211 protein-coding genes, 3 tRNA genes and 1 riboswitch (1 of these 215 running past the window's edge) are annotated in these 230,686 nt (G+C 49.6%); of the genes, 130 read left to right on the top strand and 84 right to left on the bottom strand.

Annotation, left to right across the window (positions count from 1 at the left end; genetic code table 11):
• The 4 genes from ACTS9Y_RS03375 to ACTS9Y_RS03360 form a co-directional block, all read right to left on the bottom strand.
• Window positions 1-309, bottom strand: partial view of a methyltransferase gene (locus tag ACTS9Y_RS03375; RefSeq protein WP_442584602.1) — the beginning only. 414 nt of this gene lie to the left of the window's left edge; only the first 309 of its 723 coding nucleotides appear in the window; its start codon is at window positions 307-309; the stop codon falls past the left edge of the window.
• 121 nt (window positions 310-430) lie between these two features.
• Window positions 431-1,798, bottom strand: coding sequence for a caspase family protein (locus tag ACTS9Y_RS03370; protein WP_442584601.1), 1,368 nt, complete (start codon window positions 1,796-1,798; stop codon window positions 431-433).
• The gene (locus ACTS9Y_RS03365) at window positions 1,795-2,424 is read right to left on the bottom strand and encodes a hypothetical protein (protein WP_442584600.1); all 630 of its coding nucleotides are present in this window, start codon (window positions 2,422-2,424) and stop codon (window positions 1,795-1,797) included. Before ACTS9Y_RS03365 ends, ACTS9Y_RS03370 begins: the two co-directional genes overlap by 4 nt.
• On the bottom strand, window positions 2,421-3,002 hold the full coding sequence (locus ACTS9Y_RS03360) for an RNA polymerase sigma factor (protein ID WP_442584599.1): 582 nt from the start codon (window positions 3,000-3,002) through the stop codon (window positions 2,421-2,423). Before ACTS9Y_RS03360 ends, ACTS9Y_RS03365 begins: the two co-directional genes overlap by 4 nt.
• Window positions 3,003-3,426: 424 nt before the next feature.
• Between ACTS9Y_RS03360 and ACTS9Y_RS03355 the strand changes: the two genes are divergently transcribed.
• The 3 genes from ACTS9Y_RS03355 to ACTS9Y_RS03345 are packed head-to-tail and all read left to right on the top strand — an operon-like array spanning window position 3,427 to window position 7,521.
• Entirely contained in the window at window positions 3,427-5,160 is a 1,734-nt protein-coding gene (locus tag ACTS9Y_RS03355; protein WP_442584598.1) for an OmpA family protein, read from the top strand.
• Between the two features lie 17 nt (window positions 5,161-5,177).
• Window positions 5,178-6,647 (top strand): hypothetical protein, encoded by a 1,470-nt coding sequence (locus ACTS9Y_RS03350; protein ID WP_442584597.1) that lies wholly within the window; start codon window positions 5,178-5,180, stop codon window positions 6,645-6,647.
• A gap of 34 nt (window positions 6,648-6,681) precedes the next feature.
• Window positions 6,682-7,521: a hypothetical protein gene (locus tag ACTS9Y_RS03345; protein WP_442584596.1), complete on the top strand. Its 840-nt coding sequence runs from the start codon at window positions 6,682-6,684 to the stop codon at window positions 7,519-7,521.
• A gap of 459 nt (window positions 7,522-7,980) precedes the next feature.
• On the opposite strand, the gene ACTS9Y_RS03340 is transcribed toward ACTS9Y_RS03345, so the two are convergent.
• The 12 genes from ACTS9Y_RS03340 to tgt form a co-directional block, all read right to left on the bottom strand.
• The gene (locus ACTS9Y_RS03340; protein ID WP_442584595.1) at window positions 7,981-8,313 is read right to left on the bottom strand and encodes a P-II family nitrogen regulator; all 333 of its coding nucleotides are present in this window, start codon (window positions 8,311-8,313) and stop codon (window positions 7,981-7,983) included.
• Window positions 8,314-8,348: 35 nt separating this feature from the next.
• Entirely contained in the window at window positions 8,349-11,450 is a 3,102-nt protein-coding gene (locus ACTS9Y_RS03335) for an efflux RND transporter permease subunit (RefSeq protein WP_442584594.1), read from the bottom strand.
• Between the two features lie 4 nt (window positions 11,451-11,454).
• Window positions 11,455-12,606 (bottom strand): efflux RND transporter periplasmic adaptor subunit, encoded by a 1,152-nt coding sequence (locus ACTS9Y_RS03330; protein ID WP_442584593.1) that lies wholly within the window; start codon window positions 12,604-12,606, stop codon window positions 11,455-11,457.
• Between the two features lie 10 nt (window positions 12,607-12,616).
• Window positions 12,617-13,822: a TolC family protein gene (locus ACTS9Y_RS03325; protein WP_442584592.1), complete on the bottom strand. Its 1,206-nt coding sequence runs from the start codon at window positions 13,820-13,822 to the stop codon at window positions 12,617-12,619.
• A gap of 145 nt (window positions 13,823-13,967) precedes the next feature.
• Complete coding sequence (locus ACTS9Y_RS03320; RefSeq protein WP_442584591.1) at window positions 13,968-14,303, bottom strand: hypothetical protein; 336 nt, start codon at window positions 14,301-14,303, stop codon at window positions 13,968-13,970.
• A 228-nt stretch (window positions 14,304-14,531) separates the two neighbouring features.
• Entirely contained in the window at window positions 14,532-16,787 is a 2,256-nt protein-coding gene (clpA, locus tag ACTS9Y_RS03315; protein ID WP_442584590.1) for an ATP-dependent Clp protease ATP-binding subunit ClpA, read from the bottom strand.
• A 323-nt stretch (window positions 16,788-17,110) separates the two neighbouring features.
• Complete coding sequence (gene clpS / locus ACTS9Y_RS03310) at window positions 17,111-17,422, bottom strand: ATP-dependent Clp protease adapter ClpS (protein ID WP_442584589.1); 312 nt, start codon at window positions 17,420-17,422, stop codon at window positions 17,111-17,113.
• A 74-nt stretch (window positions 17,423-17,496) separates the two neighbouring features.
• Entirely contained in the window at window positions 17,497-18,765 is a 1,269-nt protein-coding gene (locus tag ACTS9Y_RS03305; protein ID WP_442584588.1) for an HlyC/CorC family transporter, read from the bottom strand.
• A 214-nt stretch (window positions 18,766-18,979) separates the two neighbouring features.
• Complete coding sequence (secF, locus tag ACTS9Y_RS03300) at window positions 18,980-19,924, bottom strand: protein translocase subunit SecF (RefSeq protein WP_442584587.1); 945 nt, start codon at window positions 19,922-19,924, stop codon at window positions 18,980-18,982.
• A 45-nt stretch (window positions 19,925-19,969) separates the two neighbouring features.
• Window positions 19,970-21,799: a protein translocase subunit SecD gene (gene secD / locus ACTS9Y_RS03295; RefSeq protein WP_442584586.1), complete on the bottom strand. Its 1,830-nt coding sequence runs from the start codon at window positions 21,797-21,799 to the stop codon at window positions 19,970-19,972.
• Between the two features lie 47 nt (window positions 21,800-21,846).
• The gene (yajC, locus tag ACTS9Y_RS03290; protein WP_379032141.1) at window positions 21,847-22,161 is read right to left on the bottom strand and encodes a preprotein translocase subunit YajC; all 315 of its coding nucleotides are present in this window, start codon (window positions 22,159-22,161) and stop codon (window positions 21,847-21,849) included.
• A gap of 1,221 nt (window positions 22,162-23,382) precedes the next feature.
• Window positions 23,383-24,597: a tRNA guanosine(34) transglycosylase Tgt gene (tgt, locus tag ACTS9Y_RS03285; protein WP_442584585.1), complete on the bottom strand. Its 1,215-nt coding sequence runs from the start codon at window positions 24,595-24,597 to the stop codon at window positions 23,383-23,385.
• Window positions 24,598-24,751: 154 nt separating this feature from the next.
• On the opposite strand from tgt, the gene pssA reads away from it, so the two are divergent.
• From pssA to ACTS9Y_RS03265, 4 genes are all read left to right on the top strand, one after another.
• On the top strand, window positions 24,752-25,540 hold the full coding sequence (pssA, locus tag ACTS9Y_RS03280) for a CDP-diacylglycerol--serine O-phosphatidyltransferase (protein ID WP_442584584.1): 789 nt from the start codon (window positions 24,752-24,754) through the stop codon (window positions 25,538-25,540).
• Between the two features lie 173 nt (window positions 25,541-25,713).
• Complete coding sequence (locus ACTS9Y_RS03275; protein ID WP_442584583.1) at window positions 25,714-27,249, top strand: 2-isopropylmalate synthase; 1,536 nt, start codon at window positions 25,714-25,716, stop codon at window positions 27,247-27,249.
• Between the two features lie 181 nt (window positions 27,250-27,430).
• On the top strand, window positions 27,431-28,324 hold the full coding sequence (yedA, locus tag ACTS9Y_RS03270) for a drug/metabolite exporter YedA (protein ID WP_442584582.1): 894 nt from the start codon (window positions 27,431-27,433) through the stop codon (window positions 28,322-28,324).
• Between the two features lie 25 nt (window positions 28,325-28,349).
• Window positions 28,350-29,021: an HAD family hydrolase gene (locus ACTS9Y_RS03265; RefSeq protein ID WP_442584581.1), complete on the top strand. Its 672-nt coding sequence runs from the start codon at window positions 28,350-28,352 to the stop codon at window positions 29,019-29,021.
• Window positions 29,022-29,134: 113 nt separating this feature from the next.
• Here ACTS9Y_RS03265 and ACTS9Y_RS03260 read toward each other — a convergent pair whose 3' ends face one another.
• Window positions 29,135-29,959 (bottom strand): cytochrome C assembly family protein, encoded by an 825-nt coding sequence (locus tag ACTS9Y_RS03260; RefSeq protein ID WP_442584580.1) that lies wholly within the window; start codon window positions 29,957-29,959, stop codon window positions 29,135-29,137.
• Between the two features lie 91 nt (window positions 29,960-30,050).
• Between ACTS9Y_RS03260 and ffh the strand changes: the two genes are divergently transcribed.
• The 8 genes from ffh to ACTS9Y_RS03220 all read left to right on the top strand — a co-directional run bounded on the left by ffh (window position 30,051) and on the right by ACTS9Y_RS03220 (window position 38,815).
• Entirely contained in the window at window positions 30,051-31,412 is a 1,362-nt protein-coding gene (ffh, locus tag ACTS9Y_RS03255) for a signal recognition particle protein (protein WP_442584579.1), read from the top strand.
• A 138-nt stretch (window positions 31,413-31,550) separates the two neighbouring features.
• A tRNA-Lys gene (locus ACTS9Y_RS03250) sits at window positions 31,551-31,626 on the top strand.
• Window positions 31,627-31,861: 235 nt separating this feature from the next.
• Window positions 31,862-32,092: riboswitch (cobalamin riboswitch) on the top strand.
• 194 nt (window positions 32,093-32,286) lie between these two features.
• Window positions 32,287-34,380: a TonB-dependent receptor gene (locus ACTS9Y_RS03245; RefSeq protein ID WP_442584578.1), complete on the top strand. Its 2,094-nt coding sequence runs from the start codon at window positions 32,287-32,289 to the stop codon at window positions 34,378-34,380.
• A gap of 12 nt (window positions 34,381-34,392) precedes the next feature.
• Window positions 34,393-35,826, top strand: coding sequence for a PepSY domain-containing protein (locus ACTS9Y_RS03240; protein ID WP_442584577.1), 1,434 nt, complete (start codon window positions 34,393-34,395; stop codon window positions 35,824-35,826).
• A 207-nt stretch (window positions 35,827-36,033) separates the two neighbouring features.
• On the top strand, window positions 36,034-36,663 hold the full coding sequence (locus ACTS9Y_RS03235; RefSeq protein ID WP_442584576.1) for a PEP-CTERM sorting domain-containing protein: 630 nt from the start codon (window positions 36,034-36,036) through the stop codon (window positions 36,661-36,663).
• A gap of 436 nt (window positions 36,664-37,099) precedes the next feature.
• Window positions 37,100-37,612 carry an OmpA family protein gene (locus ACTS9Y_RS03230; protein WP_442584575.1) on the top strand — a complete coding sequence of 171 codons (513 nt, stop codon included), beginning with the start codon at window positions 37,100-37,102 and terminating at the stop codon, window positions 37,610-37,612.
• A gap of 320 nt (window positions 37,613-37,932) precedes the next feature.
• Window positions 37,933-38,217, top strand: coding sequence for a hypothetical protein (locus tag ACTS9Y_RS03225; RefSeq protein ID WP_442584574.1), 285 nt, complete (start codon window positions 37,933-37,935; stop codon window positions 38,215-38,217).
• A gap of 190 nt (window positions 38,218-38,407) precedes the next feature.
• Complete coding sequence (locus ACTS9Y_RS03220) at window positions 38,408-38,815, top strand: hypothetical protein (RefSeq protein WP_442584573.1); 408 nt, start codon at window positions 38,408-38,410, stop codon at window positions 38,813-38,815.
• A 6-nt stretch (window positions 38,816-38,821) separates the two neighbouring features.
• Here ACTS9Y_RS03220 and ACTS9Y_RS03215 read toward each other — a convergent pair whose 3' ends face one another.
• A complete protein-coding gene (locus tag ACTS9Y_RS03215; protein WP_442584572.1) occupies window positions 38,822-39,187 on the bottom strand; it encodes a hypothetical protein in 366 nt (121 codons plus the stop codon).
• Between the two features lie 139 nt (window positions 39,188-39,326).
• Between ACTS9Y_RS03215 and ACTS9Y_RS03210 the strand changes: the two genes are divergently transcribed.
• Together ACTS9Y_RS03210 and rnk are read left to right on the top strand one after the other, a co-directional pair.
• Window positions 39,327-40,232: a LysR family transcriptional regulator gene (locus ACTS9Y_RS03210; RefSeq protein WP_442584571.1), complete on the top strand. Its 906-nt coding sequence runs from the start codon at window positions 39,327-39,329 to the stop codon at window positions 40,230-40,232.
• 240 nt (window positions 40,233-40,472) lie between these two features.
• Complete coding sequence (rnk, locus tag ACTS9Y_RS03205; protein ID WP_442584570.1) at window positions 40,473-40,832, top strand: nucleoside diphosphate kinase regulator; 360 nt, start codon at window positions 40,473-40,475, stop codon at window positions 40,830-40,832.
• A gap of 100 nt (window positions 40,833-40,932) precedes the next feature.
• Here the strand turns inward: rnk and ACTS9Y_RS03200 are convergent, their stop codons facing one another.
• The 3 genes from ACTS9Y_RS03200 to ACTS9Y_RS03190 form a co-directional block, all read right to left on the bottom strand.
• A complete protein-coding gene (locus tag ACTS9Y_RS03200) occupies window positions 40,933-41,922 on the bottom strand; it encodes an SdiA-regulated domain-containing protein (protein ID WP_442584569.1) in 990 nt (329 codons plus the stop codon).
• A gap of 12 nt (window positions 41,923-41,934) precedes the next feature.
• On the bottom strand, window positions 41,935-42,618 hold the full coding sequence (locus tag ACTS9Y_RS03195) for a lamin tail domain-containing protein (RefSeq protein WP_442584568.1): 684 nt from the start codon (window positions 42,616-42,618) through the stop codon (window positions 41,935-41,937).
• Between the two features lie 339 nt (window positions 42,619-42,957).
• Window positions 42,958-43,956 carry an LLM class flavin-dependent oxidoreductase gene (locus tag ACTS9Y_RS03190; protein WP_442584567.1) on the bottom strand — a complete coding sequence of 333 codons (999 nt, stop codon included), beginning with the start codon at window positions 43,954-43,956 and terminating at the stop codon, window positions 42,958-42,960.
• A 118-nt stretch (window positions 43,957-44,074) separates the two neighbouring features.
• Between ACTS9Y_RS03190 and rlmF the strand changes: the two genes are divergently transcribed.
• The 27 genes from rlmF to ACTS9Y_RS03055 all read left to right on the top strand — a co-directional run bounded on the left by rlmF (window position 44,075) and on the right by ACTS9Y_RS03055 (window position 67,302).
• Entirely contained in the window at window positions 44,075-44,968 is an 894-nt protein-coding gene (gene rlmF / locus ACTS9Y_RS03185) for a 23S rRNA (adenine(1618)-N(6))-methyltransferase RlmF (protein ID WP_442584566.1), read from the top strand.
• On the top strand, window positions 44,940-45,632 hold the full coding sequence (locus ACTS9Y_RS03180) for a 4'-phosphopantetheinyl transferase family protein (RefSeq protein ID WP_442584565.1): 693 nt from the start codon (window positions 44,940-44,942) through the stop codon (window positions 45,630-45,632). The genes rlmF and ACTS9Y_RS03180 overlap by 29 nt, the downstream gene beginning before the upstream one ends.
• Window positions 45,633-45,658: 26 nt before the next feature.
• Window positions 45,659-46,396, top strand: a complete 738-nt coding sequence (locus ACTS9Y_RS03175; protein ID WP_442584564.1) for a beta-ketoacyl synthase chain length factor — start codon at window positions 45,659-45,661, stop codon at window positions 46,394-46,396.
• Window positions 46,383-47,156, top strand: coding sequence for a lysophospholipid acyltransferase family protein (locus ACTS9Y_RS03170; protein ID WP_442584563.1), 774 nt, complete (start codon window positions 46,383-46,385; stop codon window positions 47,154-47,156). The genes ACTS9Y_RS03175 and ACTS9Y_RS03170 overlap by 14 nt, the downstream gene beginning before the upstream one ends.
• Before the next feature lie 45 nt (window positions 47,157-47,201).
• Window positions 47,202-47,492 carry a phosphopantetheine-binding protein gene (locus ACTS9Y_RS03165; protein WP_442584562.1) on the top strand — a complete coding sequence of 97 codons (291 nt, stop codon included), beginning with the start codon at window positions 47,202-47,204 and terminating at the stop codon, window positions 47,490-47,492.
• Window positions 47,493-47,536: 44 nt separating this feature from the next.
• Entirely contained in the window at window positions 47,537-47,794 is a 258-nt protein-coding gene (locus ACTS9Y_RS03160; protein WP_442584561.1) for an acyl carrier protein, read from the top strand.
• A 7-nt stretch (window positions 47,795-47,801) separates the two neighbouring features.
• Window positions 47,802-48,386, top strand: a complete 585-nt coding sequence (locus ACTS9Y_RS03155) for a hypothetical protein (protein WP_442584560.1) — start codon at window positions 47,802-47,804, stop codon at window positions 48,384-48,386.
• A gap of 1 nt (window position 48,387) precedes the next feature.
• The gene (locus ACTS9Y_RS03150) at window positions 48,388-49,734 is read left to right on the top strand and encodes an AMP-binding protein (protein ID WP_442584559.1); all 1,347 of its coding nucleotides are present in this window, start codon (window positions 48,388-48,390) and stop codon (window positions 49,732-49,734) included.
• A gap of 4 nt (window positions 49,735-49,738) precedes the next feature.
• The gene (locus tag ACTS9Y_RS03145; RefSeq protein WP_442584558.1) at window positions 49,739-50,086 is read left to right on the top strand and encodes a 3-hydroxyacyl-ACP dehydratase FabZ family protein; all 348 of its coding nucleotides are present in this window, start codon (window positions 49,739-49,741) and stop codon (window positions 50,084-50,086) included.
• Window positions 50,086-51,798 (top strand): glycosyltransferase family 2 protein, encoded by a 1,713-nt coding sequence (locus ACTS9Y_RS03140; protein ID WP_442584557.1) that lies wholly within the window; start codon window positions 50,086-50,088, stop codon window positions 51,796-51,798. The genes ACTS9Y_RS03145 and ACTS9Y_RS03140 overlap by 1 nt, the downstream gene beginning before the upstream one ends.
• Before the next feature lie 3 nt (window positions 51,799-51,801).
• Window positions 51,802-52,302 carry an acyl-CoA thioesterase gene (locus ACTS9Y_RS03135; protein ID WP_442584556.1) on the top strand — a complete coding sequence of 167 codons (501 nt, stop codon included), beginning with the start codon at window positions 51,802-51,804 and terminating at the stop codon, window positions 52,300-52,302.
• The gene (locus ACTS9Y_RS03130) at window positions 52,302-52,916 is read left to right on the top strand and encodes a LolA family protein (protein ID WP_442584555.1); all 615 of its coding nucleotides are present in this window, start codon (window positions 52,302-52,304) and stop codon (window positions 52,914-52,916) included. Before ACTS9Y_RS03135 ends, ACTS9Y_RS03130 begins: the two co-directional genes overlap by 1 nt.
• Window positions 52,917-52,945: 29 nt before the next feature.
• The gene (locus ACTS9Y_RS03125) at window positions 52,946-55,369 is read left to right on the top strand and encodes an MMPL family transporter (RefSeq protein WP_442584554.1); all 2,424 of its coding nucleotides are present in this window, start codon (window positions 52,946-52,948) and stop codon (window positions 55,367-55,369) included.
• Window positions 55,362-55,910: a DUF3261 domain-containing protein gene (locus ACTS9Y_RS03120; protein ID WP_442584553.1), complete on the top strand. Its 549-nt coding sequence runs from the start codon at window positions 55,362-55,364 to the stop codon at window positions 55,908-55,910. The genes ACTS9Y_RS03125 and ACTS9Y_RS03120 overlap by 8 nt, the downstream gene beginning before the upstream one ends.
• Window positions 55,911-55,935: 25 nt before the next feature.
• Complete coding sequence (locus ACTS9Y_RS03115; RefSeq protein WP_442584552.1) at window positions 55,936-57,120, top strand: beta-ketoacyl-[acyl-carrier-protein] synthase family protein; 1,185 nt, start codon at window positions 55,936-55,938, stop codon at window positions 57,118-57,120.
• Window positions 57,117-57,656 carry an ApeP family dehydratase gene (locus ACTS9Y_RS03110; protein ID WP_442584551.1) on the top strand — a complete coding sequence of 180 codons (540 nt, stop codon included), beginning with the start codon at window positions 57,117-57,119 and terminating at the stop codon, window positions 57,654-57,656. The genes ACTS9Y_RS03115 and ACTS9Y_RS03110 overlap by 4 nt, the downstream gene beginning before the upstream one ends.
• The gene (locus ACTS9Y_RS03105) at window positions 57,653-58,399 is read left to right on the top strand and encodes a 3-ketoacyl-ACP reductase FabG2 (protein WP_442584550.1); all 747 of its coding nucleotides are present in this window, start codon (window positions 57,653-57,655) and stop codon (window positions 58,397-58,399) included. Before ACTS9Y_RS03110 ends, ACTS9Y_RS03105 begins: the two co-directional genes overlap by 4 nt.
• On the top strand, window positions 58,399-59,628 hold the full coding sequence (locus tag ACTS9Y_RS03100; RefSeq protein WP_442584549.1) for a beta-ketoacyl-ACP synthase: 1,230 nt from the start codon (window positions 58,399-58,401) through the stop codon (window positions 59,626-59,628). Before ACTS9Y_RS03105 ends, ACTS9Y_RS03100 begins: the two co-directional genes overlap by 1 nt.
• A 23-nt stretch (window positions 59,629-59,651) precedes the next feature.
• Window positions 59,652-60,071, top strand: a complete 420-nt coding sequence (locus ACTS9Y_RS03095) for a hypothetical protein (protein ID WP_442584548.1) — start codon at window positions 59,652-59,654, stop codon at window positions 60,069-60,071.
• Window positions 60,072-60,073: 2 nt separating this feature from the next.
• Window positions 60,074-61,303, top strand: coding sequence for a beta-ketoacyl synthase N-terminal-like domain-containing protein (locus tag ACTS9Y_RS03090; protein WP_442584547.1), 1,230 nt, complete (start codon window positions 60,074-60,076; stop codon window positions 61,301-61,303).
• A 32-nt stretch (window positions 61,304-61,335) separates the two neighbouring features.
• On the top strand, window positions 61,336-61,779 hold the full coding sequence (locus tag ACTS9Y_RS03085; RefSeq protein ID WP_442584546.1) for an excinuclease ABC subunit A: 444 nt from the start codon (window positions 61,336-61,338) through the stop codon (window positions 61,777-61,779).
• Complete coding sequence (locus tag ACTS9Y_RS03080; RefSeq protein WP_442584545.1) at window positions 61,776-62,480, top strand: class I SAM-dependent methyltransferase; 705 nt, start codon at window positions 61,776-61,778, stop codon at window positions 62,478-62,480. The genes ACTS9Y_RS03085 and ACTS9Y_RS03080 overlap by 4 nt, the downstream gene beginning before the upstream one ends.
• Before the next feature lie 198 nt (window positions 62,481-62,678).
• Window positions 62,679-63,845, top strand: a complete 1,167-nt coding sequence (locus tag ACTS9Y_RS03075; RefSeq protein WP_442584544.1) for a diguanylate cyclase domain-containing protein — start codon at window positions 62,679-62,681, stop codon at window positions 63,843-63,845.
• Window positions 63,846-64,124: 279 nt separating this feature from the next.
• Window positions 64,125-66,377, top strand: a complete 2,253-nt coding sequence (locus ACTS9Y_RS03070) for a putative bifunctional diguanylate cyclase/phosphodiesterase (protein ID WP_442584543.1) — start codon at window positions 64,125-64,127, stop codon at window positions 66,375-66,377.
• Between the two features lie 160 nt (window positions 66,378-66,537).
• Entirely contained in the window at window positions 66,538-66,747 is a 210-nt protein-coding gene (locus tag ACTS9Y_RS03065; protein WP_442584542.1) for a hypothetical protein, read from the top strand.
• A 10-nt stretch (window positions 66,748-66,757) separates the two neighbouring features.
• A complete protein-coding gene (locus ACTS9Y_RS03060; protein WP_442584541.1) occupies window positions 66,758-67,066 on the top strand; it encodes a hypothetical protein in 309 nt (102 codons plus the stop codon).
• Between the two features lie 11 nt (window positions 67,067-67,077).
• Window positions 67,078-67,302, top strand: a complete 225-nt coding sequence (locus ACTS9Y_RS03055; protein ID WP_442584540.1) for a hypothetical protein — start codon at window positions 67,078-67,080, stop codon at window positions 67,300-67,302.
• A gap of 97 nt (window positions 67,303-67,399) precedes the next feature.
• Here ACTS9Y_RS03055 and ACTS9Y_RS03050 read toward each other — a convergent pair whose 3' ends face one another.
• Window positions 67,400-67,837, bottom strand: coding sequence for a MarR family winged helix-turn-helix transcriptional regulator (locus ACTS9Y_RS03050; protein ID WP_442584539.1), 438 nt, complete (start codon window positions 67,835-67,837; stop codon window positions 67,400-67,402).
• 259 nt (window positions 67,838-68,096) lie between these two features.
• On the opposite strand from ACTS9Y_RS03050, the gene ACTS9Y_RS03045 reads away from it, so the two are divergent.
• Window positions 68,097-69,488 carry an exonuclease domain-containing protein gene (locus ACTS9Y_RS03045; RefSeq protein WP_442584538.1) on the top strand — a complete coding sequence of 464 codons (1,392 nt, stop codon included), beginning with the start codon at window positions 68,097-68,099 and terminating at the stop codon, window positions 69,486-69,488.
• An 83-nt stretch (window positions 69,489-69,571) separates the two neighbouring features.
• Here ACTS9Y_RS03045 and ccoG read toward each other — a convergent pair whose 3' ends face one another.
• Window positions 69,572-70,984 carry a cytochrome c oxidase accessory protein CcoG gene (gene ccoG / locus ACTS9Y_RS03040; RefSeq protein WP_442584537.1) on the bottom strand — a complete coding sequence of 471 codons (1,413 nt, stop codon included), beginning with the start codon at window positions 70,982-70,984 and terminating at the stop codon, window positions 69,572-69,574.
• A 94-nt stretch (window positions 70,985-71,078) separates the two neighbouring features.
• Window positions 71,079-72,497, bottom strand: coding sequence for an aminotransferase-like domain-containing protein (locus tag ACTS9Y_RS03035; protein ID WP_442584536.1), 1,419 nt, complete (start codon window positions 72,495-72,497; stop codon window positions 71,079-71,081).
• A gap of 120 nt (window positions 72,498-72,617) precedes the next feature.
• Between ACTS9Y_RS03035 and ACTS9Y_RS03030 the strand changes: the two genes are divergently transcribed.
• The 7 genes from ACTS9Y_RS03030 (at window position 72,618) to ACTS9Y_RS03000 (ending at window position 77,994) form a co-directional block, all read left to right on the top strand.
• Window positions 72,618-72,965: a hypothetical protein gene (locus tag ACTS9Y_RS03030; protein ID WP_442584535.1), complete on the top strand. Its 348-nt coding sequence runs from the start codon at window positions 72,618-72,620 to the stop codon at window positions 72,963-72,965.
• 115 nt (window positions 72,966-73,080) lie between these two features.
• Window positions 73,081-73,392, top strand: a complete 312-nt coding sequence (rplU, locus tag ACTS9Y_RS03025; RefSeq protein WP_442584534.1) for a 50S ribosomal protein L21 — start codon at window positions 73,081-73,083, stop codon at window positions 73,390-73,392.
• A gap of 30 nt (window positions 73,393-73,422) precedes the next feature.
• Complete coding sequence (gene rpmA / locus ACTS9Y_RS03020; RefSeq protein ID WP_049637894.1) at window positions 73,423-73,680, top strand: 50S ribosomal protein L27; 258 nt, start codon at window positions 73,423-73,425, stop codon at window positions 73,678-73,680.
• 228 nt (window positions 73,681-73,908) lie between these two features.
• Window positions 73,909-74,976, top strand: a complete 1,068-nt coding sequence (gene cgtA, locus ACTS9Y_RS03015) for an Obg family GTPase CgtA (protein WP_442584533.1) — start codon at window positions 73,909-73,911, stop codon at window positions 74,974-74,976.
• A 23-nt stretch (window positions 74,977-74,999) separates the two neighbouring features.
• Window positions 75,000-76,121, top strand: a complete 1,122-nt coding sequence (gene proB / locus ACTS9Y_RS03010) for a glutamate 5-kinase (RefSeq protein WP_442584532.1) — start codon at window positions 75,000-75,002, stop codon at window positions 76,119-76,121.
• An 85-nt stretch (window positions 76,122-76,206) separates the two neighbouring features.
• Window positions 76,207-76,701: a 5-(carboxyamino)imidazole ribonucleotide mutase gene (gene purE, locus ACTS9Y_RS03005; RefSeq protein WP_442584531.1), complete on the top strand. Its 495-nt coding sequence runs from the start codon at window positions 76,207-76,209 to the stop codon at window positions 76,699-76,701.
• 99 nt (window positions 76,702-76,800) lie between these two features.
• A complete protein-coding gene (locus tag ACTS9Y_RS03000; protein ID WP_442584530.1) occupies window positions 76,801-77,994 on the top strand; it encodes a 5-(carboxyamino)imidazole ribonucleotide synthase in 1,194 nt (397 codons plus the stop codon).
• Window positions 77,995-78,240: 246 nt separating this feature from the next.
• On the opposite strand, the gene rpsT is transcribed toward ACTS9Y_RS03000, so the two are convergent.
• Entirely contained in the window at window positions 78,241-78,642 is a 402-nt protein-coding gene (gene rpsT / locus ACTS9Y_RS02995; RefSeq protein ID WP_082487973.1) for a 30S ribosomal protein S20, read from the bottom strand.
• Window positions 78,643-78,897: 255 nt separating this feature from the next.
• Here rpsT and murJ point away from each other — a divergent pair, with 255 nt between their 5' ends.
• From murJ to ACTS9Y_RS02970, 5 genes are all read left to right on the top strand, one after another.
• Window positions 78,898-80,442 (top strand): murein biosynthesis integral membrane protein MurJ, encoded by a 1,545-nt coding sequence (gene murJ / locus ACTS9Y_RS02990; protein ID WP_442584529.1) that lies wholly within the window; start codon window positions 78,898-78,900, stop codon window positions 80,440-80,442.
• Window positions 80,442-81,344, top strand: a complete 903-nt coding sequence (locus tag ACTS9Y_RS02985) for a bifunctional riboflavin kinase/FAD synthetase (protein WP_442584528.1) — start codon at window positions 80,442-80,444, stop codon at window positions 81,342-81,344. The genes murJ and ACTS9Y_RS02985 overlap by 1 nt, the downstream gene beginning before the upstream one ends.
• Before the next feature lie 67 nt (window positions 81,345-81,411).
• Window positions 81,412-84,273, top strand: a complete 2,862-nt coding sequence (ileS, locus tag ACTS9Y_RS02980) for an isoleucine--tRNA ligase (protein WP_442584527.1) — start codon at window positions 81,412-81,414, stop codon at window positions 84,271-84,273.
• Complete coding sequence (gene lspA, locus ACTS9Y_RS02975) at window positions 84,266-84,754, top strand: signal peptidase II (RefSeq protein ID WP_442584526.1); 489 nt, start codon at window positions 84,266-84,268, stop codon at window positions 84,752-84,754. The genes ileS and lspA overlap by 8 nt, the downstream gene beginning before the upstream one ends.
• Window positions 84,755-84,780: 26 nt before the next feature.
• Window positions 84,781-85,095, top strand: a complete 315-nt coding sequence (locus tag ACTS9Y_RS02970; protein ID WP_442584525.1) for a DUF1905 domain-containing protein — start codon at window positions 84,781-84,783, stop codon at window positions 85,093-85,095.
• On the opposite strand, the gene ACTS9Y_RS02965 is transcribed toward ACTS9Y_RS02970, so the two are convergent.
• Both ACTS9Y_RS02965 and ACTS9Y_RS02960 read right to left on the bottom strand, forming a co-directional pair.
• Window positions 85,092-87,395 (bottom strand): putative bifunctional diguanylate cyclase/phosphodiesterase, encoded by a 2,304-nt coding sequence (locus ACTS9Y_RS02965; protein ID WP_442584524.1) that lies wholly within the window; start codon window positions 87,393-87,395, stop codon window positions 85,092-85,094. The two genes, ACTS9Y_RS02970 and ACTS9Y_RS02965, sit on opposite strands and share 4 nt — an antisense overlap.
• Before the next feature lie 45 nt (window positions 87,396-87,440).
• A complete protein-coding gene (locus tag ACTS9Y_RS02960; RefSeq protein ID WP_442584523.1) occupies window positions 87,441-88,334 on the bottom strand; it encodes a DUF808 domain-containing protein in 894 nt (297 codons plus the stop codon).
• Between the two features lie 62 nt (window positions 88,335-88,396).
• Between ACTS9Y_RS02960 and ACTS9Y_RS02955 the strand changes: the two genes are divergently transcribed.
• From ACTS9Y_RS02955 to ACTS9Y_RS02935, 5 genes are all read left to right on the top strand, one after another.
• Window positions 88,397-88,831, top strand: a complete 435-nt coding sequence (locus ACTS9Y_RS02955) for a DUF2946 domain-containing protein (protein ID WP_442584522.1) — start codon at window positions 88,397-88,399, stop codon at window positions 88,829-88,831.
• A gap of 65 nt (window positions 88,832-88,896) precedes the next feature.
• Window positions 88,897-89,145, top strand: coding sequence for a helix-turn-helix domain-containing protein (locus tag ACTS9Y_RS02950; protein WP_442584521.1), 249 nt, complete (start codon window positions 88,897-88,899; stop codon window positions 89,143-89,145).
• 80 nt (window positions 89,146-89,225) lie between these two features.
• Complete coding sequence (locus tag ACTS9Y_RS02945) at window positions 89,226-91,286, top strand: TonB-dependent receptor family protein (RefSeq protein WP_442584520.1); 2,061 nt, start codon at window positions 89,226-89,228, stop codon at window positions 91,284-91,286.
• Window positions 91,287-91,480: 194 nt separating this feature from the next.
• Complete coding sequence (locus tag ACTS9Y_RS02940; protein WP_442584519.1) at window positions 91,481-92,848, top strand: PepSY-associated TM helix domain-containing protein; 1,368 nt, start codon at window positions 91,481-91,483, stop codon at window positions 92,846-92,848.
• Complete coding sequence (locus tag ACTS9Y_RS02935; RefSeq protein ID WP_442584518.1) at window positions 92,845-93,333, top strand: copper chaperone PCu(A)C; 489 nt, start codon at window positions 92,845-92,847, stop codon at window positions 93,331-93,333. The genes ACTS9Y_RS02940 and ACTS9Y_RS02935 overlap by 4 nt, the downstream gene beginning before the upstream one ends.
• A 109-nt stretch (window positions 93,334-93,442) precedes the next feature.
• Here the strand turns inward: ACTS9Y_RS02935 and ACTS9Y_RS02930 are convergent, their stop codons facing one another.
• Both ACTS9Y_RS02930 and ACTS9Y_RS02925 read right to left on the bottom strand, forming a co-directional pair.
• Entirely contained in the window at window positions 93,443-94,729 is a 1,287-nt protein-coding gene (locus tag ACTS9Y_RS02930) for an HD-GYP domain-containing protein (protein ID WP_442584517.1), read from the bottom strand.
• On the bottom strand, window positions 94,722-97,664 hold the full coding sequence (locus ACTS9Y_RS02925; RefSeq protein ID WP_442584516.1) for an EAL domain-containing protein: 2,943 nt from the start codon (window positions 97,662-97,664) through the stop codon (window positions 94,722-94,724). Before ACTS9Y_RS02925 ends, ACTS9Y_RS02930 begins: the two co-directional genes overlap by 8 nt.
• Before the next feature lie 152 nt (window positions 97,665-97,816).
• On the opposite strand from ACTS9Y_RS02925, the gene ACTS9Y_RS02920 reads away from it, so the two are divergent.
• From ACTS9Y_RS02920 to ACTS9Y_RS02900, 5 genes are all read left to right on the top strand, one after another.
• Complete coding sequence (locus ACTS9Y_RS02920; RefSeq protein ID WP_442584515.1) at window positions 97,817-99,004, top strand: sialidase family protein; 1,188 nt, start codon at window positions 97,817-97,819, stop codon at window positions 99,002-99,004.
• 104 nt (window positions 99,005-99,108) lie between these two features.
• Entirely contained in the window at window positions 99,109-101,691 is a 2,583-nt protein-coding gene (gene clpB, locus ACTS9Y_RS02915; RefSeq protein WP_442584514.1) for an ATP-dependent chaperone ClpB, read from the top strand.
• Between the two features lie 83 nt (window positions 101,692-101,774).
• The gene (locus ACTS9Y_RS02910; RefSeq protein ID WP_442584513.1) at window positions 101,775-102,296 is read left to right on the top strand and encodes a hypothetical protein; all 522 of its coding nucleotides are present in this window, start codon (window positions 101,775-101,777) and stop codon (window positions 102,294-102,296) included.
• 76 nt (window positions 102,297-102,372) lie between these two features.
• Window positions 102,373-102,792, top strand: a complete 420-nt coding sequence (locus ACTS9Y_RS02905) for a secondary thiamine-phosphate synthase enzyme YjbQ (protein ID WP_442584512.1) — start codon at window positions 102,373-102,375, stop codon at window positions 102,790-102,792.
• Between the two features lie 63 nt (window positions 102,793-102,855).
• Complete coding sequence (locus tag ACTS9Y_RS02900) at window positions 102,856-103,146, top strand: hypothetical protein (protein ID WP_442584511.1); 291 nt, start codon at window positions 102,856-102,858, stop codon at window positions 103,144-103,146.
• Window positions 103,147-103,255: 109 nt separating this feature from the next.
• Here the strand turns inward: ACTS9Y_RS02900 and ACTS9Y_RS02895 are convergent, their stop codons facing one another.
• The gene (locus ACTS9Y_RS02895) at window positions 103,256-104,641 is read right to left on the bottom strand and encodes a peptidoglycan DD-metalloendopeptidase family protein (RefSeq protein WP_442584510.1); all 1,386 of its coding nucleotides are present in this window, start codon (window positions 104,639-104,641) and stop codon (window positions 103,256-103,258) included.
• An 11-nt stretch (window positions 104,642-104,652) separates the two neighbouring features.
• A complete protein-coding gene (gene gpmI / locus ACTS9Y_RS02890) occupies window positions 104,653-106,203 on the bottom strand; it encodes a 2,3-bisphosphoglycerate-independent phosphoglycerate mutase (RefSeq protein ID WP_442584509.1) in 1,551 nt (516 codons plus the stop codon).
• Between the two features lie 133 nt (window positions 106,204-106,336).
• On the opposite strand from gpmI, the gene ACTS9Y_RS02885 reads away from it, so the two are divergent.
• The 5 genes from ACTS9Y_RS02885 to ACTS9Y_RS02865 all read left to right on the top strand — a co-directional run bounded on the left by ACTS9Y_RS02885 (window position 106,337) and on the right by ACTS9Y_RS02865 (window position 109,899).
• Complete coding sequence (locus tag ACTS9Y_RS02885; RefSeq protein WP_442584508.1) at window positions 106,337-106,747, top strand: rhodanese-like domain-containing protein; 411 nt, start codon at window positions 106,337-106,339, stop codon at window positions 106,745-106,747.
• A 57-nt stretch (window positions 106,748-106,804) separates the two neighbouring features.
• Entirely contained in the window at window positions 106,805-107,062 is a 258-nt protein-coding gene (gene grxC / locus ACTS9Y_RS02880; RefSeq protein WP_442584507.1) for a glutaredoxin 3, read from the top strand.
• A gap of 109 nt (window positions 107,063-107,171) precedes the next feature.
• On the top strand, window positions 107,172-107,648 hold the full coding sequence (gene secB / locus ACTS9Y_RS02875) for a protein-export chaperone SecB (RefSeq protein WP_442584506.1): 477 nt from the start codon (window positions 107,172-107,174) through the stop codon (window positions 107,646-107,648).
• A gap of 58 nt (window positions 107,649-107,706) precedes the next feature.
• Window positions 107,707-108,699: an NAD(P)H-dependent glycerol-3-phosphate dehydrogenase gene (locus ACTS9Y_RS02870; RefSeq protein ID WP_442584505.1), complete on the top strand. Its 993-nt coding sequence runs from the start codon at window positions 107,707-107,709 to the stop codon at window positions 108,697-108,699.
• Between the two features lie 258 nt (window positions 108,700-108,957).
• A complete protein-coding gene (locus tag ACTS9Y_RS02865; protein WP_442584504.1) occupies window positions 108,958-109,899 on the top strand; it encodes an SdiA-regulated domain-containing protein in 942 nt (313 codons plus the stop codon).
• Window positions 109,900-109,963: 64 nt separating this feature from the next.
• Here ACTS9Y_RS02865 and ACTS9Y_RS02860 read toward each other — a convergent pair whose 3' ends face one another.
• The 4 genes from ACTS9Y_RS02860 to ACTS9Y_RS02845 all read right to left on the bottom strand — a co-directional run bounded on the left by ACTS9Y_RS02860 (window position 109,964) and on the right by ACTS9Y_RS02845 (window position 113,326).
• On the bottom strand, window positions 109,964-110,578 hold the full coding sequence (locus ACTS9Y_RS02860; protein ID WP_442584503.1) for an FKBP-type peptidyl-prolyl cis-trans isomerase: 615 nt from the start codon (window positions 110,576-110,578) through the stop codon (window positions 109,964-109,966).
• A 225-nt stretch (window positions 110,579-110,803) separates the two neighbouring features.
• On the bottom strand, window positions 110,804-112,441 hold the full coding sequence (gene groL / locus ACTS9Y_RS02855; RefSeq protein ID WP_442584502.1) for a chaperonin GroEL: 1,638 nt from the start codon (window positions 112,439-112,441) through the stop codon (window positions 110,804-110,806).
• Window positions 112,442-112,493: 52 nt separating this feature from the next.
• Window positions 112,494-112,781: a co-chaperone GroES gene (locus ACTS9Y_RS02850; protein ID WP_442584501.1), complete on the bottom strand. Its 288-nt coding sequence runs from the start codon at window positions 112,779-112,781 to the stop codon at window positions 112,494-112,496.
• A 275-nt stretch (window positions 112,782-113,056) separates the two neighbouring features.
• Window positions 113,057-113,326, bottom strand: coding sequence for a DUF2798 domain-containing protein (locus ACTS9Y_RS02845; RefSeq protein WP_442584500.1), 270 nt, complete (start codon window positions 113,324-113,326; stop codon window positions 113,057-113,059).
• A 104-nt stretch (window positions 113,327-113,430) separates the two neighbouring features.
• On the opposite strand from ACTS9Y_RS02845, the gene ACTS9Y_RS02840 reads away from it, so the two are divergent.
• A complete protein-coding gene (locus ACTS9Y_RS02840) occupies window positions 113,431-114,354 on the top strand; it encodes a LysR family transcriptional regulator (protein ID WP_442584499.1) in 924 nt (307 codons plus the stop codon).
• A 20-nt stretch (window positions 114,355-114,374) separates the two neighbouring features.
• Here the strand turns inward: ACTS9Y_RS02840 and ACTS9Y_RS02835 are convergent, their stop codons facing one another.
• Window positions 114,375-117,341, bottom strand: coding sequence for a DUF6701 domain-containing protein (locus ACTS9Y_RS02835; RefSeq protein WP_442584498.1), 2,967 nt, complete (start codon window positions 117,339-117,341; stop codon window positions 114,375-114,377).
• Window positions 117,342-117,842: 501 nt separating this feature from the next.
• On the opposite strand from ACTS9Y_RS02835, the gene ada reads away from it, so the two are divergent.
• The 12 genes from ada to ACTS9Y_RS02775 all read left to right on the top strand — a co-directional run bounded on the left by ada (window position 117,843) and on the right by ACTS9Y_RS02775 (window position 133,236).
• A complete protein-coding gene (gene ada / locus ACTS9Y_RS02830; RefSeq protein ID WP_442584497.1) occupies window positions 117,843-118,931 on the top strand; it encodes a bifunctional DNA-binding transcriptional regulator/O6-methylguanine-DNA methyltransferase Ada in 1,089 nt (362 codons plus the stop codon).
• A gap of 184 nt (window positions 118,932-119,115) precedes the next feature.
• Window positions 119,116-119,625: a sigma-70 family RNA polymerase sigma factor gene (locus tag ACTS9Y_RS02825; RefSeq protein WP_442584496.1), complete on the top strand. Its 510-nt coding sequence runs from the start codon at window positions 119,116-119,118 to the stop codon at window positions 119,623-119,625.
• A 14-nt stretch (window positions 119,626-119,639) separates the two neighbouring features.
• On the top strand, window positions 119,640-120,632 hold the full coding sequence (locus ACTS9Y_RS02820; protein ID WP_442584495.1) for a FecR domain-containing protein: 993 nt from the start codon (window positions 119,640-119,642) through the stop codon (window positions 120,630-120,632).
• 198 nt (window positions 120,633-120,830) lie between these two features.
• Window positions 120,831-124,289 carry a TonB-dependent receptor domain-containing protein gene (locus ACTS9Y_RS02815; RefSeq protein WP_442586893.1) on the top strand — a complete coding sequence of 1,153 codons (3,459 nt, stop codon included), beginning with the start codon at window positions 120,831-120,833 and terminating at the stop codon, window positions 124,287-124,289.
• A 201-nt stretch (window positions 124,290-124,490) separates the two neighbouring features.
• The gene (locus ACTS9Y_RS02810) at window positions 124,491-125,129 is read left to right on the top strand and encodes a MotA/TolQ/ExbB proton channel family protein (RefSeq protein WP_442584494.1); all 639 of its coding nucleotides are present in this window, start codon (window positions 124,491-124,493) and stop codon (window positions 125,127-125,129) included.
• 10 nt (window positions 125,130-125,139) lie between these two features.
• Entirely contained in the window at window positions 125,140-125,553 is a 414-nt protein-coding gene (locus tag ACTS9Y_RS02805) for an ExbD/TolR family protein (protein ID WP_442584493.1), read from the top strand.
• 42 nt (window positions 125,554-125,595) lie between these two features.
• Window positions 125,596-126,408: an energy transducer TonB gene (locus tag ACTS9Y_RS02800; protein WP_442584492.1), complete on the top strand. Its 813-nt coding sequence runs from the start codon at window positions 125,596-125,598 to the stop codon at window positions 126,406-126,408.
• 161 nt (window positions 126,409-126,569) lie between these two features.
• Window positions 126,570-127,262 (top strand): hypothetical protein, encoded by a 693-nt coding sequence (locus tag ACTS9Y_RS02795; protein WP_442584491.1) that lies wholly within the window; start codon window positions 126,570-126,572, stop codon window positions 127,260-127,262.
• A gap of 2 nt (window positions 127,263-127,264) precedes the next feature.
• Window positions 127,265-127,858 (top strand): hypothetical protein, encoded by a 594-nt coding sequence (locus ACTS9Y_RS02790; protein WP_442584490.1) that lies wholly within the window; start codon window positions 127,265-127,267, stop codon window positions 127,856-127,858.
• Window positions 127,859-127,981: 123 nt separating this feature from the next.
• The gene (locus ACTS9Y_RS02785) at window positions 127,982-128,500 is read left to right on the top strand and encodes an RNA polymerase sigma factor (RefSeq protein WP_442584489.1); all 519 of its coding nucleotides are present in this window, start codon (window positions 127,982-127,984) and stop codon (window positions 128,498-128,500) included.
• A 12-nt stretch (window positions 128,501-128,512) separates the two neighbouring features.
• Entirely contained in the window at window positions 128,513-129,502 is a 990-nt protein-coding gene (locus tag ACTS9Y_RS02780) for a FecR family protein (RefSeq protein WP_442584488.1), read from the top strand.
• A 92-nt stretch (window positions 129,503-129,594) separates the two neighbouring features.
• A complete protein-coding gene (locus ACTS9Y_RS02775) occupies window positions 129,595-133,236 on the top strand; it encodes a TonB-dependent receptor domain-containing protein (protein WP_442584487.1) in 3,642 nt (1,213 codons plus the stop codon).
• 2 nt (window positions 133,237-133,238) lie between these two features.
• On the opposite strand, the gene ACTS9Y_RS02770 is transcribed toward ACTS9Y_RS02775, so the two are convergent.
• Window positions 133,239-134,135 carry a LysR family transcriptional regulator gene (locus ACTS9Y_RS02770; protein ID WP_442584486.1) on the bottom strand — a complete coding sequence of 299 codons (897 nt, stop codon included), beginning with the start codon at window positions 134,133-134,135 and terminating at the stop codon, window positions 133,239-133,241.
• 112 nt (window positions 134,136-134,247) lie between these two features.
• Between ACTS9Y_RS02770 and ACTS9Y_RS02765 the strand changes: the two genes are divergently transcribed.
• On the top strand, window positions 134,248-135,006 hold the full coding sequence (locus ACTS9Y_RS02765) for an SDR family NAD(P)-dependent oxidoreductase (RefSeq protein ID WP_442584485.1): 759 nt from the start codon (window positions 134,248-134,250) through the stop codon (window positions 135,004-135,006).
• A 131-nt stretch (window positions 135,007-135,137) separates the two neighbouring features.
• On the opposite strand, the gene ACTS9Y_RS02760 is transcribed toward ACTS9Y_RS02765, so the two are convergent.
• From ACTS9Y_RS02760 to ACTS9Y_RS02750, 3 genes are all read right to left on the bottom strand, one after another.
• Window positions 135,138-135,992, bottom strand: coding sequence for a DUF6279 family lipoprotein (locus tag ACTS9Y_RS02760; RefSeq protein WP_442584484.1), 855 nt, complete (start codon window positions 135,990-135,992; stop codon window positions 135,138-135,140).
• 220 nt (window positions 135,993-136,212) lie between these two features.
• The gene (locus tag ACTS9Y_RS02755; protein ID WP_442584483.1) at window positions 136,213-136,770 is read right to left on the bottom strand and encodes a YMGG-like glycine zipper-containing protein; all 558 of its coding nucleotides are present in this window, start codon (window positions 136,768-136,770) and stop codon (window positions 136,213-136,215) included.
• Window positions 136,771-136,781: 11 nt separating this feature from the next.
• Window positions 136,782-137,240 carry a hypothetical protein gene (locus ACTS9Y_RS02750; RefSeq protein WP_442584482.1) on the bottom strand — a complete coding sequence of 153 codons (459 nt, stop codon included), beginning with the start codon at window positions 137,238-137,240 and terminating at the stop codon, window positions 136,782-136,784.
• 279 nt (window positions 137,241-137,519) lie between these two features.
• Here ACTS9Y_RS02750 and ACTS9Y_RS02745 point away from each other — a divergent pair, with 279 nt between their 5' ends.
• From ACTS9Y_RS02745 to pqqA, 5 genes are all read left to right on the top strand, one after another.
• Window positions 137,520-138,095: a hypothetical protein gene (locus ACTS9Y_RS02745; RefSeq protein ID WP_442584481.1), complete on the top strand. Its 576-nt coding sequence runs from the start codon at window positions 137,520-137,522 to the stop codon at window positions 138,093-138,095.
• On the top strand, window positions 138,095-139,153 hold the full coding sequence (locus ACTS9Y_RS02740) for an aldo/keto reductase (RefSeq protein WP_442584480.1): 1,059 nt from the start codon (window positions 138,095-138,097) through the stop codon (window positions 139,151-139,153). Before ACTS9Y_RS02745 ends, ACTS9Y_RS02740 begins: the two co-directional genes overlap by 1 nt.
• Window positions 139,154-139,267: 114 nt before the next feature.
• Window positions 139,268-140,350: a phospholipase A gene (locus tag ACTS9Y_RS02735; RefSeq protein WP_442584479.1), complete on the top strand. Its 1,083-nt coding sequence runs from the start codon at window positions 139,268-139,270 to the stop codon at window positions 140,348-140,350.
• Between the two features lie 91 nt (window positions 140,351-140,441).
• Window positions 140,442-141,587 (top strand): Na+/H+ antiporter NhaA, encoded by a 1,146-nt coding sequence (nhaA, locus tag ACTS9Y_RS02730; RefSeq protein ID WP_442584478.1) that lies wholly within the window; start codon window positions 140,442-140,444, stop codon window positions 141,585-141,587.
• A gap of 115 nt (window positions 141,588-141,702) precedes the next feature.
• On the top strand, window positions 141,703-141,774 hold the full coding sequence (gene pqqA / locus ACTS9Y_RS02725; protein ID WP_081624291.1) for a pyrroloquinoline quinone precursor peptide PqqA: 72 nt from the start codon (window positions 141,703-141,705) through the stop codon (window positions 141,772-141,774).
• 118 nt (window positions 141,775-141,892) lie between these two features.
• Here pqqA and ACTS9Y_RS02720 read toward each other — a convergent pair whose 3' ends face one another.
• Together ACTS9Y_RS02720 and ACTS9Y_RS02715 are read right to left on the bottom strand one after the other, a co-directional pair.
• Window positions 141,893-142,387, bottom strand: coding sequence for a pyridoxamine 5'-phosphate oxidase family protein (locus ACTS9Y_RS02720; RefSeq protein WP_442584477.1), 495 nt, complete (start codon window positions 142,385-142,387; stop codon window positions 141,893-141,895).
• A 39-nt stretch (window positions 142,388-142,426) separates the two neighbouring features.
• Window positions 142,427-142,624, bottom strand: coding sequence for a hypothetical protein (locus tag ACTS9Y_RS02715; protein ID WP_442584476.1), 198 nt, complete (start codon window positions 142,622-142,624; stop codon window positions 142,427-142,429).
• A 281-nt stretch (window positions 142,625-142,905) separates the two neighbouring features.
• On the opposite strand from ACTS9Y_RS02715, the gene ACTS9Y_RS02710 reads away from it, so the two are divergent.
• Complete coding sequence (locus ACTS9Y_RS02710) at window positions 142,906-143,139, top strand: DUF2171 domain-containing protein (RefSeq protein ID WP_442584475.1); 234 nt, start codon at window positions 142,906-142,908, stop codon at window positions 143,137-143,139.
• A gap of 60 nt (window positions 143,140-143,199) precedes the next feature.
• On the opposite strand, the gene ACTS9Y_RS02705 is transcribed toward ACTS9Y_RS02710, so the two are convergent.
• Window positions 143,200-143,664 carry a PA2169 family four-helix-bundle protein gene (locus tag ACTS9Y_RS02705; RefSeq protein ID WP_442584474.1) on the bottom strand — a complete coding sequence of 155 codons (465 nt, stop codon included), beginning with the start codon at window positions 143,662-143,664 and terminating at the stop codon, window positions 143,200-143,202.
• 376 nt (window positions 143,665-144,040) lie between these two features.
• Here ACTS9Y_RS02705 and ACTS9Y_RS02700 point away from each other — a divergent pair, with 376 nt between their 5' ends.
• Complete coding sequence (locus tag ACTS9Y_RS02700) at window positions 144,041-144,643, top strand: Yip1 family protein (RefSeq protein WP_442584473.1); 603 nt, start codon at window positions 144,041-144,043, stop codon at window positions 144,641-144,643.
• 139 nt (window positions 144,644-144,782) lie between these two features.
• On the opposite strand, the gene ACTS9Y_RS02695 is transcribed toward ACTS9Y_RS02700, so the two are convergent.
• The 4 genes from ACTS9Y_RS02695 to ACTS9Y_RS02680 form a co-directional block, all read right to left on the bottom strand.
• Window positions 144,783-145,400: a response regulator gene (locus tag ACTS9Y_RS02695; protein WP_442584472.1), complete on the bottom strand. Its 618-nt coding sequence runs from the start codon at window positions 145,398-145,400 to the stop codon at window positions 144,783-144,785.
• A 100-nt stretch (window positions 145,401-145,500) separates the two neighbouring features.
• Window positions 145,501-146,574 (bottom strand): DNA topoisomerase IB, encoded by a 1,074-nt coding sequence (locus tag ACTS9Y_RS02690; protein ID WP_442584471.1) that lies wholly within the window; start codon window positions 146,572-146,574, stop codon window positions 145,501-145,503.
• A gap of 72 nt (window positions 146,575-146,646) precedes the next feature.
• A complete protein-coding gene (locus ACTS9Y_RS02685) occupies window positions 146,647-147,978 on the bottom strand; it encodes a PQQ-dependent sugar dehydrogenase (protein WP_442584470.1) in 1,332 nt (443 codons plus the stop codon).
• Between the two features lie 36 nt (window positions 147,979-148,014).
• Entirely contained in the window at window positions 148,015-149,313 is a 1,299-nt protein-coding gene (locus tag ACTS9Y_RS02680) for a class I SAM-dependent methyltransferase (protein ID WP_442584469.1), read from the bottom strand.
• Window positions 149,314-149,779: 466 nt separating this feature from the next.
• Here ACTS9Y_RS02680 and ACTS9Y_RS02675 point away from each other — a divergent pair, with 466 nt between their 5' ends.
• From ACTS9Y_RS02675 to ACTS9Y_RS02660, 4 genes are all read left to right on the top strand, one after another.
• On the top strand, window positions 149,780-150,103 hold the full coding sequence (locus ACTS9Y_RS02675; RefSeq protein WP_442584468.1) for a hypothetical protein: 324 nt from the start codon (window positions 149,780-149,782) through the stop codon (window positions 150,101-150,103).
• Between the two features lie 135 nt (window positions 150,104-150,238).
• The gene (locus ACTS9Y_RS02670) at window positions 150,239-151,102 is read left to right on the top strand and encodes an SDR family oxidoreductase (RefSeq protein ID WP_442584467.1); all 864 of its coding nucleotides are present in this window, start codon (window positions 150,239-150,241) and stop codon (window positions 151,100-151,102) included.
• 201 nt (window positions 151,103-151,303) lie between these two features.
• Window positions 151,304-151,759 carry a hypothetical protein gene (locus ACTS9Y_RS02665; RefSeq protein WP_442584466.1) on the top strand — a complete coding sequence of 152 codons (456 nt, stop codon included), beginning with the start codon at window positions 151,304-151,306 and terminating at the stop codon, window positions 151,757-151,759.
• A gap of 251 nt (window positions 151,760-152,010) precedes the next feature.
• Complete coding sequence (locus ACTS9Y_RS02660; RefSeq protein ID WP_442584465.1) at window positions 152,011-152,169, top strand: hypothetical protein; 159 nt, start codon at window positions 152,011-152,013, stop codon at window positions 152,167-152,169.
• Here ACTS9Y_RS02660 and ACTS9Y_RS02655 read toward each other — a convergent pair.
• Entirely contained in the window at window positions 152,166-152,327 is a 162-nt protein-coding gene (locus ACTS9Y_RS02655; protein ID WP_442584464.1) for a hypothetical protein, read from the bottom strand. The two genes, ACTS9Y_RS02660 and ACTS9Y_RS02655, sit on opposite strands and share 4 nt — an antisense overlap.
• Window positions 152,328-152,408: 81 nt before the next feature.
• Between ACTS9Y_RS02655 and ACTS9Y_RS02650 the strand changes: the two genes are divergently transcribed.
• The 3 genes from ACTS9Y_RS02650 (at window position 152,409) to ACTS9Y_RS02640 (ending at window position 153,877) form a co-directional block, all read left to right on the top strand.
• A complete protein-coding gene (locus ACTS9Y_RS02650; RefSeq protein WP_442584463.1) occupies window positions 152,409-152,942 on the top strand; it encodes a c-type cytochrome in 534 nt (177 codons plus the stop codon).
• Between the two features lie 202 nt (window positions 152,943-153,144).
• Window positions 153,145-153,435, top strand: a complete 291-nt coding sequence (locus ACTS9Y_RS02645) for a hypothetical protein (protein ID WP_442584462.1) — start codon at window positions 153,145-153,147, stop codon at window positions 153,433-153,435.
• Window positions 153,436-153,538: 103 nt separating this feature from the next.
• Window positions 153,539-153,877: a four-helix bundle copper-binding protein gene (locus ACTS9Y_RS02640; protein WP_442584461.1), complete on the top strand. Its 339-nt coding sequence runs from the start codon at window positions 153,539-153,541 to the stop codon at window positions 153,875-153,877.
• A gap of 106 nt (window positions 153,878-153,983) precedes the next feature.
• On the opposite strand, the gene ACTS9Y_RS02635 is transcribed toward ACTS9Y_RS02640, so the two are convergent.
• From ACTS9Y_RS02635 to ACTS9Y_RS02625, 3 genes are all read right to left on the bottom strand, one after another.
• On the bottom strand, window positions 153,984-155,975 hold the full coding sequence (locus tag ACTS9Y_RS02635; RefSeq protein WP_442584460.1) for a phage tail sheath family protein: 1,992 nt from the start codon (window positions 155,973-155,975) through the stop codon (window positions 153,984-153,986).
• Between the two features lie 3 nt (window positions 155,976-155,978).
• On the bottom strand, window positions 155,979-156,611 hold the full coding sequence (locus ACTS9Y_RS02630; RefSeq protein ID WP_442584459.1) for a DUF4255 domain-containing protein: 633 nt from the start codon (window positions 156,609-156,611) through the stop codon (window positions 155,979-155,981).
• A 223-nt stretch (window positions 156,612-156,834) separates the two neighbouring features.
• Window positions 156,835-157,143 (bottom strand): BON domain-containing protein, encoded by a 309-nt coding sequence (locus tag ACTS9Y_RS02625; RefSeq protein ID WP_442584458.1) that lies wholly within the window; start codon window positions 157,141-157,143, stop codon window positions 156,835-156,837.
• Window positions 157,144-157,339: 196 nt separating this feature from the next.
• Here ACTS9Y_RS02625 and ACTS9Y_RS02620 point away from each other — a divergent pair, with 196 nt between their 5' ends.
• The 5 genes from ACTS9Y_RS02620 (at window position 157,340) to ACTS9Y_RS02600 (ending at window position 160,663) form a co-directional block, all read left to right on the top strand.
• Window positions 157,340-157,912, top strand: a complete 573-nt coding sequence (locus ACTS9Y_RS02620; RefSeq protein ID WP_442584457.1) for a hypothetical protein — start codon at window positions 157,340-157,342, stop codon at window positions 157,910-157,912.
• Entirely contained in the window at window positions 157,909-158,844 is a 936-nt protein-coding gene (locus tag ACTS9Y_RS02615; RefSeq protein WP_442584456.1) for a Kiwa anti-phage protein KwaB-like domain-containing protein, read from the top strand. The genes ACTS9Y_RS02620 and ACTS9Y_RS02615 overlap by 4 nt, the downstream gene beginning before the upstream one ends.
• Window positions 158,845-158,870: 26 nt before the next feature.
• Entirely contained in the window at window positions 158,871-159,620 is a 750-nt protein-coding gene (locus ACTS9Y_RS02610) for an alpha/beta fold hydrolase (protein WP_442584455.1), read from the top strand.
• Window positions 159,621-159,797: 177 nt separating this feature from the next.
• On the top strand, window positions 159,798-160,325 hold the full coding sequence (locus ACTS9Y_RS02605) for an RNA polymerase sigma factor (protein ID WP_442584454.1): 528 nt from the start codon (window positions 159,798-159,800) through the stop codon (window positions 160,323-160,325).
• A 32-nt stretch (window positions 160,326-160,357) separates the two neighbouring features.
• Window positions 160,358-160,663 carry a hypothetical protein gene (locus tag ACTS9Y_RS02600; RefSeq protein WP_442584453.1) on the top strand — a complete coding sequence of 102 codons (306 nt, stop codon included), beginning with the start codon at window positions 160,358-160,360 and terminating at the stop codon, window positions 160,661-160,663.
• A 234-nt stretch (window positions 160,664-160,897) separates the two neighbouring features.
• Here ACTS9Y_RS02600 and ACTS9Y_RS02595 read toward each other — a convergent pair whose 3' ends face one another.
• From ACTS9Y_RS02595 to ychF, 9 genes are all read right to left on the bottom strand, one after another.
• Complete coding sequence (locus tag ACTS9Y_RS02595; RefSeq protein WP_442584452.1) at window positions 160,898-162,718, bottom strand: hypothetical protein; 1,821 nt, start codon at window positions 162,716-162,718, stop codon at window positions 160,898-160,900.
• Window positions 162,719-163,270 carry a YfbU family protein gene (locus ACTS9Y_RS02590; protein WP_442584451.1) on the bottom strand — a complete coding sequence of 184 codons (552 nt, stop codon included), beginning with the start codon at window positions 163,268-163,270 and terminating at the stop codon, window positions 162,719-162,721.
• A gap of 225 nt (window positions 163,271-163,495) precedes the next feature.
• Complete coding sequence (locus ACTS9Y_RS02585) at window positions 163,496-164,698, bottom strand: MFS transporter (RefSeq protein WP_442584450.1); 1,203 nt, start codon at window positions 164,696-164,698, stop codon at window positions 163,496-163,498.
• 299 nt (window positions 164,699-164,997) lie between these two features.
• The gene (locus ACTS9Y_RS02580) at window positions 164,998-165,504 is read right to left on the bottom strand and encodes a hypothetical protein (RefSeq protein ID WP_442584449.1); all 507 of its coding nucleotides are present in this window, start codon (window positions 165,502-165,504) and stop codon (window positions 164,998-165,000) included.
• 226 nt (window positions 165,505-165,730) lie between these two features.
• The gene (locus ACTS9Y_RS02575; RefSeq protein ID WP_442584448.1) at window positions 165,731-166,021 is read right to left on the bottom strand and encodes a nucleotidyltransferase; all 291 of its coding nucleotides are present in this window, start codon (window positions 166,019-166,021) and stop codon (window positions 165,731-165,733) included.
• A 135-nt stretch (window positions 166,022-166,156) separates the two neighbouring features.
• The gene (locus ACTS9Y_RS02570; protein ID WP_442584447.1) at window positions 166,157-168,406 is read right to left on the bottom strand and encodes an ATP-dependent DNA helicase; all 2,250 of its coding nucleotides are present in this window, start codon (window positions 168,404-168,406) and stop codon (window positions 166,157-166,159) included.
• A gap of 95 nt (window positions 168,407-168,501) precedes the next feature.
• Window positions 168,502-168,798 (bottom strand): hypothetical protein, encoded by a 297-nt coding sequence (locus tag ACTS9Y_RS02565; protein ID WP_442584446.1) that lies wholly within the window; start codon window positions 168,796-168,798, stop codon window positions 168,502-168,504.
• A 171-nt stretch (window positions 168,799-168,969) separates the two neighbouring features.
• Window positions 168,970-169,046 (bottom strand) — tRNA-Met (locus tag ACTS9Y_RS02560).
• Window positions 169,047-169,127: 81 nt separating this feature from the next.
• Window positions 169,128-170,213: a redox-regulated ATPase YchF gene (gene ychF / locus ACTS9Y_RS02555; RefSeq protein ID WP_442584445.1), complete on the bottom strand. Its 1,086-nt coding sequence runs from the start codon at window positions 170,211-170,213 to the stop codon at window positions 169,128-169,130.
• 184 nt (window positions 170,214-170,397) lie between these two features.
• On the opposite strand from ychF, the gene ACTS9Y_RS02550 reads away from it, so the two are divergent.
• Window positions 170,398-173,169, top strand: a complete 2,772-nt coding sequence (locus tag ACTS9Y_RS02550) for a bifunctional diguanylate cyclase/phosphodiesterase (protein ID WP_442584444.1) — start codon at window positions 170,398-170,400, stop codon at window positions 173,167-173,169.
• A 9-nt stretch (window positions 173,170-173,178) separates the two neighbouring features.
• Here ACTS9Y_RS02550 and ACTS9Y_RS02545 read toward each other — a convergent pair whose 3' ends face one another.
• Window positions 173,179-174,114 (bottom strand): LysR substrate-binding domain-containing protein, encoded by a 936-nt coding sequence (locus tag ACTS9Y_RS02545; RefSeq protein WP_442584443.1) that lies wholly within the window; start codon window positions 174,112-174,114, stop codon window positions 173,179-173,181.
• 222 nt (window positions 174,115-174,336) lie between these two features.
• On the opposite strand from ACTS9Y_RS02545, the gene ACTS9Y_RS02540 reads away from it, so the two are divergent.
• Both ACTS9Y_RS02540 and katG read left to right on the top strand, forming a co-directional pair.
• Window positions 174,337-174,690 (top strand): hypothetical protein, encoded by a 354-nt coding sequence (locus ACTS9Y_RS02540; RefSeq protein WP_442584442.1) that lies wholly within the window; start codon window positions 174,337-174,339, stop codon window positions 174,688-174,690.
• 212 nt (window positions 174,691-174,902) lie between these two features.
• Window positions 174,903-177,110 carry a catalase/peroxidase HPI gene (gene katG, locus ACTS9Y_RS02535; RefSeq protein WP_442584441.1) on the top strand — a complete coding sequence of 736 codons (2,208 nt, stop codon included), beginning with the start codon at window positions 174,903-174,905 and terminating at the stop codon, window positions 177,108-177,110.
• 39 nt (window positions 177,111-177,149) lie between these two features.
• Here the strand turns inward: katG and pth are convergent, their stop codons facing one another.
• From pth to ACTS9Y_RS02495, 8 genes are all read right to left on the bottom strand, one after another.
• A complete protein-coding gene (pth, locus tag ACTS9Y_RS02530) occupies window positions 177,150-177,722 on the bottom strand; it encodes an aminoacyl-tRNA hydrolase (protein ID WP_442586892.1) in 573 nt (190 codons plus the stop codon).
• 129 nt (window positions 177,723-177,851) lie between these two features.
• Window positions 177,852-178,469: a 50S ribosomal protein L25/general stress protein Ctc gene (locus ACTS9Y_RS02525; RefSeq protein ID WP_442584440.1), complete on the bottom strand. Its 618-nt coding sequence runs from the start codon at window positions 178,467-178,469 to the stop codon at window positions 177,852-177,854.
• A gap of 177 nt (window positions 178,470-178,646) precedes the next feature.
• A complete protein-coding gene (locus ACTS9Y_RS02520; protein ID WP_442586891.1) occupies window positions 178,647-179,582 on the bottom strand; it encodes a ribose-phosphate pyrophosphokinase in 936 nt (311 codons plus the stop codon).
• Window positions 179,583-179,708: 126 nt separating this feature from the next.
• Window positions 179,709-179,785, bottom strand: a tRNA-Gln gene (locus ACTS9Y_RS02515).
• 37 nt (window positions 179,786-179,822) lie between these two features.
• Window positions 179,823-180,698, bottom strand: coding sequence for a 4-(cytidine 5'-diphospho)-2-C-methyl-D-erythritol kinase (gene ispE / locus ACTS9Y_RS02510; protein ID WP_442584439.1), 876 nt, complete (start codon window positions 180,696-180,698; stop codon window positions 179,823-179,825).
• Between the two features lie 97 nt (window positions 180,699-180,795).
• Window positions 180,796-182,265, bottom strand: coding sequence for a surface-adhesin E family protein (locus ACTS9Y_RS02505; RefSeq protein ID WP_442584438.1), 1,470 nt, complete (start codon window positions 182,263-182,265; stop codon window positions 180,796-180,798).
• A 46-nt stretch (window positions 182,266-182,311) separates the two neighbouring features.
• On the bottom strand, window positions 182,312-182,944 hold the full coding sequence (gene lolB, locus ACTS9Y_RS02500) for a lipoprotein insertase outer membrane protein LolB (protein ID WP_442584437.1): 633 nt from the start codon (window positions 182,942-182,944) through the stop codon (window positions 182,312-182,314).
• On the bottom strand, window positions 182,944-184,650 hold the full coding sequence (locus ACTS9Y_RS02495; RefSeq protein WP_442584436.1) for a tetratricopeptide repeat protein: 1,707 nt from the start codon (window positions 184,648-184,650) through the stop codon (window positions 182,944-182,946). The genes lolB and ACTS9Y_RS02495 overlap by 1 nt, the downstream gene beginning before the upstream one ends.
• Window positions 184,651-184,955: 305 nt before the next feature.
• On the opposite strand from ACTS9Y_RS02495, the gene ACTS9Y_RS02490 reads away from it, so the two are divergent.
• From ACTS9Y_RS02490 to mutM, 5 genes are read left to right on the top strand one after another with little or no spacing between them, the layout of a single operon-like run.
• On the top strand, window positions 184,956-185,909 hold the full coding sequence (locus tag ACTS9Y_RS02490) for an ATP-binding cassette domain-containing protein (RefSeq protein ID WP_442584435.1): 954 nt from the start codon (window positions 184,956-184,958) through the stop codon (window positions 185,907-185,909).
• 43 nt (window positions 185,910-185,952) lie between these two features.
• On the top strand, window positions 185,953-186,696 hold the full coding sequence (locus tag ACTS9Y_RS02485; RefSeq protein ID WP_442584434.1) for an ABC transporter permease: 744 nt from the start codon (window positions 185,953-185,955) through the stop codon (window positions 186,694-186,696).
• Between the two features lie 29 nt (window positions 186,697-186,725).
• Entirely contained in the window at window positions 186,726-188,111 is a 1,386-nt protein-coding gene (locus ACTS9Y_RS02480) for a GldG family protein (protein ID WP_442584433.1), read from the top strand.
• A 42-nt stretch (window positions 188,112-188,153) separates the two neighbouring features.
• Window positions 188,154-189,062 (top strand): DUF4340 domain-containing protein, encoded by a 909-nt coding sequence (locus tag ACTS9Y_RS02475; RefSeq protein WP_442584432.1) that lies wholly within the window; start codon window positions 188,154-188,156, stop codon window positions 189,060-189,062.
• 5 nt (window positions 189,063-189,067) lie between these two features.
• Window positions 189,068-189,904 (top strand): bifunctional DNA-formamidopyrimidine glycosylase/DNA-(apurinic or apyrimidinic site) lyase, encoded by an 837-nt coding sequence (gene mutM, locus ACTS9Y_RS02470; protein ID WP_442584431.1) that lies wholly within the window; start codon window positions 189,068-189,070, stop codon window positions 189,902-189,904.
• Window positions 189,905-189,916: 12 nt separating this feature from the next.
• Here the strand turns inward: mutM and ACTS9Y_RS02465 are convergent, their stop codons facing one another.
• The 6 genes from ACTS9Y_RS02465 to ACTS9Y_RS02440 form a co-directional block, all read right to left on the bottom strand.
• On the bottom strand, window positions 189,917-191,395 hold the full coding sequence (locus ACTS9Y_RS02465; protein ID WP_442584430.1) for a sensor domain-containing diguanylate cyclase: 1,479 nt from the start codon (window positions 191,393-191,395) through the stop codon (window positions 189,917-189,919).
• 149 nt (window positions 191,396-191,544) lie between these two features.
• Window positions 191,545-193,014, bottom strand: a complete 1,470-nt coding sequence (locus tag ACTS9Y_RS02460; RefSeq protein ID WP_442584429.1) for a sodium:solute symporter family protein — start codon at window positions 193,012-193,014, stop codon at window positions 191,545-191,547.
• A 145-nt stretch (window positions 193,015-193,159) separates the two neighbouring features.
• Entirely contained in the window at window positions 193,160-194,707 is a 1,548-nt protein-coding gene (ubiB, locus tag ACTS9Y_RS02455; protein WP_442584428.1) for a ubiquinone biosynthesis regulatory protein kinase UbiB, read from the bottom strand.
• Window positions 194,708-194,709: 2 nt separating this feature from the next.
• A complete protein-coding gene (locus ACTS9Y_RS02450; protein ID WP_442584427.1) occupies window positions 194,710-195,303 on the bottom strand; it encodes a ubiquinone biosynthesis accessory factor UbiJ in 594 nt (197 codons plus the stop codon).
• Window positions 195,304-195,307: 4 nt separating this feature from the next.
• Window positions 195,308-196,075, bottom strand: a complete 768-nt coding sequence (ubiE, locus tag ACTS9Y_RS02445; protein WP_442584426.1) for a bifunctional demethylmenaquinone methyltransferase/2-methoxy-6-polyprenyl-1,4-benzoquinol methylase UbiE — start codon at window positions 196,073-196,075, stop codon at window positions 195,308-195,310.
• A 2-nt stretch (window positions 196,076-196,077) separates the two neighbouring features.
• On the bottom strand, window positions 196,078-196,455 hold the full coding sequence (locus tag ACTS9Y_RS02440; RefSeq protein ID WP_442584425.1) for a gamma-butyrobetaine hydroxylase-like domain-containing protein: 378 nt from the start codon (window positions 196,453-196,455) through the stop codon (window positions 196,078-196,080).
• A 232-nt stretch (window positions 196,456-196,687) separates the two neighbouring features.
• On the opposite strand from ACTS9Y_RS02440, the gene ACTS9Y_RS02435 reads away from it, so the two are divergent.
• Window positions 196,688-198,643: a dynamin family protein gene (locus tag ACTS9Y_RS02435; protein WP_442584424.1), complete on the top strand. Its 1,956-nt coding sequence runs from the start codon at window positions 196,688-196,690 to the stop codon at window positions 198,641-198,643.
• 58 nt (window positions 198,644-198,701) lie between these two features.
• On the opposite strand, the gene rpoH is transcribed toward ACTS9Y_RS02435, so the two are convergent.
• Together rpoH and ACTS9Y_RS02425 are read right to left on the bottom strand one after the other, a co-directional pair.
• On the bottom strand, window positions 198,702-199,547 hold the full coding sequence (gene rpoH, locus ACTS9Y_RS02430; RefSeq protein WP_442584423.1) for an RNA polymerase sigma factor RpoH: 846 nt from the start codon (window positions 199,545-199,547) through the stop codon (window positions 198,702-198,704).
• A 296-nt stretch (window positions 199,548-199,843) separates the two neighbouring features.
• Complete coding sequence (locus ACTS9Y_RS02425) at window positions 199,844-200,857, bottom strand: helix-turn-helix domain-containing protein (RefSeq protein ID WP_442584422.1); 1,014 nt, start codon at window positions 200,855-200,857, stop codon at window positions 199,844-199,846.
• 545 nt (window positions 200,858-201,402) lie between these two features.
• Here ACTS9Y_RS02425 and ACTS9Y_RS02420 point away from each other — a divergent pair.
• From ACTS9Y_RS02420 to ACTS9Y_RS02360, 13 genes are all read left to right on the top strand, one after another.
• Window positions 201,403-202,242: a TorF family putative porin gene (locus ACTS9Y_RS02420; protein WP_442584421.1), complete on the top strand. Its 840-nt coding sequence runs from the start codon at window positions 201,403-201,405 to the stop codon at window positions 202,240-202,242.
• A 333-nt stretch (window positions 202,243-202,575) separates the two neighbouring features.
• Window positions 202,576-202,926 (top strand): cupin domain-containing protein, encoded by a 351-nt coding sequence (locus tag ACTS9Y_RS02415; RefSeq protein WP_442584420.1) that lies wholly within the window; start codon window positions 202,576-202,578, stop codon window positions 202,924-202,926.
• Between the two features lie 356 nt (window positions 202,927-203,282).
• Window positions 203,283-204,080 (top strand): GTP cyclohydrolase FolE2, encoded by a 798-nt coding sequence (gene folE2, locus ACTS9Y_RS02410; protein ID WP_442584419.1) that lies wholly within the window; start codon window positions 203,283-203,285, stop codon window positions 204,078-204,080.
• A 9-nt stretch (window positions 204,081-204,089) separates the two neighbouring features.
• A complete protein-coding gene (gene ribBA, locus ACTS9Y_RS02405; RefSeq protein ID WP_442584418.1) occupies window positions 204,090-205,259 on the top strand; it encodes a bifunctional 3,4-dihydroxy-2-butanone-4-phosphate synthase/GTP cyclohydrolase II in 1,170 nt (389 codons plus the stop codon).
• A 118-nt stretch (window positions 205,260-205,377) separates the two neighbouring features.
• Window positions 205,378-207,075 carry an APC family permease gene (locus ACTS9Y_RS02400; protein WP_442584417.1) on the top strand — a complete coding sequence of 566 codons (1,698 nt, stop codon included), beginning with the start codon at window positions 205,378-205,380 and terminating at the stop codon, window positions 207,073-207,075.
• A 175-nt stretch (window positions 207,076-207,250) separates the two neighbouring features.
• The gene (locus ACTS9Y_RS02395) at window positions 207,251-209,443 is read left to right on the top strand and encodes an oxidoreductase (RefSeq protein WP_442584416.1); all 2,193 of its coding nucleotides are present in this window, start codon (window positions 207,251-207,253) and stop codon (window positions 209,441-209,443) included.
• 126 nt (window positions 209,444-209,569) lie between these two features.
• The gene (locus ACTS9Y_RS02390; protein ID WP_442584415.1) at window positions 209,570-211,705 is read left to right on the top strand and encodes a heterodisulfide reductase-related iron-sulfur binding cluster; all 2,136 of its coding nucleotides are present in this window, start codon (window positions 209,570-209,572) and stop codon (window positions 211,703-211,705) included.
• A gap of 11 nt (window positions 211,706-211,716) precedes the next feature.
• Window positions 211,717-213,132, top strand: coding sequence for a hypothetical protein (locus tag ACTS9Y_RS02385; protein ID WP_442584414.1), 1,416 nt, complete (start codon window positions 211,717-211,719; stop codon window positions 213,130-213,132).
• 16 nt (window positions 213,133-213,148) lie between these two features.
• Window positions 213,149-213,943 carry an electron transfer flavoprotein subunit beta/FixA family protein gene (locus tag ACTS9Y_RS02380; RefSeq protein ID WP_442584413.1) on the top strand — a complete coding sequence of 265 codons (795 nt, stop codon included), beginning with the start codon at window positions 213,149-213,151 and terminating at the stop codon, window positions 213,941-213,943.
• Window positions 213,944-213,945: 2 nt separating this feature from the next.
• The gene (locus tag ACTS9Y_RS02375) at window positions 213,946-214,911 is read left to right on the top strand and encodes an electron transfer flavoprotein subunit alpha/FixB family protein (RefSeq protein ID WP_442584412.1); all 966 of its coding nucleotides are present in this window, start codon (window positions 213,946-213,948) and stop codon (window positions 214,909-214,911) included.
• Window positions 214,912-215,321: 410 nt separating this feature from the next.
• Window positions 215,322-215,924 (top strand): dimethylamine monooxygenase subunit DmmA family protein, encoded by a 603-nt coding sequence (locus ACTS9Y_RS02370; protein ID WP_442584411.1) that lies wholly within the window; start codon window positions 215,322-215,324, stop codon window positions 215,922-215,924.
• Window positions 215,921-216,874, top strand: coding sequence for a PDR/VanB family oxidoreductase (locus tag ACTS9Y_RS02365; RefSeq protein ID WP_442584410.1), 954 nt, complete (start codon window positions 215,921-215,923; stop codon window positions 216,872-216,874). The genes ACTS9Y_RS02370 and ACTS9Y_RS02365 overlap by 4 nt, the downstream gene beginning before the upstream one ends.
• A gap of 57 nt (window positions 216,875-216,931) precedes the next feature.
• Window positions 216,932-217,972: a heme-dependent oxidative N-demethylase family protein gene (locus ACTS9Y_RS02360; RefSeq protein ID WP_442584409.1), complete on the top strand. Its 1,041-nt coding sequence runs from the start codon at window positions 216,932-216,934 to the stop codon at window positions 217,970-217,972.
• Between the two features lie 224 nt (window positions 217,973-218,196).
• Here the strand turns inward: ACTS9Y_RS02360 and ACTS9Y_RS02355 are convergent, their stop codons facing one another.
• Window positions 218,197-219,555, bottom strand: a complete 1,359-nt coding sequence (locus ACTS9Y_RS02355; RefSeq protein ID WP_442584408.1) for a PAS domain-containing protein — start codon at window positions 219,553-219,555, stop codon at window positions 218,197-218,199.
• Window positions 219,556-219,608: 53 nt separating this feature from the next.
• On the opposite strand from ACTS9Y_RS02355, the gene ACTS9Y_RS02350 reads away from it, so the two are divergent.
• Complete coding sequence (locus tag ACTS9Y_RS02350) at window positions 219,609-221,456, top strand: histidine kinase (RefSeq protein WP_442584407.1); 1,848 nt, start codon at window positions 219,609-219,611, stop codon at window positions 221,454-221,456.
• Between the two features lie 21 nt (window positions 221,457-221,477).
• On the top strand, window positions 221,478-222,116 hold the full coding sequence (gene narL, locus ACTS9Y_RS02345; RefSeq protein WP_442584406.1) for a two-component system response regulator NarL: 639 nt from the start codon (window positions 221,478-221,480) through the stop codon (window positions 222,114-222,116).
• 31 nt (window positions 222,117-222,147) lie between these two features.
• Here the strand turns inward: narL and ribH are convergent, their stop codons facing one another.
• The gene (gene ribH, locus ACTS9Y_RS02340; RefSeq protein ID WP_442584405.1) at window positions 222,148-222,606 is read right to left on the bottom strand and encodes a 6,7-dimethyl-8-ribityllumazine synthase; all 459 of its coding nucleotides are present in this window, start codon (window positions 222,604-222,606) and stop codon (window positions 222,148-222,150) included.
• Window positions 222,607-222,925: 319 nt separating this feature from the next.
• Between ribH and ACTS9Y_RS02335 the strand changes: the two genes are divergently transcribed.
• Window positions 222,926-224,626, top strand: a complete 1,701-nt coding sequence (locus ACTS9Y_RS02335) for an APC family permease (RefSeq protein WP_442584404.1) — start codon at window positions 222,926-222,928, stop codon at window positions 224,624-224,626.
• Between the two features lie 211 nt (window positions 224,627-224,837).
• On the opposite strand, the gene ACTS9Y_RS02330 is transcribed toward ACTS9Y_RS02335, so the two are convergent.
• The 5 genes from ACTS9Y_RS02330 to ACTS9Y_RS02310 form a co-directional block, all read right to left on the bottom strand.
• Window positions 224,838-227,279, bottom strand: a complete 2,442-nt coding sequence (locus ACTS9Y_RS02330; RefSeq protein WP_442584403.1) for a TonB-dependent siderophore receptor — start codon at window positions 227,277-227,279, stop codon at window positions 224,838-224,840.
• A 76-nt stretch (window positions 227,280-227,355) separates the two neighbouring features.
• Window positions 227,356-228,354, bottom strand: coding sequence for a FecR family protein (locus tag ACTS9Y_RS02325; protein WP_442584402.1), 999 nt, complete (start codon window positions 228,352-228,354; stop codon window positions 227,356-227,358).
• Window positions 228,354-228,920, bottom strand: coding sequence for a sigma-70 family RNA polymerase sigma factor (locus ACTS9Y_RS02320; RefSeq protein WP_442584401.1), 567 nt, complete (start codon window positions 228,918-228,920; stop codon window positions 228,354-228,356). Before ACTS9Y_RS02320 ends, ACTS9Y_RS02325 begins: the two co-directional genes overlap by 1 nt.
• 217 nt (window positions 228,921-229,137) lie before the next feature.
• Window positions 229,138-229,614: a hypothetical protein gene (locus ACTS9Y_RS02315; protein ID WP_442584400.1), complete on the bottom strand. Its 477-nt coding sequence runs from the start codon at window positions 229,612-229,614 to the stop codon at window positions 229,138-229,140.
• Window positions 229,615-229,894: 280 nt separating this feature from the next.
• Window positions 229,895-230,593, bottom strand: a complete 699-nt coding sequence (locus ACTS9Y_RS02310) for a hypothetical protein (RefSeq protein WP_442584399.1) — start codon at window positions 230,591-230,593, stop codon at window positions 229,895-229,897.
• Between the last annotated feature and the right edge of the window lie 93 nt (window positions 230,594-230,686).

Below are 230,686 nucleotides of genomic sequence, written 5' to 3'. Positions count from 1 at the left end.
AATGTCGGTAGCGATGATTCGTGATGCACCTAATTTAGCTGCGACGCATGATATTGCGCCTGTTCCACACCCAATTTCCAGCAAACTTGTGTGCGGCTGAAGCACGCTAAAAAGAGCGTCTCCAATAAAGTGTGTAGATGAACCCTCTATAGGATGATAAACACCATCAATAGATTTAATATCTAAGCCGTAGAAATTAGAGGTCTCCTCCTTTTTTTGTTTTTGAATGAACTCAAGATGAGACATCATCACGCTGTCCATATTTGCCAACCAGAACTGATCTTCTAACCACCACCAATTTTTATTCAAACGATATTCTTCTTTCTTATGTTTTATAAATGCAATTTAATTTTATGGATGTCATTCCCAGTGTTTCTTGAAAAATGAGGCGCCACGAAAGTCCGTTTTTAGTAAAGCTAAAGGCCTATTTCTAAAAAAGATTTAATGATCTGGGATCACCCGGATTGCTCATGAAATTCAGTTGTAGTAAATCAATTTGCGCGCGCTTGAAATTAGAATGACTCGCAAGTTCAAGCCATTTTCTTGCGGCAATAACATCTTTTTCTATAAACTTTCCCAGATATAACATCTCACCAAGTTCGGTTTGTGCTATGGGGAAGCCTGATTCCGCAGCCTTTGTTAGCATGTGAATGCTTTTTTTATTACTGCTATTTGTTCTAAAAACCTTGCCCGTATCGACATCCACTATTTTCTTTAAACCATCGCGGTAAGCAATGCCTAACGTGGTTTGTGCAACCAGATTCCCTTTGTTTGCACGGCTTAAAAGTAAAGGGATCTCATCTTCTGATAAATGCTTAACACGTTGCTGTATTTCAGCATCAAGCTGCGACAATTCTGATTCACTAAGTTGCGCATACCAGCTGGGACTAGCTTGTTTATCTTGAAGTTTCACGCCTCGAGAAGCCTGAATATGTTGATCTTGAGCGTGAAGTTTGGCAGTTTTGGGCGATACCATTTGAACACCGTCTGGAGGCACAAAATAAAAGTCATCCACAAGGGATGACTCATACCATGGCTGTTGGTCATCAAAGGTCTTTTTGCGCACTGCATCAGCCACTTTTTTCAGAACAGTTTCAATTGTCACTCCAGGTTTTTTTATTTCATCAGAAAGCATGGCTGTATAAAGACTATGCTTATTACCCAAGCCATCTTCTGCAAGCTGCCCTGGCGCAGTAGAGTAAGCAATAATAGAACCCTTTGGTGTATTTACTTTTGCAAGCCCAATATTTTCTAAACTTCGGAATTTTGAAGGGTTGCTGGGTTGAAACGGATTGTTTCGACAAGCGTCCAGAATGACTATGTTCACAACTGAGTTAGCATGGTGAAGACTATCCAGCATCGCTTTGAGCGGATAGGCATTGACCTCAACGCCACGTTCGCTGGTAAGGCGCATGTCAATTGGAATCAAATAGTTTGCGCCGCTAATCTGCACTCCATGACCAGCGTAGTAAACCAAAGCAACCGAACCTTTCGGTAACCCATTGTAAAACTCTCTCACTTTGGTAAAAAAAGCCTTGCGATCTAAATCTGCGACTAGCGTTACATTAAAGCCAACCTCCTTCAAGGTATCCGCTATCAGTTGCGCATCTTGCACGGGGTTAATGAGTGGCTTATTTATATAATTACTATTACCAATCACTAGCGCTTGCATAGTCACTGGCGCTAATTCAACAGCATACGCATCCAGAATAAACAATGACAATCCTGTCGCTATCGATAGACATATGGAGGTATAAACGCGCTTTAATACTTTTACATAAGCTTGATGCAGACTCATTGGGATGTACCCGGAAAAATTGACAAAGCTTCATCTACCAAGCCCGAATTGAGCAGGTCTGCTTTAATGGTATTTAGCTTTTCTGGCGCTTCTAATTGAAGCCATAACTCTCCAGTCTCAGAGGGCCCTGCGACAACGCGACAGCCATTTTTTCTTAGCAGATCCACCAGTTGTGCATAATCTGTTTGGGGATTAACGGTTACTTTTAAATGCGCTTCAACCTGGGCCGGACTGCTTAATCCTCTGTAAGCTGAACTACTTGAAAGGATGCCAAGCTGTAAAATTGCTGCTGATTGCGCGATAAATAAACTTAAAACCACGGCGAAGGCTGGTGTTAGTCCCAGATAAATACATATGTTTTTAAAACGCTCTGTTAACGTCAACTTTTTATGTAATGTTTGATACTGTTTTAATAGTTTTTGCCATGAAACAGCGGAGGCAAGTTGCGTAGTGTCCTGTTCTAATGCAGATCTTATTCTGTTAGATAAGTCTATGTGTGCTTTAAGCGTTGGAAACTTCATTAAGTAGTTCTGCATAAACTGCTTATCTTCAGGGCTTAGCGTCCCATTGACATAAAATGGAATCAACTCTTCAAATGCTCTACGGTCTGGGTCCATTTCAATCATGATAATTTCCCATTACCTAAAGCTTTTTTTACGCATTCTGTGATTTTTAATCTGGCATGCATTAATCTTGTTTTCACGGTTCCTATCGGACAGTCCTGCATCAGAGCAATCGCCTCTAACTTTTCGTCATTGAAAAACACCAGACTAATCGCTTCTCGCTGCTTAGGTGGAAGCTGCTTCACACATTCTCTTAGAACCTCATCTATCTCCTGATGCTCCAGTATTTCAAGGATGGATTTACTGTCATCTGGAATGGTATTGATGATTGCTTCATCAATTTCCTGAGTGGGTGGCTGACGATTTTGCTTTCGCCCCCAATCTTTAGCTTTGTAGCTTGCAATCGCACACAGCCAAGTAAAAAACTTGCATGATCCATCATAGCCATGCGGTTTTTTACAAAGCACCATAAACGTATCATTCATAATCTCCTCTACAGAAGAATCATCATTCACTTGATAGCGGATAAATTTTGATAGATTTGGCTGATAGTGAAAATATATCTTCTTAAATGCTTTATCGTTGCCATGGGCAATAAGGTTCAATAGTTGATATATTTCTTCGCGAGGGAGATCATTCATAAGACTAGATTGGTTAGAGTTTATGGATATCTTGATACTGTTTCAGCAAGCATTACCTTAATCGTAATTTTTTGACTTCACCAATTCCTCGGTTTTTTTAGATTGCATACCTTGCACTGGCAGAAATGGATTATCCAGAATCCCTTTTCCTGCACCTAACTTATCAAGCTCAGTCATCTTTTTGCAGCCCTTTTAAAACTGACGCCAGTCTAATTTGTAAATAATTTTTACTCAATTGAACCATATTCCAAATCCCGACGATTAATGGAGTGAGTGCTCGGATGGCGTTAATGAAGTTAACCTGTTCACTTGCCATCGTTGCTGTTTAATACTAAATAATAGTGATTCAACTAATAATTAATCAACATAATTTTAGAGATAATATAAGATAATATAAAAAACATTAAGAATGTAAGGGAAGAACATGATACATAAAATGCGGCCAATTGCTGTCGCTTTGATTTCCACACTGACATTACAAGGGTGCGCTCATATAGAAACGGCTAAGCAAAAAGCAAAAGAAACCTTTGCCAGCGATGATCCATGCTCGAATAATGCACGCAATATGGGGATTCTTTTGGGATCTGTGGCTGGCGCTATCATTGGCAACAAGGTGGGTGGCGATAAAACTGCAGGAACTTTAATCGGGTTGGGTTTAGGTGGTGCTTTGGGCGCATATATTGGCGTTGAAATCGATAAGCGAGAGTGCGAGCTCTCTAAGATCGGAAAAAAATACGATCTTGATATGCAGGTGACACCTCTTGCCATCAGCGCAACACCTACAGACAAAGACAGTAGCAATGCAAACGCTAACGTTCAAAATGTAGGTCTTTCAGTATCTATCACCGATATAGATGGCAAATCTCAATTCAATAGCGGTTCTGGCGAGTTGTTAACGGATGCAAAAATTCATTTTAGTGAAATTGCTAAGCAATATTCACCTATTGAGCAAGCCAAACTTTTGTCAGCCGACAAAACTGAACAAGAGAAAAAAACGGTTGTTAATGAGCTAAGTAAAAAGCGCATTTTGTTGATCGGACATACTGATGACACTGGGGATACTAAGCTGAATGCCGAGTTGTCCGAGAAGCGGGCCAAAGCTGTCGCCAAGGTCTTCAAAGAGAGTGGAGTAAGCGAAAATCAGCTCTTCTATCAAGGCTCAGGTGAGACTATGCCAATCGCGGACAATAATACTCCTGAGGGCCGAGCTAAGAATCGTAGAGTAGAGATCGTTGACTTATCTTCTGAAGAGGCATTTAAATTATATTTGCAAAACAAACGTGCAAATACTGAATATTACCGCCCTGTTGATAACACCAGTAACGTTGAGCAGGCGGCTGCTACAGGCTCAATTGAGATTAAGCCTAACCAAAAACAGGTGAATAGTGCGAAAAAAACAAAAAACAAAAAAACACCATCAACGCAAGCTGACAAAAACGAAAATATTGAGACCATAGCGCAGCCTGAGGTTTCAGTTGCTGAAAACAGAACTATCCAAAGCAGTAAAAAAACAAATGTAGCGAAATCGAATACGAATAGCAAAACTCAAGAAGACTCGAATAAGCAAGTCAATCTAGCCACGGCATCAACTATCGATTTTGGTGGGCTCCCAATGTCTAAACAAAACAATATCGTTAACATTGGGAATGTAGAACAGAAAAAATCAAGTTTTTCTTTGATTAGCCAGGCGCAAGCGACTGATTTAAAAGCAATCAGTACTTGCAATCTGGATCGACCAAGAGTCAGCGGTACGGTGAAATCGTTAAAAGACGGGAAAAGCTATTCCACATCAGATTATCTGCCAGGCGTTTACGACAGCTCATGGGCTGGGGAGGTCAATGGTCATCTGGTTGCTTTGACACATGTTGCAGTATTAAGAGATGGTGGCGTTCCTGCAGGCCAGCCAAATCTTCTTATTTACCAAGATTACAATCCAAAAAGCAAAAAAACACCTATTTATAACAGTCCAGCCAATGTGAACACCTATCAGGGAGATAAAGCACTTTTATATAGGGTTTTCGTTGCTGGCCCTGTTCAATGTATAGACATCGTGATACCAAATGCTAACCCAAGAGAAGCACCAAACTCATCAGTAGTATACAAAAAGAATAACGAATTCTATTCTTCAGAATTCAATCCAAAATTAGCGAAGAATTAACAGTAAAGGGGAATTAAATGTGGGAATCTATCAATAACTTTATGCTTCAAAATGCACTATTTTTTAAAGTATTAGTGCCTATTATTATCAGTATTTGCCTATACCAGATTCAAAGTGTGAGATTTTGGGTGACTGATTTTTTAGTGAGTGTTAAATGGGTAGGCAAGATTGCCAGATGGTCTAAAGATGAAGCACAGGGTGCGCCAGGCTGGACAGCTGCAGAAGAGAGTTTATGTGCGACGTATAAACCGTTCGTGTCGTTTCTGACACAAAAGCAATTCAATAATAATATTGAGTACATCAAGGCTGCGGGAGATTTGGGCAATAAACCAACCCCTGCTTGGGTTTGGTTTTTGCTGTTTCCTTTAGTGGTCGCTGAAGGCCTGGGGTTTTCTTTTTTACTGGCAAGTTGGATGGCAAGAGAGGGTAGTGCGAACACGCTTAATCTACTCATGTTTGCAATCGTATTCGTTATAGCGATTGTTTTAGTAGCAATTATGCATCAAGCGGGGCATCAGTTGCATCGTACGTTACTACTGCGTGCGCAATATAAAGAATATAAAGGAAACAGCAGTGCTTACTCAGACAGCTCTGTAGCACTTAATGATAATCAGGACGACGATAAAGATAAGCCTAACCATACTCGTTGTGTGAACCGTGTCGCAAAAAATCCGCGTGATAAAGGTAGCTTTTTTGTGGTGTACCTTGCAATAGTGTCTATCGCTATTATTGCGATCACTTCAACTGTCATGAGATATGAAAATTTGCAAGCGGATCATGCTCGTAGTGCATCAGTACAAGAGTCAGCCTCCGGCAATCCTTTTGATAATACTGAGTTGCCAAGTGAAGTGATGGAGCCTCAGCAAGCAGCAGATGCGAAGGCGCGATCTGATATCAATTCAAATGAAAATACTGAGGGTATGTTTGCATTTATTATGCTTGGTTTCATTTTTGTGATCACTCAGTTTGTAGGTATTGGTGCAGGGTACAAATATGGTTTTGTGGGAAAAGAGTCTGCAGAAGCTTATAAATCAACATTTGGATTTTCTACTTATGATGCGTATCGTAAATCGATGACGCCACTTGTTGATCTAATCAATAGACGATTAAAAGATTTGCAACAAAAGCTTAAAGATTTGCATGCAAATACTAATCCACTGAACAAAAAGTTTTTAGATTACATTGCAGAGCAAATCAAAGTGGACGAGGTTGCAGAAGAGACTATTAATCAAACCTCTACGAGTTCTGCTAAGTCAGTTGCAGCGTCGTCTTCTCCATTACCCTCCGAAGTCGACGTTGCGAAAGCTGAGATTCTCAAGCGTGATGAGGTTGCGCAAAAAGAATATTATTTAACGCTGAGTCCTCAAACCCAAGATGCACTCAAGCCTTGGTTAAAGCAGCGAAAAGAAGAGAAATTAGCCAAAATACAGCAGGAAGAATTACTGAAACAACAGCAAGCCAAAGCTGACGTTGAAGATTTGTTTTAAGTAATATGCGCAGATTCAGGACTGGATAATAATTATGAATAGAAATAAATTAATCATTGCTTTGGGATTGTTGCTAAATGCAACTAGCTTATTAGCCGGCATAAGTAACGACATTCCCAGTTGCTACGAGGCTAATAAAATAACCAATACAATGACACCCGAAAAAGAAGTGTTTGTCTTAATCGATCAGACAACGAAATTTGATGCCAATCTTCAAAAATCAATCAAAGAAAATACAGGAAGTCAGTTAAAACCAGGTACATCATACGTAGTCAGTCAGTTTTCATCATTTTCACAAGGGCATTACATGGATGTTTTGTCTGCCGGCACTTTTGAGCAGCAGATTCCAGATGATCTGAGGAATGATATTAGCGTCAGGTTATTGAAAAAGTTTGATTCCTGTATGCAAGGCCAAAAAAAATATGGTTTAAAAGTTGCCGCGACAGCACTGAATAAAGCTTTAGCTGGCAGCAGTTCTGATCTGGCGAAATCTGATGTACTGGCTGGTCTGAAAGACTTATCCAATCGCGTCAAGAAATCACAAGCTAAAATCAAAATCGTTATTTTAGCCTCTGATATGCTTGAGAACTCTTCGATTAGTAGCTTTTATGCAAAACAAGCTGTGCGGCTGATTGATCCAAAAAAAGAACTCAAACTAGTGACCGATAATAATATGGTTGGTGATTTTGGCGGCGCTAAAGTTTATATCATTGGCGCTGGCTTGCTTGCAGAAGATGTCAATAATGCGAAGGGTGTTTACCGCTCACCGCAAATTATGCAGGCGCTTAGTACTTTTTGGAAAGAGTGGTTTAAGCTATCAAATGCAGAGGTGGTCGAGCTTGGTCAGCCTGCGTTACTTAATCCTATTAATTGATTCCATATAAAATAATTTATTTGACCTGATTCAGACGAATAAAGAAGTAGATAGACAAGGCACTTTTGAGTGCCTTGTTTTTTATGTGAGTCATTTTTACCAGTTTTTTATAATAATTGTTTTGATACCCCAAACATTATTTTAAGCACTTGCCCTCAGCCCCTATGATTGATTCAGCGCAACTAATTAACACTCATGATGCTGCCACGTTTGCTAGGAAAGACCGTGCTCTCTCCGTTAAGTAGATGAGGTTCAGCAAAATATACATTGATCGTTTTTTAATAATCTGAACTCGCGATTGATTGTTTCCACATTTACGAAAATATACCAACTGGATATCTAAATGATGCGTGACAAGGCCAGATAAAAGCAGTAAAAATTTTAGACAAGAAAAAGCGGTTCATATTTCTATGAACCGCTTTTTAATTGGCAGGGAGCTAACCCATACCAAGTGGACTTCTAATCCAGCACATGAATCTGCTCAGATAACCGTATCATGCGTTCTACCGGGGTGACCCAGACAATACCGTCGCCGATATTGCCAGTGTGTCCCACCTCGACGATGGTTTGCAGGATGCCTTCTACCAGCTCATCCGGCACCACCATATACAAATACACTTTAGGGCTGTAATCCGTCAGTTCTTCACGCACACCTATGCTCGGTTTTTGCAGATGGTGTCCGCAGCCTTCGACCTTGTTCACCGACATGCCGGGGAAGCCTTTGATGTTACGCAGTGCCGAGCGGATCTTTGGTAATCTGGCTGGTTGTATAACTGCTTTGATTTCTTTCATAAACTGTCCTTTCGAGCGCTGACTAACTGGCGGCGTTATGCCTCGATTTTGCTTTCTTCAAACTTGCGATATAGCGTAGGTACCACGATCAGTGTCAGCAGGGTGGATGTGATCAGCCCCCCGATGACGACAATGGCGAGCGGGCGCTGGACTTCAGCGCCAGGGCCAGTTGCAAACAGGAAAGGTACCAAGCCTAGCATGGCGACGGTGGCCGTCATCATCACTGGCCTGAAGCGTTGGGCACATCCCTGTAAAATCGCATCCAGCTGGCTTTTGCCTTCATCGCGCAGGGTGCGGATATACGATACCAGCACCACCGCATTCAGCACGGCGATCCCCCACAGCGCGATAAATCCAACTGAAGCGGGCACTGACAGATATTCACCTGTGATAAACAAGGCAATCACACCACCAATCGAAGCAAACGGCAATACCAGGATGATCATGGTGGCAAAACGCATGGACTGGAACAGCAAGAACAGCAGGAAGAAGATCGCAGCAATCGTCACCGGGATAATAATCATCAGGTGACCCATGGCACGTTCCATATTCTGGAACTGGCCGCCATATTCCAGATAATAGCCATCCGGTAATTGCAACTTCTGATCCAGTACTTGCTGCATTTCGGCCACAAAACCACCGAGGTCGCGGTCTTTGACGTTCACGCCAATCACGATCCGGCGTTTGGCCAGTTCACGGCTGATCTGCGCAGGGCCGTCCTTGATTTCAATATCTGCCAGATCATCCAGTGCTACGCGTGAGCCATTGGGTGAAGTCAGCATGATATTGCGTATCGCTTCCTCATCATTACGGAAAGATTCCGGGTAGCGGACGGCTGCAGAGAAACGACGTTGGCCTTCAAAGATCTCGGTGGCGATTTTGCCGCCAACCGCGGTTTCGATCACGTCATGCACATCTGCAGCATTAATGCCGTGGCGGGCAATGGCCTGACGATCAATGGTGATATTCAGGTATTGCTGCCCGGACACTTTTTCCACCTTGATTTCAGTGGCGCCTTGCACGGTGCCGGCAATCCTGGCGATCTCGTCTGCTTTCTGTTTCAGCATATCCAGATCTTCACCAAAAATCTTCACCGCTACATCCGCCCGTACGCCGGTCAGTAACTCATCGACACGGTCAGAAATCGGTTGTGCCATGATGATTTGCACGCCAGGAATGTATTTTTCCAGCACTTCGCGCATTTTTTCGGCGATGTCATCCTGTGTCCAGCCTGCTGGCCATTCTTCACGCGGTTTCAGGCTGATGATAGGCGTAGATTCGTTTTGTGCCTGCGCATCCGCCGGGCTTTCACCGCGACCCAGGCCAGAAATGGCAGATTTAACGCCTGGCACCTGCTCCATGATCAGCTTCATGCCTTTGTTTTCCATCTTGATGGACTCTTCAAGCGAGATATTAGGCACGCGGTTGATACCAGGTACGATAGAGCCTTCTTTCATTTCGGGGATAAACGATGTCCCTAATAATGGAAACAGGGCAATCGTGCCGATAAAAAGCAAGCCGGACGCGATGATGGTTTTTCTCTCATTGTTGAGCACCCAGTTCAGGGCTTTCAGGTAGGGGCGTTTAATCGCCTGGATAAACTTGGTGTCTTCACCGCTACCGCCTTTCAGCAGGTAGGAGCACAAGGCTGGCGTCATGGTCAGCGATAAAACCAGCGACACAAACAGGGCGATCGCAATCGTGTAAGCCAGCGGGGCAAACATCTTGCCTTCCATGCCTTCCAGCGTCATCAATGGCAAAAACACCAGGATGATAATGCCTACCCCAAACAGCACCGGTGTGGCAACTTCAGTTGCCGCCTCTAGCACGACGCGGATCTTGCTTTCGTCTTTGCGATGACCCAAGTGGTGAAAGGCGTTTTCTACCACCACGACTGAGCCATCTACCATTAAGCCAATGGCGATCGCCAGGCCACCCAGTGACATCAGGTTGGCAGAAATACCGTAATGGTTCATGACCATGAAGGTGATCAACGGCGTTAAAATCAAAGTGCCCACCACGATGACGCTTGAGCGAATATCGCCGAGGAACAGGAACAACACCACGACCACCAGGATAATGCCTTCAATCAGCACTTTGGTGACGGTGTGCAGCGCTGCATCTACCAGCTCGCTTCGGTCGTAATAGGGCACGATTTGCAGGCCGTGTGGCAACATGCCTTTGCTATTGATCTCTTCAACACGCGCTTTGATACGGCTGACCACTTCTTTGGCGTTACCGCCACGCATCATGATAACAATGCCACCTACCGATTCGGTATCGCCGTTTTTGAGCACGACACCCACCCGCACTTCATGCCCTATGGTCACTTCGGCGACATCTCGGATATAGACCGGGATACCGTTTTCTTCCTTGAGCACCATGTTGCGGATATCGTCCAGGTTCTGCACCAGGCCGACGCCGCGGATCAGGTATTGTTCGGCATGGTGTTGCAGAATGCCGCCACCGCTGTTGGCGTTGTTACGTGCCAAAGCGTCATAGACATCCTTTAGCTTGATCGAAAAGTGCGTCATGCGGTCAGGGTTGACCAACACCTGGTATTGCTTGACGTAACCACCTTGCGAATTGATCTCAGCCACGCCGGGAATACCACGCAGCAAAGGACGAACCACCCAATCCTGAATGGCGCGGCGTTCGGTCAGGTCTGCCTGCGTCAATGGTTTCTTGCCGTCGTCGGGTTTGTCCAGCGTAAATTGATAGACTTCGCCAAGGCCAGTGGATACCGGCCCCAGAATCGGCATGACGCCATCCGGCATGCGTTCCATGACTTCCATCAGCCGTTCCATCACCAGCTGCCGTGCAAAATACACATCGGTGCTATCGGTAAATACCAGCGTGATCAGCGATAACGCATTTTTATTTACCGAGCGCATTTCCACCAGGCCAGGCAGGCCTGTCATGGCGATTTCGAGCGGTACTGTGATAAAACGTTCTACTTCTTCCGGTGATTTTCCGGTGGCTTGGGTGGCAATGAGTACTTGAACATTGGTCACGTCCGGGAAGGCATCCACTGACAGGTTTTTCACGGCAAACAAGCCGGCAAACACCAGTGCGACGGCAAGTACCAATACAATTAGGCGCTGCTTGAGCGCCCCTCGAATCATTGATTCAATCATGCTTTTACTCCATTTCCTTGCGCTTACGTTCGTTGTTTACATGAAAAGCGCCGTCCAGCACGATTTGGTCACCAGGTTGCAAGCCTTGTAATACCTCTTTTTGTCCGTCATAAGTACGGCCCAATGTCACAGGTAATAACTTGAATTGTTTGGATTTAAGCGTTTGCGCAAATACGTGGTCGGCATTGTTTTCACGCACCACCGCTGTGGAGGGAATCGCAATGACCTTCTCTGGCTTGGCTTCCAGCAAAATAGTAATCAGCATGTCAGGCTTTAACAGCATTTTTTCATTGCTGATATTGGCACGTGCCATCACCGTCCGCGTCGCCGGGTTGACGATATCACCAACAAACGCCAGTGTGCCCGTCAGCTCTGCATCATCCAGCGCCGGGACTTCGATATTGAGCGATTGCCCTTCTTTGATATGCGCAATTTGCTGTTCGGGGATTTCAGCCACAGCCCACACATGCGACAGGTCAGCGATCACAAACAACTCTTCCGCCGGGGCGACGACTTGCCCCAGCCTGGCTTTACGCGCAATCACAGTACCGGTGATTTTTGAATTGACCTGGCTGGTCGACATGCCACTGTTTTGCAAACCCAGCTTAGCGATATTGTCAGGCGCCATACCGAGTACCAGTAACTGGTCACGCGCAGCATTCACCTCTGCGTTGGCAGCATGCAGTTCACCTTCACGACGTTGCAGTTCAGCCTGGCTGATGACATCGGCTTCAAGCAATTGCTTGGCACGGTCAACCGCTTTGGTCTGCAGTTGCACCTGCTGACTGGCTTTGATGTAATTCAACTGGAATTGTGCGAGCTCGGTGCTCTTGATGGTAGCCAGGCGTTGCCCTGCCTTGACTTCATCGCCGAGGTTGACATCCAGTGTGCTGATACGGCCGGTAATCGAAGCACCTGCCCTGGATTCATATTGCTCATCGACCTGAATGCGGCCGGGGATACGCAGGGTATCGATAAACTGTATCTCGGTGACGGCGCCAGTTTTGATGTTGGCTTCCAGTTCCGGGGTGAGTGTCACCAGGTTTGGGTCTACCACTGCTTTGGTTTCTGCGACGGGTGCCGGTTTTTCGGAGCACGCAGTGGACATCATTGCCAGTGCGACAGTAAACAAAGTTGAAAATAAAATACGAGACATGACCATTCCCTTATGGTTGAACCAAATCCGAACCGATGAAACGTTCGATTTGCAATACACTGAAAAAATAATCGAATTTGGCAATCAGATAGTCACGCTTGACATCACGATTGACACGTTGCGCATCGAGGAATTCCAGGATGCCGCGTTCTCCGAATTTATAGGCTGCTTCTGCACGGCTCAATGTGGCTTCAGATTGTTGCAGCAAGCCATTCTCAAATACCTTAAGCTGGTTACTGGCAATGACGTTGCGCTGGTAGGCACTATCAATTTCCTTGCGTAGTACCTGCTTTTGCAACCTGATGTTGGCATCTGCCTCATCTATGCCAGCCGCGGCTTGGGCAATCTGGCCATCACGCAGGTTCCAAACCGGCAATGGCACTACCACACCCACCCTGAACGTATTCAGGTCAGGGTCCTGGGTGAAGTCAGACTTTAATGTCAGCCCGGGGAAGCGCAAATCCTTCTCAAGTTTTAACTTGGCTTCTGCGCCATCTTTGGCGGTGATCAGTTGCTGTAAATAAGGGTTGTTCTCAGCAGACTGGCGTAAGGTAGTGATGTCTGGCAAGGGGTTAATGACGGGTGGTTGAGATTTGATCTCAAAGTCATCCGGCATATTCCCTATCATGCCGCGCAAAATGGCTTTGGCCTCATCAATGCGTGTTTGTGCACTGGCATAATCCCGTTCGGCGACCAGTAATTCGGTATCGGCCTTGATCAGTTCATATCTGGCCGCTTCACCGACATCTACTTTGCGTTTGATTTTGCTTTGAATCTCCCGCAATACTTTCAGGTTGGCACCAAACATTTCCAGCACTTGCTGGCGAAGCTGCACCGTGAAATACGCCTGCTTGATCAGGTTACGTAAATCGAAGCTGGTTGTTTTTATGCCTTTTTCGGCATAGGTAAGTTGCTGTTCAGCCAGTTCGCGGCGTGACGCCCGTGTGCCGGGAAATTCCAGTGGTTGTGAAACGGTGACGCCATAGTTTCTTTCGTTGGCTCCCGGTGTTGGAACACCGCGGTATCTGGCCGGCCCTGCCATGAGTTCTAAATCAGGGTTAGCAAAAGATCTGGCAATGGTAATGCCAGCCATGGCAGCTTCAATCTGCGCTTGGCTGACGGCCATCGTCGGGTTTTCGGCGACGGCCTTATCCAGCAGGGTTTTCAGGTCAAACGTAGGTTCAGCAAACGCTAGTGGCGATATCAGGCAAGACAAGTACAGTAGTCTGCACGCTGTTCGCCAGCGGATATGACTTAACATAACAATCCTTCTCAAATGACTATGCCTATCATGACATAGCCACCTTAATTAATAATTAAAATTACACTCTGACAGCCGAGCTGAAAGAGGGAGGATATTGCTAAGCGAGTTGGGGCGGCCGGTCTAGCCAGAAGGGGAAGATAATATGATAAGCAGGTAAGTGGTGTTCAGGTGCGTGGTGGCTGGTCCGGCGTAATGGATAACTAAACGCAGGCAAAGTGATTTTATCGACATCGACCTCAGGCACTTCAAGCATGTCGACAAAGCCTATCACCTCTACAAAGTCTGCAGACAAGGAGTCATCAATCGCGTTGGAAAGAATCACCCCTAAGGCACCGGTTTGTAGAATTGTCGTTGTGGCAGCCGGTTCAGCAGCAGTTGTCTGCAATGCGAACACTAAACACAACAAATGTAGTAAATAAAAAATTTTTTGCATGTACAAAATCAAGACTGGATGTGATTGCGCGTTATAACTACAAAGTTAGCAATTACCGTACCAGTGATGAATGTGTGTGTAACCTATTGATTTAAATGCTTTAATGGAGCCAGCCAATAATGCCTGCTCCGGATGAAGCGATGAATGCACCTTTAAAGTGCAAAACCACAGCAACATTATAGTGGATGTCGCTGTGGTCGCATAGTTTCAATCGGCCTAATCCGGGAATCAGGCTGAAATGGTTTCTTCTTTAAAGATCAGTTTGATCTGGTCATTTTCATCAATATCAATGTGGACCTGACCACCTTCATTCAGGCGACCAAACAATAATTCGTCGGCCAGTGCCTTGCGGATCGTATCCTGAATCAGGCGTGCCATCGGGCGTGCACCCATCAATGGGTCAAAGCCTTTTTTGCCCAGATAGTCTTTGAGCTCATCACTGAAGGTGACATCGACTTTTTTCTCGTGCAGCTGATCTTCCAGTTGCATGAGGAATTTATCGACCACGCGCAAGATGATTTCCTGATCAAGCGCACCGAATGACACAGTCGCATCCAGGCGGTTACGGAACTCAGGGCTAAACAAGCGCTTGAGATCAGCTGCCTCGTCAGTCACGTCTTTACTGTTGGTAAAGCCAATACTGGCTTTGGACAAGTTTTCAGCGCCCGCATTGGTGGTCATGATAATGGTGACGTTGCGGAAATCTGCTTTGCGACCATTGTTGTCAGTCAGGGTGCCATGATCCATCACTTGCAGCAGGATATTGAAAATATCCGGATGCGCTTTTTCAATCTCATCTAACAACAACACGCAATAAGGCTGCTTGGTCACGGCTTCAGTCAGCAAGCCGCCCTGGTCAAACCCGACATAGCCCGGAGGCGCGCCGATCAAGCGTGATACGGCGTGGCGTTCCATGTATTCAGACATATCAAAGCGCAGCAACTCAATGCCCAGCACATAAGCCAGTTGTTTGGCGACTTCAGTTTTACCGACACCAGTAGGGCCTGCAAACAGGAAACTACCAATCGGTTTATTACCGTTGCCTAAACCACTGCGCGCCATTTTGACGGCTGAAGCCAGCACATCAATCGCTTTATCCTGACCAAATACCACTGCTTTCAAATCGCGTTCCAGCGTTTTTAAGGCGTTGCGGTCGTCGGTAGAAATATTTTTTGGCGGAATACGCGCAATCTTGGCAATGATCTCTTCAATCTCTTTATTGCCTATGATTTTCTTCTGCTTGCTTTTTGGCAGAATACGTTGCGCCGCACCTGCTTCATCAATCACGTCAATCGCCTTGTCTGGCAAATGGCGGTCATTGATATATTTCGCAGATAATTCCGCAGCCACAGTTAACGCACTGGCGCTGTATTTCACGCTGTGATGTTCTTCAAAACGCGTTTTCAGGCCTTTAAGAATCTCAATCGTTTCAGCCACGCTAGGTTCCGCCACATCGATTTTCTGGAAGCGGCGGGACAGGGCGTGGTCTTTCTCAAAAATACCACGGTATTCCTGATAAGTGGTGGCGCCTATGCATTTGAGTGAACCATTGGATAACGCCGGTTTCAGCAGGTTGCTGGCATCTAAAGTGCCGCCGCTGGCCGAGCCCGCGCCTATCAGGGTATGGATCTCATCAATGAACAGAATCGCTTCAGGCTTTTCTGCCAGTTGCTTCATCACGGCTTTGAGGCGTTGCTCAAAGTCACCACGGTATTTAGTGCCAGCCAGCAGCGCGCCCATGTCTAATGAATAGACTGTGGCATCTTTCAACACTTCAGGGATCTCGTGATTGACAATGCGTGAAGCCAGGCCTTCGGCAATCGCGGTTTTACCCACGCCAGCTTCGCCCACTAATAGCGGGTTGTTTTTACGGCGGCGGCATAAAGTCTGGATGACGCGTTCCAGTTCCAGGCTGCGTCCGATCAGTGGATCGATTTTGCCGGCAACGACTTGTGCATTCAGGTTGAGCGTAAAGCTTTCCAGTGCGCCGGTAGAAACACTTTCACCTTCGGTTTCCTGTTCGGTATTGCTGGCTTTGGGTTCGCTTTCCTGAATCTTGGCCACGCCATGTGAAATGAAGTTCACCACATCAAGGCGGGTCACGCCTTGCTGATGCAGGAAAAACACCGCGTGTGAATCTTTTTCACCGTAAATGGCGACCAGCACGTTAGCGCCGGTCACTTCTTTTTTGCCGGAGGATTGTACGTGCAACATGGCACGCTGGATCACACGCTGGAAGCCAAGCGTCGGTTGCGTATCAACCTCGTCAGTGCCAGCTACGGTGGGGGTGTGTTCTTCAATATATTGGGTCAGTTCGCCGCGTAGCGTATCGAATTTTGCCCCGCAAGCGCGTAGGACTTCTGCGGCTGTCGGATTGTCCAACATAGCCAGTAACAGATGCTCAACTGTGATCAATTCGTGACGCTTTTGTCTCGCGTCCATAAAAGCCATGTGCAGGCTAACTTCAAGTTCTTGAGCAATCATGATGACTTTCCTTAATACACTACACTACAAAAATACACTAGGAAAAACGCTTTATTCACAGATGCTATTAATGTACACCAGCGCGTCTGTGTCTGTTGATTAATATCGTGCTTAACTGTAAAAATTTCAATGGCACATTTGAGCTATTCAGTGATTATTTACGACATATGATTTAGCCGCCCCTGATGAATAGTGAATCTGCCAGGTGAGAGAACAATCAGTCCATCAATCACCACTGCTTATGCTACCACTGCCAGAGTCAGCTTTAAGCGCTGGAATGTCATGCTATTCCGTCGATATTCTCGTCATGCCCCTTTTGCTGCTCAGGCCGCTTCAATCACACATTGCAAAGGATGCTGTGCTTCCTGTGCGGATTCAAGCACCTGATGCATTTTTGTTTCTGCGATGTCTTGGGGGTAAACCCCGCACACACCAGCGCCCTCAGTATGTACTTTGAGCATGATTTGCGTGGCTTGTTCGCGAGATTTGTAAAAAAAACGCTCAATCACGGCCACCACAAACTCCATAGGGGTGTAGTCGTCGTTCAATAACAACACTTTATATAGTTCTGGAGGTTTTGGTTTGGCAATTTGTGGATCCAGTGCCAAATCACCCTCACGCTTGGGTCGTACCATAATTTTGCATACCTGATCTTAAGTTTATTTTGCGCTTTGTATGAAAAAATTCAAGTGCCAGATGGGGTGGCGATTTAAAGATAAATTTTGACCAGCTTGACGATGCGATCCTGAGCATCGACGATTTCTAGTCTATGCTCACCGAGCTTGAAGCTGGTGTCAGGTTCCGGGATATCTTCAAAATGCTCAAGAATCAACCCATTCAAGGTACGTGGACCGTCAATCGGCAGGGAGAGTTTCAATTTACGGTTAATGTCGCGTAACTGGCTGCTGCCATCTACCAGCCAGCTGCCATCTTCATTTTGCTGGAATTCCTTGGTCCGCTCAGGCGATTGGGTGGTGAATTCGCCTACCACTTCTTCCAGGATGTCTTCCAGCGTCAGCAGGCCCCTGAACTCGCCATATTCGTCCACAACCAGCGCAATACGCTCATGGTGCTTCTGGAATTGCTGTAACTGGGTATACAGCGGGGTGCCTGAGGGAATGTAATAGGGTGGGCTGATCGCAGCCTGCAATAAATCTTTGCTTGGCACTTTGCCGATATGGAAATCACGCAGTAATGGCAGTACTTTGCGGACGTGGACGATGCCGACAATATCCTCATGGTCGCCTTGCCTGACCGGCAGCCTGGAGTGGCGGCTATTGGCCAGCAGTTCCATGATCTGGTCTATGGGGTGATCAAGGTCAATAAACTCTACTTGTGTATGTGCCGTCATGACGTGGTCGACGATGATGTCTTCCAGATCCAGCAGGTTGAGCAGAATCGTGCGGTTTTGCGAGGGAATATACTGCCCGGCGTCGCTGACGATACTGCGTAACTCATCCGTGGTGACAGATTGCGCCTGATCAAAATTGACGCGCACGCCCAGGAGTTTGACAAATGCTTTGACGAACAGATTGACAAACCAGACTACCGGGTTGAATAGCCAGATCAGCGGGTAGAGCAAATAACTGGTCGCGTAGGCGAGTTTTTCTGCATGCGCAGCGGCAATGACTTTAGGTGAGATTTCACTGAATACCAGAATGGCAAAGGTAATCGCCAGCGAGCCCCACATCAGCACGTAGTCACCTTCGCCAAACAGTCGCTCGGAAATAATCACTTCCAGCGTTGAGGAGCCTACGATGCAAAAAGTGTTGCCTAGTAAGATCGCGCCCAGGGTTTTATCGGTTTGTGCCAGCAGGCGGCTGGCAAGTTTGGCGCCGCGATGGCCTTCTTTCGCCATGTGTCGCATGCGGTAACGATTGAGCGACATCAGGCTGGTTTCGGCGATAGAGAAAAACGCCGTGAGTGACAGTAGCAGCAGTAATAAGCCTATCTGCCAGCTTAAGGGAATATTGTCCAAGGGAGTGGGGCTGAAAACAAGAAGCCACTAGTGTACCCACCAGTGGCTAAAAATCAAGGGAAACCCGTACTAAGTGGCTGCGCGGGTGAATTGCTGTGTTGCGCGGTACTTTAAATCCTCATGTACTCTCTGTACATTGCGGTTTATGCGTTCCGGGCGCCTTGCACCTCAACCGCTCGCTTACTTATTATGAGCTTCCGTGCATTTTGAGTGCTTAAGGTGCCAGCGCTGCTTCGTCTTCTTTGGGCTTTTTCTCAGAGTCGCCAATCAGGTTGGCGCGGCTCACACCCAGCCACATGGCGATTGGGCAGGCGACCAGTACTGAAGAATAAATACCAAACAAAATACCAATAGTCAGCGCCAGTGAAAAGTTATGCAAGGTTTCACCGCCAAAAAACAGCATGGAGCAGACCATGGTTTGTGTCATTAAGTGGGTGATGATGGTGCGTGACATGGTGCGGGTGATCGCGTTATCAATGACCTGCACGGCAGAAGCCTTGCGCATTTTCTTGAAGTTTTCACGCACGCGGTCAAACACCACCACGGATTCATTCACCGAGTAACCGAGTACCGCCAGAATCGCCGCGAGTACCGTCAGGTTGAATTCCCACTGGAAAAAGGCAAAGAAGCCAAGAATGATGATAACGTCATGCATGTTGGCGATGATTGCTGCCACCGCAAAGCGCCACTCAAAGCGCAATGCCAGGTAACCCATAATGCCTGCACATACCAGCAGCAAAGCCAGCGCGCCATTTTCATACAGCTCTTCACCGACTTGTGAACCGACAGATTCCACTCGACGAATCTCAGCGCCGCCATCTGCATTTTTCAATGAGGTGGAAATTTTTTCTGACAATTGCGCAATGGATAATTCTTTTTTGACCGGCAGGCGGATCAGCACGTCCTGGCTGGAGCCAAAGTTTTGCACCGTGACATCTTTCAAGCCGGTTTCATCAATCACTTCGCGGATTTTGCTGATGTCGGCCGTGGTCGGGTAGTGTACTTCCATCACTGTGCCGCCAGTAAAATCCACCCCGTAATGCAGGCCTCTGTGCATCAGGAAGAAGATCGCCAATATAAAAGTGATCAGCGAAATCGAGGTGGTCAGACGCCCGTAACTCATAAACGGGATATCTTTTTTAATTCTGAATAATTCCATAATCTGTTCTCAAATAGGTTGTGACAGCAATCACTCGGGGACCGGTTAACCGATCGGCAGGCGCTCAATCTTGCGGCGATAGCCGTACAAGAGATTGACGATGGCACGAGAGACCAGTACAGCGCTAAACATCGAAGTCATAATGCCCAGTACGTGTACCACTGCAAAGCCTTTGATCGGGCCAGTACCAAACATGAACAGCGCCAGGCCAGCAATCAGCGTAGTGACGTTAGAGTCGAGAATCGTATCAAACGCACGGTCGTAACCTGCGTGGATGCTTGCTTGCGGCGTATTGCCATTGCGCAACTCTTCGCGGATACGCTCGTTGATCAGCACGTTGGCATCAATTGCCATACCTAAGGCCAGCGCAATCGCCGCCAGGCCAGGCAAAGTCAGTGTCGCTTGCAGCATGGAAAGGATAGCCACCAGCAACAGCAGGTTGACGCCCAGTGCCATGACGGAAACACCACCAAACACCATGTAATAAATAATCATCATCACGGCAATCGCGGCAAAACCCCACAGTGTTGAGTGCACGCCACGCTTGATGTTTTCTTCACCCATGCTAGGGCCAACGGTACGTTCTTCAATGATTTCCATCGGAGCGGCCAGTGCACCGGCACGCAGCAACAATGAGATATCTGTTGCTTCCTGCGCGTTGGCCATGCCAGAAATCTGCACGCGGCCGCCGCCGATTTCTTCATTAATCACCGGCGCGGTGATCACTTCGGTACTGCCTTTTTCAATCAGTAAAATCGCCATGCGCTTACCGACATTCTCGCGCGTCACGTTTTTAAAGATACCAGCGCCACGGCCATCCAGGGTCACGTTGACCACTGAAGAACCGTTCTGGCCATTCACACCAGGGCCGGCATCGGTGATACGGTCACCCGTCAGCACTACGCTTTTCTTGACCAGTACCGGACGGCCGTCACGGTCAAAATACAATTCGTCACCAAACGGTACCTGGCCGCTCTGCGCTTTCTGCAAAGTCGCCATATCGGCTTTTTCTTCGTCTATCATGCGGATTTCCAGCGTCGCCGTGCGACCCAGGATCTCCTTGGCTTTTGCCGTATCCTGCACGCCCGGCAATTGCACCACGATCCGGTCTACGCCTTGCTGTTGCACGATAGGCTCAGCCACGCCAAGTTCATTGATCCGGTTATGCAGTGTTTGCAGGTTTTGCTTGAGCGCAAACTCCTGGATCCGCTTTTGCGCCATGGCGCTCATGCTGGCAGTCACACTGAATTCTTTATCGCCGCCAGAGATCTTATAGGTCAGATCTGAGAACTCTTTTGCCAGTAAATTGCGGGCTTTGGTCGCCTCCGCCTCAGATTCAAACTTCACGATCACGACCTGGCCTTGACGCTCGATACCGTAATAGTTGATTTTCTCCTTACGCAAAGACATACGGAAATCACCAACAGTGCTTTCAGCCGCTTTATCCAGCGCCGCCTTCATATCCACTTGCAGCAGGAAATGCACACCACCACGCAGATCCAGGCCCAGATACATCGGCTTGGCGCCTATGCTTTGCAGCCAGTTCGGCGTTTGCGGCACCAGATTAAGCGCCACGGTATAGTCTTTACCCAGGGTAGACACCAGTTTGTCTTTTGCCAACAACTGCGTATCCGTACTGGCCAGGCGTACTTTCACGCCGCTGGTATCCAGAAACAGGCCATCAAAAGGGATTTTTGCCTGCGTTAAAGTGGTTTCCACTTTTTGCAGCAGGCTCTCGTCTACCTTGAGAGAGCTTTTCGCCGGACTGATCTGCACCGCTGGCGATTCCCCGAAAAAGTTGGGGATGGTGTACAGCAAACCAATGACGATGACTGTGCCAATCAGCACGTATTTCCATAATGGATAACGGTTCATAAAAAACTCTTATACGGAATAAAGGACTGGAAAATGGTCACTTGTAATTAAATGGACTTGATTGTGCCAGGTGGCAGCAACGTTTGTACGGTGTGTTTTTGCACATTGACAACCGTATTGGCTGCGATTTCAATGCTGATAAAGCTCTCACCCACCTTGGTTACTTTGCCAACGATACCGCCGGTAGTCGCGACTTCATCACCGGCTTTCAATGTTTCCAGCATGGATTTATGTTGTTTTGCCTGTTTGACTTGCGGACGGATCAGCATGAAATAAAACAACACAAAAATGACGATCATAGGCACAAAGCTCATGATATCGCTGGTTGTTGCAGTGGCTGCATAGGCATTGCTAATCAACATATTTTTTCTTCCTGAATCTATCTACGAAATAACACGCGATTTTAGCACACGCAGGAGAAGAATGAACGAGCGCGGACAAGAGGGGGCAGGATGCTAATTGAATTGATTATTTAGACGAGTGGTTTTGGAGGTGGGTTTGGTATTTTTGAACGTGTGTTTTTGCTATGGCATTTCTCAGATTGAAAGTGTGGTTTTTTGACTCGCCATTCCGGTAGAAGGTGTAGCAGGGGTTGTCCGAGCATGTTCTGTGTCTGTATAACGGCAGGCTTATGAGGAGCAGTGATGCGCCCTGCAATAAGGATATATGCCCACTCGTCATTCTGGCGAAGGTCAGAATCCAGGCAAGGTCCATGCTTAGCACGGTTACAATGAGGAGCAATCCTTCCACTTGCTGGAAGTTCTAATCGGTATTTCTTTGGGTAGTTCAGCATTCGACTTTGCAGCTTGATTGCAGCATTCCTTTTCGCCCCTAGGCGAGTGACTTTTCTTTGCTTGCCCAAAGAATAAGTCACCAAAAGAAAAGGCACCCTAGCTTCCGCTTGTTTCCTGCGTTGCTCGTCAACGTGGGCGTCCAACGAAACTCGCCCTGACAAGCCACACAGAACGTGGCTTGTTGCGGAACTCGAACAGCCGCTGGCCGAAAACTCCCACGCTGACTGCGCTACTCGGCGCGTCAGATAGGGGCCCGTTTAAACCCACCACGATGAAATGTTGGTTAAACGTTTTGTATTCCGGGCGCTAAGGAACTTCTTTAACTTCTAAAGCTGAAAGCCCAACAAACCAATTCAATTGTTTTGTTGGGCTTTCTTGTTTTGTTTTATTGCTCTGCTTTCATTTCAATGCTTAGGCGGGAATGAATGTGACGAGTTTCACTTAAATGAAAGCGTGTGGTTTTCACGGGCCCCTATCTGACGCGCCGAGTAGCGCAGTCAAAATAAGGAGTAAGGGAGCGACTGTCTGAGTTCCGCGGTGGCTTGCGTCTTTTGCAAGCCGCTAGGGCGAGTTTCGTGACCGCTTATGCCTAAGTCCGGCAAAGCAACGGACGAAAGTCCTAATTCGAGCAACGCAGGAAAAAAGCGGAAGCTAGGGTGCATTTCTTTTGGTTACTTATTCTTTGGGCAAGCAAAGAAAAGTCACTCGTCTAGAGGCGAAAAGGGGCGTAGCGAAGAACTACTGATCAAGACAATTTTCAAGCCATGGGGCGAGTCGCCCTTTGTATCATCAGCGCTTCTCAGCACGCTTACTGGCAAACTCCACCTTAAATGCCTCAAACCTGTTTTCTTCAATCGCCGCCCGCATCCCCTGCATCAAAAACTGATAATAATGCAGGTTATGAATCGTGTTCAAACGCGCCCCTAAAATCTCGCCAATACGATACAAGTGGTGCAAATAGCTGCGGCTGAAGTTGCGGCAGGTATAGCATTCACACTCATCGTCCAAAGGCCGGGTATCCGTTTTATAAGTGGCATTCTTGATTTTCACATCGCCATATTGTGTGAAAAGCCAGCCGTTACGCGCATTCCGAGTAGGCATCACGCAATCAAACATATCGATGCCATAGCTGACAGCATCCACCAGGTCTTCCGGCGTGCCTACGCCCATCAGGTAACGGGGCTTGTCTTTCGGCATTTGCGGTGCGGTATGCGCCAGAATGCGTAGCATGTCTTCTTTGGGTTCGCCGACAGACAGGCCGCCAATCGCGTAACCGTCAAATCCGATTTTTTCCAGGCCCTGGCGGGAAACATCGCGCAGGTCTTCAAACATACCGCCCTGGATAATGCCGAACAAGGCGTTTTTCTGCTGGCTTGCCTGTGTAGTGCTTTCAGCTTCACTCGCTTGCCCTAGCAGTTGTTTCACTTCTTCCTCACCGCCTTGCAAGGCCATCGCTTGGGGGATGGTCTGATTTTGGTACACATTAAATGCATCACGGCTACGTTGCGCCCAGCGCAGGCTGAGTTCCATAGACTGGCGTGCTTCGTGATGGGTGGCGGGGTAGGGCGTACATTCGTCAAAAATCATGACGATATCGCTATTGAGTACGCGCTGGATGCGCATGGATTCTTCAGGTGTTAGAAAACAGCTGTCACCGTTAATTGGTGATTTGAATTTGACGCCGGCTTCGCTGATTTTGCGCAAATCACCCAGGCTCCAGACCTGGAAACCGCCGGAGTCGGTAAGTATCGGTTTTTCCCAGCCCATGAATTTATGCAGGCCGTCGTGTGCAGCGACCACCTCCAAACCGGGGCGCAACCATAAGTGGAAGGTATTGCCGAGGACAATATGGGCCTGGATCTCGTTGAGCTCTAATGGTGACATCGCTTTGACGGTGCCGTAAGTACCCACTGGCATAAATGCCGGGGTTTGGACTTCGCCATGGGGTAAGTGAACGGTGCCGCGTCTGGCGAGGCCATCGGAATTGTGTAGGGAAAACTGCATGAAATCGCGATAAATAGCTGAAATAAATGCGCATTTTATCACAGCACGATGATGCGTCCGGTGCATATGTCTGGGCGGTTGTATTGCCCGGCTTTGCTTGCATTTTTTGTGATTGCCCGCAACAATGCACGTATTCCTTTATCAAAGCTTTTCTATGGCTGAACCACAGACCCGCCTGTCACGACGTGAAGAACATACTAGTTTGCGTCAGCGTGGCATTTATTTGCTGCCTAATTTATTCACTTCTGCTTCGCTGTTCGGTGGCTTTTACGCCATTGTGCAAGCGATGAACCAGCATTTTGAGCAGTCTGCGATTGCGATTTTTATCGCCATGGTGCTGGATGGGCTGGATGGCCGTGTGGCGCGTATGACTAATACCCAGAGCGCTTTCGGCGCTGAGTATGACAGCTTGGCGGATATGGTGTCATTTGGCGTGGCGCCCGCGCTGATCGTGTATGTGTGGGCCTTGCAGCCGATGAATAAACTGGGCTGGATCGCCGCATTTATTTACTGTGCCTGTGCTGCTTTGCGCCTGGCGCGTTTTAATACCAAGATCGATGACCCTTTCCAGGATAAACGTTATTTCCAGGGTTTGCCTAGCCCGGCGGCGGCGGCTTTGCTGGCGGGGTTTGTCTGGGTGTCTTATGAATACAATATCGATGGGCGCGAAATCTTTTTCGGTGCCGTGCAGGTGAAATGGATCGCCTGGTGCCTGACCGTGTTTGCGGCAGGGTCTATGGTGTCTGACCTTAAGTTTTATAGCGGCAAGGATATCAATCTGCGCCACTCAGTGCCTTTCGTCGCGATTCTGGCGGTGATGCTGGCATTCGTGCTGATTTCCTACAGTCCGCCGGAAGTGTTATTCAGCGTGGTGTTTGTGTATACCTTATCGGGATATTACTTATGGACGCGCGATAGAATGGCTGCAAAAAAGAAAACGTAATGCATTCAAAAACAAAAAACGCGTCAATCTGGCGCGTTTTTTGTTTTTGGCGCACTTTATTATCAAGGCAGGATTATGAGGGCAGTATTGTTGGGGTGGGAATCCTGCCGCACAGTTATAGTCAATTGTGGGGCAAGCAGGTAAAATTCAGGCTACCAGGTTAGGATAAATTCATGGAACAAATTATTATTTTTGACACCACGCTGCGTGACGGGGAGCAAAGCCCGGGCGCTGCAATGACCAAAGAAGAAAAAATCCGCATTGCACGCCAGCTGGAAAAGCTGGGTGTGGATGTGATTGAAGCCGGGTTTGCTGCGGCCAGCCCGGGTGACTTTGATGCGATCTCCGAAATCGCAAAAGTGATTAAAACTTCCACCGTGTGTTCATTGGCACGCGCCAGTGAAAATGATGTGCGTCGTGCCGGTGAAGCGATCAGACATGCGACCAAAGGCCGTATCCACACATTTATCGCCACCAGCAAGATCCATATGGTCAACAAGCTGAGGATGACTGAGGATCAGGTGGTCGAACGTGCAGTGCAGGCGGTGAAGTGGGCGCTTGAGTATACGAACGACGTTGAGTTCTCTGCTGAAGATGCCGTGCGCTCCGAAATCGATTTCCTGGTGCGTGTGTTTGAAGCGGTGATTGATGCCGGTGCCAAGACCATCAATGTGCCGGACACGGTCGGCTACAGTATTCCCTCAGTATGGGGTGAGCGGATGGCCGAACTGATCAAACGTGTAAAAGGCGCTGACAAAGTCGTCTGGTCTACCCATTGCCACAATGATTTGGGCATGGCGGTGGCAAACTCTCTCTCGGCGGTAATGAACGGCGCGCGCCAGGTGGAGTGCACGATCAATGGCCTGGGTGAGCGTGCCGGTAACGCCAGCCTGGAAGAGATCGTCATGGCGATTAAAACCCGTAGCGATATTTTCAACCTGACCACTCGCATTGATACCACGCAGATCGTGCCTGCATCCAAGCTGGTTTCCACAATTACTGGTTACCCGGTGCAGCCCAACAAAGCCATTGTTGGTGCCAACGCTTTTGCACATGAATCCGGTATCCACCAGGACGGGGTACTCAAGCACCGCGAAACCTATGAAATCATGCGTGCCGAAGATGTGGGCTGGGGCGCGAATAAACTGACTTTGGGCAAATTGTCTGGCCGTAACGCCTTCCGCACCCGCTTGAAAGAATTGGGGATAGAGCTGGAAAGTGATGACGCACTCAATGCCGCCTTTGCCCGTTTTAAAGAGCTGGCCGATAAAAAGTCAGAAATCTTTGATGAAGATTTGCACGCGCTGGTGAATGATGAAGTGGTGCAGGATACGGCTGAGTTGTTCAAGCTGACTTACCTGCAAGTGGCCTCGCAAACCGGAGAAATCCCGCATGCGGTGCTGACACTCAACCGTGACGGCACTGAGCAGCGCACGGAAGCGAGCGGCGGCGGGCCGGTGGATGCAACGTTTAAAGCGATTGAAAACGTGGTGAAGAGTGAAACGGAGTTGCTGCTTTACTCAGTGAACAATATCACCAGCGGTACCGATGCTCAGGGCGAAGTGACTGTGCGCCTGGCCAAAGGTGGCCGGGTGGTCAACGGGCAGGGCGCAGATACGGATATCGTGGTGGCTTCAGCCAAGGCCTACCTGAATGCGCTCAACAAACTCTACGCCAAAGTAGAAAAACTGAATCCGCAAGTAGAGTAATCGCAAGTAGAGTAATGCAGATGCATTAAGGCGCAGTGGTTAGGCTGCGCCTTCATGTTTGAAGATAAGCGCGTTGATTGCGTTCAATCTCTTGTTCTTTACGGTGGTCTTATCACATCTGTGAAGTCTCCCAAGATAAAGTATTAGTGCGATCTCACTGAAATGAATATAAGGATGTTGAATGTCGGCTAAGCATCAGTGGCTGTTAATCGTGAGTGCGCTGACTTGTACTTACCTTATCTGGGGTTCTACCTACCTCGCAATCAAATACGCCATTGAGAGTTTTCCACCCTTTGTCATGGTCGGTCTGCGTTTTACCGTAGCTGGGTCCTTGCTGTATGTGACGTTGCGCAGTATGGGTCATGCGGCACCCACGCTGATTCAATGGCGCGGCGCGGCCCTGGTCGGGCTGTTGCTGCCGGTGTTGGGCAATGGCACAGTTTCTTATGTGCAACTACATGTGTCATCCAGCGTGGCGGCGCTGGCCATTGCCACAGCACCGATCTGGATGGCGATTTTTTCCAGCCTGTGGGGACACAAGATCAGTCGTCGTGAATGGCTGGGCATCGCTATAGGCCTGGTCGGGATTTTGTTATTGAATACCCGCGGCAGTTTGCAGGGTGATTGGCTGAGTGCGTTTTTGCTGATGTTTGCCGCCGCTTCGTGGTCACTGGGCTCGGTGTGGAGCAAACATATGGCGATGCCAACCGGCCTGATGGGTGCCGCCAGCCAGATGCTCTGTGGCGGCTTGATCGCGCTGATATTCAGTGCGGCATTTGGTGAGCAATGGCCTGCCGACATCACAGCGCGATCCTGGGCGGCGATCGCCTTCCTGATCGTGCTGGGCTCTATCGTCGCCTTTTCTGCTTACCATTGGTTGCTGCACAATGTGCGGCCCATGGTGGCGAGCAGTAATACCTTTGTGAATCCGGTGGTCGCATTTGTGGTCGGCGTATTGTTTGCCGGTGAGCAGATACATGTTATGGAATATATCGCGCTGGCGGTGATCCTGGTCGGCGTGTTTCTGGTGTTGACCGCGACGACAGAAGCGGTGCCCGATGAGCAGATTGTTTAATTAATAGGATTAAAGAAGTGATTGTATGAAACAGAACCTGGCATTATTTGATTTGGACAACACCCTGCTGGCGGGGGATAGTGACTATAACTGGAGCGTTTTCCTGATTGGCGAAGGCTTGCTCGACGAGCAAACGCACAAAGCGCGCAACGAGCAGTTCTACCTGGATTATAAAAATGGCAACCTGGATATTTATGCCTTCCTCAAGTTCCAGCTGCAGCCATTGTCGCAACATCCCAAAGCTTTTCTGGACGAGCTGCACAAAAAATACATGGCGAATGTGATCCGCCCGATGATGACGCAAAAAGCACAGGCACTGGTGGATCAGCACAAAGCCAATGGCGACTTGTGCATGGTGATCACTGCTACGAACAGTTTCGTCACCAAGCCGATTGCGACCGCCTATGGCATTGAACACCTGATAGGTACTGACCCTGAGGTTGTAAATGGCGAATTTACCGGCGGTGTGAGCGGAACACCGAGCTTTCAGCAAGGCAAAGTGACACGATTGAATGAATGGCTGGCAGCCAAAGGGCAAACCCTGGCTGATTTTGAAACCAGTTATTTTTATAGTGACTCACACAACGATTTACCGCTGATGAAACTGGTGACAAACCCGGTAGCGGTAGATGCAGACCCGACTTTGACGAGCTATGCCAATGAACACAGCTGGCCTATCATCAGCCTGCGTGATTAAAACGCTATTAGAAACGCAGTATCAGCGAGGTGAGGGTTGGTAGCTAGTTGTCGCTTACGCCATAGTAAAAAAAGCAGCGGTATCGCTGCTTTTTTATTTAGTCCTGTTACCTGTTAGCGGTTTAACACCACATGCAACACAAAACGGCTACCTATGTAAGCCAGCAGCAACAGCACAAAGCCGATCAGCGTCCAGCGCGTGGCAGTCTTGCCGCGCCAGCCATATTTAAAACGTCCAAACAGCAGCCAGGCATAAATCAGCCATGAAGCAATCGAAAAAACGGTTTTATGGTTGAGCTGTAAAGGCTTGTCAAAAATCTCTTCACTAAACAGCATGCCGCTCACTAGCGTGATGGTCAGTAACACAAAGCCGATATGCAACACCCTGAATAGCAACGCATCCATCACCATCAGCGGCGGGAAGCCAGGCAAAGCCAGCCAGCTGTTTTTCTGGTGCAAGGAGCGCTCAGCCATGCGCATCAGGCAGGCATGTAGTGCCGCAAAGGTAAACAGGCTATAAGCAAGAATCGCAATCACAATATGCAGGCTGAACAGCGTCAGCCCTGCAGTGTTCACGTAATAGTCTTTAATAGCAAAGGCAGGCATCAGCACAAACAGGGCCGCTGGCGGCAGCACAAACGCCTGCAAGCTGTGCAAGGCATGCTTGAGGTCGGCAATCCAGTAAATCAGCACCGTGAGCCACAAAATGGCAGACAGCGCGTAATAGACGCCCAGGTTGAAGCCGCCCACCGCAAACATATCTCTATAGAGCAGCCAGCCATGCAGAATCACGCCCAGTGCCACCATGGCGCTATGTAACCGGAATGATGCTTGTGTTTCACTGGCAGGCTTGTTTTGTCTGGCGATACGCCAGTAATCCATCGCAACGGCGGTATAGATAAATGCGACTACCAGATAGGGAATAAGATGTTGAATCATGCGCCACATTATGGCAAAACTCGGCGTATTCGCCTAGCATGATGTAAAATCCCTAGCTTATTCAAAGACCTGTTTTAAAGAGAGTTTACCCATGCTGGAAAACCTGACCGGCCGCCTGCAAGGCGTGATTAAAAACCTGCGCGGCCAAGCACGTTTAACCGAAGACAATATTGCCGATGCCATGCGCGAAGTGCGGATGGCACTGCTGGAAGCCGACGTCGCCTTGCCGGTGGTGAAAGACTTTATCGCCCGCGTCAAAGAACGCGCCAATGGCCGTGAAGTGCTGCAAAGCCTGACACCCGGGCAAGCCGTGATCGAAGTCGTCAATGACGAACTCACCGAGCTCATGGGCAAAGCCAATGTCGGCCTCAACCTCGCAGCCGTCCCGCCCGTGGTTATTTTAATGGCAGGCTTGCAGGGCGCGGGTAAAACCACTACTTCCGGCAAACTGGCCAAATTACTCAAAGAACAAAAGAAAAAAGTATTGCTGGCCAGTGCTGACGTTTACAGGCCCGCCGCGATCACCCAGTTGCAGACCCTGGCAAAACAGCTGGATATCGATTGCTTCGATAGTAATCCGCAGCAAAAGCCATTGGAAATTGCCGCCCAGGTCATGGAGCAAGCCAAAAAGAGCTACTACGATGTGGTGATCTTCGATACCGCAGGCCGACTGGCGATAGATGAAGCCATGATGGCCGAGATCAAAGACCTGCATGCCTTATTAAAGCCGACTGAAACTCTGTTCGTGGTCGATGCCATGCAAGGCCAGGATGCCGTCAATACCGCCAAAGCCTTCGGTGAGGCTCTGCCGCTTACCGGCGTCATCGTCACCAAGCTGGATGGTGATTCACGCGGTGGTGCCGCCCTGTCTGTACGCCACGTCACTGGCCAGCCAATCAAATTTATCGGCGTCAGTGAAAAAGTGGATGGCCTGGAGCCTTTCCATCCTGATCGGATGGCAGGGCGTATCCTCGGTATGGGTGATGTACTCAGTCTGATTGAAGAAGCGCATAAGAAAGTCGATCTCGACGAAGCCAAAAAAGTCGCCGACAAACTCAAATCCGGTGCCAAGTTTGACCTCAACGATTTCAAATCGCAAATGCTGCAAATGCGCAAAATGGGCGGCATGGCCTCGCTGATGGATAAAATGCCCTCGCAAATCGCTGGCATGGCGCAAAAGATCAATACTGATGACGTAGATAAATCCCTGCGCCGCATTGAAGGCATTATTAATAGCATGACGCCAGATGAACGCAGTAAGCCAGAACTCATCAAGGCTACGCGCAAAAAGCGCATAGCGGCCGGTAGCGGCGTGCAAGTGCAAGACGTCAACCGCCTGCTGAACCAGTTTGAAGAAACGCAAAAAATGATGAAGATGTTCAGCAAAGGCGGCATGGCCAAGATGATGCGCGGCATGGGCGGCATGATGGGCGGTAAATTCCCGGGCATGTAACTACATGAAAACAGGATTCTGTCAAAATAAACTTTTTATACAAAAAAGCAAAAACAGCATTGACCAATCCTCGTAAATCCCCCATAATCGCGTTCTTTCAAATTTGACGCAAAACAGCGCAGCAGACAAGAAAACATTGGGGTGTTAGCTCAGCTGGTAGAGCAGCGGACTTTTAATCCGTTTGTCGTGGGTTCGATCCCCGCACACCCTACCAAGATATAAGAGACGGCTTGCAGAAATGTGAGCCGTTTTTCTTTTTACGATTCCTAGGTAATTAATTAGAGCGCCGGACTGTTCATCCGTGGGTGCTGTGTTCGACTCACAGAGGCGCTATCATTTACAGAAATACTTGGCTTCACGCCTTAAGTTAAAGCAGGTCATCCATGCAGCCCGTTTAGCATCCATGATGTAAGTTTTTGTTTATGCATTGACACCAAAGCACGACAAACTTACACTCGCCCCACCATGGTTCAGCTTGGCTGATGCTTAATTAAAGCCAAGCAGATTAATAGGGAATCCGGTGCCGTCTCAAAATGACTTCGAGACCATTCCGGAACTGCCCCCGCAACTGTAATCGGATAGCCTGTTCGCACATCTAGCCACTGAGTTCATCACTTGGGAAGGCCGCGAATAAGCAGTGACCCGAGAGTCAGGAGACCTGCCCTGGTGTAGTCGTAGAGTTCGAATTAGGGCGGGGTGCTCCTGAATAGAAGTGAATGTCAATTCACCGTTTACATATCTATAACACCGCATACTCCAGCTGTGTCGTGTCGCTTATCGGCAAGATCCAGGCTATCTATTTGAACCCTGCTACTACCAACGTACGTGACGGTTTGGTCGCGTTAATTTGAATGGTATTCAGGGAGCAACAATCATGTTCAAACAAAAAGTATTGAGTGTGGCCATATTGGCGGCGCTATCCGGCATGGCCTCTGCCGCAGAGGATTTGCTGGACGAAGTGGTAGTCAAAGGGCGGGCAGAACCCAAGGCAGCAATCAATCTTAATAAACCCAATAGTACGGCGTCGCGATTGGGGTTGACCGCAAAAGAGACGCCAGCCAGTGTCGAAGCCGTCGATAGCGACACCATCCGCCAACGTGGCGATATCAGTATTAAAGAAGCGGTTACCCGTACAACTGGCATCACTGATATCAGCACGCCTGGCAATGGGCAATCTTTTTCATCCCGTGGTTTCACAGGCAACAACTCTGTCGCTCAAGCAGAGGACGGCGTGCGCCTGGTCACAGGCGCTGGCACGCTGACTTATCCATCAGATACCTGGGGTTACGAGCGCATTGAAGTATTACGCGGGCCTGCTTCTGTCATCTTCGGCGATGGCTCTGCCGGAGGCGTGATTAACAGTGTCAGAAAAAAAGCCACTAGCGAGACCTCTCTTGAGGCTTTGTTCGGATGGGGCACGCGTGGCAACTACCGTACTGGTGTCGGCGGCTCAGGGGCCATCGGTGAAGTAGGTGCTTTTCGTATTGATGCTTCTGCATTAGGCGGTAATGGCTACATTGACAGGGGCGATTATAAAAGTAAAAAAATCATGTCGTCGTTTCTATTCACGCCTACAGAAAACCTAAGCATCGGTTTTACACTTGACCATGCCGAAGAGTCACCGACAGCCATTTATGGTTCTCCCTTAGTGAATGGCAACATTTCGCGCGCATTACGCAAAGCCAATTTCAATGTCGACAATGACAAGATGGATTTCGTTGATACACGTGCCCGCGCCAAGGTTGAATGGGATATCAGCCCTTCATTGAAATTCAAGAATGAGACTTACTGGTTCAAATCAGACCGGGAATGGCGTAACGCGGAAAACTATGCACTGAATACGACGACCAATCGTGTCACACGCAGCAGTTTTTTAGCGATCGAACATGAGCAGACCCAGTATGGCAACCGTATGGAGCTGGCTTCAATGGATACTCTGTTAGGGCATCAGAACCGCATCGCCGCAGGTTGGGAGATATCGCATACCGATTTCCTGCATAGCAGCAATGCCGGCAACACCGCTTCAGACAGTGTCCCCGTCTATAACTTCTCCCCTGGCCTGTTTAGAAGCACCACGGCCGTATTGAAAAACTATGATGCTGATCTCAAGCAACAGGCTTTCTTTGTGGAAGATGCGTTCAATGCAACAGATAAATTGAAGTTGATTGTTGGTCTGCGCAAGGATCTGATCGATACCTACCGTAAGGATTATCGGGGCGCCGCCAATGTTGACCAGGATTTCTCGCCACTGACCTGGCGCGCCGGTGCCGTATTTGATTTGACGCCAGAGACTGCCTTGTATGGGCAGATGAGCCGGGGCACAGACCCGGTGACTAACTTGTTAGGCTTGAATCTGGCAAACGCCCAGTTCGATCTGACCAAGTCCCGTCAGCATGAGGTAGGTATCAAGCACCTGTTGCCTGATGCCAAAGGTCAAATGACACTGGCCCTGTATCACATCGCTAAAGATGACATCATCACGCGTGACCCGATCACGCCATCCCTCTCTATCCAGGGCGGTAAGCAATCTTCACGCGGCATTGAGTTCGCTACTACGCTGTTCCCGATTGAACATTGGCGCACAGACTTCAATATCGCCATCCTCGATGCGCGTTTTGACGAATTAAAAGAAGGCAATGCCGGTATTTCACGTGCCGGAAACACGCCTTCCAATGTGCCGGAACGTGTGGCTAATGCCTGGTTATATTACCAGCAGCCTAAGTGGGAAGCTGGCGTAGGAGCCAGATACGTGGGTAAGCGTTATGCCGATAATGCCAACGCGATTACCATGGATAGCTACACCGTTTACGATGCGAGCGCCGCCTGGAATATCAACAGGCAGATCACGGTACGGGCAAATCTGCGTAACCTGACAGATAAGTTCTACGCGGCATTGGCTTACGGCAATACGCAGCAAATCATAGGCGCGCCCAGACAACTGGAGTTGACTGCCGAGTTCAAGTACTAAAGTAGGCATACGATGCGATTATTGACGTTGCGCAATCTGCATCTATGGCATCGTTGGCTGGGGATAGGCCTGGGGTTGTTGGTACTGCTCTGGTTTATCTCTGGCCTGGTGATGCTCTACGTCGCTTACCCTAAACTGACTCAGGCAGAACGCCTGTCTACACTGCAGGTGGTGGATTTAAGCAAGATTCAATTCAGCGCTGAAAAAGCATGGCGTATGGCCGGCAATCCGCATGCGCCCGAAAAAGTCAGGCTGAATATGCATCACGACAGGCCCGCTTATCATTTTTTAGAGGGCGGCACATGGCTAGCCATCTGGGCAGATACGGGCCAACGCCTGGCAATCGATCATGACCATATTCGGGACAGTATCAGCACGTTTGCACCACAAGCTGGTATCCAAAGCAGCGAACTGATTACCCGTGATCAATGGTCAATTGCATCTGGTTTAGATGCGCATCGGCCTTTGCATCGCATCGCAATGGATGATGCAATGGGCACTGCACTTTACGTTTCCAGCCATACCGGTGAAATCGTGCTCGACACACAGCGCAATGAACGCGCCTGGAACTGGCTGGGGTCTGTCATTCATTGGATATATTTCACGCCTTTGCGGTTGGAACGTGAATTGTGGCGCCAAGTGATCATGTGGAGCTCAGGTGCTGCTTTGCTGTTGATCGCAATCGGCATGTGGCTGGGCATACAGCGGCTTCGCATCAAACGCAGGTATCGCAATAACCGAATGTCGCCATATCGCGGCTGGGCACGCTGGCATCATCTCTCCGGGTTGATAGCGGGTATATTCTGCATCACATGGCTGTTTAGTGGCTGGCTGTCGGTCAAGCCGTTTGACTGGATATCCGCTCGTAAAATGAGCGAGCAGGAAACGCTGGCGTGGACAGGGGGCAAGGTAAGCCTGCATGAAATGCAGTTGCCGGGTCGGTTGGATACCCAAGAAATCAAGGAAATCGAATGGACCAGGTTCGATGGCAAGGTGAGATTGTTGGGGTCTACGCCAGCGACTAAACACCAGATAGACATTTCAAATGGTGCGGCAGTAGCTCCTTTTGATCAGGCAACGCTTGTCCGTTGGGCACAAGCCATGCAGCCTGGGGTGACTCTAATCTCTGCCGAATGGCTCAATGATGGTGACTTGTACTATCGCTCCAGCGCTGAGCACAAAGTCTCAAAAGTGCTGAAAGTGGAGTTCGCCGATGACGTAAACACGACATACTACCTGGACCCCGAAACAGGGCAAGTCGTGTCGTCCCACAACAATGGCAGTCGGCTCTACAGATGGTTATTCAATGCGCTGCATTGTCTGGATTTCCCTCCGCTCGGAAGGCAAGAGATCGGTCGTCAAGTCATGATCATTGCGCTTTCAATCGGCGGCATACTTATCAGTATTGCAGGTGTCGTGCTTGGCTGGCGCAGGTTACGCCGTTAATCAGCCCCTGCACTTTATGAGCGCTTCAATCATGGGCGGATGATTAAGTTGTTGCTAATACCACATCAGCATTTTTATGTTTATATCCCATAGCTCATATACCCGAACAGACTAATGACAGCCGTAATATTTTTATCATAATATGATTGTTGTAATATTGATTGTTTATTGAACGTCGTAGATATTAAATATTAAAAGGGGAAGAAGATGAAAAAACTAGCTTTAGTAATGGCAATAGGTTTGGCTTCTGTAAATGCATACGCGGTTGATATTGTTGGCTTGAAAAACACCGGTGCTGGCTTGTCTGCAGGCGCACAAGACTTAAAATATACAGTATCACCTGGTTCATATGGTTATGTCACAGCAAATGGTTCATTTCCGCTGGCAGGCAACTGGCTTGCGAATGATACAACCTCATCATGGTTAACACCGACTGCTAACCAGGGTGACTCATTCGATCCTATCAGTGATGGTACCTACACATGGACGACCACATTTGATCTGACAGGGTATTCCGCAGCCACTGCCAGCTTTGATGGCCGCTTTGCTGCTGATAACTCTGTAGTCGCTTACCTGAACGGTTTTGAGATCGGCACTGCAAATAGTTTTACAGCATGGAGCACTTTTAGCGCCACTGCAGGTAGCTTTGTCTCAGGTTTAAACACCTTGACCTTTGTGCTGACCAACACAGCACTCAGTTCTGGCAACCCAACTGGCTTGCGCGTCGAGTTCACTTCTTCAAACGTCGCTGCGGTACCAGAAGCTGACACATCAGCATTGATGTTAGCTGGCCTGGGCTTGATGGGTTTTGTTGCACGTCGCAAAAACGTAGTTTAAGCACTACACTGGTTAGACCAAAAGCCACGCTGAGATTTCAGCGTGGCTTTTTTATTGGCTGTCTCCTGCCTGATGCCAAGCCTCATTGGCGCAATTTTTACTACACAATTAAGGTTTTATTTCAGGCGAGCCTGCCTTCACATTCCTTTTGCTGCCCCTGGCCCGCCTCTTCCAAGGTGACTTTAAAGTGAGTGCTGCGTTGCAAGTTTTTTGCGCAATTGAATCAGCCAGGCAAGAGAATTCCTACACGGTTTATAGAAATCTTCCGATAAATATTTATGCAAACTCTGGTTAGTCTGACAGGGTTGATGCCAAGAAGGACTCTCTCCTAGTGAGCACATTCACTGGTTATTAACAAGACAGTGGTTTAAGCGTAAACACTGCACCCTCAGAAATGTGATGGTTCTATCAATTTGTAGAAAGTTAAGGAGAAGTTATGAACTCAAATACTTGGAAGATATTAGGACTTGCATTGGTCTTATCTGCTTGTAAAAGCACGCCTACGGATTTATCGCATACGGGTAATCCGACCTCAAAGCAGGAAATTGCCGCAGAGCATGCTGTGTCTGACGCAGATGATTCAGGCCGCGCATATAAAATATATGGCGCTTACCTTTCAAACCGCCAGGTTTATTTTGATTACGACAGTGATACGCTGAATCCAAAATATAAAAACCTGATCGCCGTGCATGCCAAATATTTATTGAATCATCCGCAAAGCAAAATCTCACTGCAAGGCCATTCTGATGAAAGAGGCAAGGGCGATTACAACAAAGACCTTGGTTTACGCCGCGCTGTGGCTGTGAGAAATGCATTCAATGCGCAAGGTGTCAAAAATGCGCAACTTGAGGCTATCAGTTACGGCAATGAATTCGCAAGCCGCGATTGCCCTGACGAGCATTGCCATAAAATTGATCGTCGCGTAGATATCAATTATGGTGTGAAGTAAGCCTGAAATAACCAAGGCATCGGTTGGAAGGCTTTGTTAATACCAACGTGTAAACAACGGCTTGCAGATAATGTGAGCCGTTTTTTATTTCAGAAATTCTGGCGTTTTATGGTGTAACACGGAAATTGATAATAACCACATCGGCATTCGTGAAGCCAGACAGTGGCTAAGTGTAGAAAAGATGACGCTTCAGTCAGCCGCTTCCTACAGTTGAATGGGAGGGGCGCGGATAACCTTAATACGCGATAAATCATCTAATTCACAGGCAGTCCAAAAAAGCTATCCAGTCATAAAACTTCAATTTTTTTAGGGACACCACCATGAGCAAACTATTCATCACCTTATTATTCTCGGCATTTGCAATCACAGCATTCGCTGCAGACACCGATAAACAAACAGATGGCGCCGAATTAGGCACCAATGAAACACCGCAAGCACAAGAGCAAAGCAAGAATAACCGTGATACCACAGCAGCCAAGCCAGCTAAAAAACATAATCAGGCGAACAAAAAATCTAAACATAATCATCAGAAAGCTGGCAGCGCAGAGGCTAACCCGATACAGCCTACAGATACAGAACCGGCACCAGGCGCTGCAACCCGCTAAGAAAAAAAAGAGATCGCATTTAGCGATCTCTTTTTTTGTCACATCATTCTCAGGTATAAGTGTTTAATATGCCTCCAGTGGTTATGCCAGCGAAAACCCAGAGTTCAGGTATGCACCTGAGACCATCGCCCAGCCGCTTTTATTCGTGGTTTAATAGATGCTAAACCCGTGAGTCAATGGCTTTGATACGATGAACCATGCCACTACGCCTACCCCACATCTGATTGATAGACTGCACAAAGTCAGGCTGCGACTTTTAAAAGCCTATGTGATCCACGTAGGGTTCTTTTTCTCTACTTGTGCATTCGCTGCAACGGATGTGGTACAGATTGGCGTAACCACGGCGATGCTGGTCACGCTACTCACCATTCCGCCTGTGCTCATCTACACGGTGCTGGTGCATAAAGCCTGCCGGGAGATTGATCCCAAGGCGCGTACCGCGGGTGTGGTACAGATCATTTTTTTCACTGTTTTCCTCACTCCGCTTGAATCCGGGCTGGTGTTGCCCGCAAGAAATCTATGGGTCTCAAAGAAAATTCTGTTGGCCTGCCAGCCTGTATCATTGCCCATCAGAGCGAGGAACATGCCAGATGCATAGCCTGGTTTATCTCATTTCATAAGCATCGGTATTGATCAACGCTCCAGGGTATGAAGCGACCGCGAGCAAAATTGCCAATAAGTGATAGGCATAAGGCACGATTGGGATCGCAGTCAGGGCAGGCGTTAAATTGAATACAAAGGCGACGGTAGGGATCAGCACCAGCCAGTTTTTGCCGATGACAGCACCTCTGATCAAACAGATCGCCCATATCGCCAGCATAGACAAAAGATAGAGTATTGAAGGCAAGCTAAAAGTGCTCGATAGTGTGGTGTTTTCTACCATGCCTAAGTATGCTGAAAAATAAGTCGGCAACACACAGATCAGATAAGTCATGGTAAATAAGCTGGTATTGGCAAATGCTCTATTCATGCTTATGCTCCTTGTTTATGCTGCATTAGATTGATGTTCTTTTGGGGAATGCATCTACTGCATATATTAATCATTTCCATACATAAAATTAGTCCTGCAAAGCGCATATAACTGTTTCCATTTGGGATACAATCCCGGCATGTATGATTTAAACCTGATGATCATTTTTGCCAATGTGGTGAGCGAGCAAAGCTTTTCGGCTGCCGCCAGAAAGCTGGGCATGACCAAATCTTCAGTGAGCAAGTCAGTCGCCAAGCTGGAGCTTGCCTTGGGCGCCAGCTTGCTGAATCGCAGTACCCGGCATTTGAGCCTGACTGAGATCGGCGCCAGCTTTTATGACTATTGCACCCGCATCAGCAATGAGGCCGATGAAGCACATCACATGATCGAGAGCCTGAATGCGCAACCGCGAGGGGTGCTCAAAGTGGCTGCTTCAGTGGCTTTTGGCACCTTGCACATCGCGCCTGCCATCGCTGAGTTTATGCACCGGTACCCGCAATTGGAAATCGACATGACGATTACGGATAGACTGGTCGATCTGACGGAAGAGGGCTACGATGTGGTGATCACCATCACCCGCGATCTGCCACTGAGTCTGGTGGCCAGGCGTCTGGCGCCTATCCGGCGCAATCTGTGCGCAACGCCCAAATACTTTGAGCAGCATGGCATTCCTGTCATTCCGCAAGATCTGGTGCACCATAACTGCCTGGATTACATACACTCCGGCGATAAAGGCCAGTGGCGCTTTAATGGTCCCAATGGCGAGGTGACGGTGAATGTCTCTGGCAGGCTGCGCATTAATGACGATGAAGCATTATCGCAAGTGGTCCTGGGCGGCTTTGGTTTGGCGCTTTTGCCTACATTCATTATCGGTAAAGACCTGCAAGCCAGGCGTCTGAAGTCCGTGTTATCTGAATACCTGCCGATTGAGCAACACGTGTATGCACTGTATCTGCCCAAGCGCAATTTGCCGCTGAAAACCCGCGTATTCATTGACTATTTGTCCGAGCGGTTTGGCGCAGAACCTTACTGGGATAAAGAGTAACCGACCCCGCCAGGGTGAAGATCGCCCTGAAGCATAGGCAGTTTCACTGTTAATAGTATCTTCAGTGTTCGCATATCTAAATACAAGTTTTGCTCGTAACCCGGCGCAATCTATCAGCGAATTGTAGCTGTTCAGGAAACAGTAAATTTCAATTACGCAGGCTTATTTTTTCTACCTATCCCGATTACGCTGTCGGCTTGTCCTCAGGGATGGCTCGAATTTATATAGATGGTTGAAAAAATGGAATCTGAACACTTAATATTGTCGGATAGCGACTATGCGCGCTTATCTACGTTGATTGATGATGAACTGTTGCGGGATGAGCTGGGCAGGGCGATAGTCGTGTCTACCGATCAGGTCCCTGACGATGTCGTCAGAATGAACGCACGCGTGACCTATCTGGATAAAAGTAGCGGGTTAGAGCGGGAGATCGAATTGTGCTTTCCTGAAGAGGCAGATTTTAAACTTGGCAGGGTGTCCGTTATTTCGCCAGTGGGTTCTGCGTTGCTTGGTTTAAAAGTCGGCCAGGAAATCGATTGGCCATTTCCTAACGGGGAATCGCGGCGGTTGAAGGTGATGCATGTGGTGCATGCGGCCTGAGCAAGTCCAGATTAAATCGGTTACGTAAGTCAGTGATATCACTTAAAAAAAGCCCTGACCATCACAGATGGCCAGGGCTTTTTATATCATCACTGAGCGATTATTTTGCGCGACGACGCACGAAAATACTCATTACCCCTAACCCTGCTAACAACATGGCGTAGCTGTCCGCTTCTGGTACTGCGGCGACATTAGAAGTCAGAATAATCAGCCTGGAGCGCGCATCTGCAATAGAGACGCTGCCATCTTGCTCTTGCTCGGCCACCAGGTAGATCGTGCCGTTTTCATCGATCGTGACGCCTTCGATCCCGTTATGCGGTACAACGTTTGAGAGATCAAAAGCGCTGATCAATTGACCAGTACGGCTGACTTCAACCAGCATTCTTGAACCCAGGCTCAATAACAGCAGATTATCTTCACCTGAAGTGCCATACAGCGAGTTGACTGAAGACAGGGTTTGCACGTCCGAAAGCGTGGCTAAACCCAGGCTGGCTGGATTAAACAGCTGCGACATATTGGCGATGCTGCTACCATTCGCGCCAAATGTAAGGGTGCCACCCAGAATGTCTTCCGGAGACTCTTGCTTGACGGTGACAAAACTGCCGCCGTTACGCGCATCGTAGCTGATACCTTCCAGGCCGCTATTGCCTACATTCGCATTGCTGATGGAGACCGAACTATTCGCCAGGTTGGCCGTGCCACCAGCAACATAGTTAAAGCGATAAGCGTCATATAAACGCTCTTCGCCCACCACTAACACGCCGTTTCCCAAATAAGTGAGACCCTCGGTGTCATGCTTGCTGCTGCCGGTATTGGACCAGTTGAAATTCATATAACCCAGTGTTTGGCCGGTCAATGAGATTTCGACAACGCCTGTGCCTTCGTCGCCCACAAAAAACAATGAGCCACGATCTTTGGCATAAGTGATGGCTGAAGCTTCAAGGCCTGAGATGCCACCATTGGTGCCATTCAGGGCATCAAGTGCATAACTGCCAGTCACTGCGTAATTAGCCAGGTTCAGCGTGCTTGCGGCATAGGCTGGCGTCGCTACGATTGCAGCCAGTGCGATCATCAGATGTGAAAGCTTCATGGGTGGCTATCCTTAGCTGGATTGGCGTTTGCGGCGGATAGCACCGATGGCGGCGATACCTGCCAACAGCATGGCATAGCTTTCTGGTTCAGGAACCGCTGCAGTCGCGATCGAGCCTGGTGAGCCGATTTCGTTCGGCGAATTGGCTGCTTTAAATGCACCATTCACACCAACCACGCTCAGTTGGGAGATGGTGGCATTGTTTAAACCCGCTGCGTTATCAAATGTTTGAAATGGAACAGTCGAGTCAGAGGCACCGAAAGTGACTTTCGCCTGCAACGCACCGGATGCATTGAAAATATTCACGGCATCACCGCCTGTGCTCAAGCCAATAGCAGAGCCACTGTAATAACCGATGGCAAAGCCTGCTGGCACGTTAGAGCCGAACCAGGTAGAAACGAATGTCGCTGCAGTTGCTGCATTGCCTTCGATAAAGACCACGGATTGGCCAGCGTTGATGCTGCTAATGCCTGTGAGTGCCAAAGCAGCAGAGAAAGAATTGGTGTTGTCATCTACTTTCCAGCCCGTGATATTCACAGCTGAGCTACCTGTGTTTGTCAGTTCAAACCAGTCTGCACCTACCACAGAATCACCGCTACTCCAGGGTGCAACCTCTGAAATGATGATCGCTGCCTGCGCCTGGCTGACGGCAGTTGCTAAAATTAAAGCGACAAGGCCTGCTAAGGATTTCTTCATTATTATCTTCTCCACTATTTATGTTGTGTAAATACTTCTGATTTAAGAAGTCCAGGAGATAGAAAATGTAGTATCCCCAACCATCTCAGCTAAGACTTGGGGCATCGTAACCAGCGGTTGTGAACTAATTATTAAGGGCGGCGGATAGGGGGCATGATTTTTTATCCCCACATGCCTGGTCTAGTGGGCGGGAGTTGCTCTGGTAAACGCTCTCTTAGTTAAAAAATATATAAAAGAGATTTAAGTGTGAATTGGTATTGATCAAAAAGGCCCAAGGTTGATGCCTGGGCCTCTGCAGTTTAAGCATATTTGTACTTAATAATACATTCTCCAAGTGCTTCAATCTTGCAAGGAGACGTTGTAGGCATCAGCAGTGATTTCATACGATCTCAGACGTTTCTGGTGGTCGAAGATCTGTGAGGTGATCATGAGTTCATCCGCCCCTGTTTTGGCAATAAACGCCTGGATTTCACTGAGCACCTTGGGCCCGGACCCAGTTGCAGAGCATGATAATACCTGATTCAAGATCGCCCTTTCTGCGCCGCCTAACTGATTCCAAAGGTCAAACACCGGCGGTGGTAGTTTGCTTGGGCTGCCACTGCGCAAGTTGATAAATGCCTGTTGCATGGAAGAAGCTAAAAAGACCGCTTCTTCCTCTGTGTCTGCCGCAAACACGTTGAACCCAAGCATCAGATAAGGTTGCTCCAGATATTGCGATGGTCTGAAAGTCTCTCGGTATATTTCTATCGCCTGCATCAGATAAGCCGGTGCAAAATGCGAGGCAAAGGCAAAAGGTAAACCGAGGGCGGCAGCCAGTTGGGCGCCAAATAAGCTGGAGCCCAGGATCCAGACCGGCACCTGCAAGCCAGTGCCAGGCACCGCTTTCACCGGGCGTTGGGGCTCTGCGGAGAAGTAATCCAGCAACTCCACCACATCCTGCGGAAACGCATCCGCGTCCGAATCCAGATTGCGGCGCAAGGCACGCGCGGTGACCTGGTCAGAACCAGGGGCGCGGCCGACGCCGAGGTCTATCCGTTTGGGAAACAAAGATTCCAGCGTGCCGAATTGTTCGGCAATCACCAGCGGCGAATGGTTGGGTAACATAATGCCGCCAGCGCCTACGCGTATGGTTGTGGTGCCGGCCGCTACGTGGCCAATCAATATAGAAGTCGCCGCACTGGCGATGCCTGGCATGCCATGGTGTTCTGCCAGCCAGTAGCGATGGTAGCCCCACTTTTCGGCATGCTGCGCAAGCGCGAGTGTGTGCTTGAAAGACTGCGCTGCTTCACTCCCTTGCGGAATGGGTGAAAGATCAAGCACGGAAAGTCTGGGTTTCATGGTGTTCTGCATGGATGAGTTGATAGGTTTGATTGCGTTGCTGCGATTGGTTCACGCGACAGGTGAATTTTAAAAAATATCTGCTACTCTAGCCGACATTCTTGCTATCCAGTGTTTGATGAAACCTGACCAATCTTCTTCCAGCTTGCATCCGCGTAATCTGCATCGTGCAGGATACGATTTCTCTACGCTGGTGAAAACGCACCCGCCGCTTGCGCAATATGTGCGTGCAAATGCCTATGGTGATGCTTCCATAGACTTTGCCAATCCGCAGGCGGTCAAGGCGCTGAATCAGGCGTTGCTCAGGCAGCATTACGGCGTGTCAGTCTGGGATATCCCCACACAATACTTGTGCCCGCCTATCCCGGGGCGGGCAGATTATGTGCATTATCTGGCAGACCTGCTGACAGAGAGCAGTAAGCCACCTGCGCCAGTACGGATGCTGGATATAGGCACGGGTGCGAATCTGGTCTATCCATTAATTGCCAGCCAGGTATATGGCTGGCAGTGCGTGGGCGTCGATATCGACCGGCAGGCGCTAAGCAATGCGCAACAGATCATTGACGGTAATGGCTTGCAACAGCAGATTTCGCTGCGTCACCAGCCAAACCCGGCGGCTATTTTTAAAGGCGTCATCTTGCCGGGGGAGCAGTTTACGCTCACTTTGTGCAACCCGCCTTTTCATGCCTCGGCAGAAGCGGCGCAGGCGGGCACGCAGCGTAAATGGCGTGGCCTGGGCAAGCCGCCTGCGCAGGCACTGAATTTTGGAGGCCAGGCCAATGAGCTGGTCTACGCTGGTGGTGAAGCGGCATTTTTAACGACGATGATCAATGAGAGCAAACTGTTTGCACGGCAATGCGTGTGGTTCACCACGCTGGTGTCAAAGGCTAGCAACTTGCCTTTAATCTACCGCACCTTGAATAAAGTGCAGGCCGTGACGGTGAACACCATCCCCATGTCGCAAGGGCAAAAGCAAAGCCGATTTGTTGCGTGGACGTTTCAGCCCGGATGACGTGATGCTCGAGTTTTTAGATGCCGCTTTAGCGAAACAGCTTCACCCGGTTCATACACTGGATATGGGTGACGGAGACGACGCTGTGCATATTCGCATTGCCCGCATGCTGGATGTAGAAAATGACAGGCAAGCACAACGGTTACGGCAGTCGGCGCTGGCTAGGTATTTGTTGGCGCATGGGTTAGATATTGAATTTGGACGCGAGCAGTTGCAGCATTGGCAGTTAAGCAAGCTGGATAATGGTAAACCGCTACTTGTGTCTGCCCGCCAGGCGGAGTTGCCTGCGATCAGCTTTTCGCATAGCGGCGATATTGTCGCCTGTGCCTGGGCTGGCAAACCGCACGTGGGGATCGATGTAGAGTATTTGCGCCCCCGCGACTGGGAGGCAGTCAAGGATTTATACCTGCACACCGAAGAACGGGCGTGGGTGGCTGAATTGCCGCTTGAGGATCAGGCTTTCAACTATTATTGTTTGTGGTGCCTGAAAGAAGCTTTTTATAAGTGTGCACCAGCCGATACACAAGTAGCCATGACAGAATTATGTTTTTCAGCGGCACATGTTTTAACGCAAGCCCCGGCAGTTTTTTTGCCGCTAGAACAATGGAAAACCCAGGTGGATTTTTTGCCACTTGAGGGTGTAATCGTGGCAGTGGTCTGGTAAATTTTTTTGATAATCAATGTTGATGAATGATGACTTTTTCTAAACATAACAACAATAGCGAGCAAGTTGTCCCTGGCGATAACATTGTCCTGCCTGTCGCAAAATGGGCGAGCTGGCAGCAGGGGGCGCAGGCGGCCAGCCCGGATGTGAGCTTTATGGAGCTTTCCATCAGGCGCAAACTGGGTTTGCTGACCAAGATGTGCCTGCATGTCGCCAACGAGTGTGCGGGCTATGATGCGCAGGTACGGGTGGTATTTGCCTCGCGGCATGGTGATCTGACAAGAACAACCGCCATGTTGCAGGAGATCGTCTCGGCGGAACCCTTGTCACCGACGGCATTCAGTATGGCAGTGCTGAATGCCAGTACTGGCGTGTATTCCATGCAGGCAAAAAATATCTGGCCATCCACGGCCATCTCTGCCGGCGCGCATACGTTTGCCATGGGCCTGCTCGAGGCCGCCTTGCAATGGCAAAGCCAGCCAGAACAGCCGGTACTCTATCTATACGCTGAAGACGCGCCGCCAGATTTTTATCACACAGACGATGCCGGCACTTTTGTGCCACATGCAGTGGGGATATTGCTGTCGGGTGCATCCCCGGCATGTACGCTCAAACTCGCTACACAAGCAGCCGCATCTTCCGATGTGCCGCCCACATTGCCGATGTCCTTGGCCTGGGTAGAAAGCATGCAACAAGGGCAGGCCGCCACCTGGCAAGGTGACGGACGCGCATGGCAATGGGAGTTTGCACATGCAGCGCATTGATTATGCCTGGCGATTATTTGCCACCGCATTGTGCTTTTTCCTGTTTGGATTTGGGGCGCTGGTGATGACGGTCGTCATCTTTCCCCTGTACTTCGTGTTTGCGGGCAAATATCGCACCCAGCTGGCGCGAAAAACCATCCAGACCGCATTTGCCATGTTTCTGTGGGTGATGCAGTTCACCGGCGTGCTCAAGTTTGAGATCAGATCGGCCCAACGCCTGACACAGAGCCGTGGGCAACTGATCCTGGCCAATCATCCTACCTTGATTGATGTGATCGCCATCATTGCCTATATGCCGAATGTCAATTGCATTGTGAAGCAGGAACTATGGAACAATCCCTTTGTGGGCATGGTGGTGCGGTCGGCAGATTACATACGTAACTCTGACTCTGATAGCCTGATAGATCAGTGCGAGCAGGCATTACAAGCGGGCAATAACCTGATTATTTTCCCGGAAGGCACACGCAGCCGCCCTGGTGAAGCGCTGAAGTTCAAGCGCGGTACCGCGCATATATTGTTAAGAAGCAAAGCCATGCTGACCCCTGTCATCATTCAGTGCCGTCCCAGCACATTAACAAAAGGGGAGAAGTGGTATAAAATCCCGCGCACCAAGGCGAATTTATTTGTCGAGGTGCAGCCAGCCATCAGCATTGAGAAAGTGATGACGGGGGCTGAGAGTGATGTTGACGGTTTTTCTGCACGACAACTCACCAAAAAACTGGAAGATTATTTTGCGGATCAGATTGCACTTAATCGCTAGTGTATTTAATCAATAACATAATAAAATCAATAGAATAGTAAATGCATGCCTTCTACTTTAGAAATTAAACAGCTAGTCATTGACGCCCTGGATCTTGAAGAGGTGACGACTGGCGATATCGACGATGATATGCTGTTATTTGACGCTAGCGGGCTGGGCCTGGACTCGATTGATGCGCTGGAAATTGGCGTGGCCTTACGTAAAAAATATCAGATCCAGATTGAAGCTACCAATAGCGACAACCGTAACAATTTTCAGTCAGTCAAAAACCTGGCCGAATTTGTGACGCGACAACTGGAAGTGCAATCACAGAATGCGCAACAACCGGAAGCTTAATCAGGGCTTCCCATAAATAAAACAGGGATAGGACTCAGAGGGTGATGCTACAAGAATTATCTGATCAGGAAATTTTGGGGCGGTTAAAAACAGTATTCAAGGACACGTTTGATGTCGATGCCGAGAGTATCAAGCCTGAAACACATTTGTTTCAGGACCTGGATCTCGACAGTATCGACGCGGTGGACCTCGCCATTAAATTGCAAACCATGACTGGCAAACGGATCAAGCCGGAAGATTTCAAATCGGTGCGCACGGTGAATGACGTGGTCGGTGCCGTACGCAAGCTGATTTCAAGCTGAGGCCCTGATGAAGCTCCACGAGGCCAGGTTCTCATGGATGCAGGTAGTGGCCGCGATTTCCATACTGGCTTATCCCTTTATCATTTTGTTCGGCCTGGTGTATTTTGAGCCGCGCTATGTAGGGTTAGGCCTGCTCGTCGTCTTGCTGGTTAGAATGCGGGCGAATATCCGGCATCTCTTTTCTGCATTTCCGCGCCCTTATTTAATCATCATGCTGGGGTTGGGCCTGCTGCTGTGCAGCGTGCTGATCTCCAATGATCCACTACTGCTGCGTCTGTACCCTGCTGCGGTGAATGCAGGTGTCTGGCTGTTGTTCACGTTGTCCCTGATCTATCCACCTTCCATGATCGAAATATTCGCGCGCATACAGCAGCCTGACCTGCCGCCGCGGGCGATTAGCTATACCCGCAATGTGACCCGCATATGGAGTGTGTTCCTGTTGTTGAATACCAGTTTTTCCCTCTACACCGCACTGTATAGCAGCAAAGCGTTTTGGGCCTGGTATAACGGGTTTTTCACCTACCTGGCCATGGGCGCTTTGTTTGCCGGTGAGTGGCTGTTCAGGCATTACTGGTTAAAACGGGCAGGTTGAGATGCAGCCCCTGATCTCTTTAAGCCAGTTGAACGCGCAGACGTTTCCCGCAGACCATATCGTCTGCATAGACGGCACCCGTGCGTTGACATGGGCAGAGTGCCATCAGCGCATCGCTGAGGCTACTCAATACTTTACTGCACACCCAGCCCGGCGATGGATGTTGTCACTGACGCAGCCACTGGATTTCCTGATTGCCATGCTGGCGTTGCTATATGCCAATAAAACAGTCATTGTGCCGCCGAACACATTGCCAGGCACCATGCAGTTGCTCAGTGACAGTTGCGATACGACGCTGGACGCGTTGCCGGAGCTTGAATCCGGGTTTACAGGATTTGAGTTGCCAGTACTTGCCCCGGAACAGGCAAAGATTGTGTTTTATACCTCAGGCTCCTCAGGGCAACCTAAGCCGGTAGAGAAAACCCTGCTGCAAGTACAATTGGAGTTAACCACACTGGAGCAGGTGCTGGGCGACCGCTTCCGGCATGTGGCGGTGGTGAGCACCGTGCCACACCAGCATTTTTACGGATTTACTTTCCGCCTGATGTTGCCTTTTGTATTGGGTAGCACCTTTGACAACCACTTGTGCGCTACGCCGGATATGCTGATGGAGCGTTTGCGGGTGCTGCCTAAAGTGGTGCTGGTCTCCAGCCCTGCGCATCTGTTGCGGTTGCCGGACTTGCTGGATTTATCACTGTGCCAGCAGCAGATCAGTATGATGCTTTCCTCCGGCGGGGTGTTGCCTGTGGATATCGCCATGCGTTTGAGTGGTTTGCTCCACCATGCGCCAGCAGAGATTTATGGCAGCACCGAAACTGGCGCCATCGCCTGGCGCGTGCGGCAGGGTGATGATGCCTGGCGCGCATTGCCAGGTTTGCAGGTGCGCGCTGATGCTGATGGTGCTTTATTGTTACAGTCGCCGTTTGCAGCTGATCGCCATGAAGTGCGCATGGAAGACCAGATCGAGCCTGTCTCAGCGCAGCAATTCAGGTTGATCGGGCGCTTGGACCGTATCCTGAAAGTGGAAGGCAAGCGCCTATCCTTGCCTGAAATGGAGCAGCGCTTGACTGAGCATCCCTGGATCAGCCATGCGGTGATCTCTGAAGTATCGCGGCGCAGGCAATCGGTAGGCGCAGTCATTGTGCTGAGTGCCGAGGGGACACAAGCACATGCAGGCTTAAGTCAGCGCGCGAGTTCGCAGCTGATCAAGCAATACCTCGCCCAGTTTTATGATGCCGTGTTATTGCCACGCTACTGGCGCTTCGTCAAAGAATTACCGGTCAATGACCGTGGCAAGGTACAATTTTCTGCCGTACAGGCATTATTTATGTCGACGACACCACATTGATGCCATGAATGTTCCCGAGATTTTAGCGATCCATACCGAGAGTGCTAGCCGTTGCCGCATAGACATGCGCATACAGCCTGAGCTGGCTTTTTTTGCCGGACATTTCCCCGGCTTGCCGATCCTGCCCGGCGTGGTGCAATTGCACTGGGCCATGCTGTATGGACGTGAATATACTCCTGCTACTGGGGTGTTTTTATCTATGGAAAACATCAAGTTTTTAGCGGTGGTGCTGCCGGAAATGCAGCTAAGCCTGTCACTCGACTGGCAGGCAGAAAAGCAGGTGCTCAGTTTTGAATATGCGTACGCTGAGAAAAAGTACTCGGCAGGCCGGATTTTGTTGGGTGGCGTGTGATGGTGTTTACCCCTTGCATCATCATCCCGATTTATAACCATGGCCGCACCATTACAGCGACTGTGAATCAACTCGCCTCTTATCAGTATCCGATATTGATTGTGGATGATGGCAGTGATGAAGATACCCAGGCTGTGCTTGCTGACCTGGCGGCCAGTTGTGCGCTGGTGACCCTCTACCGCTTGCCGCAAAACCGCGGTAAAGGCGCTGCAGTCGTGCATGGCTTGACGCAGGCGGAATCACTGGGCTTTACCCATGGCTTGCAAATCGATGCCGATGGCCAGCATGCGGTGCAGGATGTCGCCCGTTTTATGCAGGCAGGCAGTCAGGCGCCACAGGCTGTCATTCTGGGCAAGCCTGTTTATGATGACAGTGTGCCTAAAAGCCGCTTGTATGGTCGCTATGTCACGCATGTGTTTGTCTGGCTGGAGACGCTTTCGTTTGAAATAAAAGACTCTATGTGCGGCTTCAGGCTTTATCCGTTAGCGGCAGTCAAGCGCTTGCTGGCGCATACTCATTTACCTGAACGCATGGATTTTGATACGGCCATTGCCGTGCGGCTGGCCTGGCAGGGTGTCAGGTTTGTCAATGTAGCGACCAGGGTGGTTTACCCGGCAGATGGCCTCTCTCATTTTGATTTATTGCATGACAATGTACGCATCACGAAAATGCATACCCGATTGTGCCTGGGCATGCTGTGGCGTGCGCCGCTATTGCTGGCGCGCAAACTCGTACCAGCTCCGGCTAAGCCTGCTGCAGCCGTGCCTGCGTCATCTGCGGCCTCGGCTTCTGCGCCACACTGGTCCAGTTACCCCGAGCGCGGCAGCAGCTTAGGCATGACAGTGCTATTGGCCAGTTACCGCTGGCTGGGCAAACCGATTGCCAGGCTGATGCTGTACCCGATCGTGTTTTATTTTTTGCTGACGAATACAGCGGCCAGACAGTCCTCACAGCTATATTTGCAGCGCTTATCACAAAGCACTTCTCAGCCAACGCCACAGGGTACATGGGCGATATTCCAACATATGCTGATGTTTGCTCGCTCTGCGCTGGATAAATTCTCTGCCTGGATAGGCGATATCCCCAACAGCCAGGTCACTGTACATGGCCTTGAGCACCTCTCAGTCTCGGGGCAGTCTTCATCCGGGCAAGCCCAACAAGGTGCGCTGATCGTCAGTGCGCATCTGGGCAATATAGAGATGGCCAGGGCGCTGGCGGTACAGCGCAAGTTAACGATCAATGCGGTGGTTTACACTGAGCACGCGCAACGCTTTAATACGCTGCTGGCCAAATCCAGTGCAGATTTTGGCGTGAATCTATTACAGGTCAGCCAGTTTGGCCCTGACACGGCTGTGATGCTGAAAGAGAAGATAGAGCAGGGCGAGCTGGTGGTGATTATGGGCGATAGAACACCCCCTGCCGAAAATGGCCGTGTGGTCACGGCTGATTTTTTAGGCTACCCGGCCCAGTTCGCGCAAGGGCCGTGGATATTGGCCAGCTTGCTGGAATGCCCGGTTTTCCTGATGTTCTGTTTATCAGACGCACAGGCGCACAACATTTTTCTGGAGCCGTTTGCCGAGCAGGTGGTACTGCCCAGAAAAGAGCGGCAGCAGTATGTTGCCGGGTATGCGCAACGTTACGCACAGCGGCTGGAAGCCTATTGCAGGCAATATCCGCTGCAATGGTTCAATTTCTTTAATTTCTGGAAATAATCCGTGCATTCAGCAAACGCCATTCCTGTCATTAGCGCAACGGTAGAAATAGAAGTTGCTTTTCATGATGTCGATCAAATGCATGTGGTCTGGCACGGGCATTATGTGAAATATCTCGAAATCGCGCGTTGTGCCTTGTTCCGCAGGTTTGGCTATGACTACCCGGACATGACCGCATCAGGTTACTTGTGGCCGGTGGTGGATTGCCAGTTGAAGTATATTAAACCGGTATTTTATGGCGATGTGTTACAGGTGCAAGCCACACTGGTCGAATATGAGAACCGCTTGAAAGTGGCTTACCAGATCAGTCACCTGCATACAGGCGAAAAACTCACCAAGGCCAGCACCACGCAAGTCGCGCTGGAGGCAACCACCCTGGAACTGCAATTTGTTTCGCCGCCCGTGCTATTAGAAAAAATAGACCTGCTGTGCCAGCAAATTAAAGCCAGTGGCGATCCAAATACTGAAGAACCAAACATTGAGAAACCAGGGAATAAAAGTTAATGCGTTATTTAAGCATGATGTTATGGGTGGCGATGTGGGTGATGCCTGCCATGGCCGCAGACAAATCAGAGGCCTTGTTGCAGGAGATCAGCCAGCAACTTGCAAAACAGGGCAACTTGCAGGTGGATTTTGTCCAGACCAAACAAATGGCCGCGCTGAAAAAACCGCTGGTGATGAAGGGCGCGCTGCTATATAACCAAGCTGACGGCATAGTCTGGCAGTTGACGTCGCCTTACCGGGTGCGCTATGAATTTAACGGGCAGGCCATGATTGAAACCAACGCAGCGGGCGAGCGCCGCGAGCGCAAAGCAGAAGATTCGCCTGCCATTGCGCAGATCAGCAATATCTTTAAAGCCATTTTAAGCGCCGACCAGGCACTGCTGGCACAGCACTTTCAAATGACGGCGCTTGGCTCTATCCAGAAGTGGGAGATGCATTTGACGCCCAAAGCCGCATACCTGCGTAAGGCGATGACGGAAATCGTCATGACCGGCAACCAGACCGTAGAAACGGTGCAGATCGACGAAGCCAATGGCGACCGCACTGATATCCGTTTCCTGAACCGAGCAGGTGCAGGCGTGCCCACTCAAAACACCTCAGGCTCCGGCCAGTAATGTTTAACCCATGCATTGCGTGATTGAACATGGATAAGTCATTAAAACAGCGCTTGTGGCTGTGGATACTCCTGGCTGCGCTGGTGCTGGCAGGCGCGTTGCGCGTTTGCAGTGTGCACGATTTCAGGCAAGGGCTGCCGATAGAGACCAACCTGCTCGATCTGCTGCCCAAAACCGAGCGTAATGCAGTGGCTGAAACGGCTGTCCAGCATTTGTCCGCATTGATAGGTAACAGGGTATTTCTGCTGATAGGTGCGCCAATTGAACAAGTGGAAGAAGGCCTAACCTCAGGAAGTGACACTCAGCTGATGGCTGCTTCGCGTGCATTCGCCCATCAACTGCAGCAGTCCGGCGTTTTTCAGCGCGTGGATATTGAGGTGCCAGCGTTTGATATCCGGCAGATTCAGCAGAATTATCTTGCCCATCGCACCACACTGCTGGCCGATGACGATGCGCAAGCCTTACAGCAAAGCCAGATGGATTGGCAAGCGCAGCTACAGCAGAAACTGATGAGCCCTATGTCATTCGGCATGACAGTGCCGCTCGCCGAGGATCCGTTTGGCCTGGGTGACCGCTGGCTGGCGCAAACCATGGTTAACCCTGGCAAGCTGACGGTGAATGACGGCATATTGACCACGCAGGAGCACATGGCAAACGGCAAATCCCGCACTTGGGTGCTGGTGAGTATCCTGCTCAGGGGCTCCTCTTATGATGCCACCATTCAGGAAAAGACACTGGCGGCCTTGCAGCAGGCCGAGCAGGGATTGCATCAGCAATTACCAGGCGCCGGTTTGCTCAAAGCCGGGGCGGTGTTTTATGCCAGCGACGCGCAAGCCAGTACCCGCGCGGAAGTGGATATGATAGGGCTGGTGTCCCTCACCGGCATCCTGTTGCTGATGCTGTTAGTGTATCGCAGCGTGCGGCCACTGCTGCTGGGTCTGGCCAGTGTGGCATGGGGGATACTGACGGCACTGGTGGTGATTTTACTGGTCTACGGCAAGATCCATTTGATCACGCTGGTGTTTGGCGCCAGCCTGATTGGCGAGGCGTTTGATTACAGTATCCAGTTCTTTTCTGCCAGGATGGCCGCCGGAGTGCAGTGGCAGGCCCGTTCAGGCATACGCAACATCACTTCGGCACTCACTATGGCGTTGCTGACCAGTCTGCTTGGTTACGCAGCGCTTGCCGGTGCGCCTTTCCCCGCCTTATCGCAAATCGCCATGTTTGCCATGGTCGGCTTGCTGGTAACCTGGGCTACAGTGTTGCTGCTATTGCCGATATTTTTATCCCGGCCACATAAGATCACGACACCTGCTTATTTTGTGCGCCTGCAACAGGCCTTGCCACGTTTTTTGCACTGGCTGAGCGCTAAAAAGATGCTGGGTGCACTCATCATTCTCGCCGTGGTGATGATCCCCGGCTGGCGGATGATAGAGGCAAATGATGATATCCGCATCCTGGTCCATCGCTCGCAGGTTTTGCAGCAACAGGAACAAAAAGTGCGGCAACTGGTAGGGCTGGAGACTGAAACTGCTTTCTTCCTGGTGCAAGGCAATACGCCGGAGCAGGTGTTACAACATGAGGAGCAACTGGATTCGGTACTGAAGCAATTCGTCAGCAGGCGGCAGCTGTCTGGTTACCAGAGCATCTCCACCATGGTGCCGTCTACGCGTACACAGCTGGAAAATCACCAGTTATTGCAATCGCGCTTGAGCGGGCAGCAGACTCAGCTCGCCCACATCATGTCCGAAGCGGGCTTACGTGAGGAAGTTATCGCGGAATGGTTACAGGCAATGACGGCATCTGCTCAGCCGGTGACGATTGAAGACTGGTTGCAATCACCGGTTTCAATGCCTGTGCGGCATCTGTGGTTAGGCCAGCAAGGTGCAGGCTATGCGTCTATTGTGCAATTGCAGCGTAGCCAGGATATGCCCGCCTTGCAACAAGCAACCAGCCATCTGCCCGGTGTGGTATTTGTAGATAAACCGTCCAGTGTCAGCCAACTGCTCGCCCAGTACCGGCAATGGAGCGCGTTCTGGCTGGCGGGTGCGTTTGCCCTGATCCTGGTGCTGCTCGGCATCCGCTACCGCTGGCGCCGTGCCTTGTTGATGTTGTTGCCACCATTATTGGCCATTTTCGTGACCATAGGTGTGCTGGGCTATGCCGGGATCACCTTCACCCTGTTTAATATGATGGCTTTGATGCTGGTGCTGGGTGTGGGTGTCAATTATGCGATATTTTTGTATGAAGGCGGCTGGAGCCAGCCCTCGGCACTGGTGGGGGTGCTGCTTTCTGCCGCTACCACCCTGCTTTCTTTCGGTTTGCTATCGTTAAGCCATATGCCGGCACTTTCCGGGTTTGGCGCCACCTTGCTGATCGGAATAGGCGTGAGCGTGATATGTGCACCGTTAAGTTTATTGGGGACTGTGTTGCCGGAGTCACAACGTGTTTAAGCATGTAGCGATATTAGCCATAGCTATACTGGTGGCTGCCTGCAGCAGTACCTCTTCCCCGCGCTGCACCGCATTGCCAGGCAATGTGCAATATTGCTTGCAACCGACAACACAGATACCTGCGTTTGCCGAGCAGCAAAAAGTCACGGTAACGCTGAAACAAACGCAGGAAACCCTGCTGACCAGTGTCGAGGTGGATGCTTCCGGGGTGCGCATGGCGATGTTGTCGCCACTGGGGCAAACGCTGGCTAATATCGATATGCCGAATGCAGGCGTTATCCAGGTGGAGCAACTGGGTACTCACTGGGATGCCAAATGGTTGCTGGCATTGTTGCAGGTAACGCGCTGGCCAGCCAGCCAGGTGCGCGAAGGATTAAGTCGTAATGCCGAAATGCACGAGAGTACATTGCAGCGCGATATAATATTAAATGGTAAAGTGATAATGGATGTTAAGTTCCATTCGATTGAACATCCATATCAGAAATTACTGGTCCGTTTTCCTGCACTGGATATGCAGATGGACATTGAAACGCTTGAATAACTAACCATTAAAATAAAAAACGCTGATGCAGCAAGCTTCCATTTATTTATCACATCCGGGGATCATCAACGCGCTGGGCTCTGGCCGCGAGTCAATCGCTGCTGCATTGTGGCAGGCTGATACCTCCGGCATGGTGGACGAAACTGGCTGGATCCCGCAGCGAACCATCCCGGTCGGGCGCGCGCAAGGCCAGTTGCCTGACATCCCGCCGCATCTACGCAAGTTTGATAGCCGCAATAACCAGCTATTGCTTGCGGCTACATTGCAGATTCAGGCTGAAATCGAAGCCGCCATTGCGCAGTTTGGCCCGCACAGGGTAGGGGTGGTGCTGGGTACCAGTACCTCTGGCATTGCCGAGACTGAAGCCGCCTTGCGCGTCATGCGCACGACAGGCGAGCTGCCTGAAACCTATGATTATGCGCAGCATGAGTTTGGTTCACCCTCGCGTTTCCTGTCTGAGTATTTCGGTCTGACTGCGCTGGCCTACACTGTATCCACCGCATGCACTTCCAGTGCTAAAGCCTTCCAGTCGGCACGCAACCTGATACGGCACCGGTTATGTGATGCAGTCATTGTCGGTGGCGTAGATTCACTCTGCAACCTGACCTTTAATGGCTTCCATGCGCTGGAATCCATCTCCTCTACCTTGTGTAACCCGATGAGTGTTAACCGGTCCGGCATTAATATTGGCGAAGGCGCCGCCCTGTTTGTCATGCGCCGCGACGCATCGCCTTTCCAGCTGTTGGGCATAGGTGAAAGCAGTGATGCCTGGCATATTTCTTCCCCGCATCCGGAAGGGACAGGCGCAAAACAGGCCATGCAATATGCCTTGCAGGACGCAGCATTGTCGGCCAGCGATATCTGGTACCTGAACCTGCATGCTACCGCCACCCCTAAAAATGACGCGATGGAAAGCTTGGCGGTAGCCGAGATTTTCAGTGCGGGCGTGCCATGCAGTGGCACCAAGCCATACACCGGGCATACGCTAGGCGCCGCCGGTGCCACCGAAATCGCCATTTGTGCGTTAGCCATCCAGGACGGGAAAATGCCCGCCCATCATTGGGACGGCTGTGCCGATACAGAGATGCCAGCGTTAAACCTGGTCACGGCAGAGACTGCCACCGATGCAGTCGCACCACGTATCTGCATGAGTAACTCGTTTGCTTTTGGCGGCAGCAATGCCAGCGTGATCCTGGGGGCCGGCCTGTGAATCCATCTGACATACAAGTATTACCCGATGTCTCTGAATTGCTGATGCACAGGCCGCCTATGCTGCTGCTGGACCAGGCGGATAGCTTTGATGCCGAATCCGTGACCATGCTGTATACCCCGGACACACAAGCCTGGTACGCCGATGCAGAGGGCAATATGCCTGCGTGGATAGGCATTGAACTGATGGCACAAGCGATAGGCTGTCATGTGGCATTGAATAAACGCCTGCAACAGCAGCCACCCAAACAAGGTGTGTTGCTGGGGTCGCGACGCTACCTGGCAAGCGTGCCAGTCTTCATCGGCAACCGGCAATTGCGCATACAGGCAGTGATGATTTTCCGCGATGAAAGTGGCCTGGCTGCTTATGATTGCACGATTTGTGAGCAAGTAATGGCGGGCGATAACGAGCAGGGTCAGCAAAATGAACGTGCTGAAAAGCAGCCTGGCGAGACTGCAAACGTACTCGCCAGTGCCACACTAAAAGTATTTGAACCAGACAATTTCCAACAATTTTTACAAGGGGCCGGGTCATGAGTGGCAGAAGGGTATTGGTGACAGGCTCTAGCCGGGGCATAGGTCGGGAAATCGCGTTAAGACTTGCGCGCGAAGGGTTTGCAGTGACCTTGCATGGCAGAAGTGAGTCTGATGCACTTGCTGCGGTAGCTGCTGAAATCGAAGCGATTGAAGTCAATGCGCATACAGGCAAAGCGCACACACTCACGTTCGATATCTGCGACCGGGCGCATGTGAAAGAAGTGCTGGAAAATGATGTCGCCGCCAATGGCGCCTTTTATGGTGTGGTCTGCAATGCGGGCATTACACGCGATGGCGCATTCCCCGCCCTGACCGAAGAGGACTGGGATCAGGTGATCGATACCGGATTGAACGGCTTTTTCAATGTGGTGCAACCACTGGTGATGCCTATGGTGAGAATGAAACAGGGCGGGCGTATCGTCACGCTGGCTTCTGTTTCCGGCATTATGGGTAATCGCGGCCAGGTCAATTACAGCGCCGCAAAATCGGGTTTGATCGGTGCCACAAAAGCCTTGGCGGTTGAACTCGCCAGCCGGAAAATCACCGTGAATTGTGTCGCCCCGGGCTTGATCGAGACGGATATGACAGGGCAGCTGGAGCATCTGCCAGAAATGCTCAAAATGATCCCGGTCGGCCGCATGGGCCATACCCGCGAAGTCGCTGCTGCGGTGGCGTTTTTGATGTCGGATGATGCGGCATATATGACCCGGCAAGTGCTGAGCGTGAATGGCGGGATGGTGTGATGAAACGCGTTGTTATCACCGGCATGGGCGGTGTCACTGCATTGGGCTCGCAATGGTCAGACATTGAGCAACGGTTGCGTGCCGGGCAGAATGCCGTCAGGTACATGCCGGAGTGGGATTATATAGGCGCACTGAATACCCGTATTGCTGCGCCGATCGATGATTTCAGCGTGCCTGGTCATTTCTCGCGCAAGATGACGCGTTCTATGGGGCGGGTGGCGCAGCTATCCGTAGTGGCGACAGAAATGGCACTGGCCCAGGCCGGGCTGCTCAATAGTGAAGAGATACAGAATGGCAGTATGGGCATTGCCTATGGCTCATCCTCAGGCAGTGTAGAACCCGTGAAAGTATTTGCTGCCATGCTTGAGAAAGGCGACATGCAGAATGTGACTTCTACCAGTTACATCCATATGATGCCGCATACCGCGGCCGTGAATATCGGCCTGTTTTTTGGCTTGAAAGGCCGCGTGATCCCCACCTCCAGCGCCTGCACTTCAGGTAGTCAGGGCATAGGCTATGCCTATGAATCGATTAAATACGGTCGTCAGGCCATGATGTTGGCCGGTGGCGCTGAAGAAATCTCGGCGCCCGGTTCCGCGGTGTTTGATACGCTATTTGCCACCAGTACCCGCAACGATACACCCGCGCTCACCCCGCGCCCGTTTGACCGTGAACGCGATGGCCTGGTGGTGGGCGAAGGTGCGGCGACCCTGGTGCTGGAAGAGCTGGAACACGCACAACAACGCGGCGCTACCATCTATGCCGAAATTGTCGGTTTTGGCTGCAACGCCGATGGCACACATATCACCCAGCCTGAAATGGAAACCATGGCGGTGGCCATGCAGCAGGCGCTGGATGACGCTGCTTTACCCGCCAGTGCCATTGGTTATGTCAGTGCGCACGGCACGGCCACCGATCGCGGCGATGTGGCCGAAAGCCACGCCACAGAAAAAGTATTGGGTCGCCAGGTGCCCATCAGCTCCATGAAGAGTTTTCTCGGGCACACCCTGGGCGCTTGTGGTGCCATCGAGGCCTGGTGGGGGATCGAAATGCTCAGGCGCCAGTGGTTTGCGCCAACCATCAACCTGGCGCAGCCTGACCCGGCCTGCGCCATGCTGGATTATGTGACAGGTGCCGGGAGAGCGTTAGATATCGAGTATTTCATGAGTAATAATTTTGCGTTCGGGGGGATTAACACCTCGCTTATTTTCAAGAAGTTTACCGGCTGATTATTTAAAAAAAGGAGAAAAAAATGAAAAGATTTTTGCCAATAGTAATGTCCTTGTTGCTGATTGCCGTGTTGCCTTTGCAGGCCAATGCCCGCACAACTGTGCCCGTAGGCGGTGCCGAACAGGTCACCGTTCACCCTGCGAGTGGCAAGGCTCTGACCGCGGCACAAGTAAAGCAGGCAATCACCACTGCCGCCGAAAAAAATGACTGGAAAGTGACTGCTGCCACTGACGGCAAGATTGAAGCTACTCTGGTCGTGCGCTACAAACACACGGTGCGTATCGAGATCACCTATGATGCTACCGCTTACGCGATCCATTACAAAGACAGTGTGAACATGAAGTTTGAAACCAAAGAAGGTCAATCTTTTATCCATCCTTTTTATCATAAATGGGTAGGCGTCCTGAAAGAGGGGATTGATCAGGAAATCAGCAAGCTGTAAGCATGCGTCGCGTTGTCATCACCGGCGTGGGGATCACCTCCTGCCTGGGAAACAGTCTGGTCGAAGTCACGGATGCCTTGCGCGCTGGCCGCTCAGGCATTCGTTATGACGCCGAGTATGCAGCACATGGCATGCGCAGTGTCGTCTCCGGCAAGCCGGATATCAGCACTTTGCCACCCGTCCCGCGCAAACTACGCCGCTTTATGGGCGATGCTTCACTGTATGCCTACCATGCGGCGCGGCAGGCGATAGAAACGAGTGGTCTGACTTCTGCGCAGTTAACTTCCGAGCGTACCGGCCTGGTAACGGGCTCCGGTGTCGGCTCGCCGTTTGAGCATCATCTTGCAACGCAATTGCTAGAGCAGCACGGTTTGCACAAAGTGCTGCCTTATGTGGTGCCACGCGTGATGGGCAGTACCGTCTCTGCCAACCTGGCGACGGCATTCGGCATACAAGGGCTGAGTTGCGGCATGACCTCGGCCTGCGCTACCTCTGCACATTGCATCGGTTATGGCAGCCAGCTGATACAGTTTGGCAAGCAGGATGTCATGATTGTAGGCGGCGCCGAAGAGGCCAACTGGACCAGCGCGGCCATGTTTGATGCCATGGGTGCATTGACCACGCATTTCCCCGATGAGACTGCTTCACGCCCTTATGACGAGAGCCGCGATGGCTTTGTGTTCGCGGGCGGCGCCGGCATGCTTGTCCTCGAATCCCTGGAGCATGCGCAGGCCAGAGGCGCACACATTTATGCCGAGCTGACCGGGTTTGGTGCTTCATCCGATGGCTTGGCGGATATGGTGATGCCTTCGCCGGAAGGTGCCGCCAGGGCTATGAAGCTGGCGCTGGCCGAACATCAGGCAGACAGGCCTGAAGCCGCAGCCGTGGATTATATCAATGCGCATGCCACCTCGACCCCGGTGGGTGATGTCAGTGAACTCGAAGCGATCAAGCAGGTGTTTGAGTCGCGTATTCCCATGATTTCTTCCACCAAAGGGCTTTCCGGGCATCCTATCGGTGCTTCGGCAGCCCACGAATTGATTTATGTGATCGCCATGATGCAAGACGGATTTGTGGCCGGGTGCCCGCATCTTTATAAGCTGGATGCCAAAGCGGCTCGCCTGCCTATCGTTGAGCACAATATGGATTATTCGATAGAATGCGCCATGTCCAACAGCTTTGGATTCGGCGGTACCAACGTCAGCATTATCCTCCAGCGATACCATGCTTGATTTCTCACTGTTATTCATTAAAGGCTATAAAAATGAAAAAACCTAATGTTGCAATGTTGTTAGTCATCACTTCATTCGTCTTCGCCTCCCACGCACACGCCAGGGATGACCGCAAAATGTATCCGGTGGCCGATGCGCTGGCCAACGCTGAAGTCAAAAGCAAACTGGACCCGGCGATCACGCTGCAATTCGGCAATCAAAAAGCCGGTGCCGTTGAAAAAGAGTTTGGCGAATGGAAAACCAATAAAAAAACCAACGGTTTCAACAAGTCCGACCAGGTCGCCTGTGAGTGGGCTTTTTTAAGTGCGGTGCTCGAGTTGCAGGAGCGGGCCAGGAAAGAAGGCGGCAACGCAGTCATTCATATCAAGAGCAACTATAAAGATATTGAAACAGTGAGCGATACGGAATACATGTGCGGTAGCGGTGCATTGATGTCAGGTGTCGCCCTGAAAGGGACAGTGGTTAAATTAAAATGACAACGCAACGTTTTCCCTTCGTCAAAGAGTCCCGTTTTGGCGACTGGTTTCTCAACACGGATATGTGGAAGATCCGCGTACTGGAACGGGCCCTCAATGACGTGCAACGCTTTATCCCGCCAGAAAAATCCCAGGTTGAGACCATACTCGACATCGGTTGTGGTTTTGGTCATGCGTTTGATAGCCTGAGCCGACGCTTCTCACCTGCATTATTGATAGGGGTGGATGCCGACCCTGATATCCAGGCCCGGGCCGGAGCGGCTGCAGCGCGTTGCAAAACGCCGGTGCGGCTATGTCATGCCAATGCAGCCAATATGTACGAGATCGCAGATAACCAGGTCGATATGATCTTCTGCCACCAGACCTTCCACCATATCGTCGAGCAGCAAGCCGCCATGCAGGAGTTCTTCCGTATCCTCAAACCGAATGGTTTGCTGCTGTTTGCTGAATCCACCAAGCATTACATTGAAACTCTGCAGATCCGCTTGCTGTTTCGCCATCCTATGGAAGTACAGCGCACGGCCGATGAATATGCAGACATGATACGCAGCGCTGGTTTTTCACTGCCGCAAACGCATATTTCCCTGCCATTTTTATGGTGGAGCCGTCCCGATTGCGGATTGATGGAGTGGCTAGGGTTCGCTGTACCTCAAGAGCGCAAGGAAACACTGATCAATGCGGTCGCCGTCAAACCTGCTTAAGTACGTTATAAGCCTGAAGGGGTGGGTAGCGGGCTCCCCCTGAACATTACACAAAAAAACAGGCAGTGCTGCGCGATTGTAATGAATTGAAAACCCCTGAGGACAATCTGGTTATTTTTGCAAGCTTGTATTAGCATGAGCTCATAGTTTTGTATCATTTATGTAGCTTGAGCAGGCATTTTAGGGTGAGTAGATTCGATGAGCTTAGAAGGGCGTATTGACGAAGCGTTGTTTCATCGGCTGATGGCTAGCGCCCATATCCCATTGATCGGCAGTGCCCTGGGTGGCTTGCTGATCAGCATTTCACAACTAGATTCTCATAATCGCGATTCTTTTTTTGTCTGGACTTTACTGGTCTATATAGTGATTGCTTTTCGCTGGTGGCTGACACGCCGCTGTAAAAGCAAGCTTGCCAAACACGGGTTCAACGCTAGGTTGGCCTACCAGTACTGCCTGACCATCGCCTTATCCGGGCTGGCCTGGGGCGCATTGGGCTTTTTGATCACGGATGCCTCGCCGATGACGGTCATTATCGTCATCACCGCCATTCAGGCCATGGTGATGGGCGGCGTGGTGACCATGGCTTCGTGTATCCCGGCTTTTTTTGCCTTTAGCCTGCCTGCCATGCTGCCTACCGTGGTGATCTTTGCTACTGGTAATAGCGTGCCGAATGCCGTGATGGCGGTGTTCAGTGTGATCTTCTATCTATTGATGATAGGCGTCACCTTTCGATTCAATCAGTCTTTACGGCAAGCCCAGCGCATCAGTTTTGAGAACGAAGACCTGATCGGTTCCCTGAAAGAGGCTTACCAGAAGATCTCTGCGCAGAACCTGGAGCTGAATCATGTCGCGCACCATGACCTTTTAACCGGGCTGCCTAACCGCAAGCTGCTGGCAGTGCGCATGCGCCAGGCGATGGAGATTGCCGCAGTCAAGCACACCAGTACCGCCATCCTCTACCTTGACCTGGATGGTTTTAAAGCGATTAATGACCAGCTGGGGCATGAAGCGGGTGACCAGGCGCTGATCGAAGTCTCACGCCGCCTGGGCAAGGTGATTCGCGGTAGCGATACCCTTGCCAGGGTGGGTGGTGATGAGTTTGTGATTGTGTTGTCTGACTTGCAGGGGCAACCGAATGCTTCAGTAGAAATGGTCGCCAATAAATGCCTGATGGTGTTTGAACCGGCGTTTATGATCCATGCGTCCGAGTGCCAGTTAGGTGCATCTATCGGGCTGGCCATCTGCAAAGAGGGTGACAGCATAGAACAATTACTTTCAACGGCTGATAAGGCCATGTATCAAGCCAAGCTATTAGGCTGCGGACAGATTTACTGGGCCGAAGCACCCGCACTGGCAACTGCCTGACCAGGCAATTGTTCACCGACCTGTCTGTTTCTGGCAGCCTCGCTAAATTACCGGACATTTGTCTACTTTTTCCACGCTTTGATTTTGATGCTGTCTCATACAGTAGTGGGGTGGTAAATAATATTTACACTCATTTTGTAAGTCATTTAATATGACAGGGAAAGCGGCACCTGAAAGGGTAAGCGCCAGCCGCTTACATACGCTGACTTTTGCCGACAGGGAAAAATCGTCAGCACCTTGCGGGGTCTGTGTTTAATGATCATGTAGCGGAGTGATGTCATGAGTACGTCGCAGACTGTCAAGCATCATCAGCAATTGACGCAGCTCTATCTGGCGCTCAGTCAATGCAACCAGGCGATCGTGCAAAGCCATGATCGGCAGACCCTGTTTGAAAAAATCTGCCGCATCATCGTTGATTTTGGACACGCCAAACTGGTTTGGGTCGGTGAAGTGCAGCCGGAGACTAAACAGATCAGTATCGCCGCCGCATTTGGCACCGGGCTGGAATACCTCAATAAAATATCCATCTCGGCAGACCCGCAGGCGCCTAACGGCAGGGGCCCGTGTGGCCTGGCCATCGCCAATGATCAACCCTATTGGCTGCAAGATTTTCAGACTAATCCGGTGGCCGCATTATGGCATGCTTCGGCTTCGGAGTTCTCCTGGAAGGCGGCGGCGTTTTTGCCGCTGCACAGCGAAGGTAAAGTGGTGGCTTGCCTGTCGCTTTATACCTCTGAAGAGCAGGCGTTTGCGCCTGACATCCAGCGCTTATTGATTGATATGGTCGCCAATATCGATTTTGCGTTAGACCGTTTTGCGGTGCAGCAAGAACGTACCCAGTATCAGCAAAGTTTGCTCGCCAGTGAACAAAGAGCACAACTGGTGATGGAAAATGCGCTCGATGCGATCATCAATATGGATACTGGCGGTTTTATTATTGAATGGAACCTGGCAGCAGAGCGTATTTTCGGGCACCAGCGCGTGGATGTGGTGGGCAGGAGCCTGGGTGAGGTGATTGTACCGCCTGCTTATCGCGATGCGCACAACAAGGGCTTACAGCGATTGCAGCGCTCAGGCGAATCCAGGCTGCTAGGCCGCTCTATCGAAATCGCTGCCATGCGCAATGATGGCGCTGAGTTTCCGGTGGAGTTGACCATTATCGAAATCGAGCGCAACGGCGAACGCTATTACAGTGCGTTTTTGCGCGATATCACGGTGCGCAAAGAGGCGGAGCAGCGCATACAGTTCCTGGCTAATTATGACGCGCTGACTGGCCTGCCTAATCGCAACCTGCTCAATGAGCGCGTCACCGTGGAAATTGAGCGTGCCTGGGCGCAGGACGGCCAGTTCGCCCTGATGTTCCTCGACCTCGATCATTTCAAAGATGTGAATGACAGTCTGGGGCATCGCTATGGCGATAGCCTGTTGATCGAGCTGACCAAGCGCTTTCAAAACCTTGTGCGGCCTGAAGACACCATTTGCCGTCTGGGTGGCGATGAGTTCGTGTTCCTGCTGGCAGGCTCCGGGCATGACATTGCCCAGGAGGTCGTAGAGCGCTTACTCAAAGCGATCGAACAACCGCTGGTGATAGACCAATATCAACTGACGATCACGGCCTCTGTCGGCATCGCCATTTATCCCGATGATGGCCTGGATATCGAAAGCCTGCAACGTAATGCGGATGTCGCCATGTACCGCACCAAGAAGGAGAGTCGCAATGGCTACCGCTTCTTCAGCAACCAGATGCAGATCCAGACGGCCCGGCATCTGCAACTGGTGAATGCTTTACGGCAAGCGATCGCACTGGGGCAGCTGGCGGTGTATTACCAGCCACAAATGGACCTGACCACGCAGAAACTGGTGGGCCTGGAGGCCTTGTTGCGATGGCAGCATCCAAAATTGGGTGCGGTTTCTCCGGCTGAATTTATCCCGCTGGCAGAGTCCAGTGGCCTGATTATTTCTATCGGCAGCTGGGTGCTGGAGCAGGCGGTGCAGCAGATCCGGCAATGGCAACAGGCAGGCATTGCCGATATGTGCGTGTCAGTCAACTTATCCAGTGTCCAGTTCCGCAACCCCGGCTTGCCTGTGTTGATACAGGAAATCCTGCAGCGTTATGATGTCGAACCAAAATTTCTGGAGCTGGAGCTGACCGAAGGTGTTGCGCTGGAGAACCCTGAAGGCGCAGTCAGTATGATGGATACGCTGGATAAACTGGGCATACGCATGTCTATTGATGATTTTGGCACCGGGTATTCCTCTCTCAGTTACCTCAAGAAATTCAAGGTATGCAAACTTAAGATAGACCAGTCGTTTGTGCGCGATATTTCTACTGATGACGAAGATAAAGCCATCGTCATCGCCATCATTCACCTGGCGCGCAGCCTGGGGTTAAAAACCATCGCCGAAGGCGTGGAAACCGCCGAGCAGAAAGCCTTTTTGTTGTCGCATGGCTGCGATGAGATCCAGGGTTACCTGCTGAGTAAACCGATGAGCAGTCAACACGCGACCGCTTTTCTGCTAAAACATCAATAGGCATTGAGCCACTTCAAAACCTGCATTCTTTAAAGAAACAGGCGGGTATTACTTCATCCGTTTGTTCCCAGGCAGCCGAGCGTTACGCAAATAAAATGGTTGACTTAGTAAATGATAATAATTATCATTTACCTGTAGTTTAACGAAAAGGAGATTCATGATGAAGCGTCAAACTGTAGTAGGCAAGACCATGCTGGCAGGAAAAACGGCTTGTAAAGTGCTTTATCATAAATCATCGGACACGGTAGAAGTCGAAGTCGGTGGCACAACACTCAAATTCGAGGCAGACAGTTTTATCGTCATTAACGAAATGTTGCGCAAAGCGGCCGCCCGCATCGTCATGCAAACTGAAATAGAAATGAGCGTTTGAAAGGGTAATCATGCAGGCAGCCAGTATCAATCCCATGCGCTATGACCCGGCATTGCCTGATGCTGAGTCTGTCATGGCTTCTTTGCTTTATATCGCTACTTTATATATTAAAAAGCCAACCTACGAGCTGGCCAAGCAGGCGCTGCGGCTGGCTGAAACCTTAACCGCACCTGAGTATGCAGATTCGGACCTGATCTGCCGCGTTTCCCGCCGCATGTGTGTGCAATGGACGCTGCTGGTCAATGAACACGAGCAATCTGCGCCGCAGCCAGGTAACGCCGGCCACTCATTAACCCAGTTGAATGAAAATCCATCATGAGCGAGCATTCCATGTGTAAGAAAATTTTGTTATCAGGCCAAGCGGGTTTCCGTGTGCATTATTGCGAAACCCACGGCACCGTAGAGCTGGAGATCGGCGCCATGAGTCTGCGCCTCGATGAAGATGCGCTGGAAATGATGAGTGATTCCCTTGCAGAGTCAGTCAGCAAGTTGCAGGCACTGCAAGCAACCAAAGGTTCATTCGAGGCGTTTATGCGCCAATTGAAAAACGCCTGATTCAGGCACTGAACCTAACGCGCATTAAAAAAGGCAAGGACGGTCAAGTCATTGCCTTTTTAAGCTTGCAGCGGACATATTTATCCGCAACGAATAATCAGTCTGCCAGCTTGGCGCTAACGTTTTTAGTGAGCTCGCTCAATGTACTGTTCAGGGTCTGGAATGCGACATCTGAAAGACCGGTGTCACAGGCAACCCGTTTTTGAATATCTGACAGTTTGCTGCGCAGGTTTTTACCTTCTTCCGTCAGCGTCACAATCACCACACGCTCGTCATCTTTCTGGCGGGTGCGGGTAGTCAGTTTTTTCACTTCCAGGCGTTTAACAACCGGCGTGATCGTGGCCGGTTCCAGCAATAGTTTCTCAGCGATCTCTTTGATCGAAAGCTGCTTGAATTGCCACAAAGCGACCAGCACCAGATACTGCGGATAAGTTAAATTCAGTTTATCCAGATCCGGTTTGTAAGAACGGAGCAGGGCGTGGGTGGCGGAATAAAGTGAGAAACAAAGCTGATTTTCTAGGTATAAATTCGGCATGTTATTTAGTTATAATTGTCATCAATATAATCCAATGATTACAGCATCAATTTAAACTGATGTCTATAGTAGTTTTACGTAGAAATGTATGCATTTTGATACAACCTTCTTTACCAGATTAAATACAGGTTAAACTACGCTAAGACTGCCGTTTTTCTTAACAAATCCAGCCTGAATTCAATCAGGAAATACAGATTAAGTACGATAGAATGGGGTTACGCATATCGCTGGATATGCTGCAAATCTAGCCTCCATATTTATGCTGCCATCCATCACTTTTCTTGATCTTGAAACCACTGGCGCTACGCCGCTCAAAGACCGCATTACTGAAATTGCGCTGGTCCGTTTTGATGACGGTGTAGAAACTGCCCGCTGGCAGACGCTGGTCAATCCGCAAATGGACATTCCGCCATTTATTCAGTCATTGACCGGTATTAATAATGCCATGGTCGAACATGCCCCGCTGTTTTCCGAAGTGGCCAGCCAATTGTTGGCTTTTCTTGAAGGCACGGTGCTGGCCGCGCATAACGTACGCTTTGATCATGGCTTCCTCAAAACTGAGTTCAAGCGCCTGGGGATATCCCTGCAGCAAAAAGTGTTGTGTACTGTCAAACTCTCACGCCTGTTATATCCGCAACATTTCAGTCATGGCATTGATGCCATCGTTGCCAGGCACAACATGGTGGGCATCGCCCGTCACCGCGCCATGGGCGATGTTGAAGCGATATTGCGCATGCTGGCAGACGCCCGGCAGGAGCTGGGCGAAGCGGCCGTGCAATCTGCCGCGCAAAAGCTGATGGCAGCGCCGGTATTACCCGCTCATATTGATGCGAGTGTGATCGGCGAGTTGCCGGAAACGCCAGGCGTCTACCTGTTTTATGGCGAGAATGATGTGCCACTTTACATAGGCAAAGGCGTCAATGTACGCGCCCGCGTGCTGGCGCATTTTAGTGGCAATAAAGCTTCCAGCCGCGAGCAACGCCTGACAGAGGAGATCAGGCGCTTTGAGTGGATTCCCACCGCAGGTGAGCTCAGCGCCTTGCTGCTGGAAACACGGTTACTCAAAATGCAGAGGCCTTTGTATAACCGCCAGTTAACGCATGAGCAGTCCTTGTATAGCTGGCAACTGGATCCATTGTCACAACCGGTGGTCAGGCTGGTTGAGGCTGCTGACATAGACCCCAGTCAAATGGGCGGCCTGTTCGGCACTTTCAAGAGTAAAAAACAGGCGACTGAAGCACTGCGAAAAATAGCCGAGCGCAATGGCTTATGCCTCAAGGTACTGGGCCTGGAAGGTGATCGCAGTGGCCCTTGCGTCGCTTTTCAGCTCAAGCGCTGCAAAGGCGCGTGTTGCGGCCAGGAGTTAGCCGAGCTACATGGCTTGCGCCTGCAACAGGCGCTTATTGCGCACAAACTAAGTCTGTGGCCTTATGCCGGAAAAATCGGCATCGAGGAATACAATCACGAAAATGACCTGCGACAGATCCATGTGTTTGAGCATTGGGTCTATCTGGGCGTTGCTGCCAGCGATGAAGCGTTGCAAGCGCTGCGCACGCAAACAACGCCCCGCAGATTTGAGCTGGAAACCTACAAGCTGCTGCTCAAAGTATTGTCGCAAAAAAAGACCCGTGTACTGAACCTGGCGTCTTGAGAACGCCAGGCTAGCTTGCACGGGTTAAGGGGTAGTCGAAAGGCCTTGGCTGGTCAACTTCAGCCAGGCGTTTAGGCAGTTCGCTATTTTGGCAGGTAGAAAGTGCTGCCAGTGGTGACCGTCTCGCCGGAAGGCTGGGCGGTGACCTCAATGGTGATACGCTGGCTACCGGTTTTGTCTGAATGCGGCACCGCAAGGCTCAGCGGGATTAAAGCTTCTTCAGTGGCTCCCACCGTGAGTGACCGTTCACTTTCTATAGTGATATCTGCCATACCACTTGCCCGGATGCGATAGTGCTGAGGCTGTTCTGTAGCGTTCAGCAGATGAAGCTGGTACAGGTTCTCTACGCCTTGGGTCGTCTCGCGATACATGATATTACGGTCACGCATGATGTCGACTTTGAAGGCTGGTTTATGCAGCATGCTATAGGCCATCCAGCCGAAGATCAGCGCAAACAGCGCGCTATAGATCAGCACCCGCGGGCGCAGCATATGGCTTAACAAACCATGTTCACTAGTATTGCCACCGGCTGAAAAACGGATCAGCCCACGCGGATATTGCATTTTATCCATCACCTCATTGCAGGCATCAATGCACAGCCCGCAACTGATGCATTCATATTGCAGGCCCTGGCGGATATCGATCCCGACCGGGCACACTTGCACGCAGATGTTGCAATCTATGCAAGAGCCCAAACCCTCGGCCTTGAAATCCTGGCCTTTGCTGCGGCCACCACGCGGTTCGCCACGCGCACTATCGTACGCCACGATCAGGGTGTGATTATCAAACATGGCACTCTGGAAGCGGGCATAAGGACACATATGCTTGCAGACCTGCTCACGTAGAAACCCGGCATTGCCATAAGTGGCGATACTATAAAAGCCGAACCAGAACCATTCCCAGCCACTCAGCTGGAATTGCAGCAGCGCAGGCGAGAGTTCGCGGATAGGCGTGAAATAGCCGACAAACGACAGCCCAGTCAGCATGGCAAACCCCAGCCAGACACTATGCTTGCCTAGCTTGATGCCGGTTTTCCGTAATCCCCACGGTTGCGCATCCAGCTTCTGTCTGGCCATGCGGTCGCCTTCAATACGACGTTCCATCCATAAGAATATTTCTGTGTATACCGATTGCGGGCACGAGAAACCACACCACAAGCGGCCAGCGACAGCGGTAAACAAAAACAATCCCAGCGCGCACACGATCAGTAGCAGCGCCAGGTAAAACAGGTCCTGCGGAAAAATCACCATGCCGAACAGGTAAAAACGCTGTGCGTTTATATCCATTAAAAATGCCTGGCGTTCGCCATATTGCAACCACGGCAAGCCATAAAACACGATCTGCGTGAGCCAGATCATCAGCCAGCGCCAGTTTTTAAAATAGCCGCTGACGGTACGCGGATAAACCTTTGCGGTTTTCTGGTACAAAGAAATAGTTTTTTCAGTGACCGGAGCGGACACGATAGGAATCACGGTTTTGCTACGCGAGGCTTGCATGATGACACTCGAAAACGACTGGAGACGAGCGCACTATAGGCTGTTTACGCCTGTTAAAACAGATTCAGTTTTTAATTAAAAAACCATATCAGTTTTAACTGCTCGCTTGTGAAATCAGCTTGCCCAATGTCTGGATGGCCTGCAGGCTGGGTGTATTCAGTGGGTGGCCGTAATTGAGCCGGATGAAGTTGGCGTATTGCTGTTGCGATGAAAACATATGTCCGGGTGCCAGGCTGATGTTTTGGGCAATGGCCTGCTGAAAAAGCTGCAGGCTATCGCACTGTTCAGGCAATTGCATCCAGAAAAAATAGCCGCCTTGCGGCAGGTTAAAACGTACCTGCTCAGGAAAATACTGATGGATAGCCTGTGAGCATTGCAGTTGCTGCAACATGAGCTGGTGCCTGAGCTGGCGCAGGTATTTGTCATAACCGCCTTTGGCCAGATAGCTCGCCAGCGCATGTTGCGCCGGGATGGAGGTTGCCAGTGTGGTAGAGATTTTCAGGCGTGTGATCCGGTCAGTAAACCGGCCTGCCGATACCCAGCCCACGCGATAGCCCGGCGCCAGCGATTTTGAAAAAGAGCTGCAATGCATGACCCAGCCTTCGGTATCCCAGGCCTTGGCCGGCAGCGGGCGCTGCTTGCCAAAATACAATTCGCGATACACATCATCTTCGATCAGTGGCAGTTGATGGCGCGTGATCAATGCCACCAGTGCCTGTTTTTTATCTGCCGGCATCAGGCTGCCGGTGGGGTTTTGAAAATTGGTCATCAGCCAGCAGGCTTTGGGCTGATGCTGGAGAATGGCTTGTTCCAGCGCAACCAGATCTATGCCATGCTCAGGATGACTGGCCACTTCAATCGCGCGTAAGCCCATTCTTTCGATCGCTTGCAGGGCGGCATAAAAACTGGGTGATTCTATGATCACGCTATCGCCGGGTTGCGTGACTGCCGCCAGGCTGAGGTTGAGCGCCTCAAGCGCACCATTGGTTACCACAATATCTGCGGCGTCTGTTGGCGTACCATCCAGCTGGTAACGCAAGGCGATCTGGCGCCGCAGCTCAGAATCCCCTTGCCCGATATCACTGACCGTATCGGACGCTTGCATGCGGCGTACTGAAGCGACCATATGGTCAGCCAGTTTTGACAGCGGAAAATGCAGCGGGCTGGGAAATGCCGAGCCAAACGGCACGTGTTGCGGGTCTTTGATGCGGTCCAGCAGGGTAAATACCAGGTCGCTGACTTGCAAGGTAGTGGGCAGGCCGGTTTGCGCGGGGCTTGCCGGTGTGAGTGACCGTTCGCTACGCAATGGTCCGGCCACGTAATACCCCGAGCGCGGCCGGGTGACCAGCAGCCCGCGCGCCTCGAGTAAATAATAAGCCTGGAAAACGGTAGAGGCATTTACCTGCTTCAGCGCTTGTATCTGGCGTATGGAGGGCAGTTTATCGCCGCGCTTGAGCAGACCTTGCTGTATGGTGCTGGCGATTTCTTCAGCAATGATTTCGTATTTCTTCATGTGGCGACCTTGCGGTATCGTTGCCGGGCAACTGATATGGTAAATTAAATCCAAACTGAAGCTGTTTGGCAAGCGCGATTCTGTTTACGATGCTACTTTTTAAAAATGATCGTTTCTATCATGTCCCAGCTCATCATCAGCCATATTGAACGTTTGAACAAAAGGCATTACCTGCTCTGGCTCAGTGACGGGCAATCCATGCAGCTATCGATTACGGATATGTTCAATGTCAAAGTCATGCTGGCCGACCGGGAAGTCGCCTCTGCGCATTTCCAGCCATTAAGCTCCTTGAATAATATTGAAATGCCACCGCTGTACCGTATCAATGATTATCAGGCGCCCGGCGGTGTTTTTGCATTGATGGCAGATAGTTTTCTCAATGCCATATTAAGTGTGTATGCGTTCTACACACACGGTATAATCAAGCCCTGGCGCGCAGGACAGTCACCGAAATCGCTGACGACCTGATGGCCGACAATCTACCATCCGCATACGCTTGCGAATATCCGCAAATGTATTTGCATTATTGAATTAATTGCGTATAATTGCGGGTTCTTTAAAAGGCGACGTTTAAGGCATTTTTATGTACGCAGTGATCAAAACAGGTGGCAAACAGTACAAAGTTACCGCTGGTGAAAAATTAAAAGTTGAAAAATTAGTGGGTGACGTGGGCTCTACTGTTGTGATCGACAAAGTATTGTTGATTGCAAACGGTGAATCAACCACGATTGGTGCACCTTTGGTAGCCGGTGCTAAAGTCAGTGCCACTGTGGTATCACATGGCCGTGGCGACAAAGTGATGATCTTTAAAATGCGTCGTCGTAAGCACTATCGCAAGACTCAAGGTCATCGTCAGAGCTATACTGAAATTCAAATCGATACTATTTCTGCTTAATCGGCAGATTGCTAGAGTAAGGAATCAAACATGGCACACAAAAAAGCAGGCGGTAGTTCACGTAACGGTCGCGACTCACAAGCCAAACGCCTGGGCGTAAAAGCCTTTGGTGAAACAGTAGTTAACGCTGGCAGCATCATTGTTCGCCAACGTGGTACAAAAATGCATGCTGGCGAAAACGTTGGCATGGGTAAAGACCACACACTGTATGCACTGGTTGAAGGCAAAGTGAAATTTGCTGTTAAAGGCGCGTTGAAGCGTCACACAGTGAGCATCGAAGCGGTTTAATCGCAGATGTATGAAAAAAGCCCTGTCGCTTGACGGGGCTTTTTACTTTATAGTTATTAGATTGTGCCTTGTATGATTGCCTGTTACGGAGCTTCCATAACAGGCAATTTGAGATTTTAAGATGCAGTGCAAGGCGCACGGCGCAAACAAAACTGCAATGTACAATGTGTGCATGCGCATGTTGAGCATCGTGTCACGCAACAGTGCGCTTAAAAGGCAAATTGAATTATGAAGTTTATTGACGAAGCAACAATCAAAGTCTACGCCGGTGACGGCGGTAATGGCGTAGCCACATTCCGCCGTGAAAAATACGAGCCCATGGGCGGCCCCAACGGCGGTGATGGCGGCCGTGGCGGCTCGGTACTGGTGCTTGCAGACCGCAATATCAATACCCTGGTTGATTACCGCTACACGCGTACTTTCAAAGCGCAGCGCGGTGAAAATGGGAGTGGCTCCGATTGCTACGGCAAAGGCGGCGATGATATGGTGCTGCGTGTGCCTGTCGGCACGACCATCAGTGATAAAGCTACCGGCCATGCCATGGTGGACCTCAATGTCGACGGCCAACAGGTGATGATCGCCAGTGGCGGTAAGGGTGGCCTGGGCAATATCCACTTCAAAACCAGTACCAACCGCTCACCGCGCCAATGTACCAAGGGCGATCCTGGTGAAGCTTTCGAGCTGTATCTTGAGCTGAAAGTGCTGGCAGATGTCGGTTTGCTGGGCATGCCAAATGCCGGTAAATCTACATTTATCCGTTCTGTGTCTGCCGCCAAGCCTAAAGTGGCTGATTACCCGTTTACCACACTGCACCCTAATTTAGGCGTGGTGCGTGTGGATAGCAACCGCAGTTTCGTGATTGCCGATGTGCCTGGCCTGATTGAAGGCGCGGCGGAAGGTGCCGGATTGGGTCACCAGTTCTTGCGCCATCTGCAGCGGACCTCGTTATTGCTGCATCTGGTGGATATCGCACCGTTTGATGAGGTGGTGGATCCGGTAAAAGAAGCCAAAGCGATCGTGAATGAACTCAAGAAATACGATCAGGAACTGTATGACAAACCACGCTGGCTGGTGTTGAATAAAATCGACATGCTGCCTGACAGCGCAGAAAAAGTCGCAGAGTTTGTCAAAGCCTATGGCTGGGAAGGCCCCGTGTTCGCCATTTCTGCGATTAGCGGCATTGGTTGTAAAGAGCTGACCTACGCCATCATGGACCATATCGACCAGGCACGCGTACAGCGCCATGCTGAAGCTGACCTGGCACAGGCTGCGCCAGCGCCGCAAGTCATAGAATAAATAACCAATCATAAAAAATCAGCATGGGTGTCTCCCTCATTCAAGATAGCAAAACCCTGATTGTGAAGGTCGGGTCCAGCCTGGTGACCAATAATGGGCAGGGCCTGGACAGGGCGGCGATAGCTGCTTGGGCGGAGCAGATCAGCGCGCTGGTCAAACAGGGCAAGCAGGTGGTGCTGGTATCCAGTGGCGCAGTGGCTGAAGGCATGCAGCGCCTGGGCTGGAAAAAGCGCCCGGTGGAAATCAACGAGTTGCAAGCCGCCGCCGCCGTAGGGCAGATGGGACTGGTGCAAATGTATGAGCAATGTTTTGCACAACATGGGCTGCACACCGCACAATTGCTGTTGACGCATGATGATCTGGCTGACCGCAAGCGCTATCTCAATGCGCGTACCACGCTACGTACCTTGCTTGATTTGAATGTCATTCCTATCATTAATGAAAATGATACGGTGGTCACTGAAGAAATCCGCTTTGGCGACAATGACACGTTGGGTGCGCTGGTCGCCAACCTGATTGAAGCGGATGCACTGATCATCCTCACTGACCAGCAGGGGCTGTATTCAGCTGATCCGCGCAAAGATCCTTTAGCTATATTCGTACATGCCGAAATGGCAGGTAACCCGGCACTGGAAGCCATGGCAGGCGGTGCCGGCAGTGCCGTCGGTACTGGCGGCATGCTGACCAAGATACTCGCTGCCAAACGGGCTGCTAACAGTGGCGCACATACCGTCATTGCTTCAGGCCGCGAGCCAGAAGTGCTGCTTAGATTAAGCCAGGGCGAAGCGATAGGCACGCATCTGCAAGCCGGTAAAATGAAGATCATCGCCAAAAAGCAATGGCTGGCAGATCATTTGCGCCTGGGTGGAAAACTGGTGCTCGATGCGGGCGCGGTGAATGTCTTATGCAAAGATGGCAAAAGCCTGCTGCCGATAGGCGTGGTGGAAGTGCTGGGCCAGTTTGAGCGTGGTGATGTGGTGGCCTGTGTCGATGCCGAAGGCAAGGAATGGGCGCGCGGCATCGTCAACTATCATGCCAACGAAGTGCGCCGCATCATGCGCAAGCCGAGTAGCGAGATTAAAAACATACTTGGTTATGTAGAAGAAAAAGAATTGATCCACAGGGACAACCTTGTGCTGTTATAAACACAACGGTCGGGCATGCGCTTGCTGAATAAGCTGCATGGCCTGAAGTTTTGCATTAAAAAATTAACTAAAAAGGTTATGTGATATGAGTAAACCTCTGGTAGCCATCATTATGGGTTCTGACAGCGATTGGCCGGTGATGAGAAACGCCGCGCAGATGCTGGCCGATTTTGGCGTGGCTTATGAAGCGCGTGTGGTCTCTGCGCATCGTACGCCAGACCTGATGTTCGAGTTTGCGGAATCTGCTTCTGCTAACGGTTTCCAGGTCATTATCGCTGGTGCCGGTGGCGCCGCGCATTTGCCAGGCATGGTTGCAGCAAAAACCACCTTGCCGGTGCTGGGTGTGCCTGTGCCATCCAAGCATTTGCAAGGCCAGGATTCACTCCTTTCTATCGTGCAAATGCCAAAAGGCATTCCGGTCGCTACCTTTGCCATTGGTGATGCAGGCGCTGCGAATGCTGGTTTGTTTGCTGTCTCGGTATTAGCCAATCAGGATGCTGCCCTCGCTCAGAAGCTGGCAGATTTCCGCCAGAAGCAAGCCGAGAAAGTGCATGCCATGACGTTGCCTGAGCAGCCTTAATTTATATATATTCAATAAAACACGTACCCGGCGCAGAGTTTGATCACAATAAGAATAGCGGTATAAAGTAATTCTGTCAGGGCGTGATGGGGATGGTTGATGAGTTCGCAAGCAAGTATTCAGAATCAAGGTTTACATAATCAACATGGGGCAGGCGTGATCCAGCCACCAGCCATGCTAGGCATGCTGGGTGGTGGCCAGCTAGGCCGTTTTTTTGTGATTGCAGCCCATGAAATGGGTTACAAGGTCACCGTGCTGGACCCGGACAAAAGTAGCCCGGCCGCCAAGATCGCCGATGTGCATCTATGTGCTGCCTATGACGATGCCGCTGCTTTGCAAACCATGGCGCAGACCTGCCAGGCCATCTCAACTGAATTTGAAAACGTGCCTGCCGAAACACTGGCGACACTGGCACAGTCAACCGTGGTTCATCCTAGCGCCGCAGCCGTGGCCATTGCCCAGCACAGGATCAAGGAAAAAACATTTTTCAAGGAAGCCGGTTTGCCCATAGGCCCGTTTGTCGCGGTCAATAGCGAAAGCGATTTGCCAGCAGATGGCGACATGTATCCTGCCGTGCTGAAAGTGGCACGTTTTGGCTACGATGGTAAAGGTCAGGCGCGCGTAGCAAACCAGGCCGAAGCCAAAGCGGCCTTCCAGGGTTTCAAGCAGGAAGTCTGTGTGCTGGAGAAAATGCTGTCACTGGACCTGGAAGTGTCTGTGGTATTGGCGCGCGACGCACATGGCAATATTGCGGCCTTCCCGACTGCTGAAAACAGCCATTTAAATGGCATCCTCGATGTCAGCATCGCGCCGGCCCGTTGCTCTGAAGTGATTAAAGCCAATGCGCAGGAACTGGCTAAAAAGCTGGCCAATCAACTCAACTATGTCGGTGTACTGGGCGTAGAGTTTTTTGTGGTGGGCAACCAGTTACTGATTAACGAAATTGCGCCACGCCCGCATAATTCCGGCCACTACACAGTGGATGCCTGCATCACCAACCAGTTTGAACAGCAGGTGCGCGTGATCACCGGCCAGGCTTTGGGTAATCCAGGGTTACATAGCAATGCCGTGATGGTGAATATTCTGGGTGACAGCTGGCTGTATAGTGGCCAGCAGCAAGACCCCGCCTGGGATAAGGCGTTTGCGCATGCCAACCTCAAAATGCATTTTTATGGCAAACAAGAGCCGCGCAAAGGCCGCAAGATGGGCCACTTCACCGTGATTGGTGACGATGCGCAAGCGGTATTGAATACCGCCAAAGTGGCACGCAGCGAATTGCATATAGGCGAATAACTTTTTCAGCATATGAAAATGCCCGGGTATCCGGGCATTTTTTTGAACCGATTCCTGAATTGCAGGGCGCGTTACTCCGGAAGAATACTTCTTTGTTACCGTCGATACACGACACAAGGAGTGTGCTGAATGTTACTGTTTAATCACGTCACTTATTTAATACGCTAACGGTTTAATCAGGAGATGTCAGGCCATAAAAAAAGCCGGACATCTGTCCGGCTTTTTTAGTAAGCACCCCTACTGAAATTATTCAGCAGCTTTTTTCGCGCGAGGCTTGGCAGCAGCTTTTTTGGCTGGCGCGGCTTCGGCTTTAGCAGCAGCTTTTTTCGGAGCTGCTTTAGGAGCAACTGCTTTTTTCACAGAAGTCAAAGTTGCAGGTGCGTCACCTGACAATGCTTTGATCGCAGCTGTCAAACGGCTCTTGTGACGGGCAGCTTTGTTTTTGTGAATGATTTTTTTGTCAGCGATACGGTCGATCACGCTCACGTTTTCCTGGTATGACGCGACTGCAGCAGCTTTGTCACCAGTTTGAATTGCCTTGATTACTTTTTTAATCGCAGTGCGCAAAGTTGAACGTAACGCAGCGTTGTGCGCGTTCACTTTTACGGATTGGCGCGCGCGTTTGCGTGCTTGTGCGGTATTTGCCATATTCGTTTATCCTGTAACTTTTCAAAAGGGGTGTAATACGAAACCGTGCATAATACTGTTTTTGCTTCGTTTTTGCAAGGCGAAAATCATATTTCTGCGGATTCTAATGCTGCTTATAAATAGTCGCGTGGTAAAATCGCCCGACTCTAAAAACAATTGTTCTGGACGTTTTAAAACATGCGGGTCGAATGATAAAGCAATTGCCATTCGCACGGACTGTTTTTTACCAGACTGCCGGAAGCCTGAACACCCCATATGAACTTGCTTAAAGCTTTGGCCACCGTGGGTGGCATGACGTTTATCTCGCGCCTGCTGGGGTTTTTGCGGGATACGCTGATTGCCCGTATTTTTGGCGCAGGTATGGCGACCGATGCTTTCTTTGTCGCGTTCAAAATCCCTAATTTGTTGCGACGCATCTCGGGCGAGGGCGCGTTCAGCCAGGCGTTCGTGCCTATCCTTTCCGAGTACCGCAAGCAGCGCACACCAGAAGCCACCAAAGCGTTGATCAACCATGTCTCCAGCTTGCTGGGTTTGTTTCTGGTTGGTATCACCATTGTCGGCATGCTGGCGGCACCACTGATCGTGCGGCTGACGTCACCAGGCTTTGTCAGTGATCCGGCCAAGTTTGCGCTGACCATCGATTTGTTGCGCATCACCTTTCCTTATATATTGTTTATTTCGCTGGTGTCTATGGCCGGGGGTGTGCTCAACGCGCACAGCAAGTTCCAGGTGCCAGCCTTTACCCCGGTGTGGCTGAACCTGAGCTTTATCACAGCGGCTTTGTTTGTCGCGCCATACTTTAATAATTCAGTATATGTGCTGGCGTGGGCGGTGTTTGTCGGTGGCATCATCCAGTTGCTGTATCAACTGCCATATCTGCAAAAAATCGGCATGTTGCCGCGTTACGCGTTAAACACGCAGGATGAAGGGGTGCGCCGTATACTCAAGTTGATGGGGCCAGCGATTTTCGGCGTGTCTGTGGCACAGATTTCAATCGTGCTGAATAACATATTCGCCTCATTTATGCCGACTGGCAGCGTGTCGTGGCTCTATTATGCGGACCGTTTGATGGAGTTCCCCACCGGTGTACTGGGTGTGGCTTTAGGCACGATTTTATTGCCGAGCTTATCCAAGGCGCATGTGGATAAATCGTCCGCCGAGTTTTCACAATTGCTGGACTGGGGCTTGCGCCTGACCTTTATGCTGGCGATCCCGGCTGCTGTCGCCATGGCGGTACTTTCCAAGCCGCTGGTCGCCAGCCTGTTCTATTACGGTAAATTTACCGCGATTGATGTGGCACAAACCGAGCGCGCGTTGATCGCTTATAGTCTGAGTTTACTGGGTCTGATCATGGTAAAAGTCCTGGCACCCGGCTTTTACGCACGGCAGAATGTCAAAACGCCGGTCAAGATCGCTATCTTTACCCTGGTCATCACACAAGTGCTCAATGTGTTATTCCTTTATTTTACGCCTCTGCGCCATGCCGGATTGGCCTTGGCGGTGGGGCTGGGCGCCTGTTTGAATGCCAGTTTATTATGGGTGACGCTACAGCGTAGCGGCTCGTTCGTGCCGAATAAGGGCTGGTTTTTGTTCCTCGCCAAATTGTTAGTGGCTGTTACTGTGATGGCCATCGCGCTGCAACTGGTGGCAAACTGGTCGGGCGACTGGCTGGCCATGCCAGCCTTGCCGCGCCTGTTGCACCTGGCTGGCATCGTAGTCATGGGCATGCTGGTTTATTTCTCCATGCTGGGATTGCTGGGTTTCCGTCCCCGCGACTTTATGAAACGAGTGGCTAAATAATGCAAATCTTCCGCCATATCCCGCTATCTTCTGCACCGGCAGCGATCGCGATTGGTAACTTTGATGGCATGCACCTGGGCCATCAGGCCTTGTTGCGCCAGTTGATAGCCTATGCACAAACCTACCGTATCGTGCCTGCAGTGATGACGTTTGAGCCACACCCGCGCGAATTTTTTGTGCCGCAAAACGCGCCTGCACGGCTGGCTTCCATGCGCGAGAAGCTGGAGTATTTTGCCGAGTCTGGTGTGCAACGTGTCTATGTGCAACGATTTAGCCATGCTTTTGCCGCGCAAAGCCCGGCCACTTTTATGCAGGTATTGCGCCAGCAGTTAAACGCCAATGTGGTCATGGTCGGTGAAGATTTCTGTTTTGGGGCCAAACGCGCAGGCAGTGTGCAAACCCTGATCGAACATGGTTTTAACGTGATCCCCCTGCCAGAAGTGCAGCTAAACGGTGAGCGTGTTTCCAGCACGCTGGTGCGTGATGCGCTGGCAGCAGGCGAGTTTGCAAAAGCGCATACCTTGCTCGGGCGCTCTTACAGCATCAGCGGCACAGTGGTACATGGCGCCAAGCTGGGGCGGCAACTGGGTTTCCCCACCGCCAATGTACATATGCGTCACGAGCGGCCTGCACTGACCGGGGTTTATGCGGTAAAATTGAACGGTTTACCGGCAGTGGCCAATTTGGGCGTACGGCCTACCCTGGAAGGCATCCCAAAACTGAAACTCGAAGTGCATGTGTTTGATTTTTCTGGTGATTTATATGGCCAGCATGTTCATGTGCAGTTTCTGCACAAGTTACGGGATGAAATGAAGTTTAACGGGCTGGATGCGCTCAAGGCGCAAATCGCCGCAGATGTAGAGCAGGCGAAATATTACTTCCTGTCTGGCACCCCTGAATAACATAAGTAGCTGTGACATGGTGCCCTGCCTGAACTAGGTGCAGGGCATACAATATTGAGATTTTTAAATGACTGACCAAAGCAAAGATTCCAAATACCCGCTGAATTTACCTGAGACCAGCTTCCCCATGCGTGGCGACCTCGCCAAGCGCGAACCTGCCTGGCTCAGCAGCTGGCAGCAACGCAAGGTGTATGAGCGTATCCGTAGCAAGCGCCAGGGGGCGAAGAAATTCATCCTGCATGATGGCCCGCCGTATGCCAACGGCGACATTCATATTGGTCATGCGGTCAATAAGATCCTCAAAGATATCATCGTCAAATCCAAAACCATGAGTGGTTTTGACGCCCCCTATGTGCCGGGCTGGGATTGTCACGGCCTGCCGATCGAGCTGGTGGTTGAAAAAGCACATGGCAAGAATATAGCTCCGGCCAAGTTCCGCGAGCTGTGCCGCGCCTATGCGGCCGAGCAGGTAGAGAAACAGAAAAAAGATTTTATCCGTCTGGGCGTCTTTGGCGACTGGGATCATCCTTACCTGACCATGGCCTTTGATACCGAAGCGGACATCATGCGTGCGTTGGGCGATATCTATAAAAATGGTTACCTGTATCAGGGTAGCAAGCCGGTGCACTGGTGTGTGGACTGCGGTTCAGCCCTGGCGGAAGCGGAAGTGGAATACGAAGATGTAAACTCGCCAGCGATTGATGTCGGGTTTAAAGTGGTGGATAACGCGGCTTTGGCTAAAGCGTTTGGTTTGGATAAAGTTGAAGGCGATGTTTTTGCCATCATCTGGACCACGACGCCATGGACGCTACCTGCCAACCAGGCTGTGAGCGTGAATGCCGAGCTGGAGTATGACCTGATTCAAACCAGCAAGGGCTTGCTCATCCTTGCGCGCGAGCTGGCTGAAAAAACGCTGGTGCGCTATGCCGAAGAAAATACCTCTGTGCTTGCCAGCGCAAAAGGTGACGCCTTGCGTGGATTGCAATTACAACACCCGTTCGATAACCGGCAGGTGCCTGTCATCACTGGCGACCACGTCACCACCGAAGCCGGTACCGGCCTGGTGCATACCGCGGCTGCACACGGTAACGATGACTGGCTGGTCATGCGTGCTAATTTCCCGAACGAAAAGCCGCGCGTACTCATTGGTGGCGATGGCAAGTTCTTTAACAGTGAACTGGTAGAACTGGCTGAGATCCGTGACCTCAGCCGTCAGGATGCCAACAAAATCATCCTGGCCAAGTTGCAGGAAAACGGTGTGCTGTTTGCTTCTGCGCGTTTGAATCACAGTTTTCCGCATTGCTGGCGCCATAAAACGCCGTTGATGCAACTGGCGACACATCAATGGTTCATTGGCATGAACGCGGTCGGCACTGATGGCAAGGCTTTGCGTGCGCAAGCCAATACGGCGGTGGATGCTACCGCGTTTTACCCCAGCTGGGGCCGTGCTCGCCTGGAAGCGATGATCAAGAATCGCCCCGACTGGTGTGTGTCGCGTCAGCGTAACTGGGGCGTGCCTATGCCGTTTTTTGTGCATAAGGAAACCGGCGCTCCGCATCCTGAGACCTTGAATCTGCTGGAGATCGTCTGCAAACAGGTCGAGCAACAAGGCGTAGAAGCCTGGTTCAGCCTGGATGGCGATGCTTTCCTGAATCAGCACGCGCCTGCCAATGCCGCGCAATACAAGAAAGTCACTGATACCCTAGATGTCTGGTTTGACTCCGGCGCCACGCATTACGCGGTGATCCGTTCCGCGCAACATCCCTCACTGGCGGCAGAAGCCAAACTGCGTGCTGCGGCAGGCAAGCCGGTGGCGGATTTATACCTGGAAGGTTCTGACCAGCACAGAGGCTGGTTCCAGTCCAGCCTGCTGACCGGCTGCGCGATTGACGGCCATGCGCCATACAACGCCTTGCTGACCCACGGTTTTGTGGTGGATGGTGCTGGCCACAAAATGAGTAAATCCAAAGGCAACGTGGTCGCGCCGCAAAAGGTGATGGATACCTACGGCGCCGATATCCTGCGCTTATGGGTCGCTTCAACGGATTATTCCGGTGAGCTGACCATCAGTGATGAGATCCTGAAACGGGTCGCCGATGGCTACCGCCGTATCCGCAATACTTTGCGCTTTTTGCTTTCTAACCTGGCGGATTTCGATGCGAACAAAGATCTACTGCCAGTAGAGCAATGGCTGGAAATCGACCGTTACGCCTTGCATCTGACACATGAATTGCAGGCAGGGATTCTGGCCGATTACGACCAATACGAATTCCACCTGGCTGTGCAGAAATTTGTCGGTTTCTGTTCTGAAGACCTAGGCGGTTTCTACCTGGATATCCTCAAAGACCGCCTGTATACCAGCGGTGAGACCTCGCATGCGCGCCGTGCGGCGCAAAGTGCGTTGTACCATATCACACATACTTTAATGCGTTTGATGGCGCCGATTTTGAGCTTTACCGCAGATGAGATTTGGCAGACCTTAGGCCTGGATGCACAAGCAACCGTATTTGAAGAAGACTGGTACGCTTTGCCTGCGCATGGTTTGAGCGACACGCAATTGCAGCACTGGCAGGCCCTGATCGATTGGCGCGGCCAGGCCGCCAAGGAAATCGAACTGCTGCGCGGTGAAGGCAAGGTTGGCTCATCGCTGCAAGCAGAACTGGAGTTTCATGTAGCGGGTGAAGTATTTGAGGCGCTGAGCAGTCTGCAAGATGACTTGCGCTTTGTCACCATTACTTCTGCCGCGACGACTTTTAAAGTGGCGGATGCGGCGGCGCAGAAAATCCTGGTGAAACCAAGTGCTTACCAAAAATGCGACCGTTGCTGGCATTACCGTGCCGATGTGGGCAGTGATGCGGCACACCCGACTATTTGCGGCCGCTGCGTGAGCAACCTGTTTGGTAGCGGTGAAGTGCGCACCTATGCCTAAATTCAATACCCTGAATGTGCGTTCGGCGCTGCCGTGGCTGGTGTTGAGCGCAGTGGTGATCGTGCTCGATTTGTATACCAAACATCTGGTTCAACAGGCTTTTGTGTATGGCGAGCATGTGCCGGTCACGGGGTTCTTTGACCTGGTGCGCTATCACAACACCGGCGCGGCTTTCAGTTTTCTCGCCAATGCCGGTGGCTGGCAGCACGGATTTTTTACCGCAGTATCTACCTTGGCATCGGTAGTGATGTTGTATTTGCTGGTCAAGCAGCCACACAAAACACTGTTCTGTTTTGGCATCGCCCTGGTGTTGGGTGGCGCGCTGGGTAATTTATACGATAGACTGACATTGGGCTATGTGGTCGATTTCCTGCTGTTTTACTACCAGCAATGGGCGTGGCCCGCATTCAATGTGGCCGACAGTGCGATTTGTGTAGGAGTGGGCGTGCTGGTACTGGATAGTTTTAAAAATCCGACCTGATCACCGCCAGGTGAAAAGGAGTGCGTATGGAAGGGCTGGAATACACGTTTTCGGAGACGATCAAAATCTGGCAGGGCAGCAAAAGCACCTGGCATTATGTGAGTTTGCCCATGGCCATCTGTGAAGAAATTCATACGCTCAATCAATACCATCAAACCAAACGACGGGGGTGGGGCGCAGTGAAAGTAGATGCCGTGTTAAATGATCAGCATTGGCAGACTTCGATTTTTCCGGCGTTTGGTGATGGGCGTTATGCCTTGTTCCTAAAGGCAGACGTGCGTAAAAAAGCCGCTGTCGTTGTCGGCGACCAGGTCAGCGTAGAACTCAAGGTTCGCTATTAAGCGGAGGATGCAGCTTGTGCTTGCTTAAGCAGCGCCTGAATATTTTCTACAGGCATCGGCCTGCCTAGCAAAAATCCCTGTATACAATCGCACTCGGTAGTACGCAAAAAATCCAGCTGTGCTTGGGTTTCTATGCCTTCCACAACCACCGAAATACCCAGAATCCTGGCGGTTTTTACAATGGTGCTGACGATCTCGCTATCGGCACTGCTCTCCGGCACATCCAGCATAAATGCACGGTCTATCTTGAGTTCATCGAGCGGCAAATGTTTCAGTTTAAACAGCGAAGAATTACCGACGCCAAAATCGTCCAGTGAGATACGCACGCCAGTGGCTTTCAATTGTTGCAGGATTTCAAGTGCTTGCTCTTCATGATCAAACACGGCACTTTCGGTGATTTCCAGCGTCACCAATGCCGGAGACAAAGCATTTCTTTTCAATTGCTCTGCAATGTGCAAGGGTAAGTGGTGGTCGCGGAACTGGCGCGGAGAAATGTTGATAGATAGGCCGATGGGCGTTTTGTTTGACTGCACCAGTATCGATAAATGCCGGAAAGCTTCGGTAATCACCCACTCACCGATAGGCACAATCAGCCCAGACTGTTCAGCATAGGGAATAAAATCCGCCGGGCAAATGGTTTCACCCTTGGCGGTTTTCCAGCGGATCAAAGCTTCTACCGAAGCGATGCGTGGCGGATCATCTTGTTCCAGGCTGAATATGGGCTGGAATAATAAAAAGAATTCCTGCTTTTTGATGGCCTTGCGTAGCTGGATATCCAGCGTGAAACGGTTTTGGGCCTGCCGCGTCTGTTCTTTGCGGTAGAAGAAAAAGGAATGCTGACCAGAGCGCTTGGCATGTGTCAGTGCCGTATTGGCATTGCGCGTGAGTTGTTCGGCATTATCGGCATCACGCGGATATATGCTGATGCCTATGCAAGCATCCAGTATCAGCTCGTGATCATTGATCAATACGGGTTTATGCACAATGCTGCAAAGATTATTCGCCAGTTGCATTAACTGGCTATCGGTTTTGTGATGGGGGATGATCAAGGCGAATTTATCGCCATGCACACGCCCCAGCTCGCCGCATTCATGGTTGATATATTGCAGACGCTGGGAAATCTCACGCAAAAAAGCATCGCCGGTTTTGTGGTCAAAACTGTCGTTAATACTTTGGAAATGCCTTAGATCCAGGATAAGCAAGGTCACCATGCCACTGTCACTGGCCGCATTGATCACGGCATGCTCCAGCATATTCAGCATGGCAATGCGGTTATGCAGACCTGTGAGCGGGTCAGTACGTGAGAGCTGCAAGTATTCTTTGTCTTTTTCTGCCAGCCGCTTTTCTGCGCGTAACAGTTTCTCGCTTTCACCCAACAAAATGCTTTGCCGGATGGCGGAAAACACCAGGATGGCAACGACTGAGGCGATCGCCACATGGTAAGCGTAAGGATGTGGGCCGCTTTGCCACCAGACCATTAACAGCGAGCTGAGGCCGAATACAAACGCGATCATGGGGATCCAGTTGCGTAGTCTGCGGCACTGCTGGAGGTAAGCGCCTTGTGTCGCAATACGCACCTGCCAGCCATAAAGCCCCCCGCCTATGAGCAGGTCAGCCACAGAAAAGCCGGCATTAATCAAAAGGCTGGTTTGCGGGAGATGGTTGAGGGCGTTCAGGTTCCATTGCATCCAGCATAAGCCTTCCAGCGTCAGCCCGGCACTTAGCAACAGCCAGGGCATCATCCATGTCGGTCTTAAATAGGGGATCAATAGTAGAGAGACCAGTGCCGCGCTCAGCATGCTGACCGGGTAAGCGGTGAGCACTGCCAGTTGCACAGGGGTCACATCGGCTGATTTCGGTAGATAGGAGATGAGGATATACCCCAGGATAGCCATGCTGAATGACAGTGCATCAATGATAAATGCCCAGCTTTTGGAGTGTGACAGTTGGCTACGTAACGCAATAATGAAACCAATGATCAGGCATGGCCCCATCATTGGATAAAAGATGTCAGACTGTTCGGGGAAGTCGGCATGGCGGGTAAACACCTCGAATACCCATAAGATGCCCCCCGTGAAATAGGCTAGGGTGGCGATGACAAACCAGCGCTTGAACGGACGATGTGCAGGACTGGCACCGAGATACCCCAGCACGGCCAGCACCAGGCAAGCCGTGTTGGTCGTGAGCCAGTGCATATTGTTCAGCCACAGGGTGGTTAGCGGTGCCGTGTAGAAAGTGGCGGCAGTACAGATGACTAAAACCGATAACGCAACAACAATAACTTTACTTGAAAGTGTCATGAAGCCCCCCGTTTTTTCTAATTCTAACAAGGGGTTAGAAAAAAACTAGTCTTTCCTGATAAATAACTTCACACTATTGACCAACACAAAACACAGTGCGCCAGTGACTATGCCAATTGCTGCATTGACCAGCAAAGACCATGGTAATGCCAGTTCAGCCAGCGTATGCAGCGCCGGGATGCCGTGTGCAATAATGCCGCCTCCGACCAGGAACATGGCGGCAGTACCAAGTATGCTGAGCAAACGCATCAGGTAAGGCACGACCCAGACCATACTCCAGCCGATTTTGCGGTTAAGCTGTGGCAGCAAACCCTGGCCCTGGCGCTGCATCAGCCATAAACCGATGTCATCCATTTTGACGATAAACGCGACCAGGCCATACACACCCACGGTCATCAGCACGGCGATCACGGAAAGCACCAGAATACGCTGGGTCAATGCGGCTTCAGCCACCACTCCCAGTGATATGACGATAATCTCGGCCGATAAAATAAAATCGGTACGCACAGCGCCTTTCACTTTTTCCTTTTCCAGCGCGACCAGGTCAGTCTGCGGGTCCTGTATGGCTTCAGGCACGGCTTTTTTAGCGGCGGTATCTGGTTTGGCATGCAATGTGTGCCAGACTTTTTCAAAGCCTTCGTAGCATAAAAATGCGCCGCCAAGCATCAGCAAGGGTACGATCAGCCACGGTATAAAAGCACTGATGATCAGGGCGGTTGGCACCAGGATCAGTTTATTCAGGAAAGAACCGCGCGCCACCGCCCACACCACCGGCAGCTCCCGTTTTGCCGCAATACCGGTGACTTGCTGTGCGTTCAATGCCAGGTCGTCGCCTAATACGCCGGCTGTTTTTTTGGCTGCCAGCTGGCTCATGACAGAAACGTCATCCAGCATGGTGGTGATATCGTCTAATAAAGCAAGCAGGCTGGAAGCGGCCATGAAACATTCCTGAGCAATGACAAAGATTGCTTATTCTACGTGATTCCCGCTAGAATGGACGGATGCAGAACTCAGGGACTCAGCGTTGGATAGCACGGTTGGCCATTATGGCCATGCTGCTGGCCAGCCTTGTGCCTAGCCTGAGCCTGGCTTTCCCCATGCAGCAAGGCAATAGTTTTATCGGGCAGATCTGTTCTACGCAAGGCAGCAAGTTGCTGGTGCAGGTGATGACCACCCAGGGCAAACAGCTGTCGACTTTGATTGATTACAAGCCTTCGCAAAAACCGGTTTCTATCAGCCACCATCTCGATCATTGCCCTTTCTGTCATATGGCACTCGATCACGTGACATTACCACCGTACAGCCCTGCTTATATCCTGTTCCAGCAAGCCCAGGCCGAGATCGCACTCAGCGATTATCAGCCACCCGTCGTTTCAAGTGTTTACCCGACTGCGCATCCCTCGCGCGCACCACCCCTGACCCTCCACTCAATCTAGTACCAGCCAGATGATGGCTGGATTCTGAGTAATGCCTGCGTTGCAGGCATGGATGGAGTCATCTCGTGATTATTATCAATCTTCAGGCAATGATATTTGCCAAACAGGTGGAGTGGAAACGCCACGTCACTCTCAAAGAAATCGCCGAATCTACTGGCATCAGCCGCATGACCTTGCACCGCATCGTCAAAAATCCCGCTTACAACGCTTGCACCGAACACCTGGATAAGCTTTGCGCTTATTTCCAGTGTGATATTGGCGCGTTGATTTGCTGGCAGCCGGACGACACGCCCCGGCAGATGTTTGCTGCCTGAGCCTGGATGTTGCCTACCGCTTGCCCTGATGGGCAAGCGCCCAGGCATCCTCTCCTCTTGAATTTTTAGGGAATGAATAAATGAAAAAAACAAATATAAGCTTAGCCATTTTGGCAGCTTTGCCATTGCTTGCACACGCAGAACACGAAGGCACCGTGCATCTGGATGAGGTGCAAGTCACTGCAGAAAAACCTAAGGCTTCATTGACACAACCTGGCATTGAAGTGGCCAAGGAAAACCTGTCTAAAACCGCTGGCGGGACCACCGTTGTTGATATGGCAACAGTCAGGGAAGGCCGTACCAGCAATATCCAGGATACTTTGGGCATGGCCACCGGCGTGCTGGCGCAGTCACGATTTGGCGCAGAAGAGACGCGCCTGTCTATTCGTGGCTCCGGCTTGCAGCGGACGTTTCATGGTCGCGGCCTGAAACTGATGCAGGATGGCATCGCGGTCAATCTGGCTGATGGCGGCTTTGATTTTCCGGCCATAGACCCGATGGCCACCGATTATATTGAAGTCTATCGCGGGGCGAATGCCTTGCAATATGGCTCTACCAACCTGGGCGGTAGCATCAACTTTATCTCGCGCACCGGTTATACCGCCCCGGCGTTGGAGATCCGCTCTGAAGGCGGTAGTTATGGCTATTACCGGCTGGGCATCAGTACCGGCGGTGTGAAAGACGATGTCGATTATTTTGTCACTGCGAGCAAATATCACACGGATAGCTTCAGGGATAACGCACAGCAAAGTGCAGATCGCCTGACCGGTAATGTGGGTATCAAAATCAATGACCAGGTGGAGACCCGCTTTTACTTTGGCTATGTGAACAATGACTCACAGCTTTCCAGCAGCCTGACCAAAGCGCAATTAAAAGACAACCCCAGGCAGGCAACGGTGATCCCCGGGCAGGGCATCAACCAGCGCGACATCAACCTGACCAGGCTGGCCAATAAAACCACGATTCAGTTTGACCACAGCAAACTGGAGTTGGGTGCGTTTTATTCACGCAAGAGTTTGTATCACCCGATTGGCAACTTTGGCGATACCACGGGCGTGATAGACCAGGAATCTGATGATATCGGCCTGACTGCGCGCTGGGCACATCTGGGTGAATTATTCGGCTTGAAGAATGAATTTGTCGCTGGCCTGGCGCCAACAAAAGGGCGCACGGATGCCAAAAATTTCGTCAACGTGAATGCCAGACGAGGTGCGTTACTGAATAATTTTGACCAGAAAGCCACCAACTTTGAAGCCTACCTGGAAGACCGCCTGAGTCTGGATGAGCAATGGACAGTGATTGCCGGTGTGCAATATGCCAGATCCAAACGCGACTCGCAGGACCAGCTGATCACCGCCAGCGGTAACCAGAGCGTGGATAAAACGTACAGCCAGACCAGCCCTAAACTGGGTGTGCTGTACCAATTGCAACCGCAAGTGCAATTGTTTGCCAATGCCTCGCGCAGTTTTGAGCCGCCAAGTTTTGGTGAATTGAATAGTCTGGTTGTGACCAGTTTGAATGCACAGAAAGGCACGACTTTTGAGATAGGTTCACGTGGCAACAGTGAGTTCATCGATTGGGATGTAGCGCTTTACCATGCGCGTTTACAAGACGAACTGCTGGCAGTGGCTGCTGCCGGCTCACCAGTGGCCACGCAAACCATTAATGCGGGTAAAACCATTCACCGTGGTGCGGAATTTGGCCTGACAGCCAGATTGCCGTACAGCCTGCAATGGCGTTCCAGCCTGTTGATCAACGATTTCAAACTGGATAATGACGCGACTTACGGCAGCAACCGCTTACCTGGCATGCAGCGCTCATTGCTACGTGCCGAGCTGGTCTACCGTGGCAGTGATGTACTGGAAAACTTTTATATCGGCCCGACGATAGAGTGGTCACCGCAGCGCTATAACGTTGATTTTGCAGAAACCGTGTATGCCGACAGTTATTTCCTGTGGGGTGTAAAAGCGGGGCAGAAAGTCAACCAGCACTGGTCGTGGTTTGTGGAAGGCCGCAATCTGGCTAACCAGAAATATGCAGCGACTACCGGTGTCGCCAGAAACCAGAATGGCGCAGACGGCGCATTGTTTCTGCCTGGGGATGGCCGCACCGCTTATCTTGGTGTGACCTGGAACTATTAACAGCCTGGCCCGGCAATGAGCTGCCGGGCTTTTCTTTCATGTCTGTATAAAACGCATGAAAGTCATTCATAGCAAGGGGAATCCTCAATGAAGCTATCTTATCAACCCCTCATTCAGGCTGGGGCCATATGTCGGAAGGTCATTGTAACAGCAGGTATGGATCATCTGGCTGACGCAGGGAATGTGGTGATGCAATGACACTCAAACAGACAACGCCTATGCCAGCGTCAACAAGTCGCGTTGTGCTCTATGGACGGGTGTGGCGCTGGCATTTTTTTGCTGGCTTGTTGTGCCTGCCGATATTGCTCAGCCTGGCGATTACCGGCAGCCTTTATCTTTTCCGTGGTGAAATCAATGACTGGATTTATCACGATGAACGATTGATAGCACCTTCCACACAACCAGCGATGGCACTTCAGCGCCTGACACAGCAAGTGCTCATGGAGTATCCCGGCGAGTTGAAGCTGATACAAACCCCGGCCACGAGTGATCGTAGCCTGGGCCTGCTGATCAAGCAGCCGCATGGTGAGACAGTGCAAGTGTTGGTCAACCCCTATAGCGGTCAGATTTTGGGCGCGCACGCCGAAAGCCAGCAATGGGAGTTGATAGTCAAACAACTGCATTCGCTGACCCTGGTGGGAACCTGGGCGAACTGGCTGGTAGAGATCGTGGCAGGCTGGACCATGGTGTTAGTCATTAGCGGCTTCTACTTGTGGTGGCCGCGTGGTCAAAACGCAAATGTCATCAAGGTGCGCGGCTCGCCACAGAAGCGGGTCTGGTGGCGTGATGTGCATGCCGTCACTGGCCTGGCGGGTGGCGGTATCGTCCTGTTTCTGGCCTTGACCGGTATGCCCTGGTCTGCATTCTGGGGACAACAGTTCGGCAAAATCAGCACTGCCTATGGCCTGGGGTTTCCTGCCTATCTTTGGGCAAAAGTCCCGCAATCCGATATCCCGCTTGAAACGCAGGGGGACGTGCCATGGACGCTGGAAAAAACGACTTTGCCCATTTCTGGCCAGCAAGGGGTGAGTGGCGCCGTCATGCCTATAGGCCTGGATAACGCACAACATCTTTTCACGCTGGCTGGCTTGAAAGCCGGTTATTCGATCCGCCTGCCCATGGGGCCTGGCGGCGTGTATACCGCGTTGCAGTTTCCCGCCGATGCCACACAAGAGCGAGTAGTGCATATAGACCAGTATTCGGGAAAAGTGCTGATTGATACCGGTTATGCAGAATACGGCGCGGTCGCCAAAGTCACCGAATGGGGCACCTCGGTGCATCAAGGCAAACAATATGGTCTTGTCAGTCAGCTGGTGATGCTGGTGGGGTGTGTTGCACTCATTCTGCTGGTGATCTCTTCGGTCACCATGTGGGGCAAACGTCGTGCATCTGGTCAACGGATGGCGCCACCGCCAAAGCGGCAGGACCACAAGCTCACGCGTAATATCGCTATCATTACCGTGGCATTGGGCGTTCTATTCCCATTACTTGGGGCATCGATCATGGCAGCACTTATTTTCGATACCATTTGGCAATTTACTCATAGAGAGGTCAGACAATGAAATCTTATTTAAAACATGCATTAGTCACCGTTACCATGACCTGTTTTACCATGACCTGTTTCGTCACGTTCGCCCATGCAGAATTAAAGATATCCGATGCCTGGGTAAAACCGACCGTCCCCGGGCAGCCTGTGGCAGCGGCGTATATGAAACTCAGCGCTGATCAAAATGTAGACCTGATAGAGGCGATTTCACCCGTGGCGGAAAAAACCGAAATTCACTCCATGTCCATGGATGGCAATATCATGCGCATGAAAAGGCTGGACCGTTTGCAGCTGAAAGCAGGGCAGGTTGTCGAACTGAAACCGGGCGGCTTCCACCTGATGCTGATCACATTGGCTCACCAGATTAAAGAGGGGGAAGTCGTGCCTATCAGCCTGGTGACTCAGGATGCGCATGGCAAAAAGATGACTATCACAATCAAGGCAGTTGCCGCCGCGCCCAAAACAACTGAGCCTGCATCAGAAGGTCATATGCATCATTGATGATTCAAAGGTGTAAGCGGGCACGTTATTCAAAGCGATGATTGCGCTTTAGCAGGCGTGTTGCAGATACCCGTACAGTAAATGTACGGGCAATATAGGTGATGAACGCTTAAGCGCTGGTGACTTTATCGATAAAGTAGCTGGTGCGTTGTTTCTGGCGCATCATTCTCTGCAGGATATTCGGTAGCTGTTCCGGTTTCAGGCATTGAATAATGTTGAGGTCCAGGGTTTCGCGCAAATCGATGATTTCGCCATCTTCCTCAGTGCTATCGTTGAGCAACTGGATAAATGGGCGCAGCGGTTGTTGCGGATTGGTCGACAACACCGTTGCCAGTTTCTGGTCTGACAGGCGGATCACGCTGCCGGGTGGGTAGATGCCCAGGCACTTGATAAAGCGGCGCAGAATCGTTTGGTCAAACTGGTGGCGCTGCTGGGCAAACATCACACTCAGCGCTTCATACGGCGTTTTCGCCAGCGCTGGGTTAGATGGGTTGCACAGGTTATCGTACATATTCGCAATGATCAGGATGTGCGACAACGGGTCGATCTCATCGCAGTGCAAGCCTTTGGGGTAGCCGCTGCCGTCTGCAAATTCATGATGCTGGCCGATGATGGACAGGATCTTTTTCGGCACTGAGACTTCTTTCAGCATATTCAGGCCCAGCAAGACATGGGTCTGGTAAATCGCGGTTTCACGCACACTGAGCGGGTCTTTTTTCAATAGAATCTTGTCGCTGATCTGCCGTTTGCCGATGTCATGCAGAATCGCAGCCATGCCGAGTATGACGGCATCTTCATCACTGACATTCAGGTTTTTGGCCAGCAGCATGGAAAGCACCAGGATATTCAGCTCATGCTGGTAGTGCTGGTCGCCAATGCGGTGGCCATTCATGGCATGAATCGCAATATCACCTTCTGTCAGGGTGCTGGCCACCAGGTCGAGCACCACGCTGGAAGCCATGCCATAGGCCTGGTCAGGATGCTCGGTCGACATTTTCTGGATGTTCCAGACGTCTGAACTGGCCTTGAGGAATTTTTGTTCGCTTTCGGTGATCGCTTGTTTGAGTGCCAGTTGCTGTCTTTGCGCCGCGCTTAGCTCCGGGCTATCGTCTATCACATCCAGTTTGGCTGAATAAGCCTTTCTCATGGGGAATTCAACCACATTATCAATTTTGCCGCTGCTGCTACGCAATGGCGTGCTGGAACTGCGGCGCGGGTCGTAGCGCAGTTGCGTCAGCCCCAGTGATTTAATGGTTTCAATCTGCGATTCATCAGTGACTTTAAAGTTGCTGATGGAGAAAGGATGGTCCATCCATCCCAAATCCAGATGGATGTACAGTCCGATCTGGAGTTGTTCTATGTCGATATAAAAAGTATCGGAGGCGTGATTAGGCATGGCGTTTTATTTTTCTTTGATTGTTTAACACTAATAACTGCAAAAAGTCGTCGGAGTTGACCGGGTAAGCATATAAATAGCCTTGCGCAGTCTGGCAACCCAAACGTTGTAAAAATTTTTCCTGTTCTTCTGTTTCTACTCCTTCGGCTACGACGGTGAATCCTAACTGGGTGGCCATCGCGTAAATGGCGCTGGTAATGGCCGCATCATCTTTGTCATCCGGCAAATCCTTGACAAAGCTGCGGTCGATCTTGATCTGGTCAAGCGGCAAGCGCTTGAGGTGCGACAATGATGAGTAGCCAGTGCCAAAGTCATCAATCGCAATGCTGATGCCCAGTTTCTTCAACTGGTTAAACGTATCCACCACATGTTGCGTATGCTGCATCAACGTGCTTTCGGTGATTTCAAGCTCGATAATGGATGGGTCGCAATCGCTTTCCATCAAAATGCCATACACGGTATCGGCAAACTTGCTTTTCATGATCTGCACGGCAGATACATTGATAGCGATCTTCTTGAATTCCGGGTGCCGTTTGTGCCAGGCATGCGCCTGACGCACAGACTCACGCAAAGCCCATTCGCCTATGCTTAAAATCAGGCCGGTTTCTTCAGCCAGCGGGATAAACTTGGCAGGCGGGATCAAGCCCTGCGTCGGGTGCTGCCAGCGGATCAGCGCTTCCGCCCCGATGATCATGCCGGTATTCAGATTGATCTGCGCCTGGTAGAACATTTTGAGCTGTTTTCTGGACAGTGCCTGGCGCAATTCGGTTTCCAGCTGGAAGTGTTCCACCGCATTGCGGCTCAGTGCAGCATCGTAAAATGACACATGGTTTTTACCATTGTTCTTTACCTGATACATGGCGAGGTCGGCGGCCTTGATCAGGCCTTCTACATCGCTGGCATCATGCGGATACATGGAAATACCAATGCTGGCGCCAATAAATATTTCATGATGATCGATCATGAACTGGCGCTTGAGTGCTTCGAGGATGTCTTGTGCTTTTTGAGCAGCATCTGCCTTGCTGTGCAGGTTTTCCAGCAAGACAATAAACTCATCCCCACCCAGGCGGCCAACGATATCAGACTCACGCAATGAGTCCTGGATACGCTCTGTCACGCCCAGTAATAGCTGATCGCCGGAGTAATGGCCCAGGCTATCGTTGATATTCTTGAATCTATCCAGGTCAATAAATAATACCGCCGCTTGCTGCTCATTACGGTTTGCGCGTTGAATCGCATGCGTGAACAAATGATTAATCAACCTGCGGTTAGGCAGGCCGGTCAACGGATCATGGTTGACCAGGGAGTTGAGTTGCACTTGTGAGCGCTTCATCTCGGTGATATCAGCAAACACACCCACGTAATTGGTAATCGCGTTGGCATGGTTGCGTACGGCGGTAATCGTCATCCATTCGGTATAGCTTTCGCCATTTTTGCGCATATTCTCGATTTCGCCAGACCATTTGCCATGACGTTTGAGCGCGCCGAACAGGCCGCGTGGGCGCTGGCGGAAAATCTGCGGTTTAAACCCCAGCACTTCGGATTCATTAAAACCGGTGATCAGGGTAAAGCCCTGGTTGATGCCCACCAGTTCACCGGAAGGATTCACGATCATGATGCCTTCAGTAGTGCTGTCAAAAGCGATTTTCGCCAGTTTCAGGCTTTTGCCGGTTTGTTCGCGGTCTATCGCCACACTTAAGGTGCGGCCTATCGCCATCAGTGAACCTAATTCCTGTGAGCTGGTGCTTTCGGCATCGAAACAACGCTCGATGACCATAGAGCCCCACCACTCGTGGTCTATCATCAATGGCACGATCACCAGATTAACGCTGTCATGTGATTTCAACAGAAAGCGTTCATCTTCCGGCAGCGTATGTGCATCGCACATCACCGGTTGCCCTTTAGAGAGCAGGTCATGCCAGCGCTTTAGTTCGGGTGCGAGAAATGAGATCTTTTCCCAATGCTCATAAGTCGAGTGGAAGCCATTGGTGGCCCAGTGGAACAGCGCCTGGGAGCGTATTTCGGTTTTTTTGCGCACAGTGGTCGTGTGATGTTGCAGCAACACCGCACGGCTAAAGCGGAAAGACAGGCAGCATTGCTGCAATACATTCTCGGCCACGGTTTGCCAGCGTTCGGCCGAATGCAACATCCAGTCACACGAGATCAGGGTATCCAGCACTGCACTGCGATTAAGCAATTGGCTTTGGATGAACTTCTGCTCGCTGACATCACGCGCTACCGTGATCAGGTGGCTGGGCTGCTCGCTGTGGTCGAAATAAGCGGTTTTATTCACTTCCAGCGTTTTATAACCGCCCTGTGGCAAGTGCACCAGCTCTTCATTATGGTAAGACTGGCGTGTCTGCCAGACGGTCTGGTCAGATTTCTCATGATGCTCGAAACTGTTGCGGAATACCGGATGCAGGGTATCGGCAATCTGCAGATTGTTCAGGAACTCGTAATCAAAGTTATCGATCTGGAAGGTGTTCAGCATGCGCTGGTTAGCCATCATCCAGCGATTATCATGGTCTTTGATGGAGATCAGGTCAGGGCTCATCTCGATCAGTGAATGCACGATGGATTGCATATGCACTAATTGCTGCACCAGGGCACTCTCTTGCTCTTCCAGCAGCAGGCCGATGGCACGCCTGCCATGCTCGGCATAGAACAAGCGGCATTTGAAATCACGGTTCAGGTCATTGATGCGGGTGTGCAGTGTCAGTTCTGTCTGGTTGTCGCGGATGGCCTGCACCAGCGCCTGGCGCATGTCTTTAGGCAGAGCGTCGGCACTTTCGCCCAGCAGTTTTTTTGCCATGTCGTTGGCAGCCACGCACTGTGCCCGGCGATTGATCGCCAGCATGGGCATATCGGGCATGCTGGCCGCCAAAGGCCGCAGCCACGCTGTGCTATGATGTTCAAAGGTTGCTTGCATATACATAAGAGTTTTGTTGCTATTCGACAGGTTGTCGTCATCCGTCCAGTTATTTGAGTTAACGGCTTTTGACACCTTAACTTTAGCAGCTTTGTTGTTTGTAAAGAATTATTTATTTAAATATATTTAAGTAAGGGTTTTGAGCGGTGAAATGGCTGATGAACGGGTTGGTTGCTGTCTGTTGTATGGGCTTGCTTCAGGTAAATGCGCATGAAGGACATGTTGAGCAAGGGGGCGCCAGTCTGGCAATCAGCCTGGCAGCTGATGCCGATGGCCGGATATGGCAAGCGCGTGCCAGTAAAGGGCAGGTCTGGGTATCTTTCAGCGAGGATACAGGGCAGCATTTCAGCCCTGAAATCGCCGTCAACCCTACGCCGATGAAGGTTGCCGCAGATGCCGAGGCAAGACCTAAAATTGCGCTTGCCAGCAATGGCAACATCTACCTGAGCTGGACTGAATCGCTAAAAAAGCCTTTTGCTGGTTATATCTGGTTTGCGCGCTCGGTGGATGGTGGTAAAAGTTTTGAAACACCTTACATCGTGCATCAAGATCGGGCAGAAATCACCCACAGATTCGATGCATTGCAGGTATCGCCTGATGGTTCAATCACCGTTGCCTGGGTCGATAAGCGCGACCTACTGGCGGCCAAAGCGGCGGGGAAACCTTATGAGGGGGCGGCTATCTACTACGCGGTTTCCACCGATCAGGGCAAAAACTTTGCCAGTGAGAAAAAACTGGCCGACAGTAGTTGTGAGTGCTGCCGCATCGCCATGACCAGTAAGGCTGATGGCACGGTTGCCGTCTTGTGGCGACACGTGTTTGCCGGAAGTGAGCGTGACCATGCCATGGCCGAAATCAACCGGCCAGGTGCTGGTAAATCGGCCAAGCCAGCCATCGTGCGTGCCAGTCATGGCCGCTGGAAGATCGATGGTTGTCCACACCATGGTGCCGCACTGGCAGTGGGCGAGGGCTTTGGCTACCATCTCTCTTATTTTGACGGCGCCGGTGACAAGCCGGGCCTGCGCCTGGTGCGCATGGATGGGCAGGCTTGGGTGACGACCCCGCCCAGACGTATTGGCGACCCTAAGAAGAGTGCCGGGCATCCTGCCTTGTTGAGCGTGGGTGACAAGGTGTGGCTGGCCTGGCAGGAGCGCAGCAGCGATGGCATGGATATCGTGACCATGGCTTCACTGGATGGCGGCAAAACCTGGGGTTTGCCAACCGTTGCTTTGCATAGCGCAGGCAAGCTCGATTATCCGCAATGGTTAAATCTGCGCGGGCAAGCGCTGCTGGCGGTAAACAGTGCTGAAAAAGGGTTGCTGGTGGTGCCATTTTCAGCACAATAATGCAGCAAGTTTGATCTGGCGCTATTGAAAACGTAAAAACCCGCCGCATTATAGGGTTATCCCGCCGCAGTCTGCGGCATGACTTTAGTGTGAAAGGGTTTACCGTGCGTTTTGATAAGCTCACTACCAGATTCCAGCAGGCACTCGCTGATGCGCAAAGCATGGCGGTGGGTGCCGACCAACCAACCATAGAGGCGCCCCATTTGCTATTGTCCATGTTGAACCAGGACGATAGTGGCGTGGCTGCTTTGCTGTCGCGCGCCGGTGCGCAAGTGCCTGCATTGAAAACCAGCCTGCAACAGGCGGTGGATGCGCTGCCTAAAGTCAGTGAAAACAGTGGCGAAGTGACCATTTCGCGCGACCTCAATAATCTGCTCAATATCACCGATAAATTCGCCCAGAAAAATGGCGATACCTACATTGCCAGCGAAATGTTTTTGCTGGCACTGGCGGAAGACAAAGGCGAAACCGGCAGGTTGCTGAAACAGCATGGCGTCAATAAAACTGTGCTGGAGCAGGCCATCAAAGCCGTGCGCGGTAATGATTCAGTGAATAGCCAGGAAGCAGAAGGCCAGCGCGAAGCCCTGAAAAAATTCACCCTGGACCTGACCGAACGCGCCCGCGCCGGCAAGCTGGATCCGGTGATCGGCCGTGATGATGAGATCCGTCGCGCCATCCAGGTATTGCAACGCCGGACTAAAAATAACCCGGTCTTGATCGGCGAGCCCGGTGTCGGTAAAACCGCTATTGTCGAAGGGCTGGCGCAGCGTATCGTCAATGGCGAAGTGCCGGATTCCCTCAAAAACAAAAAGGTGCTCAGCCTTGATATGGCTGCCTTGCTGGCGGGCGCCAAATACCGTGGCGAATTTGAAGAACGCCTGAAATCGGTGTTGAAAGAACTGGCGCAGGATGAAGGGCAGACCATCGTCTTTATCGATGAGATCCATACCATGGTCGGTGCCGGTAAGTCGGAAGGTGCGATGGACGCAGGCAATATGCTGAAACCAGCCCTGGCCCGCGGCGAGCTGCACTGTGTAGGCGCGACGACGCTGGATGAGTACCGCAAATATATAGAGAAAGATGCCGCGCTGGAGCGCCGCTTCCAGAAAGTACTGGTCGATGAGCCTTCCGTGGAAGCGACCATCGCCATTTTGCGTGGCTTGCAGGAAAAATATGAGCTGCATCACGGTGTGGAAATCACTGACCCGGCGATTGTCGCTGCGGCAGAATTATCCAATCGTTATATCACAGACCGCTTTCTGCCGGACAAAGCCATAGACCTGATTGACGAAGCGGCTTCGCGCATCAAGATGGAGATAGACTCCAAGCCGGAAGTCATGGACAAACTGGACCGCCGTCTGATTCAGCTCAAGATTGAGCGCGAAGCCGTGCGCCGTGAAAAAGATGAGGCCAGCCAAAAACGCTTTACCTTGATTGAAGACGAGATAGACAGGCTGGAGAAAGAGTATGCCGACCTGGAGGAGATCTGGAAAGCAGAAAAAGCTGCGGTGCATGGCTCCGCTGGCGTCAAAGAGGCGATAGAAAAAGTCAAACTGGATATGGAAGCCGCTACCCGCAAGGGTGACTGGCAGCGCGTGTCAGAACTACAGTATGGAAAATTGCCGCAATTGGAAGCGCAACTGAAACACGATTCAGGCAATGAAGCCCTGCCAGCCGTGAAGCATAAAATGTTGCGGACCGAAGTCGGCGCTGACGAAATCGCTGAAGTGGTCAGTCGTGCCACCGGTATCCCGGTCAGCAAAATGATGACTGGCGAGCGCGAAAAACTGCTGCGCATGGAAGATAAGCTGCATGACCGTGTGGTTGGTCAGGATGAAGCTGTGCGTCTGGTGTCGGATGCGATCCGCCGTTCACGCAGTGGCTTGAGCGACCCTAACCGGCCGTATGGCAGCTTTTTGTTCCTGGGCCCGACTGGCGTGGGTAAAACCGAGCTGTGCAAGGCGCTGGCAGGCTTTTTGTTCGATAGCGAAGAGCATTTGATCCGCATCGATATGAGCGAGTTTATGGAGAAGCATTCTGTCTCCCGCCTGATTGGTGCGCCACCCGGCTATGTTGGCTATGAAGAAGGCGGCACGTTGACCGAAGCCGTACGCCGCAAACCTTATTCAGTGATCTTGCTGGATGAAGTCGAAAAAGCGCATCCTGATGTGTTTAATGTGCTGTTGCAAGTGCTGGATGATGGTCGGCTCACCGATGGCCAGGGCCGTACAGTAGACTTTAAAAATACCGTGATCATCATGACCTCCAACCTGGGTAGCCAGATGATACAAAGCATGGCCGACCAGGATTACCAGGTGGTTAAACTGGCCGTGATGGGGGAGGTGAAAGCACACTTCCGGCCGGAGTTTATCAACCGTATCGACGAAGTGATCGTCTTCCATTCGCTGGGTGAGGCGCATGTGAGGTCCATCGCCAACATCCAGTTGCAATTGCTGGCTAAACGCGTGGCCGCGATGGAAATGCAGCTCGAGATCAGTGATGCCGCGCTGTCTGAGATCGCCAATGCCGGATTTGACCCTGTCTACGGTGCGCGACCATTGAAACGGGCGATACAGAGCGAGATAGAGAACCCGTTGGCGAAAGAGATCCTTGCCGGGCATTTTGCAGCCAAAGATACGATACGCGTAGGTTTCGAGTCTGGCAGAATGGTGTTTAATAAGGCCTGATGGTTGCCAGTCGGCGAACCATCGTCATTCAATAGGGTCATAATCATTATGGCCCTATTCTTTTTGCGGGTTAGAATGGAAATATGATGAATCAATTTAAATACTTGCGTTTATTACTGGCTTTTACTTTGCTGGGTGCGCTTGCAGGCTGCGCTACACAACCGCCGCAGCCCGTGCAGATTGAAAGGATCTCGCCGGAGCAATTGGCTGCTTTGCTGCCACCGGCACAATCCACGCTGAGCCTGGATGAGATTGTCAGCTTGAGCAAAAAAGGCAAGTCAGATGCCGAGATTATCGAAGCCATTAAACTGTCGCAGTCCCGCTACTCACTGACGCCTTCAGAGGTATTGAGCTGGCATCAAAAAGGTATTTCAAAAGGAGTGCTGGATTATATGCAGCAGGCCAATGCACTGGCACAGCAAAATGCCATTGCTGATGAGATCAACAAGCGTGAAAAAGCGCGGGTAGAAGCAGAAACCCGCTTGAAACGTGAGCGTGATTCTGCCCGCCTGCGTAGTATGGACCCGTGGTTCTATGGCCCTGGCTATTATGGTGGCCCATGGGGTTATCGCCCGTACTGGGGCGGTGGATGGCGTTATTGGTAGGATTGCGATTTGAACCAGCGTCTACGCCTGATTTGAACACTGATCTATCATCAAGCTTTTGCAGCGGAAAACAGGCATGAGACAAAGCCACGAAACACTGAACATCAATGCACAAGGGCGACGCCTGTACGACATTACCCCGCAAGTAGCGCAGTGGGTAGAACAGTCGGGTATCCAGAGCGGGTTGCTGACTTTATACATACAGCATACCTCTGCCAGCCTGCTGATCAATGAAAACTATGATCGCGATGTGCTGGTGGATATGGAAGCTTTTTTTAACCGGATCGCCCCGGATGGCGACGAGTTGTTTATACATACAGTGGAAGGGCCGGATGATATGCCGGCACATGTGAGAACCGCCTTAACGCAAACCAGCCTGTCTATCCCTGTGATAAACAGCAAGGTCGCGCTGGGGCAATGGCAGGGTATTTTCCTGTTTGAACATAGACATCAACCAGCCCGTCGGCGGGTGTTGATGCATGTGATTGGCGAATAGGCCAGTTGTTTTACCATACCAATGTTGTTTAATTATAATCAGAAGTAATAAAAGGAGAAATGTATGAGATGGAATACTTACTTGCTAACACTTTTTTTAGCTTTGGGTTTAGTGGCTTGCGGTAAAGAAGAGGCCCCTGCACCAGAAACCACAGCCCCGGCGGCAGAGTCTGCTGCAACAGATGCACCTGCCGCAGCTAAGCCTGCTGCAGGTGGCGGCTATGAGCCAGCAGCCGATGAGCGTGTGCCTGGTATTACTGTATCCAAAGAAGAATTGGAAAAGCAGTTAGAAGCCGCGCACGCCAATACGCCACAGCCGGAGATTCCTGCTGAAGAGGGTGCAAAAGCAGAGTAGGTTTATCCTTTCTGCATCAACCTGTAAGCTAGCCTTGCGCTAGCCTGCAACGTAAAAAAAAGCGCAGTTCACTGCGCTTTTTTGCATGATGGGCTTATCAAAAGAATCGTTATTTGACCGAACTCCATTGCAGTGGATCAAACGGGATGCTGTTGCGGCGTAATTCATAATACACGCCATTCTCGGCGTTGCCGCCACTGTTGCCCACTGCCGCGATGGTATCGCCGCTTTTTACCGGCTGGCCGGATGATTTGTACAGCGCTTCGTTATTGCCATACAGGCTCATATAGCCGTTGCCGTGATCGACCACGATCAGATTGCCAAAGCCACGCATCCAGTCCGCAAACACCACCTGGCCACCAGCGACAGACTTCACTTCGCTGCCTTCTTTGGCGCGGATAAACAGGCCTTTCCAGCTGACGCCGGTTTCTGCACGTGCGCTGCCAAAACGATTGATGACTTCGCCACGCACCGGCAGGCGTAACCTGCCACGCAGTTGGGCAAAGTTTTCTTTCAAGGCGTTGTATTCAGGCAGCGTGTCATTTTTGGCGACAACTGAACTGCTTTGAGCGTCGGTCTCGGTGTCGTCTTTACCTTGCCCGTCTACCCTGGTTTGTGCTGAATGCTCAGAGGTGCGGCCGCTGGATTTTTTCTTGCGTGCCTGCTCGGCCAGGCGTTTGGCAGCCGCTTCTTTTTCACGTTTGGCTCTGGCGATGGCTTCCTGCTCACGCTTTTTAGCTTCGGCGGCTAGTCTCTGGAACAACTTGGATAACGCCTCTTCATCCTTTTTCAGGCGCACCAGTTGCTGTTCCTGGGTTTCTATCTGTTTGGAAAGCTGGGTCAGCACTTCGGCGCGTTTTGATTTCTCGTTGACCAGCTTATGTGTGGTGTCGCTGTATTGCGTCGCCAGCCGGTCGGTTTCATGCAACTGTTCGGTGGTCGCCGTGCGCACGCGCTCTATGGCGTCACGGTTATCCTGCAAGGATTGGATCTGTTCCTGATGTGCGGCCGTCAGGTAGCCCAAATACTTGAGATTGCGCGTGGTATTCGCAGGATCCTGCTGCTGCAACAGCATCTGCAACGGGCTGTTATTGCCGTGCCGGTATTGTTGGTTAAGCTGTTGGCTGAGTGATTGGCGCTGCTGGTTCACCTGTCGCTGTAGCAGTGACATCTGCTTCTGCAAATCCTGCAGCTTGCCACGGTTTTCCTGCTGCGCATCCTGGATATCGCGTAACTTTTTACGCGAGGCACTGATAGCGGTTTCCGACGCTTTCAGCGCTTCATTGGCATCTTGCCTGGCCAGTTGGGAAGCCTTGATCGCATTCGCCAGTTGCTGTATTTTTTCTTTGACCTGTTCGAGGTCGCCTTTGGCGGCATCTGCCTTGTCGTTAGCTGCTGCCATCGTCGTAGGTGACCCGGCCGCGAGCAAGGCGCAAAGCCCTGCCGCTATCAAACGTCTGCGCAAAATAAGGTTTAGCAATGTGGTATCAGGCATGCACCAATGGGTTAAGCCGCTTCATTGAGTGTGACCAGGCTCTCGCCCGTCATTTCAACCGGTTTAGGCACGCCCATCAAGGTCAGTAAGGTAGGGGCGATGTCAGAAAGCGCACCGTCAGCATTCACCGTGCCGGCACGGCCAACATAAATGAATGGCACCAGGTTGGTGGTATGTTGCGTATGCGCCTGCGCGCTGTCATGGTCAAACATGCTTTCTGCATTGCCATGGTCCGCCGTGATAATCACCTCAGCGCCGCTTTTTTGTGCAGCAGCGACCACCCGACCTACGCAGGTGTCCAGGGTTTCCACGGCTTTAATTGCCGCTTGCAGGTTGCCGGTGTGGCCCACCATATCGCCATTGGCGTAGTTACAAATCACGGCCTGGTACTGCTGGGATTCAATGGCGGCCACTAGTTTGTCGGTCAGCTCATAAGCGCTCATTTCCGGTTGCAGGTCATAAGTCGCGACTTTAGGCGATGGCACCAGGATGCGGTCTTCGCCGGTAAATACGGTTTCTTCGCCGCCATTGAAGAAGAACGTCACATGCGGATATTTTTCTGTTTCCGCAATCCGCAACTGCTTAAGCCCCAGGTTGGCAACGTATTCGCCAAAAGTGTTGGGCACCGTGAAAGGCGCAAAAATCGGCTGAGCCAGGCGCTGGTTCTTGTCGTATTGCGTGAGGGTCAGGTAGTGGCTAAATACGGGCACACGGCTACGCGCAAACCCGTCAAACGCCGGGTTGAGCAGGGCATCGGTGAGCTGGCGGGCGCGGTCACTCCTGAAGTTCATGAAGACCAGTGCGTCGCCATCTTCCATACGCACAGGCGTAGCACCCACTGCATGTATCGCTGTGCATTTCACAAACTCATCGCTTTCATCACGCGCATAAGCCTGTTGCAAAGCGGTCAGGCTATCAGGCGCCACATACTCGGCAGTGCCATTCACCAGTAGCTCATAGGCAACGGCAACGCGCTCCCAGCGCTTGTCTCTATCCATGCCGTAAAAACGGCCGCCGACAGTGGCGACCTTGCCAACACCAATCGCTTGCAGCTGCTTTTCCAGCGCTTCAAGGTAAGGTTGCGCACTTTTGGGTGGCGTGTCACGCCCATCGAGGAAAGCATGGATATACACTTTACTTAAGCCTTGCTGTTTGGCCATCTCGACCAGTGCATGGATATGCGGCTGGTAACTGTGCACCCCGCCATCGGACAGCAGGCCCAGGATATGCAGGGCCTTGTCATGCGCTTTCAGCGTTTGCATGGCATTGACCAGCGCTGGCAGTTTAAAAAACTCGCCACTGCTGATGCTATTGTTAATGCGTTCAAAGTCTTGAAAAACGATACGTCCCGCCCCAATATTCAGGTGGCCCACTTCAGAATTACCCATTTGCCCATCAGGCAGGCCGACATAATGCTCAGAGGCGTTAATCAGGCCATGCGGGTAATGGGTTTTCAGGTGGTCCAGATTGGGTGTGCTGGCTTGGAATACAGCATTGTGTTCGGGGGTTTCGCTATGACCAAAACCATCCAAAATCAGCAAAATAACAGGTTTGATTGACATGGCTGACAACTTTAAAAGTGGTGACGGGACGTCGGATTCATGAATTAGGCTATTATAATCGCAACCGCAGGCCGCGCATACCTAAGGCTGATGCTGACTGCGGGTTCGACAACATAGACAGGTAAAAGATCAAGTGGAATTCTTTAAAGAAAACGTATTATTAATCGGGCTGGCAGTCGGCTCTGGCCTGGCATTACTGGTGCCTATGCTGAGCCGCTCTGCGGCAGGCAGCACCTTGGTATCCGCGACTGAAGCGGTGATGCTTATGAGCCGCAAGCAATTGCTGGTGCTGGATGTACGGGAAGCCGACGAATTCAAGCAAGGCCACTTGCAAGGCGCGCGTAATGTGCCGTTAGCTGAACTGGCGACACGCATGAAAGAGCTGGAAAAATTCAAGGATAAACCGGTATTGCTGGTATGCGAACGTGGCAACCGTACCCGCTCCGCCGCAAAAATACTCAAAGCACAGCAATTTACCGCATTGCACCAGTTAAAAGGCGGCATGCAGGCCTGGTTAGAGGCCAAATTGCCGCTGGGTAAATAACAGCAAACTTAAAGTGGTGGCTTTAGTTTAAGTAAAAAAGAAGTGAGAAAGGTAATCATGGCAAAAGTAGTGATGTATACCTCGGCAGTCTGCCCTTATTGCATCAATGCCGAGCGCTTGTTGCGCAATAAAGGCGTGACCGAGATTGAAAAGATCCGCATAGATATACAGCCTGAGTTGCGCGCAGAAATGATGGAGAAGACCGGCCGCCGTACCGTGCCACAAATCTATATAGACGAACGCCATATCGGCGGCTTTGATGATTTGCATGCGCTGGATATGCAGGGCGGATTAGATCCGCTGCTGGCGGCTTAAAGCCTGGATCAAAACCCGGCTGCAACCCGTCACAAAAAACACATAGTCAGGCCGTGGATGACCAGTTAGAATAGCGGCTTTTGCGTATTGATATTACAAGGATAGATTCATGGCTCAGGAACCACAAAACCAAGCAGAACAGAACGCAGGCCCAGTTTTCAGTATTGAAAAACTGTACGTGCATGATGCGTCGATCGAAGTGCCGAATGCACCTGCCATTTTTACAGAGCGTACAACCCCGCAAATCAATGTAGAGTTGGGTAATGCGGTTGAGCAAGTGCAAGACGGTATTTTCAATGTGTCTATCAAAGTCACTGTGACGGCGACGATTCAGGATAAAACTGCATTCCTGGTAGAAGTGAATCAATCCGGTATTTTTGCGATCCGCAATGTGCCACAAGAAAATATCGAGCCTATCCTATCCGTGGCTTGCCCTAACATCTTGTTCCCGTATGCGCGTGAAGCGATTTCCGATATGGTGACACGTGCTGGTTTCATGCCAGTATTGTTGAACCCGATCAACTTTGAAGCGTTGTATCTGCAGCAGCAACAGCAGGCTGCACAAGCAGCTGGCGCGCCTAACTAATTTTTATTTGCGTGAAGAGTTAAGTAACTGGTTACTTACTTTTTCTGGATAAATATCAATGAGTAAAGTCGCCGTTTTGGGTGCAGGTGCCTGGGGCACCGCACTTGCCATGCATATCGCTCTCCGCCACGATGTCGTGCTGTGGGCGCGTAACAGTGGTCATGTCTCCGGCATGCGTAAAGCGCGTGCCAACCCGCTATATCTGGGCGAATTCCGTTTCCCTGAAAAACTCACGGTTGAAGATGACCTGGCGACTGCGGTTGCCGGTGCAGACTTGATCCTGTCCGTGGTGCCAACAGCAGGTTTTCGTCCGATTCTGCAGCAGCTGAAAGCGTTAGGCATGAGCCAGCCTTTCATCTGGGCCAATAAAGGGCTGGAGCCGCAGACGGCAAAACTGCCATTTGAAGTCGCGCAGGAAGAACTCGGCAGCGAATATCCATGGGGTGTGTTAAGCGGCCCCAGTTTTGCGGCTGAACTGGTGCGCGGCTTGCCCACTGCGATCACGCTGGCGGCCAATCATAAAGAATTAGCACAGCAGGCGGCACAATTGATACATGGCAGCTGTTTGCGTGTGTATAACAGCACTGATGTTATCGGTGCTTCAGTCGGTGGTGCGGTAAAAAATGTGATGGCGATTGCCGCCGGGATCTCTGACGGCATGGGTTTTGGCAACAATGCGCGCGCGGCCATGATCACGCGTGGCCTGGCGGAAATCACCCGCTTTGGCATGGCATTGGGCGCCAAAGCAGAAACCTTTATGGGGCTGGCAGGGGCGGGGGATTTGATCCTCACTTGTACCGGCCAATATTCGCGTAACCGCGAAGTAGGCCTGCAACTGGCTTCCGGCAAGTCGCTGGAAAGCATACTGGCTGGCCTCGGCCATGTGGCCGAAGGCGTGAATACTGCGCGCGAAGTCATGCGCCGCGCCGAGGTGATCCAGGTGGAAATGCCCATTACCTACGAAGTGAATCAATTGCTGACCAATCAGAAAACGGCACAGGATGCAGTCAGTGCCTTGCTGGGACGTGGTCAGCGTCAAGAGTCTGTTTAGCAGAATGCGTCTCTGGCCTGATCTTAATCAGGCTGGGGTGTGAGATTGCTAATAGCAGAAGTGAAATGTCACGCGACAAGAATCACTTTTTAATACCATCCCTCCGAAGTAAGCTATTCGGCCTTTAACGCTGCGTTCCGCTATTGATTCTAAAGCGGCCAGCTGCGCCTGATGCACTAGTCGCTGTCGTACGCATGTCATGAATTGCCTATAGAGTTGGAACTATGCTGGTCTAGCGTAGTCAGGTGGTTAGCCGTAATGAAAGAGAAGAGTGTAGTGCAGGTGAGTAAAAACAGGTTTTTAAAGGCAGGTGCCGCCGTGGTTGTGCTGGTGACCATGGTCTCCACGCTGTATGTGCTGAAAGCCGAGGCGCTGGCCTGGCATCTCTGGCATCAGTTCAAGCATCATGACCATCAGGGCCTGGACCTTGCGGATTATGAGGTCGCCATTGAGGGTAAGCCACTAGCGAATTACAAAAATACTTCTGGCCTGGCATTTAATCATGAAACCGGCACATTGTTCACCGTGCTCAATGACAAAGGCCTGATCGTTGAATTTAGCCTCGATGGTGAGCCTATCCGTGAAATACAGGTGCATGGTACGGATGACCTTGAAGGCATCTCGCATCTGGAAAAGGATTTTTACGTGGTGGCCGATGAGCGCGAAAGCAAATTGTGGCTGCTGCAAATCAAACCGGAAACACGTGACATTTCCGTCAAAGACGCCAAATTATTACGCTTTGGCCTGAATGAACGCGGCAACAAGAATTTTGAAGGGGTGACCTACGACAGCGTGCATCACCGGCTGATCGTGGTGAAAGAGCGTGACCCTAAGTATGTGATGTCGGTGACTGGCTTATATGAGCCAGATGCAAGCAAGCAAAGCCAGATCGAAGTGCAGCGGCTGCGGCAATTCGACCCGGCATTAAAGTGGGCACTCAGGGATTTGTCCTCCGTCACTTATCATGAGCATACCGGCCATTTCTTTTTGCTTAGTGATGAATCCAAATTGCTCAAGCAGTTTAACGAAGCCGGCCAAACCCTGGGGTCACTCGCCTTATGGAAAGGGTTTCATGGCTTGCATGAAAGTGTGCCTCAAGCCGAGGGTGTTTCGATTGATGATGAAGGCAATGTGTATATCGTCAGTGAGCCCAATCTGTTCTATGTATTTAAGCCAAAAATGCATGCCAGCCATACCTGAACGTGCTTCAGGCATTAAAAAACCCGCTGAAGCGGGTTTTTTAATGTGCTGCTTTTATTGAAGATTATTCAATATCCAGTAACTCAACTTCAAATACCAGCGTGGCATCCGGGCCAATCACCGGGCCGCTACCGTTCGCACCGTAAGCCAGCTCAGAAGGGATGGTCAGCTCAAACTTGCTACCCACCTGCATCAGCTGCAAGCCTTCTACCCAGCCGGAGATCACACCGGTCACCGGGAAAACAATAGGCTCACCACGGTCATATGAACTATCAAATACAGTGCCATCGATCAGCGTGCCTTTGTAATGCACTTTGACTCTATCACTAGGCACCGGCTTTGCGCCGTCGCCAGTCACCAGCGCCTTATATTGCAGGCCGCTATCAGTCGTCTTCACGCCTTCTTTGTTAGCGTTTTCAGCCAGGTAAGCAACGCCAGCGGCTTTATTCTTCTCTTGTGCTGCTGCTTGCTTAGCCTGTGCTTCTTTCTGCACCTGCTCAACTGCACTCTGCTTTTCTTCATTGGATAAACGTGATGGCTGGTCTGTCATCACGTCGCGCACAGCCAGAGCTACCACGTCTGCATCCAGTTCCAGATTATCGTTTCTAAGCTGGTGGGCCAGGTTTTCACCGACGATATAGCTCAGGCGTTGGGTCAGGGTTTTTAATTCAATGGTCATTAAAGTTCTTTCGTCATTTGAGGATGTTGCCTGTTCGACAACATAATGTGTGATTATGTCCGACAAAATCTATAAAACAAAACCCGCCAAAGCGGGTTTTGCTAAATGCTGCTTAGTGCATTTTTGCAAGTTAAAGCGGTTAGTGCAAGGCGCTTATCCGCAGGCAGTACATTGAGTACGACAAGGATAAGCAACGCAGCAATAGCCGCTTTGACGCCGCAAAAATTACATCATTCCGCCCATGCCGCCCATACCACCCATATCCGGCATCGCTGGCGCATCTTCTTTAGGCAACTCAGCAACCATGCAATCAGTCGTCAGCATCAAGCCAGCCACTGAAGCCGCATTCTGCAATGCAGAACGGGTCACTTTAGTTGGGTCCAGAATACCCATTTCAATCATGTCGCCGTAAGTTTCGTTAGCAGCGTTATAACCGTAGTTGCCTTTACCTGCCGCTACATTGTTCACTACGACAGATGGCTCAACACCAGCGTTTTGCGTGATCTGACGCAATGGCTCTTCAACCGCGCGCAGAACGATTTTAACGCCAGCTTCCTGGTCCAGGTTCTCACCTTTTACTTTAGCGATCGCATCACGGGCACGGATCAGCGCTACGCCACCACCAGCCACGATACCTTCTTCAACCGCAGCACGTGTTGCGTGTAATGCATCTTCCACGCGGGCTTTTTTCTCTTTCATTTCGATTTCAGTCGTCGCGCCAACCTTGATCACTGCAACACCACCAGCCAGTTTGGCTACGCGCTCTTGCAATTTTTCACGGTCGTAGTCGCTAGAAGCTTCTTCGATTTGCGTTTTGATCTGGCCGATACGTGCTTTGATGGTTTCTTCGTTGCCAGCGCCGTCGATGATGATGGTGTTTTCTTTGCCCACTTCGATGCGTTTCGCTTGGCCCAGGTCAGTCAGTTGCACACTTTCCAGTTTCAGGCCAACTTCTTCAGAAATCACAGTACCACCGGTCAGCACAGCAATGTCTTCCAGCATGGCTTTACGACGGTCACCAAAACCAGGTGCTTTCACAGCAGTGGTTTTCAGGATGCCGCGGATGTTGTTCACAACCAGGGTTGCCAATGCTTCGCCATCTACATCTTCAGAAATAATCAGCAATGGACGGCCAGCTTTAGCCACTTGCTCCAGTGTAGGCAGCAGATCACGGATGTTGGAGATTTTTTTGTCGTGCAATAACACGAAAGGATTGTCCAGCAACGAAATTTGACGCTCTGGATTGTTGATGAAGTAAGGAGACAGGTAACCACGATCAAACTGCATACCTTCAACAACATCTAATTCATTAGTCAGGCCTGAACCATCTTCAACGGTGATCACGCCTTCTTTGCCCACTTTGTCCATGGCATCAGCAATGATCTGGCCAACGGAGCTGTCAGAGTTAGCAGAAATAGCGCCAACCTGGGCGATTTCCTTACTGGTAGTACAGGGTTTTGATTGCTCTGCCAGATTGGCAACAGCTGCTTCAACCGCTTTATCGATACCGCGCTTCAGGTCCATCGGGTTCATGCCGGCAGCAACAGATTTCATGCCTTCACGGATAATCGCTTGTGCCAATACTGTTGCAGTGGTTGTGCCGTCACCAGCGATGTCATTGGTTTTAGAAGCGACTTCTTTCACCATCTGTGCGCCCATGTTTTCGAATTTGTCTTTCAATTCGATTTCTTTGGCAACAGAAACACCATCCTTAGTGATAGTAGGCGCGCCGAAAGAACGCTCCAACACCACGTTGCGGCCTTTAGGGCCCAAAGTCACGCGTACTGCATTAGCCAATACGTTGACACCATTTACCATTTTTTGGCGAACGTCATCACCAAATCTTACGTCTTTAGCTGCCATTTAAATTCTCCTAACTATTTCGGTTTGCTGGGGGATTGTCTAGGTGAGTGGATTACTCAACAATCGCCATGATGTCTTCTTCGCGCATCACCAACAGCTCTTCGCCGTCGACTTTAACCGCTTGACCAGAGTATTTGCCGAACAACACTTTGTCGCCGACTTTAACGTCCAACGGAATCGTTTTGCCGTTGTCATCTTTTTTACCGTTACCAACGGCTTGCACAATGCCTTGATCAGGTTTTTCAGTAGCGCTATCCGGAATCACGATGCCAGAAGCGGTTGTGCGCTCTTCAGCGGCGCGTTTAACGATCACTCGATCGTGCAATGGACGAATACTCATGAATATCTCCTTGTATTCCTAAAGGTTTATTTGGGAAGAGTTTAAATAAAAATAACAAAATAGAGTTACAGCGCGCATTTTAGCACTCGCGCACCCTGATTGCTAATTTGGGACGCTAAACCTTATTTTCAAGAGGGAAATGAAAAAATGTTGCTGTTGTGATTGCACTCTATATGTTGAGGTTGATTGCAAACGATGCGGCGCAGCTCAAGCTGGTACAGTCCTGTGTGGACTGTAGTCTTGCAGACAATCGCTTTGAAATTTTTACGATGCGATTAACGCATGTCGACCACAGCCGAGACCAGATACATGACGAGTGGCCTGACGATCAATACGCAAAAAAATGCCACTGGCATGGCCAGCGCATAGGCATGCACGACGCGCAGTAAATAGCCGCTGTGGACCCCGCTATTCGCAGCGACGATGACCATGGACATTAAAAAAGCCATGATGCCAGCCATGAAAAACGCAAACACATAGGGGGTGAACTTTTTGGGGATCCTGCGTGCATTGGGTTGTGGTTTGATCACTTTTTTAGCCTCCATATTGAAGCGACACTTTATGCGTATCACCATGGGTCGGGTAGAGGATTGATTCTTGAATCATCTTAAAGTTAAACTATCGAATGGATTAACTAATCGATAGTGATATGGATACACTGCGTAGTATTGAGAGTTTCGTCAAGGCGGTACAGGCCGGCAGTATTGCGGCGGGTGCGCGCTTGCAGGGGATTACGGCAGCGGCGGCCAGCCAGAATATCCAGCGCCTGGAAAAGTCACTCGGCACCCGCTTGCTGATCCGCACCACGCGCAATCTGGCGATGACAGAAAGTGGTGAGCTTTATTACGCAGAAGTGGCGCAGTTGATCGCGGGGCTCGCACGGGCGCAATCGGTGGTGACGGAGTTTCACGGGCAGCCGCAGGGGCGATTAAGGGTAGGCGTTTCGGTTGCGTTTGGGCGGCATATCCTGATGCCGCTGATCCCGATGTTTGCACGCAACTTTCCCAAGCTGTCGATTGAAGTAGTGCTATCGGACAGGAGCCTGGACCATATCACCGAAGATATCGATGTGAGTATCCGCTTTAAAGAGCAGCTGGAACCTGGCCTGGTCGCCAGAAAGATCGCTACCGCCCCTGTTGTCTATTGCGCTTCTCCTGACTATCTACAACGCAAGGGCATACCAAAAAACCCTGAGGATCTATCTGCCCATGATTGCCTGATGTTCCGTGTACCGGTAGATGGCCGTCTGTTTAGCTGGGCATTTGTGCGTGACGGCATCCGTTATGAACCTGAGATCACACCCGGCATTATCTGTAATGACATCGATTCGTTGCATAGGCTGGTGGTGGAGGGCGCGGGCATTACGCGGCTGGCAACTTTTATTGCTCACCAAGATATCCAGCGCGGTGCGTTGATCGCGTTATTTCAGCCATCCTCCGCCAGCGAAAATGCCGTTCGCTCAGACACGGTGCCGCTGGAGTTCTATGCCTGTTTTCGTGATAAGCATGCAATCACCAATAAAGTCAGGGCATTTGTGGATTACCTGGTCAGCGCAATCCCGCAGGCTTTGTGAATGCATGGCAGCTGCAGCGGTTAAAAGCTTTCGCGCATGTAAATTACCTGTGTTTTATAAACGCCAAAAGTGGCGCGCGCACTGGGGGCCGTGAGGCCAAACCAGGGCGAGAGGATACCGGCGGTAGCCGAGGTCGCTGAGCTGCTTAGGCAGGTTTGATCACCAGGCGTGAGTGTGCCCAGGTTCACCGCGATATCAACGCTGCCGGTGTTGGGCAGGCTATCCGTACCGATGCCAGGCGCGGTTAACTTGATCGCCAGTTTGCCATTACTCATGCTGGCGTTGCCAGACAGATAGGTTTCACAGGCAGACAGGTGGCCTTTGTAGTTTTTCAGCGCGATGCTGGACAAAGGGATTGCGGTGCAATTATCACCGGCACTTCTGACATAGGCGCTGCCGTTCCAGTATTGCGCTTCAACCTGGAGAGGCAGTGTCAGTAATTCTGAACCGTGCGCATTTTGCACATTCAGGCGGCCATATAAATAAGTCACATTGGACGATAAGGTGGTTTGGGTCGAGGAAATGGTCACGCCAGCATCCACGTATTGTGGTTGCGCCGACAAGGTGATGATTTGCGGACTCACCGGCGAGGCCGGGCGCGAGAGAGTATGCGCGGCGACAATATTGGCTACCCCTTTGACCCAGTTGCCTGTCACTGCCGGAACTGCCAGGCCGCTACTTAAAGTGGCGCCATTGAGTGGCGTGGCAGTGAACTGGTATTTACTCCAGTCTGTCAGCAGAAAAGCGGCTGAGCCGATATAGTTTTGCGTGGTGTTGCCTGCGGCATTTTTGGCAGTCAGGATAAACGGGGTAGTTAGCCCGGGCGCTGTTGCCGTGCCTTGACCATAATAGGCAAACGCCCCGCAAGCTTGCGTGACACTGGCGCCGGGCGTGACTAGAAAATGGTCAGGCACAAACCTGCCGTAGTAATAAGGGCTTAAGGGCACATGGCCAAAAGCACATGCATTCATGGTGCCCATGGGTAAAAAACCTGCCGCGCAATCACCGGCACTGGCATCCACCTGGGTGAAGGTATCGTCATACACGGCATAGGGGTCAAAGCGGAAATAACCGACTTCACTGTAGGTGAAATTGCTGCCGCTAGCGCTGCCGTTGGCCGCAGTGGTAAATGCCCCTGACAGCAGGCCGGTATTGACTGCCCCGGCGTGTGCGACCAGCCTGGTGATGTCGATTTTTGGCGTGCCGGTGTAGTTTGAAAGCCCGGTACCGGCGGTTAAAGTAAAAGCGCTTCCCGCTTTAATTGCCGGGCTCGCGGTGACATTCAGGCCGAGCAGCGGGTCTGCATTGGCGTTGGAGGTGACGCTGGTAAACGCATTCGGCCTGACTGCGAAGTTATCGGTAGAACGCGAAGTCGGGTTGGTGGCATTGCTATCGGTGACCTGGCAACGAATGTTTTTGTAAGCATTGGCAATGGTGGTTGAAATAGTTTTCCTGCCATTGTCTGTGCTGGTAAAGGTCACCGTTTGCGAAGTGATTTCCGCCATGCTGCCGGCGCAGGTCTGGTTAGCTAATATGGCGGGGTCGCCACAATCCATAAACTTCAGGGTCACCGTTTTATTATTGTCACCCTTGGAAACGTAAGTGGTATTCACGCTGCTGTCGGCTGCCAATGCCACCACATCTGCATTAAATGCCACATTGGCCACCTGGGTAAATAAATGCCCGCTGGCCGCGTTCGAGTTAGCAATCGAAGGGTCTATGCAGGTGAAATTATTGGCGGGTGTCGAGCAGCCATTGACTTTATAGCCCCACAGGTTTGAAACGCACGAGGTGGTTGAGCATTTAGTGCCATTGAAACAACACACTCCGGTGGTGGTGGAGTTATATTCCATCACGATCGCCCAGATGTAACTGGAGGTCGTCCTGGCGCAACCGGCGATCTTGCCCCAGTTATCGATGACGCCGGTGACAGTGACCGCGTTGTTGATCGCGGATGAACCATCCACAAACACATTGGTAGTCACGGCCGCCAGCAAGGCACCGTTGTTGGACATATCAACGGCCCCGTTCACAACCGACCCCGCATACAAAAACAATTGCGAAGATACTTGCGAGGTGGCCGTGACTGTTCCGTTGATCACACTTTGATAGGCAGAGATATACGAAACGCCTAACCCGGAAGAGGAGGCCGTGATATTGCCAGCCACCGTCGAGCCACTACCCAATACGATGGATGACAGGTTGGCGATGATCGCACCGTTGTAATTTGTATTGCTTGAAAGCGCCCCGACCACATTGCCGACACTGACATCTGCGCCGAATACATTGTTAGGTCCGTTCACGATCAGCGAGCAGCCGCTGCAGTTCACGGTGGATGAAATATGATTGCCGCCGGAAAGGGTGACCGCGCCAACAGTGGTGGAGATATTGCCGTTGACCACCGCATTGCTATTCAGCGTCACCAGGCCAGTCGCGCCAATAATATTGCCATTGACGACCGAGTTGGATAATAAAATCACCGCCCCCAAACTGCTTGCTGTGACATGGCCAGTCACCGTGCCCGACACGGTGATGCTGCCATTCGAGGTGCTCAGGTTACCCTTCACAAATGCTGCTGCGGTGGTCAAGATGCTGTTGTTGCCCGCGCTGATGCTGGCATACACCGTGGGGAAAGACATGGTCACCAGGCCTTTAGCCACCAGGGTGACATTAGCCAGTTGCGTCGCACTCCCAATGTTAAAGCCGCCTATCGTCAGGAAATTGTTAAACGTGACCGTGACATTGCCAGCATCCAGAAACTGCACATGGTCCTGGATATTCAGATTGTTAGCGCAGGTGTAAACGCCTGCACTGCCGGTGCAGCCTGGTGGCATAGGCGCGCCAGCCGCGGCCGGGAAAGAATAAAGCGCATGGGCAGTCATGCTGGTGAGCACCAGTATGAACAACAGGCTCAGGGAAATAATCCAGCTAAAAGTTGGGCTTTTAGATGCTTTTTTGCAACGCAATGAAGTAACGAGATATTGCATATCCGATCTCCAATGGCAACTAAACCCATGTGCCGATCAATCTTTAAATGATCTGGGAAAAATCATTTATATCGTATTTTATTTACATAAATATATTTACATGTATTTATAAAGTTGGCAATAACTTAAATAATTATGGTGGTTTGTTTACATTTAAGGCGAGGGCAAACGATGCGAAATAGGTAGTGGGGTTAGCGCTCCCGGCTACTTTTGAAACCATGAAATGATTGAATACGAACGCTGACGACAAAGCCTCAAAATCGAATGTTATCCAACAACCCTGTCGTCCATGCGAATGGGTAAATAGATTGACTGCGTTTTTTGTGAAAAGTTGAATGTATATGATTTTATAGCCAGTCAGCAGGCTAAGGTTTATTGTTAACGCCATAAGTGTTTAAAACCGTGATGGTTTTCTGCGGTAATTCAAAAGCAAGAGTCAGAGTGTAAAGAACAGCATTCTTCGGTATCTTGGTTTTATTCCAAACAGGTAAAGAGTGGATGATGATACAAACCCAAAATGAAACAAACCAAAGTGGCAGCGCTCAAGCCGTGATGCGCGACCCTCGCTGGCAGCAGGTATTGGACCGCAATGGGCAAGCCGATGGGCAGTTTTTTTATGCAGTGAAAACAACTGGTGTTTACTGCCGTCCTTCTTGTGGCGCCAGGCAGCCCAGGCCGGAGAATGTCGCCTTTTATGCCACCGCAGCCGAGGCGGCAAGCGCCGGGTTTCGTCCATGCAAACGCTGCAAGCCTGAGCAATTGCCGTTATCTAAAGTGCATGCAGACAAGGTTGCTTTGGCCTGTCGTTTATTAGAAACGGCAGAAGTGATGCCTACACTCACGCAATTAGCCGCACACGCCGGGCTGAGCACCTACCATTTTCACCGCGTGTTTAAATCTATCACCGGATTAACGCCCAAAGCCTATGCGAGTGCCCACAGGGCGCAAGCCATTCGTGAAAAACTGGCGCATAGTCCCAGCGTGACACAGGCCATTTATGCCGCTGGCTATGCATCGAATAGCCGCTTTTATGAGACGGCTAACCATACATTGGGCATGCAAGCCAGGCAATATCTCAAGGGTGGTATCCACACGACGATACGCTTTGCGCTGGCAGAATGCTCCCTGGGGAGCATTCTGGTGGCCAGCAGTGACAAAGGCATATGCGCGATTTCAATCGGCGATGATGCAGAACACTTGCTAAGCGAGTTGCAGGACAGATTTCCAAACGCCAACCTGATCGGCGGCGATGCAGCATTTGAATCACTGGTCGCCAGCGTGATTGCTTTTGTTGAGTCGCCCCGGTTAGGGCTGGACCTGCCACTGGATATCCAGGGCACCGCTTTCCAGCAACGCGTCTGGCTGGCGCTGCGTGAGATCCCTGCTGGCTCCACTGTGACTTATACCGAGCTCGCTCAACGCATAGGCATGCCTAACGCAGTGCGTGCAGTGGCCAGTGCTTGTGCCGCGAATACCTTGGCGGTGATGATACCCTGTCATCGGGTGGTGCGGCTTAATGGCGCGCTATCAGGTTATCGTTGGGGTGTGCAACGTAAACAGGCACTGATCGAACGGGAATCTGAAACATAAATTGTTTCAAAGAATTAAGTTTAAACATAATCCCAAATGAAAAATGGTTGTGAATTGGTTGTTATTTGGCTGTAAACAGCCATTGTGTCGACCATGAATTTTTGAAAATTGTTGTTGATTCAAATGTTTAGCTAACTGGCATTGATATTGCGCATAAAAACACAGTTGTTATCCAGAGTGCAAAATGTCCAGTCAATTGTCTGATTCACAGGGTTTGATACGGTTGCTTTATCAAGAGCATCACGTCTGGTTGCGCGCCTGGATCAACAAAAGGCTAGGCTGCAAAAACGGCGCAGCGGATCTGGCTCAGGATACTTTCCTTAACCTTTTGTTAAAAGCTGAACTGCCGGTTTTAAATGAGCCCAGAGCCTATCTTAGCCGTATCGCTCATGGCCTGCTGGTCGACCACGTCCGCCGCCGCGATCTTGAGCGCGCCTACCTGGAAGCGCTGGCATATATGATGCCAGATGAAGTAGGCTCGCCAGAAGCACGCGCGCTGATGCTGGAACTACTGGTGCGCCTGGATTGCATGCTGGATGGTTTGCCCGCCAAGGTACGCAGTGCTTTCCTGCTGGCGCAACTCGAAGGCGCAAGCTACCAGGAGATCGCCACCCGCCTGGGCGTTTCAACCCGCACCGTGGGCACCTATGTGGCAACGGCCATGCTGCAATGCATGGCGTTGTTGCAGGAATAGGTGGTGTATTAACAATGCGTTCTGACCTCAGCGCTCACATCACCCCAGCCATGCAGGAAGCCAGCGCCTGGTATGCCCGCTGGCTGTCTGGCGAAATGGATGAACAGGCAAAATCTGCCTGGCAATCGTGGCTGGACGCAGATGAAGAACATACGCGTGCCTGGCAGCAAATCGAGCGCGTACAGCAATATTTTGGCAAGGTACCAGGCGCGCTGGCAGTCGCCACCTTGCAAGCACCGCCTTCTGCTGAGCGCCGCCGTATCCTCAAACAACTGATGCTGGTGCTCTCTGTCAGCGGGGCGGGGTATTACAGCTATCGCAAGCAGCCATGGCGTGGCGTCATGGCCGATGCCAGCACCCGCGTCGGTGAGCAGCGGCAAATCAAACTGGTGGATGGCACCATCGTGCACCTCAATACCGATTCCGCCATTAATATTGTCTACAGCGAGACTGCCAGATTGGTCGAGCTGGTGCGTGGCGAAATATTGATTGAAACCGCGCATGAGCCATACCGCGCTTATCGTCCTTTCAGCGTCATCACCCAACAAGGCAGCGTCACGGCGTTGGGCACCCGGTTCAGTGTGCGTGAATGGCAGCATCAGCAACCTGGCCTTGCAAAAGTGGATATGGTGAAAGTAAGCGTGTTTGAAAGCATGGTCGATGTGCGCACGGCGCATAAACCTGATTCTCCGGTAAGAGTGAACGCGGGTGAATCGCTGGTGTTTACCCAAACACAAGTGTTTGCCAAAACCAGGTTAAAAGCCACAGACAAAGCCTGGGTGAATGGCCTCATCGTCGTCTACGCCATGCGTCTAAAAGACTTTGCCGATGAGCTTTCCCGCTATCAATCCGGCGTATTGCGTTGCGACCCGGCCGTGGCCGATTTGCAGATTTCCGGCTCATTCCCCATCGGCGATATCGAAGCCATACTCAATACCGTAGAACAAACCTTACCTGTACGCGTCAAGCGATTCACACGCTTCTGGACCACGCTCACGCCAGCGTGATACTGGCTGCCCTAGTCAGATCTCAAATTTTTTTCAAAAAATTTCCAATTTCACTTCCGGTTTTTATTTTTCATTCGGCATAGCAGTAATTACATAGATTTTTGCTGGCAGAAGGTGTCGAGAGTGAATCATAAAAAACGTAAAAGCGTTAACCGGGGTGAGATTTATATACTAAGTGCCAGCTTATTGCTTTTCACGATGGTGGGAGAAGCAACGGCCGAAGCGCTCAATATCAGCCTGCCCAAAAAAACCTACCAGATCCCGGCAGGTGACCTGAGCGACACATTGCCTGATTACGCCGCCGAATCAGGCATCCTGCTGGGGTTTGACCCCATCCTCACCCAAGGTAAACGCAGCGCTACCCTCAAAGGACAATATGGGGTTCTGGAAGGATTCGATACTTTGCTTAAAGATAGCGGGCTGGAAGTCATCCAGGGTAGCGATGGACGCTACCAGTTACGCCGCGCTGCGCCCAAACCAAAGCCAATTCCAGGGGCACCGGAAAAGGAAGATAAAGCGCTAAAGCTTGAGGGTATTGAGGTCAGGGCTAAACGTTTTTATGAGGTGGGCCCCTTACCAGGCTTAGGTTTAACGAAAGAAGAAATTCCAGGAAACGTACAAAGCATCTCTGCGAAAGAAATCAAAGAGGCACATGCACTTAGCCTCACAGATTTAATGAATCGCAAATTACAATCAGTGACGGTAAATGACTATCAGGGCAATCCATTTCAGATGGATGTGCAATACCGTGGTTTCACCGCAGGGCCTCAGATTGGCACCCCACAAGGTTTATCCGTATTTATTGATGGTATCCGAGTCAACGAACCCTTCGGGGATGTAGTCAACTGGGACATGATTCCCATGAATGCATTATCCAGTGTTGATGTCTTTCCAGGTTCAAACCCTATTTTTGGGTTAAATACTCTAGGAGGCGCTTTTTCCCTTAAAACTAAAGATGGTTTTAATAATGCCGGTGCTGATGTTGATATTCTGACTGGCTCCTTTGGCCGCAAACAATTGCAACTTGAAGGTGGTTGGAATAACGGTACTGTGGGTATATTTGCCGCTGGTAATTTATTCTTGGAAGATGGTTGGCGAAAAAACTCTCCCAGTAGAGTTAATCAATTGTTTAGTAAAGCAAGTTACCGTGGAGATAATTTAGACCTGAATCTGAGCACACTGTTGGTGCAAACAGACCTAACGGGTAATGGCCTGCTACCAACAAATGAATATGAGCAAAATCGTAATGGCGTTTACACAAGTCCAGATACTACTAAAAATAATTTAGCTCAGTTTCAGCTATCTGGCAGCTACTTTGTAAACGATAAGTTTAGTGTCACAGGTCAAGTTTACCGTCGAAATAGTAAAAGAAAACAGCGGAGTGGAGATGTTTTTACGGATTATGCCGATGGCCTTTTAGCGAGAAGAAGACCAGGGATCAATCCACTTACCAATACGCCCGAGGAATATACCTGTTTGTTTAATAGCACAAATCCTTATGGCATTCCAGATTACTACTTAGTACCAGTGCCGGTTAATCCAGTAGACGGTAGTGCCGACTTAATGGCTTCATCTTTCTTTAATGATTTACTTTCTGATGGCGTATTAGATCAGGATCACTCCGGATTAAAAAATGCAACGCTAAGTGACGAGTATGTTAGGACTTATCAATCGGTCATAAATTACTATAAGAATTTTTACGAAAGCGCAATTTATAATCGTACGAATGGGACCTTAACTGGGCCAACTGGTTTGGGACCAGATGTATCTTATAGTTATGGCACTGACTCTCAATATGTAGCTGGGGTAACGACTTGGCAAGCTTTTTATAGTCAGTCTTTTGGGGGAGTGGTTTTAACTCTTGATAGTTATATAAACGAGGTAAATGCTGGGGTTATTACCCGGTATTATGTAGTGCCACTGGGCCCAACAAACGAAGCTAACTGTGCATCAACCCAATTAACTAATGTTGCAGGCGGACCAATTCTCGGAGGGGGCGCCTACACTTATCAAGACCCCAACGGCCCGTTTCCTGCTAGGGTGGATGGCATAGATGTTGGGCAACCAGGAGTAGTAGACGGAACACCAACAGGTATTATCACCAACAATCAGATTGATCAAATCGTAGATGGTTTTTCGCTCCAGCTGAACTGGAACCTAGATAAACATAAGTTTATGGTTGGTGCTTCTTTAGATTCCGCACGAGCCGATTACACCAATGATCAACAACTTGCATTTATTAATTCAGCTCGCGAGGTTTATCTTGACCCATCGCAGGCGCATCCACAGTTTGCCGGCGCATTTGCACCAATCAGTAATAATAATTTTGATGGTACGAGTATTACTAAAAGCCTATATTTTAGCGATACTTGGACGCCTGTTGAAACACTGCACTTTACCGCAGCTGGTCGCTACAACCAAACCCGAGTTAAGAATACTATTGCAGCCCGCTACGGAGTCGGGGCATATCAAATTGGTGATTTAATAGCAATTCCCGATAACTATAATATTTGTCCAAACGGTAATTGTGCTGGAGTAGATGTCAATTATCGCTTGCCAGAAATTTTGAATGCGCTTGATGCCGCTGAAACGGAAAAGTTTACCTACTATTCCTTCAACCCATCCTTAGGTATGACTTGGCAAGCTAAAGAAAATCTGAATTTCTTTGCCAATATCGCACAAGGTACCAGAACACCTAGTGTGATTGAGCTCGGATGTGCATATGACGATACTCCTGTTCCAGGTCTTGGTGGCGCTCTTGGGCCGCGTAGTATTGTAGAAAATCGGTTCTGCTCACTACCCACAACACTCTCTGGCGACCCATTCCTTAAGCAAATAAGAGCCACTACTTACGATATCGGTTTACGCGGCATGATCGGTGACAATATGCAATGGAACTTGGGCGCTTATCAAACTGATTTGAGAAATGATATTTACTTTATTGCAGTAGGCTCCCCAGGGCAGGGTTTCTTTGACAACGTTGGTAGAACACGTCGTCGGGGTCTGGAAGCAGGGTTATCCGGTCGAAAAGATGAGTGGCGTTTTAGTCTTAACTATGCACTTACCGAGGCCACTTTTCAGGATACCTTCGATATTCCTAGCGATGCAAACAGTAGTTCTAATAACGTTAATGGACTTGGCACCATCCGGGTAACGCCCGGTAGTCGTATGCCGGGCGTACCACTTCAAAACTTGAATGCTAGCGCCAACTACGACGTCACAGATAAATGGACAGTGGGTTTAAGTATGGTGGCGCATTCCGATAGCTATTTGAGGGGCAATGAGAATAATCAACACCAGCAAGGCATTGCGCAAGCCAGGACCGTATTTGTGCCTGGAATAGGCAACACAACTGTTTACCGCCAGCCGTCCACTAATCCGGGAAAAGTAAGCGGATATGCGACTTTTAACTTCCAGACTAGCTATAAATTAGGCAAAGAATGGACCGCTACTATGATGGTTAACAATCTTTTTGATAAAGAGTACTTCAGTGCTGGTCGTTTAGGGCGTAATCCATTTTCTCCCAGCATTCTTGGCGCAGTTGGAACAGATGGGTACAACCATAACTCTGGTGATTGGCTAAGCACTAACTTTATTGCGCCAGGTGCTCCCAGGGGTGTTTGGTTCAGCTTGAACTGGCACTTTGTGCCAGATTGATGTATAAATGTAAATTATTGTTAACGACGTCAGGTTTTTTGCTCTCTCAGCGATTAAACAAGTATAGGGATGTGAATACGTAATGTTCCTGATTAATTCGGGATATTTTCCCGATGTTGATTTTGGGTATTGCACATCGTCATTATTTTCTAACCGGCTAGAGCCTGGCACAAGTAGTTTAATTTTTTTGAGGGGTCATTCGTGGACTTAGTACCTGACATCGTAGATTTAGTGCTGTATTTACTGGGCGTGCTTTCGGTGGTGGTGTGGGCCATCATCATTGTTAAAAGCTGGGCCTGGTACAAGGCACAAAGTGAATCCACTGACTTCCTGTCCGAGTGGCAGCAAACACGCAGCATCTACGAATTACCTTTACTCATCTCCAAAAGCGAAAGCAGCTTTGCCCGCCTGTGTAATGCCGGCATGAATGCCATGAACGAAGTGATGGCCAATTCAGTGCTGCGCCGCAACGAACGCCAGGAAGTCATTTTGCTTTCACTCAAGCAACAAGCGTATCTTGAACATAAACGCATGGATGGCGGTGTCGCTGTCTTAGCCAGCATAGGCTCCACAGCCCCCTTCATCGGCCTGTTTGGTACCGTCTGGGGCATCATGAATGCGCTCAAGACCATCACCGCCACCGGCTCTGCCGGGTTGGATGTCGTTGCCGGCCCGATCGGCGAAGCCCTGATCGCCACCGCCATCGGCATTGCCACCGCTGTACCAGCGGTACTCGCTTATAACTACTTTATGCGCAGACAGAAAGTACACCGTGCTGATATGGAACAAGTCGCCAGCCGCTTCCAGTCCTTACTCACCCAATCCGGCGTAGAAAGCTAGGCACAGGCAAATGGCTATCTTAGGCGATGCAGAGCAAGAAGACCTGGTGAGCGAGATCAACGTCACGCCCCTGGTGGATGTCATGCTGGTATTACTGACGGTGTTTATCGTCACCGCCCCCTTACTCATGAATGCAGTCAAGGTCAAACTACCAAAGGCTAGTGCTGAAATTGCCATCACCGTACCTAAGACTGCGCATATCAGCATCACCGATGCGGGCGATGTCTTCCTCGACCAGCAAAAGCTGGCCCTGGACGCCCTGACCAGCAACCTGGGCACCTTGAAACAGCAGCAAGACCCGGCTGTTGAGATCTACGCCGATGAGCATGCCGAGTATGGCATTGTGGCCAAGGTACTGGCGGCGATACAGCGGGCAGGCATCAGCAAGTTCAGTTTTGTGATGTCGCCGGAAGCGGGTAAGTAAGTCGATGCTGCAGATGAGGCCATTGCAAATGAGGCGATTACCATGACCAGCCTGGTGTTGATGGAGGATGAGAGCCATGCCAAGGTCTGGCGCGCAGTCGGCATCTCGATCGGGCTGCATTTGTTGGTGGTTGCTATTTATCCGCATCTGAACAGCATCCGTTTGCCAGATATCCCTGAACGGATGGAAATCGAATTCTTCTCGATAAAAGCACCGCCACCGGCACCCAGTGTGCAGCAAGTGACGCCGCAGGTTGAAACACCGCCAGCACCTCCGGTCGTCGTGCCTAAACCACAGCCGACAAAACCTGTGCAAACACCTAAGCCGATACTGGCAGCACCTGATAGCGATGCCGAGCATCGTGTGGCAGAGCAGCCAGTGAGGCCAGAGCCTGTCAAAACAGAACCGGCACCGCCGGTTACGGCCACCGCACCTGCTGCTGCAACAGCTAGCCACGATAATACGCGCCAGGCTAGTAGTGATGAACATGCAGCAAAAGATGCGCGAGCTGCTACCAATACAGCAGCTGTCAGCAATGACTCAGATGAGCTCACTGCCAGTGACAGTGATGCCTGGGGCGATTATGGCGAACAGTTACGCTCGCTGGTAAACAAAAGCAAACAGTATCCGACGATTGCGATTCGCAGGCATCTGGAAGGCGATGTCACCATCGTCGCGCAATTCACTAAAGGTGAGCTGACACAAGTCTCACTGGCTGAAACGAGCAAGCATGTGCCTTTAGATGAAGAGGCCATCAGGATGGTAAAGAAAGCGATTCAACAGCTGGGTTTAAAAGAAAGCCTGAAGAAGAAAACCTTCAAGATCACTATCCCGGTATCTTTTAGATTGGAATAACAACTAAAACAGCGTCTTGCAGCATGGCATGAGCGACGTAGCCTTTCCCGAGTGCATACGATCATGCCTGCCTCCTAACCCCTGCGCTTACCAGGTTGCATCTGGTGGGTGTGGGGGATTTTTTTAGGTATTGCAAAAGATTACGGCGGGAAAAAGTCTGTATGGATGGTTTTGCAAAGCAGGTACGATTTAATGAAATAACAAGGGGGAATCAGGCAATGGTTTTAAATAAAATAAACACAATCTTGCTGGCAGCGATACTGTTCACCAGTGTGAATGCGCAAGCAACGCTGCAGACGTTTGAAGAGGTTTTTACGGGGACCTTTTCAGCAGTCAATAATGAACTGGATTTTTATGACGACGCAACGACACTGACCAGTGGTGATGTGACATTGACCTTGTACTACCAGGTGATTCCAGCGCTACAGATTGATTATCCTGCCGTTGGCACCTTTACCAGAACAGATGTGACGGGCGCATTTTCTGGGAATTTCTTTTTTTACTCACTGCTTGATCCTGATGTCATCTCGATCACAGGTTTTTTTGATCATGACAGGGACTCAATCTTACCCAATACAGGCGCATATCAATACGCATCGGGTTTTGGCGATGCAGCTGGAACCATCACTGGCCAGGGTAACGTGAATCTAAAAGTTAACTGGCAGATACATACGCCTGATGTGTTTACGCCCGTGCCCGAGCCGCAGATGGGCTGGCTGTTATCACTGGGCTTAGTCACTCTGTGTTTACGGCGTGCACAAAAGAAAGTACGCATGATTAGTCAGCAGGCCGGGTTGAGACTCACTACTCTAACCATACTTGTGATGGATTACGCACCACAAAATCAAGGATAATAATGATCAACATCATCAAAAAAGGTTTGTTGTTATGTGCCCTGCTGGTCAGTGCGCAAGCAGAAGCTAAAGTTGTAGCGTTTCAAGAAAGTTTTTCAGGATACTTTTCTCGGGATATTGTAGTTGATGCAGGCTGGTTTCAGGGGCAAACGAACTTTGTTTACAAGCAATCCACACTCTCTACGCAATATGATCTGATCGATGATGGTACTGGTTTATTTCTGCTATTCGGTACTTTTAATCGAACCGATCAGTCAACGAACTTAAATGGTTACTTCGATATTTCTTTGTTTTCTGAAGATTTAAATAATCCACCAGACCCCTGGCTATATCCTGATATTCCAGTGTCGGTATGGGCAAATTTTTATGCTGAAGAATCGTTTATAGATCCTGCGACTGGCGACATTGTCCGGCAAACGGTTTTGAGTGGGGTGGGGAAAGGGTTGTTGGCCCAGCGGGAATATCTTTCTTTAAACGTAGACTGGCTGCTTTCTACCTCAGACACCGTCAGCACTGTTCCTGCTCCACCAGTGACATGGCTATTTGCCACCGGCTTGCTGATGATAGGCGGCTTACGACTTTATAAACGCAACTAAATAAAGTGGCTGTATATAACCATGATGGTGGTTGATATGCGCAATTTAATGGCTGCTTCTTGTTCTACTTTACATAAAGTAAAGACTTACGAGCCATGGCACAAATTTTGCGGCGAAACTGCCATGGAAAAGACAATGATGTGGGGCGGGATAAACTTGCAGTGGGCGTATACCGATTTACTCGGCTATATACGCTTTAAGGTTTCGTGCCCGCATGTGGCCAAAGATATCTTGCATGATGCCTTTATTCGCTACACGGTTTCGACCAGCACGAACAAGGGTCAGGAGCCGCATGCCTATATGCGCAGTATCGCCAAGAACCTGATTGTGGATGCTTACAATTCCAGCCAGCGTTTTGTGTCACTGGATGCGGATATCGGCCTGAGCCGTGAGTGGCTGGAGTCACCCACGCTGTCTGTAGAGCAATTAAACGACATCAAACAGCGGCTGGAAACCATACAGGGGATACTGGAGCAACTACCGCCGCGTTGCCGCCAGGTGTTCTGGATGTATCGGGTAGAAGGCTACACCCAGACTGAAATTGCAGCCGCGCTAAGTATTAGCAAAAACATGGTCGAGCGGCATGTGATGCGCGCCATTGTAGATTTGAGCAGTGCACGCGAACTGATTGCGAATGACTGATAGCCCACACCAGTGACAAATAAACACGACGATTCGATCAAACAAGCTGCCGCCCGCTGGTATGTGCGTATGCGGGAAGCCGCGCCAGATGCGCCGGAGCGCACCACCTTTGAAGTGTGGCTGCTCTCAGACCGCAGGCATCAGGCGGCCTATCAATTGATTGAATCCACCATGGATGATTTTACTTCTACCGACCGCTTGAAAGATCTCTCCAACGCACTCACGCAAAAACTCTATTTTGAGCAATCCACCCGCCGCAAAAAACTCTCCAAACTTGGCTCTGGCCTTGCCGTGATGTTGCTATGTGTGGGCCTGGGCTTCTTAGGGCGCACGCAATACCAAACCTGGCAGGCCGCGCCACTCTCCACCCAAGTGCAAACCACCGCCGTGGCGCAAATCGTCAAACGCACACTTGATGATGGCTCGGTGATCACCGCCAATGCAAATAGCGCGCTTGAAATCGTGTTCTATCGCCATCAACGCCTGGTGAAACTCACGCGTGGTGAAGCGATTTTTGAAGTGACCAAAGACCCCGAGCGCCCATTTGTGGTGGAGACGCAGCAAGCCAAAGTCACCGTGTTGGGCACACGCTTCGCAGTCAACCAGTTGAGCAAAAAGGTACGCATCAGCGTTGATCATGGCCGCGTGCAAGTGGCACGGGCCGACGGAACGGCGAAAAACCTGATTCTGCACGATGGTGAAGTCGCAGAAATCATGCAAGAAACCGCACCGCTCAAAGTCAACCGCTACGCCAGCGATAGCTTCAGCTTCGCCAGCGGGCGCATCGTGTTTGACCGGGCGGATATGTTTGAAGTCGCCGAGACCTTGTCACGCTATAGACAACAGCCAGTCAATGCCGCTTTCCCTGGCGACAATACACCCAAGGTCAACGCCGTCATCAAAACCATAGAAATCGAAGACTTTATCCATACATTGCCACGCTCAGTCCCGGTTGCATTAAAAAACAGTGAAAACGCGCTGGTAATAGCACCGGCCAAATAGCTCTTTACATTTCTTTTTAACATACGCATATCAGGCGTTTTGCCAGTCCGTCGGTTACACCTCTAATACGACCAGTAATCGACGGATGCACCATGCAAAATAACACCATTAAAAATGCCATCCTGGCAGCATTGTTTGGCCTGCTGTTGCCCACGGCCATCCATGCAGAACTCAACACCCAAGTGCCTAAAGAACAAGAGGACGGCTTTTCTATCCCCCTGAATGTGGATATGCCAGCCCAGCCACTGGCCGCCGCATTACGGCAGTTTTCCATCCAGTCCAACTTATCCCTCACCGTCGATAGTGCCCTCATCGTCGATAAAAAGTCTCCCGCAGTCAAAGGCCGCTTGACGCGCAAAGAAGCTATTAAACGCATGCTTGAAGGTACAGGTCTGCAAGGGAAAATTGAAGATGATAAGATTTTTATTCAGCGTGCAACAAAAGAAGATAAAACCGTACAGATCGATAAGGTGGAAGTGCGCGCTAAACGCATTTATGAGATTGGTCCATTACCAGGTCTGGGTTTAACTAAAGAAGAGATTCCCGGCAACGTCCAAAGTATTTCCGCTAAGGAAATCAAAGAAGCGCATTCTTTAAGCCTGACTGATTTGATGAACCGCAAACTCCAATCAGTGACAGTGAATGACTATCAAGGTAATCCGTTTCAGATGGATGTCCAGTATCGTGGTTTTACTGCAGGCCCGCAAATTGGTACTCCACAAGGTCTGAGTGTATTCTTCGATGGCATTCGTGTTAATGAGCCTTTTGGGGATGTTGTGAACTGGGACATGATCCCTATGAATGCACTGGCAAGTGTAGATGTTTTTCCAGGATCAAACCCGATTTTTGGTTTGAACACATTGGGTGGTGCTTTTTCTATGAAAACAAAAGACGGCTTTAATAATGCGGGATTTGATGCAGATATCCTCACTGGGTCTTTTGGTAGAAAACAATTACAGACAGAAGCTGGTTGGAACAACGGGACACTTGCACTTTTTGGGGCAGGTAACTTTTTTCTTGAAGATGGGTGGCGTGAAAATTCACCAAGTAAGGTGAACCAGTTCTTTGGCAAGGCGAGTTACAGAGGGGATAAGCTAGATTTGAATCTCAGCACATTGATGGTCGGGACAGACTTGGTGGGTAATGGCTTATTACCAACACAAATGTATGATCAAAATAGAAATGGTTCTTACACCTCCGAAGACGTCACAAAGAACCGGCTGCAGCAATTTCAGTTGTCAGGTGCCTTTCAAGCAACCGATAGTTTCAGTATCACCGGGCAAGTGTATAGACGCAGGAGCGATCGTACGCAGGTAGGGGCAGATGTGATGGCGGATTATGATGAGGATTTGCTGGCAAGCCGGATGCCAGTCGCGGGTGAGGAATATACATGTTTATTTAATAGCAGTGGAGCAGGTCAATATGGTTCAAACAGCGCGGCAAACCTTTATGGGTTGCCCGATTACATCGTATTACCAATCGTAAACTATGATCCAGTGACAAGCCAAGGTCAAACCTCATGGGTATACGATGCACAAAACCCAGATGGTTCAGGACTTTCAGTCATTGTCCAAGATTTACTCAATGGTACTTTTGATCCAGCGAACTATGCGGATTTGATTAATAAACCTTTAGATCCAGCGTTTTTAGCCGCCTATCAATATTCATTTAAATTATGGTCAAACTTCTATGAGCAGCAATCTTTAAACCGGGATGGGGGGTTAAAAACCGTTCCTGTTTCAGGCCAGCCAAGTTTTTTTGGAGAGCCTGCATTCCACTACGAAGTTGGCAGCTCATTTGCAGGAAACTCCAAAACAGGTGGCAATGTAGCCGCAAGTCTGCAGGATTATGGCGGAGTGCTAGGCGAAGAATTTAATTACTTTTTTACGCAAGACCAAAATGGCGTGATTACCAAAAATTACGTGCTGATCTTATCGCCTGCTAACAAAACGGCTTGTTATGAACAGCAAAAAGTCAGAGCTGATGGTTCAGTGGGAGACCAGTACAATATACCTAACCCCATATCAGGTTTTGAAACAGTGGATGGGCGTGCCTATGGAACGCCAGGTGTTGTTGGTGTTATCGACCCTGCAACGGGCAAGATGTTATACACACCTACTGCTTTGCTGAATAACAATCAGATTGAGCAAGTTGTAGATGGGTTTTCGATGCAATTCAACTGGAATCTGGATAAGCATAAATTGATGGTTGGTGTTTCGCTAGACTCAGCCAATGCAAGCTACAGTAATTCACAACGTCTAGGTTTGTTGGATGCTAACCGCCGTGGTTACTTGGCGCCCGATCAAATCCATCCAATGTTTACAGGCGCTTTTGTGCCTTTAGAAAACAATAATTTTGAAGGTACCAGCATTACCAAAAGTATTTACTTTAGTGAAACATGGAAACCCACTAGCAACTGGAATTTCAATGCATCGGGTCGCTACAATGTCACTCAAGTGGAAAACAAAATCGCAGCACGCAGGAATTTAGTGAATTTTGGCATAGGTGATATGGTTTTTCAGGGGCTACCCAGTACTCTGGGCATTTGCCCTAACGCTGATTGTACGAATGTACCGACTAATTTCAGGATCCCTGAACTCAATAATGTGCTGGATTCCGCCGAAACCGAGAAGTTTAGCTTTTACTCTTTTAATCCATCTTTGGGTGCAACATGGCAAGCCAAAGAAAACTTGAATGTATTCGCCAATTGGTCGCAAGGTACACGCACACCTAGTGTTGTTGAACTTGGTTGTGCGTTTGACAAAACACCAATTTATACAGGCCCAACTCAACGCACGCCCGAACAACTCGCTGATTCCAAAAATTACACACCAAAAAGTATTTTTGAAAACCGCCAATGTACGCTACCGACAACATTATCAGGTGACCCATTTTTGCCGCAAATTAAAGCCACTAGCTACGATCTAGGCATGCGAGGCACACTCAATAGTTTGTTAGGCACCACTAATCTTCAATGGAATTTAGGTGCTTACCAGACTGATTTAAAAGATGATATTTATTTTGTGGCAGTGGGTAATGGTGCGGGTTTTTTTGACACCATAGGTAAAACTCGCCGACGTGGGATAGAGGCAGGCCTATCAGGGAAAATGGATAAATGGGGGTTTGGCATTAACTATGGATTGACTGATGCCACTTTTGAAGACGATTTTAGAATGATCAGCATCGACAATAGCAGCAGTACTAATAAAAATGATGGTTTTGGAGAAGCCATTGATGTTAAAAAAGGTAGCCGTATACCAGGGGTTGCTCTACACAACCTTAATGCTCGTATCAGTTATGAAGTCACGCCTCAATGGCAAGTTGGCTTATCCGCTGTTGCGCACAGCAAAAGCTTTGTGCGCGGCAATGAAAACAACGAACATCAAAAAGGGGTTACACGGGTTTTACAAACTTATCCTGATGGTAGTCAATTACTTGCCAGACCAACAACCAACGATGGAACAGTGCCTGGTTACGCTACTTTTAACTTCCAGACAAGCTATAAATTCAATTCTGAATGGACAGGCACACTATTGATTAATAACGTGTTTGATCGAGAGTATTTTACTGCTGGACGGCTAGGGCGTAACGCGTTCTCACCTAGTGTTAATGGTGCGATTGGTGTTTCTGGTTACAACCACAACTCCGGAGATTGGTTAAGTACAAACTTCATTGCGCCGGGCGCGCCAAGAGGGGTCTGGTTTAGTTTGAATTATCAATTTAAACCTGACTGATTTCATAAATGTTGCTTTATTACTTCACTCAACCAATCCATAAAAATCCGCACGCGTTTTGACAGGTTGCGTCTATGCGGAAACAGGATTGAAACGGGCATAGCGGGCGCCGGATAAGTTTGCATGATTTCCACCAATTGGCCGTTGAGCAGCAACTCATGCGCGCCAAATCTCGGCGCTTGCATAATGCCTAGTCCTGCGGCACAAGCTGCTCGATAGGCATCTGTGTTGTTGACGCAAATACGGCTTTTCATTTTGCAGCTTTGCGGTTGGCCATTTGCACTGTATTCAAAAGCATCAAAGCGCTTGTTCATACTGGTCTGGTAATGGATCAGGTAGTGGTGCTGTAAATCTTCTATGTTTTGCGGCTCACCATGTTGGGCAATATAGGCGGGGCTGGCAAAGTTGGTTTGTTGCATCTCACCTATCTTGCGCATGATCATGCCGGATTCTTCGACTTCACCAGTCCTCACCACGCAATCATAGCCTTCGCTGATCAGATCGACTTTGCGGTCTTCGCTGCTGATGTCGATTGATAGGTTAGGGTAGCGTTGTAGAAACTCCGGTAAGGCGGGAATCACCAGGTGCCGCGCCATCGGGTGCGACATATTGACGCGGATGACGCCGGAAATTTGTCTGTCATCACTGATAAACAGGGTTTCCAGTTCTTCAATTTCACTGAGTACGTCTTTGCTTTTCTCATAAAACAGCTGTCCGTCCGGCGTGAGTTGTACTTTGCGCGTGGTGCGGTGGAACAGCTGGGTTTGCAGTTTGGTTTCCAGTTGTTGTATGGCTTGCGACACGCTGGCTTTGGGCAGATTTAAACTTTCAGCCGCTTTGGTGAAGCTGCCTAACTCCGCCACGCGTATAAACCGTTTGAGTGTCTCGTTGCTATCCATATGCTGGTTTATTGTTCATTTAATGTGAACAGTATAATCAATTTATCTGTATTTATCTTTAATGGTGATAACAATAAACTGCCTTTACTTTAAATCACAACAGGAGCGCAACATGACTGCAAAAATTGGATTGATTACGGGTTCTAGCCGCGGATTGGGTAAAAATACGGCGCTGGCAATGGCGCGGCAGGGCATCGATGTAGTGCTGACTTACCAAACTAACCAGGCGTTGGCGCAACAAGTGGTGAGTGAAATTGAGGCATTGGGCCAAAAGGCGGTGGCTTTACAGCTGGATGTGGCCAAGGTAAATACGTTTAGTGCTTTTGCTGCACAACTGAAACAGGCATTGAATACGCAGTGGCACACTGAGAAGTTTGATTTCCTGATCAACAATGCCGGTACGGGCATCACCGCGCCATTTGCGGAAACGACTGAACAAATCTTTGATGACATGGTAAATATTCACCTGAAATCTACCTTCTTTGTGACGCAGACATTATTGCCGTTGCTCAATGATGGTGGACGGATCATCAATATCTCTAGCGGACTGGCACGTTTTACTTTGCCTGGTTACAGCGCTTATGCGGCAATGAAGGGCGGGATTGAGGTCCTGACGCGTTATATGGCGAAAGAGTTGGGCGCACGGCAGATTGCGGTGAATACCGTGGCCCCTGGTGCGATTGAAACCGATTTTGGCCAGGGTCTGGTGCGTGATAACAAGGATGTGAATGCTTATATTGCTGCACAAACGGCGCTGGGCCGCGTCGGGGTGCCGGATGATATCGGCCCCATGATCACCAGTTTGTTGTCTGAAGATAACCGCTGGGTGAATGCGCAACGGATTGAAGCTTCTGGTGGGATGTTGATTTAATAAGCTGTTTAATAAAAAACAGGCAATGTGGTTGCCTGTTTTTTTCAATACTCACCCTTGCTTATGAGGGAAAATTTAATAGCCAGACCTGACCAAAGGCGATCAGGAACTACCTTTGAGATTCACCAGGACTATTTGCTCTGCAGAGTGGTGAATTGCGTCTTGTAATCTTCAATCCACTGTTGAGCATGCAATCGTTGCTTTGCATTAGTACTTGCATGCAGGTTGGCGATGGTTTCACATGTTTGTTGCGTGATTTTATCGATATGCGCCTGGTAAGCCAGATTCGGGCTGTGTTGCATGCGCTCAAAACCTGCGCGGACCAGTTGTGTTTTTTCTTCGATTGACGCGGCAGGATTTCGTAGCGCTTTTAAAATATTCAAAGCATCTTCGTCACGCCGCAAAATTTCTGCATAGATGATTGCAGGGTCACTATGATGGGCAATGCTTTGTTTTAAGATGGTTATTTGTTTTTCGTTCAAATCGCCATATATTTTTTCCGCATAATCTTTAGATTTTTCCAATCTCACCTCTTGCTGTTCTTCAACCGTTTCCTGCCACCATTCCTCTTTCCATTCTTCATTGCGTTTTTCCAGTTTTTGCTGGAAATGCTGCAATTGCTTATCACTCAGTGTATCGGCTACGTCTACGATGACAGGGATGAATTTCGTTTGAATCGCTTGTACATTTGATTTGATGGATTCAATTCGCTGGCAGGCAGTTTGTGCATTCACCTCATGGCTTAGATCGTTGTTTATTTCATTCAGCAACGCTACATACCGCGGTAACTCGGTTTTGCGATGCCATGCATGCAGTTCCTGCAGCGCTGGTTTCAGTTTGGCTTTTTGCGCTTCGCTGAAATTAAAATAATCATTCAACCGCCATGCAATAAGTGCAGGCGCGTTGTTGTAAGCGGTTTTTACCAGGCTACAACTGAGGGTTGAAAAAGCGAGCGCCAGGATAAAAATATTTTTGATGATTCGCATGACTTTACGACCACGGTTGCAATGCTAAAGTTTACGATACTGTCACTCCGTTTTGATTCTCTACCAAAGTGAGACTCGTCCCGCAGGCGAATTGTCTTTAAAAACCAATTCTTAGTACAGAGAAGCGCAGCATGCTCTGCACCTGCGTAAAGCCAGGGTTGTAGGGATATATGAATCCTGCAGGCATCAGGCTGCGCATAATACGGTCTACCTGGTTTGCTTAACGCTGATAGCCAAGTGGTGGGGGTGGCGGTGGATAATAGGTTGATCTTGCCGGCGGTGTGCCTATCGTCGTTTGAGTGTGTGTGATGGTTGTTGAGCTGGCGCCCTGCGAGTAGGTTTTTGCCATGCTGGCAGGTACGGGGATACGGTGTCCGGCTGCATACATGCATTGCAAATAGGCATTGTCATATTTATGCTGGGCATTGTCGCCACTGGTGGCTGCTGTGTCTGCACCAATCGCGCCGCCTGATAAAGCACCCACGCCTGCGCCTATGGCTGCCCCTTCGCCACCGCCGGCTGCGGCGCCAAGCGCGGCACCGATCACCGTGCCAACCGCGGTAGTGGTCGCCAGGCTTTCATTGTATTGCTGGTTAACGGTTTTAGAGCCAATCTGCCCCAGCGCAAAATCGCGGCAGGATAAGTCATCCGCCCGGAATAGGTTAAAGTCTTTGCCGGTGCCTGGCAGGGCCATATTGCTGGGGCCGTTGGGGGTGGTCGCACAGCCGCTCATCGCCAGTGCGACACCGATACAGGTGATGCGAATAAGTGTTTTCATCGTCATGACCTTTATCTGCCCGAAGTGGGCGGGGTAGGGGTGACTTGTTTCCAGCCAGCCGCGCACTCTTTCACGTAAGGGTAGTAGCTATCGGATTGCTCACAGTAATACCAGTAGCCTTGCGCGTTATTATTGCCAGCGCTGGCGGTCGGTGCAGGCTGCGCAGTTGGCGGTGGAGTTAAGTCAGGTGTTGAGGTCACGCCGCTGCCTTGTTCAATATACACCTGTGGTTGTGGCGGTTGCGTCACGATGACTTGCGGCGGGCCGTAAGCGTACGGGTATGGGTAGTAAGGGTAGCCATAGGAGTAAGCAAATGGCGGCGGACCGTAAAAAGGGAACGGGCTGCCAACGTAGACGCCTACCCCGCCGCGCCAGCCGCCTCTATGGCCTGGCGGGTGTGCCTGTGCCAGGTTGCTGATTAACATCAGGCTGACCAGTAAACCAGTTAATACACTTAATTTCGTTTTCATGAGGTCTCTCCCAAAGACAGCATAGTCAAAAGACTATTGTTAGTGATTCAGACCGCAGAATAATGAAATTTATTCGCTGGCAGGTACTGCATTTTGTATCGGATTGTATCTTTGACCAGGGTTAAAAATCCTGCAAGCCAGCCGCTCAAAAAGTTGTCGCGATAACTAAAATGATAAGATTTACATAAAAACCCGTGCGTAAGCCTATCTTTTTTAGACTGCTTTTAGTAACTTGTCAGAGTGTGCAAGCAAATTGCTTGATTCCTGAAAGCCTTTAAGATGCAAGCTCAACCTCAATCCGTGCAGCAAATCAATTTAGCCTATGATAGCCAACAGGACCGGCTGTTGCTAAAGGCGGCTGTGAGCAACAATCAGGAAGTCCGCGTATGGATCACTTACCGGATTGCGCGGCAGATATTCGCTGTGTTAAACCGCGAGGCGCATCTGCCGGTGACGGCGATTGGCCAGGTCACTGCTGCTTTGCTGGAGAATAGCCAATCCCCCGCAGAAGCCACCCGTCAGTTTGAGCAGGAGGCCGAAGCGGTGCAGAACCTGGAAATGCTGGATTTTGAAACGGCTTACGAGCAGAGGGCATCCACAGTCAGTGAGCAGGAATTATTGGCGGTTGAAACCCGGTTCGTCTCGATCAATGACCAGTTAAATAATATGCTACTAGCGTGCGCAGGTGGCATGAATGTGAATATGGGGTTGAATAAAGAGCTGGTATTGGCGATCAGCCGCATGCTGATGATTGCCAGCAAAGACGCCGGATGGGTTTTACCCGCAGAAAAGGAACCAGAAGCGGTTTCCAGCATCGTAATGCAGGTGCCGACAGAAAAGCAGGTGTTACATTAATGGATGAAACGTATTTGGGAGACAGCGGCATCCGCGTCTCCAAAATTGCCTTGGGCACCATGACCTATGGCGATCAGAACACCCAGCAGGACGCTGACAATCAACTGGATTTTGCCCTGGCGCAAGGGATCAATTTTATTGATACCGCAGAAATGTACCCGGTGCCACCCAAGGCAGAGACCGTCACCCGCACAGAGACCATCCTCGGGCACTGGATTAAAAAACAGTCACGCGACCAGTTTGTACTGGCAAGCAAAATCGCCGGACCACGGCGAGGCATGCAGTGGATACGTGGCGGCCCCAGCGGGCTGGATAGAGCCAATATCCGTCAGGCCGTGCACGACAGCCTGCAACGCCTGCAGACCGACTATCTGGACGTGCTCTACCTGCACTGGCCGGAGCGCAACGTGCCCATGTTTGGCCAATACCAGTTTGACCCAAAATCCGAGCTGGATAGTGACGGCCAGCCGATTGCATGGGTGACCATACAGGCGCAATTGCAAGCGCTGGATGAATTGATCAAAGAGGGCAAGGTCCGCACTATCGGGCTCAGTAACGAGCAGCCGTGGGGTGTGATGGAGTTTTTACGCATTGCACGCGAGCAAGGCTTGCCGCGTATTTCGGTGCTACAGAATTGCTATAACCTGATGAATCGCGGCCTTGAGTTCGGCATGGCAGAGGTGCTATACCGCGAACGCATCAGCCTGGCGGCGTATTCTCCGCTCGCCTTTGGCCACCTGACCGGTAAATATATTAAAAATCCAGCCGCCTCTGGCCGGGTGACCTTGTTTACCGGCTATGCGCAGCGCTATAAAAAACCTGGGGTTGCCGCCGCCTCGCAAGCTTATGCAGAGCTGGCGCAGGCGCATGGCCTCACTCCCGTGCAGCTGGCACTGAGTTTTGTATACCATCGCTGGTTTATGGGCAGCACCATTATCGGGGCGACCAATATGACCCAGTTGCAGGAAAACATCGCTGCCTATACCGTGCATTTGAGTGAAGAAGTATTACAGGCGATTGAACAATTGCACCTGACGATGATGAACCCTGCGCCGTAACGGCTAAGTAGCTGAATATAAAAATAAAATAGTCTTAAAAAATAAAAAAACCGCAGCAGTAAACATGAAACAAACAAGCCTTGGGTAAACGAACTGAAGAATAAGGGAATACGTATGATGAGGATTTACGGACGCAGCCTGATCATGGTTGCTTTCATGCTGGCAGGAGGCGCGCAGGCCGCGACAGGCAACGAAATGCAAGCTGCATTGCACACATGCCAGACAGAGTTTATTGATGATGCCAGCCGTCGGCTGGTGTGTTTTGATCAGGTCGCTGAGCAGTATGCTTCCAACAAGGTTGCAGCCCCTGTGCTTTCTACCAAACAAGAAAACCTGGTCAAAACCGTGGATGCGAAGACCACTTATCTGGCACGTAAATGGCATTTGAATCCGCAGGATGAATTACATTTTACTGACCTCGAAACACATCAGTTAAATTACGTGGTCGGCTCATACTCCACTAATCCCAATGATGTGCCGGTTTCACCTTCGCGGCCCAACACGCAGAATCGCGATTTAAGCAATAACGACCTGCATTTCCAGATCAGCCTGAAAACCCAGCTTATGAATCTGTCTGATTGGCTGCCAGAGAATCAATATGTACACAGTGCGCGTTTATGGGGTGCGTATACGCAGCAATCCTTCTGGCAAGTGTATGACGGTGGCCAATCGCGGCCCATGCGTGACCACAACTATTCGCCTGAATTGATCTTGTCCCTGGGTTTAAACAAACCTGGCGAACCCAAGCAATGGGCGGCCATGCCAGACATGCTGAATCTGGGTGTGGTGCATGAATCGAACGGACGCTCTGAACCGCTCTCACGCAGCTGGAGCCGTATTTACCTGCAAGGCGGCTGGCAACTCAATGAGCGTTATAGCTTGCTTTTCAGGCCCTGGTGGCGCATCCCTGAGGGGAAATCGGAAGACGATAACCCGAATATCAGCAAATATATGGGCTATGGCGACATGACTTTCCGTTGGGATAATGAGGCGCAAAATACCGCTGCCAGCGTGACATTACGCAACAACTTGCGTAGCGATAACAAGGGTTATGTGAAGTTTGATGTGCAATACAAACCACTAAAAAGTGAAAGCGTGAAGTTTTACGCCATGTTGGCCAGTGGTTATGGCGTGTCGCTGCTGGATTACAATCAGGCACAAACCATGTTTGGCATAGGCTTTGCCATTGGTGAATAATGCCGCAGACTTGGCGACAGTATTCACTGCTCGTCGCTTGGGGCAGGTGAGCGCCTGCCTGCTAAAGCGCCAAATACGCGCCATTTAACGCATGCGCCTTTTCACAAGCGCGTTGCAACGGCTACTGGCTTCAGAGCAGGCCGGTAGTGTGTTGCTGGTGCTGGCGACCTGCCTGGCATTGGCTATCGCCAATAGCAGTTTCGCCGGGCATTACCATGCGGTATGGCACACGCTCAGTCTAGGCTTAAGTTTAGAAGAATGGGTCAATGATGGCCTGATGGCCATTTTCTTTTTGCTGATTGGCCTTGAACTCAAGCGCGAGCTGTATGTGGGAGAGTTGTCCAGCCGCAATAACGCCTTATTACCAACCATTGCTGCACTAGGCGGCATGCTGCTGCCAGCGCTGATCTTCTGGCAATTTAATCATGGCAGCGCCTTCCAGGCCGGCGTTGGTATCCCTATGGCGACTGATATCGTATTCGCACTGGGCGTATTGTCCGTATTGGGTGCACGCGTCCCTGTGTCACTTAAAGTGTTCCTGATGGCGTTTGCGGTGATTGATGACCTCGGCGCCGCTATCCTGATTGCCGTGTTCTACACCGCTAGCGTTTCCTGGCTGTATTTGGCGGCGGCGCTGGCCGTTCTCGCAGGTCTATTTGCGCTGAATCGTTGGCGGGTGGTTTCTATATTTCCCTATGCATTGGGCGGGGCACTGATGTGGTGGCTCACGCTGAAATCCGGCGTGCATCCTACACTTGCAGGCATTGCATTGGCTTTTGCTATCCCATTTTCGCGCGTGGGGCAGCATTCGCTTTCACACCGGCTGGAACATTTTCTGCATTGGCCAGTGGCTATGCTGATTTTGCCGCTGTTTGCCTTTGCCAATACTGGCCTGGCGATCTCGACACAAGGGTTTACTACGCTTTTCTTGCATAGCAATAGCCTGGGTATTATGACCGGATTATTTTTCGGTAAGCCGATCGGTATCACACTGGCCGTCTGGTGTGCAGTCAAAGCCGGCGTGTGTGCATTACCCCAGCCACTGCGTTGGGCGCATATCATAGGCGCAGGCATGCTGGGTGGCGTGGGCTTCACCATGTCTATATTTATCGCTAACCTGGCATTTACCGGCCAGCCAGATATCATCCAACTATCTAAAATGGCAATCCTGACCGGGTCACTGCTCTCAGGGCTGTTCGGCTGGTGCTGGTTGCGCGCTACGCTAGCAGCTAGGTAAAATCATGAGTCATTTTTAGGGATGCTGCGCAAGCTTTTAAAGATGCATCTGCGTATAGTTGATCCTAACGAGATGCATCAAGGGATGCGCTCCCAAATCCATCTAGGAGAACGATATGTGGACTAAACCAGCTGCTACTGAAATGCGTTTTGGCTTTGAAGTGACGATGTACGTCATGAACAAGTAATAAAATTTAACTTGCATAACAAACAGCCCGACTTGTGTCGGGCTGTTTGTTTGTAAAGACTCAGTAAGTAAAACTTCGGGTATGAAATTACTGCCTGCTGCGCTTAGTGGAGACAGTTTTATAAATGCGTTAAGCGTTCGTGGTCGCCTAAACCAATAGGGCGGGCAGCGACAATAGAAGCGGCAATGGCAAATAACCTGACCACTTTGCTATGCGGTGAATCCCAGTATTCTGCAGTGTGCGGCACAAATTTAAGCAAAGCCAGATTAGGTGAATCCGGCCCTTCAGGAAACCAGGGTTTCACAAATGGTGACCATAATGCTTGTTTACGGGCTGGATCAGTCACTAATTCACCTGAACCAGAGAGTGAAACATAAGTCGCATCTGATTCGCCACTAAACGCCAGGTTCAGTGCATCCAGGTGCTGCGTTTTCTCTGAATGGATATCCGTAAAAAACCAGATATTGCCCTCACCATCTAATTCAATCGGCCCCATAGGCTGGCTGATCAAGGCGCCCTGGCTGTCTATGAAAGTCAGCATGGCTATATCAAAGTTTTCGATCAGCTCTGCCAGTTTCTGACGTTCTTCTGTGATTTGAGTATGAATTTTCATCTTTTTTCCTAAAATGTTCTGCACTGTGTTGCCAGTGATTCAGGTGGTGATCGATTTTTCCACCGATTCGCCAGTCGCCACCAGTGTGAAATCTTCTACATTTAAATCCGGGTTTTCAGTCTCAAAACGTTCTTTGCCTATCTTGTAACTTTCTTCCATATCCTCAGCGATCACGCTGGATGTCCAGAAAGGCAGATCTTCTTTAGGTTTGCTCGCGCTGACTTGAAATAAAGCCATCAGATGTTCTCCAGTGTCAATGTTCAATGTAAATACAAAAGCAGATGAAAGGATTCATCTTTTAAGGCCATCATAAAGAGTCATTCTCTGAAGTGCCGTAGGAGTATCGATGATTTCTGTGTCAGCGGAATATGATTTTTCTGCTACTCCCTAGGCCTAGAAGTACGCTTAGGTAGCGGTATGATATTCCTACAAAGATTTCAGTCATTGTGGCCTAGTGCCTGAGTGTGAGAGCCATGCAAAATAGGGTTTTACTTACAAGAAATCGAAGGGAAAACACTATGATAGACGCACATGAAATCAAAGAAGATATGCCGGTACATACCGCACAAGCGGAGCAGTTTGCAGTGGTTGACCATACTGACGGACCCGATTCGATCAAACTGAAAAAAGATGAATCCGGCACCCATCATTACATTCCGGTCAGCTGGGTGATTTCTACCGAAGGAGGTGTGGTGAAGATTAATCGCACGCTAGACCAGGTACTGCATGACTGGAGTGCGCAAGCCTTGTAAATAGCTTGAATATAAAAAAGCCCTGTCTCAACGGACAGGGCTTTTTGCTGCTCTCACGTATTAATGTACTTCTGCTGCCGCGCGGGCGGCGTCACGCAGATGTTTGACTTCATCATGATTGCGTTTAGCGCCTTCGAGTTGGCGGGTCACCACCATACGTACATTGATAGGCAGGTCTTTTTCAGCCGCTTTGCGATAGGCATTCAATGCCACATCTTCTCCACGCTCGGTTTCGTTCAGCACGGCAACCGTGTCGTTGCTGGTGAGTGCGGTTTTCAAGTCTATCCAGCGTCTGTGCAAAGCACCGCCGATAGTACTCGACTCTGCCGGCTCACCACCTAAGGAACGCACCAAGCCTTGTAACTCCTGCGCACTGGAAGCCACTTCTAATGAGCGACGCAAGAAGAAGGCTTTTAGTTGCGGGTCATCCACGTTTTCTGCCGAGCTACGAAAACCTTCTTCACCATCTTTAGATGTTTCAATCAAATCATTCAATGTATCAATCACATCATCATTATCTGCCATGATCGTTCTCCAAATTCAAGTCGTTATGTATAGAAACTTAAGTATGCCAATGGCATTAAATTCGCTGCATCAGAGTGAGTCGCAAATAGCTGTAGGAATCGCTTTATCAATGAAAGATTGGTCCGCAGCAGCTCTTTTGTAGAGTGAGTCGTGGTGGCTTTTGTGTGGGAATCGGCTGTCAGGGAAAACCTGTGTTTTCCTACACTTAAATCAGACGCAGACGTGTAGTGACTTTTTGGCAAGTCGCCATAATAACGATTAACAGCTTTCCCCTTTAATTTTCTCTTCATTTGCCAGTTTTGACGTCCAGCTGGCGCTGCTTGGAGAAGGTTATCCGGGCCAGCAAAAATCTTTTAATAGTAGTTAGGAGCACACCATGAACCTTATCCGATTATTTAATTATGTGACGCCCAAAGCCAGCGAAAAGCAGGCCAGGGCCGAAAAGCCCGGCGTGGCGCAGTTGCTACTGTTCTACGTGCTGCCGTTGTCACTAATCCCCTGCATCATGATGTATCTAAGGTTGCATCATAATTATCCACGGCAGTTTATGGATACTTTGCCGGGCAACCGCCTGATCATGATTTGTGCCGAGTTATTCCTCTTACAGATAGGCGTCATTCTGGCGATGGCGTGGATCACGCAGAACCTGGCTGAGATGGTGGATAAGAAACCCAGTTTCCGTGATTCCTTACTTATCATCGCGATTGCGACTACACCCTTATGGTTAACCTCGGTGTTTTATGTCGTACCTAGCCTGAGCTTTAATGTCATTGTGCACGGTATTGCGGTGCTGGCATCGATTGCACTGGTATACCGCGGCGTGAAGTATATTTTTGCCATCCGTGAACGCGGCGCGATTGCCACCTTGACTCTGGCGATTGTATGTACGGCGGGTTTAGGCTTCGCGGTGGTGATGATAGGCTCACTGATCTCTTGGGAAGCCATTGAGCAAATGCAATTCGCAATTAAGAAATCCTAACAAGATAGAAATACCTGAAAAATCTGCGATCAGACCAATGTCAGGTCGCAGATTTTTTTGTTTTGAAGCTAGAGATGGAGCGTTGGTAAAAGAAAAGCGCAAATGGATACCAGATGCGCTTGATTAATAAGACCCGCAGTCAACTGATCAAATGATGATCCAGCGCGTAATGGATCAGCGAAGCATTGTTACGCATATTCATTTTTTTGAGTATCTTGGAGCGGAAGACGCTGACCGAGCCAGGCGCAATGGATAACTCTTCTGCAACTGAGTTCACCGCCTGGCCTTTGATCAGTTTGAAAAATACCTGCAACTCGCGCAGCGACAGACGCTCATGCAGCATAGGGTACAGCCTTTCATCCAGCTGTTCATGAGTGGATGCCAGGTAGGACAATCCACGCGCAATCGCTTTAATCGCCGGTATCACCTGTGCGCTGGTGGCGGTATAAGACAAATAGCCTTTGCAACCCAGCCGGGTGAAGTTCGCCATGCGATCTACCTGGTCGCTGCCATTGATGATCAGGATAGGCAAGGCCGGGTAAGCCTGTTTGAGGTCGCAAAAAGTTTCCAGCCCGTTTTTTTCCGGTGAAGAAACATCCAGGATCACCACATCGAATTTCTGGGCGCGGATCTTCTCGATCGCCTCGCCTGAATCACTGACTTCTTCAACCAGGTGCATGGCGCTATCGGCATTGATCAAATCCTTCAACGCCGTGTGGCTCAATTCGTTTCCGTACAGCAATAAGATATTTTTCATCTCTTGTTCATCTCCAATAATGTGAAGGAGAGTCAGCAAAACTTCTCAAACTAGAATTCTGTATGAATGGCTAGACTGCCTATAAACGCTTTTCTATCGCTCAGTGACGAGCCTCTAATCTTTGTTGCAACAGGCACAACATGCTCTGTTCAGCGGCACTTAATTCGGTTTCGTTGTAGTCTGCCTGCTGCACCGGCTGCCGGAACTCGGCCCCGGCCAGGTAGCATTCCAGTATCCACGGGTGCACATAACTGTTCCTGCAGATGGCTGGTGTATTGCCCAATTTAGAGGCGGCCACACAAATGGCCGCCACAATGTTCTTTTTTGCTTCGGTGATGCTGGTATACGGTTCCAGCTCACTCAGTGCCATCAAGGTATGCAAACTGCCAAACCAGGTGCGGAAATCCTTGGCGGTAAAATCACCGTCGGTGATCTGCTGCAGATACTCATTCACTTCTGCCGAGCCGATAGCATGGCGCTCGCCTTGCGCATCCACATACTGGAACAGCGTCTGGCCGGGTAACTCACGCATATTGCGGATCAAGCGGGCCAGCCGCCGGTCACGCAGACTCAGGCTATGTTCCACACCACTTTTTCCACGGAAGTGAAACTGTATCTCACTGCCTTGTATATCGACATGACGATTGCGCAAAGTGGTCAAGCCAAACGATTTGTTGGTTTTTGCGTATTCGTCATTGCCTATCCGTATCAACGTGTTTTCCAGCAGGTAGATCAGCATGGCCAACACTTTTTCTTTTCCCAGGCCGGGTGCCGCCAGGTCACGCGCAATATGGGCGCGTATGCCTGGCAGTTGCAGCCCGAAATCAATCATATGTTCATACTTCTTGGCTTCGCGTTGCTTGCGCCATTCTGCATGGTAAAGATACTGCTTGCGGCCTTTGGCATCGCGCCCGGTGGCTTGCAGGTGCCCATTGGCCCGCGTGCATATCCATACTGTCTGCCAGGCGGGCGGAATGCGCAGGGCAACGATACGGCTGATCTCTTTTTCTGCTTTTAATACCTGGCCATGCTGGTCCAGATACCTGAACTTTCCCCTGAACGCCTGACGGCTGTAACCGACCGTATCGTCCTGGATATAGTGCAATTTTTCCAATCGATGCCCATGCGTTTCAGCCGTTTGCAATGCAGTTTTTTTTGACAGTTTAGACACCATAGTCATTCGTTTATCGTCTGCTTGCCGCCCGGCACAGTGTTAGTGTGCAAAGGCCGCAAGCACGCTCAGGCATTATTTAGCAGCGGCTTTGTTACTGCTTTTCACGTTCCAGATCACATTGCCCACATCATCTGCCACCAGCAGGTGGCCACGTTTATCTACCAGCACGCCTACCGGACGGCCTTGCGCTTCGCCATCCACATTGAGGAATTCAGTCAGTACATCAATCGGTTTACCCGCTGGCTTGCCACTCTCAAATGGCACAAAGATCACTTTATAGCCGCTGTACGGGATACGGTTCCACGAACCGTGCTGTCCCACAAACATGCCATTCTTGAACTGATCCGGCAGCTTGTTGCCTTTGGCTGGCGTTAACCCGAGCGAGGCTGTATGTGAACCCAGGGCATAATCCGGTTTGATCGCCTTGGCGACCAGTTCAGGATTTTGTGGCTTGATGCGCTTGTCGACATGCTGACCGTAATAACTGTAAGGCCAGCCATAAAATCCACCTTGTGAAACCGAAGTCATATAATCCGGCACCAGGTCGCTGCCTATCTCGTCGCGCTCATTCACCACAACCCATAGTGCGCCACTGTCGGGTTCCCAGGCCATGCCATTGGGGTTACGCAGGCCGGACGCGAAAATATTGTGCTTGCCGGAAGCCGCATCCACTTCCCAGATCGCGGCACGCTCTTTTTCTGTCTCCATGCCGTTTTCACCGACATTGCTGTTAGAGCCCACGGTGACATAGATCTTGCTGCCATCTTTATTTGGCAGGATATTTTTAGTCCAGTGGTGGTTACGTTCTGCAGGCAAGTCAGTGACTTTCACGCCGGGTGCCGTGATTTGTGTCTGGCCTTCCTGGTAGGGGAATTTAACCAGTGCATCCGCATTGGCGACATAAAACGTATCGCCAACCAGCGCCATGCCAAAGGGAGAATTAAGGTTTTCGAGGAATACATGCTTGAGGTCAGCCACGCCATCACCGTCAATATCCCGCAGCAGGGTGATGCGGTTAAAGCTTTCAGCACCTGCACCGCCATCTTTCATGAATATTCCGGCGATCCAGCCTTTCAGGTCAAAGCCGTCACTTTTCTCATGATGATTGGTTTCTGCCACCAGGATATCGCCATTAGGTAATTCATACAGCCAGCGCGGGTGTTGCAGATCAGTGGCAAATGCCACCACATTAGTGCCAGGTGCAGATGTCGGTTTTTTGCCTTCTGGCCAGCCGACTGCTTTTGCGACATTGACAGTGGGGATCAAGCCGGTCTGGTATGAAGACAGATCTGGCTCCGGGCCAAAACCTGCGGCTTCTGGTAATTTGGCCGGTTGTGAGCAGCCGCTCAATGCCAGCAGTAATAATGCGCTGCTGATGGAAAGCTGTGGGCGGGTAGTGTGCATGATATTAACTCCTAAGCGGCAATGGGTGCGTACGCCTTAACGGCGCACGGCAAGAATTTGATGGGTACCAGTCACGCCTTGTTCAAACTGAATCGCGCAAGCCGTCATATACAGACGCCAGATCCGGTAAGTACGCTCGCCGACGGCTGCGGCAACTGCCTCATGGCGTTGCTCCAGTTTGGTGACCCAGCGGCGGAATGTCAATGCATGGTGACGGCGCAAACCTTCTACATTGAATACTTCCAGGTTGGCGGATTGCATTTGCTGCCGGATGTGTGACAGGTTGCTCAGATCACCATCCGGAAACATCTGCTGATTGATAAAAGCCGTTGATATTTCGTGCTGGCGCCCCGGGCTTTCAGTAGTCACTTCGTGGTCAAGGAACAAGCCGGCAGGCTTGAGCACAGCATGCACTTTGGCAAAGTAAGCTGGCAAGTTCTGCTGGCCGACCTGGCTGCATACGCCAACGCTGACGACTTTGTCGTAACGCGGCGAGTCCGGTAAATCGTGGTAATGGCACAGCGAGACTGTCACCAGCTTCTCCAGCCCTTGTCTTTCTACTTCGGCCATGGCGTAAGCGCGTTGCTCCAGACTCTTGGTAATGCTATGCACATACACACCATAGTGTCTGGCGGCCCAGCAGGCCAGGCCACCCCAGTTGCAGCCAATGTCGAGCACGGTTTCGCCATGTTGTAAATGCAGTTTCAGGCAGATCAGGTCGAGCTGGTTATGCTGTGCCTGGGCGAGATTTTGCGAGCTATCCCCAAAATAAGCGCACGAGTGCAGCAATTTGTCATCCAGCCATAAGCGGTAAAACTCGCTGGGGACATTGTAATCCAGGGTATTGGTGTATGACGGCTGGCGTTGATGGGCGGGGATTGTTGTTGCAGGAGATTCGTTACGAGTATCTGCGAGTGTCAGTGCGCGATATAACAGCTCAAATTTTTCAGCCAAGGGTAAGGCGATAGATTCAAAATAGTAACGTAGCTGCATCGCTGCATTAAAGTCACCAAGAATCTGTAGTTCACCGGCGAAATAGGCCTCTGCCAAACGCAACGGGTCACTGAATAAAGTTTTATCACGTAATGCCGCCGCCTGCTCCAGGCAAACGGTAAAGGCAGGCGTGTCTTTGCCTACATAGAGCATACTGCCGTTCCACAAGCGGAAGGCAAATGATTCGGCATAGTCCTGAAACAAACGGTTAAGGATAAAACGGGATTTAGTGGTGTCTTCTGTGAGCGCTTCTGCTGCCTGTGACTGCATGGGACGTGGGTTAACCGCTTCCATCTGCCAGGCAGGGTCAAATTGCAAGGCATGATTCAGATTGCTGCTCATATGACGATCTCCAACTTCTGATTTTTGAACAATGCCTGACACTCTCAATTGGATCTGGCAGCCTGCTTAGATCTGGAATTTTTGTGTTTGCAGCATACAGCGTGGTTAAGGGTTTTTACTGCCCGCGTTTCTTCACCAAATGCATGGCGAGGTATTAGGTTGTGAGTGTAAAAATGAAGCAGCTTTCCCAACATAGGGCAGCCACTGATTGTCATGTCAGACAGGTCTGACAGGGGCAGATGAACGGTCTAGTGAGCCAGATGCCGCCTCAAGAATCGATGTAAATCATGCTTTTTAAAAAATGATTCTATAGCGCGATATATTAGAAAATGGGCCCATTCCTACACACAAATCAGTTTTTGCCTATGTCTGCGTCATCACACTCTCTTTAGTATGGATGTTGAAGTCGAATGTTCTTATCAGAAGTTCTCAACAAAGATGTTCTCAATAATAAGGAGCAGTTGTGATGCGTAAATTAATCGTGATGATGCTGGTAGTGATGCCAATGGTAAGCACTGCCTGGGCGGCAGATAAACCAGTGAAAAAGCCTGTAGCCAAACCACCGGTGAATAACACAGTGCCACCCTGTGATAATTCCCCCAACTCGAAAAAACCTTCATGCAACATGGATTCCGATAGCGTGAATGTGCCGCCGAAAATGCCGCATGAGCGTGGTGTGATCGTGCCACCTGAAGTACCTGCGGAAGGCCTGCCAAATCGTGAAAAGGACATTCCCGCCCCACGCGAGCCGTTGCAGCCAACCTCGTTTGAAAACAATCTGCAGAATTAAGTGTTACTGAAATAAGGTTAGAAAAACCATACCCTGCAAGAGCCAGGGTGATGGTTTTTCATTACATATCAATAAGCAACACACAACGATTTTGCGCGTCAGTCATTCTGCTGACTCGCTGTTAGGAGAATTTGTATGGAAGCAGTAAAAGAAAAACTGAACCCGCCTCAGCATCAGGAAGAGCAGCCAGGCTCAGAAGAAGAGATGACCCCAACGCCTGTTTATATTGATGCTGAATATATGGCTGGCGGCAAATTAAAAGACAAAGTCGCCATTATCACCGGTGGCGATAGCGGTATTGGCCGGGCAGTGGCCGTGCACTTTGCGGCTGAAGGTGCGCACGTAGCCATCGTGTATCTCGAAGAGCATGAGGACGCCAACAAAACCAAAGCGCTGGTGGAGTCTTATGGCAGTCAATGTTTATTACTGCCTGGCGATATATCGGATGAAGCTTTTTGCCAGCAATCCGTGCTGAACACCTTGAAGCAGTTCGGCAAGCTGGATATTGTGATTAATAACGCTGCCCAGCAGTTCCCGCAAAAAAGCATCCTTGATATCACGCAAAGGCAACTGGAACATACCTTCAGGAATAATATCTTCTCGATGTTTTATCTGGTGAAAGCTGCTTTACCGCACTTGCCGAAAAAGAGCCATATCATCAATACAACCTCAGTCACCGCGTATCGTGGCAGCCCCGAGTTACTGGATTACTCCTCTACCAAAGGCGCAGTGGTTTCATTTACGCGCTCATTAGCCAAGCAGTTGGTACCAGACGAGATCTATGTGAATGCCGTGGCACCAGGCCCGGTATGGACGCCCTTGATCCCTTCCACTTTCGATGAGAAAAAAGTCAGTGAGTTTGGTAATCAGGTGCCTATGAAGCGCCCCGGGCAACCAAGCGAGATTGCGCCTGCTTATGTGTTTTTAGCCTGCCAGGATTCCTCTTATATGACTGGCCAGGTCTTGCATGCTAACGGTGGTGAAGTGGTGAATGGCTAGCAAATTTCTGCGAAAGATTCACGATGATTGATTTCGTCGTTGAATCTGCAGCTATAGCCTTACTTTGTCTGACAACAGAATACGTCAATGGATGATAACCGCGCGTGTTCTGGTCACCTAAGATGGCTTAGGGTTAAATTTAAAATTAAGGATTCCGGCTATTAACCCATTGGCTGAATCTTACATATTAGGAGAAGCACCATGGCAAATCCACAAGACAATCAAGTAGGCCAAAATCAGGGAAATAGGGACCAGAAAAATCCGGGCCAGCAAGAGCAGAGTCAACAAGGCCAGAACCAGCAGGGTCAATCCCAGCCAGGGCAAAACCAGGCCGGCCAAGGCCAACAAAACCCAGGTCAACAAAATCAGGGCCAACCCGGTCAGGATCAAAACAGGCAAAATCAGCAGAATCAAGGCCAATCTAGCCAGGATCAGAAAAACCAGGGTCAGCACAACCAAAGCCAGCAAGGTCAGAATCAAAGCCAGCAGGGTCAGGGTCAGCCTAAGCAAGGCCAGCAGCAGCAAGGCATTGATGCGGGCACTGAACAGCTTGATCCTGCACAAAAGCAGCAATCCAATATCGGCAAGGATCAGGCACCTGGCAGCCAGCCTCTATCAGGCGGCAACAAGCAAGGTGAGGGCGATAGCGGTAATTAATGCCTGCTATGCTTGATCATAAAAAACCTGGAGCACTCCAGGTTTTTTTATTGCCCAGGATTTGGTCATACGCTTTGGTCATACGCATTTAAGGAGGTTGGATATTCTGACAGCAGATTAGGCGCTTTCACGATAAAGCCTATGCTAAAACACTTTTATCATGGACTCACGTTACTTCATTTTCTAAACGAAACATTTCAGGTCATTCAGGTAACGGTTTGGCCGAATAATATTCCGAAGGAGATTTAACAATGGCAAATTTACAAAACAACAAAAACCAGCAACAGGACAAATCTGGCGCTAAAGTCAGCAAAGACCAGCAGCAACAACATGCGCAGGGTAGCAAGCAACAAGCACCCGGCAGCCAGCAAGGCAAATCCCAGCAACAAGGTAGCAAGCAACAAGGTTAACTAGCTGTGGATGAAAAACCTGGAGCAATCCAGGTTTTTTTACGTCCGTATCTTATGTCTCTGTTTTTCATTAATGCTTTTTTCATATTGCCCTGTCCGAATTGTCCTACAGGAGATTCCGCCGTTGTTACATGGGCATGCCTTTTTGTTTTATTCATAATCAGTTTGCAACTCATGCTTTCAATCGCATGAAATATTAAGCATTTAAAAGAACACGACATTTACCAAGGAGAATCACCATGAATACAAAATTAGGCTTAGGCATGTTGGTATTGATCACAGGGTTAACTGCCTGTAACAAAAACGAATCCGGCTCAGGTGAAGCAGCTTCGGCTGCCGCCAGCGGCCCGGCAATCAAGTTCGTTAAAACCCAGGATGGCTCAGCACTGGATATCAAGCCTGAGCTGTTTGATACGCCTGAAGCCAAGGAGTTTTTAGCTTCTGGCAAAAACCCATATATCGGTAAAGAAGACGCAATTAAAGCCGGTAAGAAGATCTTCCAGCTTTATTCATGTACCCAGTGTCACGGCCCGGAAGCCGGTGGTCAGGTTGGCCCGGCATTGACTGGCCCGAACTATAATTATGCCAAGGATGCGACCAACAAAGGCATGTTCGAGACTGTCTGGAACGGTACAAACGGCGGTATGGGTGCCAAGGGTAAAGGCCTGATGGACCCTTCAGACCCGAATAACGGTATTTCACCAGACGAGCTGTTGAAGGTGATTGCCTGGGTGCGTAGCCATGGCAGCTTAACCGGTAACGAAGATAGCTAAGCGCTCAGTCATCGTGACTAAACCCTGGTTTAATCTTAGTCAAACTGCAGTTAAACCGGGGCTCCTCAAGCATGTTTACAATTGGTCATCATTATCCTACAGCACATTCGTGGGCCTGCTTACATACAACAAAAACACGCATCAGTAAGATAGTTATCACTGCCCTGTAAAGGGCAATTCAAACAATATTGAGGAGAATACGATGAATAAATTACTCACAGTGTTATTAGCTAGCGTGTTTATGAGTACGACCACAGCTGCTTTTGCAGCGGATGCCACCGGCGGCGATGTGCCACCTGCGCATCAGCAGAAAAAAGAAGTGCCTAACACTACTAAAAACGGTGATTACCTGCAAGATCAGCCGGACAACAACAGTAATGCTAATCAGGGCTCTGGTAACAAGCAATCCAAGCCAGGCAACATTGAAAAAAGCAAACGCTTCCAGGAGAAACCTGCTGAAGGCGGTACTGGTGTAAACCCGCAGAATAAATAAGCGGTTGTATAGCCTTGCGAAACTCATGCTGAATCCTATTGAAGTAGGAGTATGCGCAAGGCTTTTCCATTTGTAATGACTGGTGTTTTACGGGAGAAAGATCATGACCGAGCAAAATCTTAAATTGTTGATGCAGCTGTGCAAGCAATGCGCAGATGCATGTGAAAACTGTGCCATCGCTTGCGAGAGCGAGGCTAATCCCATGATGAGAACCTGCATTGAACATGATATGGACTGTGCAGATTTTTGCCGGTTGACTGCTTCCTTTGTCGCCCGTGGCAGTGAGTTTGTCGAGCTGGTGTGCCAGGATTGTGCTGAGATTTGTACAGCCTGTGCCGAAGAGTGTGAAAAACATACTTCTATCCACTGTCGCCAATGTGCCGAAGCCTGTAGACGTTGTGCAGAAGAATGCCTGAAAGTTGGCGTTGCCGAATATGCTTAATTATTGTTAGATCGATACGCTGGATAGGCTGATATTTTGCCTATCCAGATGTGCATGCCTCTTGTTTCATATCACGCATGCTTCTATACGCAATTGATATGACCCTCTAGCTTTGTTGCATTTTCAGCTTGAATCTCAAGATAATAAATTCGGCCGGCCGCACAGGTGCCAGGCCGATTTCTACGATCAGGCGCCCGTCCACTATATCCTGCGCATTCATGGTGCTACCCAGACCTATATTCACAAAAAACGCCTGTTTCGGTTGACTGCCCAGCAATGCGCCCTGTTGCCACAGAGTGGTTAAGAAGTTTTCAACCGCCGCTTTGGCCCGTAGCCAGGTATTGGCGTCATTGGGTTCAAACACATAGGCTTGCAAGCCGTTTTCAATCGAAGCCTCCACCATGCCAAATAGTCTGCGTACATTAATATAACGCCACTCATTGTCATTGCCTGCCAGCGTTCTTGCACCCCACACCAGCGTGCCGCGGCCTGTAAAACTGCTAATGATATTGATGGATTTGCCTGTGGGATGTACGTTGTAATCCGCCTGATCGTCATCCGTCAGGTTCAACACTGGTTTGATGACGGCTTGTAGCGCCACATTGGCAGGCGCTTTCCATACGCCACGACTCGCGTCAGTCTGGGCATAGACGCCAGCAATAGCGCCACTGGCTGGCAGGGTGTTCAGCGCTAGCGCTGCGCGGTCCAGCCATGCGCGATACACATTGAAGTTCTGATATAAATCGTGATTCAACGCGCGTGCGGTGCTTTGTGCGCTGAGTTGCACTTCCCTGAACCAGGCAATCGCCATATGAATGATGCTGTTAAGCATGTCGTGCGCGATCTGCACGCGTGCAAGGTCAGTTGATGCCGCCGCATAATCCGCTGCTACTTCCGGCAATGGGCTGAGTGCCAATATGGCTGCCCGGTCTTTTAAGCCTAGCAAAGTACAGGCTGCGGTATCCGCTATCAGAGATATACCTGTATGTCCGACCAGGGCATGGTGATGCGCAACCAGCAGGCGCAGGCTTTCTCCCATACGCGTATGCGCCTGACTGCTGATGATGCTGGAAAACTTGATCAGTGTCGTGTCAGGGCACTCTTTTACCACCGCTGACATTATGTCCAATAGCGCCAGAAACCATAGGCTTTGTGCATGCAAAAGTGCCTGATAAGCATTGATATCCGTGCTGTTTAATGCTGGGATGTCAGATGAAAGATTGGCGGCTGCTTGTTCCACGCTCGGCGCGTTTTTAAGCAGGCCGGTTTCGCCGCTAGCCAGCAATGCGCAGGCACGCTCGCTCAGCGCCAAGTCAATGACTTTGCTTTTAATAGCAGCATCACTGGTCAAATGGTCAACCAGCAAGGTTGCAGCGTCGAGCGGCTCCTCCGCCTGCTGGCTGCCGATTGCATTGCCTTTACGCTTCAGCACAAGATGGCTTAACCGGGTTTCCCTGTTAAAAGAGCTGACCAGCCACGGGCCATAGGCAGCACCATAGTTGAGGTGCTCACTACCGATATTGCTTCTGAAATGTTCGGCTTCTTGCGCAAACGCTGATTTCTCAGCCTGGCAGCCTAATTCGCAAATGGTTACCCGGTTGCGTACCTGTGCGCACTGCGCCAATGCGGCGGCATAGAGTGATACGCCGTGATCCTCAAGCAGCACCGCCTCCGGGATGACAATGATGGTCGGCAATGACGAGTCTTCAATCTTTGCCAGCCCTAGGGCCAATGCCGCTTGTGCAACAGCGTTACTGTAATCGCCGACCGACACGATCACGCAAGCGCCGCCACCATTGTTAAAGAACAGGCGCAGGCTGTCATATAAATAAAATGCCTGATTGAGCGTGGCATCCGCAATCTGGTTTTGGTCATCCAGCCAAAGCGTGACTGCTGGCGTGGGTGCAAGGCCAAAGTATTGCTCATACTCCACCATGCTACTAATAGAAAAAGGGACCAGCGTCAGCGACTTTCCACGCTGTTCAGCTTTTTCTGTGTAGCCGATAAAGGCCGGCATGGCAGTTTCTACCGCGGCGATAGATGGCGGTAAACTGGGGATTTCTGCGACATAGACACCAGGCGTTTTGTATTGGGCCATGATTCAGTTTTTATCCTGTTTGTAAGCAGGCAGTCTGCGCTCAAGCATAGGCAGCACCTTGGTGTCCGGTGCATCTGTAACCACGGTGAGTAAACGTAATTTATAGAGGGCGGAAGGTACAGGCGCAGTTTTTAACGTTGACCAGACATGGTGGGTCTCTTCCAGCGTCGGCGAATATAAATCAATCGCCAGTTTGAATTCACGCAGCCTGTCCAGCGCATGGGCGGGCGCGTGAAGGGTTAGCGATTCACGTTTGACATTCAGTTCGGTAAATAGCGGTTGTGCATGGAAAAACTGCATGGCACGCCCCAGCATGAGCAATGCCTCGCTGTAAGAGGCATAAGTGGCTGTGAGCAATACAAGCACATTCAATTGCAGCGGAGGTGATTGATAGAGGGTGCCTGAAGGGCTACGGCCAACTGGTGAAGTTTTCCTGAATTCGGCTTCTTCCTGGATATTCACCAGCGTCAGGTTCAGGCATTCTTGCGTGGCTGATTGTGCGCCCGGGGATAACGGAAAATTCGTAGAGGAAAGATCACGTAAGCCAGCAGGTGCATGATTGGCACTCATGCCATAGGCCTCCGTCAGCTGATGATTTAACTCATTCACAATGATGGTCAGGGCATGCGCAATCATGGCGATCTCTCTGGGATGGTTTCAAGCCATTATAGGACGGTTAGCTCATGCGTGCGATGATTAGTGTTTACCCTGATGGCGATTGGGTCCTTTGCATGCAGCGTTGGCGAAATCAGGCGCTACAAATTAAATACCCATAGGAATATTTAATATTCCTATGGGCAAGTCTTGCTCTTAGATGTGGCGAGTTGTAAGTCTTGTCTATCTAAGTATCCATTGCTGCTTAGTTAGCAACAACGATTTCATTTTTAACGGCTGTCACGCCTTTAACGCTCTTAGCAATTTTTTCTGCTTTTTGTGCTTCAGCTTTTGATTTTGCATTGCCTGAAAGTTGTACCAGACCATTGCTATCAGTTTCAACACTGATATCAGTTGCGCTGACAACTTTGTCTTTGGCAAAAGCTGCTTTTACTTTAGTTGTGATCACTGAATCTTCAACTTTAGTACCCAGTGAGTCACCGTCAGCCGCAAAACCAGCCAAAGGCAAAGCCAGAGCACTTACCAACAATAATGATTTGATTGTATTTTTCATGATGTTTCCTTCTTGAGTGGATTTAGGAGGTTCCATTATTAAAAAAACATGTCGCGTCGTGAATACATCTTATTCTGATAGTGACGTAGGAATGGGCTGACTTCACGCCTGTTTGATTGCAAGGGCAACTGCCTGTATTCTTGCCGGGTACGCTATACAGGTCAGCGTGCACCCTATCTCATCGAAAACATAGACTATGCAACTGCATTTCTTATCGGCGTTAGCCATCTTTATCAGCGGCTATGCGCCACTCGGCTTGATCCTGGTGATTAAAGATTTAAACGAAGACGCTTTTTACTTTGAGCACCCGCTCAGGGCATTCAGCATCTTTGTCATTTTCGCCTTGAGCGCCTTGTTCGCCTTGAGTGCCGCGCGCAATATCAAACAGGGAGTGCCGGTGAAAATCACCAAGGTATCCAATAAATCGGCGGATATGTTCACGTATACCATCCCTTACATGATGTCATTTTACAAATTCGATTTAGGCGACTGGAAGCTGCTGTTATGCCTGGCGATATTCCTGAGCCTGATGTTTGTATTGGCTTACCGCACGCAAAATGTATTCGTCAACCCGGTGCTGGCATTGGCTGGCTATGGTTTATACGATTGCCAGTTCAAAGACGGCGTGCAGGAAAGGCAGGGCCTGCTGCTGTCAAAAACACATTTTCAGGTGGGTGATTATTGCGCCATCAAACGGTTATCCAACCTCATGTATTTTGTGACGCAAGTGCAGGTCAGGGAGAGTGCAAATGAAAGGGAACAATCGTGACGAAGAGTGTAAATGAAACCATGCAGACACTACGCGCCACCGATTTCACGCATTGGCTGGCGACCTTCTGGCTCGTGAAACGCAAGCTGAGCCAGCAACAGGCAAAGTATTCAGTCTTAAAAGTAGACACCGATGCCAAGCTGGAGCAAAAGCTCAAAAACGCAGTCACTGCCAAGATACTGGATAAAGAGTACGCGCTGGACGAGTACGACTTTCTCACTGCCGACCAGGACAATGGTTTATTGACCATAGATTCCGCCGCCACCGATGTCACCCTGATCCAGGCCGAAATCGACAAAGGCACCGCCAACCCGACTGTCGAGCGATACGAAGACCTGCTGGATTCGTGGGCCATGGTGATCAAACTCGAGCATCAGGAAAAGGCGATTTACGCTTATAGAAAGATCAGCAAATTCAATCATCCCACCAAGCTGTCGCATATCTCTTTTATCCAGTTTAAAGATAAACAGCTCAAAGACCTCGATGAACAGGCCATTTTCACCATCGATACCCAGATTGATTTTTTCACCTACACAGGCACGACCTTCATCACCAATAAAAAGGAATTCGAAAGCACGCTGAATTTCAGGGCCGGCATGGAGAAGAACCGCGATGTGGTATTGCAGGAGTTCGTCGATTTAAATATCTTCAGCGATGCCAGTTTGCTCAAGCAACATATAGGCGCTAACCTGAACTACTTGCGCAAAGTCTCTTCCATCCAGAAAAGCGGTTACTACAAAGACGCCCAGTTCCTGCAAGAGCTGATCAAAGTCAACAGCCAGAAAAACTGGGGGTTGCAGGTTGAAAACGGTACCATCGTAATTAATGAAGCTTCGATAGAACTGGTGCTGACCTTATTGAATAACGGCAGGCTGGAGTCGCCCATCAATCACGAAATCTTTGATGCATCCGTCAAGAAAAAAGTCTCTTAGTCACACAGCATTCACCCTTTAAATTCATGCAATTACATTATCAAACCATAGGCCAGGGCCAACCGCTGATCCTCATACACGGCTTATTCGGCTCTGCCGATAACTGGGGCAGCATCGCCAAACATTTCTCACAGCAATATCAGGTCATCAGCGTCGACCTGCGCAACCATGGCCGTTCGCCGCACAGTGATTCACAAACATACGCTGAAATGGCTGAGGATTTATTAGCACTGCTGGATACGCTAGGCCTGGAGCAAGTCGATTTGCTCGGCCATTCACTAGGCGGCAAAGTCGCCATGCAATTCGCCACCGATTATCCCCAGCATGTGAATAAGCTGATTGTGGTCGATATGGCGATGCGTGCTTATCCGGATAGGTACACGCAGCTGATGGATACTATGCTGGCAGTGGATCTCAGCCAAATGACCTCACGGAGCGATGTGGATAAAGCCTTAAGCGCTGACATCGCTAATGTGAGAGTGCGGCAGTTTTTACTCACTAATCTGGTCAAAAATGAGGCACAGCTACAGTGGCGGATCAACCTGCCAGCACTCAAAGCCAATTACGCAACACTCACTGCCGCGATTGACGTCAACTTTGAGCGGCCTGGCCTGTTTATCCGTGGTGAACGTAGTGATTATGTGCAAGATAGTGATATCACTCAACTGCAACAGCATTTCCCGCAAGCAGAATTTGTCACCTTGCCCACAGACCATTGGGTGCATGCCGAGCAACCGCAACTGTTTATACAAACCGTTGCAGATTTTCTAGCTTAACGTATGGCTTTCATAGGCTGGTGCCAATTCTATAGTTAGCCCAGCGATTCACTTTAGATGCTGTTTTAGATAAATATTTGAAGATTTTTCAATATCCCTACAATATTTCCAACGCTGAAACGTCTACACAGCATGGATATACATTTAGAAAATAATCTACGCATAGCGCAGCAACTTATGACACAGCAAGATTCTGTGATCACAGAAACCTTCAATCAAGAAAAAGCCAGACTACGCAATTTCATCAGAAAACGTGTGCCGAATGCCGGTGACGCCGATGATATTTTGCAGGATGTGTTCTATGAGTTTGTATCTGCGTACCGCCTGCCAGAGCCGCTGGAGCAAGTCGGTGCATGGTTATACCGCGTAGCCAGAAACCGCATTGTTGATCGCTTTAGAAAGCATAAACACGAAGTTTCCCTACAACCGGAAGAGGATGAAGATGCGCTATGGCTGGAAGCTATCCTTTCCATTGAAACCGAAACCCCGGCTTCAATCTATGAAAGAAAAATGCTGATTGAGCACGTGATCGCCACGCTGAATCTATTGCCCGCTGAGCAACGGCAAGTGTTTATCGCCCACGAGTTAGACGGCAAAAGCTTCAAACAAATCGCCGCAGAAACCGGCGTTGCTATCAACACCTTGTTAGCAAGAAAAAGGTATGCAGTGACTTTTTTACGAGAGCAACTGCAGGCCAGTGACTAAACGTATAAATTACTGAATTATTGGAGAAATAAATGAGAAATTGTAAAAGTAAATGTGCTGCCATTGCAGTGTTTGTCGTAGCCGCAATCGCAGCCTTATCTTATCTCGTCATGCTGTTGTGGAACAACGTAGTCGTTTCATTAGCGGATGGTATTCACGCCATCGATTACTGCCATGCAGTCGGGCTGTTGATTCTGAGCAGAATTCTGTTTGGTGGATTCAGAGGTCGCCATGGGCATCATAGACATTGCGGTGGTGAAGCAATGACAGCTGATGAACAAGAGAAAGTGCGTTGTGGGTTGTTTAATCGCTTTAAGTCTAAGAAGGGCGCTGAGTAATTGCACCAAGTAATTTGATTTGTAGAAAGGTTTAAACGAAACGGCTTCTATTGTTACGGGCCGTTTTTTGCTTTTTTTGAGCCTATTACAATGAGTTGCTAGCTATCAACCCAGCCATCTTTCGTAACCAGTTGCGCATTCTGCAATGATTAAATAATATTTTTTATGGTCATTTCTAAATAATTTAAACTCTAATCCAGATTAGCTGATTTTTATTGTAAGGGTACTTGAAACTTAGATTACGGCTTGTAAAGTTATGTGGTCCAATGAAGACACCTCTTCCTTTGAGCTCACTCTTGATGTGAGTAGATCCACTCCCATTTTGCTAGAGGCTAACAATTCAGAGATGGAGTATAGTTGGCCATCCTTGGCATTTTGAGCGGCTGTAGCAATGGCATTGTAAGATATATATACATAGTCATTAAGGTGAGTTATCAGTTGTGGACGTACCCCTTGAAAGTGACCTGCATGAGCAATTTTATTTCTTAGAAAGTAAATCCTCCGAAGTTGACGAGTTACGTCCTCCTCTGATTTTGATAGTCTTTTAGAAATAGATTTATTATCTTTAAGCTCTTGAAAGATCTTTATCAATTTAAATTTGAGATGCTCTTTGTTTCCTAGACTAGCAAAAAGCTCCATAGCTGCTGGTTCATTTCTCAGTAATGCAAAAATATTTGCATTAGTAATTGATGAATCGAAGTTAGTTATGCCTGTGCCTATATCCGAAGCAGCTAAAGGAGTAATCGGAATTTTATTTTTACTTAATAAATTTCGAAGATAATTTACCCTACGAATTAATCCAGCGATTGCATAGAATTGAGGTACGAACTCTAAGATGTTCCCAATAATGTTGTTGCCTTCATTTCCGAACAGAGATTCAAGGGCAATCCATAAATTCATTAATTTTTGTTCTAGTGACACTGAATGCCGAGCTAATCTCAAATACCTCAGAGATCTGCTGAATTGCTCTTTTGCTGGGTCATCTAAGTTCTTTAGAACTTTACGGATCGATATATTTGTATGAGAGTTGCTAGAGCCGGAATTGCTAGACATAAAGGCTAACAAAAGATCCAGATTAAGTGTTTTAACAATAGGTTGAGGGCGAGAAAGTATTATGACGCAATGAGATGATATTTGTAGTTCGTTACCATAATCCATAACCATCTCTGTATCTAATAGACGATCAAGTCGCTCTTTCGTTCGTAAAGCAGCGGTAACGTAATCTGTAGATACAATTGAATGTTTGGCTACAACGTTAATGGCAATATTCTTTTTGAATTTTTCTAAATTCTCGTTTCTAATTTCTTGGGGTATTGTTCTTATAAACTGTAAATCAGGTTCGTCATTAATTGATGTTAGTAAATTGGGACGGGCTGTATGAAAGCCAAAATAAACCTCAAAAGATAATTCTCTATTTGTAAGACGTCCCGTGACATATCTAAACTGATCTTCAAAACTTCTTCCCCCATAGTTATTTTCGCGCGTAAACATATCTGAACGATTAAAAAGATATGTAGGAGAGTATCCTTGATTTAATAAATAAGTAATATAAAGGCCTGTCAAACGATCAATCTGTCCAGTAAGCCTATCTTTTTGCGATATATCTGCAGGCGCGACAATAGAGTCTTCAAGTTGTTTTAATAAGGAGGTTAGATATGCCTCTCTTCTGCTCAAAATAGCGCGGCAAAAAGTTTTTATTTTTATTTGAGTGTTATAACTTATTTCACTTGATTTCAGGATTTTTGGAAGCTCTTTGATGATTAATGCAAACTCACCTAGCAACTCTTGAGCAACTGGGTCGAAATTCCAGCACTCACTAATTTCATCCATTGAAGAAAGTATATATCCGCTGTTTTTTTCGTTACGCTGGAAAGCTTCCAAATGCTCTAGCATTTCTTCGCATGTACTGAATAAATTCAGTAATCGTGACTGATAAAAATGCGGTGTATGAGTGCTTAGTTTTTCGATGAAAGTTTCGACAAAAAAGCGAGGGCGAAAATCTAACATTGGCAACCTAGCCCAGAAGGCATCGCTGTCATACTTTAATTGCTTCATTTACGACGCCCGATTCCGCATAGCTTTTAAGATAACTATTACTTCTTCAGGGCTGAGGGTACGGTGTATTCCCAATCCTGTACGAATAGGTTCGAAAACTTCATACATACGGGCATAATTTGCTAAAAGAGGTGCATGAGAGTTGAGGTCTCGGCCATTAAAGCGACTGAATCTGCCCATTTCATTTACCAGAATTTTTGCGATTGAATATGCCGAACCTTCATTGTTACCATCAAATCCTGGGAATTTTACATGCCTGCCAAAAGGCTCTGCTTCGGAAGCAATCCTCTCTTTGATGCTGTTATCGAACGAATTAAATGCTTCTTCAAGAAAAGACCACATATCCAGATAGTTTATAACTTCAATGACAAGATCTGGGGTGGGTTCGTTATCGCTGCCAACAACACCTGGCATTTCCCAATCTAAAGCCCAGGTATTTTCGGTATGTATAGCTGTTCTTAAGAGGCGGGTGTCGATATTTGTTAGCTCTAACTTGTCATATATATCACTTAGCATCAATAAAATTAATTTTTCAGGATTAGAAATTTTCATGATTTTTTCTATGAATAAAAATTGAAATACAGCATATCAGAACCACTATTCATTTCAAATTATGTATTACAAACAACTAACTTTGTTGTAATGCTGCTTATTTGCCGGGAAAAAGTTAATTAAAAGGCGATTAAAACAATACGGTTGGATTATTTAATTCATTTAGGGAGCAATTTTATTGATTCTTCATACGAGGTATCAAAGCAGAATTATTGCTGTAATTTACTATTTATTCCGATGCATATTTGCTTGCGTCAATTTGAAAGAAATCACCCAAAGCAATAATCCAATCACTGAGGTAGCTGCACCAATCGTACCAAATACGTTGTAACCTAATCCATGATCAATCGCCATCCCGCCTAACCAGGGGCCTAAAGCATTCGCGGTATTTAAAGCGGCTTGAATAGCGGCGGCAGATAATACTTGTGCGTCTCCCGCAATTTCCATTAAATGCGTTTGCAGCGTGACTGGCAGCGCCATCATGGTGCCTACGGCGACTGCTGCGATGATAATGCCTGGCAGTGAGCCGGAAATGAATGGAATCATGGCCAGTACAAATATCGACCACACAATCAGCAGGCATGCGCCTTTGAATTTCATGGCGTCTGCAATTTTGCCACCTGACAACATGCCGATGATTGAGCCTATGCCGAAGGCGACAACTAGCCAGGGCATGTATGACTCGGAAACCTTGGTGACATTGACCAACACCGGTGCCATGTAGCTAAAAACAGTAAACATGCCGGCGAAACCAAATACGCCGATCAACAGCACTAGCCAAATTTGTAGCCGATTAAATGCTGCCAGCTCTTCCATCGGGCTGGATCGTTTCTCTTGATGATCTAAAGGTAACGACTTGTTAACCATCAGCACGGTGATGAATGCGAGCAGGCCTACTAAGGCAAAAGCTAATCGCCATGTAAATTGTTGCCCTAACCAGACAGCAAGCGGATTGCCGACCAGTATTGCGACGGCCAAGCCAAGCATGACTTTGGTGACAGCCATGCCTTTTTGTGAAGGTGGGCTGATAGATGCTGCCACTAATGTTGCAATGCCGAAATAGGCGCCATGTGGCAAGCCTGAAATAAATCTGGCAATTAACATGGTGCCGTAAGTAGGGGCAAGTGAGCTGGCAATATTGGCGATGGCGTACATCATTGCGAGTAGCAGCAATAGGTTTTTTCTTTTAAGGCCAGCGCCAAAAATAGCCAGCAAAGGTGCGCCCACCACAACGCCTAAGGCATAAATGCTGATGGAAATGCCAACCTGCGATTCCGATACGCCTAATCCGCGGCTGATTTCTAGCAGTAGACCCATGCTAGAGAATTCGCTGACACCGATTGCAAATGCGCCGATGGAGAGTGCAAAAATAATCAGGTTTTGCCTGGCTTTAGAGAGTTGGATCTGTGGGGCTGAGTGATTCGACATGACTTGCTTAAGGTGGTAAATGAAATGCGACGACTGCCAACGAGTTTAATTTTGATGACTAAAGTTGATTGGTATAGTGTGCAGCGTCGTTATACACCACCCATATCGAATTTAGGCGAAAAATCAGCTATTAACTTTAAATAATGGCTCATTTAATATTTGATAGCTCAAAGAGGGGCTGGCACTCTAGCCCTCAAAATCAATGTTTCAAAGAATGTTTATCAGTGATCTGCAACTATGTCCACCAAGGATGCTTAAATAAAAAACCACCCGAAGGTGGTTTTTCGTAGCAGTGTTTGTTAAAGACGATTGAGCTCTTGATTGGCCCAGTCACTTTGGAAACGGCGGGTATCTTCATCATTTCTGGCGTTGAGGCCGATTAAAATGCCGCCTTCTTTAACATCGGTTTCGTACTGCTTCAGCGTATCTTCCGGGATACCCCAGCCGATCAGCGCACCGACCAAACCGGCGGTTACACCGCCAGCGCCAGCGCCGGCAATGCCTGCTGCCAAAGGGCCGGCAATCACTAAGCCTAAGCCGGGTACAACAATCGCTGTACCAACGGCGGCCACTGCCGCGGCAATCGCACCAGCAGTGGCACCAAGCGCGCCACCAATCGCAGCGCCTTCAGCGGCTTTGCTGCCTACTTCGGTTTCTAATGTGGCATGTTTGCCGTAGTAGCGCTCACGCGTCTCCTCCGACATGATGACATTGATTTCATTGGCGGCGTAACCCGCATCTGTTGCAGAAATGTACGCACGTTCTGCACTTGCCTGATCTCTAAATAAACCGGTGACTGTAGTCATATTTGTTCTCCAAAATGTTTTTTATTAGAGCGACCAGTTTAAAAAGTCGTAGGGGTGGTGGCGAGTGTGATTATTCTGATTCGAATGTAGGATAGTTCTCAGACGGATTGGTACGCATACATGTAATCGCGTCATTCCAGGCGCAATTTTTATACGGATAGAGAGTTATAGGGTTGGAGCAAAAGCTGCGAAAATAGAGATGGCCAAGACTACCAAGCTGATGCAATCAGATAACGGTGGCGGCAGCCAATAGTTTTTCGCGACGCGCGTCTGGTAACTGGTTGGGTGTAAAAGCGTAGATGGAGACGTCTAATAACTGCTCCAGCTGATGCTGAATTTTGCCGATATCTTCTGGCATGAACTCATAAGTGCGGTCCACCACGATTTCTAAAAATGTTTCATTAAGCGCATAACCGTGTAGATCGTTGAAAAGTATGCGAGGGAATAAAGCATGGTTTTTCTCCACGATCTGGATGATTTCCAAGCGCTTTGATTTTATTTTTTCTGAAAGCTTCATTCTCAGGGGTTAAGCTTCATCTATTCATCTTGTGTAAGCTTTATGAGGCGATACGCTTCAAAATGTTCATTTTTAAATGATAGTGTCGCCATCTTGCTGAGCGATGTGCAGGAATATGTGGTCGGCTATAAGTCGCTACCGCTCAGGTGCTGGCCACCACTTGGGTAATAGTTTTTTGATTTTAGATTGGTGATAGCGGTCATCCATCAAATGGATCACGCCAATATCATCGGTGGTGCGTATCACTCTGCCGGCTGCCTGAACGACTTTCTGCAAACCGGGGTAAAGGTAGGTGTATTCATAGCCTAAGCCAAATATCTTTTCCATTCTTAAACGCATTTGCTCATTCACGTCATTGATTTGCGGCAAACCTAAGGTTGCAATAAAAGCGCCAATCAATCTATCTCCCGTTAAATCAATCGCTTCACCAAATGAACCGCCTAATACCGCAAAGGCGATCACTTCAGAAGTGAGGGTGAAGTCATTCACAAATTGCTCTTTGTCGGTTTCAGACATGATTCTCGATTGGGCACGCGTTGGAATGTTGGGATATGAACGAGTGAACAACGATTGGACATCGCTCAAATAATCAAAACTGCTCAAAAATAATATGTAATTGCCAGGCCGCTCTATGAATTGCCTGGCCACCAGATGCACGATAGGCTCGTGTGAAGAATGCCGTTCTTTGAACCTGGTGGAAATATGCTTTGCGACTTTCACTTTCAATTGTGTGGCAGCAAAGGGAGATTCCACATCAAGAAAACTGGTGTTTTCAGGCAGACCCAGCATGTCATTAAAAAATGAGGATGGGCTTAATGTGGCTGAAAATAAAGTATTTGAATTGGCTGCCTTAAAGCGGGTGTTTAAATATTTTGCCGGGACCACATTGCGTATGCATAGCGTTGCATCTTGTTGAAACAAACCCACACTGGCTTCCGTTTTAGTGATATCAAACAGTGAATGCTCGCCAAATGATTCGGCCAGGGTGGCAAACTGCAAAGCATCAAAATAGAAATTCAGCACTTTAGCGTCATTGAAGGTTGGATACTCTGCAAGGTAATCGGTGATTCTTGAGATCACGCGTTGTAATTGTTCTTCAAACTCTTCAGGGATATAGGGATACACTTCATAGCGCACAGTCTGACTACGATTTAATACCACCCAGCTGATATTCAGTTTTTCCAACACGCTTTTTAAGGACTTTGGCGCATGGGCCAGCATGTCGTTGAAAGCGCCATAATTCAATTCTGCACTATACATTTTGCGTGAGCGCTCGATCATATTGTGCGCTTCGTCAACCAGCACACTGACTTTCCACTCATTGAGCACCGTGCCGGCATAAAGCAAAGCATAGAGATCAAAGTAGTAGTTGTAGTCCCCAACGACGACATCACTCCAGTTAGCCAGATCCTGCGAGAGATAATAGGGGCATACCTGATGTTTAAGCGCGACCTTTCTAAGGGTGCTTTTATCCATCATGTGTTGTTTAAGCGCCTCGTTCCTGGCGTTGGGCAAGCGGTCATAAAAACCATTTGCCAATGGACATGACTCACCATGACAGGATTTGTCCGGATGCTCGCAAGACTTTTCGCGAGAGGTCAATTCCAGCGTCCTGATATGCAATGCAGGGTTGCTTTTGTGCACGGTCCTGATGGCATTCAAACCCAGCGCACGCCCCGATGATTTTGCAGTCAGAAAAAAGACCTTATCCAGTTTGGCTTCTGGCATCGCTTTTAACAGCGGAAAGATAGTGCCTAATGTTTTGCCGATGCCTGTGGTTGCCTGGATCAACTGGTGCCGTTGTTTCATGGCTGATTTATACACGGATTCTGCCAGCACGCGCTGACCAGTCCTGAATTCAGGGTAGGGGAAGTCGAGTTTAGATAACTCCTTATTTCTGTTGGCCCTATGTGCTAATTCCTGGTCAGCCCACACCTGCAATTTGGCACACAATGATTCAAAGAATGCTTGCAAGGACGCTGCCGGGTATTCTTCAACCAGCAGCGTTTCCTCTTTAGAAGTCACGTTGTAATACACCAGGGCAACGTTGATCGCGCTAAGCGCTTTCTCAACACACATCAAATGTGCATACACTTTGGCCTGGGCCCAGTGCAATAATCTATGGTTTTCAGGCATGCGATCCAGATGCCCTTTATAGGTTTTCACCTCTTCCAGCTGATTGAGCTCAGGGTCATAGCCATCTGCCCTGCCACGCACAAAGATATTCTGGTATTCACCGGTGAGGGAGATTTCAGTCTGATAGTAATGCTCACGCCGTGCAGTCACTGCCAAATGGCCCAGCATGCCCTCAATGGCAGTGGGGGAGGGGGTGAATCGCTGATCCAGACTGCCGGTTTTGGCAGTCAGCTCACAAAGCGTGCGCACAGAAATCACATACTTAAAGATAGCCTTAAGATCTTCTGAGATGGCTAAATTGGCGATTAACTTAATGGCTGGCCTACTTTGCAGGATTGAGCGCTTTAATGATCAGCTTGTGTATCAAGGACCAGAGGCAGATCCATTTCGATTCTTGCCAGTCTCTGCGCCATCTTGATCGTGGACTCGTCGAAAAAGCTGATGTCAGTATCTGCAAGGGATATTTGCCTGTACTTTTCCAAAGCACTCTCAAACGGTGATTCTTTAATGAATGCGATCAATTGAGAATAACGATCCCTTTGTTTGGTATCTTTGGGATGGTGTTGTTCGCTATGGAAGTTTTCCAGATGCATGGAAAAATAGGCAATAAACTCTAATTCAAAACTATTGTTGATTTCCATGCAGACGTTTACTTTGAAATATATTTAGATTAATTCAATCGCACTATTCTAAAGCTTTTTAGGTGGCTGCCAGAGTTCCTAGGCAAATTTAGCATTCACCCAAACACATACATGGTTTAGCCAATAGCACAAATAAAAACGGCTCCCATCTCTGGAAGCCGTTTTTGTATCTGGTGGTGAAAGAGGGACTTGAACCCTCGACCCCAGGATTATGAATCCTGTGCTCTAACCAGCTGAGCTACATCACCATTTGAAAGACCGCGATTATAGCAGTTGTGTCTGGGTACGACAACATTGGTTTATATAGTTTCTTGGTCTTTTCAGCTTAATTAAACATTAAACCTGAAGTGCATGACATCGCCGTCTTGCACGATGTATTCTTTGCCTTCCAGGCGCATTTTGCCGGCTTCTTGCGAGCCTTTTTCACCTTTGAATTGCACGTAGTCGTTGTAGGCGATCACTTCGGCACGGATAAAACCGCGTTCGAAGTCGGTGTGGATGACGCCAGCGGCTTGTGGGGCGGTGGCACCTTTTTTCACAGTCCAGGCGCGTACTTCCTGTACGCCGGCGGTGAAGTAGGTTTGCAGGCCCAGCAGATCATAGGCGGCGCGGATGACGCGGTTGAGGCCTGGTTCTTCCTGGCCGAGTTCTTCCAGGAACAGGAGTTTGTCTTCTTCGTCCAGTTCGGAGATCTCACCTTCAATTTTAGCGCAGATGGTGACTACAGGTGCTTTTTCGGTTTTTGCCAGGGCAACGACTTTGTCCAGGTGCGGGTTGTTTTCAAAGCCACCTTCAATGACGTTGGTGATGTACATCACCGGTTTGACGGTGATCAGGCACAGCGGTTTGAGCAAGGCGAGTTCATCAGCATCCAGGTTCAGTGTGCGTACGGCTTTGGCTTCGTTGAGGCAAGGCAGCACTTTTTCCAGCACTTTGACCAGGGCGATGGCATCTTTGTCGCCACTTTTGGCTTTTTTGCCTTCGCGCTGCATGGTTTTTTCCACTGTTTCCATATCAGCCAGCGCGAGTTCGGTGTTAATTACTTCGATATCTGCCAACGGGTCGATTTTGCCTGCGACGTGAATGACGTTGCCGTCTTCAAAACAGCGTACGACGTGGGCAATGGCATCTGTCTCACGGATGTTGGCCAGGAATTTGTTACCCAGACCTTCGCCTTTGGAAGCACCGGCGACCAACCCTGCAATATCGACGAACTCGACAATGGCGGGTTGTACTTTTTGCGGTTTGACGATGTCGATCAGCGGTTGCAGGCGGTTGTCTGGCACTTCGACAATGCCGACGTTAGGTTCTATGGTACAGAAAGGGTAGTTTTCTGCGGCGATACCTGCTTTGGTGATCGCATTGAACAGGGTGGATTTGCCTACGTTTGGCAGGCCGACAATACCGCATTTCATAATGGCGTGACTTTCAGTGTGTGCTGCCGCGGAATATTTTTTGCGGCTGGCATTGAGTAAAAAACGATATTTTACCGTTAGTAAAGGGGAACAACAAAAGTATCTTGCAATTGCTTGGCGTTACAGTGCATGATTGTGCGCACATAATTAAATTGTCATCAATCTTCCTGGATAAGGATGAGGAATGTTTCTTTTAGATATGGCGTCGCTGCGACAGCTCTTAATGTCGCGCTGGATCGCCGGGGTGATCTTTTCAGGAGCGGTGCTCACCACTTTTTTGCTGTGGGTGAGCGAGCGACACCATGCGGAAGCATTGCAGGCGATCCAGTTCAAGCAAACCGTCATTTCTGCGGCCGATGAGATCCAGCACCGCATAGAAGCTTACCGCCAGATACTGAAGGGCGTAGAGCAGCTTTATACTTCCTCCGAGCATGTGTCTGCGGATGAATTCAAACTCTATGTCGATGATTTTACCGAGCGCCCGGAAGACAATAGTCTAAGCGCCATTGGTTTTATCAAATATATCCACCTGCAGCAACCGGAGACCTTTAGAGACCTGGATATGCCTATCCAGCAGTTGCTGAAGCAGGGCGGCTATGCGTCCGGCACTGAGGAGGTCGCCCCCATCTTATACGTGGAGCCGCGCAACGATGCCAATCGCGAAGTGTTGCTGAAAAACACTTTTGGCAATGCCTTAATGCGTGATGATCTGCTGGCGGCGGGCGACAGCGGGCGACTGGTGATGTCTACACATTCGATGGTCGACACGCTGGCGCCATCGCAAAAAAACTATGTGCTGCATGCGCCGGTCTATCGCGGAAAGCTGGTGGATATCCCGGCAGACGAGCGTAGAAGCATGTTGAACGGCTGGGTGTTTTTGCGCTTTGATGTCGGCGCTTTTCTGCATGAAGCACTGCATGCAACCGAGCAGCAACAATTACATTTTGATGTGTTTGACCAGATGCGCGGGCGCGGGCAAACCCCGTTGTACCATAGTCATGACGAGCCTTATCTGCACGATATCACTGCGGTTTACAGCATGTCGCATGCGCTGAATATCAATGGCCAGCTGTGGAGTTTGCGTGCGCGCTCTACCCCGGCGTTTGAGGCTGTCATTGATTACAGCCAGGCCAACCGCATTGGTTTGCTGGGTGTTTTTCTGAGTGCATTGCTGGGCGGGATCGCTTATTTCGCAGTGACGCGTAGCCAGACCCAGCTGGCGCTGGATAAATTCAACCAGGAATTCAACACCAGCGAGCAGCGCTGGATGCTGGCGCTGGAGAGTACCGGCGATGGCCTGTGGGATTGGTATGTGCCTGAATCGCGCATTGTGTATTCTGATCGCTGGAAAAGCATGCTCGGTTTTTTGCCTAATGAGTTCGATCACCAGCCGGCCAGCTGGCATAAGCGTATCCATGAGAATGACTACCCGGCGGCGATGGCCATGTTGCAACAAGTGCTGAGCGGCGAGCGTGATCATTATGCGATGGAATATCGCATGGCTTGCAAAGATGGCAGCTGGAAATGGGTGTTTGACCGCGGCATGGTGTTCAAACGCGACGAGCAGGGTGCGTCGATACGCTTGTTGGGCACCCTGGCGGACATCACTAAGATCAAGCAATCTGAAGAGGTGATCTGGCAATACGCCAATGTGGATACGCTGACCGGCCTGCCTAATCGCCGCATGTTCTTTGACCGGCTAGACCAGCAACTGCGCATGGTCAAACAGAATAACCATAAGTTGGCGATCATCTTCCTCGACCTGGACCGCTTTAAAGAGGTGAATGACTCGCAGGGGCATGACCAGGGTGATCGCTTGCTGCTACAGGCCGGGCACCGGCTGATCCAATGCATAGACGAAAATGGCTTGGTGGCGCGGCTGGGTGGTGACGAGTTTGTGCTGATGCTCAGCGATGCGCATGCCAGTTATGTGGAACACATCGCCCAGAAAGTCATTGATAGTTTATCGGAGCCGTTCAAGCTGGAACATTCGCATGCCTATGTGGCTGCCAGCCTGGGGATCGCGATCTTCCCGGATGATGCCAGCAACAAAGAAGACCTGATGAAGCGGGTAGACCAGGCCATGTATGCTTCCAAGCAAAAGGGCGGCAACTGTTTCACCTATTTTACGCCACGCATGCAGGAGCACGCCGAGCGCCGCATGCAGTTGTCACATGATTTGCATATGGCGATCAACGGCCAGCAGTTTTACCTCGAGTATCAGCCAGTCGTGAATCTGCAAACCAATGCCGTGCTCAAGGCAGAGGCGTTGATACGCTGGCAGCATCCGGTCAAAGGCGTGATCCCGCCGATGGAGTTTATTGGTATTGCCGAAGATACTTTGCTGATCGTGCCCATAGGCGAGTGGGTATTCAAAACTGCGATTGAGCAATGCCGGCAATGGCGCGCATCACTGAATCCCGATTTCCAGGTGGCGATCAACAAATCACCGGTACAGTTTGCTGCAGAATATAAAAAACAGCGGGACTGGTTAAAAGAGATTTTGCATAGCACGACTGAGCGCAATATGGTGGTCGTTGAAATCACCGAGCGTTTATTGCTGGATGCCAATACACAAGTCAGCGAGCGGCTGGCAAAATACCAGCAGGCGGGCGTGCAGGTGGCACTGGATGATTTTGGCACCGGCTATTCGGCCTTGTCTTATTTAAAGAAATTCCCTATCGATTATGTCAAGATCGACCGCTCGTTTGTGCGTGAGCTGGAGACTTCAAGTGAGGATGGCGCTTTATGCCGCGCCATTATCATGATGGCGCATAGCCTGGGCATGCAGGTGATTGCCGAGGGCATAGAAAGCCTGCGCCAGCTGGAGATTTTGCGCGACATGGGCTGTGATCACGGCCAGGGGTTTTATTTCTCACAACCATTACGCCCGGATGAGTTTGTCGCCTGGGTGCAGCAGTGGCAGCAGTATCCAACTGGCGTGACAATCCGCTGATTCGGCGTCTTAACGGATAGGTTTGTAGGAGATGATCTCAGCCAGTGACCGGAAAAACTTGGCGCGTTCATGTGATTTATGCCAGAACAAACCTATGGTGCGTGAGGTATGGCAACTCAGTGGTACGTAGCGTATATCTGACTCATCTTCATCAATGGCGACGCTGGGCATCAGCGTAATTCCCAGGCCGTGTTTAACCATCACGCGCAGGGTCTCCAGGCTGGCGGCCCTGAAATCATCATCACTTACCTGTTTGGTTGAGCATAGTTTCAAGATCTGTGAACGCAAGCAGTGCCCTTCATCCAGTAATAGCAGGGGTTGATCGATCAACTCATCCACATCGATACTGGTGCGATCTGCCAGCATATGATCATAGGGGAGCGCCACGTAAAACGGGTCATCAAACAAGGCAAGACCTTCAAGCGCCTCTTGCTCAACCGGCAACGCCAGTAAAGCCACATCGATTTTTCTTTCCCGCAACAGTTGGATCAAGGCATCTGTTTTTTCTTCAATCAGCTGTATCTTCAAGTCTTCAAAATGTTGTTTGAGGCGAAATACGTATTCGGGAAACACATAGTTTGCCAGGGTCGGGAATCCGCCCATAATGATTTTGTTGACATGCGTGCGTGAGGCAATGCGCGCAATGCCACGTATCCTTTCTGCATGGTCGGTAATTGTTTTGGCAATGCCGATGATTTCTGCGCCTACAGGCGTGATGCGCAATAGGTGCGGGTCGCGCTCGAAGATCTGGATGTTCAGATAGGCTTCAAGTTTTCTGATCTGATTGCTTAAAGTTGGCTGGCTGATTGTGCAATATTCTGCCGCTTTACTGAAGTTCTTGTGCTCCGCCACCGCGACCAAATATTGTAAGTCTCTTAGATTCATTGCTTTTATATCCTCCCGGGTCCTGCCCTGATCATAGACATCATAAATTTCTGCGGTCATTAAGGCCTGCGTAAAGCGCTAATTCTCCTATCAGTAATTCATTGAACTTGCGTCAGGAGTAGTTCCTATCCCTGCGCCATACAGTGAATTAGAACGCATGACGGAGAGTGCGTGCTATTTCTGTTATCAATGGGCAGATTCAAACTATCAATTTCACAAGCTTTCTCCCTGAAGATTTAATGACAGCCATAGCGATGTGCTATTTCTTTTTAGGAGATGGATATGAAAATGACCATGACAGCTGTGTTAATGGCTTGTGCTGTTTCTGTGAGTGCCGGCGAGGTGACCGCTGATAGCAACCTGGCAATCGGTGCCAATACGATATTGGCGAAATTCACCCGTTTAACTGAAGTCCCGGCGGGTGACATACCGAATGTGGACAAGTCGCTGGCGATTGGGGCCAGAAGTATTTTCGGTATTTTCCCGCGGCAGACCGAAGTAGCGCCTGGCAACATTCCCAATGTGGATGCCGCCAGAGATGGCTTTATTCAGGGAGTGATGAGCCGCCAGGCGGATTATCGCCTGAGCAATCCAGTCACCCATGCCGCTTCTGGCCAGGCCTCTGTTGTCAATTAGCCCGTGGTTAATGTGAAGGGCGCGCCTTCTGCAAGCCATGCTGCTGATTATGCTGTGTTGGTAATCATTAAATTGCTTACCCGGTGACAGGGCATTTCGCAGAAGGCGTCTGACCTCCATTCAACTTAATCTAAAAAAGATGCAAAAAGAAATTTTGCATCTGCGTGGTGTATACGCACCATGCAATTCTTTCGGATCAGAGGAGCACCAATATGAAGAAAAATAATTTATTGCGATCTGCGGTTGCCTTGGCGCTTGTGACTGCTCTTTTCGCCAGCCCGGTATCAGCGATGACAGAAAGCAAGAACCAGTTCTGGTGGCCAGAACAGTTGGATTTACGTCCATTGCGCCAGCATGGGCAGGAATCCAACCCGATGGGGCAACAGTTTAACTATGCCAAAGAGTTCCAGAAACTGGATGTAGCCGCTGTCAAAAAGGATATTGAACAAGTCATGAAAACCTCGCAGGCATGGTGGCCGGCAGATTATGGACATTATGGGCCGTTCTTTATCCGTATGGCCTGGCATAGCGCCGGTGTGTACCGAGTGTTTGACGGGCGGGGCGGGGCGAACGGAGGCCAGCAACGATTTGAACCCTTGAACAGTTGGCCTGATAACGTCAGCCTAGATAAGGCGCGCCGGTTGCTGTGGCCGGTAAAAGCCAAATATGGCAGCCAGTTGTCGTGGGCGGACCTGATGGTGCTGAGCGGCAATGTCGCGCTTGAATCCATGGGTTTTAAAACCTTTGGCTACGCCGGTGGACGCATGGATGACTGGGAAGCAGAAATCGTCGACTGGGGTCCGGAGAAAGCATTTATGGAGGATAAACGCTATTCGGGTAATCGTGTGCTGGCGAAGCCGCTGGCAGCCGTACAGATGGGATTGATCTATGTGAATCCTGAAGGCCCTAATGGTAACCCTGACCCACTGCTGGCGGCCAAAGATATCCGCGAAACATTTGCCCGGATGGCCATGAACGATGAAGAAACAGTGGCTTTGATTGCGGGTGGTCATACCTTTGGTAAGGCGCATGGCGCGCACAAGCCGGAAGAGTGTATGGGCAAGGAGCCCGCTGCCGCGCCCATAGAGCAGCAAGGCCTGGGCTGGCAAAATAAATGCGGCACGGGTCACGGGGGGGATGCTGTCACCAGCGGCCTCGAAGGTGCCTGGTCGGTGAATCCGACCAAATGGACGACGCAATATCTGGATAACCTGTTCAGCTTTGATTGGGTACAAACCAAGAGCCCGGCAGGCGCCATTCAATGGGTGCCAAAAAATGAGGATCAGGTGAAGTTCGTGCCGGATGCGCATGACCCGCAAAAACGCCATGCACCGATTATGTTTACCACCGATCTGGCACTGAAGGTTGACCCTGTCTACCAGGAAATCGCCATGCGTTTCTGGAAACATCCGGAAGAGTACCAACTGGCCTTTGCTAAGGCCTGGTTCAAGCTTACACATCGTGATATGGGGCCGCGTGCACGCTATTTGGGTAAACAGGTGCCGCAAGAGATACTTATCTGGCAGGACCCATTGCCAGCGCTGAATCATCCTGTTATCAATGCCGGGGAAGTGGCAAAACTCAAATCAGCGATTCTTGCCAGTGGCTTGACCGGCCCTGAGCTGATCAGGACTGCCTGGGCGTCTGCTTCGACCTTCCGTGGCACCGATATGCGTGGAGGAGCTAATGGCGCACGTATACGTCTCGCTCCACAAAAAACGTGGGAAGCCAATAATCCGGTCGAATTGCAAAAGGTGCTGGCAAAGCTGGAGCAGGTACAACACGCTTTCAACCAGAAATTGACCGGTGGGAAAAAGGTCTCGCTGGCAGATGTCATCGTGCTGGGTGGCAATGCCGCAGTTGAGCAGGGGGCACAAAAAGCCGGCGTGAAGGTGAAGGTGCCGTTCAAACCCGGGCGTACGGATGCGGCACAAGCGCAAACCGACGAACAGTCTTTTAACTACCTGAAACCCACTGCGGATGGTTTCCGTAACTATTACACGGTGGAAAGCCGGCTGTCTCCGGCGGAAATGCTGGTCGAAAAAGCCAGCACATTGAATCTGACAGTGCCGGAAATGACGGTGCTGGTTGGCGGATTGCGTGTGCTGGATGCAAATGCCAACGGTATCAGGCATGGCGTATTTACCAGCCGTGCCGGCACATTAAGCAATGACTTTTTTGTCAATCTGCTGGATATGTCTACCGAGTGGAAAAAGTCTGCCACCGAAGGGTTGTATGAGGGCCTGGATCGCAAAACCAGACAGGTCAAGTGGACGGCGACACCTGTCGATTTGATTTTTGGGTCTCATGCAGAGTTGCGTGCCGTGGCGGAAATCTATGGTGCAAATGACGGACAGAAAAAACTGGTCAATGACTTTGTAAAGGCATGGAGCAAAGTGATGGAAGCGGATCGCTTTTAAATTATAACTGGGGAAAAGGGCGCCTTTGTGCGCCTTTTTTTATTTGCTATGCAATTGCAGCATGGCTTTTTCAAATTGTCCTTGCGCCAGCAGGTCAGTCACGGTGGTGGATTTGATGATGCTGTCATCAATCGCCTGCTGTTCCTCTTTACCGGCTGCTTTCAGCACATAATTCACGACCTCTGCCTTGTTGCCCGGGTGGCCTATGCCCAAGCGCAGGCGCCAGTAGTCTGCGGTGTTCAAGGCGGCATGGATATCGCGCAGGCCGTTGTGTCCGCCATGGCCGCCGCCAAATTTCAGCTTGGCCTGACCGGGCGGTAGGTCGAGCTCATCATGCACTACCAGAATCTCGGCCGGCGTGATTTTGTAGTAATTGGCGAGTGCAGCAACGGACTTGCCGCTGGCATTCATAAAGGTGGTCGGTTTGAGTAACCATTTATCACTATGCGGTTGCCATTTGCCGGCGATGCCAAATAGTTTGGCTTCAACAGCCAGGCGGCTGGCGGATTGTTGTGCCAGCAAATCGACCAGCCAGAAGCCCGCATTGTGCCGGGTCATGGTGTACTTTTCGCCCGGATTGCCCAAGCCTACAATTAATTTAATCCCGTTCATGCCATTGTCTTTAATCATTAAAATCGCGCAGCTTTAATGCCGCAGCGATAAAGAAGAAATCGTACCCATAAAAAAACGCGCACAAAGTTGTGCGCGTTTATTTTAGCGTTAAAACGACGGTTAGGCCGATTATTCCGCTGCTGGTGCTTCTACTTCAGCGGCTGCTGAGTCGTCACCACCGCGTGGTTTCAGAATCGTTGCGATCGCTGCGTCATCACCGTGTGCCAGTTGTACGAACTCAACGCCTTTAGGCAGTTTCACTTCGGACAAGTGTACAGAGTGGCCTGTTTCCAGGTTGCTCAGATCGATTTCGATGAACTCTGGCAGGTCTTTTGCCAGGCAGCTGATGTCAGCTTCAGTCTGGATGTGTGAGATGCTACCGCCACCCAGTTTTACGCCAGGTGCAGCTTCTTCGTTAACGAAGTGGAAAGGCACTTTAACGTGGATTTTTTCTGAAGCAGACACACGTTGGAAGTCGATGTGCTGAATCGTATTACGCACCGGGTGCAGTTGGTAATCACGCAATAACACGCTTTCTGCTTTGCCATCCAGCACCAGGCTCAGGATAGAAGCGTGGAACGCTTCGTGGCGGAATTGCAGAAACAGTTCTTTGTGATCAAACTCGATGGAAACAGCAGGCTGCTCACCACCATACACTACACCTGGCACATTGCCAGCGCGACGCAGGCGGCGGCTCGCACCCGTACCTTTAACGTCACGTTTGACGGCTTTAATTTCAATACTCATTTGAGAACTCCTAAAAACACCATGAATGGTGGCACTACACTAAAATCCACCCGCCGCGACCAGCAGGTGGTGTAAATCTGATCTTTGATCCCAGAGGCTATTGAAGCCTTGATCCATGCCATCTAAATTGATTTATGGATTTTTAATCCATGCTATCTAAACTTAATTTATGGATTTTCAATCCATAAATAGCGAAGAAACGGATTCTTCTTGGCTGATACGCTTGATGGTTTCTGCCAGCAAGGTAGCGGCACTCAACTGGCGTATCTTTGGACAGTTCTGTGCATTGGTGTTCAATGCAATGGTGTTGGTCACGACCAGCTCATCCAGCTCGGATGCCATGATGCGCTCACCAGCGCCACCAGACAGCACCGGGTGCGTGGCGTATGCAACCACTTTTAATGCGCCCTGGTTTTTAAGGGCAGCCGCGGCTTCACACAGGGTGTTTGCCGTATCTACCATGTCATCCATGATGACGCAGGTGCGGCCTTCGACCTCACCAATGATATTCATGACCTTGGCCACATTCGCTTTTGGGCGACGTTTATCAATAATCGCCAGGTCGGCATTCAATTGTTTGGCAGCAGCACGGGCACGTACGACACCACCCACGTCCGGTGAAACCACTACCAGGTTGTCATACTTCTGTTCTACCAGGTCATCCAGCAAGATCGGCGTGGCGTAAATGTTATCGACCGGGATATCAAAGAAGCCCTGAATCTGGTCTGAATGCAGATCCATGGTCAGCAGGCGGTTCACACCGACGCTGGTCAGCATGTTCGCCACGACTTTGGCCGTGATCGCTACACGGGCAGAGCGCGGGCGCCTGTCCTGACGCGAATAACCCAGGTAGGGGATAGCGGCGGTAATCCGTCCGGCGGATGAGCGACGCAATGCGTCAACCATCACCATCACTTCCATCAGGCTGTCATTGGTCGGGTAGCTGGTGGATTGCAGCACGAATACATCGCGGCCGCGTACGTTCTCCAGCAGTTCGAGCATGATTTCACCATCTGAAAAACGGCCAACATCAGCGCGCCCTAGTTCAATGCCCAAATGCGTGGCAACTTCTTGTGCCAGTACCGGATTGGCATTGCCGGTAAAAACCATCATGTTGGCGTTACTCAACGTTGTACCCTTTTCAGCGAAAACGATGTCTTAAAACCCGAATTCCTGCCAGAGACAGGAATCTACAAAAAATTTAAGCGTGTAAATTTTTAAATCTACACGCTTTATATTTGGCTGAGGAGGAAGGATTCGAACCTTCGCATGCCGGAATCAAAATCCGGTGCCTTAACCAGCTTGGCGACTCCCCAATAACTTGTCTTACTACCGCTTGATCAGCTGCGCGACTTAATCTTTCGCTGAGCTGAAAAGCGGATGGTATTTTAACCCTTTTGCCCAAAAACCAGAAGTGTTTTCTGGTCGATTTGCAATCAATTCATATGCTTTTTCTGCACTGTCTACCGCAACGAATACCGAAGCGCCGGAACCACTCATGCGGGCATCGCCGTATTGTTTTAACCAGGTTAACGTATGATTAACTTCAGGGTAGAGTGCACAAACAACTGCTTCCATATCGTTTCTGGTTTGCTGCCAGAACGCGCTGGAATTAGCGCCGTTTGAAAAGTCCGCTATTCTCAATGGTTTTGAATCTCTTGTCAATGCTTGATGCGCAAATATTTGTGCTGTCGGCACCTGTATCTGCGGGGTCATCACTACATAATATTTATCCATGACCTCAGGCGGTAAAGAAACCGTAGAAAGCTGTTCGCCCACGCCTTCTGCCCAGGCAGGCTGGCCGAAAATAAAGACCGGTACATCTGCGCCCAGCGTTAATCCAATCTGCATCAGTTGCTGGCGTGTGTAGCCTAATTGCCATAACTGGTTAAGCGCCAGCAGGACTGTCGCCGCATCTGAACTGCCACCGCCCAGGCCGCCACCCATGGGCGTGCGTTTGGTGCAGTGGATCTCGGCACCGAGCTGGCAGCCGCTTGCTGTTTGCAACGCGCGCGCTGCGCGTATGGTCAGGTCATGTTCCGGCAGTACGCCCGGCAAAGGGTTTTGCAGCAGGAGTTGTCCATCGGTGCGCAGGCTGATGCGCAGGTCATCACCATGATCGAGCAGCAGGAAAATGCTTTGCAAGGCATGGTAGCCATCTGCGCGGCGGCCGGTGATATGTAGAAACAGGTTGAGTTTGCACGGGGCAAAATATAAGGAAGCATCCATGCCGCTATTGTAAAGCATGCGCCCGGGGTTGAAGAATCAAAGCGTATTCAAACAATCTAAGTCTTGTTCAAACGCGCTGAGTTCCAAAGCCCGCGTGCTACTCCAGTATCATGCGGCCCTGGCTATCCTGGAGTGGGCGCAAATTAGGTTCACCTATCGCCTGTTGCAAGCTGGTCAGTTGCCCTTTGGCTATTTTCAATGGTTCTTTCATGATGATCCACTGTACGCCTTCGGTGCAAGGCGGCGATGTCAACGAGCCGGTATAGCGGTAATAAGCCGGTTTTGCGGGCATTAAATCTGCCGGGGTGATGCGGATAGCCAGTGCTTTGCTTTGCTCTTTTTCTTTCGGAATACTATTCAGCAGCGTCTCTATAGTGCTGTTGGCTGCGCCTTCTTCCAGCATCACGGCAATGATCACGCGATGCCCGGCTTTGTCTTCATGTACCATTTGCAGTTCTGCCGCATAGGATTTCTGTTTGATCTGGTGCTCGGAGGGCGCATGTACACTGATGTATTTCAGCTGGTATGGCTTTTGATCCAGCACCATCATGTTGCCGCTACCCGCATCTAGGATCAGGCTGTGATCTTTCAGCGCGATGTTTTTCAGCGGGAATTTCTGCAAACGTTTGATTGGCTTGAGTGCAGCGGTGATCGTATTGTCGACATTGATCGGCGATTGCTGGCTACCTGCGTTACACACCGCATAGTCAGGGTTGAGGCTGCCCCATTTTTCAGGGCCGCGCGCGCCACTATAGGCCCACGATTTATCTTCTTTATTGCCTTTTGCAGCTTTGTCTTTACCAGGCTCTGCCTCAGCCTTTTTAGTGGCCAGGTCTTTGGCTAGCGGATCCTTGACTAATGGATCTTTAGCTGCAGGTTTCTCAGTGGCCGGTTTTGCTGCGGGCGCACTCTTGTCATCTGCTTTTACGGCAGGTTTTTCTTCGGCAGGCGCTGTAGCTGCTGGCTCGGCCACGCTGTTAGTCGCGGCCGGTTTATCTTTATCACTGGCAACGGCGGGTTTGATTGGGTTGGCGGCACGGTTGGCGGCGGCTTCGGCACGCTGCTTTTCCTTGGCTTGCCATTTGCAGGCGTATTGTTGGGTGATCTCTACTTCGGAGTCAGGCAATGGCTCAATAAAATCGGCCTGCTTAAGTGTAGTGCCTGCAGAGTAGACCAATTCGCCCTGATCATACTGGAACACCTGGATGGTGGCGGCTTTGCGCTTGGCGCAATCAAAATACCATAAGGCTTTGGCGTGGTTGTACACGCGGTCTACTGATTCCACATTTTTCTGCGGCTCGCGGTAATCCACTTTCACCCAGGCTTTAATATAGGCTTTTTCTTCGACCAGCGACTGTTTATCGACCATCAACTGGTTGGCATCTGTTTTCTTGATCGACAGCCATTGCGCGGCATTGCAATGCACAGGCTGCAAGCAGGCGACAATCAGCAGGCTGGAAGCTAACCAGAAACGGAAGTAGGTGGGCGAAAACAGATAACGGCTCATAGTGCCATTATCGACAGCTGGCGCTGAATCTTTAGCTAAAAACGCAGCGTTTTTCGGCAAGGCTGATGCCAGCGCGGCTGGATGCCTGATGGGCGGTTAGTTCAGCTTACCAATGCTGAATCACCAGTTTCAGCCTGACATCCTGTTGTTGCAAGCGGGTGGTGAATGGCAGTGACTCGGAGAGGCCGTTCAGTGCTGTTGTCTGGTAATCCTCATATTCTATACGCCAGTCATCCTGTGTCAGTGTGGCGGGTTCACCACTGGCGAGATAGCTGGCCTGGTAAGGGCTGGCCGTATGCGGGATACCCAATATCCATTGGCTTAGGCCAGCCAGCGGCAACCGCCAGCCTAGCAGACGTTCGGTCAGGCTGGCGACATCGGCGGCATGGTGTTGTTTGCCACTCTGGTCTGTCAGCGTCACTGATTGGGCGGTGCGATGGATCAGCGCCACCTGCTGTCCCAGCGGGCTGAAGATCCGCATATGGTCTTCCTGACCTGTATGCTGCCACTCCAGCCGCGCGGTATAGCCTTTGCCGCTATATTGCACGGCCAGCTTGGCTTCGAGCGAAAACTGCTGCACAGCTGCCAGTGTTTGCATGCGTTGTTGCGCAGCGCTGTTGGCGGTCTGGCTCACCGGCGGTTTAGGCACAGTGCTGCAAGCAATCACGCTGCATGCGAGCATACAGGTCGCAGCTATTTTGCCCCAGACCTGGGGAATCGACAGGTGCAGCGTACGCATTACAGGTTGGATTTCAGTTTCTGCGCGGTGGAGGCCAGCACTTCGTTATCTGGATTGGCAGACAGGGCTCTGTCCAGGATGTCTTTGGCTTCTTCGCGCTGGCCCTGTTTCCATAATACCTCGGCCAGGTGGGCAGCAATTTCAGGGTCCTGCTGGATAGCGTAGGCACGGCGCAATTGCTCAGTGGCGTGGCCAATATCGCCCAGTCTGTAATAAACCCAGCCCAGGCTATCCATGATGTAATGATCTTCCGGGGAGAGCTTAGTCGCCGTTTCAATCAGGTTTTTGGCTTCTACCAGATTAATGTTGCGGTCAGCATACGAATAACCCAACGCATTATAGGCGGCAGCAAAGTCCGGTTTGAGTTTGATGACCTTATTTAAAGTATCTTCCATGACCTTGAAATTACCCACGCGCTCGGCATTCAGTGCGTAATCATATAAAAGCTCAGGGCTTTCCGGATATTTCTGCACGGCTTTTTCGAGCAAGGTATAGGCTTCGTCAGTGCGCTTGGCCTGGTTAAGCATCAGTGCCTGGTTTTGCACCAGTAATGTCTGCTGTTCGGCACTGAGCCCGTTGACGTTGTCCAGCATGGTGATTGCGGCATCGACACCATCGCGGCGGGAAATGATAGCCGCGGCGGCGAACCTGCCAGCCAGGAACTGTTCACCATCGCCAATTTTGTCAAACCATTGCAGGGCGCGCGCATCATCGTGCTGTTCTGCAGCAGAGCGGCCTAAATTAAAGTAAACCCTGTTTGGTTCCTTAAAGCCTACGTCCAGTGCATGTTGCAGATAACGGTCCGCAAACTCATATTCTTTCGCATCCAGTGCCAGTAAGCCAACAATGACGTTCATTTCCGGATTGTTCTGGTGTCTTTCTACCAGTTTGGTGAACTCGACTTTGGCATCGGCGGCGTTTTTCTGGATGAGCAAGGTGCGCGCCAATGCCAACCTGATCTGGTCAGCATCGGGATGTGATTCCAGGAACTCGCGATAGTAGGCAATGCCTTTTTGCGGGTCTTTCTCGCTCAGCATCTGGCCGCGGATTTGCGCCGGGGCTTCCCAGCCCGGGCGCAGTTTGGAAGCTTCTTTCAGCTCTTTTTCCATCAGGGCTTCATTGCGCGCAAAGTAGGCGGCCTGTGAGATGGCAAAATGGGCTTCTGGCAATTTCGGGTAAGGCTTTGCCAGGCGCTGTATGGTTTCCAACACACTGTTTTTGTCTGTGACACGCATCATCAGGCTGTTCAGTTCCATAAACGCCCCAGGGCGAATACGCTCATCAGTCAGCACTTTCTGGATCTTGGGCTCGGCTTTTTTCAGTTCACCATTGGCGATCAGCAACTGGCTGGCCGCTTGTGCTGCAGGCAATGAGTCCGGCACCAGTTCTGACCACAACTCTGCGGAAGGCAAAGCCAGTTGCGGCGCCCGTGCAATGGTCGCGGCCTGAGTAGCGCGTTCAGCAAGCAAAGGGTCGCGCGTCTGTTTGGCCAGATCCAGGAACAGCTGGCTGGCCAGCACAAACTCACCGCGCTGGGCGGCGACTTCACCAAGCAGGTATTTGTAGACGAATTCGGCAGTCGGTGTAGTCATTGTTGCAGTGGTGCTGGCAGACCAGACTGGAGTCGCCATTAACGCAAGCCACAGCGCCAACACCGGGCGGCGCAATAAGGTAGGTTTTAGCTTGGGATGGCGGGTTTGAGGCATACTGGATTCCTGTTTAATAAGTCTGGTAATGGCGGCTGCAGTGAGGGTCACGAAGCGGGTAAAAGTAAGGCTGAATTTTAGTTTAGTCCGTGACAGTTGCTGCAAGTTCATCCATAATGTGCGATTTGTAACTGAATTGTAATTGGCGTCTTGATGCAGGTAAAAACGTCGTGTATGTCACTATAACTTTTTGGTGAAAACTTTGTCTAGGAATTTACTTTGGGATTTATGGACTGGTATATAACCCAGCCGGTCATAAGTAGTCGTTCCGGGTATCTTCAGGTGAGTAAGTGTGTGGAAGAATTATGGCAAATTTGACAGTAGAAGCAATTGAATTGACCCGTCTTTATGGGGGGCGCGCGGCGGTGAGCGATGTGACTTTCAGCCTGCAACAGGGCCAGGTGCTAGGTTTTCTGGGCCCGAATGGCGCTGGTAAATCCACTACCATGAAAATGCTGACCGGTAATCTTGCACCGAGTGCCGGCAGCGTCAAAATCTGTGGTATCGATATGATAGAAAGCCCGAAAGAAGCCAAGGCTTTGATTGGCTACCTGCCTGAAATGCGCCCCTTATATAAAGAATTCACGGTTGATGAATACCTGACCATTGCGGCGCGCCTGCACAATGTCGCCAGCAAGCATGTTAAAAGGGCGGTTGAGCATGCGAAAGAGCGCTGTGGTTTGACGCATATGAGCAAGCGCCTGATCGAAAACCTGTCTAACGGTTACCAGCAGCGTGTGGGCATTGCCCAGGCTATTATTCATAACCCCATGGTTGTGATCCTCGATGAACCTACCGTAGGCCTGGATCCTATCCAGATCCGCGATATCCGCGCCCTGATCAAGGAGATCGGCCAGGAACATAGTGTCATTGTGTCTACCCATATCCTGCCGGAAGTCGAAATGGTCTGTGACCATGTGCAGATCATCGATAAAGGCAAACTGGTGTTCAATGGCGGTATTGATGTGCTCAAGCAGCAGCGTATCGGTAACAAGCTGCTGGTAGGCTTGCGTCAGGTGCCGGATGTTGCACAACTTTTGGCGATTGAAGGCGTGGCGGAAGCCGAGCCCGCAGATGGCTTATGGCGTATCCGCTTCCATGAAGGCAGCCAGCCGCACGAAGCGATCGTGCAGGCCGCAGTGAAACAAGGCTGGGGCTTGTATCATATCGCGCCTGACCAAACCAGCCTGGAAGATGTCTTCGTCCAGTTGACCTATCAAGACGCGACCACTTCTGCAGAACTGCCTAAAGCGGCGTAATGCAAGACCACTTAATGTTGAAAGACTTGTTGAAAGACCACCAATGTTGAATATTGCAAGAAAAGAACTGCAAAGCATGTTCGCTTCACCGATGGGGTGGATCATTCTGGCAGTCATCGCCGCCATGTTTGGTAATTACTTTGCCAATGGCGTCACTGACTACCTGGATGTCGCCTCCGGTGCCATCCGCCCGGCGGAGCGTTTTGGTATCACACAAGCGGTGTCGCAGAGTGTCTATGGTTCTGCGTCATTTATCATGTTGTTCGCCGTGCCCTTGCTTTCCATGCGGCTGATCGCTGAAGAGCGCCGCAGCCAGACCATGCCGTTTTTGTTCAGCTCACCGTTATCGATTACTGATATCGTGGTCGGCAAGTTTTTAGGTCTGATGGCGTTCCTGGCGACACTCATTCTGTATATAGGCCTGATGCTGTCCAGCCTGAATCTGTGGTCGGATATCGATTTTGGCTACATCATCGCTAACACCATAGGCCTGTTTTTGCTGGTGGGCAGTTTTTGTGCGTTAGGGATTTATTTTTCCAGCCTGACTTCCCAGCCTATCATCGCGGGCATCCTGAGCTTTATTTTTTCTTTTATCCTGATGATTTTAGGGCGTTTTTTCGCCAATGATCCTACCAATGTCGCGGGGCAGTTTTCTTTCTCTACGCATTTTCAGTCATTTGCCAGCGGGCTGATTGATACTGCAGACCTAGCCTTCTTTATATTGTTTATCGTGACATTTTTGACATTGACCATCCGTCGCCTGGATGCTGATCGTCTGCGCGGTTAACGCGCCCTGATTCTAAGTTTGAAAGCATTATGAAAATTAATCGTAAGTTAAGATTGCAGTTGCTGGCACAAAACTGGATGTTTGTGCTGGTGTTCCTGGCCCTGATCGTGATGCTGGGCTACCTCTCCAGCCAATATCGCTGGACACGGGATATCACTCAGGCAAACCGCAATATCCTGACCCAGGGCAGTGTCAATGTGCTCAAGCAGATGGAAGGTGATATCAATATTACCGTCTACGCCACCAAGGATGACGCCAGTAATGGAGATACTTTCCGCAAGGGCATGCTAGACTTCGTTGCGCGTTACCAGCGTGAAAAGAAAAACGTCTTCATTACCTTCGTCAATCCCTCCGAAGAGCCCAAGCTGGCGCAGGAAGCCGGTGTCAAGGTCGATGGAGAAACTATCGTTGAATACAACAAGCGTAGCGAGCATATCAACCCGCCGTTTGCCGAGCAGGAAATGACCAACTTGCTGGTGCGTCTGTCACGCACCAATAACCAGCCGGTCATGTATCTGGATGGGCATGGTGAACGCTTGCTGCAAGGCGTGAAGAATCACGACCTGGGCGAGTTTGGCAAACAGCTGGAAAGCAAAGGCTTTAAATTTGCCAACCCTGATCTGACCATTGCACAACAAGTGCCGGCCAACGGCTCCATGCTGGTGATCGCTGCGCCGCAGGTCGATGTGAGTGCAGTAGAAGCCAAAAAAATCAAAGCCTATATCGAGGCCGGTGGCAACGTACTTTGGTTGCTGGATGATGACAACCTGCGTGGTTTGCAGGAAGTTGCTGATTACCTGGGCATTAAAGTGTCGCAAGGCATGGTGGTAGACCGCACGGCTGAACAATACGGCGCTGACCCTAAGATGTCATTCGCCAACAGGTATGGCGACCACCCGATCACGCGTAACTTTATGTTGCGTACCGTGTTCCCTGAAGCACATGAAGTCGATGGCCACGCGTCAGACGACCTGGGCTGGAAAGTAGGGCGCCTGATTGATGTGGCACAAAACGGCTGGCTGGAATCAGACAAGATTCCTGCCGGGGCTCAGAACCTGAAAGTCAGTTTTGACCATGGCAAGGATAAACCAGGCCCTATCAATATCGGCGTGGCTCTGGAACGTCAATATGGCAAAAAAGGCCAGCGTGTGGTGGTGATCGGTAATGCCAACTTCCTGGCGAACACCTTTATCACCAATGGCGGTAACCTCGATCTGGGCATCAATATCATCAACTGGCTGGCGGGCGATGACCGCCTGATCACTATCCAGCCGATGCCATTGAAAGATATCAATATTAATATCCCTTCCGGCTCGATTGCCGCGCTGATTGTGGGGTATGGCACGCAATATGTCTTGCCGGTCATTATTCTGATTGCGGGCATGTTCTTGTGGTGGAAACGTCGCAAAGCCTGAGTTTGAGTTATTAAAGTCGTATCGCGGACGGAGTTGCCTGCAATGAAAAAAAGATGGATATTGAACTTGTTGCTGCTGGCAGTGGTGGTCGGAATTGCGCTTTTCCTGCATTTCAAGCCAGCAGAAAAAGCAGTCAGCGCCAGGTTTGAGGTGTCTACGCTCAAAATGGCCGATGCTGATACGTTGAAGATTGAATTCCCCGCCAAGGCACCGACTATTTTTGAGCGGCAGAATGCTTACTGGATGATGCGTAAGCCGTATGCCGCCCGCGCAGACCAGATGTCTGTCCAGCGAGCCCTATCTGTGATTGCCGCGACCAGCGCCGCCAGATTGCCATTGCAGGATGCTGCCAAATATGGGCTGGATCAACCGGAGTTAAAAGTGACTTTGTCAGGCAAGCAAGGCGAGCAAGTGTTTATTTTTGGCACGCACAATCCGGTGACAGAAGAACAATATGTGGGTTATGCGGGTAATGTGTTTTTGCTGGCAGGGCAATATAGCGAAGCGGCGGCGACACAACCGATCGAGATGATAGATAAAAGCCCGCTCTCTCCGTCAGAACGCAAGCAGCTAGCAGGCTTTGACCTCGCGCATCTGGAGCAATGGGAAGAGAATGCGCTAAAGGTGCAACTGGCTAGCGATGGCAAATGGTCGGCCAATGACCCTAAAGCCAAGCCGACCCAGAATGAGATGAATGAGTGGCTGGATTTTACCTGGGCCCAAGCGCAGGCCACGTCTGTTGAAGTGTATACGCCGGATCGTAAACAAACTTATCCTTCATTCGAAGTCGTGTTGCGCGACGGCAAAAAAGTACACTTTGATAAAATCCAGGAGTCGCCGGAATACCTGCTGGCACGCCCGGATGAAGGCATTATTTATCACTTCCCCAATGATGTCGGCTTTACCATGGTTAACCCGCCGGTCAATATCCAGGCACCCAAGAGCAAATAACCGCCATGCCTGAATTACCCGAGGTAGAGGTCACCCGCCTGGGCTTGTTGCCGGTTCAGGGCGCGCGCATACGCGAGGTGACTATCCGCCATCATGGCCTGCGCTGGCCGATTCCCGCCGATCTGCCACAGCATCTGCAAGGTCAGCGCGTATTGCAGCTAACGCGAAGGGCCAAATATATCCTGATCGAGGTTGGCGACAGCACCCGCAAAGGCGTGTTGTTGCTGCATTTAGGCATGTCTGGCCGGCTGTGCCTGCTGGAGCGCTACTTTCCGCACGAGAAGCATGACCATGTCGATATCGCGTTTGAAGACGGTCGTGTGATCCGCCTGCGCGACCCACGGCGCTTTGGCGCGGTATTATGGCTGGATCAGGAACCTTCGCAGCACCCTTTACTGAGTAGCCTGGGGCCGGAACCGCTGGATGATGCATTCGATAGCGAATATTTGTTTCAACAGTTACGCTCACGCAATGCTGCAATCAAACCGACCATCATGGATGCGCATATCGTGGTCGGTGTCGGGAATATTTATGCCAGCGAGTCCTTATTCCGCGCGCGTATCCACCCGGAAACACCTTCGAAGCAACTGACATTATTGCAATGCCAGTTACTGGTGGCAGAAATCAAGGCGACATTGCACGCGGCATTAGCCGCCGGGGGTAGCAGTTTGCGGGATTTTTTTGGTGCAGATGGCAACCCTGGTTATTTCCAGCAGACGTATTATGTCTATGGTCGCACAGGAGAGCCTTGCCGGGTCTGTGGGCAGCTGATCCGCACTATCCGTTTGGGTCAGCGCTCCACTTTTTACTGCGCGAGCTGTCAGCCTCGCACAGTGGCTTAACGCTAACTTTCCTCAACCAGCCTGCAACAGGCCGGATGTGTTATCCGTCTCGCCATCAGGCTTGATGCAGTTGCGTCCGGCATGTTTGGCTTCATACAGGTGATGGTCTGCACGTTCTACCACCTGTGCAAACGCTTCACTTTGCTGCATCTCAGCCAAACCGGCACTGATGGTCACTCTGACCACCTGGTTATTAAAGTGAAATTGCAGGCCAGCCACTGCGGCGCGGATGATTTCTGTGATGCCGCGGGCACGGTCAATATCGCAACCTGACAGTAGCAGCAGGAATTCCTCACCGCCCCAGCGGCACACAATATCTTCCTCACGCACATGAGATTTGATCAATTGCGCAATACGGGTCAACACCAGGTCGCCTGCCTGATGGCCATAAGTGTCATTGATCAGCTTGAAAAGGTCGATATCCAGCAGGACTAAAGACAACGGTTCGTCACGGCGTTTGCAGCGTGCAACCGCCTGTTTGAAATAAAACTCAAATACCTGGCGGCTGGTGGCACCCGTCAGTTTATCCTGCGTTGCCATCGCTTCCAGTCTTTCATGGTAGCCACGCACTGCAAAATGCGCCAGCAACAAGACGATCACGCTGATCACCAAGGCCACGGTCATGTTGATGATAAACGCCTTTTCAATACGCTCTGAACTCGGGTCATTGACCTGTTCCACGATCAGATACCAGTCAAACTCGGGCACCAGCCGGCTGTTGAGGTAGAGCGTGCTGCCATTATTGGTTTGAAATGAAAATGAGGCGCTGGGTGAAGTCAGGATTTTGACAAACGCTTTATCCAGTGCCGCCTTGTTTTTGTCGTGCAGCTCGGAATGATACTGACTGCTGCGCAGCATGACCTCGCCCTGACGGTTCACAAAGTAAATTTCGCGGCCATAGCGTTTCTGGTAGTTTTCTATCAGTTCAACCACTGATTGCAACGCCAGCCCGACCCCGATGATGCCGATAAAATTGCCGGATTTATCCTCAATGCGGTAATTGACGAAAATGCTTAAACGGCGCTGGTCAGCGGTATCGTGATCAATATTAATTACATACGGATTAGGGGATTTTTTTGCCTCGAAATACCAGCTCTCATCTTCATTGGCTTCTGAGACTTTTTTAAGCACACCTGAAGGGTGATAATAAAACCTGGATTTTTCAGAGATAAAGAAGGCGGTGATGGTGTTATATTTTTTCTGGATCTGGGCCAGATAGCTGGTCATCTTGCTGGCGTCTTTTTCGCCACTGTTGACCCAGTCAAACACAAATACATCATTCGCCATCAGTGAAGAAATCAGCAGGGGCTGCAATAAATCACGCTGGATCTCTGAGTAGATATTGTCGCTGGTGAGTGGCAGCATCTCTTGCTGCAGACGCTCAGTCAGTGAGTCTTTGGCGACAAAGTAACCGATCAGGCTAGTCGCCAGAAAGCCCGTCAATACAATGACGCTAAGAAGGATGGTGTAAAACCGCTTGTTAACTACCATAAGTTTCTTGCTGAGTGAAAAAAACAATCCCGGGCATTATCGCGAATGCCATACTTTTTTGTTAACTGGAACAATCACTGCTTTAAACGGTTATTCATCAATTGGTCATTTAAAAGTGATTAAAGTTTAATGCTGTGTTGAGATTCATGTTATTCCGTATGCCTGCGTGAAGCATGTTCATGCAAGTACCCATGCGGTGGCTGCGGGCTGCCGCCCAGCTTTTGCGGCAGCAATGAGCCTATTACCATTGCCACCGCGCTGACCAGTAACCCCAGCAGCTGTGCCGGGACCAGGCTTTCTTCACCGACCATGACTTCAACCAGTATCCAGCTGCCTATGCCTAAAATAATGGCTGCCAGTGCGCCCTGGCTGGTTGCGCGCTTCCAGAATGCGCCAAATATCAATGGCACAAATGCACCAGCCAGCGTGATCTTGTAGGCGCTTTCTACCATGCCAAAAATGGAGAGTTCAGAATTCAGTGCATAAAACAGCACCATGCCGGCAAAGCCGACCAGGCACAGCCGCATGACGCGCAGGAAGGCGTGGTCATTCATCTCGGGTACAAAGCCCTTGATCACGTTTTCGGCAAAAGTCACTGAAGGTGCCAGCAGCGTCGCCGATGAGCAACTCATGATCGCCGACAGCACCGCGCCAAAGAAAATCGCCTGTGCCAGCAATGGCGTGTGGGTGAGCACTAGCGTTGGTAACACGCGTTGCGAGTCGGTTTCAACCAGTGCGCCAAAGGTAGCCGGGTCGATCAAGGTCGCTGCATAGGCAATAAACATGGGCACAAAGGTGAAACAGAAATAAATGCTCGCGCCGAGCAGGGAACCCCACAAGGCGATATTGGCAGTCTTGGCCGAGGTGATGCGCTGAAAAACATCTTGCTGCGGAATCGAGCCCAGCATCATGGTCAGCCAGCCGCCGAGAAAAGTCAGCCAGACGCTCCAGTTGGTCGATTGCGGGAAAAAATGCAGTTTTCCGGCATTGCGCGCGTGCTCAATCACTGGCGCAACGCCGCCGGTCTGGCCTGAGACGATGCTGGCAATGTAGAGCAGGCCGCCAATGACAACGATCATCTGTACGAAATCGAGGATGGCGACGGACAGCATGCCGCCCAGCGTGGTGTAGGTGAGCACAATCGCTGTACCTACAATCATGCCGGTCGGTTCTGAAATATAGCCATTGCTGATCAGGTTAAAGATCAGCCCTAGCGCCTTGATTTGTGCGGCTACCCAGCCCATGTAAGACACCACGATCGCGATGGTGGTGAGTATCTCTACCGTGCGGTTATAACGCATGCGGTAAAAGTCGCCCAGCGTGAGGATATTCAGTTTGTACAGGCGGCTGGAAAAGAAAATGCCCGCCAGGATCAGGCACATGCTTGAGCCGAACGGGTCGGCGGCAATGCCAGTCAAGCCTTCGCGCACAAAAGTCGCAGAGACGCCAAACACGGCTTCGGCGCCAAACCAGGTGGCAAATACGGTCGCCGTGACTACGGGCAGCGGTAAATGGCGGCCGGCGATCGCATAATCTTTGGTGCTGTGGACGTTTCTGGCAGCGACCAGGCCGATCCCGATAGAGACCAGTAAATACGCCATGACAAACCAGATCAACACTGTCCGTTTCCCTTAAAGCCGTTGCAAACGGCAGATTTTAAAACAAAAGTTATTGATTGATAACGTTTCTTTTTGGCAGGAAATAAAAAAGCCTGAATTCCAGGCTTTTTTACCATGCAGGACACAGGCCTATACAGGGCACCAGCTATGTCATCCAAAACAGAATCAGGCTACTCAATTGCAACACCACTAATGCCGCAATGGCAATGCCTAACCATTTTTGCCATTGGGATTGTTTTTGCTGGGTGGCCAGCAGGGTATCAATATAGGTTTGCTGTTTTGCGAACTCACTCTGGTTACGCAAATACTGCTCGAATAACCGGGGTATCTCAGCCGCGTGCGCGAGTACATAGGGCAGTTCATGTTTGGCCGATTTGATCAATCTGCGCCAGCCTATCTGTTCGCTCATCCAGCGCTTGAGGAAGGGCTTGGCGCTGTGCCACAAATCGATATTAGGGTCCAGCTCGCGCCCCATGCCTTCAATGTTGAGCAGGGTTTTTTGCAGCATGATCAGCTGTGGCTGGATATTGACACCAAAACGGCGCGACATCTGGAACAGGCTGAGCAGGGTGCGGCCAAAAGAAATATCCTTGAGCGGCTTCTCGAAGATAGGCTCACAAATGGCGCGGATCGCAGTTTCCAGCGCTTCGACATTGGTATCCGCCGGTACCCAGCCTGACTCGATATGCGCTACCGCGACATCACGGTAATCACGGTTGAAAAACGCCAGGAAATTACGCGCCAGGTAATACTGGTCTGTAGGCGACAGGCTGCCCATGATGCCAAAATCCAGCGCAATAAACTTGCCCTTGTCCGGCCCTTCGGTGACTACCTGGATATTGCCAGGATGCATATCGGCATGGAAAAAACCATCGCGGAACACCTGGGTAAAGAAGATCTCAACGCCTTCATGTGCGAGTTGCGTGAGGTTGATGCCAGCGGCTTTCAGCGCATGCGTATCCCGCACTGGCGTGCCGAACATGCGTTGCATGGTCATCACCTGTTTGCGCGAATAATCCCAATAGACAACTGGCACCAGCAGGCGTTTGTCGCTGAAATTGCGGCCCAGTTGCGAGCACTGCGCCGCTTCCAGTGTCAGGTCGAGTTCATGCTCGGTGTGTCGCGCAAATTCTTCCACCATTTCATCCGGTTTCAGGCGGCGGCCTTCACTGGAAAGTTTTTTCACCCACCAGGCGATGGTACGCAACAACGCGATATCTCTATGGATAATCGCTGCAATGCCAGGGCGCAATACTTTGACAGCCACCTGTTCACCACTATGCAGCGTGGCAAAATGCACTTGCGCAACTGAGGCGCTGGCGACCGGCACCGGGTCAAATTCGGCATAAGTACTATTCAGTGGCGCATTGAATGCTTCAATTAAGATCGCCTCGACCTGGCTAAACGCAAATGGCGGCACCTGGTCTTGCAGTTTGGTCAGTTCGTCCGCGACATCAGGCGGTAGCAGGTCGCGGCGGGTAGACAGCATCTGGCCGAATTTAACAAAGATAGGCCCTAGTGTTTCCAGCGCCAGCCTTAACCTGATCGCACGTTGTTGCGGCGCACTACGCCAGAAAAACAGCAGGTTTAGCAGGCGCGGCAATAGATTGGACTTGTCTTCGCGTACAAAAAAAATGTCCAGCCGATACCAGATAAACACACCGATAATATGAAAGAAACGAAACCAGTGCATGTTTATCGGCTTTCTGAAGAAGGGGCGTTTGCCAGCAACTTGTCGACACGCGATTGCAGGCGGTCAGTATCTTCACGCAGCCGGTCTACCGACTGGTTAAACTGTTCTATGCTGGTTTTTTTGGCGATCAGCGGCTGTTCTTCCTGCCAGTATTCCACCAGCATCTCTCCCAGGTTTTTGGCATTGGCCTGCAAGCGTTTGAATTTTTCCTGGCCGAGCTCCACTACCTGGTAGGCGGCGATATCGCCGACCACTTTGCTTAAATCGCCTTCTACATCCCAACGCACGGCAGACAGTATTTTGCCGACTTCAATGCCTAATGCCACATCGCCCTCGATTTTGATCAGGCTGGCCGCCAGCGGGTCTTTGCGCATCAAGCGCATGGCCAGGCTGGGCGGTAAATGGATGGTGGCATCCGCCGTGGCAGAGTCAGCGGCAACGGCCAGTTCGCCATTGGGCAGAATGGTCAGGTTGACTTGTGCGACCTTGAAATCAAAACCCAGGGTCTGGTTGGCGTAAGGTTGCAGCAACGGCGCCGTCCAGTCGTTTTGCTGCATCAGGTGCTGCAACACAAATTGAATCAATGGTTTAAACATAGAATTAGAGTTTAATGCCTTTGTGTAAGGCCACCACGCCTGCGGTCAGGTTGTAATAATCCACTTTGGCAAACCCTGCGTCATGCATCATTTGCTTCAGGGTTTCCTGGTCCGGGTGCATGCGTATGCTTTCCGCCAGGTAACGATAGCTGGACTCGTCATTGGCGATCCATTTTCCCAGCTTGGGTAGCAGTTTGAAGGAGTAGGTATCGTACAGTTTCTCCAGCGGCTGCCAGACCTTGGAAAACTCCAGCACCAGCAGGCGTCCGCCCGGTTTCAGCACGCGCTGCATTTCACGCAGGGCATTGTCTTTATGCGTCATGTTGCGCAAACCGAATGCCACGATGACGCAGTTAAATGATTCATCGGCAAAGGGCAGGGTTTCAGCGTTACATTGTGCGGCTGGCACCGTCAGGCCGGCATCTATCATGCGGTCGCGGCCCACGCCCAGCATGGAGGCATTGATATCTGTCAGAATGACCTGGCCGGGGTTGTGTGCCGACTGCGTGCCGACTTTTTTCGCAAACAGGCTGGATAAATCGCCACTGCCACCGGCAATATCCAGTACCTTGTCACCCTGGCCCACGCCGCTGACATCGACTGCAAACCGCTTCCACACACGGTGTAACCCTGCCGACATGACGTCATTCATGATGTTGTATTTTTGCGCGACCGAATGGAATACTTCGCCGACTTTCTTTTGCTTGTCGTGCTCAGCCACGGTCTCGAAACCGAAGTGGGTGGTTTTTTGCTGTTCTGGCGTGTCTTGCATGCTTATGTTTCCTTGCGCGGCTGACCGGCGATGGTCAGTTTGGTGATGTAGTCCTGCCACAGGCTTTCATAGTGCTGGGCCAGGTAGTACAAATAATCCCATGAATACAGGCCTGTATCATGACCGTCATCAAATATCAGCTTAATGGCATATCTGCCCACTGGTTCGATGCCGCTGATGTTGACAAGTTCTTTGCCTATCTGCAGGACTTCCTGCCCGGCGCCATGACCACGCACCTCTGCAGAAGGCGAGTAAACCCGCAAAAACTCGCAGGAGAGCATGCACTCGGTTTGGTTATCGAAATGAATTTCCAGCAAACGCGAGCCCTGATGCAGCTGGATCAGGGTAGGGATGGGGGAATCTGGGAGAAGACCACTCATAAGATTGAAGAAAGTCGTGTTTCAGGCCGTTAATGACTAATGCGCATGATAGCAGATGACAACCGCCTACGCATAAATGCGTATAAAGCTGATCTTATGGTTGATAATTCATTTTATTTATGAATTAATGGCTATACCTACATGATTTATTTGAACTTTTCTAAAATCGTGATAGATTAGCAAAAAACAGGCAATCCTAAGTAGGTTACCGAATAACTATTAAGCAGGTCCTATGGAAAATAACAGACTGGCACAACAATTTGATTTGTATACACGCTGGCGTGAAACAATTGCTGATGTACTGGGGGAGTATCGGCGCTGGTTGGCCGATAAGCAGCTTAGCGATGTGCAACTTGAAGAACGTATTCAGCATCAGCTTAACCGCTTACGCGAAGATAAGCTGAATGTCGCATTTGTAGCCGAATTTTCACGCGGTAAATCCGAGCTTATCAACGCCATTTTCTTTTCTGATTATGGCCATCGGTTATTACCTTCTGGCGCCGGGCGCACCACTATGTGTCCCACCGAATTGCGCTATGACACGGGTAAACCAGTCAGCCTGTCGCTGTTACCTATCGAAAGCAGCGCCAACCAGATTTCCATCAGTGAATACCGCCGCATGCCGCAGGCGTGGTCTGTCATTGAATTTGATGCCCACTCACGCGAGAGCATGGTGGAAGCGTTTAAAGAAGTCAGCCGCACCCGTCGCGTCACCCGCGAAGAAGCGCAAACACTGGGTTTATACCACCCCGATCATCCTGACGATTTAATGTTGATCGGGCAGGATGGCCTGATGGAGATTCCTTGCTGGCGCTATGCCGTGATCAACTTTCCGCACGCCTTGCTCAAGCAAGGCCTAGTGATTCTCGATACCCCGGGATTGAACGCCATAGGTGCTGAACCGGAACTGACCATGAGCATGCTACCGAATGCGCATGCGGTCCTGTTTATCCTGGGGGCCGATACCGGTGTCACCAAATCTGAAATGGAAGTCTGGCGCCGTTATATCAGTGGTGCCCGCTGGAAGCAAAAAGGGCGTATCGCCGTACTCAATAAAATCGACGGCTTGTGGGACCCGCTGAAAACAGAAGACGAGATCCAGACCGAGCTGCACAAACAGTTGCAGACCACAGCCGAATTGCTAGGCCTGTCGCGTGACCAGATTTTACCCACCTCGGCGCAAAAAGGTTTGTTGGCTAAAGTGACTGGTGATCACCAGTTGCTGGCGAAAAGCCGCTTACTGCAACTGGAAAAAAACCTTTCTGATGAGCTGATTCCTGCCAAGCAGGAAATTGTGCGCGAAAGCATCCATAGCGAAATTGAAGATATGGTGTTGCAAACGCGCGGCATCCTGGAAACCCGTTTGCAAAGCGTGCTGGATCAGACTGAAGAACTGCGCTGCCTGCAAGGCAAGAATGAAGATGTGATTGCGCAAATGATGCGCAAGGTCAAACAGGATAAAGTCAATTTTGAAGTAGGGTTGCAGCGCTACCAGGCCTTACGCAGCGTGTTCTCGGTGCAGTCCAGCCAGTTGTTTCATCATTTGGGCATGCCGGCACTGAAAAACAAAGTGCGCGAAACACGCGACAGCATGATGAAGGCATCGTTTACCAAAACCATGCGCCAGGCGATGGATGATTTTTTCAGCGACCTGAAACGCCGCATGATGGAAGCCGATGTGCATGTGCATGAAATCAAGAAAATGATGGAAGCCATGTATGAGAAATTCTCAAAAGAGCATGGCCTGCTACAAAAGACGCCACCGCCATTCTCGACTTCGCGTTATCTCAAGGCACTGAATAAACTCGAAACCATTTACCGCGATCAGTTCAATACCACTTTCAATATGATCGCGCATGAAAAATTCACCCTCACCAGCAAGTTTTTTGAAACCCTGGCCAGCCACGTGATCCTTGAATATGAAGCGGCTAACCGCGATGCCGAAAGCTGGTTGAAAGCAGTGATTGCGCCTATGGAAAGCCAGATGCGTGAGCACCATGTGCAACTCAAGCGCCGTGTGGAAAGTATTAAACGGATTTACCAGGCGACCGATACGCTGGAAGAGCGGATTGCCGATCTGGAGCAGGTGGAGTTAACTATCCGCCAGCAACTGGCGGAACTGGATCAACTCAATGGTAAAGCGCTGCTCGCCTTGCAACATGAAGAAGTGATTGTGCAGGCAGCTTAATTAAGGATAAATAATGCGGAAAAAGAAACGGGTGCCTGGGCACCCGTTTTTATTGCTATTACTTGCTTTCCAGCATGTAGGTCTTGATTTTCTGCATCGCTTTTTGCTCAATCTGGCGGATACGTTCGGCAGAAACGTTGAACTCAGCAGCCAGTTCGTGCAGGGTTGAGACATCGCCCTCAGTCAACCAGCGCGCCTGCAATACACGGCGGCTACGCTCATCCAGCTGCTGCAAAGCCGCACTCAAGCCCTCAGTCTGCATATGCTCGGTCTGCAGTGTTTCCAGCAAAACAGAAGGCTCAGGACCTTCATCCTGCAGGTAAGCAATCGGGCTATACATCTCTTCGCCGTCATCATCCACCTGCGCGTCTAATGGAATCTCCTGACCGTTCAGGCGATACTCCATCTCGACCACTTCTTCAGGTTTCACATTCAACTCGGTGGCAATCCTATGCACATCGTCCGGGCTTAATGTCTCAAAGCCTTGCTTCATGCTGCGCAAATTGAAGAACAGCTTGCGTTGTGCTTTAGTGGTCGCAGTTTTCACCAGGCGCCAGTTACGCACAATATATTCATGGATCTCGGCTTTGATCCAGTGCATGGCAAACGAAACCAGGCGCACGCCGCGCTCAGGGTCAAAACGTTTCACTGCCTTCATCAGGCCAATGTTGCCCTCCTGGATTAGGTCGGCTTGCGGCAGACCATAGCCGCTGTAACCACGCGCGATGCTGGCCACCAGGCGCAAATGCGACACGATCAACGCACGTGCAGACTCCAAATCACCAGTCTTATTCAGGTTGGTGGCATGGCTGTATTCTTCTTCAGGCGTCAAAATTGGAAACTGCTTAATGGTGCGCAGGTATTTATCCAGGCTATCCGCGGATGAAACAACAGGTATAGTCAAAGCGTTAATGGTAAAGCTCCTTGTGAAAGAAGAGGTTTAAACTAATTTTAGCACTCATGGAGTGAGAGTGCTAGCCTGAAAAAAAGTTCATGTTACCTTAATTGAGTTAGATACAGACCCCGTGGGAAAATCACAGTACCGCATGAGCAAGTTTGCCTATATCACCAAGTGCAGGTGAGTTGGGGGTGCAGCGTTAAAATAAGTCGTTTAATGGATGGCCTGTTTGTAATCGGACAGGTTTTATTTCAGTGCTAAAAGTGGAGAAATTGCCCCATTTTTATTTGCTGGGTATTGAACTAACGTTCTACTTTTGTCCTATGTAATGTTTCGATTGGACACTCACCAAATAGCTCACGATAGTAGCGGGAAAAGAGACTCAAATGTACAAATCCCCATTTGGATGCCACATTTGCAATACTTGAAATCTCATCGGGATGCGAAATGAGTTCTAATCTGACTTTTTGAAGTTTTAAGTTTCTAATATAAGTGAGTGGCGTAACACCCAGTGCACGCGCAAACGCCTGATTCAACGTCCTGGGCCTGATGCGTAAGATTTCACACAGCTCTTCGATTTTCATAGAAAAACCACTGTTCGCCAATGTGATATCCCTGACTCGATTAACAATATATCTGGGTATGCGGTAATCATAATAATGGCGATGAATGTTGGTGTTTGCATGAATCAATGCATTCATACAGGAGGACAAAAGGTCTTCCTCAAAACTGGCCCAGATTGCATTTGATTGATTGATGTCAGTGCTTTCTAAAGTGGATTGAAGTCCGTACCACAGCGTTCTGAGTAGCCGGGCAGCAATATCAGGAGGCAATAACTCCACTGGTTTAAGGCGTTGAATGGTTTCTTCAAGCTCAAAATCCTCTATTTTCTTGGCAAAACTCTCTAACCGATTTGCAGGAATGACGGCTGCAATGATTCCTGAAGTCGAAGAGGTTCTGAAATAAAGCTCAGCATTCTTATCTAACGTTAGAAGTGAGTTCTTCTGAATAGATAAGTGCCCCCAAATTGACTCACCATCTACGATGGTAGGGAGGCCAATGACGTAACAGTCACGTGGCGCGCTGGCAATTTGATCTACTGCGCGGTTCATTGTTTCAGTAAATATCTGAATGCCGTTGTGATGAATGCTGTTGATGGCTCCAGTAAATAACCCCTTGCCTAGTTGCGTATATTGCTGCGACCAAAAGGGCAAGGCTTCTGCCTGCTCCAAAACGTCAGCGGTTTTACGCTGAATGACATTGAAGCCTGAGCTGACTGGAAATTCAGCGTTCTCAAGTAGTGCATTTAACCCCATAGCTGTGCTCCTGTTTCTCATCGCCCTTCATCATTTCGAATATTCACTATCTCAAAATTTCAGGGTGCGGATTTGTTAGCTAGTTTTTGTTTTTATATGGGAGATCGTTTTTGCGATGTCCCTAGCAGGGCTAAATTAACTTGGAAAGATATCCCTTCGCAATACTTCTTAAGTATTAAGCCTTAGGAGGGATGGTAAAAAACGGCATGAGGTAGTAAAAATCCGCATCACAATTTCTGAATTGAACCAAAAGTTAATGGCATGCGGGTTCTTTCTATGTTTCTGAAGTCGCCGTAGGTATTGTCGAATTGCGGCAATTGACTATTTATTTGCTGGATACATACGAAATAGTTGGGGCTTTGATAAAAGATTAAGTGAATAGGCATAATAAAAAACGGGTGAGTATTCAGATAGGTGCAACTCAGAGTAGTAGACATATTCAACGAAATTAAAACAAAAAATCTTTGATAGTAGCCACACCTTTTAAGTATCGGCCAGTAATAAATTATTACTAGAAATATGAAAAGCGATTTGAAAGGGAGTATATGGAAAAGAGTAAGAAGGTAATCGTCTGTAGCTTATTCCTAACTTTTGGGGGAATTTCAACAGCAGTGGCTGAAGAGGTCGTTCAGCGTGAAAATGAAAATAAGGGTGAGTTAAAAAGTTCGCCGCACCATTGGTCATTAACTACTGGTCTCTATAGTGACTATTTGTTCCGTGGCTTGTCATTCGCAAAACACGGTCAGTTTTATGGAAGCATTGATTACTCACATGACAGTGGGCTGTATGCCGGATTTGGTTATGGCACTGTCCATAAAGATGCGGTTTACGGCAATACTTATGAAACGGATTACTACGTTGGCTGGAGGAAAGAAATTACTCCGGACTTTGCGCTCACTGGTGAGATATTTAATTTTACCTACCCGCAAGGATATACATTCAATGGTCAAAACTCCGATGTTGTGGAGTTGATTTTGAAAGCCGATTATAAAGGCTTGAATGTTAAATACTACAGGGCCTTGACTGACTGGTTCGGCTATAACACAGCCTCGCTTGGTACCACTGAATACAGAGGTAAGCTGGTTGGTCACGGGGATTCAAAAGGAACAAACTACATAGATATCAATTACACCGACAAAATACCTAATACTGATACTAACTACCACCTGCATATCGGACGCCAGGTTGTCGAAAACTATAGCGTTGCTGATTACGTAGATATGTCGGTAGGTATTAGTCGCAGCTTCGAATTTGCTGGTTCAAAAGGGTGGAATACAGGCCTGAGCTATATCCATTCCAATACCAAAAAAGGATGGTATGTAGATGCTTCAGGTGATGATCTTGATAAAAGTAGATTCTTTTTCTATGTGCGACATACATTCTAAACACGCAATATAAATAGTTCATACGACTATTTCCCTGGCCTCCTGCACGCTCCACTCAATCTCAGCGCAGGAGGCTCTTTTTTCAGTGCTTCCTTTGCGGCTTAACACCTGAAGTCGAACACCCCGTCTACAAGATTTTTCCTGACCATTGCTGGGTTTGCAATGGCTATGATTTCATATTGCATATCTATAGACCATTGTTTTTTATAGCATATTTATTCAAGGTTTATGAAATATGCTTCTTAGTGAGTACCCCTTAGGTGTAATTGTCGGTTCATTTTGAACGCGATTTAATACAAACACTTTTCAAGTAACCCCCTAAGGAGAACTGCAATGAGTAAACCGTTTCAATTCAAAAAATCAGCTGTTAAAGATGATCAACCATCAATGAATGTGCCAAATGTACCCGCATTCCTGGGCGATACTTTTGTTTCTCAAGACAAAGACAAAACGATCTGTGCAGGTTTCTTTCATCTGCATGCAGGTAAGGAATTAGTTTATTCATATGACTATGAAGAAATGAAGATCGTTGTTGAAGGCACTTTCATTATTTCTGATGACACTGGTCAAAAAGTAACTGCAACCGTTGGTGATGTATTGTATTTCCCGGCAGGTAGCAATATTACTTTCAGCACGCCAGACAAAGCAGTTGGCTTCTTCACAGGTCAACGCGCGCCTCTGTAATTCAGTCTTTCAGTAATACCTCCAAAAACCGGCATTCCACGCAATTGATCATTGTGTGGAATGTTGCATTTCAGCCTGGCCAGAATGGCTTTTCAAGATGCGGTATGTGTCACCCGGGAGCTAATCCTTATGGAGTAATCCTTAGTGGCAATTGTTTTAAGTACTCTTACGCTTGAGAATTAAACTTCAAGTTCGTTACACAATCTCATTCCCCTATATCCGAGTTGGACTTGAATTTTTAGAGGGGGTGATGGAAGTTGCCCCCTCCCATTTTTTGGTAGTCATGGGATTAAAGAGAGATCACTGATTAAAGACTTGTTGCCGCCTATCACTTTAACTATGAAAAGAGCATTATCTTGAATTCACCAACACCTTTCCCTATTGAGGATGTTCAAAACCTGGCGGATGTGCGTCAGTTGGCAATCAATAAGGTAGGAATCAAGGCGATCAGGCATCCTGTTAAAGTCAAAGATAAAACCGGAGATGCGCAAGGTACGATCGCAACGCTTAATATGTATGTGCATTTACCTGAGCATCTCAAAGGTACGCACATGTCTAGATTCATTGAAATCCTGAATAGCAATGTGCGTGAGATATCAATAGAAAACTTCTATCTGATACTCCACGAGATGGCTTTGAGACTTGAGGCTAAGTCAGGTTACATCGAAATGCATTTTCCCTATTTTGTGAATAAGACAGCGCCAATATCCGGTGTGAAAAGTCTGCTGGATTATGAAGTCACTTTTATCGGAGAAATCACGGAAACCGGCCATGATGTCAAAGTGAAGGTGCTGATACCCGTCACTAGTTTATGCCCTTGCTCTAAGAAAATATCGGCCTATGGCGCGCATAACCAAAGGTCTCACGTGACCGTCACGGTTTCTTTTAATCAGGGTATGTGGGTCGAAGATGTGATTCGCGTAGTTGAAAAGGAGGCTTCGTCTGAGCTTTTTGGGTTGCTGAAAAGACCTGACGAAAAGTACGTCACAGAATTGGCTTATGACAACCCGAAATTTGTGGAGGATATGGTCAGAGACATTGCTTCTGCGTTTTATAAAGAAAAGCGCATCAAGGATTTTATTGTTGAATGTGAAAACTTCGAATCTATTCACAATCACTCAGCATACGCCTGTATCGCAAGTAGCGACCTCTAAGAGCAGATCATGAATAGTCCAGTCAGCACGACCTTGTTATCGCAACCCGCTGCAGTGAAGACTTCAGTCGTTTATAAAAAAACAAAGAAGATCATTAGCCCAATAAGTGAAATCATCGAAGAGATAAGATTGGGGCGTATGGTTGTTCTGCTTGATGATGAAGATAGGGAAAATGAAGGCGATCTGGTCATGGCGGCGCAACATGTGAGCGCTGATGCCATTAACTTCATGTCTAAACATGGGCGTGGATTGATTTGTTTAACCATCACGGCAGAACGCGGCAAGCAGCTGAACCTGAGCCCTATGGTTTCCCGAAACGGCACCAAGATGGGCACAAATTTCACAGCCTCCATCGAAGCTGCACATGGCGTCTCCACGGGTATTTCTGCCGCAGACCGGGCACATACCATTCAGACGGCAGTGCATGTCAATGCACGGGCTCTGGATATTGTGAGCCCCGGCCATGTTTTCCCATTGATTGCAGAGACTGGAGGCGTGCTCGTGCGTGCAGGCCATACTGAAGCCGGATGTGACATTGCGCGACTGGCAAAGTTAGACCCTTCTGCGGTTATCTGCGAAATACTTAAAGACAATGGTGAAATGGCTCGCTTACCTGATCTTTTAGATTTTGCGGCTAAATTCGATCTTAAAGTTGGGACGATTGCTGATCTCATTAATTACAGAAGCCAGAATGAATGTCTGGTCTCACGTGTGGCTGAGCGTTCAATTGAAACGCCTTATGGTCCCTTCCAGCTAATAGCGTACCAGGAGTCACTTGCCAATGCATTGCATTTGGCATTAGTCCGAGGCACAGTCAATGTAAACAAAAGTATATTGGTGCGTGTGCATGAGCCTCTTTCCATACTGGATCTATTAGACGCAAGTAGCAAAAACCATAGCTGGAGTTTGCAAGATGCTATGCGCAAAATTAGCCAGGAAGGTGACGGCGTCATAGTGATGTTAAGGCGTGAAGAGAAAAGTGGAGATGTGATCAATGCAATTAACTCGGCAGACAATCCTGTTAACAACCGCCATACGCTCAAAGATTATGGCATTGGTGCACAAATACTTCGAGATTTGGGAGTACTGAATATGCGGTTGATGACCGAGCCGCGCAAGATACCTAGCATGTCTGGTTTTGGTTTGACGGTGACTGATTTCGTCGCAGTAGGCAACTGATATCAAGCTGTAGTATCTTTAACGTGAGGGTTGTTAACACTCAAAAAACGCACAGGCTTCATATGCTTTTAATCGGCATCACCAAGCTGGCTACCATAAGAAAACTCGGATAGTAAATGTGAATCCATACCCGCCCGAAAAAGCAACGACATCAGACTCATCCGGCAATGGCTTCGCCGCTAAAACAGGGCTACATAGAGGCATAGGCTGGAAAGGGGCGTTCTGGATCGCGAGTGGCGCGCCGGGGCTGGTGTTATTCACGATTGGAGCGGTGGCAGCTACAGTCGGAAAACCAGCATGGATAGTCTGGTTGCTTTCAATTGGGTTTGGCTTTATTCAGGCGTTTACCTATGCGGAAATTGCCGGGATGTTTCCTCATAAATCCGGAGGCCTTTCTATTCACAGCTCTGTAGCGTGGATGAGGTACAGCAAATTCATTGCCACCTTGAATGTATGGTGTAACTGGGCGGCTTGGTCTCCCGTATTGGCCATCGGGTCTGGGCTGGCAGCTGGTTACTCACTCAGCATTTTGTATGATGCAAACTCGCTGATTAATACCTGGCAAATCACGCTACTTGATCTTGGTATGATCAAATCGGGCCTTAGTTTAAGAATCAATGCCACTTTCATTTTAGGGGCGACGTTTTTACTATTGGTATTTGCAGTCCAGCATGGTGGCATACTCAGGTCTGTTAACACGACGATGATTTTGGGGTTGATCGCATTGGTCCCACTTATCTTGATTGGATTAATACCCCTGATCACTGGTGACGTCGCGCAAGATCATTTTTTTCCATTTCTTCCACTTGCGTATGACATTGATGGAAATGTGATTGAAGGCAACTGGGATATAGAAGGCTGGAAGTTAATGGCCGGTGGCTTATTCGTCGCTGCATGGTCCTCTTATGGTTTTGAGACGGCGCTGTGTTATACCCGTGAATTCAAAAATCCTAAAACCGACACCTATAAAGCCATTATTTATTCAGGGTTACTTTGCATTGTCGTATTCACTTTGGTACCAATCGCTTTCCAGAGTCATTTGGGTTTGGGGGAGCTGGTGGTGCCTGCAGTAGTGGACGATGCTGGTGAGGTGAAGTCACCTGCAATCTATGATGGGATGCTGGCCGCCAATATTTATAAAGGTACAGGCGTTGCAAATGCACTCTCATCAATCGTGGGTGGTGGTGCAGTGATAGGTAACATCATTGTGGTGATGCTGATACTCACATTACTGCTTGCGATTATGACGACCATGTCTGGCTCGTCTCGAACGCTATATCAAGCATCGGTAGATGGCCTTTTGCCAAAATACCTTTCCGTGGTGAATGAAAGCGGGTCTCCCACGAGAGCCATGTGGACAGACCTTTCATATAACCTGATCCTGCTCATGATGTCGGATTACGTATTCGTTCTGGCGGCGTCCAATGTGGCGTACATCATCTATCACTTTCTGGTACTGAATTCCGCATGGATTCATCGCATGGATAGGCCGCATTGGGATAGACCGTACAAGACCCCGATGATTTTATTAGTAATGGGTGTTCTGCTTGGGTTCTTAAACCTAGCGATCATGGGAATGGGGACAGAGATTTGGGGCGAAGGGACTTTGAAAACCGGTTTGTTCTTTTCTTCGCTGATCGTTCCGCTATTTATCTATCGGCACTATTTTGAAGACAAAGGCGTATTTCCGTCACAGCTGATCAGCGATATGCAACCTCAGATCAGCCGGCCCGCCTATACGAAATATCTTGAGTACATGCCATATCTTAGCATTGCGGCCGCCATTATCCTGGTCTGGTATACAGATCATATTTAAGCTGCGTTCTGCAGTCGTTTTCAGGTTATTTCTTTAAAGAAAATCATGTTCAAAAAGTCAATCACTTCTTAGTAACACCTAAGTAGTAAGCCATGAGTGTAATTGTGTCTCCTGGGCATCGCTATGAAAATTGCACATAGTTTGATCCCAAAAATTTCAAGGAGATAAATATAAAATGGCACGCGACCCAAAACATGACATTTTGTTCGAACCAATACAAATTGGTCCTAAAACATTACGCAATCGCTTCTATCAAGTACCCCATTGTATTGGCGCTGGCTCTGATAAGCCAGGCTTTCAATCCGCACATCGTTCTGTTAAAGCTGAAGGTGGTTGGGCAGCTTTAAACACCGAATATTGCTCCATCAATCCAGAATCAGATGATACCCATCGCTTGTCCGCACGTATCTGGGACGAGGGTGACGTACGTAACTTGAAAGCCATGACCGATGAGGTACATAAATACGGCGCATTGGCTGGGGTCGAGTTATGGTACGGCGGTGCACATGCGCCTAACATGGAGTCACGTGCTACGCCACGCGGACCTAGCCAATATGCATCAGAATTTGAAACGCTGTCTTACTGTAAAGAAATGGATCTGAGCGATATTGCCCAGGTACAACAGTACTATGTAGATGCTGCTAAACGTTCCCGTGATGCTGGTTTTGACATTGTCTACGTTTACGGTGCGCACTCTTATTTGCCACTGCAATTCTTGAATCCATACTACAACAAGCGTACAGATAAATACGGTGGCTCACTGGAGAATCGTGCGCGCTTCTGGCTGGAAACACTGGAAAAAGTAAAGCACGCAGTGGGATCTGATTGTGCCATTGCTACCCGTTTCGGCGTTGATACTGTGTATGGTCCAGGTCAAATCGAAGCTGAAGTGGATGGTCAGAAGTTTGTTGAAATGGCTGATTCACTTGTCGATATGTGGGATATCACGATTGGCGATATTGCAGAGTGGGGAGAAGATGCAGGCCCTTCACGTTTCTACCAGCAAGGTCATACGATTCCCTGGGTCAAACTGGTAAAGCAAGTCTCTAAAAAACCAGTATTGGGTGTTGGTCGTTATACCGACCCTGAGAAAATGATTGAAATCGTCACCAAAGGGTATGCCGACATCATTGGTTGCGCACGTCCTTCTATTGCTGACCCATTCTTGCCACAAAAAGTCGAGCAAGGTCGATATGACGACATCCGTGTGTGTATCGGTTGTAACGTATGTATCTCCCGTTGGGAAATCGGCGGCCCTCCAATGATTTGTACTCAGAATGCGACAGCGGGTGAAGAGTATCGTCGTGGCTGGCATCCAGAGAAATTCCGTCAAACCAAAAACAAGGATTCAGTGCTGATCGTTGGTGCTGGCCCATCCGGTTCTGAAGCTGCCCGTGTCTTGATGGAAAGTGGTTATACAGTTCACTTGACCGATACAGCGGAGAAGATCGGCGGTCACCTGAATCAAGTCGCTGCGCTGCCAGGCTTGGGTGAATGGAGTTATCACCGCGATTACCGCGAGACACAGATCAATAAACTGCTGAAGAAAAACAAAGAAAGCCAGGTTGCACTGGGCCAGAAGCCAATGACGGCTGACGATGTTTTACAGTACGGTGCGGATAAAGTCATCATTGCTACAGGTTCATCCTGGAACACAGATGGTACCAACTGCTTAACTCACGAACCAATCCCGGGTGCTGACGCTTCCTTGCCTGATCAGCTCTCTCCAGAGCAAGTGATGGAAGGCAAGAAGAAGATTGGCAAGCGCGTGGTTATCCTGAATGCGGATACCTATTTTATGGCGCCAAGCCTGGCTGAGAAGCTGGCAACTGCAGGCCACGAAGTCACCATTGTGTCTGGCGTGCATCTGGCTAACTACATGCACTTCACACTTGAGTATCCAAATATGATGCGTCGTTTGCACGAGCTGCATGTTGAAGAGTTGGGTGACCACTTCTGCTCACGCATCGAACCAGGCCGCCTGGAGATCTACAACGTCTGGGGTGATGGTTCCAAGCGTACTTACCGTGGCCCTGGTGTAGCGCCACGTGATGCGAATACGAGCCACCGCTGGCTGGAGTATGACTCATTAGTGCTGGTCACTGGTCGTCATTCAGAGTGCACACTTTGGAATGAGCTGAAAGCGCGTGAATCCGAGTGGGCTGAGAATGACATCAAAGGTATTTACCTGATTGGTGATGCTGAAGCACCTCGCTTGATTGCTGATGCAACATTTACTGGCCACCGTGTGGCTCGTGAAATTGAAGAAGCCAATCCACAGATCGCCATCCCATATAAGCGCGAAACCATCGCGTGGGGAACACCGCATATGCCAGGCGGTAATTTCAAAATTGAGTACAAAGTTTAAAACCTGATGAATGTTTGGCCAGCGACACATAGTCGCTGGCCTTACTTCAAAAATTAATTTCGATACACAAGTGACAAAGTGCCCCAGGGCTAATGGAACTCATTAATTCAAAAACAGGTGATCACTATGACCGATGCTACACAAATCACTCGAATACTCTTCCAGGACTTTGACCCTAAGGCAATCTATCTATTTTATGCATTTGGTTACCTGGCCATTGCAGTGTTTATACACGGTTGTTACGTACAGATTCGCAAATACCGCCGTGGTAAATCTGACGAGTCTTGGAATCAAATCTTTAAACGTTTTTGGGACATGGTTAAAACCATGGGCTCGCATCGTACATTAGTCCGGCGCGATAAAAAGGCCGGCCGTGCCCACGGACTCATATTTTTCGGCTTCGTCGCGCTGTTCATCGGCACGGCCACCATCACTTTAGAGTACGACATTCTGGAACCCTTGTTTGGTGTTCGCTTCTGGTACGGGAATTTCTACTTATTATTTTCACTTGTACTCGATTTGGCTGGTTTTGGTGTGGTCGCCGGTCTGATGTACATGATGTACCGACGCAAGTGGATGAAGCTGCCAAAGCTTGATTACAAGCGTGTGGATAGGCAAGTGGGTGACCCTGATTATGACCGTAGCCAATATCGTCGTGAAGACTGGGCTTTCTTATGGTCCTTCATTCTGATTGGTGCGACAGGTTTTATTTTGGAAGCGACACGGTTGGTATGGCTGAGTGAAACCCCCTCAGTTTGGGACAACCGTTTCTGGTCGCCAATTGGTGCGGTGCTGGCGCACATGATGCAGGCACTGGGCATGACTGCTGAAGCAGCTGGCGCTTTCCGCCCATCATTATGGTGGTTCCATGGCTTGCTTTCATTGACCTTCATCGCATGCATTCCTTACACCAAGATCAAGCACATCTTCACTGCAGCTGCCTCTTTAATGTTCAAGAGCCCGCTGGTTGGAAGAAGATTGCCTATCATTCCGGTTGATCAGGTGCATGCCGGGTATAAAACGATCACCGACTTGACCTGGAAAAACTTGCTGCATCTTGATGCATGTACTAAATGCGGCCGCTGCCAGGAAGCGTGCCCTGCCAATGCCGTAGGCGCGCCACTTTCTCCAAGAGATGTGATTCTGTCACTACGCGAGTTTGCAAACAAAGCATTGAATTCCAAAGATCTTCCTGCAGAAGCTGAATTGGATATTCATGGTAAATCCCCTGGTCAGGTCATGCAGGAAACGCTGTGGTCATGCCGTACTTGCCTGGCTTGCGTTGAAATCTGCCCTGTCGCGGTTGAGCATGTGCCTATCATCGTTCAGATGCGTAGAAATCTGGTTGAAGCAGGCGAGATGGAACCCATTCTTGAGAAAACACTGCAGACCATCCATAAGACCGGTAACTCATTCGGTGAGTCCAAGCGTAAGAGAGCTTCCTGGGCCAAAGATTTGCCATTTGAAATTAAGGATGCCAGAACTGAGCCAGTAGATATTCTTTGGTTCGTGGGTGATTACGCTTCTTTCGACCCCCGAAACCAAAAAGTCACCCGTTCATTCGCCAAGCTGTTAAACAAAGCTGGCATCAACTTTGGTTTGTTGTTTGAGGCAGAGCTCAATGCGGGTAACGATGTGCGGCGTGTTGGTGAGGAAGGCTTATATGAGCATCTGGCCACATCCAACATCGGTACTTTGCAGTCATGTGAGTTCAAGTCGATTGTGACAACGGATCCGCACTCCTTCAACACCATACGGAACGAGTACCCGGACTTTGGTGGAACGTTCGAAATCAACCACTACACAACACTAGTTAAACAGTTGATTGAAAGTGGAAAAATCAAACTGAAAAAGAAACTGGATTACCGCGTGACATTCCATGATCCATGCCATTTGGGGCGCTATAACAAAGGCTATGACGCGCCACGTGATGTGATCAAGTTACTGGGTTGTGATTTGGTGGAGATGGGGCGCAACCGTGATAACTCATTCTGCTGTGGTGCCGGTGGTGGTCGCATCTGGATCCCTGATCCAGTCGGTATTGAGAAACCATCAGCCAATCGCATGCGTGAGGCTGGGCAGATCGAAGGGCTCAATGTCTTCATCGTTTCTTGCCCTAAAGACCTGACCATGTTCGAGGATGCGCTCAAAACATCGGGCTTTGAAGGCAAGTTCGTTGTGCGTGAACTCATTGAGCTGATCGATGAATGTCTTGAGTTCGACGAGGTGGATATCACTGATTCGGTAGAGGTGATTTCATAAGCATAAGCGAGATGAATATGTTTGGTAGTGCCGATGCTCTGGTGCATTTAGCCATTAAATCAAGCGATCCCTATGTTGCTGCGGCAGTGCATGAGCTGGCAACAGGGCTCAGTAAGCTGGAGTTGGAAGCGCAGATTTGTGAGTCCAGGCGAACTGCTTTATTGATTGCTCGATGGGAGCACACGCCTGCGTCGGTACTAGCAGCCTTGTCGGGTATTCACGATGATGCTGTGGAATTAAGGCTGGATAAAAACCCGGGCACGACCTCAGGAACTCTATCTCACTTGTACCAGGATGCCAGCAATAAAGGCAAGACAGGGTTAACCAAGCTGATTGCGCAACATCACAACAGCGCTACAGAGGTATTAAAAAATATTGCGGCAAAGTCAGATGATGCGGCGTGTTTATTGGCTTTAAGCAAAAATCCAGCTGCCAATGCAAAAGTGCTGACCTGCTTATCAGACAGGGTGGTCAGTGACGACATCAGTCTGGCAATACATAAAAATATTGCGCAAAACGAATCGGCTTCATCTGATTTGCTTGCGCGCATTTATGAACAGTCTGATTTGCATACCCAGGCAGCGATTGTTGGGCATCTGAATTGCCCTGCTGCGGTGATCGCCAGGGCTGCATCCAGCGAAGCGTTATTGATGATGCGTGTGCTGGCAAAAGACCGGCGAATCAGTAAAGAAAATTTACTCCGATATGCCAATAACGATGATGCGGGGGTGAGGGCTGGGGTTGCAGCCAATGCTTTCACGCCTATGGCAACGATTCGTCACTTGGCGAGTGATCAAAGTGAGTTAGTCAAGCGCGTCGTGGCTTCCAGGGTCGACTTGCCAGGCGAGCAGATTGAAGGGTTGTCGAGTGACCCTGATACCTGGGTCAGGCAAAGGATTGCACGTAATACAACAACGCCTCTGGCCCTGCTTTATAGACTGGCAGCAGATGAACATGTCGATGTCAGAAGGGCAGTGGCGAGAAACACTGAAACGCCAGTGGACCTGCTGAATGTGCTTGCAGAAGATGGTAATGCCTGGGTGCGTGCTGGTGTGGCCTATCAGCACAATGCATCACAGAGGATGTTGATTAAGTTAGCGGATGATAAAGAAGTAGATGTATTGAGTGGCGTCGCAAATAACCTCAATACACCACAAAGTATTTTGAAGGGATTGGTGGGTTCTAGTGAAGCAGATGTTAGACGGGGTGTGATTCTTAACAAGTCCGCATCACGTACTACCTTACTGCCGCTGCTGGAAGATCCATATTACCTCCATCGCATGTTGCTGGTGCACAACGGCAACTTGCAGGCGCAGGATAAATGGGGTCTGCGGGATGATCCAGACTACCAGGTTCGGTTTTCGGTATATCGGTGGGCAGCAAAAATCTGCCTGAAAATGCCCGATAAATTCTTAGTAACGAAGTAATAAGGAGACGGAGAGTATGAAAATATTAGTAGCAGTGAAACAAACCGCAGCGCTGGAAGAAGATTTTGAAATTCGTGACGATGGCTTGGATGTCGACGAAGACTTCATGTTGTACGACTTGAATGAGTGGGATGACTTCTCGCTTGAAGAAGCCATGAAAATCAAAGAGTCCAGTGATACCGAGGTTGAAGTAGTCGTGGTATCGGTTGGCCCTGATCGCGTGGATGAAAGCTTGCGTAAATGCCTGGCGAAAGGCGCAGATCGTGCGATCAGAGTTTGGGATGATAGCGCAGAAGGTTCAGATGCTATCGTTGTTGGTCGCATTCTGACGGAAGTCATCAAGAAAGAAGCGCCTGATATGGTTTTTGCCGGTGTGCAATCATCCGACCAGGCATATGCATCTACGGGTATCTCAGTCGCTTCCTACCTGAATTGGCCTCATGCTGCGGTTGTCGCTGACTTGCAATACAAGCCAGGTGACAATAAAGCAACCATTCGCCGTGAGCTTGAAGGTGGCATGCTTCAGGAGGTCGATATTCATTGTCCTGCTGTCCTCACTATCCAGTTAGGGATCAATAAACCGCGTTACGCATCACTGCGCGGCATTAAACAGGCAGCAGCTAAACCAATTGAGTCGCTGTCATTAGCTGATATTGGGTTGTCTTCAGATGATGTGGGGGCAGGTCAGTCCATGTCACGCGTACGCCGCATGTATATTCCGGAAAAAGGCCGCGCAACGATGATTGAAGGCACGCTATCCGAGCAGGCTGCAAAAATCATTCAAATCATTAACGAATTCAAGGGAGCATAATCATGAGCAAAGTATTGGTGATTGCAGAGCATCGCCGTAACGATTTACGTCCAGTAACTTTAGAGCTTATTGGTGCCGCAAACGGATTGAAACAAAGCCCTGACGATAAAGTAGTCGTTGCAGTGATTGGTAGTCAGGCTGATTCTTTTGTGCCTGCGTTGTCCGTCAATGGCGTAGATGAGCTGATTGTTGTCAAAGGCGCATCTGCCGATTTTGATCCGGATATCTTTGAAGCGACAGTGTCTGCGCTGATCTCGGAGCATCAACCTGCTGTGGTATTGTTGCCGCACTCAGTGGACTCACTGGGCTATGCTTCAAGCTTGGCCAGCAAGGCCGGTTACGGATTTGCCACTGATGTTTACATCGTCGAATACCAGGGGAGTGATCTGGTGGCAACGCGTGGTGGTTATAACCAAAAGGTCAACGTCGAAGTTGATTTCCCTGGTAAAGCCACTGTTGTACTCACTGTCCGTCCCAGTGTTTTCAAACCATTAGAGGGTACGTCCAGCCCGGCCGTTACTCACATAGCGGCGCCGGGAGTGCAGTCTCGCAGCCAAAACAAAGACTACATTGAAGTGGGCGGCGGTAATGATATCGATATTACAACTGTCGACTTCATTATGTCGATTGGCCGTGGTATCGGCGAAGAGGCAAACGTAGAACAATTCCGTGAGCTGGCTGATGAAGCCGGCGCAACATTATGCTGTTCCCGTCCGATTGCCGATGCAGGCTGGTTGCCTAAATCAAGACAGGTTGGCCAGTCAGGCAAAGTAGTCGGTTCATGCAAGCTCTATGTTGCCATGGGCATTTCAGGGTCCATTCAACACATGGCCGGTATGAAACATGTGCCAACGATTATCGCAGTGAATACTGACCCGGGGGCTTCAATATTCACAATTGCGAAATATGGCATTGTTGCTGATATTTTTGACATTGAAGAAGAGCTCAAAACACAGCTCGCAGCCTAATCGATATCTAATGTTTATGATGCGTCAGGGCTTTTCAAAAAAGCCCTGATCAAGAATGATGCGGTTTTGATACTTCCTAGGGAGTACAACTTCATGATGATTTTCGTGATGATTCGATTCCTTTAATCTATAGCTAAATCCACACGTATCAGGAGGACTCCGAAACCAGGCTCATACATTGTGTATCAAATTCAACCTTCCTTCCGGGCACATTTATGTGCCCTCTTTTTTTACTCGATCTCTTAATACATATCCATTGCTACCCCTTAGGGAGTACAACTTCAAGATTATTTTCTCACTTACTTGATTACTTTAGTCTTATTAAAAGATTGCTGTCGGCATATCGGAGATGAGTTTTCTGATGACGGGTTGAGACAGTCATCAGTGTTTGATTAATTAAAGAGATAAATATGGAACGTGGCTATTGGATTAAGAGTAAACCTGTTTATAAATCTTTGACGTGGCACGAACATGCAACTGCACATTTGGTACTTGCCACTGGTATTGCTGGAATGGCAGTGCTGAAGTTGTTTCAACAAATGCACCCGGTGCAACCGGTGACAGTGCTCTACGGCAAGTATGGACAGTTCGAAGCAGATTACTCAGACACGCTGAAAATGGTGGTGACTGAGGGTCTCCATATATACAAATTCGAAGAAGATTTACTGGCCCAGTTGCAAGTGCTGCTACGTGATTCTCATATGGGTTTGCGTGTCTATGTAGCCGGGTCAGAAGGCTTTATTTGGGATGTTGTTGCGGCTGCCAAACCTTTTGGTATCCAGGAAATGGATATCATGAAAGAGCAGGCAGACACGCTATCTCGCAGCGTTTACTGCGTTCACTGTAAGGCGATTTCAAAATATGTCACCACAAACATCACATCCTGCAGTGGCTGTGAGCGCATGCTATTTGTACGTGACCATTTTTCAAGACACCTGGGAGCGTATATGGGGTTAATGGTTGATGCAGAAACGCCTGGAGAGTGGCCCGCTATTGAGGAGATTTATCCATGAGTACCATCAATGTAAGAGTGGCAGCTATTCAAGAAGTCACGCCGCTGATTAAACACTTCACTTTAGTCAATGAAGATGGGGCCAAGCTGCCCGCATTTTCTGGCGGTAGCCATATTGTTGTATCGATGCAAGCTGAAGGCAGAACTTATAGAAACCCTTATTCATTGATGGGGTCGCCAACAGACACTGAGGCCTATCATATTTCAGTGAGGCGCCAGGAAAACTCTCGCGGCGGTTCTTTGTTTATGCATGAGCACGTACATATCGGCATGCGCCTGAAGATTACACATCCGGTTAATCTTTTCTCGCTTTCCAAATTAGCGCATAAGCATATTTTGATTGCTGGCGGTATAGGCATCACTCCATTCATGTCTCAAATTGAGGATCTTAAAAGAGTCGGTGCCGAGTATGAACTCCATTATGCGTTTCGCGCTTATGAGCAGGCTGCTTTCGTAAACGAGCTTGAAGAAATGTGTGCCAGCAGCTTGCATTGTTACGCCGATAGCCAGAACGAGCGCATGGACCTGAAGGGTTTGCTCAGCCGTCAGCCATTAGGAACACATGTCTATGTCTGTGGACCATCGCCTATGGTGGTCGCTGTTTTAGAAACCGCTAGAAATCTGGGTTGGCCAGAGAATCACATCCACAATGAAGAGTTTTCTTCTCCGCCGGTGGGTGAGCCATTCAAGGTTCAATTGGCAAAATCTGACATAGAAGTCAGTGTGCCAGCCGAGATGAGCATGCTGGAGGCCATTGAGGCTGCAGGTGTGAACACGGATTCTCTTTGTAGAGGCGGCGTTTGTGGTCGCTGTGAGTTGACTGTACTCGAAAGCGATGGCGGTATTGAGCATCATGACCATTACTTGTCGGATTCAGAAAAAGTGTCATGCAGAAGCATTATGCCGTGCGTCTCCCGTACTAAAGGCAAGCGCCTGGTGCTTGATTTATAGCTTTCAGTAAAACATCCAATTTATATTTTAATCACAGTCTGCAATCAAGGCGGGAATATGCAATTCAAATTCAATGATGAGTCATTTCGTGATGACTATAGCTACAAAAACTCAGCTGCGGCAATCAAGCGCTTCCCTTTCCCTTTTGCCGAAGATCACTACATGTATTCGGTCAATATTGAACCCCATACCAAAGGCAAGGCAGGGTCAGTGTATGAGTTTCCATTTGATATTGATGAGCATTATGTTGCCGAGTGCTTGGACAAACTCATTACCCTGGAGAAAGACCCAGGACGTTACAGTGCGCTACCTCATATGATGGATGCCCAATGGGACTTTCTTGAGCTTTCCATGAGTGCATTGGCAAATGATTATCCGGATTATTTCACATTGACCAAAAATGGAAATGTGTGGACTTGGGAGAACCGTCCTTTGGATATCATGGATACTTTTACCTTTGGGGATGCGACCACGCTGCCTGCCGAGCCATTCGAGTATATTGGACGGCAAATGCAAGGTGACTTCGTGTTGCTGGATCAGCGGGATGGTACTTTGTATTCGGATGCGGGCCTCGTGACCAGTCAGGCTGACTGGTCATTAGCTTTTAACACTGGTATGTCGTGGCAGGAATGGCATGGGCCAGTACCAAAGGTCACTGAAATGGGTGTGCTGGATAGAGCATTGAAATACTTGCTCAACTTACAGGCTGCAAATCCGGTTCGAAGGCTAAACTGGACCATGACCATTCATCCGCGGTTAGATACATCTCCTGAAAACTATCCTTTTTGGGGCGGTGATCGAAACAAGGTGAATGCCGAAACTGTCGGGGATCTGGTGAATTTACGCGTTGAGCTGCAAAGCCTCTTCAGATTGCCTCGGAGTAATGCAATCGTATTCGGAGTGCGATGTTATCTGATTAGCCTAAAAGATCTCACCACTTATCCAAGGTGGGCAAAACGTCTGCATCGCGTGCAGAAAGATCTGCATCCTGATTTAATCGAATACAAGGGCATGACTAAATATCACCCTTATGTGATCGAATGGCTTTCCCAGTTTGACGATGGAGCAGAATTGGAGATCGGCTCTCATCCTGAATAGGGGTTAACTTTAATCTACGTATTGAGCTTAAATATTGGATTTTCCATACGTAGATTGATTGCGCTGTGATCAGTTCATGACTTTGATGGCTGATAAGGCATTGCGCTATTTCAAATTAAGATAGACCGATTTCAAGCTGGTGGCACCTCATCCAATGGTGGGTGAGGTGCTCAATACTGCTGAGAAGTAACTAAAGCGTGCGGACACGTTAGGACTGAAACAAGTTAGGACAGTGTGGTCACATTGTGATGTGTTTCCGGTATTGCGGTAATAAAACCCTCTAGAGCCAATAGCTCACCAGTACTGGAAAAAACCCCACGACCAACCTCTTGCACGAGCTTTGTTTCACCTTTGCGTGTATTAATTCTGTAGATGACATTGAATGTTTCATCTTGGGTGATTTGTTGATTGATAGAGCTCCAAACAGCAGCTCTATCAGTTGGGTGAATAATCAAGTTATAAGTAAGACTCGGGTCGTGAAGCAGTTCCAGCGAGTCATAGCCGGTAATGTCAATGCAACCTTCGCTGACGTATTCGAATGTCCACGATCTATCGTGTCTGCAACGGTAAATCATACCGGGGATATGGCTTAACAGGGCATTAGCGGCGCGACGATTCGCTGAATGTTGGGCTTCAGCATCTTTGACGTCCTGGATGTTAGTGATCGTTCCCACAACACTAGTCCTTTCGCCTGAGATATTTGAAGAGGACCTGGCTCTGAGTCTGAACCAGGTTGCTTCACCTTGAAGTGCAATAAGGCGTAGATCAATTGTAAAGCTTGGATTCCTGCCATGAGCAACGGACTCAAGCCTGGACTCAACCATGTGTTTATCTTCGGGGTGCGTAAATACAGAAATGGTCTTGTTGATGCTGTCAGCGACTTTATATTCCAGAAAGCTCTCCCAGGCGGGATTTAAGAAGATAATCTTCCCCTCAAAGTCGAGTTGGAAAACGATCTGTTCAAGTTTGTCGATAATGAAATGGTAATTAAACTGGGTATCAAAGCTACTGCCTAGCGTATGCTCGGCAGAAAGTGGTGTAAATTGAAACAGTGTTAAATTGGAGTCGCGTTCCTCGCGCATTTTTGTCAGGCTGACATTAGATGGAATGGCTGACCCATCAAGAGAGATTAAACGGATATTGGTTGATTCATTTTTAGTTTTTCCTGTTGCCGCTTCAGCGTTTAATTCGGCAAAGATTTGATGGTCAGCAGGGTGGATAATATTGGTAAATGGCATGCCTTTGATCTGATCTTCAAGTCCGACTAAGCCCAGTGTGCGCAGGAATGGGGTATTCACGAATTTAACGATGAAACCATCCAGTAAGACCGCGGGTGAAGAGAGCGCATTTGAAGTTTCCCTAAGCCAGGAAAGCTGTTGCGTAAAGTCACTTTTTTTAGAGGAACTCGTTTTAGTGAATAAAGGTTGAATGATGAATACTAGCGCCGCAGAAAAAATGGCGATTGCAATCGTCACCAGGATGGCAATATGTGCCAAAAATGGACCTTCAATGCTATGCCATGCACTTAATACGATTAAGTAAATGATGCTGATAATCATCGTGGAAAATATAAAGATGCTCATATGCTGCTGCCCGATTACATCAAAATACCAGTATATGAAAATCTAATTGGGATATGCGAAATATTTTAGTGTTTTTTAAAAAATTACGAGCCTACATCAATAGCCATAAGCTATATGCAAGCATGCATGTTCTGGTGGGGTCGTTGATTATTGCTGTGATCCTCATGCAGTCAAGCTCACTATTTTTATTTGATTACATACCCAATCATTTAAGCACTATCAGCCAGGCATATAACGAGCAGATGCTGTGGAAGCAAGAAATGTATAAGCTGCAAAACAACGCTGGAAATCAGGGGGGTGGAAACAGCGGCATTTCTTTAACCATCAGTAATTTTGACTATGCAACTTATGCCTGGAGTAAAAAACAAAGTGATACCCAGCTTGCAGCGGCATATGCAAAGCTAAGTGGCTTGCACAGGGACTTTATCAAATGTTGCCTGTATGAAGCCTCTAAAGAGCAAACCTTGCAAAAGGGTAAGCTGATCATTGATGCTTATGATGAATTTATTGCAGCCTCAAAGGCAGATGTTGAAGCGAAACAATCTGTGGTTCAGGTACTTCAACTGGCCTGTGTATTTCTCGCCATTTGCATAGGCGCATGCATCATGCTGACTGCATGGCGAATACTCATCACCCGCCTGGGAAATATATTTGAGTTAATTCCCCAGGATTTAATCAATGAAGACAAAGATTTTCATTATGGCGATGAGCTTGAAAAGCTGGAAAAACTGACTGCTGAAATGTCAGCGCGCATTCAGGGCTACCAGGCGGAGAACAGCTGGACGAATAAAGTGAGCATGGAAAAGTCGCGAAAGACGCTGCTTTCGCAAGACTTTTTATTCAAACTGGCCAAACTGATCGCCAGTTCGGACTTGAATGAAGCAACCATTAAAAAAGTGCTGTACTCAATGGAAAAGACATTGAATCTGAAAAATGTCGCATTGATGTTCAGTGAAAGTGGGTCGAGCTTTTCCGCGCAACGCGCCTTGTTCTCCAATTACATGCCGCTGTCTTTTGATATGAGTATATTTGATCAGGAACTGCATATGTTTGAGGTCAAAAATGAGACCAAGCTCATACAAGGTGCGTGCGTTCAATATACGACTGTCCCATTGCCGAGTCCTAGCGGTTGGTTGGGGATTTTGCTCATTGAAACAGAAGCAAATCATTACTTTGAAGACATGGAGATTCAGCTGATTGAAGTCACCTCTCAATTACTGTCAATGGCGATGGGTTTTCAGGCACGAGAGCAGGAGGGTAGGCGTGTCGCTTTACTTGAAGAGCGTGCGGTGATCGCCAGGGAGTTGCATGACTCGTTAGCACAGTCTTTGTCGTATATGAAATTTCAACTGGCACGGTTACAAAGCATATTCAGTACTGAGCTTGTAAAATCAGGTGCGGCAGAGATTGCCAATGATATAAGAGAGGGCCTGGATAATGCGTATAAAGAGTTACGAGAGCTTTTAACGACGTTCCGAGTGCAAATGGATGTCAGAGGGCTTGATCACGTTCTGGAGGAAACGATCAGTGAGTTTTCTAGCCGCTCGACGCTTTCCATCACGCTTGATAATCGCTTGCAAGAGTGCCGGTTGACAGTCAATGAAGAATTTCATCTACTGCATGTCATCCGTGAGGCTTTGTCTAATATAGTGCGGCATTCCGGGGCGAATAAAGTCAAGATCTCGCTGGTGCTGCAGTCTACCGGTGATGTCATCGTCATGGTGGATGATGATGGGATAGGCCCGACTTTTGATGATTCTAAACCACATCATTATGGTTTGGCCATTATGACAGAACGCGCCCATTGCCTGGGTGGCGACATTCAGATTACCCCTCGGCGCTTGGGCGGTACACGAGTTCGACTGGTGTTCCGGCCAAAAAACGAGGGTATAAAACAATAAAATGATAAAAGGGGTTAGAAAATGGCAACGACAGTAATCATTATTGATGATCATGCACTGTTCCGTAGAGGCGTGAGCCAGATGATTTCTTCCGATCCGGAGTTTGAGGTTGTGGGTGAAGCCGCCTCCGGATTAGAAGGCTTATCTTTAATCGAGCAACTAAAGCCGGGGCTTGCATTGATTGATCTCAACATGAAGATCATGAATGGCATTGAAACACTCACCAGGATTAAAGAGGCAAAGCTTGAAACCAAATGTATTGTGTTGACAGTCTCAGATGCAGAAGATGATTTGCTGGAGGCTTTACGCGCCGGTGCTGATGGTTATTTGCTCAAAGACATGGAGCCAGAAGATCTGTGCTCCAGCCTTAAAAAAGCCATGTCTGGCATCACTGTGTTGCATGAAAGCCTGACGGACATCCTCAAAAATGCGCTGGTCAACCCCACGTTAAACAAACAGGATGACGATGTGTCTCTCACCGAACGTGAAAGAGAGATTTTAGAGTGCCTGGCGAAAGGGCTGAACAACAAAACCATTGCCAGGCATTTGGGTATCAGCGATACAACCGTCAAGGTGCACATCAAGCATTTACTGAGTAAGCTCAAACTCACCAGCCGCCTGGAAGCCGCGGTATGGGCGCATACTAAAAAAGTCGTTTAAGGCCGCCTTCTGACCTAAGAGATTCATCCTGTCAGTTGGTTTGTAACGCTTTTATCAAATTGTGCATTTCAACTGCCACTTCGGCAGCTTCTGCGCCTTTGACTTTCATTCTGGCCAGGGCCTGGGGATCATCTTCAGTGGTTAAGATAGCATTGGCCACTGGCACGCCAGTATTTTGCTGAACCTCTGAGACACCGCGTGCTGATTCATTTGATACCACTTCAAAGTGGTAGGTTTCGCCACGGATGATTGCGCCAAGTGCGATGAGGGCGTCATATTTTTCACTGAGTGCCATGTGTTGCAAAACCAATGGCACTTCCAGTGCTCCAGGTACGGTAGCAATGGTTACATGTTCGCTACTCACGCCCAGTTCAAGCAGTTTCTCCTTACAAGCGGCCAATAGTCCATCCCCAATAGCGCTATTAAATCTGGATAGCACAATGCCGATTTTCATCTTCTGACCTGCCAAGTTTTTCTCTATCACGTGCATATTAAAACCTCTTCAATGAATAAACCTTTGGGTTGGCGATTGCTTTATTTAATCAATCACCAAATTCGATACGCAGTTTATCCGATGTTGTTTTGCTTGCAGCTACCACTTATGAGGTAAGCCTAAGTGGTAATAGAAAGTAGTAATTCACGTGGTTATGATTTACAGCGATGCGATAAACGGGAATTTGTTATTTCCAGGGATCAGTGTCAGGAGAAGTCTTTAATTTTTAAATCATGGGTCGCCTATAAAAATCTTATGACGTATTAGCGATGATTGTTGAATGGGGTTAGGTAGATTCGAATCAAGGGAGGTTTAAGTGCAAAAAACCGTAGAAGTGACTGATGCAATTACCGCAGATGTCAGCAACGATGTAGTGTCTGGAAATGCCTCACTACATCGAACCATTAGTTGGACTGGGGCATTCTGGGTAGCCAGTGGTGTGCCTGCCTTAGTTTTGTTCTCAATGGGGGCAATTGCTGCGACTGTAGGTAAACCAGCCTGGCTGGTATGGATGATCTCAATTGGATTTGGCTTTATTCAGGCATTCACCTATGCCGAAATTGCCGGTCTGTTTCCTCATAAAACAGGCGGTGCATCCGTATATGGTGCCGTAGCCTGGATTCGTTACAGCAAATTCGTCGCTCCTCTTTCAATCTGGTGTAACTGGGTCGCATGGACGCCGGTGCTATCGATTGGTTCAGGGCTGGCAGCCGGATATATCCTCACTGCGATGTTTGCCCCTGATGCAGCAATCAACACCTGGCAGCTCTCTCTTTTAGATTTGGGGATGTTAAAGGAAGGGTTGACGCTACGTATCAATGCGACCTTTGTCATTGGCTCGGCATTACTTTTACTGGTTTATTTTATCCAGAATGGTGGGATTCTTCGCTCAGCAAGAACGACGATGATTCTGGGTGTCGCTGCTTTAATCCCTTTGATCATGATTGGTTTAGTCCCTTTAGTGACTGGCGATATGCCTTCAGAACATTTTTTCCCTTTGTCACCACTGGCTTACGATAGTGTTGGTAATGTCATCGATGGCTTGTGGAATCTTGATGGCTGGGTGTTAATGGCTGGAGGCTTATTTATTGCTGCGTGGTCAACGTATGGCTTTGAAACGGCCGTTTGTTATACACGTGAATTTAAAGACCCTAAAACGGATACTTTCAAGGCAATCTTTTATTCAGGTCTGCTCTGTGTCGGTGTATTTACTTTAGTGCCATTAGCATTCCAGGGTCACCTGGGTCTGGGGCAATTGATTACGCCTGCAATCACAGATGCCGCCGGTAATGTCACCAGCGCTGCTGTTTATGATGGGATGCTGGCGCCTGACATCTACAGTGGTATGGGTGTGGCAAAGGCCTTGTCAGGCATTCTCGGCAATACGGCATTCATTGCCAATTTAGTCGTTGTGATGTTGGTATTAGCATTGTTGCTGTCGATTATGACTACTATGTCAGGCGCGTCACGTACGCTTTATCAAGGTTCAGCAGATGGTTTGTTACCGAAGTTCTTATCTAAAGTGAACGAACATGGTGCCCCCACCAGTGCCATGTGGGCCAACATGGTTTTCAATTTTATTCTGCTCATGATGTCTGACTACATGTTCTTGCTGGCAGCGGCCAATGTCAGTTATGTGATCTTCAACTTCTTGAATCTTAACGCAGGCTGGATTCATCGCATGGACCGCCCAAAATGGGAAAGACCATATAAAGCGCCCACCATCCTCATCGTGTTGGGTACCATCTTGGCTTTTGTGAATGTGACCTTGATGGGCTTGGGCGCCAATATATGGGGCGCAGGAACGCTGATGAGTGGTCTGGTCATGGCCGGTTTGGTGATTCCAATCTTCATGTGGCGCCATTACGTAGTAGATAAGGGTGTATTGCCTAAGGAAATGCAGGATGATATGCATTTGGATGTTGATGAAAACGCATCAACAGCAGGAGTGCTGCCTTATTTAGCATTAATTGTTGCGGCATTCATCGTGTACTACACGAGCCATTTAGCCTCATAAGGGCGATCAAAAAATGTTCTGATAGCTATTACCGTTAGATATCAATAAGGACATTTAAGGGTGGCTTTAGCCACCCTTTTTCATTGCTTCTATCGCATTAAATCCATCAAGCAATGAGTTGATATGCATCTGACATTTCGACTGTAATCAGCCGCAAGTCTTGCTGTCGCAGTGCTAAAAAGCCCGCTTTGCGCGGGCTTTTTTTAACGCACTACCACTTGTAATCAAGCGTGACAAACACCGTACGTTGCTGTCCAAACTGGCAGCCGATCGAACTGAAACAACCAGCCACATAACGTTTATCAAACAGATTCATTGCATTGACTGAGACTTTAAAACCCTTCATTGCCTCATTCATATAGGCCAGATCATATTTAATCATGGCATCAACCACAGTATAAGAGTCTACTTTGAAGGAGTTTTCTCTATCGCCGTAGGAACTGCCAACGTATCTGACGCCGCTCCCGACATTCAAACCAGAAAATACACCGGTCGGCAGGTAATCCAGCCACAAGGAAGCCATGTGCTCAGGCACGCGGAAAGGTCTGTTTCCTTGCACAGCAGCATCAGACTTAGTGAGTTGCACATCATTCCAGGTATAGCTACCCACCATGTTCAACCTGTTTGTGAGACTGGTTTTTGCTTCGAGCTCAACACCTCTGGATTTAATCTCTCCTTCCTGGATTGAAAAGCCAGGACGTGCGGGATCAGCCATGGAAACATTTTGTCTGGTCAAATCGAACCAGGCAATTGAATACAGGCTATTGGATTGTGGAGGCTCATACTTCAAGCCGACTTCATACTGTTTTCCCTCTTCTGGCTTGAATAAACTTTGGTCAAATGTGCTGCCTGTTGCCGGCAAGAATGACTCTGAGTAACTTGTATAAGGTGCCAAGCCATTATCAAATAGATACAACAATCCGGCACGGCCAGTGAATTTCTTGTCTTTAACCACAGGCGCTGCTGCGAAAGTCGCATCGTTCTCATCGCGTACCCAATCCTGGCGTCCGCCCAGTACTGCCACCCATCGATCTAACTTCAGTTGATCCTGCACATAAATACCGGTTTGTTTGACGGTCTGCTCATAAGCGGCAGAAGAAAACGGAGTGAAGGCCAGGTTGCCATAAACAGGGTTATAAAGATTTAATGGCGTTGCCAGCTGTAAGCGCTGATCCTGGTTGTAACTGCTGCGATTGAAATCTACACCCGCGAGTAAGGTATGTTGCAGGCTACCCGTTGCAAATTTCGCTTGCGCCTGATTATCGACCGTAAATAAATTCCCATCACCACGGCGGTCTTCTGCATAACGGTTGGCGGTGGTTAACGTAGCGGGGTCAGCCCAGCCTAAGAATGCCACTTCATTGCTGTTGTGACGATAGTGGCTAAAGCGCAGGTTTTGTCTGAAGGTCCAGGTATCATTCAATGCATGCTGAAACAAATAACCAGCAGAGATTTTCTCATTCACTGACTGATCATACTTGGGTTCGCCGATATAGCGATCACGACTGATTTTTCCATTGGGATTGTTCAGCGTCAGCCCTTGCGCAGGCAATGGGTTTGCAAAGTTACCTTTCTGTTTCTGGTACTCTGTCAGAATCGTGAGTTCGGTTTTGTCCGACGGTTTGATGGTGATGGCCGGGGCCAGGAAAACACGCTCATTTTTAATATAGTCAGTCTGCGCACTACTGTCACGCAGCAGGCCAGTCAAGCGGTAACTGACGACATCGGAGTCATTGAGTGGCCCGCTAAAGTCGAATGCAGCTTGCTTGAAATCAAAGCTGCCAGCTTGCAGTTGTACATGTTTTAAGGGTGTCATCGTTGGCCGTTTGCTGACCAGGTTGATCTGGCCACCAGGGTCTGAAGCACCGTATAAAACCGAACTTGCCCCGCGCAATACCTCCACGCGCTCCAAGCCGAATGGCTCGGGTGCATCCCAACCCAGGTAATTAGGCAGGAATGTTTTGATACCATCGCGCAACATCCTGCCTGTGCCTTGCTGAAAACCACGGATCAATAGCTGATCAGCCATGAATTGTGGGCCGGCGATTTCTGCGGTGATCCCGGGGGTATAGCGCAGTGACTGGGTAATGGTTTTAGGCTGTTGCGCTTCAATTTGCTCTGCAGTCACCACTGAAATAGAGTTAGGTGTTTCTATGATTCGGCTAGGCGTCTTACTTGCCGTGGCACTCAGTTTGGCTACGAAACCATTGACCGGACCCCAGGCGGTGGCTTCAGATTTGTCATGGCTATCTTTTACTTCTACTTCTGGCAGGGTATCTGTCGATTCCTTTTCCGCGGAGATGCGCACAGGCGCAGCTTTCAGCCCGTATGCCTGATTAGACATTTTGTAATAAGTCAGCCCGGAGCCTTCCAGCAAGTGAGTAAAGCCTTCTTCTACCCCAAAAGTCCCTTTGATCCCTTTGCTTGACTTGTTAGCGGTGAGTTGTGGGTCAAACGTCAGTGCCACACCAGACGCTTGTGCAAATCTGTTTAAGATCTGCGTCAGCGAGCCTGCCGGGATCTCATACTGGTGTGATGCCTGATAGGACTGATCTGCAGCCAGGGCTGGCGCCGTGCCCAGATGGAGCAGAGAAAGGATGATCAACATGCCACGGGAGGTACGTGACATATCGCTAACTACGGACTTCAACATTGAAAAATTACTCCCTAATTATAAATGGCATAACTAGGACGAATAGGAATTAAAAATAGACAGCAAGCTATTAAAATTATTTAGTACGCACGGTTGTCCAGTAAGCGGTAAAGCTGTCTATTTGAATCGGTACTGTTTGCGAAATATGTTGCAGCGTCTGGTCAACCTCGGTCAATTTCAACACGCCAGAGACGCGAACAGCGTGCAACGCATCAGCGTCGTAAGACAACTTTCCGGTTTTGTATCGATTTAACCGTTCAAGCACCATGTCCAGCGGAAGGTTGTCAGCAATCAGGTCACCTTTGGTCCAGGCAAAGGCCACGATTGGGTCGATTTGTCTGACCGGTGAAAGATGGTCACGCGCAACATCCACTTCTTCTCCAGGGGCAAGGGTCACACACACAGCTTCTTTGGTTTTTGCACACACTTTCACATGCGACTCTTTCACTGACACCGTCATCTTGCCGAAACCCTTCTCAACACTGAACTGCGTCCCCAGGGCTTGTGCAGAGCCAATGTCTGTTTCCACGATGAGAGGCCGGCTGGCGTCTTTAGCGACCTCAATAAACAGGGCGCCTTTAATCAACGCAATATGCCGTGTCTGCGAACTAAAACTCACATTGATCGCAGAGTGTGTGTCCAGTAATACCGCACTGTGATCCGCCAGTATGATGTGTGATTGCTCACCGGTTTTGCTGCGATGATCGGCCAAATAATACTGGGTATATTCTGAGCGCATGCCCAGCCAGGTGCCAAATAAAACCACTGCCAAACCGAGCAGGCCGCTAGTAGTTTTTCGCCCGGGATTTTTACGCTTGCCTGGCATCATGGCTTGTATGGTGGCCTTGCCTGCCTGAGTATCTACCGCCTCAACGCCAGACCACAGCGAAGAAAGCTTCTGATAGACACTTACATGCTCAGGATGCGCATCCTTCCATTTCTCGAAGGCCTCGTAATCAGCCTGCACGGCTTCACCTGATTGAAAGTGGGCATGCCAGTGTGTGGCTTGCAGCAGTGCATCATCGGCTGCAGAAGCAGGCGCTTCGTTTAATGACATGTTGAATGGTGTACTCATTATTGATGGCTGCCTTCGTAGGCAAGTCCATACAACTTCATCATTACCTGCGCGATATATTGCTTCACCATACTTGTCGAAACATTCAAATGGTTGGCGATCTCTTGATAACTTGCACCCTCGAATCGGCATAGAATAAAAGCTTGCCGAGGTTTCTCCGGCAATGCCTCCAGCACTTTTACGATACTCTCAAGCATATTTACAGCTTCGAGATACGCTTCAGTAGAAGCAACTGCATCGTCACCTGTGACCAGAAGCAGCGCCTCCAGATAAGTGGTTTCAATTTTTCTTCGACGGGCCTGATCGATAAGCAATCGTTTAGCGATAGTAGAGAGATAGGCTTTCGGGCTATCAAGTTTTGCCATCTCTGCATCTGGCAAAAGCAGCAGTTTTTGGAAAGTATCTTGCGTGAGATCTTCAGCATTGTGGTAACACTGAAGTTTCTTCAACAGCCAGCCTTTGAGCCATCCAGAGTGGCTTTTGTAAAGCTCACTCAAACGGGTATGCGATACTGGAATGGTAGGCAACGGCATGACAAGACAATTAAAAATGAGAAACATTCTCATTATACGACTATCTTGAAATGGATTTCAAAAACTTACGGCGTGTCTTACGGTGTGTCTAGTGAAAGTGAATATCCATATGATTACCACTCTGTTAACTTAAGATTCAGCGTTTTCTTTCAATTCGCATCTATTAAAAGCTAAATCTATGTAGCGATCAGCTGCTGCGCAGTTTATGTCATCGCCGGAGAGGGTAACGCCCAAATATAGAGGTTAAGCATCAGTCACGGTCGTGACCACGGCCCGGCCCGCGGTTGCCATGTTTGGGGCCGTTGCCTCGACCTTTCTTGTCATAGTGATCATGCCGATGATCATCTCTTCCCCTGTAGTGTCCGTGGTCGTGGCCTGGTCCGGTAGTATAAGAAACATAGCTAGGCGCGTACACGTTTTGATACCAGCTATCCTGCACAAAATAAACCTGTCTGCCGCATGCGCCATAATGACCACAATAACGCCCCCATTTCTTCATTTGGCCTGGTGGCACGCGTAAATACATGGGTGCTTGTACGACGGTGACTGGTGGCGGTTGAATAATGACCGGCTGGGCGTATATGACTTGGGGCGCGGGGTAAGGGTTGCCTAATACGATCTGCCCATAGAAGCCAGGTTGGCCTATGCTTACTGCGACATTGGTATCTGCGTGGGCAAAAATGGCGCCTGTCAAAAATAGTACTCCGCTGGCTAGATGTTTAATCATGAATGACCTTCTCTCAAATGAAATATGCTTTGGTATGTTCGTCAAAGCAGGAAAATAATGCACTTGAGCGCATTCTAGAAATCTACCCATTTGGAAAACAGTCTTATTAATCTGATAGCGGTGTCAGAATGTGCTGACAGGCCGATAGGAATTTATCCTAGCAAAATGAAGGCAAGGTGGAGTGCTGGTGCAAGGTGTGTTCGCTTTGACGATGCCTGGAAATGGAATGTCCGTTCCCAAGCATGCAGTCTGCGTAATGCTTTAATTTTTAAGCAGAAATCTATTTGATGTTCCGAACCGCCGTCCACCCCAGGTCATGCATGCAAATAACAAAGGCGCGCTTGAAAGTCTGGGTTTTATAGTCGGGTAAATAGACAGGCCCCAGTTTTTTCTCGCAGGACACCTGATCCTGTTTCAGCTTGTCTGGGAAAGCGCCCATCTTCCACCACGAGTTGATCGCGTATGCCACGTCCGGGCCGTCGTTCACGGTGGAGTGGGGGGCGGTCTTGTCTGTTTTTTCCTCTTCTGTAGTTGTATTGTGGGTTGTTGGCGTAGCGACGGATGCTTCTGCATGCTTTGTTGTCGCGGCTGCATTACTCTGTGGCGGTTTTACAACAGCGGCTGCGGCTGCTTTTTCTTTTTTATCCGGTGTGATTTCAATAAATGGACTCGGCTTGCTGATGACTTCCTCATGGTTGTCACGGGTTTCTACCGTCGCAAACAGCGGGTCCATGGCATCTATCTTAGGTTTTTGCCAGCCCTGGTTTGCCAGGCAGGCAGAAAGTTGATCACCGCTGCCACGGCAAGCCTGATGCGCTCTGTCTATATCTTGTTGCGAACCGCCGCGCTTGTAGGAAACCTCGCCACACCCTGGTAATAAAGCCACCAAAACTAAGTAAGTTAAAAGATGCATCGCTTGCGGAATGCAGTTATTCAAAGGTTGCATCGCTTGCGGAATGCAGTAAGTTAAAAGACGCATTGCTAGCCCCGTGATCAATTTGTTATGTGCAGTCTAGCGGTGTTTGCTATTTAACATCCTACGCAAATTGACGTATTTGTCCTACACCTCCCT

It is taken from the genome of Methylophilus sp., assembly GCF_052173275.1.
GTDB lineage: Bacteria > Pseudomonadota > Gammaproteobacteria > Burkholderiales > Methylophilaceae > Methylophilus.
Note: the sequence above shows the minus strand (reverse complement) of the source record. Positions and strands in the feature narration are given on the sequence as shown.

What these genes read in the sequence shown, in the direction of transcription:
- ACTS9Y_RS02760 (WP_442584484.1), bottom strand. Translation starts at nt 135,992, where the DNA reads ATGCGAATCATCAAAAATATTTTTATCCTGGCGCTCGCTTTTTCAACC.
- ACTS9Y_RS02910 (WP_442584513.1), top strand. Translation starts at nt 101,775, where the DNA reads ATGATGAATCAATTTAAATACTTGCGTTTATTACTGGCTTTTACTTTG.
- groL (WP_442584502.1), bottom strand. Translation starts at nt 112,441, where the DNA reads ATGGCAGCTAAAGACGTAAGATTTGGTGATGACGTTCGCCAAAAAATG.
- ACTS9Y_RS02895 (WP_442584510.1), bottom strand. Translation starts at nt 104,641, where the DNA reads ATGCCTGATACCACATTGCTAAACCTTATTTTGCGCAGACGTTTGATA.
- ACTS9Y_RS02495 (WP_442584436.1), bottom strand. Translation starts at nt 184,650, where the DNA reads ATGCCTCAAACCCGCCATCCCAAGCTAAAACCTACCTTATTGCGCCGC.
- ACTS9Y_RS03225 (WP_442584574.1), top strand. Translation starts at nt 37,933, where the DNA reads ATGAGCAAACTATTCATCACCTTATTATTCTCGGCATTTGCAATCACA.
- ACTS9Y_RS02640 (WP_442584461.1), top strand. Translation starts at nt 153,539, where the DNA reads ATGACCGAGCAAAATCTTAAATTGTTGATGCAGCTGTGCAAGCAATGC.
- ACTS9Y_RS03035 (WP_442584536.1), bottom strand. Translation starts at nt 72,497, where the DNA reads ATGAAGAAATACGAAATCATTGCTGAAGAAATCGCCAGCACCATACAG.
- ACTS9Y_RS02575 (WP_442584448.1), bottom strand. Translation starts at nt 166,021, where the DNA reads ATGAAGCTTTCAGAAAAAATAAAATCAAAGCGCTTGGAAATCATCCAG.
- rplU (WP_442584534.1), top strand. Translation starts at nt 73,081, where the DNA reads ATGTACGCAGTGATCAAAACAGGTGGCAAACAGTACAAAGTTACCGCT.
- ACTS9Y_RS02590 (WP_442584451.1), bottom strand. Translation starts at nt 163,270, where the DNA reads ATGAAAATTTCTAATCCTGAAAAATTAATTTTATTGATGCTAAGTGAT.
- ACTS9Y_RS02795 (WP_442584491.1), top strand. Translation starts at nt 126,570, where the DNA reads ATGGATGGTTTTGCAAAGCAGGTACGATTTAATGAAATAACAAGGGGG.
- ACTS9Y_RS03030 (WP_442584535.1), top strand. Translation starts at nt 72,618, where the DNA reads ATGTCCCAGCTCATCATCAGCCATATTGAACGTTTGAACAAAAGGCAT.
- ACTS9Y_RS02420 (WP_442584421.1), top strand. Translation starts at nt 201,403, where the DNA reads ATGGAAAAGAGTAAGAAGGTAATCGTCTGTAGCTTATTCCTAACTTTT.
- ACTS9Y_RS02985 (WP_442584528.1), top strand. Translation starts at nt 80,442, where the DNA reads ATGCAAATCTTCCGCCATATCCCGCTATCTTCTGCACCGGCAGCGATC.
- ACTS9Y_RS02805 (WP_442584493.1), top strand. Translation starts at nt 125,140, where the DNA reads ATGGCTATCTTAGGCGATGCAGAGCAAGAAGACCTGGTGAGCGAGATC.
- ACTS9Y_RS02425 (WP_442584422.1), bottom strand. Translation starts at nt 200,857, where the DNA reads ATGGGGTTAAATGCACTACTTGAGAACGCTGAATTTCCAGTCAGCTCA.
- ACTS9Y_RS03080 (WP_442584545.1), top strand. Translation starts at nt 61,776, where the DNA reads ATGACAACGCAACGTTTTCCCTTCGTCAAAGAGTCCCGTTTTGGCGAC.
- ACTS9Y_RS02940 (WP_442584519.1), top strand. Translation starts at nt 91,481, where the DNA reads ATGACACTCAAACAGACAACGCCTATGCCAGCGTCAACAAGTCGCGTT.
- ACTS9Y_RS02965 (WP_442584524.1), bottom strand. Translation starts at nt 87,395, where the DNA reads ATGACACTTTCAAGTAAAGTTATTGTTGTTGCGTTATCGGTTTTAGTC.
- ACTS9Y_RS03070 (WP_442584543.1), top strand. Translation starts at nt 64,125, where the DNA reads ATGAGTACGTCGCAGACTGTCAAGCATCATCAGCAATTGACGCAGCTC.
- katG (WP_442584441.1), top strand. Translation starts at nt 174,903, where the DNA reads ATGAAGAAAAATAATTTATTGCGATCTGCGGTTGCCTTGGCGCTTGTG.
- ACTS9Y_RS02645 (WP_442584462.1), top strand. Translation starts at nt 153,145, where the DNA reads ATGAATAAATTACTCACAGTGTTATTAGCTAGCGTGTTTATGAGTACG.
- ACTS9Y_RS02360 (WP_442584409.1), top strand. Translation starts at nt 216,932, where the DNA reads ATGCAATTCAAATTCAATGATGAGTCATTTCGTGATGACTATAGCTAC.
- ACTS9Y_RS02310 (WP_442584399.1), bottom strand. Translation starts at nt 230,593, where the DNA reads ATGCGTCTTTTAACTTACTGCATTCCGCAAGCGATGCAACCTTTGAAT.
- ACTS9Y_RS03240 (WP_442584577.1), top strand. Translation starts at nt 34,393, where the DNA reads ATGCGATTATTGACGTTGCGCAATCTGCATCTATGGCATCGTTGGCTG.
- ACTS9Y_RS02450 (WP_442584427.1), bottom strand. Translation starts at nt 195,303, where the DNA reads ATGTTTAAACCATTGATTCAATTTGTGTTGCAGCACCTGATGCAGCAA.
- ACTS9Y_RS02745 (WP_442584481.1), top strand. Translation starts at nt 137,520, where the DNA reads ATGCAAGCTCAACCTCAATCCGTGCAGCAAATCAATTTAGCCTATGAT.
- ACTS9Y_RS02935 (WP_442584518.1), top strand. Translation starts at nt 92,845, where the DNA reads ATGAAATCTTATTTAAAACATGCATTAGTCACCGTTACCATGACCTGT.
- ACTS9Y_RS02395 (WP_442584416.1), top strand. Translation starts at nt 207,251, where the DNA reads ATGGCACGCGACCCAAAACATGACATTTTGTTCGAACCAATACAAATT.
- ACTS9Y_RS03170 (WP_442584563.1), top strand. Translation starts at nt 46,383, where the DNA reads ATGCAGCGCATTGATTATGCCTGGCGATTATTTGCCACCGCATTGTGC.
- ACTS9Y_RS02800 (WP_442584492.1), top strand. Translation starts at nt 125,596, where the DNA reads ATGACCAGCCTGGTGTTGATGGAGGATGAGAGCCATGCCAAGGTCTGG.
- ACTS9Y_RS02440 (WP_442584425.1), bottom strand. Translation starts at nt 196,455, where the DNA reads ATGAGTGGTCTTCTCCCAGATTCCCCCATCCCTACCCTGATCCAGCTG.
- ACTS9Y_RS02870 (WP_442584505.1), top strand. Translation starts at nt 107,707, where the DNA reads ATGAGTAAAGTCGCCGTTTTGGGTGCAGGTGCCTGGGGCACCGCACTT.
- clpS (WP_442584589.1), bottom strand. Translation starts at nt 17,422, where the DNA reads ATGGTACGACCCAAGCGTGAGGGTGATTTGGCACTGGATCCACAAATT.
- ACTS9Y_RS02770 (WP_442584486.1), bottom strand. Translation starts at nt 134,135, where the DNA reads ATGGATAGCAACGAGACACTCAAACGGTTTATACGCGTGGCGGAGTTA.
- ACTS9Y_RS03340 (WP_442584595.1), bottom strand. Translation starts at nt 8,313, where the DNA reads ATGAAAGAAATCAAAGCAGTTATACAACCAGCCAGATTACCAAAGATC.
- ACTS9Y_RS02735 (WP_442584479.1), top strand. Translation starts at nt 139,268, where the DNA reads ATGATGAGGATTTACGGACGCAGCCTGATCATGGTTGCTTTCATGCTG.
- ACTS9Y_RS03320 (WP_442584591.1), bottom strand. Translation starts at nt 14,303, where the DNA reads ATGCAAAAAATTTTTTATTTACTACATTTGTTGTGTTTAGTGTTCGCA.
- ACTS9Y_RS03165 (WP_442584562.1), top strand. Translation starts at nt 47,202, where the DNA reads ATGCCTTCTACTTTAGAAATTAAACAGCTAGTCATTGACGCCCTGGAT.
- ACTS9Y_RS03330 (WP_442584593.1), bottom strand. Translation starts at nt 12,606, where the DNA reads ATGTCTCGTATTTTATTTTCAACTTTGTTTACTGTCGCACTGGCAATG.
- ACTS9Y_RS03125 (WP_442584554.1), top strand. Translation starts at nt 52,946, where the DNA reads ATGGATAAGTCATTAAAACAGCGCTTGTGGCTGTGGATACTCCTGGCT.
- ACTS9Y_RS03105 (WP_442584550.1), top strand. Translation starts at nt 57,653, where the DNA reads ATGAGTGGCAGAAGGGTATTGGTGACAGGCTCTAGCCGGGGCATAGGT.
- ACTS9Y_RS03150 (WP_442584559.1), top strand. Translation starts at nt 48,388, where the DNA reads ATGCAGCCCCTGATCTCTTTAAGCCAGTTGAACGCGCAGACGTTTCCC.
- ACTS9Y_RS02480 (WP_442584433.1), top strand. Translation starts at nt 186,726, where the DNA reads ATGAAAATTAATCGTAAGTTAAGATTGCAGTTGCTGGCACAAAACTGG.
- rnk (WP_442584570.1), top strand. Translation starts at nt 40,473, where the DNA reads ATGGAATCTGAACACTTAATATTGTCGGATAGCGACTATGCGCGCTTA.
- murJ (WP_442584529.1), top strand. Translation starts at nt 78,898, where the DNA reads ATGAACTTGCTTAAAGCTTTGGCCACCGTGGGTGGCATGACGTTTATC.
- ACTS9Y_RS02550 (WP_442584444.1), top strand. Translation starts at nt 170,398, where the DNA reads ATGTTTCTTTTAGATATGGCGTCGCTGCGACAGCTCTTAATGTCGCGC.
- ACTS9Y_RS03000 (WP_442584530.1), top strand. Translation starts at nt 76,801, where the DNA reads ATGAGTTCGCAAGCAAGTATTCAGAATCAAGGTTTACATAATCAACAT.
- ACTS9Y_RS02435 (WP_442584424.1), top strand. Translation starts at nt 196,688, where the DNA reads ATGGAAAATAACAGACTGGCACAACAATTTGATTTGTATACACGCTGG.
- ACTS9Y_RS02685 (WP_442584470.1), bottom strand. Translation starts at nt 147,978, where the DNA reads ATGCACACTACCCGCCCACAGCTTTCCATCAGCAGCGCATTATTACTG.
- ACTS9Y_RS02680 (WP_442584469.1), bottom strand. Translation starts at nt 149,313, where the DNA reads ATGAGCAGCAATCTGAATCATGCCTTGCAATTTGACCCTGCCTGGCAG.
- ACTS9Y_RS03055 (WP_442584540.1), top strand. Translation starts at nt 67,078, where the DNA reads ATGTGTAAGAAAATTTTGTTATCAGGCCAAGCGGGTTTCCGTGTGCAT.
- ACTS9Y_RS02860 (WP_442584503.1), bottom strand. Translation starts at nt 110,578, where the DNA reads ATGACCATTGAATTAAAAACCCTGACCCAACGCCTGAGCTATATCGTC.
- ACTS9Y_RS03140 (WP_442584557.1), top strand. Translation starts at nt 50,086, where the DNA reads ATGGTGTTTACCCCTTGCATCATCATCCCGATTTATAACCATGGCCGC.
- ACTS9Y_RS02325 (WP_442584402.1), bottom strand. Translation starts at nt 228,354, where the DNA reads ATGAGTACACCATTCAACATGTCATTAAACGAAGCGCCTGCTTCTGCA.
- ACTS9Y_RS02695 (WP_442584472.1), bottom strand. Translation starts at nt 145,400, where the DNA reads ATGAAAAATATCTTATTGCTGTACGGAAACGAATTGAGCCACACGGCG.
- cgtA (WP_442584533.1), top strand. Translation starts at nt 73,909, where the DNA reads ATGAAGTTTATTGACGAAGCAACAATCAAAGTCTACGCCGGTGACGGC.
- ACTS9Y_RS02955 (WP_442584522.1), top strand. Translation starts at nt 88,397, where the DNA reads ATGCAGAACTCAGGGACTCAGCGTTGGATAGCACGGTTGGCCATTATG.
- ACTS9Y_RS03065 (WP_442584542.1), top strand. Translation starts at nt 66,538, where the DNA reads ATGAAGCGTCAAACTGTAGTAGGCAAGACCATGCTGGCAGGAAAAACG.
- ACTS9Y_RS02850 (WP_442584501.1), bottom strand. Translation starts at nt 112,781, where the DNA reads ATGAGTATTCGTCCATTGCACGATCGAGTGATCGTTAAACGCGCCGCT.
- ada (WP_442584497.1), top strand. Translation starts at nt 117,843, where the DNA reads ATGATACAAACCCAAAATGAAACAAACCAAAGTGGCAGCGCTCAAGCC.
- ACTS9Y_RS02525 (WP_442584440.1), bottom strand. Translation starts at nt 178,469, where the DNA reads ATGAGTATTGAAATTAAAGCCGTCAAACGTGACGTTAAAGGTACGGGT.
- ispE (WP_442584439.1), bottom strand. Translation starts at nt 180,698, where the DNA reads ATGGATGCTTCCTTATATTTTGCCCCGTGCAAACTCAACCTGTTTCTA.
- ACTS9Y_RS02825 (WP_442584496.1), top strand. Translation starts at nt 119,116, where the DNA reads ATGTCCAGTCAATTGTCTGATTCACAGGGTTTGATACGGTTGCTTTAT.
- ACTS9Y_RS02720 (WP_442584477.1), bottom strand. Translation starts at nt 142,387, where the DNA reads ATGAAAATTCATACTCAAATCACAGAAGAACGTCAGAAACTGGCAGAG.
- ACTS9Y_RS02905 (WP_442584512.1), top strand. Translation starts at nt 102,373, where the DNA reads ATGAGACAAAGCCACGAAACACTGAACATCAATGCACAAGGGCGACGC.
- ubiE (WP_442584426.1), bottom strand. Translation starts at nt 196,075, where the DNA reads ATGCAAGACACGCCAGAACAGCAAAAAACCACCCACTTCGGTTTCGAG.
- ACTS9Y_RS02690 (WP_442584471.1), bottom strand. Translation starts at nt 146,574, where the DNA reads ATGGTGTCTAAACTGTCAAAAAAAACTGCATTGCAAACGGCTGAAACG.
- ACTS9Y_RS03145 (WP_442584558.1), top strand. Translation starts at nt 49,739, where the DNA reads ATGAATGTTCCCGAGATTTTAGCGATCCATACCGAGAGTGCTAGCCGT.
- clpA (WP_442584590.1), bottom strand. Translation starts at nt 16,787, where the DNA reads ATGATTGCTCAAGAACTTGAAGTTAGCCTGCACATGGCTTTTATGGAC.
- rlmF (WP_442584566.1), top strand. Translation starts at nt 44,075, where the DNA reads ATGAAACCTGACCAATCTTCTTCCAGCTTGCATCCGCGTAATCTGCAT.
- ACTS9Y_RS02600 (WP_442584453.1), top strand. Translation starts at nt 160,358, where the DNA reads ATGAGAAATTGTAAAAGTAAATGTGCTGCCATTGCAGTGTTTGTCGTA.
- purE (WP_442584531.1), top strand. Translation starts at nt 76,207, where the DNA reads ATGAGTAAACCTCTGGTAGCCATCATTATGGGTTCTGACAGCGATTGG.
- pssA (WP_442584584.1), top strand. Translation starts at nt 24,752, where the DNA reads ATGGCTGAACCACAGACCCGCCTGTCACGACGTGAAGAACATACTAGT.
- ubiB (WP_442584428.1), bottom strand. Translation starts at nt 194,707, where the DNA reads ATGCACTGGTTTCGTTTCTTTCATATTATCGGTGTGTTTATCTGGTAT.
- ACTS9Y_RS02320 (WP_442584401.1), bottom strand. Translation starts at nt 228,920, where the DNA reads ATGAGAATGTTTCTCATTTTTAATTGTCTTGTCATGCCGTTGCCTACC.
- ACTS9Y_RS03210 (WP_442584571.1), top strand. Translation starts at nt 39,327, where the DNA reads ATGTATGATTTAAACCTGATGATCATTTTTGCCAATGTGGTGAGCGAG.
- ACTS9Y_RS02820 (WP_442584495.1), top strand. Translation starts at nt 119,640, where the DNA reads ATGCGTTCTGACCTCAGCGCTCACATCACCCCAGCCATGCAGGAAGCC.
- ACTS9Y_RS03100 (WP_442584549.1), top strand. Translation starts at nt 58,399, where the DNA reads ATGAAACGCGTTGTTATCACCGGCATGGGCGGTGTCACTGCATTGGGC.
- ACTS9Y_RS02485 (WP_442584434.1), top strand. Translation starts at nt 185,953, where the DNA reads ATGTTGAATATTGCAAGAAAAGAACTGCAAAGCATGTTCGCTTCACCG.
- gpmI (WP_442584509.1), bottom strand. Translation starts at nt 106,203, where the DNA reads ATGTCAATCAAACCTGTTATTTTGCTGATTTTGGATGGTTTTGGTCAT.
- ACTS9Y_RS02385 (WP_442584414.1), top strand. Translation starts at nt 211,717, where the DNA reads ATGAATATGTTTGGTAGTGCCGATGCTCTGGTGCATTTAGCCATTAAA.
- proB (WP_442584532.1), top strand. Translation starts at nt 75,000, where the DNA reads ATGGGTGTCTCCCTCATTCAAGATAGCAAAACCCTGATTGTGAAGGTC.
- mutM (WP_442584431.1), top strand. Translation starts at nt 189,068, where the DNA reads ATGCCTGAATTACCCGAGGTAGAGGTCACCCGCCTGGGCTTGTTGCCG.
- narL (WP_442584406.1), top strand. Translation starts at nt 221,478, where the DNA reads ATGGCAACGACAGTAATCATTATTGATGATCATGCACTGTTCCGTAGA.
- ACTS9Y_RS02785 (WP_442584489.1), top strand. Translation starts at nt 127,982, where the DNA reads ATGGAAAAGACAATGATGTGGGGCGGGATAAACTTGCAGTGGGCGTAT.
- ACTS9Y_RS02655 (WP_442584464.1), bottom strand. Translation starts at nt 152,327, where the DNA reads ATGAATAAAACAAAAAGGCATGCCCATGTAACAACGGCGGAATCTCCT.
- ACTS9Y_RS03045 (WP_442584538.1), top strand. Translation starts at nt 68,097, where the DNA reads ATGCTGCCATCCATCACTTTTCTTGATCTTGAAACCACTGGCGCTACG.
- ACTS9Y_RS03260 (WP_442584580.1), bottom strand. Translation starts at nt 29,959, where the DNA reads ATGATTCAACATCTTATTCCCTATCTGGTAGTCGCATTTATCTATACC.
- ACTS9Y_RS03060 (WP_442584541.1), top strand. Translation starts at nt 66,758, where the DNA reads ATGCAGGCAGCCAGTATCAATCCCATGCGCTATGACCCGGCATTGCCT.
- ACTS9Y_RS03370 (WP_442584601.1), bottom strand. Translation starts at nt 1,798, where the DNA reads ATGAGTCTGCATCAAGCTTATGTAAAAGTATTAAAGCGCGTTTATACC.
- ACTS9Y_RS02925 (WP_442584516.1), bottom strand. Translation starts at nt 97,664, where the DNA reads ATGTATATGCAAGCAACCTTTGAACATCATAGCACAGCGTGGCTGCGG.
- ACTS9Y_RS02475 (WP_442584432.1), top strand. Translation starts at nt 188,154, where the DNA reads ATGAAAAAAAGATGGATATTGAACTTGTTGCTGCTGGCAGTGGTGGTC.
- ACTS9Y_RS02580 (WP_442584449.1), bottom strand. Translation starts at nt 165,504, where the DNA reads ATGACTACAGTCACCGGTTTATTTAGAGATCAGGCAAGTGCAGAACGT.
- ACTS9Y_RS03200 (WP_442584569.1), bottom strand. Translation starts at nt 41,922, where the DNA reads ATGAAGCTTTCACATCTGATGATCGCACTGGCTGCAATCGTAGCGACG.
- secB (WP_442584506.1), top strand. Translation starts at nt 107,172, where the DNA reads ATGGCTCAGGAACCACAAAACCAAGCAGAACAGAACGCAGGCCCAGTT.
- ACTS9Y_RS03155 (WP_442584560.1), top strand. Translation starts at nt 47,802, where the DNA reads ATGAAGCTCCACGAGGCCAGGTTCTCATGGATGCAGGTAGTGGCCGCG.
- ACTS9Y_RS02765 (WP_442584485.1), top strand. Translation starts at nt 134,248, where the DNA reads ATGACTGCAAAAATTGGATTGATTACGGGTTCTAGCCGCGGATTGGGT.
- ACTS9Y_RS03130 (WP_442584555.1), top strand. Translation starts at nt 52,302, where the DNA reads ATGCGTTATTTAAGCATGATGTTATGGGTGGCGATGTGGGTGATGCCT.
- ACTS9Y_RS03095 (WP_442584548.1), top strand. Translation starts at nt 59,652, where the DNA reads ATGAAAAGATTTTTGCCAATAGTAATGTCCTTGTTGCTGATTGCCGTG.
- ACTS9Y_RS02865 (WP_442584504.1), top strand. Translation starts at nt 108,958, where the DNA reads ATGAAAGAGAAGAGTGTAGTGCAGGTGAGTAAAAACAGGTTTTTAAAG.
- rpmA (WP_049637894.1), top strand. Translation starts at nt 73,423, where the DNA reads ATGGCACACAAAAAAGCAGGCGGTAGTTCACGTAACGGTCGCGACTCA.
- ACTS9Y_RS02945 (WP_442584520.1), top strand. Translation starts at nt 89,226, where the DNA reads ATGAAAAAAACAAATATAAGCTTAGCCATTTTGGCAGCTTTGCCATTG.
- ACTS9Y_RS02960 (WP_442584523.1), bottom strand. Translation starts at nt 88,334, where the DNA reads ATGGCCGCTTCCAGCCTGCTTGCTTTATTAGACGATATCACCACCATG.
- ACTS9Y_RS03085 (WP_442584546.1), top strand. Translation starts at nt 61,336, where the DNA reads ATGAAAAAACCTAATGTTGCAATGTTGTTAGTCATCACTTCATTCGTC.
- ACTS9Y_RS02350 (WP_442584407.1), top strand. Translation starts at nt 219,609, where the DNA reads ATGCGAAATATTTTAGTGTTTTTTAAAAAATTACGAGCCTACATCAAT.
- grxC (WP_442584507.1), top strand. Translation starts at nt 106,805, where the DNA reads ATGGCAAAAGTAGTGATGTATACCTCGGCAGTCTGCCCTTATTGCATC.
- ACTS9Y_RS02930 (WP_442584517.1), bottom strand. Translation starts at nt 94,729, where the DNA reads ATGCCTAATCACGCCTCCGATACTTTTTATATCGACATAGAACAACTC.
- ACTS9Y_RS02700 (WP_442584473.1), top strand. Translation starts at nt 144,041, where the DNA reads ATGAACCTTATCCGATTATTTAATTATGTGACGCCCAAAGCCAGCGAA.
- ACTS9Y_RS02840 (WP_442584499.1), top strand. Translation starts at nt 113,431, where the DNA reads ATGGATACACTGCGTAGTATTGAGAGTTTCGTCAAGGCGGTACAGGCC.
- ACTS9Y_RS02545 (WP_442584443.1), bottom strand. Translation starts at nt 174,114, where the DNA reads ATGACCGCAGAAATTTATGATGTCTATGATCAGGGCAGGACCCGGGAG.
- ACTS9Y_RS03220 (WP_442584573.1), top strand. Translation starts at nt 38,408, where the DNA reads ATGAACCATGCCACTACGCCTACCCCACATCTGATTGATAGACTGCAC.
- ACTS9Y_RS02815 (WP_442586893.1), top strand. Translation starts at nt 120,831, where the DNA reads ATGGTGGGAGAAGCAACGGCCGAAGCGCTCAATATCAGCCTGCCCAAA.
- ACTS9Y_RS02710 (WP_442584475.1), top strand. Translation starts at nt 142,906, where the DNA reads ATGATAGACGCACATGAAATCAAAGAAGATATGCCGGTACATACCGCA.
- ACTS9Y_RS02670 (WP_442584467.1), top strand. Translation starts at nt 150,239, where the DNA reads ATGGAAGCAGTAAAAGAAAAACTGAACCCGCCTCAGCATCAGGAAGAG.
- ACTS9Y_RS02715 (WP_442584476.1), bottom strand. Translation starts at nt 142,624, where the DNA reads ATGGCTTTATTTCAAGTCAGCGCGAGCAAACCTAAAGAAGATCTGCCT.
- pth (WP_442586892.1), bottom strand. Translation starts at nt 177,722, where the DNA reads ATGAACGGGATTAAATTAATTGTAGGCTTGGGCAATCCGGGCGAAAAG.
- ACTS9Y_RS03360 (WP_442584599.1), bottom strand. Translation starts at nt 3,002, where the DNA reads ATGAATGATCTCCCTCGCGAAGAAATATATCAACTATTGAACCTTATT.
- ileS (WP_442584527.1), top strand. Translation starts at nt 81,412, where the DNA reads ATGACTGACCAAAGCAAAGATTCCAAATACCCGCTGAATTTACCTGAG.
- ACTS9Y_RS02790 (WP_442584490.1), top strand. Translation starts at nt 127,265, where the DNA reads ATGATCAACATCATCAAAAAAGGTTTGTTGTTATGTGCCCTGCTGGTC.
- ACTS9Y_RS03190 (WP_442584567.1), bottom strand. Translation starts at nt 43,956, where the DNA reads ATGAAACCCAGACTTTCCGTGCTTGATCTTTCACCCATTCCGCAAGGG.
- ACTS9Y_RS03115 (WP_442584552.1), top strand. Translation starts at nt 55,936, where the DNA reads ATGCAGCAAGCTTCCATTTATTTATCACATCCGGGGATCATCAACGCG.
- ACTS9Y_RS03265 (WP_442584581.1), top strand. Translation starts at nt 28,350, where the DNA reads ATGAAACAGAACCTGGCATTATTTGATTTGGACAACACCCTGCTGGCG.
- ACTS9Y_RS03090 (WP_442584547.1), top strand. Translation starts at nt 60,074, where the DNA reads ATGCGTCGCGTTGTCATCACCGGCGTGGGGATCACCTCCTGCCTGGGA.
- ACTS9Y_RS03195 (WP_442584568.1), bottom strand. Translation starts at nt 42,618, where the DNA reads ATGAAGAAATCCTTAGCAGGCCTTGTCGCTTTAATTTTAGCAACTGCC.
- ffh (WP_442584579.1), top strand. Translation starts at nt 30,051, where the DNA reads ATGCTGGAAAACCTGACCGGCCGCCTGCAAGGCGTGATTAAAAACCTG.
- ACTS9Y_RS02755 (WP_442584483.1), bottom strand. Translation starts at nt 136,770, where the DNA reads ATGAAAACACTTATTCGCATCACCTGTATCGGTGTCGCACTGGCGATG.
- ACTS9Y_RS03235 (WP_442584576.1), top strand. Translation starts at nt 36,034, where the DNA reads ATGAAAAAACTAGCTTTAGTAATGGCAATAGGTTTGGCTTCTGTAAAT.
- ACTS9Y_RS02380 (WP_442584413.1), top strand. Translation starts at nt 213,149, where the DNA reads ATGAAAATATTAGTAGCAGTGAAACAAACCGCAGCGCTGGAAGAAGAT.
- ACTS9Y_RS02750 (WP_442584482.1), bottom strand. Translation starts at nt 137,240, where the DNA reads ATGAAAACGAAATTAAGTGTATTAACTGGTTTACTGGTCAGCCTGATG.
- ACTS9Y_RS02630 (WP_442584459.1), bottom strand. Translation starts at nt 156,611, where the DNA reads ATGATTGCGCATGCCCTGACCATCATTGTGAATGAGTTAAATCATCAG.
- ACTS9Y_RS02415 (WP_442584420.1), top strand. Translation starts at nt 202,576, where the DNA reads ATGAGTAAACCGTTTCAATTCAAAAAATCAGCTGTTAAAGATGATCAA.
- ACTS9Y_RS03050 (WP_442584539.1), bottom strand. Translation starts at nt 67,837, where the DNA reads ATGCCGAATTTATACCTAGAAAATCAGCTTTGTTTCTCACTTTATTCC.
- ACTS9Y_RS02845 (WP_442584500.1), bottom strand. Translation starts at nt 113,326, where the DNA reads ATGGAGGCTAAAAAAGTGATCAAACCACAACCCAATGCACGCAGGATC.
- ACTS9Y_RS02665 (WP_442584466.1), top strand. Translation starts at nt 151,304, where the DNA reads ATGGCAAATCCACAAGACAATCAAGTAGGCCAAAATCAGGGAAATAGG.
- lolB (WP_442584437.1), bottom strand. Translation starts at nt 182,944, where the DNA reads ATGCGTACGCTGCACCTGTCGATTCCCCAGGTCTGGGGCAAAATAGCT.
- lspA (WP_442584526.1), top strand. Translation starts at nt 84,266, where the DNA reads ATGCCTAAATTCAATACCCTGAATGTGCGTTCGGCGCTGCCGTGGCTG.
- ACTS9Y_RS02610 (WP_442584455.1), top strand. Translation starts at nt 158,871, where the DNA reads ATGCAATTACATTATCAAACCATAGGCCAGGGCCAACCGCTGATCCTC.
- ACTS9Y_RS02605 (WP_442584454.1), top strand. Translation starts at nt 159,798, where the DNA reads ATGACACAGCAAGATTCTGTGATCACAGAAACCTTCAATCAAGAAAAA.
- ACTS9Y_RS02675 (WP_442584468.1), top strand. Translation starts at nt 149,780, where the DNA reads ATGCGTAAATTAATCGTGATGATGCTGGTAGTGATGCCAATGGTAAGC.
- ACTS9Y_RS02390 (WP_442584415.1), top strand. Translation starts at nt 209,570, where the DNA reads ATGACCGATGCTACACAAATCACTCGAATACTCTTCCAGGACTTTGAC.
- secF (WP_442584587.1), bottom strand. Translation starts at nt 19,924, where the DNA reads ATGGAATTATTCAGAATTAAAAAAGATATCCCGTTTATGAGTTACGGG.
- ACTS9Y_RS02835 (WP_442584498.1), bottom strand. Translation starts at nt 117,341, where the DNA reads ATGCAATATCTCGTTACTTCATTGCGTTGCAAAAAAGCATCTAAAAGC.
- ACTS9Y_RS02565 (WP_442584446.1), bottom strand. Translation starts at nt 168,798, where the DNA reads ATGGAAATCAACAATAGTTTTGAATTAGAGTTTATTGCCTATTTTTCC.
- ACTS9Y_RS02650 (WP_442584463.1), top strand. Translation starts at nt 152,409, where the DNA reads ATGAATACAAAATTAGGCTTAGGCATGTTGGTATTGATCACAGGGTTA.
- ACTS9Y_RS03175 (WP_442584564.1), top strand. Translation starts at nt 45,659, where the DNA reads ATGATGACTTTTTCTAAACATAACAACAATAGCGAGCAAGTTGTCCCT.
- ACTS9Y_RS02740 (WP_442584480.1), top strand. Translation starts at nt 138,095, where the DNA reads ATGGATGAAACGTATTTGGGAGACAGCGGCATCCGCGTCTCCAAAATT.
- ACTS9Y_RS02355 (WP_442584408.1), bottom strand. Translation starts at nt 219,555, where the DNA reads ATGAGCATCTTTATATTTTCCACGATGATTATCAGCATCATTTACTTA.
- ACTS9Y_RS02775 (WP_442584487.1), top strand. Translation starts at nt 129,595, where the DNA reads ATGCAAAATAACACCATTAAAAATGCCATCCTGGCAGCATTGTTTGGC.
- ACTS9Y_RS02970 (WP_442584525.1), top strand. Translation starts at nt 84,781, where the DNA reads ATGGAAGGGCTGGAATACACGTTTTCGGAGACGATCAAAATCTGGCAG.
- ACTS9Y_RS03215 (WP_442584572.1), bottom strand. Translation starts at nt 39,187, where the DNA reads ATGAATAGAGCATTTGCCAATACCAGCTTATTTACCATGACTTATCTG.
- rpsT (WP_082487973.1), bottom strand. Translation starts at nt 78,642, where the DNA reads ATGGCAAATACCGCACAAGCACGCAAACGCGCGCGCCAATCCGTAAAA.
- ACTS9Y_RS03350 (WP_442584597.1), top strand. Translation starts at nt 5,178, where the DNA reads ATGTGGGAATCTATCAATAACTTTATGCTTCAAAATGCACTATTTTTT.
- ccoG (WP_442584537.1), bottom strand. Translation starts at nt 70,984, where the DNA reads ATGCAAGCCTCGCGTAGCAAAACCGTGATTCCTATCGTGTCCGCTCCG.
- ACTS9Y_RS02635 (WP_442584460.1), bottom strand. Translation starts at nt 155,975, where the DNA reads ATGGCCCAATACAAAACGCCTGGTGTCTATGTCGCAGAAATCCCCAGT.
- ACTS9Y_RS02540 (WP_442584442.1), top strand. Translation starts at nt 174,337, where the DNA reads ATGAAAATGACCATGACAGCTGTGTTAATGGCTTGTGCTGTTTCTGTG.
- ACTS9Y_RS02365 (WP_442584410.1), top strand. Translation starts at nt 215,921, where the DNA reads ATGAGTACCATCAATGTAAGAGTGGCAGCTATTCAAGAAGTCACGCCG.
- secD (WP_442584586.1), bottom strand. Translation starts at nt 21,799, where the DNA reads ATGAACCGTTATCCATTATGGAAATACGTGCTGATTGGCACAGTCATC.
- ACTS9Y_RS03160 (WP_442584561.1), top strand. Translation starts at nt 47,537, where the DNA reads ATGCTACAAGAATTATCTGATCAGGAAATTTTGGGGCGGTTAAAAACA.
- nhaA (WP_442584478.1), top strand. Translation starts at nt 140,442, where the DNA reads ATGCGCCTTTTCACAAGCGCGTTGCAACGGCTACTGGCTTCAGAGCAG.
- yajC (WP_379032141.1), bottom strand. Translation starts at nt 22,161, where the DNA reads ATGTTGATTAGCAATGCCTATGCAGCCACTGCAACAACCAGCGATATC.
- ACTS9Y_RS02900 (WP_442584511.1), top strand. Translation starts at nt 102,856, where the DNA reads ATGAGATGGAATACTTACTTGCTAACACTTTTTTTAGCTTTGGGTTTA.
- ACTS9Y_RS02585 (WP_442584450.1), bottom strand. Translation starts at nt 164,698, where the DNA reads ATGTCGAATCACTCAGCCCCACAGATCCAACTCTCTAAAGCCAGGCAA.
- ACTS9Y_RS03275 (WP_442584583.1), top strand. Translation starts at nt 25,714, where the DNA reads ATGGAACAAATTATTATTTTTGACACCACGCTGCGTGACGGGGAGCAA.
- ACTS9Y_RS02705 (WP_442584474.1), bottom strand. Translation starts at nt 143,664, where the DNA reads ATGGCAGATAATGATGATGTGATTGATACATTGAATGATTTGATTGAA.
- ychF (WP_442584445.1), bottom strand. Translation starts at nt 170,213, where the DNA reads ATGAAATGCGGTATTGTCGGCCTGCCAAACGTAGGCAAATCCACCCTG.
- ACTS9Y_RS03335 (WP_442584594.1), bottom strand. Translation starts at nt 11,450, where the DNA reads ATGATTGAATCAATGATTCGAGGGGCGCTCAAGCAGCGCCTAATTGTA.
- ACTS9Y_RS03245 (WP_442584578.1), top strand. Translation starts at nt 32,287, where the DNA reads ATGTTCAAACAAAAAGTATTGAGTGTGGCCATATTGGCGGCGCTATCC.
- ACTS9Y_RS03345 (WP_442584596.1), top strand. Translation starts at nt 6,682, where the DNA reads ATGAATAGAAATAAATTAATCATTGCTTTGGGATTGTTGCTAAATGCA.
- ACTS9Y_RS02490 (WP_442584435.1), top strand. Translation starts at nt 184,956, where the DNA reads ATGGCAAATTTGACAGTAGAAGCAATTGAATTGACCCGTCTTTATGGG.
- ACTS9Y_RS03365 (WP_442584600.1), bottom strand. Translation starts at nt 2,424, where the DNA reads ATGATTGAAATGGACCCAGACCGTAGAGCATTTGAAGAGTTGATTCCA.
- ACTS9Y_RS02620 (WP_442584457.1), top strand. Translation starts at nt 157,340, where the DNA reads ATGCAACTGCATTTCTTATCGGCGTTAGCCATCTTTATCAGCGGCTAT.
- ribH (WP_442584405.1), bottom strand. Translation starts at nt 222,606, where the DNA reads ATGCACGTGATAGAGAAAAACTTGGCAGGTCAGAAGATGAAAATCGGC.
- ACTS9Y_RS02920 (WP_442584515.1), top strand. Translation starts at nt 97,817, where the DNA reads ATGAACGGGTTGGTTGCTGTCTGTTGTATGGGCTTGCTTCAGGTAAAT.
- ACTS9Y_RS03355 (WP_442584598.1), top strand. Translation starts at nt 3,427, where the DNA reads ATGATACATAAAATGCGGCCAATTGCTGTCGCTTTGATTTCCACACTG.
- yedA (WP_442584582.1), top strand. Translation starts at nt 27,431, where the DNA reads ATGTCGGCTAAGCATCAGTGGCTGTTAATCGTGAGTGCGCTGACTTGT.
- ACTS9Y_RS02520 (WP_442586891.1), bottom strand. Translation starts at nt 179,582, where the DNA reads ATGATGGTTTTTACCGGCAATGCCAATCCGGTACTGGCACAAGAAGTT.
- tgt (WP_442584585.1), bottom strand. Translation starts at nt 24,597, where the DNA reads ATGCAGTTTTCCCTACACAATTCCGATGGCCTCGCCAGACGCGGCACC.
- ACTS9Y_RS02465 (WP_442584430.1), bottom strand. Translation starts at nt 191,395, where the DNA reads ATGGTAGTTAACAAGCGGTTTTACACCATCCTTCTTAGCGTCATTGTA.
- ACTS9Y_RS02625 (WP_442584458.1), bottom strand. Translation starts at nt 157,143, where the DNA reads ATGAAAAATACAATCAAATCATTATTGTTGGTAAGTGCTCTGGCTTTG.
- ACTS9Y_RS02370 (WP_442584411.1), top strand. Translation starts at nt 215,322, where the DNA reads ATGGAACGTGGCTATTGGATTAAGAGTAAACCTGTTTATAAATCTTTG.
- ACTS9Y_RS02375 (WP_442584412.1), top strand. Translation starts at nt 213,946, where the DNA reads ATGAGCAAAGTATTGGTGATTGCAGAGCATCGCCGTAACGATTTACGT.
- ACTS9Y_RS02330 (WP_442584403.1), bottom strand. Translation starts at nt 227,279, where the DNA reads ATGTTGAAGTCCGTAGTTAGCGATATGTCACGTACCTCCCGTGGCATG.
- ACTS9Y_RS03075 (WP_442584544.1), top strand. Translation starts at nt 62,679, where the DNA reads ATGAGCTTAGAAGGGCGTATTGACGAAGCGTTGTTTCATCGGCTGATG.
- ACTS9Y_RS02660 (WP_442584465.1), top strand. Translation starts at nt 152,011, where the DNA reads ATGGCAAATTTACAAAACAACAAAAACCAGCAACAGGACAAATCTGGC.
- ACTS9Y_RS03230 (WP_442584575.1), top strand. Translation starts at nt 37,100, where the DNA reads ATGAACTCAAATACTTGGAAGATATTAGGACTTGCATTGGTCTTATCT.
- ACTS9Y_RS02315 (WP_442584400.1), bottom strand. Translation starts at nt 229,614, where the DNA reads ATGATTAAACATCTAGCCAGCGGAGTACTATTTTTGACAGGCGCCATT.
- ribBA (WP_442584418.1), top strand. Translation starts at nt 204,090, where the DNA reads ATGAATAGTCCAGTCAGCACGACCTTGTTATCGCAACCCGCTGCAGTG.
- ACTS9Y_RS02595 (WP_442584452.1), bottom strand. Translation starts at nt 162,718, where the DNA reads ATGAAGCAATTAAAGTATGACAGCGATGCCTTCTGGGCTAGGTTGCCA.